Here is a 230686-nt window from a genome sequence, read left to right on the forward strand (position 1 = left end):
CAGAAAGTCGCCTTCGCCACTGGTGTTCCTCCATATCTCTACGCATTTCACCGCTACACATGGAATTCCACTTTCCTCTTCTGCACTCAAGTCTCCCAGTTTCCAATGACCCTCCACGGTTGAGCCGTGGGCTTTCACATCAGACTTAAGAAACCACCTGCGCGCGCTTTACGCCCAATAATTCCGGATAACGCTTGCCACCTACGTATTACCGCGGCTGCTGGCACGTAGTTAGCCGTGGCTTTCTGGTTAGGTACCGTCAAGGTGCCAGCTTATTCAACTAGCACTTGTTCTTCCCTAACAACAGAGTTTTACGACCCGAAAGCCTTCATCACTCACGCGGCGTTGCTCCGTCAGACTTTCGTCCATTGCGGAAGATTCCCTACTGCTGCCTCCCGTAGGAGTCTGGGCCGTGTCTCAGTCCCAGTGTGGCCGATCACCCTCTCAGGTCGGCTACGCATCGTTGCCTTGGTGAGCCGTTACCTCACCAACTAGCTAATGCGACGCGGGTCCATCCATAAGTGACAGCCGAAGCCGCCTTTCAATTTCGAACCATGCGGTTCAAAATGTTATCCGGTATTAGCCCCGGTTTCCCGGAGTTATCCCAGTCTTATGGGCAGGTTACCCACGTGTTACTCACCCGTCCGCCGCTAACTTCATAAGAGCAAGCTCTTAATCCATTCGCTCGACTTGCATGTATTAGGCACGCCGCCAGCGTTCATCCTGAGCCAGGATCAAACTCTCCAATAAAGTTAGTTTGTCTAGCATCTAAAATAAAAATTGACGTTTCACGTTGTTTGTTTCGTTCAGTTTTCAAAGAACTACTTGGTCGCTCATTTGCGACTTCCTTATGTTAACATCTTCGTTTTTCGATGTCAACTAAGTTTTTCAATTTCTTTTTTGTCGTTTTCTGCGTTTCCGCATCAGCGACGGTTATTAATATATCATGGTGAAAAATGAAATGCAACACCTTTTATAAACTTTTTTTAAAACTGCCCACATTTCTTTTTTTATATCATATACTTAAACGAAATATCTCTTTCATGTATGAGCAATTCCTACATATATTTTATATAAAGTTACTCTATCAAAAGACGTTTCTTTCTATAATAAGCGTTTTATTCATATAGCATATCATACAGGGAGGAATATATATGGACTATACCGATTTATTGATCAAACTAGGTCTCTCGGCTATTTTAGGATTTGCCATTGGTTTAGAACGTGAATTAAAACGGAAACCACTTGGTTTAAAAACGTGTTTAGTTATTTCTATTATTAGTTGCCTCCTAACGATTGTTTCTATTAAAGCAGCTTATAACTTACCACATACCGATCATATGAATATGGATCCACTTCGACTTGCCGCTCAAATTGTATCAGGAATTGGTTTTTTAGGTGCTGGCGTAATTTTAAGAAGAGGCAACGATAGCATTGCAGGGCTCACGACTGCCGCTATGATCTGGGGTGCTTCTGGTATTGGTATTGCTGTTGGGGCCGGATTCTATATTGAAGCGATATTCGGAATGTGTTTCCTTATGATTAGTGTCGAACTTATACCACTCGCAATGAAATATGTAGGCCCTAGATCATTTCGTCAACGTGATATCGCTGTGAAACTTGTTGTACGAAATATGGACAATATCCCAATCGTAATTGAAGAAATAAAAGAAATGGATATAAAAGTTAAGAATATGAAGCTTAAAACATTAGAAAACGGTTCTCACTATTTACATCTTAAACTGTCCATTGATCAAAAAAGACATACTGCTGATGTTTACTATGCTCTCCAGCATCTTGAAAGTGTCCAACAAACTGAAGTGGAAAGTATGTAACGTAAAACAAACTCTCTTTAATTAGAGAGTTTTTCTTTTTTCTATAATGGCAACAATGAATGTAGTCCTACAAAGTAAGGAGGAATAGGCAATTGAAATCCCGTCCGAATTTAGTAGATACATTTCGTGATTCCATTATTTTTCGTTTAATTTGTTTTATTATTGTACTGACTGCTTTTTCCGGTTTTCTTATACATAGATTAGAACCTTTTCATTTCACTACATGGTTTGACGGAATTTGGTGGTCAATCGTTACCATTTTTACAGTTGGATATGGCGACTTTGCTCCCCATACAACGATAGGAAAACTAATAGGTATAAGTATTATTTTATTAGGAACTGGCTTTTGTTCTTATTATATGGTGCTGTTTGCTACTGAAATGATTAATAAACAATATATGAAAATTAAAGGTGAAGAAGCCGCTACTTCTAACGGTCATATGATTATCGTTGGCTGGAATGAGCGCGCAAAACATGTTGTAAAGCAAATGCACGTATTACAACCAAACCTTGATATCGTTTTAATTGATGAAACACTTTCTTTACTCCCAAAACCATTTCATCATTTAGAATTTATAAAAGGTTGCTCGCATCACGATCAAACTTTATTAAAGGCCAATATTGCAACGGCACACACCATATTAATAACAGCTGATAAAGAAAAAAACGAAAGCTCAGCGGATACACAGTCCATTTTAAATATTTTAACTGCAAAAGGGCTCAACCCAAACATTCACTGCATCGCTGAACTTCTTACTTCTGAACAAATACAAAATGCAACGAGAGCTGGCGTGTCAGAAATTATAGAAGGAAATAAATTAACGAGCTATGTATTTACCGCTTCTCTTTTATTCCCTTCCATTTCAGGTGTACTATTTTCACTTTACGACGAAATCTCTGATAATAAATTACAACTGATGGAGCTTCCCCCATCCTGCACCGGACAAACTTTTGCTAATTGTAGCTATACTCTTTTAAAGCAAAACATTCTCTTACTAGGTATAAAGCGCGACGAACAATATATGATTAATCCAGTTCATTCCTTTGTTCTCATTGAAAGCGACATACTCATTGTTATTCACCATTAGTAAAATGACGCTCTAATTCTTGCATGAGCACTTTCCCAATATTGATATATTTTCTTTTCACATCTCCATCTGGATCTTTCGGCTCAGCAAATTGATCCATTCCACTTGTTCCAGCTGTTAAAGTATTCACATTATCATCTAGTTCGTCTTGATATACGTGCGAAAGAATATACGGCGTTCCAAGACGAACTATTACGCCTGGTACATCTAGTTCTCCATCAATGGCTGTAAATGGAACTCGTAAAAATTGATACCCATCTTCTTCATCAATTTTGTAATCGAAGCATCCTTTATCATAATCCCAATTACCACCAATGCTATATCCAAGTGGTTTCATAATCTCTTCTAACTTATATAACGCATATGTACGTCCTTCTAAATTTGATTGAATCGGAATCAAGCCCATCCCTCCTAGACTTTTCCTTTAGCATACCCACTTTAGTTTGAATATACTGATGAACTTTTCGATAAAATAATAAAAAGCGACCGGAATCCGGTCGCTTTTTATTATTTTAAACGCTCTTCTAATTCTGCTTTTAATTCTTCAAATCCTGGTTTACCAAGTAAAGCAAACATGTTTTTCTTGTATGCTTCTACTCCAGGTTGGTCAAATGGATTCACGCCTAATAAGTAGCCGCTCATCGCACATGCTTTTTCGAAGAAGTATACAAGGTAACCGAATGTGTACTCATTTAATTCAGGAATATTTACGATTAAGTTTGGTACTCCCCCGTCGCTATGTGCAAGTAATGTACCTTCGTATGCTTTTGTGTTTACGAAGTCTACAGTTTCACCAGCAAGGTAGTTTAATCCGTCTAAATCGTTTTCTTCTGATTCGATTGTTAGTTCATGTGTAGATTTACCTACTTTAAGAACTGTTTCAAATAAGTCACGACGCCCTTCTTGAACGTATTGACCTAATGAGTGTAAATCAGTTGAGAAGTTTGCTGAAGATGGGAAAATACCTTTTTGATCTTTTCCTTCACTTTCACCAAATAACTGTTTCCACCACTCAGCGAAGTATTGAAGTGCTGGCTCATAGTTAACAAGCATTTCAATTGTTTTTCCTTTATTGTATAAAGCGTTACGAACTACTGCGTATTGGTAAGCTGGATTTTCTTCTAGTTCTGATGTTCCGAAGTCATCATGCCCAGCAGCTGCACCTTTCATCATCTCTTCAATATTTAAGCCACTTACTGCGATTGGTAATAAACCAACTGGCGTTAATACAGAGAAACGACCTCCAACATCATCTGGAATAACAAATGTTTCGTAACCTTCGTTATCAGCTAATGTTTTTAATGCACCACGCGCTTTATCTGTAGTTGCATAAATACGTTTGCGAGCTTCTTCTTTTCCATACTTTTCTTCTAATAACTTACGGAAGATACGGAATGCTAGTGCTGGTTCTGTTGTTGTACCTGATTTGGAAATAACGTTAATAGAGAAGTCTTTACCTTCTAATACGTCCATTAAATCTTTCATGTAAGTGGAGCTAATGTTTTGTCCAACAAATAGCACTTGTGGAGTTTTACGTTGTTCTTTAGAAAGCGTATTGTAGAAAGAATGGTTTAACATTTCGATTGCTGCGCGTGCTCCTAGGTAAGAACCACCAATACCTACAACAAGTAAAATGTCAGAGTCATTTTTAATTTTTTCTGCGCATTTTTGAATGCGAGCGAATTCTTCTTTGTCATATTGAAGCGGAAGGTCTACCCACCCAAGGAAATCGTTCCCAGCTCCAGTTTTTTCGTGGATTGCGTGATGTGTTACTTTCACTGCATCACGTAAATAAGTGATTTCATGTTCACCGATGAAGGATAACGCTTTAGAATAGTCGAACGTTACATGTGTACTCATCTTTTTCCCTCCAATTATGGATATGTATTTCTGTATTCACTTTAGCGAAACTGAAGTTGTAAATCAAGCGATTCAAACATTGTAAACGTAACCAATATATATTTTTTAGAAAAAGTTCATTTTTTGCATAAAAATTCGCATTTTTCGGTATAGATGTATATACATCTTCTTTCAAACATTTTTTATGTATAAAAACAACATAACTACCCCATTCTATAAAAGAGTTAATTAACTCATCGCTTGCTCATGCTTCACAATTAAGGGGGGCTTTTTCATGAGTACTTTACAACGTATCGCATTAGTCTTTACTGTAATTGGCGCTGTGAACTGGGGACTAATCGGGTTTTTCCAGTTTGACTTAGTAGCAGCCATTTTCGGTGGACAAAATTCAGCTCTTGCACGTATTATTTACGGCATCGTTGGTATATCTGGGCTTATCAACCTTGGTTTACTGTTTAAACCATCTGAAAATCTTGGTACGCACCCAGAAACAAACGAAATTCGATAATCAGTATGTCCTTTCACCTCCGACATACGAATATGATTGCATGCAATCATATTTGCAAATATATATCATAAGATAAAGTAAAAGAGGAACGCTCATATGCGTTCCTCTTTTACTTTGTTAACTCGGACTCTTCAATCCATTCTGCCAACTTTTCTCGCAGCGTATTAAATCCGTTTTCAGATGGGTTCGGTATAAGAATCCTTCCTTGTTTTCTTTTCGCCGCTTTTAACGATAAACTCATTTTTCTGTGCTCTTCATCAATTGAAAGTACCTTTACTTCTACTGTATCGCCGACCTTTAAAAAGTCATGAATATCCTTTACATATCCATTTGTAATTTCAGATATATGCACAAGTCCTTGTGTTTCTGCATCTAACGCTACAAACGCACCGTAATCTTGAATTCCAGTCACTTTCCCTGTTACAACCACTCCTGTTGTATATTGTTCTGACATATGAAACACTCCCATACGTTTACCATTCTCTCTACAATTATAGAGAGCAAAGCAGATATATTTATTTTAAATATCCGATTGGTTAGTACACATTCTAGATAACAATATCTAGAATGCGCATACCTTATATTAGTAAATTATACCACTATGACAGAACTCATTCAAAATTCATGAAAAATTTCCCTTAAAGAAGTATAATTCTCCAATATTGGGATAGACTACTAACACATGGCTTTCTAGTATTCCCCCCCTTTTATGGACAAAACGTATTACGTTTTGTCCTTTTTTTATTTTCAACAAACCGTTCCATTCTCTTCATTGCTTCCATAAGTTGTTCAAGCGACGTCGCATAAGAACAACGAATAAACCCTTCACCACTTTCGCCAAATACGCTACCAGGGACAACAGCTACTTTTTCTTCCAGCAATAACTGTTCTGCAAATTCCGCTGAAGATAATCCTGTTGAAGATATAGAAGGGAAAACATAAAATGCTCCGCCCGGCACATGACACGTTAAGCCCATTTCATTGAAAGATGTCGTCATAAAATTACGACGCTTCTTATAACTATCTCTCATCCGAATTACTTCATCATTCCCCGCACGTAACGCTTCAAGTGCTGCGAACTGAGACATCGTCGGTGCACACATCATGGAATATTGGTGAATTTTGAGCATCAATTCTGAAAACTGAACAGGAGCTGCAATCATACCGAGACGCCATCCTGTCATCGCAAATCCTTTTGAAAATCCTGAAATTAAAATCGTATGCTCACGCATATTTTTAATACTCGCGAAACTTGTATATGCTTCGTCGTATACAAGCTCTGCATAAATTTCATCAGATAATACAATTAGATTGTACTTCTCAACAATCACTGCTATTTCTTCAAGCTCGAATTTATTTAGCATTGCACCTGTCGGGTTATTTGGTGAACAAAGTAAAATCGCCTTTGTTTTCGCTGTAATAGCTGCTTCAATTTGTTCTGGTTGTACTTTAAACTCGTTTTCTAGCTTAGTCGCCACAGGAACCGGAACTCCTCCAGCTAATGTCACAAGTGGTGCATAAGAAACGAAGCTTGGTTCAACAATGAGCACTTCATCATCAGGATTTATAATGGCACGCATCGCTACATCTAACGCCTGGCTCGCTCCAACTGTAACAATGATTTCATCACTTGGATCATAAGATACTGCAAATTGTTTTTTTAGATACTTTGCTATTTCTTGACGGAGCTCCAATAATCCTGCATTTGCTGTATATGACGTATACCCTTGTTCCAAAGAACGAATACATGCTTGCCTTACATTCCAAGGGGTAACAAAATCCGGCTCTCCTACCCCGAGGGAAATAACACCTTTCATATTTGCTGCTAAATCAAAAAATTTTCGAATACCAGATGGTTTTAAAGATTCTGCTGATCTAGATAGTTCAAATTGCTTCATGGTGTCACCACAATTCGCTTATCATCATCGTCTTTTTCATAAATAACGCCCTCATGTTTATACTTCTTCAAAATGAAATGAGTAGTTGTAGAAACGACAGATTCAATTGTTGCTAATTTCTCAGAAACAAACATCGCTACTTCCCCCATCGTTTTCCCTTCTAATGTAATAGAAAGATCATATGTCCCTGACATTAAATAAACGGATTTCACTTCTGAATAACGATAAATTTGCTCAGCAACCGCATCAAACCCAACGCCGTGCTTTGGCGTAACTTTCACATCGATCATTGCCGTTAAACCTGTATGTTCTTTCACTTTCGTCCAATCGATATGTGTTACATAATCCACAATAATCTTTTCATTTTCTAATCTCGCAACCATCTTCTTTACTTCTTCTACTTCTATATTTAACAGCTTCGCTAATGTATCTACAGATAATCGACTACTCTTTTCAAGACAAGCTAATAATTCTAATTCTTTTTCTGTCACCATATAAATCATCCTTCCTTTTCGTTTGTGTCTAAATTATACAAATACCCTTTCCAGTTTGGAAAGAAGATTTTTCTATTGAATTATGTCAAAATAAAGTGAAACTTTAATCAGCGGAATGCTTCACCCCGCTGATTATCAGCCCACACCAATCGGGCTTTTACGAGCAGTTGATCTCCCACCTCACTTCTTTGTCTCAACCGTCTTTTTAGGTTGGAGTCTTACTGCTCGTTAAAGCGGGGTAAAGTGAAACTTTAATCAGTGGAAAAATGCGTGATAAAGCGAAAGGGGATGGAACCGTGAAACCAAAAATTTATATTGCTGAACCAGTTCCGACATTTGTAGAAAACTATTTATCAGAACACTGTGATTACGAAAAATGGGATCAAAATGAGAAAGTACCTCGTGATGTTCTATTAGAGAAAATACAAGATAAAGATGGGTTATTAAATTTCGGATCTGCTATTAATGAAGAATTACTGACAGTGGCTCCTAACTTAAAAGTAGTGAGCAATATTTCTGTTGGTTACGATAATTTTGATTTACAAGCGATGAAAAACCGAAATGTTATCGGAACGAATACACCATACGTATTAGATGATACAGTAGCTGATCTCGTTTTCGCCCTTATGCTATCAGCTGGGCGCCGCGTTTGCGAACTCGATTCTTACGTAAAAAATGGTGAATGGAACGCTGAAATCGGAAAAGAACACTTCGGACTAGATGTACACCATAGCACAATTGGTATTATCGGTATGGGCCGAATTGGAGAAGCCGTTGCAAAACGAGCAAAATTCGGATTTGATATGAATGTTCTTTACTATAACCGCCGTCGTAAAGAAGAAGCTGAACAAAAATTCGATGCTACATATTGTGATTTACAGACGCTACTGAAGCAGTCTGACTTTATTGTTCTTCTTACTCCATTAACAGATGAAACATATCACCTTATCGGAGAAAAGGAATTTTCATTAATGAAAGAAACAGCAATCTTCATTAATGCTTCTCGGGGGAAAACAGTAGATGAAGAAGCGTTAATCCATGCTTTAACAGAAAAGAAAATCTTTGCAGCAGGCATCGATACTTTTACACAAGAGCCAATTCAAAAAGATAATCCACTCTTATCATTACAAAATGTTGTGACTTTACCACATATCGGATCTGCAACATTAAAAACTCGTCAGCAAATGGCCATGACCGCCGCTGAAAATTTAGTTGCAGGATTACAAGGAAAAACACCGCCTAATATTGTGCGCGGATAATACTGAATAAACGAAAGGCAAGATGACATCGTCATCTTGCCTTTTTTTGTTAACATATTTTCTTCTTCCTTGGAGATGATATGAACAAAAATCAATGGAGTGACAAAAAATGAATCATAAATATACTTGTCCTTATTTCACTTTTTCCACTCGCGGCACTACTGTTCATTACGAATTGTATGAACATGATAATAAAACAGAACGCCCTACTTTCGTACTCGTTCACGGCTTTTTATCTTCCTCATTCAGTTACCGCCGTCTCATTCCTTTACTAGCGAAGGAAGGAACAGTCATTGCTCTTGATTTACCACCGTTCGGAAAAAGTGATAAGTCTCATCTGTTTAAGTATTCTTATCACAATTTAGCAACGATTATTATTGATTTAATTGAACATTTATCTCTCTCAAACATTGTATTAGTTGGGCATTCTATGGGTGGGCAAATTTCTCTCTATGTAAACCGTATACGTCCTGAACTCATTTCAAAGACGATTTTACTATGTAGCTCGAGCTATTTAGCGCGCGCAACCTTACCTTTACTATACTCTTCTTATTTACCGTTCTTTCATTTATACGTAAAGAACTGGATTATACGGCGCGGCATTGTTCATAACTTAATGAATGTCGTTCATGATCACTCATTAATTGACGATGAAATGAAAAAAGGTTACTCCGCTCCTTTTTATGACAACCGTATATTTCCCGCTTTAACTCGCATGATACGAGACCGTGAAGGTGACTTATCTTCAACTGAATTACAAAAAATCGAAACACCTATCCTACTCATTTGGGGTGAAAAAGACCGCGTCGTCCCTGTACATGTAGGTCATCGTCTACACAAAGATTTACCGAATTCAAAATTTATTTCTTATGAAAATACAGGACATTTACTACCTGAAGAAAAGCCTGAACATGTTTATGAAGAAATTATCGCTTTTTCCGCGCAATAAAATGAAACTTTAATCAGTCCCTACCTAACTTCTTTGCTTCCGCTGAATTTTGAGGTCGGGGTCTTACTGCCCGGAAAATAGCGGGATAATATAAAAAAGGCTGTCGGAAATTCCGACAGCCTATAATGAACAGCTTCCACCTTCTTTTATTACAAGTAATTCCATAGCTAATTTCTCACATTTTTCAAGCGCAGGTACTTCCTCAAAAGACATAAAGTATATATGTTGAATCTTCTTTGCGATGTATTTTGGATCGTCAAACACACTTATGACGTTCACAACATCGCTCGCTTCTGTTTCATAAAACTCCGGTCCCATTTGAAACGGATCCCAATTCTTCACAACCTCTATCATCTTTTCATATGTACCCATTCGCTTCCCGCCTTTTCACTTTTTAATACTTTTCTTTATCCTATCACATCAGCTATTCTATAAGAAGAGAGAGAACTTTCATAACTTATTGGTTTTACAGAAGAAGGGAGCAAACTTATGCAACTATTTCATAAAGCAATCAATCGACGTGGAACGCATAGTATAAAATGGGATACATATAAAAACGAAGAACTTATCCATGCTTGGATTGCTGATATGGATTTTGAAGTACCAAAACCAATTCAAACTGCCTTAAAACAACGAATCGAACATCCGATTTTTGGCTATACACTTCCTCCCGAAAATATTGGGAATATTATTTGTAACTGGACAAAACAACAATACGACTGGGATATTCAAAAAGAATGGATTGTCTTTAGCGCCGGAATCGTTCCAGCTCTTAGTACGAGCATACAGGCTTTCACAAAAGAAAACGAATCCGTTCTCGTACAACCACCTATTTATCCTCCATTTTTCGAAATGGTCACAACAAACAACAGACAGTTATACGTGAGTCCATTACAGAAACAAAATGATACATATGTGATAGACTTCAAGCATTTAGAAAAGCAGTTTCAGCAAGGCATCAAACTCATGCTTCTTTGTAGCCCTCATAACCCAATCGGGCGCGTTTGGACGAAAGAGGAACTTTTGCAGCTCGGATCGTTATGTACTAAATATAACGTAATCGTTGTGGCGGATGAAATTCATTCCGATATTATTTACGCAGATCATACACATACACCATTCGCTTCTTTATCTGAAGAATTAGCAGCTCGCACGATTACTTGTATGGCTCCAAGTAAAACATTTAATATCGCTGGATTACAAGCATCGATTATTATCATTCCTAACGAAAAACTGCGTCAAGCCTTTACATCTATCCAATATAGACAAGGCTTCCACGGATTAAATATCTTCGCTTATACAGCGATGCAAAGTGCCTATACAGAATGTAACGATTGGCTAAACGAAATTCGATTATATATAGAAGATAATGCTCAATTTGCTTGTGAATATATTAAAACTCACATACCTGCTCTTTCCGTAACGAAGCCAGAAGGTAGCTTTTTATTATGGATTGATTGTTCTCGTCTAAAGCTTTCTCAAAACGAGCGTACTGCATTACTTGAGGAAAAAGGAAAAATCATTGTTGAACCTGGTGAGAAATACGGGTTAGGTGGCGAAGAACATATTCGAATTAATATCGGCTGTCCACGATCTGTTTTAGAAGAAATTTTAAACAGACTGCGTCATACGTTTTCATAATAAGAAAGGAGTCTGTCCCCCTAATCATTCTTGGACAGACTCCTTTGTCATATTTTGTCGGTAAGTCGATATATTCCAATAATCGCTGATATATTTTCAATTACATTTCACAAAGAAAGCTACCATTCACGGTAGCTTTTACTTTTTCTTCATATCCGATGCTTTTTTTACAATTACGCCACAAGCAATTCGATCCCCTGATTTACCTGTCGGTTGAGTCATACCATCATCAGGGTTTTCTGTAATAATAATAGACGCTCCATCTTTTCTATGAATCGTCGTTTTTCCTTCTTCAAGTGTGATGTGTGGGGCATTAATTTCCGCCTTAATCTTTCCAGAACCATCTGCAACTACGTTCGGTAAATCACCGTTTTCTGCACCCTTCGGATTAAGAAGACCATGTTTTTTATCATCTGGATTAAAATGATTTCCAGCTGATTCAAAACGAGGTGCTTTACACTCTCCAATTTCGTGTACATGTAGTCCGTGCGGGCCTGGCGTGAAACCTTCCCCTTTAATCGTAATTTTCACTCCACTTGTTTGCTGAACTACTTTCGCAGTCCCTACTTCATCTCCTGAAGCATTATGTAATTTCACTTCAATTTCTTTCGGCTTTCCTTGGTCACAACCTGCCATCAGAAATAATAAACAACAACTGAAAAAAAGCCGTTTCTTCATTTTATTCCCTCCAAAATATATTCTGCCCTTAGATTGTCCGAGCATAGAGGGAAACATACAAAAATGCATTACTGTTTCTTTTCAGCTAATAGTTTTTCTTCAACTTTCTGCAATCGCTCTGCTTCTCTTTTTGATACACGAATAAACATGCGCCACGTGGCAATAGCACCGATAATAAATAGAACGCAAACAAGCCCTGGAATAATATATTCTGTTTTATCTTCCGGAAAATATAAAGGCATCATATAGAACACTCCTTATTATAGGATTTATAAAACATCAGAATTTTCTGTTATATCATTTTAAATTATAGTGGAACCTATCCATATTCTCAAGGGGCGTTCTGAAAGCAAATGATTTCTTTGACTCCTTCTCCTACTTTCCTTACTATAAACTTGAGGTGAAAAATATGAGAGAAACATTTGAAATTGGCGAAATCGTTACTGGTATTTATAAAACAGGAAAATACATTGGCGAAGTTACAAATAGCCGCCCTGGCAGTTACGTCGTAAAAGTATTAGCTGTTTTAAAACATCCGGTGCAAGGTGACTTACATAACGTAAAACAAGCTGACGTACCATTTTTCCATGAAAGACGCGCTTTAGCTTTCCGTGAACAGACGAACATTCCAGAGCAAATGGTGAAAAAATATGAAGGAGAAATTCCGGATTATACCGAGTCACTAAAATTAGCATTAGAAACTCAAATGAATTCATTTTTTGAAGATGATTCACCTTTTGCAGAGCGTAGTCTAGAAACATTACAACAGTTAAAGAAAGACTACAAACTCTAAAAAACAAAACGACCAAATTACATAATGTGCAATTTGGTCGTTACTGTGTGCTCACTTTCTTTAACACTTTTGAAAAATCAACGAGTTCTCCTAATGTTGGAGGTGCTGGCTTTACTAAATACTCTTTATCTTTTTCTACTAGTTTAAAAATATTGTACGTCGTCATCGCATCATCAAGCGCACAATGATGCTTCCCTGTCCCTACTTTTCCATACGCCTCAATTGCTTTCCATAATCCTGTTTGATTTCTTTCTCCAAAAAACTTCTTATACTCAAGCGATAAATCACGACACTGTCCGAAGAATGGAAAAGCTATCCCTGCCATCTCACAATTATGCTTCAGCACTTTCATATCCATATTTCCCCACGTTACAATTGTCGGTTTACATTTCGTTTCGTATTCTGCAAGCTTCTTAACGAGTTCAGGAAATGAAATCCCTTTATCTACGACTTCTTGTTTTATTCCCAAAAACTTCTTACATCGATCCGTTAAAGAGGGAAATGTTTTCGGCCTGACATGTGATGAATACGTATCTTCTACCTTACAGCCAGCAACTGAAACGAGTCCTACCTCAATAATCTCTGGAAAAAATCCTTTCGGTTTCTTTCTATGCTGGGGCATCGTAAACTCAAAGTCTAAAAATAAAAATCGTTGTTCATCCATACGATCCCTTCCTTATCATTTTTGTCATTCCTTTCTATTTGACACTCCTACACGAACAAGCTCGAATGCTAATTCCATTTTAAATATTCAGATTGGATGTATCTTATATATATGTCAAATGCCCACAAATATTTTAAAAAATAAGAAAAAATGACCTATGCAGAAAATATGACAAAATCTCTCCTTTCATTTACATCCGCAGTTTTTCTACTTTATAATGACGTTATGTGTGTTTCATCTAGTTAATATTTGACACACTAAGAAAAATGAATGAAAGGAGATGAGATTTTTGCACGAAACAACGCAAGAACTCGCTAACTGGCAGTATTATTTTGCTATCGCAGTCTTTTTAATTACATATGCCATTATTATTTCTGAAAAAATTAATCGCGCTGTCATCGCACTTCTCGGTGCAGCATTCATGGTAATTGTGGGGGTCGTCGATTTACATAACGCCTTTACGAAACATATTGAATGGGGAACGATTACGCTACTCATCGGTATGATGATTTTGGTGAACATTACGAGTAAATCAGGTGTTTTCCAATACGTTGCCATTAAAGCAGCAAAAGGGGCACAAGGAAATCCAATTAAAATTTTAATTTCCCTTTCCCTACTTACCGCGCTTGGCTCCGCATTTTTAGATAACGTTACAACTGTACTTCTTGTTGTTCCAGTTACTTTATCTATTACGCGCATACTGCAAGTAAATCCTGTTCCTTATTTACTTTCTGAAATTATTTTTTCAAATATTGGAGGAACAGCAACATTAATTGGTGATCCACCTAACATTATGATTGGTTCTGCAAATAAGCATTTAGACTTCAATGCTTTCCTATTGAATCTAGCACCAATCGTAATTATTATTATTGCAGTTACAGCAACAATACTTTACTTCATGTACCGCAAACAATTAATTGCCGATCCTGTACAAGTAAAAAAATTAATGAGCTTAGATGAAAAACAATACATTAAAGATCCAGTATTAATGAAAAAATCTTTAACGGTACTTGGACTTACAATTATAGGTTTCATGACTCATTCTATTTTCCATATTGATGCCGCTATTATCGCCTTAACTGGTGCTACTGTACTTATGTTAATTGGTGTGAAAGAACATGAAATTGAAGAGGTATTCGCAAGTGTAGAATGGGTAACAATCTTCTTCTTCGCAGGGCTATTCGTACTTGTTGGAGGACTTATCGATATCGGTCTTATCAAAATGTTAGCTCAAAAAGTAATTGGTATAACAGGCGGAGATATTTCTTACGCATCCATTCTTATTTTATGGGTATCTGGTATCGCCTCTGCAACAATTGATAACATCCCATTCGTTGCAACAATGATTCCACTTATTAACGATATGGCAGTTGGGCTAGGCTTATCACCATCTGACGCACAAATCGATGTATTATGGTGGGCATTAGCACTAGGTGCTTGTCTGGGCGGAAACGGAACATTAATCGGAGCTTCTGCTAACGTAATCGTTGCAGGTATCGCGAGCCGCGAAGGACATAAATTTAGTTACATGGACTTCCTAAAAGTCGGTTTCCCAATTATGATCGTTTCATTAATCATTTCTCACATTTATATTTATTTACGCTACCTTATGTAGTAAAAAAAGCGCTCTGAAAATCAGGGCGCTTTTTTACTTATATCTAAAATATATCGACTTATCAACAAAACGAAAAATCTACTCTTTATATCTCACCGGTTCATTCCGAATAATAAATAAATGAATCGGTAAGAACACCGAAAATGTGATTACATGAATAATCGTAAATAATATAGAGTTTGTTCCGTATCTGTCTAAAATAGCGTAGATAAGATAAATGGACAATACAATCGATACAGCTGTTGCTAGTAAACTTATAATTGGTACGAAATTAAAAATAAAACATGCAACATATATGCCGAATACTTTCCACCCTGCTTCTTCTTTCAAAAAATCTGGTAATTTATCTTTCGCTAAGTCACCCCATGTCTTACTATTCAAAAACGGAATAAACGCAAGCACCCCGTCCGTTGCACCATCATTTTTCGCCATCGAATAAAGTGCAAAAGCCGTTAACAAATATGAAATAATTGCCCAAATCAATATAACAAGAATAAACGCAAAACTAAGAGCAAAGAAACCTGCTAATACGCCTTGATCCTCCATCTTATCCTCTCCTCTCTACTTTCAACATATTTCATTACATTGCAAGTTATGTTTTAAAATTTATCCAAACTCTTTGTATAATAAGAGAAGAAAGAGAATAAGAGAGGAGCAACACTTATGCATCCATTTGTAAAAGCATTACAAGAGCATTTCACAGCTCATCAAAATCCTGAAAAAGCAGAACCTATGGCTCGTTATATGAAAAATCACTTCCCATTTCTAGGTATTCAAACACCGGAAAGACGCCAATTATTAAAAGACATCATTCAAATACATACTCTCCCAGATCAAAAAGACTTCCAAATTATCATACGTGAGCTTTGGGACTTGCCAGAACGTGAATTCCAAGCGGCCGCACTTGATATTATGCAAAAATATAAAAAGCATATAAACGAAACTCATATCCCCTTCTTAGAAGAACTGATTGTCACAAAATCTTGGTGGGACTCTGTCGATAGCATCGTCCCTACATTTTTAGGCGATATCTTTTTAAAACATCCAGAATTAATTTCTGCCTATATTCCAAAATGGATTGCATCAGATAACATATGGTTACAACGTGCCGCTATTTTATTCCAACTAAAATATAAACAAAAGATGGATGAAGAACTTCTTTTCTGGATTATTGGACAACTACATTCTTCAAAAGAATTTTTCATTCAAAAAGCGATTGGCTGGGTCCTTCGTGAATATGCAAAAACAAATCCGAATGTAGTTTGGGAATACGTTCAAAACAATGAGCTCGCTCCATTAAGTAAGTGTGAAGCAATTAAGCATATTAAAGAAAATTACGGAATAAATAATGAAAAAATAGGCGAGACTCTATCATAGATAGACGCGTTCCTCTATTGAGATTTAAAAAAGAACGTGTTAGAATATGTTCATTATTATTAATATAAGTAGCGATGACGGACTTATAAGTACTTGCATAAAAAGCGATTCAGGGATAGTGAAAGCCTGAAGCCGCAAGGAAACGGCAGTCCCGAGCAATACATGATAAAGTGGATGCACCTTTTGTGTATCAACTAGGGTGGAACCGCGGGCAAACGCTCGTCCCTAGGCAAATAAGCCTTGGGATGAGCGTTTTTTTATGTTCTTTTTAGCATATACTGCTCGTTTCCAAAGTATCAGAGTATGTCATCGCCAATACGTTAACTTTCAAAAGGAGGATTTTCTTATGTATTCAATGGAACAAGTTGTAAACTTAGCGAAACATCGCGGTTTTGTTTTCCCTGGTTCTGAAATTTACGGTGGTCTTGCAAACACTTGGGATTACGGTCCACTTGGAATCGAATTAAAAAATAACGTTAAAAAAGCTTGGTGGAAAAAATTCATTCAAGAATCTCCACACAACGTTGGTTTAGACGCAGCTATTTTAATGAACCCTAAAACTTGGATCGCTTCTGGTCACGTTGGTAACTTCAACGATCCAATGATTGACTGTAAAAAATGTAAAGCTCGTCACCGTGCTGACAAATTAATTGAGGATGCTTTAGATGCAAAAGGCATCGAAATGGTTGTTGACGGTCTTACTTTCGACCAAATGGCTGACTTAATGAAAGAACATGAAGTAAAATGTCCTGATTGCGGTAGTGAAGAATTCACTGAAATCCGTCAGTTCAACTTAATGTTCAAAACATTCCAAGGTGTTACAGAGTCTAGCACAAACGAAATCTTCCTTCGTCCTGAAACAGCACAAGGTATTTTCGTAAACTTCAAAAACGTTCAACGCTCTATGCGTAAAAAGCTTCCATTTGGTATCGGCCAAATCGGTAAGAGTTTCCGTAACGAAATCACGCCTGGTAACTTCACATTCCGTACACGTGAATTCGAACAAATGGAACTTGAATTCTTCTGTAAGCCTGGTGAAGATTTAGAGTGGTTTGCATTCTGGCGTGAAACTTGTAAAAACTGGTTACTTTCACTTGGTATGTCTGAAGAGAGCATGCGTCTTCGTGACCACGGTGAAGAAGAGTTATCTCACTACAGTAATGCAACAACTGACATTGAATTCAAATTCCCATTCGGTTGGGGCGAACTTTGGGGCGTTGCATCTCGTACAGACTTCGACTTAAAACGTCACATGGAACATTCAAACGAAGACTTTAACTATATTGATCCACAAACGAATGAGCGTTACGTGCCATACTGCATCGAGCCATCTTTAGGCGCAGACCGCGTAACATTAGCATTCTTATGTGATGCATATGAAGAAGAGCAATTAGAAAACGATTCTCGTACAGTTCTTCGTTTCCACCCTGCTTTAGCACCATACAAAGCAGCTATCTTACCATTATCTAAGAAGCTATCTGAAGGTGCTACTGAAGTATTCGCAGAATTAGCTAAAGACTTCATGGTAGACTTTGATGAAACTGGTTCTATCGGTAAACGTTACCGTCGTCAAGACGAAATCGGTACACCATTCTGTATCACATACGACTTCGACTCAGTTGAAGACAAAGCTGTTACAGTACGTGACCGTGACACAATGGAACAAGTTCGTATGCCAATTAGCGAACTAAAAGGTTTCTTAGAGAAGAAAATCCAGTTCTAATTATAAGAAAAAGAGGCTGCTCATAAGAGCGCCTCTTTTTTACTTTTCACGTTTTTCTTTAATTGCTACTGTACATCTTGATATACATAGTAAATCATCATTTTCATCAATAATACGAACATCCCAAACCATTGTCGATTGTCCTCTATGTATCGGTGTTCCGATCGCTGTTACAATTCCATCTTTCTTTGAGCGAATGTGGTTTGCATTAATTTCTAATCCGAAACAAATACATTTTTCTTGATCAATTAAATTATATGAACCAACACTTGCCACTGTTTCCGCTAATGCAACCGATGCACCTCCATGTAAAAATCCAAACGGTTGATGCGTACGCTCATCAACAGGCATCGTAGCAACTACCTTATCTTCTGTCATCTCTAACAACTCAATTCCAAGTGAATCCATTAAAGTTTTTGCCATATCGCTTCCCCCTTCTCTTACTTTAATTAAATGTATAATTTTACCTATTTATTTTCAAACTACTTATAACACTTATATAAGGAGGCTTCACCTAAATGAAACAGAAATTTTGTATATTACTGCTTATGTTCTCCTTGCTGACTATTGTACCAAATTGTGCAATAACAGCCAAAGCATCTAACCTGACAATCGATGTTAAGACTGTAACGCAAAAAGGTAAGAAACCTTATATAGAATATCAAATAAATAGGCCTTCTTTTCACAACTTTTCTGATTCTAAATTTCAAAATAAACTCAATTTATACTACAAAAAATCCACTGACAAATTTAAAAACAAATTAGAAAAAGAAGCAAAAAAATATTATAAAGAGACAGAAGGATCTAGTACACCCTTTCATCCGTACGTAGCAAATGTTGATTATAAAGTCTCTTTAAACAAACCACCTTTTCTTAGCCTATATGTGAATTACTATCAATATACTGGCGGAGCACACGGTCTTTATACGTGGAAGGCAAATACATTCGATTTAAACGAAAAAAAGGTACTGCACTTAGACGATTTATTTCAACAAAAGGATAAATATAAAGATGTAATCCGTGCGGAGATTGTACGACAAATTAAACAAAATGAAAGCATTTATTTTCCTGATGCAACTGAAAAAGTAATGAGTATGAAAAAATTCCACTTCTTTTTAGAGCCAGACAATCTCGTCATTTATTTCCCTTTATATGAGATTGCTCCCTATTCAAGTGGAATTCCGCAATTTCGTATTCCATATACGTTGCTAAGAGACTATTTAAAGCCTTCTTATCAAAATATTTTGATTGACAACAAGTAAATATTTTCGCTACGATAATGTTAACCTAAAAACAACAGGAGGTTAACATTATGAGAAGATTTCATGTTTTAGATTTAGCATTAGCTGCCATGTTCGTTGCTCTTATGGCCATCGGTGCAAATATTGTATCTTGGGCACCTTTCTTACAAGTAGCAGGCATCCCATTATCTATGCAACCATTTTTCGCAATTTTAGCAGGTCTTCTTCTTGGAAGTAGACTTGGTGCCTTATCCATGACTGTATATATGCTCGTTGGCTTAGCCGGCGCACCAATCTTCGCTAACTTCAAAGCTGGATTTGGAGCACTTTTAGATCCTACTGGTGGTTTTATTATCGCCTTTATTATCGTTGCTTACGTATCAGGAAAACTAGTAGAACAAAAAGAAAGACCAACTTTCATTACATTTGCAATTGCCTCTTTCACTGGAATTATTTTAACTTATATAATCGGTACTACTTACATGTACGGAGCAGTCAATCTCTTTATGGGCGGTAATATGAGCTATAAAGCTGCTTGGATGATTATGATGTGGTTTGCAGTAAAAGATATTGCATTTACAATTATCGGTGCTATTATCGCACCTCGCATATACTATGCTGTGCGTCGTTCTGCTTATCAGCATTCTCATTCGACGATTTCATAATAAAAAAGAGTTATTGCAGATTGCTGCAATAACTCTTTTTTTATATTAAGACTCTTGATTCGCTTGTTCTTCTAAAATTTTCTTCATCATTGCAACCATGTCATCACGTAATTCTGGGTGTTGCAGGGCCATTTCAATTGTCGTTTGAACGAATCCTAGCTTTTCACCTACGTCGTAGCGCTTTCCTTCGAAATCGTAAGCAAATACACGTTGGATTTCATTTAAGCTTTGGATTGCATCTGTTAATTGAATTTCACCACCAGCACCGACATGTTGCTGTTCTAAGAACATAAAGATTTCAGGCGTTAAAATGTAACGGCCCATAATTGCTAAGTTTGAAGGAGCTGTACCTTGTGCTGGTTTCTCAACGAAATTGCGAACTTGGTAACGACGACCTTCTTGTTCTAATGGATCGATAATTCCATAGCGATGTGTTTCCGACTCTGGAACAGTTTGTACACCAATAACAGAAGAAAGTGTTTTTTCATACTCATCCATTAATTGACGTAAACACGGTTTCTCAGCTTGGACAATATCATCACCTAGTAACACTGCAAACGGCTCATCACCAATGAATTTACGCGCACACCAAACAGCATGTCCTAGTCCCTTCGGCTCTTTTTGACGGATATAATGAATATCTACCATTTTTGAAGAAGCTTGTACTTTTTCAAGCAACTCATATTTTTTCTTCTCTAATAAGTTTTGTTCTAGTTCAAATGCATTATCAAAATGATCTTCAATAGAACGCTTTGTTTTACCAGTAACGATAATAATATCTTCGATACCCGATTTCACTGCTTCTTCTACAATGTATTGGATCGTTGGTTTATCTACTATCGGTAACATTTCTTTCGGCATTGCTTTCGTTGCTGGTAAAAAACGTGTTCCTAATCCAGCTGCTGGGATTATCGCTTTTCTTACTTTTTTCATCACAAAATACCCTCTCTCCTGTCGGAATCAATAGCAATTATTTCCTACATAAAACAAAAGGGAGATTTCGCTCCCTTTTGTTCCTTACTACTTAAAATTACTTTGTATTATAAACGATTCATAATGTCTTCTTTAATAGTAAGTAACTTTTGTTCACTATTTTGTAAAGAACTATCTTTTACACCAAAGTAAAACTTAATCTTCGGCTCAGTTCCAGATGGACGTAGGCAGAACCATGAACCATCCTCTAATTGATATTTTAACACATTTGATTTCGGTAAGTGAATCTCTTCTTTATGTCCATCTTGTAAAGATGTAACGATGCTTGCTTTATAGTCTTCCACTGCTACGACTGTTAAGCCTGCTACTTCTTTCGGCGGATTCTCACGGAACGTTGCCATCATCTCTTGGATTTTTTCCGCTCCATCTTTTCCTTTTAACGTTAACGATACAAGGTCTTCACGGAAGAAACCGTACTTCTCAAATACTTCTAATAGACCGTCATATAACGTTTTCCCTTGTGATTTGTAGTATGCAGCTACTTCACATGCAAATAGGACAGATTGTACTGCATCTTTATCACGGCAGAATGGGCGGATTAAATAACCATAGCTTTCCTCATAACCGAATTGGAATTCATATTGTCCGCTTTCTTCATACTGCCTAATTTTCTCACCGATAAATTTAAATCCAGTTAACGTATCAACTGTATCTAAACCGTATGCTTTCGCAATTGTACGGCCAATCTCAGACGTTACGATTGTTTTTAATACGACACCGTTCTCCGGAAGCGTTCCGTTTTCTTTCTTTTGAGATAGTAAGTAATCAAGCATTAATGCACCTGTTTGGTTTCCTGTTAATACTTGGAACTCACCATTATGATTACGCACTGCTACACCTAGACGATCTGCGTCAGGATCAGTTGCGATTAATACATCTGCGCCTACCTTTTCACCGTCACGAATTGCATACTCAAACGCTGCGTGCTCTTCTGGGTTCGGTGATTTTACTGTAGAGAAGTTTGGATCTGGTAACTCTTGCTCTTTTACAACTGTCACATCTGTAAACCCAACTTCTTTTAAACCACGGCGTACAGAAATATTTGATGTTCCGTGTAATGGTGTAAAGACGATTTTTAAGTCTTTGCCGACCTTTTGCACCATTTCTTTATTAATGATGACATTGTTCAATTCTGCAGCATATGCATCATCTACTTCTTGTCCAATAATATGTAATAAACCGTCAGCTTTTAATTGCTCTACATCAGCGACTTCAACTGTTAATTCATCTTCTACTGCATTTACGTAGCTAATTAACTCATCTGCTTCTTTTGGAGGTAACTGTCCACCATCTTCACCGTATACTTTGTATCCGTTATATTCAGGTGGATTATGGCTTGCCGTAAGAACGATTCCACTTACTGTATGTAAATGACGAACTGCGAAAGAAAGTACTGGCGTTGGACGTAAGCTTTCAAACACATATGTTGTGATACCGCGTGCCCCAAGTGTAGCAGCAACTTCCATTGCGAACTCAGGTGATTTATGACGAGAATCATAGGCTACAACAACACCGCGTTTTTTCGCTTCCTCACCTAATTTTTCAATAAAGCTTGCTAATCCTTTTGTTGCTTTACGAACTGTATATACGTTTAAACGGTTCGTACCAGCACCAAGTTCACCACGCATACCACCTGTACCAAACTCTAGATTTTTATAAAAGCTATCCTCGATTTTCTTCTCATCTTGCTTCATATTTTCTAGCTGTTCTTTTAATTCTGCATCTAATTGTGCGTAAGAAAGCCAGCGACTAAATTCTTGTTTCCAATTCATTCTTCTCTCTCCTCTCGCTCGTCATACCTTTATTATATGAAAAAAACATGCTGTATCTCAATATTTTATAAAATCTAGTAGGATTTTACTAGGAATATTTGTATACACTATTGTTAAATACTCCACTAAAGGGAATGAGGATTATGCACGAATGGGGCTTGTCAGAAGAGCTCAAAATACAAACAAAGCAAATGATTGAAATTGCTGAAAAAGAACTATCGATTATGAGGAACGCAATCGATAAAGAAGACGAATGTATTTTATGCAAAATGGAAGATATTCATCATATGTTAGCAAATGTACAAACATTGGCAGCTACATACTACATTCAGGCATATTTATCACCTTATACGGAAAGTTCATCTTTTATTACGACAGCTATCCAACATTTAAGCGCCAGAAAACATGGTGCTCTTATCGTTGTGGAACGAAACGAGACGCTTGAAGCTCTCATTCAAACTGGAACGACATTAAACGCTCATTTAACTGCACCATTACTCGAATCAATATTTTATCCAGGTAACCCTCTTCATGACGGTGCCGTTCTCGTAAAAAATAATCATATTGTCTCAGCTGCTAATATTCTTCCTTTAACGAAAAGTACAGAAGTTGATCCTGAGCTAGGAACACGTCACAGAGCTGCAATTGGCTTATCAGAAAAGAGTGATGCACTTATATTAGTTGTCTCTGAAGAAACGGGCCGTACTTCTTTTGCTTTAAACGGGATTTTGTATACGATTTCTTTATAAACACTTTTTTGAACAGCGCAGTAGTAAATGAAGTTATATCGAATTACCACCAAATACACCTACCATATCAATAGAAGAAGCTGTCTCCAAAATTTGAGACAGCTTTTTCTTCAAAAAAATTATTCTTCTACAAAATGCTCGAAAAGTATACGAATTACCTATACCATTGCTCGAGCTGACCATAAATTATTTGCTCACAGGGATGTCTAAGTACACTTACTACTCTTTTTGTACTCAAAACATGTTTAGACCTCTTTCATAACAACTATATGTTTTCTAAAATGCTTCACTTCTAGCTATTATTTTTTATCTATTTTTAAGAAATAGTAAAAAAGGGTACTTTAGAAATCCTATCTAAAGTACCCTTTTATTAAAAATCTATTTTATTATAAAGAATAATTGGAGACTGCAAAATGATAAAAATATAGCATACTTTCAAAATTATTTATAATTATTAATATTAATATTAAACATAAAGCAACTACTTTTACACGTCTCATCACTTTAAAACCATATGCCAATAATAACGGTATTGTAAACAGCATATGTGCGCCATAAATAAATGCTTCAGATGCCCCAAAACCAATAATTCCATGTAAAACAATATTAAATAGTAAACAGAAACTTAAAAACCTTACGAAAGGCTCTTTTCTAAAGTTTTTCCATACAGCTACTATTATAAAAGCATACACAGATACAATCACAATCCACCCGATCATAGTATGCGATGGAAGTATATTTAATTGTGCGAATTGCTCACCTTGTCTTAAAGTAACTTCCGAGAATGGTCCAAAGATGAATGAAGATCCTAATAATAGATGAAATACTAATATACCTGATGGCTTAACGTATTCTGGTGAAAAACTCTGTCCTTGCGCAGCAAAGTCCATACTACCCTTTAATCCTTCGATAAGAACGACATTATTTGCGTTCATTGCTAATACAAACAGGACCACGACAATAACAATCGAAATACCAGTCCAAATAATTTTTTTCCGTAGTTTCTTATAACTCATCAGACTACCTAAAAACCACATAAACGAATTGGTTAATGTAACCCCTGTTATTACTATTGCCAACAATACATTCGCAATACTAAATCCTATTTTCGCTTCTTTTTCCCCTGTAATAAATGGATAGCATACAAAGCACATAAGTACCAATGTGAAATTTGCATAGCTAAAAGATTCTGGTGTCCACGTAATAACTAACATTGTAGCTGAAAATCCATACATGACCGCTAGTAAAAAAGAAACAATCGTATTCTTACAAATTTTACAGCATAATGTATAAATCATCACTACACTGAGCGCGCTTAAAAACGTTTGAATGAATATAATACCATGTACAATATTCCCTACTTTTACTGTCTCCAGCATCCACATGAATTGTTGAATAAAATAATAAAGGAATGGATGTCGGAACCAGGTCGCCGCTGCTACATCTACTTTTTCAAGGAAAAAGGAGATGATATAATATCCTTGATCAAAAGAAAAATAGGTATCAACCACCCAAGCTTCAATAAAAAGCTTAGAGTGAGTATCCATTTTCCAACCGATAAAAAAATAAAATGACCAATAAAAAATGAAAAGGACAAGGGCTAATATCCCCTTTCCTTTATAATCATTCCAAATATTCAATACTTCTTCTCCTCTCTACGGTAGAAATAACATAATTAGATGTGCCACGTACCCAATAACTGTTCCTAACACAAGCCCACCAAAAATCTCATGCCAATGATGTCCTTGACGCTCTCTTAATTTTTCTTCTTCCGAACTTATATGTTTATTCAACATTCTTGCATGTTTACCAACTGTACGGCGAAGTCCTGTGGCATCAATGATAACAATTGTTAAGATTGCTATCCCGATTCCAAACATCGGTGTATTAAACCCTTCATGAAACCCTATTGTCATGACCATACTTGATAAAATCGTTGTATGCGTACTAGGAAATCCACCATTTCCAACTAAACGAAAAGCATCTTTTCCAGAACGAAGATAATTCACTAAAAATTTCAATACTCCCGAAGCTACCCAAGCTATAAATGGAAGTATACAATATAAATATGTTCCCATTGCTTTACCTCCTATGATTTTGCAATAAATAAAATGCCAGCTACTATACATACCATTCCAGCAATTTTCATGAAATTGATTGTTTCACCAAATAATAATGCTGACGCAATAATAACAAATACATATCCGAAACTCACCATTGGGTATGCATAACTTAAATCAACCTTTCTCAGCACAATCATCCATAATAATGCACTTAAACCGTAAAAAGCTAGTCCGAAAAAGTTCGGTACGTTAATGAAATTCATAATACCTACAGCCGCTGAACTTTGTGATTTCATTGCACCAAATTTTAATAAAATTTGCCCTACAACTCCCATACCAACTGATAAAATAATCATTAAAAATTGTTGCATCTCTATACTCCTTAACTGTTTATATTCAAAAAATGTTTTATTCCAAATAAAAAACGTTTAAGACACTCCTCTTAAACGTTTTAACAAACCCGAATAGAGTAATTAAAAGTTCAATAGTATAATAATAACTGTTATCGCATATAACAACACTGTTATTAAAATATGCTGATCCTCTAATAAAACTTTATCTGGTTCTCCACCTTTATCTTCCATGTGAACTAAATATAAATAACGAAAAATCCCGTAAATTACAAATGGGATTGTCCACATTAAATAGATACTTTTCCCTGCATTAAAAGTAAAGATGGCATAAGTTACAATAGTTGCCGATGTAACAATTGTACTTAATTGGTCTAACAAAGCAGGAGAATAACTTTCTAATACTTTTCTATGAGAACCTTTATTATTCTGTAACAATACTAATTCATGTCTTCTTTTATTAATAGCCAAGAATAGTGACAGTAATAATGTACATAATAAAAACCACGGTGTAAATGGCACTTGAATAACTAATCCACCGGCCAATGCTCGTAAAACAAATCCAGCTGCAATAATTAAAATATCAATGATTACAACGTGTTTTAAACGAATTGAATACGCTACATTTAAAATAAAATAGACTGCTAATACTAAGCACAACAACGGATTTAATATATATGAAACTACTAAAGACGCTACTAAAATAACACAACCTGCCGTAATAGCAAAGTACGGATTTAATGCCCCCGATGCCATCGGTCGATATCGCTTAACAGGGTGTTGTCGATCTGCCTCAATATCCATAAAATCATTTAAAATATAGACACAGCCAGATATTGCACAAAATAGCGCAAAACAAATTGCAGCTTGTGCCACCATAGTTAAAGATACTTGTTTTATTGAAAAGACTAACGCTGCAAATACAAGCAAGTTTTTAGTCCACTGTTTCGGGCGTAACTGTTTAAAAAACAATACAACTATATTTTGTTGAGATAAAGTTCCTTCCCTCATAATAATAAGAGTGCTTCTATTTTTGTCACTCTCTTCTTTCCCTCCCTATTCAATTGTTATTTACTTCTAATACAGGAAAGATTATATCACATAAGTATAACATTGAAAATCAACTATTAAATACCAATAAAAAAGGCTGCCTCAAAAATTTGAGACAGCCTTTTCTTCAAAAAATTATTCTTCTCCAAAACGCTCCACAAGTGTTGCAAGTGTACGTACCATTGCACCAGTTGCTCCAGCTGGACCTAAGTCGTGCGCGCCTTTTGTTTCTGATGTTCCAGCGATATCTAAGTGTACCCACGGTGTATCTTCAGCGAATTCGCCTAAGAATGTACCTGCCATAACCGCATGTCCTTCACGGCCTGGTGAGTTATTTAAATCAGCAAACTTACTGTTTCGAACGCGTTCTTTATCACGATCAAAAATCGGTAGTTGCCAAATTGGCTCATCTGTTTCCATAGAAGCCTCTAGCACTTGCTCAAATAACTCTTCATTATTTGTCATTGCGCCTGTCGTATAGTTTCCAAGTGCAACAATTACACCGCCTGTTAATGTTGCAACATCAACAAGGTAGTTTGCACCAAGTTTTTTCGCATACGTAATACCGTCAGCTAAAGCTAGACGACCTTCTGCATCCGTATTTAATACTTCAATTGTTTTTCCGCTCATAGATGTAATTACATCGTCTGGCTTAAATGCCGTACCACTTACAACGTTATCAGTTGAAGGAATAACAGCGATCACATTTTGTTCTGGGCGAAGTTCACCGATAATTTCCATCGCACCTAATACAGCAGCTGCACCACCCATATCACCTTTCATACCGACCATGCCTTCACGTGGTTTTAAAGAATAACCACCTGTATCGTATGTAATACCTTTTCCAACGAATCCAATGACATCTGTCCACTCTTCTTTTCCTTTATAAATAAGAGCAATCATTTTTGGTGGCTCTACACTACCTTGGTTTACTGCAAGTAACGCACCCATACCAAGATCTTCCATCTCTTCTTTCTCAAGAACTTTATAGTCCATATCATACTTCTCCGCTAATTCAACAGCATACTCAGCAAGCTTTGTCGCTGTTAATACGTTTGGCGGCATATTTACAAGTGTACGAGCTGAATTTGTTGCACGTCCATGTACGTAGCCAACTGTTAATGCGGCTTCAATTTCTTGTGCATCTTCCGCTGTAATAGCCGTGAACTTCTCTAACTCTACACGATCCTTTTTATCTGATTTATACGTTTGTAATTCATATGTACCAAGGCCTTGTACCTCTGCTGCAATATGAGCGACATCAATCGCCTCTAATTTCTCTGTTACGAAAGAATCAAGTAAGATTGCTGCATCTTGTACTTTTGCTACTTGCAGTGTTTTAAATGCCTTACCAAGAGCCGCACGTAACGTTTCTGTCGTGTAAGACTCTTTCTTGCCTAAACCAACAAAGTAATAACGTTTCACATTTGTTTTTCCTAAGCTATGTACTTTCGAAATGGCCTTTTTCTTCGTAGATAATTCTTTCTCTTCTAGTAAAACTTGTAATTGTCCTTCAAACGCTTTGTCCAGTTCTTGTACAAAACTACTCATTTTCTCTTCTTCAAATAAAGCGACAATTACTGCTTCGTGACCTGCTAATTCTTTTTGTACTTGAAACATGTTCAGACCCCCTAAATTTCTCTAACACCATTATAACTTTATTTTCGATAAAATGCGACAATTCTAACTACAGTTATATGTCGTGTAAAATCCCCTCCATTATGAAATAAGCCAAGAAAAAAAGTCTAGCGTAATTACGACTAGACTATCTTTGTTTTAAATATTGACCACGAAACACTTGCATCGTTTCGTCTTGATTTAACATCGTTAACTCTTCTTCTGTAAACTTACCATTTCCTACTTTTACTACGTACACATTTACTTTTTTCTTACCCCATTGGCTATAAACATCTTTCACCGTATCATAATATAGATCAAGACGGTTTCCTTTTATTGCACCGCCCTTATCAGCTACTACACCATACCCATAACCTGGTACGAATAAAATTGTTCCAATTGGGAATACGTGTAAGTCCGCTGCGATTGTGGAATATAAATCCCTTTTCGCCTTAACACCTGAATATGTAATACCATACTCCGGATGTCCCGGCCTCTTACCAGTTGACTCAATTCCCGACGTATAACCTGTTGCAGTCATTTCAATTGAACGATATTTAGACCAGTCGTTTGCCTGCTCTAAAGCATTTATCACTTCTTTACTCGGAGCAACATTTCTCTTAACTTCTGCTGCATGTACTTCTTTTGCACTCGTTCCCTCATACTTCTTTACAATCTCTAATAAAGAAACTCCTGTGAAAGCATTCCATGTTACGCATAATGCAATTGCAAGTAAACAAGTCATCATAATGCGAATACAATATCGTTTTAACATTTTTATATTCCACACTCCTTCATCGTTAATCATTCCCTATACCATGAAGGAATATGCAAAAAAATAATCTCCAACTTAATTGGAGATTAAAACATTTGATATCCGCTTTTCCGAAGTTTCTTGATTACGACTCCTGCTAAAGCAGCCCCTACTAATCCAGTAGATAGAATAAATACGTCTGCTTGTCCTAAGTGCGATACACTTCTCCCAAATGAAGAAAATGTTTCTTTCGGTTTTGAAAAATAATCCCACATACTCGCTTTATTAATAATAAGCATACAAACAATCGGATACACAATAACCATTACCCAAGTAGCTCGCAAAATCATGTTGAGTAAAAATCCAATTCCAAAGAACAAAATAAAGAATAACATCATTGAAATAAGTAGTACCGGTATACTCACTCTTTTCCCCTCTCCTTCGCACGTGCCGTAAATACGTGATAAGCTGTATAACCAAATGGTTCGCCTGGATTTAATGTTTTGTCCACTTCAAGATGTAGTTCTGATCTTCCTTCTAACAAATATTTAATAAGCACAGACGTATTCGGATCGTCTACAATCTTATCCGGATGTAAGAACGCCACTTCAGACAATTCTTTCTCCTGTATAATAATATTTTCTCCTTCAGGCTCCAAAAGAAAAATAATCATATTATCACTAATCTCATTACGAATAACACCCGATCGAACACCAATGATCCCCTTCACATGAGCGACAATGCCTGTCTCTTCTAACACTTCGCGTTTCACAGCTTCATCAACCGTCTCACCTTCATTTACAAAACCAGCCGGTAAAGACCATTTCCCTTTTAATCCACTGTATTTCTTCTTAACAAATAGCCACCTACCATCTTTTGTAGCTACTAAACCACTAACAGCTAGCCATACCTTCCCTCGTTTCTCCATGATGTAATAACCTCCTCTTTCAGAACGGACAGAATATTCTTTCTTTTTATATTATACTATATTTTTAATATGAAAAAAGCAGAAACAGCTCTTAGCCGTTTCTGCTTTTTCTAATATATATTAAAAGAACTTTAATTTACCTTTTTTAAGAACTAATAAAGGTCCACCTAATAAGAATAGGTAACGGTTATCGATTACTTTCTTCATGAAGGAAGCTTTCCAACCTGTTAACTTTTTACCCATAACAACGCCCATTGCATCGTCATGACCTAAAGAACATACAGATCCTTTATTATCAAATGCGAATTTCTTCATTTCGCCTTTACCACGAACTAATACAGTTAAGTTGTGTGCAATATTGTAACCTTGTTGAATTGCGATTTGTGCTGTTGGTGGGTATGGACGGTTAATTTCTTCATTAATGATTAACGCTGCGTCACCAACCATGAATACATCTTCGTATCCTGGAGCATGCATGTACTCATCAACTTTTACACGTCCGCGCATTGCTTCAAATCCAGACTCTTCCACAATACCGTTACCACGAACACCTGCAGCCCAAACTACTGTTTCAGACTTAATTAATTCAGTGTCATCGCCATTCGCAACGATAATACCTTCTTCAGTTGCTTCTTTAATTGCTGTACCGATGCGGAATTCTACACCTTTTTTCTCAAGTTGTTTTACAGCGTATTCTACTAACGCTGGATCGAAACCTGGAAGTGCTGTTGGAGCAGCTTCTACACAGATGATACGTGCTTTTTCACGTGGTACATTGTACTCTTTGCAAAGTTCAGGAACACGGTTTGCAAGCTCACCTACGTACTCGATACCAGTAAATCCAGCACCACCAACAACGATTGTTACTAACTCATCGCGTTGTTCAGTTGCATATTTAGAGAAACTAGCTTCCATATGCTCACGAATTTCACGAGTTGCATTAATGTTAGCGATTGAGAATGCATGCTCTTTTAATCCTGTAATTCCGAATGTTTCTGATTCGAAACCAAGACCAATTACTAAGTAGTCATACTCTAACTCGCCGTCTTTTAAGATAATGCGTTTTTCAGCAGCTTTAATTTCTACTACTGTGTCTTGTACAAAGTTCACTTTATTTGTATCAATAACGTCTTGAATATCTAGACAGATTTTTTCATCTTGTAATGTACCAGCTGCGCTCTCGTGTAACCAAGTCGCTTGGTAGTGATAGCTGTTGTTGTTTACTAGCGTAATTTCAGCTTCATTTACAGATAATGCTTTTTGCAGACGAACAGTCGTAATCATCCCGCCATAACCTGCACCTAAAACTACGATTTTTGGAGTCTTCACCAAATCACAACCCTTTTCTTTATATAATAGTAATGAAAAATAATACCAAGTACTAAAAACTCTATTTGTCAAGAATGTGGAATTTATCACATTCTATATCATAACAAAACGCAGTCAAAAAATCGTACGAATTTTGTCATAGAAATTTAACATAATACTTCCCTATATTAGTCGGTTTTATTCCAGAATTCAAGCGTCTGGAGAATTATCAATATTTTAAAATAACATAGCGTTTTCAAGGGTTTTTTAGCCTTTTTTTCATGTATTTTCCTTTCTGTATATTTTATACAATAAAAAAGAACCTATGCGAAAACTTACACACAATTCAGTCGTTTTCAGAAGTATTATGAACTCAAATATGCTATCATTTATTTGAAAGTATCATCATTTGCAGGATTTTCGTGTACATATGAACAATATATGAAATCAATATCAAAATTCCATCTATAGGGGGAATGAAAGTGGCAGAAAATCAAAAAGTTTACGACATAACAATTATTGGTGGTGGTCCAACGGGACTGTTCACAGCATTTTATGGCGGTATGAGACAAGCAAGTGTAAAAATCATTGAAAGCTTACCTCAACTTGGAGGACAATTATCCGCACTCTACCCTGAAAAATACATTTATGATGTAGCTGGATTCCCAAAAGTGCGCGCACAAGAATTAGTTGATAACTTAAAAGAGCAAATGAAGAAATTTGACCCAACCGTTTGTTTAGAAGAAGCTGTCGATACGCTTGAGAAACAAGCTGACGGTATATTTAAACTTGTTACGAATAAGCAAACTCACTATTCTAAATCAGTTATTATTACTGCTGGCAATGGTGCTTTCCAACCACGCCGCTTAGAATTAGAAGGTACAGCAAAGTATGAAAAGAAAAACTTACATTATTTCGTTGATGATATGAATAAATTTGCCGGTAAGCGCGTCGTAGTATTTGGCGGCGGCGATTCAGCTGTTGATTGGACAATGATGTTAGAACCAATTGCTGAAAAAGTTACAATCGTTCATCGCCGTGATAAATTCCGTGCGCATGAACATAGCGTAGAAAGCTTAATGAATTCTCGTGCAGAAGTAAGTACACCATACGTTCCAGTAGAACTCATTGGTGATGACAAAATTGAACAAGTCGTTCTTCAACATGTAAAAACGGAAGAAAAAGTTATCATCGATGTTGATGACGTAATTGTAAACTATGGCTTCGTTTCTTCTCTTGGCCCAATTAAAAACTGGGGCTTAGATATACAAAAAAACAGCATCCTTGTAAATTCAAAAATGGAAACAAATATTCCTGGCATTTACGCTGCTGGTGACATTTGTACATATGAAGGAAAAGTAAAACTCATTGCTTGCGGCTTCGGTGAAGCACCAACAGCAGTAAACAATGCAAAAGCTTACTTCGATCCAAATGCAAAACTTCAACCAATGCATAGCTCAAGCATGTTTTAATATGTAAAAATAAAAGCTCCTTCCATACGTGGAAGGAGCTTTTATTTTATATACCACGAAAGCACACTGAATTCGATAAACTATCGAACTCAGTGTGCTTTTCGTCTAAAAAAATTATTGTTTTCTTCTTCTACCTAATACGAATAATACTCCGCCAACTAAGAATGAAATTCCAGCACCAACTGACATCATCCATGGAGACGCTGCCCCTGTTTTCGGTAATTCTCTTTCTGTTTTTACTTGCGGCTCTTTAATTAATTTTTCCAATCTTACTTCTGGTTTCACTTCTGGCTCCTTCGGCTCTTTCGGATCCTCCGGTTTCACTTCTGGTTCCTTCGGCTCTTTCGGATCCTCCGGTTTCACTTCTGGCTCCTTCGGCTCTTTCGGATCTTCCGGTTTCACTTCTGGCTCCTTCGGTTCTTTCGGATCCTCCGGTTTCACTTCTGGTTCTTTCGGATCTTTCGGATCCTCCGGTATCTTAAAATCTTCTTTTGTTTTCGGTAAAATTGTAACTGTAGGCTCAAGTGGCGGATTTATTTTATCGTCCACTACTGCTTTATTTGTTATCCCTTTACTCGGCGCTTCTTTTACCTTCGCTTTAAAAATAATACTACGTTCTTTCGTATCTGTAATTTCTAGATACTTGGCGATTACTTTTCCAAACTCCATTTTTAACTCTATTGGATTGGGCTCAGCCCCTTCAAATCTAATACTACCTTGCACGTATTCTAAACCGGCTGGAATTTCATCTTCTATTGTAACTACATCTAGTTTTCCGTTTTCCACCGTATTTTTGAAGCTAATTCGGTATTCTACTTCTTCTCCTAGCTTTGGCTCTTTATTACTTACTGTCTTCGCTGCTGTTAACTTACCATCTTTATATTCTGGCTTTATTGTCGCTGTCGGTTCTATAACTGGATGTTTCGGATCATCCACTTCAATAATCGCTTTATTTGTTATTTCTCCTCCAACTTTTTCTGTTTCTTTTACCTTTACTTTAAAGATGACACTTCTTTCTTTCGTATCCGTAATTTCTGGATACTTCACTGTTACTTTTCCATTCTCTACTTTAAGTTCTGTAGGCACAGGCTTATCACCTACGGCCTCCAGACTATCTTTCACATACTCTAAACCAGACGGAATTTCATCTTCAATCTTTACATCAACTAACTTCCCGCCATCTACTGTGCCGTTAAAAGTAATTTGATATTCAATTTCTTCCCCTAGCTTTGGTTCATGATTACTTACTTCTTTCCTTGCCTCTAGTTTCCCATCTTTATATTGCGGTGTGATTGGTATAAGTGACTCAACTGGCGGAGTCGTCGGATTATTATCATCAACAATCGCCTTGTTTACAATCTCTTTTCCTACTTGTACCGTCTCTTGTACTCTCACTTTAAAGATGATACTTCTTTTTTTCGTATCCGTAATTTCTGGATACTTTGCTGTTACTTTTCCATTCTCTACTTTAAGTTCCACCGGATGTGGTTCCGGCCCATCAGACTTTATACTATCTTGTACGTATTCTAAACCGGCTGGAATTTCATCTTCTACCTTTACCTCAGTTAGTTTTCCGTTCTCTACCGTATTTTCAAAGCTAATTCGATATTCTACTTCTTCTCCTAACTTTGGTTCATGATTACTTACTGTTTTTTCTGCTTGTAATGCACCATCTTTATATTGAGGCTGAATAGAGATATTCGGTTGCTCTGGTGGATTTATTGTATCTTCCACAATCGCCTTGTTCACAATCTCTTCGCCTACTTTAGCTTTTTCTTTCACTTTCACTTTAAAGACGATACTTCTTTCTTTCATATCCGTAATTTCTGGATATTCCGCAAGGACGATTCCGTTTTTCACTTTCACATACAACGGTTTCGGATTCTCTCCCTCGGCTCTTTCACTACCTTCTACAAACTCTAAGCCAGTTGGTAATTCATCCTTAATCTTCACCTTCGCTACTTTTCCATGCTCTACTACGTTACGGAAAGTAATTCGATACTCTACTTCTTCTCCTAATTTTGGAGCTGGATTATTTACTGTTTTCTCAGCTTTTAGTTTTCCGTCCTTATACTCCGGCGTAATAATCGCTTCTGGTTTTTGCGGCGGATTCTTCGGATTGTCATCATCCATAATTGCCGTATTCACGATTTTCTTACCGACTTTTGCTACTTCCGTTACTTTCACTTTAAAGCTAATACTACGCTCAGCTGTATCAGTAATATTTTCATACTTCGCTGTAATTTTCCCAGCTTCTTCTTTTAACTCTACTGGCGCTGGCTCATTACCTTCTGATTTTAAACTATCCTTCACATACTCTAAACCAGTTGGTAATTGATCCTCAATTTTCACTTCGGCTAGTTTTCCGTTTTCTACCGTATTTTTAAAACTAATTCGGTACTCTACTTCTTCTCCTAGCTTTGGATCTTTTTTATTTACCTTTTTATTAGCTTTAAATTTACCAGCTTTATGCTGCGGGGTAATTTCTACTTCTGGTTGCTCTGGTGGATTTTTTGTATCATCAACAATTGCTTTATTTACAATTGCTTTGTCCACTTCAACAGAATCTTTCACCTTCACTTTAAAGATAATGCTTCTTTCTTTCATATCAGTGATATTTTCATACTTCGCACTAACCTTACCAGCTTCTTCTTTCAACTCTACTGGTGCTGGCTTATCACCTTCTGCTTTTAGACTATCTTTCACATACTCTAAACCAGACGGAATTTCATCCTCAATTTTCACCTCTGCCAGTTTTCCATCTTTCACCGTATTATTAAATGAAATTCGGTATTCGATTTCTTCCCCTAGCTTCGGTTTATGATTATTCACCTTTTTATGAGCAGCAATTTTACCGTCTTTATATTGCGGTGTAATTTTTGCTGTCGGATCAATTACTGGATGGTTCGGATCATCAACATGGATAATCGCTTTATTTGTAATGCCTTTACCTATTGCAACTGAATCTTTCACCTTCACTTTAAAGACGATACTTCTTTCTTTCGTATCCATAATCTCTGAATACTTTGCCATTACCTTACCATTTTCTACTTTCAACTCCACTGGTTTTGGCTCTTCACCTTCAGCCTTTTCGCTTCCTTCTACAAACTCTAATCCTGCTGGAATTTCATCTTCTATTTTTACCTCTGCTAGTTTTCCATCTTTCACCGTATTATTAAAAATAATTCGATATTCGATTTCCTCACCTAACTTCGGTTCATGATTACTTACTTCTTTTCTTGCCTCAATTTTCCCATCTTTATATTGTGGTGTAATCGGTACATAAGGCTCTTCTGGCAGATTCTTTGTATCATCTACAATTGCCTCATTTACGATTTCTTCTCCCACTTTTACGCTTTCTTTTACCTTCGCTTTAAAGACAATACTTCTTTCCTCTGTATCTGTAATTTCTGGATACTTTGCCATTACCTTATTATTTTTCACCTGTAGCTCTACTGGTTTCGGTTTAGAACCTTCTACTGTGATGCTGCCTTCTACATACTCTAAACCATTTGGTAATGTATCCTTTATATTTACCTCTACTAGTTTTCCGTTTTCTACCGTGTTTTTAAAACTAATTCGGTATTCTACTTCTTCTCCTAGTTTCGGTTTATGATTATTTGCTACTTTCTGCGCAGCAATTTTACCATCTTTATATTGCGGAGTAATTTCCACACGAGGCTCTTCTGGCTCATTTTTTGTATCTACTACGATTGCTTTATTAACAATCTCCTTGCCTATTTCTGCCTCTTCTTTTACTTTCACTTTAAAAGTAATACTTCTTTCTTTTGTATCCGCAATTTCTAGATACTTTGCCATTACCTTGCCGTTTTCAAATTTCAATTCTACCGGACTTGGTTTAGAACCTTCTACTTGTAAACTGTTCTCCACGTACTCTAATCCAGCTGGAATTTCATCTTCTACTGTAACCTCTACTAGTTTTCCGTTTTCTACCGTGTTTTTAAAGCTAATTCGGTATTCTACTTCTTCTCCTAATTTCGGTTTTTTATTGTTTACAAATTTCTCTGCTTTAAGCTTACCGTCTTTATATTCTGGCGTAATTGTTACTTCTGAAGTTGTTGGATCTTTTGTATCATCAACAACTACTTTATTGACAATGCCTTCACCAACCTTAAATTCTTCTTTTACTTTCGCTTTAAAGACGATACTTCTTTCTTCTGTATCCGTAATTTCTGGATATTTTGCGATTACTTTTCCATCTTTCACTTTCAGTTCTACCGGATCTGGCTTAGTACCTTCTGCTCGTAAACTATCTTTCACATACTCTAATCCATTTGGTAAATCATCTTTTATTGTTACCTCTGCTAGCTTTCCGTTTTCTACCGTATTTTTAAAGCTAATTCGGTATTCTACTTCTTCTCCTAACTTCGGCGTTTCATTATTTACCGTCTTCTTCGCTTCCACTTTTCCGTCTTTATGCTGCGGAGTAATTTCTGCCGTCGGTGTTTCTGGTTCATTTTTCGTATCATCAACAATTGCTTTGTTAACGATTTTTTTACCGACTTTCACTTCTTCCTTTACTTTCACTTTAAAAGTGATACTTCTTTCTTCTGTGTCCGTAATCTCTGGATACTTCGCCATTACCTTACCATTTTCCATTTTCAATTCTACTGGATCCGGCTTAGTACCTTCTGCTTTCACACTGTTTTCTACATACTCTAAACCTTCTGGTAAAGTATCTTCTATTTTTACCTCTGCTAGTTTTCCGTCTTCTACCGTGTTTTTAAAACTAATTCGGTATTCTACTTCTTCTCCTAACTTCGGCGTTTCATTATTTACCGTCTTCTTCGCTTTCACTTTTCCGTCTTTATGTTGCGGAATAATTTCTGCTGTCGGTGTTTCTGGCGGATGTTTCGTATCGCTCACAATCGCTTCATTAACAATTGAATCGCTCACTTTACCTTTTACTTTCACTTTAAAGGTAATACTTCTCTCTTTTGTATCTGTAATCTCAGGATACTTTGCCATTACCTTACCGTTTTCAAATTTTAATTCCACTGGATCTGGCTTAGAACCTTCTACTTTTACACTATCTTTCACATACTCTAATCCATTTGGTAAATCATCTTCTATCTTTACCTCTGTTAGCTTTCCATGTTCTACCGTATTTTTAAAGCTGATTCGGTATTCCACTTCTTCTCCTAACTTCGGCGTTTCATTATTTACCATCTTTTTCGCTTCAAGTTTTCCATCTTTATACTGAGGAATAATTTCCGCAGTCGGATTAACTGGCTTATTTTGCGAATCATCAATAGTTGCTTTATTAATGATTTTTTTACCGACTGTTACTCCTTCTTTTACTTTCACTTTAAAAACGATACTTCTTTCTTCTGTATCCATAATTTCTGGATATTTTGCCATTACCTTACCGTTTTCAAATTTCAGCTCTACTAAATCTGTTCCGACACCTTCTGCTTTCAAACTATTTTCTACATACTCTAAACCTTCTGGTAAAGTATCCTCTATTATCACGTCTGTTAGCTTTCCGTACTTAACCGTGTTTTTCATACTAATTCGGTATTCTACTTCTTCTCCTAACTTCGGTGTTTCATTATTTACGCTTTTCTTCGCTTTAATTTTTCCATCTTTGTGTAATGGTGTAATTTTCGCTTCTGGTTCTTTCGGATCTTTCATATCATCCACAATTGCCTTATTGATGATTTCCTTACCTACTTCCGCTTCTTCCTTCACCTTTACCTTAAAGACAATACTTCTTTCTTTCATATCCGTAATATTTTCGTATTCAGCAGTGACTTTTCCATCTTTCACACTTAACTTTAATGGAGCTGGTTTATCACCTTCAGCCTTTTCACTGCCTTTTACATACTCTAAACCGTTAGGAATTGTATCCTCTATTATTAGCTTTTCTAGTTTTCCATTTTCTACCGTGTTCTTAAAGCTAATTCGATATTCTACTTCTTCTCCTAGTTTTGGTGATGGATTATCTACTGTCTTCTTCGAATCAATTATTCCATCCTTATGTTGCGGAGTAATTCTTTCCTCCGGCTCAATCGGTGGATTTTTCGTATCATCAACAATTGCTTTATTGACAATCTCTTTATCTACTTTTGCTTCTTCCTTCACCTTTACTTTAAAGACGATACTTCTTTCTTTCATATCCATAATATCGATATACTTAGCTTTGACTATCCCATCTTCAACAGCTAATTCTACTGGTCCAGGTGCTTCTCCTTCGGCCTTGATGCTATTTTCTACATATTCAAGACCTTTTGGAATTGTATCTTCTACTCGCACCTCTTCAAGTTTTCCGTTCTCAACCATATTATGAAAACTAATGCGGTACTCGATTTCTTCGCCTAACTTTGGCTTCTTATTATTAACTACCTTTGTAGCAGCAATTTCACCTTTTTTACTTTGCGGTGTAATAACAACCTTTGATTCAACAGGCTCATTTTTCGGATCTTTTGCAATTGCTTTATTTACGATTGCCTCCCCTACTTTTGCCGAATCTTTTACTTTCACTTTAAAAACAATACTTCTTTTTTCTGTATCCGTAATTTCTGGATACTTTGCCATTACTTTGCCGTCTTCCACTTTTAGTTCTACTGGCTCTGGTTTTATACCTTCAGCTTTCAAACTATCTTTCACGTATTCAACACCTTTAGGTAGTGTATCTTCTACTAGCACCTTTTCTAGTTTTCCGTTTTCTACCGTATTATAAAATGTAATTCGGTATTCCACTTCTTCTCCTAGTTTTGGTGTTTGATTCGTTACGCTTTTTTCAACATCCACTTTACCGTATTTATAATCCGGCGTAATCTTTTCTTCTGGATGCTCAGACTGTCCATTTGGCTCACTCACAACCGCTTTATTAACAATCGTTTCTCCGGCTTTTGCCTCTTCTTTTACTTTCACTTTAAAGGCAATGCTTCGCTCTTTTGTATCCGTAATCTCTGGATATTTTGCGATTACCTTACCATTTTCTACTTTTAACTCTACTGGATTTGGTTCAGCACCTTCAGCTCTCTCACTGCCTTGAACAAATTCTAAGTTAGCTGGAATTTCATCTTCTATTGTAACTGCATCTAGTTTTCCGTTTTCCACCGTATTTTTGAAGCTAATTTGATATTCAACTTCTTCTCCTAGCTTCGGCTTTTTATTTGTTGCTTTTTTCTTTGTAGCAATTTTACCGGCCTTATGCTGTGGTGTAATCTTCTCTTCTAAATCCTTTGGTGGATTTGTTTTATCACTAACGGTTGCTTTATTAACAATTTCTTCACCAATTTTTGCAGTTTCTTTTACTTTTGTTTTAAAGACGACACTTCTTTCTTCCATATCCATAATTTCTGGATACTTTGCCATTACTTTGCCATTTTCAAACTTCAGCTCTACTGGCTCTGGTTTTACACCTTCGGCTTTCAAACTATCTTTCACGTATTCAAGACTACTTGGTAATTCGTCTTCAATTGTCAATACATCTAGACGTCCATTTTTTATCTTATTTTTAAATGTAATACGATACTCTACCTCATCACCTAACTTCGGTGTTTTATTAGAAGCTATTTTTCTCGCCTCTATTTCTCCGGGAACTTCTTTTGGAAGCGTAACCGTAACATTTGCATCATCTGCAGTTTCATAATTTACCTCGGTACTATCTTTTCCCTTTACAGCGACGATATTTTTTATCGTTGTATGTAATTGTACAGAATCTTTCACTTTTACTTTGAATGTAATAATGGCACTTTCACCAGGCTTTAAAACACCACCGTCTTTAGCATCTGCGCCTTCACCAATACGGAAATTAATTTGATTATTTACAAACTCTGCTTCATCATCGCTTGCATCATCTGTTTTATTTCCTTTATTACTTCCAGAAACATATTGAATAGATCCCGGAACATACTCTAAACGATCATCTAATTTATCAAAACCTTTTACATTAGATACAGGTGCTTGGTTATTTTTCGTATCATTTTTCACTTCAATTTGATACGTAAACTCTTCACCAGCTTTAATTTCCTTAACTTCTTTACCAGCACTATCTAACGCCTTTTTATCAACTTGTAAGTTTGGAGCATTATGTTCTGTAACAAATGTAGCGTTATTTAATACGTAAATATCACCATAGCCACCATTTGCTCTAAAACGCATTTTTGCTTCTTTTAAATCATTTTTTACTTGAGTCGGTCCTTCAAGATGATACGTATGAATATCTGTACTAAATGAATTTGTCCAATCCGGGTTATATCCTGGATATTTTTTTGTAACAAATTCATTCGTACCGTCTACTTGTACTTCTGTCATAGACGAATCATTCGCATCATTATCTTTACCGTTAATATTTTTTATCTTTATATATCCAGCACCAAAATCATATTCTCCATAATCATATGCATATCCATCTTTCTCAGCTGGATCACCTTGCGATGAAAAATAACTAAACTTCGCCTTAAAAGTACCTTCTTTTGGTGTATTTATTTTATTAACACTAATATCTGTCCAAGCTGTACTTTTTTGAGAGACTAGCCCTTCCCAAATTTTCATGTCTTTTACTGTTTCTTTATAGTTTTCATAAACTAATATAAGATTCCAGTTACCCCAATAATAGCCGCCACCTGTTACATCTTTAATTTGTGGCACATTTGCAACTGTCAAAGTTTGAGAAATCCCTTGCTGTGCAATTACATTTGTTACATCCGCATATGCAACATAACCAGCACCAGCACCTGAGTAATTAGAAATAAAAGGTAAGCTATCCGCTTTTCGTATGCTATCAGCAGTTACCTCTGCATATTCTTTATTTCCCATTTTCATTTTGACTGGTTGTCGTACATCATTATCACTAACTCTTTGATTAACATTTGTACTAGTTACAGTTCCCATTGCAGCTGTCCAAAACAAATACGCCTTTTTCACTTTACTTCCAGCAGGAATGTTAGGAAATGCACCTGTTGACGAATTAAAAGTACTATCATCTTTATCAACGTCCACAGTCATTTTATTCGTTTTATAACCCATACTTTGTCTGCCATAATGATCAGTTGTCAAACCAAGTGTTACATTACCAGTCTGTACTAAATTACCAGCAGCAATTGTAGAATACAGTGGATTTCCAAACCCTTGTTTATCTCCTGTTTGGATTTGAACCTTTGAAGCATTTTCTGATGCAGCTTGTACTTCTGCATCACTCTGCTTTACTGCTAAAGGTGATTGCTTGTTTTCTTTTTCTAGTTGATCCTCAGCTTCAGGTTGTTGTATCTTCTCTATTTCTGTTTTTTGTGTAGGTTTATTTTTATCTTCTACGGATACTTTTAATTTTCCATCTACTTCTTTAGTTTTTGAATCAGTTGTTAATCCGATAGCTTTCTTACTACTGTCAGCCTCATCATCGGTATTAGCTTCCAACTTATCTTCAGAAGGAAGCCCTTCAACATCTACAGACATGTTCCCTATTTGTAGTTGATTCTTTTGCACACTAATTTTTTGCTTATACTCTTTATTAAAATGTTGTGCACGACGAGCTTTTATTAACACAGTCATTTTTTCATGTGATTTTAAATCTTGAATTTTAAGATTAGAAGAAAGAATCTTTCCTCCCTTATCTCTTTCCTCTACATAGAAATCCGCTATCCTATTTTCAGGTAACTTCTCTCCGTTTACTTTCACAGATTGCGAAGGGAACGTAATTTCATTCTCATTATTTTGTTTAATTACCAATTCTTGAATTGGTATATCTCCCGTATTTTCAATCGTATATTGAAATACGTGCTCCCTCTCCGCTACTTCTCCCTTATATATTTCAGCATTCACTTGCTCTGCCTTAATTTTCACATCATTTCCTTGTAACTCATCCCAGCTTTTTTTATTTATCTCTGTAGCAAAAGCACTAGGTGAAGGCAATATGATGGATAGGAGAAGTGTAATCATCGTTACAACATTAAAACCCTTCAATACTTGCTTCATATTTTCTATCTTTCTCCTTTCTATATACTTGCTATCCGTCTACTTAATTTCGTAGCCGTATACATAGCAATATATATCCACTCGCAACAATCCGACCTACGAAAATGTATCGTTGAAATCCCAATGTCAACAATATAAATCTCATAGAATATTACTATTTTAATTTATCAAAAATAGCATATATACCGGACACTTATACAAACCTTTACCATACTTTTAATATAGTAAAAATACCGTGCTATATAGGTTTATATAACAGTTAAAGGATACTTAAAAATTTTAACATACTCCTCATCCTATTTATACATACAATAGAAAATTTACCATTTTTTAGTTGTTTTCAGTTTGTTTTTTATGATTAAAATTTTCTAAAAATAACAACCGTTACATGTAAAAACATGTTATATTAAATAAGAACAAACGTTCTTTTTAAAAGGAGGAATTTTTTATGCTACACGAACCCATTATCGTAAAAAAAGAAGCTTTCCACGCAATCGGCGTTTCGGTTACGACGACTAATGAAAAAGAGGCATCTACTGAAGGACAAATCCCACAACTCTGGAACCAATACTTTCAAGAACAAATGATGCATCACATCCCAAATCAACAAACGAAAGAAACATTTGCTTTCTACTCAAACTACGAGTCAGATGAAACTGGTACATATACATTTACAATCGGTACGCCCGTTTCTTCATTAGAAGACGTTCCTGAAAATATGACAACTTTAACAATACCTGCTACTACATATGCGGTATTTACAACAAGAAAGGGACCAGTTGCTGAAGTCGTTTGTGAAGCTTGGGAATATATTTGGAAATGGTCGAAAGAAAATAAACGTGCCTTCACAACAGACTTTGAGCTTTACGATGAAAGAGCATTAGACCCAAATCATGCACAATTGGATATTTATATTGCGTTAGCCTAAAAAAAGATGCCCATTCGGCATCTTTTTTTGTCGTTAAATAGCTACTGGGCAAATTCATTATTATTGTCTACAATGAGAAAGTGCAGTATAGAAATATTAGAAACTGTATAAAGTGAAACTATAATCAGTGGGGGCATCTCCCATTAAGTATTAGCCCTCACCAATCGGGCGTTTACTGGTTTTTTAGTTTAAATTTGTCACATAGAAAGGAAGCAATATGGAGGAACTACAACAAAATAAAACTGCTTTAGAAGGAAGCGGAAAACCGTTATTAAAAAATACGAATTTCCTTTTTCTTTGGGCAGCTACTCTTTTTTCAAGCTTTGCTTTAGCCTTTTTTACTTTTTCACAAACGTGGTACATAGCAAAAACGTTAAACCTTGAAGCTTCACTCGGTGTTGTTTTCGTAGCCCTTAGTGTTCCAAGGCTTATTTTTATGATTGTCGGCGGCGCTGTAGCTGATAAATTCCCGAAAAAAAATATTATGTTTTACTCCAATATCATTCGAGCGATTCTTGTCGCAACCATTCTCACATGGTTTATCGTTGGTGATGTAACGCTATATACATTTGCTTTATTCGCTTTATTCTTTGGACTTGCTGATGCTTTCTTCTGGTCAGCAGATGGATCTATCTTACCGGAATTGGTAGAAAAAAGCCGGTTAACACAAGCGAATTCACTTACACAAATGACGAACCAAGCATCGGTCATCTTAGGCCCTGTACTTGGCGGAATTCTCATTAAATTTACGAACTATGAGACAATCTTTTCCATTACGATTTTATTACTGATTGTCGCTGCCATACTCGTTCAAAAAATACAATTTACGATGCCAGAACAAAAAGATACAGATAAAGGTATGTTCACTTCCATTAAAGAAGGAATCTTATATGTAAAGGAATCGCCATTCCTTTCAACTTTCCTTATTTGTAGCGCTTTTTTAAACTTATTTTTAATCGGTCCGATGCAAGTTGGTTTCCCGCTTTTTGTTAAAAACGTTCTGCATGGTGATTCGCTCCAGTTTAGTTACTTAGAGGCATCTGTAGGCGGTGGAATGGCAATCGGTGCTATCATTGTCGGTTTAAAAAATATTAATCGTAGACGCGGTCTATTTTGTATTATCATGATGCTATTGTCTGGTATATTCTTCTTAGCCATCAACTTTAGTACCGTACTTTGGCAAGCACTATTAGCTGGCATGTTTTACGGTATTACAATCGCAATGGCGATTGTACCGCTTATGGCAATGATTCAATCGACAGTCAAAGAAGAAATGATGGGACGCGTAATGAGTTTACTTATGCTATCATCAATGGGCTTTATCCCGCTCTCTTATGCATTCACATCCATTGCACTTGCAATAGGAATTCCAATCGTAACCGTTATGAAAAGTGGTGCAATAGCTGTTATCGTCTTCGTACTATTTGTAGCGATTCGTGTTCCAGTTGTAAGGAAGTTCGATTAACTAATTAGAGTCATGTATTATACACATGGCTCTTTTTTGAATGGATCAAATAGTGATATTCCCTTACTTCTCCTTAATGCTGCTCCCCATTCTAATCCAATCTCTAAAAATAAATCTCGCACTGTACTGTATAAAAGTGCCCCAATGTCTTTACGAATTTCCCCATATTTATATGCTCTTACAACACTTTTCACACGCCAAATTAAATTTCCATACACTTCTTCGTCAGCTAATATTTGCTCTAGTAAAACACCTTGTTCTAGTAACCCGCTCTTTTTATATGCAAGCTCGACCTTACTCCAAAATATATTAATTTTCTTCGGATTACTCGTCATCGGCACCAGTGCGTATATAAAAGGCTTCGGTATATCATGACGGCAATACGTCTCATCAAGCTCGTACGTTCCTTTTCTTTTCTCTTTTATTTGTGGAATGTTTTTAGAAAGAATTGTTTCCCCAGCGCTTTTTTGCTCATTTTTACTACAGCCAGTTGCATTATCCTCAATTTTACAAGCGGACATTTGCATACGGTCATCCATGCGGTCAATCGCAGATGTAAGAAATACATATAAGTTCGCACTATACCCGCCGCGCTTATGTCTCTCTTTTGTTGCAACACGCTTTATAATTCCTAGTTCCTCTAACTTTGCAATTGAGCGGCGTACTGTACGAATACTCTTTCCAACATTCGTCGCAATCGTCTCCATTAACGGACAAGCAACTCCCACTGTTTTCTGTTTCTCATTCACCGCATATTTCCCTAAAAAATGAATGATGATAGCATCCGTTTTATTCAATTGAAATCGGTAGCAATTCAAAACTTGTTTTTGATATGTATTAAACTCTTCTTTACTTCGAAATTCACTATATGGTTTCATTAAATTATATAAGCTTCCCATTTATATCACCTCATTTATAAGTAAGAGGCAGGAAGAGAATTTGGCGTGATAGTTAATATTTTTTTAATGGAGATGAAAATATGATCGTAATTAGCGCTTGTTTAGGTGGTATAGCTTGTCGATATGACGGGAATGACAATCTCGTTTCAAAAATAGAGGAGCTACTACAAAAAGAAGATACAGTCCTCATTTGTCCTGAAGTATTAGGAGGACTGCCAACACCTCGTCCTTCCGCTGAAATTATTGGCGGGAATGGCGACGACGTTTTGGACGGAAAAGCGAAAGTGATGACAAAAGATGGTGAAGATGTCACAGAAGCTTTCGTAAATGGTGCTTATAAAGCATTAGAACAAATTAAAGATTTACACCCAGAATATATTATTTTAAAAGAACGTAGTCCATCTTGTGGCAGTTCTACGATTTACACTGGTGAATTTAACGGTAATAAGCAAACTGGTTACGGGGTAACTACTGCTTTATTTAAAAGACATAGCTTTAAAGTCATTTCAGAAGAGGATTTTGAAAATCAAAAAAGGAATTGACCCTGTGCGTCAATTCCTTTTTATCTGTCTTATTTCACACTTAATTTTTCTTTCACTTTCGCAGGAAGCTCGTCTTTTTTCACTTCTTCCCAAGCTGTTACACCTTTTTTATCTGAATTGTATACGCGTAAGAATGCATCTTTACGAAGATTTTTTGGAGCTGTGAATTCTAATTCTTTTACTTCTCCACCTTTATCGAATCCTTTTAATTTATACTCGAAATATTTATGTGGCTCTCCGTTATCAAACTTCTCATTTTTTTCAATTCCATCAGTTGTAATTTGAACGTAGTACTCATCTTTACCCATACGGTTTAAATCACAACCAACTAACAAGCTTGCGAATACAACTAAAATACTAAATAGTGCAATGTATTTTTTCATTTCCTTCACCTCATATGTTTTTTCTTATATTCTTATCTTAAAGCCCAGAGCTTAAAGAAGAAATTCAAAAACATGACATGAACATTACACTTTTGTAAGATAATAATTATTTCTTCACTTTAGAAATCGTCATCCCGTCACCAATTGGAACGAGTACAGATTCTAAATGCGAGTGGTTTGCTATCATTTCATTAAACTTCTTCATAACTTCTGTATAACGTTTTTATTTCACACTCTCATCAGCTATACTACCGCCAATAACGTCTTTCACGCCAATTTCGCCACTTATCACGTAATTTTCTTATACCGTTTATTACGCCTTCTATTATGCATTCCATTATAATATTTATCACAAGGTATCTTATACATCTAAAAATAGAACCTATAACATACTTCAATACAAATTCAAAAACATCTTCCAGCATATATCCCCCTCTTTCTATCCTTCCATTATAACTAGAAAAAGAGAACTTAAAGCTCAAATAAATGATAAAGAAATTAGAAGTCAATAGATGAAAAAGGATTTCTAAATGATGAATTGAATATATATTTATTGTTCTCTAACTTTTGAACGAAAGTTTTTTACATATGTTTCATTCTGTCCTAATTTAAAGTTTTCGAGAGGAGAAATGATATGAACTCTATTTTATTAGATGTTCCGTTACAAATAGAAACAGACAGACTCATTCTTCGAGCACCACTTCAAGCTGGTGAAGGGGATATAGTACAACAAGCTATTAAAGATTCCATTAATGAATTAAAGCAATGGTTGTCTTTATTTCAGTCCATTCCTACTGTTGAAGAAACGGAAATTCTTCTGAGAAATGCACATATAGATTTTTTGAAAAGAGAAAGCTTTCGCTATCTTATCTATCATAAAGAGATTAATGATTTTGTTGGAACAGCTAGCCTTCATCGAATTGATTGGAAGGTTTCTAAATGTGAAATTGGATACTGGATTAACACGCAATTTAGTGGCAGTGGATATATGACAGAAACAGTAAGTGCGTTAACAAACCTTGGATTTCAGTTATTCAAATTTAGAAGGATTGAAATACGATGTGAATGTAATAACACGAAAAGTCGTGCACTCCCTGAAAAACTAGGCTTTGAACTTGAAGGGATATTACGTAATGAAGATTTTTCAGCTGACGGCAAACAACTAACTGATACTTGCATCTATGCAAAAATAAAGTGAAATATTGATTAGCCTTGGTAATCGGGCTTTTACGGCAAAAGAAAAGACCTTTCTAACGATTTTATTCCATCGCTAAAAAGGCCTTTTCTATTTCGGCTAAAAACTTAGCACTCTTCTGGTTTACCAGCATTCGTCGCTGTACGGAAAGATGATCCACATCCGCATGATGCAATTGCGTTTGGATTGTCGATTGTGAATCCACCGCCAAGCATAGATTGTTTATAGTCAATTTTTACTCCTTTAACAATTGGAGCACTTTCTTTATCGATAACAAATTCAACACCGAAAAACTCAAGAACTGTGTCGTCTTCTTTTGGTTCTACTTCAAACCCTAAGCCGTAAGAAAGACCGCTACATCCGCCGCCGTGTACAGCAAGGCGCACATACTTCTCTCCATCTTCAGCATCTTTTAACATATCTTTAATTTGAAAAGCTGCTTGTTCTGTTACTTCAATCATGAAATACACCTTCCTTTCTGTTCTTAGTCCATTATACATCTTTACGCTTCTATCTTGTACTCATACACTCCGCGGCAAATTACTTCCGCAGGTCCTTTCATCAACACGTTTCCTTCTTCAGTCCACGCAATCATTAAATCGCCACCAGCTAAATGGACTGTAATTTCCTTACCACGTTCCATCTTTCCATTTAAAATAGCAGCTACAACTGCAGCGCACGCCCCTGTTCCGCAAGCTTGCGTTACACCAGACCCACGTTCCCAAACGCGGAAGTTCATCTCGTCATCATTCAAAATTTCGATAAACTCAACATTTACTCGCTCTGGAAACATTTCATGTGTCTCGAGGACTGGTCCAAGTGTTGTAAGAGGTGCTTTTTCTACATCATCAACAAAAATAACCGCATGTGGATTTCCCATTGAAACAGCTGTAAATGCATAACGATGATTATTGTATAAGAAGTTTTCACGAATAAATGGTGTTTCACCTTCACCAAGCATCGGTATTTCTGCACGTGTTAGACGCGGTGCTCCCATATCGATTTTCGCTAATGTCACGACACCATCTTCTACTGTTACTTCAGCCGTTACAATACCAGCCAACGTTTCAATTGTAAAAACTGTTTCTTCTACTAGTTTATGCTCATACGCATATTTCGCTACGCAGCGTAAACCGTTACCACAGCTCTTTCCTTCAGAACCATCATTATTAAACATGCGCATTTTCACCGGAGCTACGTCTGAAGGGCAAATTAAAATCATCCCGTCTGCTCCAATACCAGTATTAATATTTGAAACCTTTTCTGCCACAAGGGCTAAATCTTCTTCAGGAATTTGCTCTTCAAACATATTTACATATATATAACTATTGCCAAGACCATGCATTTTTGTAAAAGAAAATTGGCTCATTTATATTCACTCCAAAAATAATTTGTTATGTTAAGTATAAAATGCATGCTTTTAGAACACAATATGAATGTCCCCCGTTTCTCATATTTGACAACGTTTGGCGATGAGCCACTCTTACACAATTTGTGTAAGAAAAAAGCCCTTCTAAAAAGGGCCTTTTTTTATTTATTCCACTATTTTCGATTGGGGAGAGCTAATAATTAGTATTAGCCCTTCCCAATCGAAATCACATTTTATCTAATAAAAAAGGTGCTGCTAATTCGCAACACCTTAAAACATTGGATTTTCATCCAAATACTCATATACATTATTAACAAGCTCTTCTACTGTTGCACCTTGTACAACTTCACCATTTACAAGTGCAAACGGTCCTTCAAAACAAATACCACAATATCCTAGACAACCATACTCCATTACATCTAAATTCGGATCTTTTTCTAATTTTTCTAGAGCTGCTTGTGAACCACTTGCAAGGTTACCTACACAAAATTCAATTAATGGTTTAATCAAAATTCTCCCCCCTGTACTACAAAACAAATTACCTTTTCACTTTATCTATAAGAAGAAAACTAAGCTGTTTCTTGTTGTTTTCGTTACACAGTCTAAACTATTTAGTTACTTCATTATTTCACTTCAAAGTAGATGACTTCTTCTATATAACATGCTACTTCCAATGAAATAGTAACTACAAAGGAAAAACAGTTTATTTTACTTTTCTTCTTATTGTACAACAGAGTATTCATTCATGCATTGTTATTTGTTCACAAATTCGATATAATTTGATTGAGTAAAGTCAAAATATTTTATTAATATAAAATTTTATGATTAGGGGATATTTCAACAGAAAAGGGGTAATCCATCATGAAACACCTCGTAATACTAGGTGGCGGCTACGGTGGAATGAGAATTCTGCAAAGGCTACTTCCAAGCAACCAACTTCCAGATGATGTACAAGTGACATTAATCGACAAAGTACCATATCATTGCTTCAAAACTGAATATTATGCATTAGTTGCGGGTACTATTTCAGAAACGCATATTCGTATACCGTTTCCTGAACACCCACGCCTCAATATTCAATACGGCACAGTAACAAATATTGACCTCGAAGAAAAAGCTGTTCATCTCGATGGCGGCGAAGCAATCCAATATGATGACTTAATTATCGGACTTGGCTGTGAAGATAAATATCATAACGTTCCTGGGGCTAGGGAATATACACATAGTCTACAATCAATTGAACAAACACGTAAAACATATGAACAATTAAATAGTCTAGAACCAAATGCAACAGTAGCTGTTGTTGGTGCTGGCTTAAGTGGCGTTGAAGTAGCAAGTGAACTTCGTGAAAGCCGTTCTGATTTAAAAATCTATTTATTTGATCGAAAAGATAGAATTTTATTCCCATATCCAGAGAAATTAAGTAGATATGTAGAAGAATGGTTTGTAAAGCATAAAGTTAACATTATACGAAACTCTAACATTACAAAAGTAGAACCAAATATTGTGTACAACCACGATGAACCACTTGAATGTGATGCAATCGTCTGGACAGCTGGTATTCAAGCAAATGAAGTTGTTCGAAACCTTCCAGTTGAACAAGATGGTAGCGGACGGGTTGTCTTAACGAAATATCACAATATTCCAAACAATGGGCACGTGTATGTTGTAGGAGATTGCGCAGCACTTCCACATGCACCATCTGCCCAACTTGCTGAAGGTCAAGGAGAACAAATTGTCCAAATATTATTAAAACGTTGGAATAATGAACCACTCCCGGATGAACTACCTGTTATTAAATTAAAAGGTGTTCTAGGATCTCTTGGTAAGAAGCATGGATTCGGTTTACTCGCAAACCAACCATTAATGGGACGTGTACCGAGATTATTAAAATCTGGTCTTCTTTGGATGTACAAATATCATAAAGGTTAATACTTTACAGGCTGTCTACTATGTAGGCAGCCTCTTTGCATCAGTTTTTAAAAATTATCAGACACATCTTTCTCAATATTTATAATGATTTATTTTTCATTTTTATATTAAAAAATATTGATAAACATTGTATGCTATTTGTAAGTTGTTTTATTATTTCCTTGAAGACCGAATTCATTCGGTCTTATTTTTTATGTGATAAATACTTTTGTAGGAGGCATTACATTCCACTTATGAACTTATCGAAACTAAACAATCGAATAGAAGCGAAAAAGAAAGAGTTAATCTATCTCGTTGAACGATACGGATTGACTCATGATAAAGTGATTTCTTTCAGCCAAGAATTAGATCGTTTACTTAACTTATTAATAAAACTCAAGACGAAGAAAAAACGTTGCTCTTTATAACCGTTATCTTCTCTTTTTTGATACGATATAACTAGAATCAGAAAGGAGCGATTTATGTTTATATTAAAAAACGTTATATATAAAGATATACTACACATTCCTTATTTACAGATTCAAAAAGAAAAGATTACTTGCATTATCGGTGAAAGCGGAAGCGGAAAAAGCACGTTGCTTCGCATGTTAAACGATTTACAATCTCCAACATCCGGCACAATTGAATATAACGGAAAATTAATTTCTGATTATCCCCCTATTCAATTACGTCGTGACGTAGTTATGCTTGGGCAAACTCCACCTATTTTTGATGGAACCGTTAAAGACAACCTATTAATGGGACTTCGTCTTTCTGAAAAACCATTTCCAAATGATGATGCCCTGCGGAGTGCATTACAAACCGTTAGCTTAGATAAGCAATTAGAAGATAGCGCCTCCTCACTATCTGGCGGTGAAAAACAAAGACTTGCCTTTGCACGTATCGTACTTATGGATCCGCCTGTCTATTTATTAGATGAACCTACTTCAGCATTAGACAGTGATACAGAACGCCGCGTTATGAAACAATTTACTGAACTAGCACGAAAAAAGAAAAAAACAATTATCTTCATCACACACTCACAACAACTTCCAGAAGAAATTGCAGACGACATTATTGAGATTAGTAAAGCAAACGGTGCAACTAGAAAGGAAGTGCTCTCTGTTGAAGGGCGTTATTGAACTCCAAATTTGGCAACTTGCAGCTGCCTATATTTTCATTCTTATTTTAATTGGACTTGTAAAATTAAAAGGAATACCTCGCGAAAAACAAATCGCGCTCGCAACATTCCGTATGACGATTCAGCTCGTACTTGTTGCATATGTCCTTACATACGTATTTGAAAACAGTAATCCATTTTATACAATTGCTCTCATTACTTCTATTACTACCTTTGCAATTTTTAATATTTATAAACGAGTTAACATCCCAATGTCTAAAGAATTAAAACGAGTAGCCGCCCTTTCTATGGTCGCCGGATCAATTGGGCCACTTCTACTATTTATCTTTGTTATTATCGGACATGATCCGTGGTATGCTCCGCAATATATCGTCCCTATTACAGGAATGTTAGTTGGGAATGCCATGACTGGCGTTTCTCTCGGCGCAAATACGTTCTTAAACAATATGAAATCGCAAAGAGGTCAAATTGAAGGTGCACTTATGCTCGGCGCAACACCGAAAGAAGCAGCTGCTCCGCTCATTCGAGACGCTTTTGACTCTGCTATTTTACCAACAATTAATTCTATGGTCGGAATGGGAATTATAAGCTTACCAGGCATGATGACTGGTCAAATATTATCCGGTGTATCACCATTCACAGCCATTCAATATCAAATCGCCATCATACTCGGTATTTCTGGAAGTACTGCCTTTGCTGTCATTATCTTTTTACAGCTTGGATATAAAACGTTCTTTAATAAGCGATGTCAATTGAAAGAAATTGACTATGGTGCACGGTGAATCGTGCGTAGTTCACGATGAATGAAATTATATTAACGATTTTTTCAATATATCTATCATAACTTGCAATATATCAACGATTTTTCAAATATATCTATCATAACTCAGAATATATCAACGATTTTGTACGAAATATCGATTTACCGACAAAAAGTGACATAATAAAAAGAGGAGGCTATTCGCCTCCTCTTCTATTTACTTACGCCTTCTTAACGAACTGTGATTTTAACTTCATAGCTCCGAAGCCGTCGATTTTGCAATCGATATCGTGATCGCCATCAACTAGACGGATACTCTTTACTTTCGTACCGATCTTCACAACTGAAGAAGTTCCTTTTACTTTTAAATCTTTAATAACAGTAACTGCATCGCCGTCTTGAAGAACGTTTCCGTTCGCATCTTTTACAACTTTCGCACCATCATTATTTTCAGCTTCTGCTTCTTGGCCCCACTCATGAGCACATTCTGGACATACGAAAAGAACGCCATCCTCATACGTATATTCTGAATTACATTTTGGACAATTTGGTAAAGTAGCCATAAATTCATTTCCTCCGTTCATTATTTATACGTAAAAATCAAAATTGATGTTTACATCTCGATAAATAAAATTTGTATAGCATTTCTTTATAGTGCCATAGTCTCACGTTATTGACAAGCCTACCTCAAATTCTCATTTTTTATTGTATTTTACAAAATTTCAATTTGTATGCCGTTTTTCTATTTGCTCTTCTACTAATTTTAAAAATCTTCGTTGTGCATTTTTATTTTTTACAAGCAATCGAACTCTTAGCTTACTTTGTAAATATGAGCGAACTTTGTAGTTCGTAATAAATAACTTTCGATACTTTTCGTCTTCATATATCATTCGAAACCATTCATACTGCTGCAAGTAACGTATGTTAGCATCAATCTTTTTCGTGTGTAAACCCGTACTTAAACTAATCGATCCTATTAGAGCTTCTATTACTGCTGAAATTATTTCTCTCCCCCTAATAAACAAAAGAAGAACCTTCACAAGATTCTTCTTTTCAAAATGAACGAGTTCCCTCTAGAAACCCCAATTATTTTCTTCAATGTAAATTTGATATTCTTCTACTTCTTCTTCGCTTAACTTCTTATTATTTTCATATACCTCTTGCCACTCGAAATAATCTTCATCGAAATAAACAGCAAATTTAATTTTCACGTTTTTCTTCTCTGTATAATCATAACCAGTAAACTCTACTACGTCATAATCTTTTTCTTTCTTCACAAACTTCCAAGTTGGATTATCAGTCATAATCTCTAAAGTAACCCCTTCTCCACTTGAACGAACAACGTTTTTAATATTCGGCTCAGTTGGTAAAAAGGACAGCCCGAACGCAGCTAATCCATACACAATCCCGACTATAATCTGTAAACCAATCATACCAGCAATACTCACGCCGCCCTTTGATTGTAAGAAATACGCCTTCTCATGATCAGACGCATCTTCTCCCTTACGAAAAACACGAACAGCCTGCTTATAATATAAACGGTTTCCTTGCCATCCAGTAAATATCATCATTCCTAATTGAAGAGCTAAACTAAATGTTACATAAATCCCATCTGGAATATCTATAAAAGGGGGTATAACTATACTAGGTATAGCCAATAACGCAAATATAATAAATAACTTATACATTTTACGATAAGCTAACCAAAAAGTTGGGAAGAAAAAGGCTACCCAATTCCATGTATTCCCTTGCGCTGGATTTTCTACTTTACCCCACTTAAAGTCATAATAAGCTGTATTCTTTTGAACAACTTTATGTAATTCTTGTGGAGAAATCGTTTCTTGTAAAACCGTGTCCTTCACGTACATCATCCTTTTCTTATTTCTATATACATTTATTGTATATGGACAAAATGAAGGAATCTAACAAAAAGTACACATATTTCATAAAAGTGAACGGAAATCGAATATATTCCGACAATTATCCGTTTCTTATTTCATTTTACTTTTAAATATATTAAAATAATCGTGTATCATACCTTTAATACACTAAGTTAATTATTTTATATATTCACTAAAAAGGATGCATCAAAATCATTTTTATACATCCTTTTTAGTGAATATATACTACATTTCCTCCCTCTTAATCACATTGAAATACTATTTTATTTCTCGCACATTCCCCTTCACTTTCTCAATAATATCTTCTATACGTTCCGCTATACATTCCAGCTCCCATTCTCCCTCACCGTGCATAGCTGTATAAACTGGACAATTCTTATCATTACTATCTACAAAAATCGGGTCTCCAAGATATGAATCTATCCCTATTACAATCCATCCTTCTTTCCAATCTCCTTCTTCATTCCCGACTAAGCTTTGTCCTTCTTCATCAAAACTATAACCAAGTTGCCCTTCTTCTATTTCTTCACTATTAAACAATTCTATCGTCATAGGTTCAGATTCATACTCCAGCTCAATTTCATTATCCTCAGCACGATCTACATGTGCTAAAAGTTGTTTAATTTTATTATGGTTAATCATGATATCTTCTCCATTCTATCTTTTAAAAATCTAATTTTATTCATAATGAGCTGCCGCAAGTAACATTTGAGCAATAAACTTCCATGAAATATTTTCTGGAAGCTTCTCCCCTTGATTTATATAAACCGATTCACAAGAACCTAACCAACTATTTAATGCCTCTAAATAAGTCTCTACCTCTACATTCTCCCATTCATCTTTATTCACTTTAAAATCCTTTTGGAGGTATACAAGAAATTTTAATAAATCTTCTTTAGAATTTACGTGATCGAGGTATTCATACACATCCATACTCCCTTCCTCCCTCTATTGCGTGTTATCTAAACTAACTATAATATATGACATAAGATTCTTAAAACTATTATTTGAGGTGACCGAATATGAAGAGTACAATTTGGGCAGACGATGACTATTTAAAACTAGCACCCATTAACGATGAACTAATCAAAAAAGCAGAAGAAGTCCTGAACGTAAAACTTCCAGAATCATATATAAACCTTCTAAAAGAACAAAATGGGGGAACTCTTCGTCTCGATGTTCACCCTACTTCAAAGCCAAATTCTTGGGCAGGCGATCACGTTAATGTATCTGGTTTATATGGTATTTCTTTTGATGAAAATGAATCTAGTATTTTAGAGAGCCGCTATTTAATTCGAGAATGGGAAATGCCTGAGAATATCATACTTTTATCTGGTGATGGACATACATGGATTGCATTAGACTATCGAAATGTAGCTGAAAATCCTCCAGTTATATTTATCGATAATGAGTTTGAGGAAATTATTGAATTAGCACCTAACTTTGAAAGTTTCTTACAAAACTTAACTACTTATGAATATGACGAAGAATAAGCCTGGCTCTAAAAAGGAGCAAGATTTTATTACAAATTTACACGCCACTTTAAAACCACTCGGCTTTAAGAAAAAAAGACATACATTTTTCAAAGCTGAAAACGGTTTTTATAAGCTCATTAACATACAAAAAAGCCAGTTTGGAGATGATTTTTATATAAATATAGGAGTTCACCCTATCGGTCTCCCGCAGCTTATTACGAACCAATTACAAATAAAAGAAAACATTTCAATATTCGCTTGCATTCTACAAACAAGAATAGAGCCTATACATATCAAACAGAACCAGCTATTGCACAATGTTTCACATGAAACTATCAACATTCCGAATTACCTTTCTACTATTTTCGACTGGTTTCAAACGTGGGCATCTTATGAAAATTCAGTGGAAATAAATATACATTCCATTACTCCGGTACTAGCTGTCGTTCCAATATTAGAAGAAAAAGCGTTTCTACTTCTTACCTGTTTTTCTTTCTACAAATTAAAACAGTACGAACAAGCTAATCGCTACTTACAGCAATATTTACATTGCACCGTGCATCTGAATACCGAGGAAAAAGAGCCCATATTCTTTCACGAAGTTGATATGTATATGAAAAAACTAGTAGAAAGTACAATGTAATTTCACATTGTACTTTCTACTAGTGCTTTATATTCCTCTTGTAACTTTTTAAATCGTTCTTCATACTTTTGCATCTTCACAGTATCCGTTTTTGAATTAAGGACTGGCCTTCTTCTCCCAGTCACCATTATATTTTTCCCATCTATTGCATCGTTCATATATACGTAAGGTTTAAAAGACTCGCATACCGTATATGGCAATGCTACAGAGAGTTTTGCATACTCTTCCACTTTAAATTGATTAGATAAGCTTAACTCCTTTAAATTTTTCAATTGCATTAACGGTTCTAATGAATCATCTTTAACCTTTAAATTCATCAAAGTAAGCTTTTGCAACTGCTGTAATTCAGCGAGTGGTTTTAAAGTTTGTACTTTCATCGCTGTATTTATTCCACCACCCATATAGAAGGTATTGAGTTGTGTGCACTTACTTAAAGCACTTAAATCTTCTAACTTAGAAAAATCATCAATTAGTAAGGATTTGAGTTTTTTATTATAATCAATATCCCATAACGTCTTCGCTTTTGTATTCCAGCACATATACAACTGTTGTAAATTGGACAATTTCTGAAGGCTACTTAAATCCTCGACCCTCATTTTGTAAACGTATAATATATCGGGACAAACATACGTAAGAATATGATCAAACTGCTTTTGATTTACTGTGAACACCCATAATTTTTTAACTTTCAAAGATGCTAGTCGTTCTATATTTTTTGTTTTCCCCTCAATCGCTACTTCTTCTAAATCACCAGCTATACTTGCTAAGTCTTTCATAATCTTCGGCTGATCACCAATCGGAAACATGTTATCCCCCCTACAACTCCCAAGTAATATTCATTTCTTCAAATGAGTCCTTACTAACTTCCAATCCTTCGCTATCTTCCGTTCCAATCATTGCTACTTCTTCTTTAGACAACTTAATTTCCTCATTTGGCCTTTGGATTTTTTTCTCATACACGAGTTGTAAAAGCTCTATTTGTTCCTCTGTCAGTTCATACTCTTCTTCTAGTCTTTCCATTGCTGATTCTGTATCAAGTAATGGAATTTCTAATAAGAATCCGCCGTGCTCTTCCATCTCTTCAAATGAATCAATTGAATACGCACCGCTATCCTCAATCCAAAATGCAGTTGTAATCAAAGGAACTGTTTCGCCTTCTACTTCTTCTAATACGTATTGAAGTGCTTCTTCTTTCGCAATATCTATTACTTCCGAAGGTGCCCCTTCAAAAAATTTTTTCGCATCAATCCACTCATCAATTCTCTCGCTATTCACATCTTGAAGACATACAATCGTGTAATTCGGATGAAACGTAATTGTCCCTTGTCCCCCTTGGCTATCTTGCATACTATAGTTAAATCCATCCCATGAACTTTCATGTGAGAAATCTGGACAATGCGCTACATTAATTGCATGGGCAATCGAATTTAAAACGCATCCTTTCCATAATTGTTCTCTATCTATATGTAATTTATATTTACTCATCATCTTCCCCCATGCGCATATTTTTTTCTATTATCTTTCCTCTACACAATACTTGTAAATACTTTTCTATCTACTACAAAATAAAAAAGACAATACCTCAACTGTATTGTCCATTTTCTTCCCTACCATTTCTCTCTACACGTCTCAATTAAATGCAGCAAGTACCTCTTCGTCATATCTGCTCTTCTCCACCTTGAGAGCATTCGCTTTTCTTTTGGGTTCTGCCGTATTCTCGCTACTTCTTTTAATAAAAGCTCCCATTCTTCCGCTGAACGTTCTGACAAGTATTGCAATCCTCTATCTTTTGAAACGATTGTTTTATGATCTAGTGTATATAAAATACGTCCCATCGTAACGACAGCTGATTCTACCCACTCTTCTATAAAAAATAAATATGGCTTCTTCGCCTTTTCACTCCAGTACTGTTCTACGTTATATTTCATTGTATTTACTACATCATTCCATTTTATTTGCAGCGGAAGATCTTCTGCTTCTTTTCCGGTAACTGTAATGCCTTGATTTTTCAACGTCCACCATGTGACCGCATTAATGTCCCAATGACCAACGTTAGCTTTACCATCTGCACAATACACGTACTCGTTCATTTCATCATTGTATTTCCCTAAGTCAGCAAGCGGAATATACATACCGTCCATTCTTTTACCTAGCGTATTATCACTAAGTTTATTATGTAGTTCCACAAGCTGCTGTTTTTCAGCTTCATTCACGGAATCATTTATCACTGTAACAAAATCAACATCGCTCGTTTCCTTATGAAATGCACCTAGTGCGATGGATCCGTAAATATATACCCCGACTATTTTTTCATCCAAAAAAATTTCTTTTAATTCTACTGTGTACCGCTCCATTAACTGTTGTACTTCCGTTGGTAACGCATGCTTCACTCCATTTTTCATATCTATCCCTCCAATAAAAAAGCCTTTGCAAATTCGCAAAGACTTCTTGTTTTATAAATATTTCTCGATTTCTTCGTAAACATCCTTCAAACGAGGATTTCCTTCTCCAACAATTTCTCCATTTACAAGAACGACCGGATAAAATAAATCTTCTTCCACTACGCGCTCTGCGAATGCTTTTTTATCTTCATCTTCTTGTTCTTCTTGGAAATCAATATACTCGAAATTAAATTTATTTTCTTGTCCTTCATATTTACGACCAATTGCCGCTTGTAACCATTCAAACGTTTCTGTTGAAGATGGCATTCCGACGCAGCTCGCACAAATTACTTTCGTCCCATACACTTGCACATTAACCATTTCTTCTCCCCCACTTCTTGTTCCAACAGTATATTCAGATGTCTTATTACATAAGCACATCATTTTACAAACTTATTCCATACCCCTATACTGAAAAAACACGATACAATATTTCGACAATAAAACAAGAAGAGAAAAAATAGATTTTCCCCTCTATCTTGATTATAATAAAACTGATGAAAGGAGTCGATAAAAATGGAAAACCCACATATGCAAGAACAAGTATTAGAAGTATTAGATAAATTACGTCCATTCTTACTTCGCGATGGCGGAGACGTTGAATTAGTAGACATTGAAGAAGGTATCGTAAAATTACGCCTTATGGGTGCATGCGGAAGCTGCCCAAGTTCTACAATCACACTAAAAGCTGGTATCGAGCGCGCGTTACTTGAAGAAGTACCAGGCGTTATCGAAGTAGAACAAGTATTTTAATTAAAAGCGGAAGCGGCTCGTTCAAAATGTGAGGGGGATGGAGCTTCTGACATAGAGGCGCTTTTTGCCTCGGCGGAAGAAGCGAAGCCACCGAACATTTTAGCCGCTGGAGCTGGATATTAATCTAAAAGCGGAAGCGGCTCGTTCAAAGTCACTTGCTAAAAGGAGACCAAATTTGGTCTCCTTTTTTTATTCAAATCACATTTATCCGTTAACATCATAAAACAAAATTGGAAATCCTTCTCAAAAAATGCGATAATTAATACTATATAGTGAATCGTTCACACATATACAGTAAAAAAACATAGGGGGACGACAGATGCCAAAAATGGGGAACACTTTTGTAACAATCCAAGAACTAGAAAAGAAAAAAGAGTATTTATTAGGCCTTTCATCCGTTATACCAACATGGAATACAAGCTATCAATTTTTATTTAAAGAAATCCAGCAAGAATTATTGGGTAAAGTAAATGAAAAGCTCGAAAGGCATCAATTCGTTTTAAATATATGTACAGATCAACAGGTAGGGGCATAATGTATTACATAAAATTGTGGTATATAAAAAAGAGACCTCACTCGGTCTCTTTTTTATATTTTTAAGATAACCAATCTAATTTTCTAATCCCGAGCTTATCTACTGGTAAACGAAGCGAGCCATAAAAGTGCTTCATAAATTGCTCTGAGCGGTTTACATCGTGTAAAATGGCTTCTAAGCGATCTCTATATATGCTTTTTTGTTCTTCGTTTCCAGTTTGGTAATATCGTTCGACCGTTTCAAAATAGTGAAGCGGGAACAGGAGCCTTGCAAATAATAAACGCCAACCAAATGAGGACAGCGAGTAATTCCGTTCATAATCTGTAACAAATTGAACGATTGTTTGATCCCAATCTTTCTTTTTTTCAATCATCATATAGCGAATCCATTCTGCTATATCTCGAGTTGGGTGATCATACACCCAATCAAAAGGGAGTTTGAGACGCTTCGTTTGATGCCATAATAAAGGTGTGAATCGTTCTTGGCAAATCGTCGCTGCATCAGTTAGTTGCGGCGTATCATCCATTTCTGTATCAACAACATATTGAATGGCATTTTCTGCAACTCCTAAGTAATACGGGAAGGATTCAATAAACAATTGATCGAATACGTCTGTAGGGTGGTTCATCACTTGTGATTGCCAAAACTTTTCTAACTGATCGAGTCTCTTTTCCCATAACGCTTTCCATTCACCAATGCGGCTTAATTGCTCGATTTCTTCTGGAAAGAATGCACCTCGTTTATGGAATATAGAAAGTTCACTTCCTAATGACGTAGCATGTCGTTCTAACGCTCGCATACCTTTTAATAAGCAGTAATTTTTTTCTTCTATCTCACTTACATAGTAGCCGTGTATAGTTGGAACGAAAGTCGCTACAGTTATATCCCCTTGCTGGTTCATATAGTCACTGAGCTTTTTCATCTCTACAAGTACTTCTTCCTCCATTTCTCCAATTGGAACAAGTACATAAATTTTGTTGCGAATCCAAAAGCTTTTATAGGGGCCAAGGGGGATTAATTCTTTAACATGCATGTGATAATGCTCATAAATATGCTGAATCATCGCAGTCGCCACCTATGGTTTTTCTTTATATATATGAGCTTGTGCTCGCCTTTCATTCCTATGCACAGGATAAAGCAACGAAACGTATACAAATACTAAAAAGAAAAAAAGGTGATAAACATGAAAGAATCAAATCAACTACAAGAAAGAGCATTACAACTATTACAAGAACGTGGTGTAACAATTGACGATATTGCTGAACTTGTTCATTTTCTTCAAAAAAAATATCATCCAAATTTAGAGATGTCAGAATGCCGTTACAATGTAGAACGTGTACTATCAAAACGGGAAGTACAAAACGCACTGATTACTGGTATCGAACTCGATGTCCTTGCTGAAAAGGGAATGCTAAGTGAACCGTTACAAGATATTGTAAAACGTGATGAAGGCTTATACGGAATTGATGAAGTTATCGCACTTTCTATCGTAAACGTGTACGGCTCTATCGGTTTCACGAACTTTGGATATATTGATAAATTAAAACCTGGTATTTTAGAATACTTAAATGATAAATCAACTGGAAAAGTGCACACATTCCTTGACGATATCGTTGGCGGAATTGCTGCCGCAGCTTCAAGCCGTTTAGCGCACCGAGCTGAGCACTCAGAATAATAATGTTTTCTAGGCCGTCAGTTTCATGCTGATGGCCTTTCGTATTCCATAAGCATAAATTCTCTTCCGCGACTCAAAAAAATAGTCCCTTGTTTAAATCCGATATTTTTATATACCGTAATCGCTCTTGTATTAAATGTTGCTACGCTTAATCGAAACATTTTTGCATTAAACTCTTTCGTGGCAAACGCTATTCCAGCTTGGAAGAATTCTTTCCCTATTCCCTTCCCAGTTAACGCCGGCTTCATGCCAAGTCCGATATCAATCACATCTTCTCCACCATATAAATTAGCATCTCTTCCACCTGGCACTTGTGCATTTGCTCCAAAACAAAAATAACCGATGAGGTCTCCTTGATCGTCACAACAGCCATAATACGTTCCATCTAATAGCTCTTCTATTACTTCTTTCTCGCCTGAAAAACTATATAAACTATAAGGTTCCTCGTACGTCCAAGTATTTATCTCATTTGCTTCTTCCTCTGTTAACTTATGTATATCCACTTTCTCTTTCCCCCTATTATATTTCTATTAACAATATTCGATATTCATCTTATAATTCATCTTTCTCAATATATTTTTTAATTTCTCGCTTTATTTTTATGGAAGATTTTTCTTATTATGTTACGATTAAACAGAATCATTACAAATAAGGTGGTGACAATTTGAATTACTTTTCTTATCTCTCCTCGGAAGAACGGCAAAATTTTTTCTATAAAGAACCCCTTAGTTTTTCAAAAAATATAGGGAAAGAACAACTAGCTTACGCACTAGGTGCCACACTATATACTCCCGGCACGAAAGAAACGATTGCGGAAGATATAATTAGAAAGAAACATGTGGATGCTACCTCAATTATTCTTTGTCTAGAGGACGCTATCAGCGATGAGGAAGTAAAACTTGCAGAGCAAAACATCGTCGTTCAAATACAGCAAATCGCTAACTTAGTCAGTGCCAACATACTAAACCAAGCAGACATCCCACTTCTTTTTATTAGAGTTCGACAGCCAAGTCAAATGAAGACAATTGTTACTGAATTAGGTAGTGCTGTTCATTGTTTATGTGGTTTTGTCTTTCCAAAATTCACACCGATTAACGGAAAGACTTATATCGATCAGCTTGCATATATAAACGAGTTATACTCATTATCGCTATATGGCATGCCGATTTTAGAATCACCCGAAATTATGTATAAGGAAACACGGGCAGAATCATTATTACAAATAAAAAATTTACTAGATTCTTATCACGATTACATCTTAAATGTACGTATTGGTGCTACTGATTTTTCAAGTATATTTAGTATTCGGCGCAATAAATACACACCTATCTATCATATTACTGTTGTCCGTGATTGTATTTCAGACATTATTAACGTTTTCTCAAGGGCAACAAATGAATATATTATTTCAGGATGTGTATGGGAATATTTTTCTAATGATCATGAAGAAGGGCTTATTCAAGAGGTATCACTTGACCATGCAAATGGCTTAATCGGAAAGACAGTTATTCACCCATCTCATATTAAAGTTGTACAGGCAATGCACATTGTCACAATGGAAGATTATTTAGATGCGAGATCAATTTTACAAAATGCAGATACGTATAATGGAGTGCTAAAAAGCAGTTTTTCTAACAAAATGAATGAAGTAAAACCTCATTATAGCTGGGCTCGCAAAACCATTTTAAAATCTAATATTTACGGGGTGCTACATGAAAACAAACAATTCACCGATCTCCTTATTACAAACGCAAAGCAACACGTATAACGTTTTAAATAATATACAAGTCCATGTAGAAGTACGTGATAATCCATATAATTTAGCGCTAGACAATCTTTTTCAAATGGCTGCGAGAATAAATAAGAAACGTAGTTTTTTATTTGTGAGTACAATCCTTGGAAAGCATCTTCCTATTAAACCTGCAGTCTCTCTATCAAGTGGAGTTGCTCTCGCTGCAAGATATATGGAAATACTACATAATATTTCTCATCCATTTCGAAAAGAAATTTTAAATCTCATTTCATTAGAAATTGATGAAATCCCAGAGGAAGTATTTCGTTATCAATATCCTCTGCAAGAAGAAGTTTTGTTCATCGGATTCGCTGAAACAGCGACAGCACTTGGTCATTCTATGTTTCAATGCTTTCAAAATGCAAAGTATGTGCATACAACTAGGGAATCGATACCCCACCTAGAATCTGTCATTACATTTGAGGAAGAACATTCTCATGCAACATCGCACCGTTGTTATGTAGATGAAAGCTTTTTTCAAAACAACAACCCGATTGTTCTCGTAGATGATGAGATGACAACAGGAAAAACAGCATTAAATATTATTAGATCTATTCAAAATAAATTCCCACGAGAAGAATATATAATTGCTTCTTTATTAGACTGGCGTTCTCATACTAATAGAAAACAATTTAAACAATTAGAAGAAGAACTTCAAATTAAGGTTCATGTTATTTCTTTATTAGAAGGCAGTATTCATACAACTGGCCAACCATTAAATATTGCAAAAACAGATATTCAAATTGAAGAAACAAAACCTGATTTCAAAAAACATACCCTTACCTGCCTAAAATCACCCTATACATCAAATTATATAAAATATACTGGGCGATTTGGCATTTCAGCATATGAACAAAAGCACATTCATTCTTTCGCCCAAGAAGCAGGAAAAACTTTAAAAAGAGAAAGAATGGGAAAACGAACACTCTGTCTCGGAACGGGTGAATTTATGTATATCCCAATGAAAATTGCTGATGAAATGGGTGAAAATATTTTATATCAATCTACAACAAGAAGCCCTATCCATTCTGTTTCAAATGATGTGAACTACGCCATTCATAATCATTTCTCATATCCAAGTCCTGAAGATTCTACTATTACAAATTACTTTTATAATATTTCACCTCATGATTACGATGAAGTATTTGTTTTCATTGAGCGTGATTTAGGGGAAGAAGCCCTATCTCCTCTTCTACAGCAGTTACAAACAGTTATTCCTTTTATTCATATCGTCTCATTTTCAAATAGCATAGAAAAGGAAGGTTGATAATTATGGTAAAATTAAATTCTCATATTAGTAGTTACAATCCAAATGATGCTATTTTTCTATTAAAAGATATTAGTGATTTAATGAAAGAAAGTTCCACGGAAACTAGAGAACAAGCAATTCAAGCTGGCACACATTATTCCGAAATGTTACCAATGGAATATAAACCCTCTAAAGCGTATATGGATTTATTCTTTTCTTCCCTGCAACAATACAAACACAAACTAGCCATCGCTGTTGGAGTTGTCGCCGAACAGATTATACAAACTAAAGGAACTAACCTTGTCCTCGTTTCATTAGCTCGTGCTGGTACACCTATTGGCATTCTTATCAAACGCTACATACGCTATCAATACAACCTTGATGTACCTCACTATTGTATTTCTATTGTTCGCGGACGCGGTATTGATGAAAATGCACTCCATTATATTTTGGAACATCACCCTAAAGAAACAATTCAATTCATTGATGGGTGGACTGGAAAAGGTGCAATAAAAAAAGAATTAGAATATGCCGTACACACATTTAACGAACGAAATAATACACACATTTCTCATTGTATGGCTGTGCTTGCTGATCCCGGTTACTGTACTTCAATTTACGGTACACGTGAAGATTTTCTTATTCCTAGCGCTTGCTTAAATGCAACAGTCTCTGGACTCATTAGCCGCACTGTACTAAATGACACCTATATCGGTCCAAATGATTTTCATGGTGTTAAATATTATAAAGAGCTAGAACAAGAAGACTTATCAAATTTATTCATTGATGAGGTAACAGATTTATTCCCTTCTGTTCATTCTCATATAGATAATCAATTACGTTATATTACTTCAACTTACACTGATCCCTCTTGGCAAGGATTAAAAGATATACAGTCTATCCAAAATCACTTTGAAATTGACGATATTAACTTAATCAAACCAGGAGTCGGTGAAACAACTCGTGTATTACTCCGGAGAATACCGTGGAAAATTTTAATACGTAAGCAAAACAATCCCGATTTAAAGCATATTTTACTTCTCGCTAAAGAAAAGAATGTCCCAATTGAAATCTATGAGAATATGGCTTATTCATGTTGCGGGCTCATTAAGCCTCTTAGGAAGGAAACAATATGATTTTCGCCAGTGATCTTGATCAGACGCTTATTTATTCCCGGAAATCGTTTCGTGCCCCTATAGAAGATGAATCAATTCAACTCATTGAAACTATAGATGGGAAAGAAATTTCTTTCATATCACATAAAACCATTTCACTACTAAAAAAATTACAACTGCACTCACATTTCATCCCAGTTACAACAAGAACTATTAAGCAGTTTCAGCGTATTGCTTTATTCCAAAACGAAATCATTCCCGAATACGCCATTACAAGTAACGGCGGCAATATCCTTCATAACGGGAAACAAGATGGTACTTGGAACAGGAAAGTAAAAGAAAGACTATCGGTTGAATGTATAGAGAGAAACGACATACTAAAGGAATTTGGACAAATAGCTCATAAGGATTGGGTTATATCGCAAAAAACAGCTGATGATTTATTCCATTATTGCATTATTAAACGGGAGAACATTCCTTATGATGAATTATCATCCTTCACTTCCTGGTTAGACAAACAAGGCTGGAATCATTCACTTCAAGGTAGAAAGCTATACTTTGTACCAAAACCAATTAATAAATGGGACGCCGTGCAATATATAAAAGAAATTTTGCAAATAGATACGATTATTACAGCTGGGGATTCTTTACTTGATTTATGCATGCTTGAAAAGGCGAACCATGCCTTCGCACCACTTCATGGTGAGTTAGGGGCAATGCATGATAACTTACAACCCCATATTTTAAAAACAGACGCAATCGGCATATATGCCGCAGAAGAAATCGTAAATAAATCACTTCAAATTATTCACAGTTCATTACCTACCTCATGATCATCATATGCACAATTGCATACGCACCGCGGTTAAACAGATGGTACAATTTATTTGAATCGCTGTTGCTACACTTCTTGATTAGAGAAAAGGCGTTAACACGGAAATTAGCGTCTTATCAACCTCAAGCAATTGGCACATTTTGTCATCTTAAAAGACACTCCAACGAGTGTCTTTTTTTCTATATCCAACAAGGACTTACTCATTTCAAAGTATAAATACATAAAATAATGTAAATCATGACACGCATGAATCACTTTCTAAAAGTTATAAAGTAGATTCAAAATAAAAAAGCACTCTTAACTAGAGTGCTTTTTACTTTCAAACAAGGAGGCTACATATATGGATAGTACTCTCGTATTTAACTTTGGCATTGGTATTGTTATCATTTTATTCGTCTTCTTTGTACTTTGTATGAGCGGGGTATAAAAAGGCGATTTTCGAGCGTCTTTTTATACATACATATGTATTACTTGACTTCTACAAAGGCAGTAACCATAATAGTTACAGAAATACAAATAGCTATTCACATATCCACAAATAGGAGGAAGAAAAATGAAACATGTAATCGTTTATGCACACCCGAATACAAAAAGCTTCAACCATGCGATTTTAGAAACGGTAAAAAGTGAATTAGAAGGAAAAGGTCACGAAGTACGCGTTCGCGATCTATACGAATTAAACTTTAATCCAGTATTAGGCGCTTCCGATTTCATCTCATTTTCTCAAGGAAATACACCAGAAGATATTAAAGAAGAACAAGAGCATATCTCTTGGGCTGATAGCATTACATTCATTTATCCAGTGTGGTGGGCGGGACTTCCTGCTATTTTAAAAGGATACGTTGACCGTGTATTTAGCCACGGATTCGCTTATGCTTACGGTGAAAACGGTATTGAAAAGTTATTAAGCGGTAAAAAAGGATTGTTATTATCTACAATGGGAAATACGAAAGAAGCATACACAGCAGGCGGCATGTTTGATGCAATGAAGAAAACAGCGGATGTTGGTATTTTTGAATTTACAGGCATTGAAACAATTGAGCATACATTCTATACAAGTGTTCCTTCTGTGGATGACATTGTGCGTAAACAATATCTTGAAGAGGTTAAAGACGTTGTGAATCGTGCGTTCTAATAAAATTATATCAGCGATTTTCTAAATATATCAGCGCAACTCAAATTATATCGGCGATTTTTCAAATATATCGACTTACCGATAAAAATCAACACTAGTCACAGCTGAATGTTAGCCCACACCAATCGGGCTGCCAGCAAATATCAGAAAAAAAGCTGTTCCAAAGTTTGGAACAGCTTTCTTCATTACATCTTCTCAATCCACTCCGTCAAGTTATGCACAACTTGCGTTGGTTGTACTTCATATTCTGTTAACTTCTCCACAGTTGTGACTCCAGTGTGGACAAGAAGGGTATGCATACCAGCATTTATTCCTGCTAAAATGTCTGTATCGTAGTTATCCCCAACCATTAATGCTTCATTTTTTTCTATGCCAAGCACTTTTAAAGCTTGTTCCATAATGATTGATTCTGGTTTTCCGATAAAGATTGGATCCACACCTGTTGATACCGCTACAACTGATGTTAATGAGCCGTTACCTGGTAATAATCCTCGCTCAGTTGGGATGGCAATATCCCCATTTGTAGAAATAAACGTCGCGCCATTACGCACAGCAAGACACGCTTTTGCTAATTTTTCATATGTGATGTCACGATCTAAACCCACAACAACGAAATCAGGATTTTCATCCACAAGTTCAAATCCTTTTTCCACAAGTGCATCGTGTAAGCCTTCTTCACCAATCATATATACAGTTGCGTCTTGTTTACGTTCATAAATGAAGTTCGCAGTCGCCATACTCGTTGTGAATACTTGCTCCGCTTTCGCTGGAATATCGAAACGAACAAGCTTTTCTGCCACTTGTTCTGGTTTGCGAGTTGAGTTATTCGTAACGAATAAATATGGAATGCCGCGCTCTCCTAATGCTTTTACGAAGTCGCTTGCTTCTTCAATTTGCTCTTCTCCGCGATACATCGTACCGTCTAAGTCAATTAAGTAACCTTTATACATCGATTATGTCTCTCCTTCTATGCTAACGTTCTCACCTTATCATACCACTCTTATATTACCCGCTTTTCCAAAAGAAAAAAACGCTTTACCTTAAAGCGCCCCATAACGTTCATTTTTTCTCTTTTATTTGGTAAGAACAACTACAATCTCCCTCGCACATATTTGCTAGTGTTTTCACTTCTGCGTTCGTAAATAAACGCTTATACATCTCTTTTTCATCTTCACATACTTGCGGGAATCTCTCGGCAATTTCCTTTAACGGACAGTTTTGTTTTTCAATTACGAAAGAATTCTCTCCATCTCTCTTTATTTGAACCATATAACCATTTCTCTCTTGCATAGCTGCTATCTCTTGCACTTTATATGCTAAATTCTTTTGATTACTCACTCTCTTTTGTAACTGTTCTTCCATTCGCTTCGTTCTCTCTTTTAAAACGTAACGAAGTATTTTTTCATCGCCCATTCGAGCTAAATCTTCTAGCATATCAATCGCAAATTGCTTATACTCTTTCGGGAATGTATCTTCTCCCTTTTCGCTTAATCCATACAAATAAGTTGGTCTTCCGACATGTTGCCTTACCATCTTAGAATAAATGAGTCCGTCTTTCTCAAGATTACTTAAATGTCTTCGAATCGCCATTTCTGTAATCTCTAAAACGTCAGCTAGTTCCGCTACCGTGTGCTCTCCCTTTACTTTCAACAATTGTACAATCTCGTCTTTCGTAGTACGTGCTTCCCCCATACTTCACCCTTCTCCCTTTTCTTTCTCACATACAATATAAGATCCCCAAAAGGCATTCTCTGGGGATCTTATAAGCATAATTATTCTGGTACAAATGCAGATACAGGTCCTAATTCCTTTTCTAAATAACTGCGAATATTTGCTGGGTATTTCTCTACCACTGCAATATGTTTTTGAATCGTCTTATATAATTCATCATGATTCATTTGAATATAGTCTTGCGTAAGCATTTTTCGAAGAAGGATAATTTCTTTCATCCCTTGTCCATCTTCTTCACTTATCACTCGCTCGTCCATTAAAATATCAATAATATCTTCATAGCTTCCTGGATCGCGCATAATAAATCCATCAATCATCGCATTTCCTACATCTAATACAGTATCAATAATAAGATGGGCTATGCGCTCTAATGCGTAAAATTCAAACTCGGTTTCATATATCTTTTTCTCTTGAAATGTACTTGTTGCTCGTTCTAAACATACTAGCATTTGTTCTATTTTCTTTCTGTCTACAAAATACATGAATGTCACCTACCTGGAAATTAAAGCATTTACATTTTAATTGTAACGCTTTCTTCTGAAAAAATCGACAATTTTTCGAATTCACCTTTTCTCCGTTATTTGTTATAGTTATATTTGTATGATTTTTGAAATTGGAGGAATGGAATCTTGGAACGTGAACTCGCACTAGAAATTGTCCGTGTAACAGAAGCAGCAGCCTTAGCATCCGCACAGTGGATGGGCCGCGGAAAGAAAAATGAAGCAGATGATGCAGCAACTACAGCAATGCGTGATATGTTCGATTCAGTAAACATGGCAGGTACAGTTGTAATTGGTGAAGGAGAACTTGATGAAGCACCGATGTTGTATATTGGTGAAGAACTAGGAACAGGTAACGGTCCAGAAGTAGACATCGCCGTTGATCCATTAGAAGGTACAAACATCGTTGCAAAAGGTCTTGCAAATGCAATGGCAGTTATTGCAATCGCAGACAAAGGGAACCTTCTTCATGCTCCTGATATGTACATGGAAAAAATCGCGGTTGGTCCAAAAGCAGCTGGTAAAATTAGCTTAGATGATCCAATTGAAAAAACAATTGAAATTGTAGCAGAAGCTAACAATAAAAAGATTCGCGATCTAACAGTTATCGTTCAAGAACGTGAACGTCATCAAGATATTATTGACCGTGTTCGTGCAAAAGGTGCACGCGTAAAATTATTTGGTGACGGTGATGTTGGTGCGTCAATCGCAACAGCACTACCTGGAACCGGTATCGACTTATTCGTAGGTATTGGCGGAGCTCCAGAAGGTGTTATTTCTGCAGCAGCATTAAAGTGCCTTGAAGGTGAAATGCAAGCTCGCTTAGTTCCAATGAACGAAGAAGAAGAAGCTCGTTGTCGTGAAATGGGATTAGAAGATCCTCGTCAACTTCTTATGTTAGATGACCTAGTATCTGGGGATGATGCAATCTTCTCAGCAACTGGTGTATCTGCTGGTGAGTTATTAGACGGTGTTAAATTCCTTGGCGGAGACTTAGCTGAAACATACTCTATCGTAATGCGTTACAAAACAAGAACAGTACGATTCATTAAAACACATCACCATTTAGATCATAAACCACACTTAAACTTAGATATTTAATAAAGGAGCCATGTGTATGGAAGAACGTTTCTTTCTGTACGACGATACTGTCGCTACAAAAACTCGTTTCGTTAGCTTTATGGGAGAAAATGAGCGTCACGATTTAGCGCTATTATACTCCGATCGTCATTACGGTAAAACAATTGTCCTTGATATGCAGCGCAATAAATTTGCAATCATCGGTGCTGACGATTTAAACGAACCAGGCTACTTAGAGCATGCATTTTCTATGACTGAAGAAATTGCAGAAGAATTACGCTCATTTTTATTTGAACTTATATAATTTATCGTATGCACCAGCTATTTTAGCTGGTGTTTTTTCATTATAAGAGTTTTGAATTTTCAATCTTCTATGTTATAATTAAGAATAAATCTATTTGGATAGAAAGGACGTTATCTACGTATGCCAACATTTACTTTGTAATGGACCAGCAATTGGATAGCATTACTCTCAAAAAAGCACCGTGCTTTTTCAAGGGAGTAGTCTGCCCATTCCCATTACAAAGGAACGTATTGCATCTGTAGTATGATGTTTACGGAGGTTCCTCTTTGGGGACCTCCTTTTATTTTTGTCTTTTTCTCATGTCTTCATACTACAAGACATCCAAATAGCTGTATTACGTTCCTTTACCACTACTATAAGAGGTGAAGGAAAATGCAGAAAGTACAACTTTCTTGGAGTTTATATGAAAATGAGCAAAACACAATCGAAAAGTATTGTAAAAATTGCAGACGTACTACCCTATTTACCGATACAAATATTCGCAGGCATAACGCTAATGGAAAAAATATATATCGCTTTGCTATTTATAAATGTCCGAGAGATCATACGTGGAATCAAAAATTACGTATTTACAAAGCATTTACTGATCATGTAGAAACAATCGATATGACGCAGGAAGACCAAACAGAAACAAGTACTACTATTTCCATTACACAGCATAAAGAAAGTGGCATAGCCGAAATCACGGTTGTATTAGACATCGTTTTCGGTTCCCACCGAATGGATAAAGCATTATCCACATATATCTCTGATTGGAGCCGTACACTCATTGTGGATAAAATTAAAAATGGGGATATTCAATTGAACGGACGACAAATGAAACCAAATACAATACTTTCTGAAGGCGATTCTATTTCAATTTGTTTATAAGGGGGAGTTTCATGCTAAATGTGAGAAAAGGTACGATGAATTTATTAGACGAATTAGATGCAATGTATACAGAATGTAAAAAAGCACTCTTACAAAAGAAAATTTATCAATGGAATGATTCATATCCGACTCGAGAACATATTTCCTATCACTTAGAACAAGGTGAACTCTATTGCCTATTTGAGCATGATTCGCTTGTTGGTGCTGTTGTATTGAACGAATGGCAATCTCCCGAATACGCGCTTATTGATTGGTCAGAAACAGATGGATGTTTTCTTATCGTCCACTCTTTCGTCATCCATCCTTTCGCCCAAGGAAAAGGATATAGCAAAGTACTTTTATCCTTTTGGGAAAGTGAAGCGAAACGAAAAAACTATACCGGCATACGATTAGATGCTTTCACTGGCAATCCTGTCTCATTACGTTTGTATGAAAAGAATCATTATATTTGCCGAGGTGCTGTTTACTTTTCAAGTAAACAGCCTCCTCACAATTGGTATAACTGCTATGAAAAAATCCTCTTACAATTGTAAGAGGATTTTTTTATTTCTTCACTTTTCGTAATACAAAATGTGCGCAACCGAAGTTACAGTACTCGTATAAATACTCCGTTAACGTACTAATTTTCGTATCATATGTCGCACGTTGGTTACTATCATCAAAGAATCCGCGCAATCTAAGTTGCTCATATCCCCAGTCCCCAACGATGTAATCATATTTATTTAAAATTTCTGCATAGCGCTCTTTAAATGCTTCTTCACTAAAACCGTCACGAAAGTTTTTAATTACTTCGTACTGAACATTATTAATGCTCACCGTAGCATGAATCTCTTGCTTTTGCTCCATCATTAACTTCCTCTCTAAGCATTCTTCTTTTTATCGTATCACAAAGCATAACAACCAACAATTTCAAATACAAAAAATTGCAAATTAGTACATGCTATGGAGAAGGAGGTGATACATCGTGAAAAAACAAATTTTACTTTCCCTTCTCACTCTTTCCTTATTTGCAGGCTGCCAATCAGCGAACAAAGCTGAAATGGAACGTGAGGAAGGAAGCCGTGTTCTTGTTTCCAATAAAAACGACATGTATCATACGGAAAATACAAATACAAGACTCACAAGAGTCGGTTATTCTTCTAAACAAAAGCATGAAGTATCTAACAAACAAGTAGGGGCCATTAATCGCGAGAAGGTCGCTGAAATGATTACAAGCATGACAGTCAAACTTCCTGACGTTACAAACGCTGCTACACTCGTTACTGATGATGAAGTGTTCGTTGTATACCGTGCAAACACAACGGATCCAAAACTCGTAGCGGATCAAGTATATAGAGCTGCTTTGTCCATCGTTCCTCGCTATTATAAAGCATATGTATCAACAGACCAAAAGTTGATTTCTCAAATTCAAGGGCTTCAATCTGGCGCATTAAATGATACAGAATATACACAAAGCCTCGATATGTTAAAACGAGAAATGAGTAAAAATCCTCATTTGAACAATACGGGAGATCAGACTTTGAATGATATGATTAAAAAGTAAAACAGGTGGAGAAAATCTCCACCTGTTTTACTTTTTATTTTTTATTACGATCCGCATAAACCTCCATCGCATCACACATAAACTGCGCTAACCCCTCACCAAACTTATCGATATTTTTCGTAAAGCGCTCATCAGCGACGTACATTTGACCGAGTCCTTTAAAAGCATCTAATGAATATTCACCGAAGTTTTGCAAGTAATCGTACCATACTTTAATAGCTGCCTGCGCCTCTTTAGAATCTGGTGCATCGTGTCTAAACGTTGCTAAATTTCTATAAATAGTATTAAACTCTTCTTGGTTCTCTTTTGACATACCTTTTGCATATTCGTTCGCTTTATCTACAGCTGCATCTCCCCATTTTTCACGTGCTTCTTCTTCATATGGGTTATGGCTGAAATCGAATCCTTCAAATTTCTCTTTATTCGTCATTTCAATCTCTCCTTTTGTATGTTGAATTGTTTTATCAATCGTCGCAATCACCTTATCTAATCTGGCACGCTTTTCAAGAAGCATTTTCTTATGAAGCTGTAGTGCCTCTTCACGATCAAATGATGGACTCATGATAATCTCTTTAATTTTCTTCAAAGGGAAGCCAAGCTCTTTAAAAAACAAAATTTGCTGCAATGTCTCTAAATTTTCATTGGAATACAGACGATATCCAGACTCTGTCGTCTCGTCTGGGGTTAACAACCCAATTTCATCGTAATGATGCAGTGTGCGCACACTAATTCCAACTAAATCAGCTACTTCTTTTACTCTCATTGTCATTTGTATCTCCCCCTTAGTACATACGATAAAGTATGACGCAACGTTAGAGTCAATAAGTAAATTCATTTTCTTTCTAAAAGTTTCATCTCTCCCATATTTCATGCATAATAGATATGTACATATATTAGAAAGCGGTGAAAGTATGGTTTCAAATACTGTAATTGCCAGCATCATTTTTCAACTTATTGTCTCGATTCTGGTCCCAATTATCGTACTCGTTTATTTCCGTAAAAAATATAATATGAATTGGAAAGTGGTCGGCGTTGGTGTTCTTATCTTTATTGGATTCACCCAAATTCTTGAAACACCATTCCACCTATTTATGCGCGGTAATCCAACAATCGCTCCATTTTTAGAAAATCCGTTTGTCTTCGCAATTTATGGCGGATTGACTGCTGGTATTTTTGAAGAATTAGGACGCTTCGTTGCCTTCTTCTTCTTACTAAAAAAATATCTAGAATATAAAGATGGCTTCGCTTATGGAATTGGTCACGGCGGAATTGAATCTATTTTAATTGGCGGTTTTTCTGCATTACAAGCATTAATCTTTGCTAATTCTATTAACGATGGTAGCTTCGCTCGACTGATTGAACAAAAACCCGAGCTTAGCATTTTACAGGACATGTTAATTCAGCAACCTGCCTACTTATACTTCCTTGGTAGCTTAGAAAGAATTATGGCACTCGTGCTTCAAATCGCCTTTACAATGCTTGTTTTATACGCAGTCAAACAGAAGAAATATATCTTCCTAGTATACGCTATACTATTCCACGCATTTGTAGACTTTTTCGCGGCACTTTACCAAACAAAAACAATCAATATCTTTGTTGCCGAAGGAATTACCCTTCTCTTCACAATTGGGGCTGTCGTTCTTATTCGCAAGATGAAAGCGAAATTAATGAGTGTGCCGGAGTAAAAAATAACCCACCGATTGGTGGGTTATTTTTTATGGATTGTCGCAATGGTGATAGCTTTTTCCTTCTTGCAGCTCCCTCTTTGTTTCTGCATCTATAACGATGTACTTATGGAACTCTTCTACTTCATTTTGAGTAAAAGAAGCGAAAAAATAAACTTGGCGATCAGGGTGAACAAAAAAATCTTGAAGCACCACTCTACTTCGACAACCGACAGCTGTTTTTTGCAGGAAAGAAAATTCCTCATCAGCCACTTCTTTAAATGAAATTTTTTTACGAACACTATATGCTGCATTTTTGTACTCTTTATAGATTTTCTTATCTAACTGTTTATAAAAAACATCCTCACTCACAAATGACTTATTTTTATTGCTTGGATAATTTAGTTTTCGGTTGGATTCTGCATATGTTGTGGACAATTGCGCAAGAAAACAAATAATGAATACGATACATATCATTTTTTTCATCATTGCACCTCAAATGTTCATTATCCACATTACTTTTCCACATATTTAAATCAATATGCTGTTTCCAATAAAAAGGAATTATTTCTACATTTGTCGAAGTATATAGCGTCAACTTGAAAGATGGGGATGAATTATGAAGAAAATTATTGTAATACGACATTGTTCAGCAATTGGGCAAAAACGTGATGATGAATTAACGACCGATGGAAAAGACCAAGCTAACACCCTTGCTACATTCCTCTTAGAAAATCATCTACAAATCGATCATATTATTTCAAGCCCATTTGTCCGAGCTATCGATTCCATTCGGCCCTATGCGCTCCAAGCTAACTTATCTATCCAAGAAGATGAACGATTAACTGAACGCATATTGAGCAACATTCCAATGGATGATTGGATGCAAAAACTAGAATCTACTTTTACAAATATAGATATTGCCTTTTCAGGCGGAGAGTCAACAAAACAAGCAACAGACCGGGCCCTATCGCTTATTCAAGACGTTTTACAATTAAACCATACGACAACACTACTTGTTACACATGGCAATTTACTTACACTCATTTTAAAGCATTTTGATCATACGATTGGCTTTAATGAATGGAGAACTTTAACGAATCCTGATATTTACGAAATTACAATCGACGAACAATGTATCATAAAACGCTTATGGGAAGCATCGTCCAAGTAATATCCCTTTCCAAAACATTCAGTTGACGCCACGAGAAGAGACTGTTCTAACAATAGAAAGGGGTATCATTTCATATGTACGAAGACGTACTTGCTTTACTACATAAAACAAATGTTTCTTATGAAAAATTCGAACACGAACCAGTACTCGATTATGAGACCGATCGGATCGTACGTGAGAGACTTGGCTTACAAGGCACTCCAAGTAAAAGCTTATTTTTAAAATCAAAGTCTGGAGATTATTACGTATTTTTTACGTTAGAGGGCACAAGGCTCAACCGGGGCGAGATGAAAGAACTATCAGGAGAACGCTTATCTCTCTGTTCTCCTGATGAACTGCGAGACAAAACTGGTTGTACGCCGGGATGTGTGGCTCCTTTCGGATATTCACACGATGTAACAATTATTGTGGATAACGCTATTTATACGTACGATAAAATTTTAATTACACCTGGTGTTCCTGAATTTACAATTGAATTATCCACAGAAGAATTAAAAAAGATTTTATTAACATGTCCAAATACCGTTTTAGAGTACAAACAAAAAGAGAGCTAATCATTAGCTCTCTTTTTTTCATTATTTAGCTTCTGCTGTTTTTTCTTTTGCAGAACGTACTTGCTCGTCCGCATGGTAAGAAGAACGCACAAGTGGGCCAGCTTCACAGTGGCTAAATCCTTTGCTAAGTGCAATTTCTTTAAGCTCTGCAAATTCTGCTGGTGGGTAATATTTAAGAACTGGTAAATGCTTCTTAGATGGTTGTAGGTATTGCCCAAGAGTTAAAATATCCACATTGTTTGCACGTAAGTCATCCATTGCTTCAATTAAATCTTCTCTCGTTTCACCTAAGCCCACCATAATGCTCGATTTAGTTGGAATATCAGGCTGCATTTCTTTCGCTCGACGTAAAAACTCTAATGAACGTTCATATTTTGCTCTAGCGCGAACTCGGTCAGATAATCGACGTACTGTTTCAATGTTATGGTTCAAAATATCTGGTTTTGCATCCATTAACATTTTTAAGTTTTCTTCTACTCCACCCATATCAGATGGTAATACTTCGATAGACGTGAATGGGTTTTTACGACGTACTGCGCGTACTGTTTCAGCAAAAACAGCTGCTCCCCCGTCCTTTAAATCATCACGTGCAACCGCTGTTATAACAACGTGCTTTAAGCCCATTTGTACTACTGAATCTGCTACGCGTTCTGGTTCTTGTAAATCAAGCTCAGTTGGTAAGCCTGTTTTAACCGCACAAAAACGACAAGCACGTGTACAAACCGCACCTAAAATCATAAATGTTGCTGTTTTTCTTACAGCCCAGCATTCATGAATATTCGGACATTTTGCCTCTTCACAAACGGTATGAAGATTCTTAGAACGCATCATTTTCTTTAAGCCTGTATAGTTTTCATTCGTGTTTAACTTAATTTTCAACCATTCGGGCTTGCGCTTATATTCTGTTTGTTTTGTCATGGTTATCAACTCCGCACAATATGAAATAGTTTACCGTGTTCGCTTCTTTCAATGTAACATATCTATTCTAACGTATGAAAGCGATTTGCTCAAATGAAGATTCTAAGATTTTTTCCAATCGTTCCCTATAATGAAATACTCCGTATATCCCACACTAAAAAGAGTGATGTTGTGAAAGGAGTCTATTTCATGCTTCGAAAAATTTCTCTTTTGCTTTCTATTTGTTTTCTTCTCCACCAAAACATCGCTTACGGTGAAGATAATCAGCAAAGCATATACGAAAAGCGCATGGCACTATATAAAGAAACCGAGCAGTCTTCAGGCATTCCATGGTATTACTTAGCTGCAATGGATCAATATGAAAGAAATATACGGAGCGTAAGAAAAGATATTCCGAAAAAACCAGATGCCATCATTTCCCTTTATTTCAAACCAGAAATATGGGCTGGACCTATTAATAGTAACGATACTCTCCCCCATACAATTTCTCTATTTGGCGGAATAGGTTTAGATGGTGACAAAGATGGATTTGCAAATGCAAATAGCGACCGTGATCTTCTGCATACCGCAGCGACTATTTTAAGGAAACAAGGAACGTCAGAAGACCGTATTAAAATTATGCTTTGGGAATATTATAGACGTGCAAAAACAGTTGATTTAATTAGCGAGTACGCCCAAATTTATAAACATTATGGACGTATTAATTTAGAAGGAAATGCTTTTCCTCTCCCGATTCGTAGTGACCATAGCTACCGTAGTACTTTCGGCGCTGGAAGAAGTTTTGGCGGAAGACGAATTCATGAAGGAACCGATATTTTCGCCGGATATGGAGTGCCAGTAAGATCGACTTGCTATGGCATTATTGAAACGAAAGGTTGGAACCGCCTTGGTGGATGGCGCATTGGTATTCGCGACCTTCATAACAATTACCATTATTACGCTCATTTAGGCGGGTTCTCAAAAGAAATACAGCTTGGACAAATTGTTGAGCCAGGGAAAGTAATCGGATTTGTTGGTAGCACTGGTTATGGACCTCCTGGTACAGCCGGAAAATTCCCACCCCACTTACATTTTGGCATATATAAAGACAATGGCTATACAGAATGGGCCTTCGATCCATACATGCATTTAAGCCTTTGGGAACGCAAAGAACGAGCAAATACAAAAAGATAACCGTAGCTGCATTGCTACGGTTATTTTTTATCCATTAAAAGCCTGGCTGAGCCGGGTTTCACTGTATTTACAACTAACTATCTGTTTTCTTTTTATCAGGTACAGCAACACTTCCACTTCCATAATACGTAGGCACTTCCCCTTGAACGATACGCGTCGCAATCGGAACATTTTGTTTCACCGTTATCTCTTTCGTATGAAATGGAATAATTACTTGCAATGTTACTTCCATTTCCATAACAATTTGAATTGCTGTAGTATTAATCCCATGCGGCTCAATTTTTTGTTTAATATCTGTATTCACATGCCCAATTGGCGTGAAATGAATCGGAATATCTGGTCCTATATTACCAAGAAGTGCATTATCAGTTACACGTCCAAAAGGAACTGCCATAGTCGCCCCGTTTTTTTCAGAAATACCTAGCTCCTTCAACTTCCCTTGTTCTACTTGTTGCAAATATTTTTCTATGTACGTGGTCGTTGACGTTACGATTTCATTTACTTGCTTCGTATTTAAATTAATTGTGGATACTTTTCCGTTTTTATCATTCTGTACTTTCATTAATGAATCGACATCGAATCCTTCATTAATTCTATCCTTTACCGCCTTCGTCATAATTGCTGTCGCCATTTTATGTGTCTCTACTTCCCCATATTTAATTAAGGTCGGCTGAATACTATTATTCACAATCCACAACCCTTGTGTAAGTAATATAACAAAAAGAATAAACGACATAAGCAGTATATACCGAAAGGCAATAGGTCCCCTTCGAAACCGCGAGTTTTTCGAGCGAAATATACTCATAAAAAAACCTCCTTCTTATATCATTTCTATGCAAGAAGGAGGGACGATATATGCTTATCTCATTTTTAATAATGCTTCTTTTCCAATCGTTCCTGCTGGAATGCCTAATGCTTCAGCTCCAGTCGTTACCGATTCTAGCGGCGCTTCAAGAAGTTGTTCAATCGTTCTTACACCAACCGCACGGCCAGCAATAATTCCTCGATCACCTAACTTCTCATTTAAAAGACCTACATCTAATGCACCACACATAATATATCCTTTATCGCTCATTACAGCTAGCAAATTTGTCTTTGGAAGTTTCACGCTAACCGCAATAAACGTATAATTATCAATTATAATTGGCTCCACATTAACCATAGTTCACACTCCTCTCTTTCTTATCTGTATGACAAGAGAAAAATGAGTGTTACAAGTTAACTAGCCTATAGTTTAACGGAAGATGTATAAGTTATTAACATATCTGTTAACACATCTCTAAGTAGTTCTGGCATATAATATTGTTTGTCAGAAAGTGTGGATAGCTCTGGGTATAAGTAGCCAAATGTAAACATATCAATTGTTCCTACTGTATATATACGATCTAATTCCAGCGATTCCCCGTTAATTAATACATCTTCGAGTAAAATTTTATTCCCAGGAATCGTATCTGGAATTACTTCTACACCCGCGTAAATCATTTTCCCCATCACTTTCCCACGAAATCCGAATCCTTTCACCTCAAGATTCTCCATATTCGGCTTACGTGCTTTCAAAATAACTTCTCTTAATATCTTTCCTGGAACTTTCAAAGCACACGGATTAATTGGATGTGGACAAATTCTGTGAATATCTCCGCGCGTTACGACACCCTCTTCTAACCCTTCAAGAAGTACACCAGCATTCACCATGCCAATTTCTGCACCGCACCATGTTTTCAGCGCACTTGCTAACATATGAGAAAACGGCGTCTCATGAAACCAATCAACCTGTAATGACTCTTTTAAATGAACGACAGGCTCTGCCATTATATGCTTACTTTCTTCCTGCAGTATTTCAATTGTGGATAACGGCTCGCTATAAGCACCTAACCGTTCCGTCTTAATCGCTCTACCGTCCTTTTTCAACAGCTTCTTCGTCTCTTTATCCACAGTAAGCTGCACGTGCCCAACGTAACGTCCCCACTTTTCACAGCAACAAAGTAAAGTATTATTCATTAGAACACCACGCTCAAATAAATGATGCGTATGTGCCCCTAAAATAACATCTATATCATAATGCTCTGCCATATACTCATCCATACTTTTTCCAAGGTGAGAAAGGACAACTGTTATATGAGCCTCATCTCTCACTTCTTCTAAAATAGACTCTAAATGGATAAGCGGATCTTCAATATGCCAATCGAGCATTTGATAAAACTCTGGATACGCAACAGTTAACCCGATAAAAGCAATCGTAATCCCATCTGTCGTTGTATGTAATTTATAAGGCTTTGCCCATGATGGACGTACACCTTCTTTTTCAAATAAATTTGCAACAAGTACTTCAAATCCAGCATCATCATAGAGCCGATTTAAATGCTCTTTCGCTAACGTAATTCCTTCATTATTTCCGATTGTTACATAATCATATAACGCCTCATTTAAAAGCTTCGTATTCCCAAGCCCATTTGTCGCTTCCGAAATACTATGAAAACGATCCACATGATCGCCGATATCAATCGTCAAAACAGTCTCTCCCGCTTCCTGTCTTCGCTTTTTCTCCCCTAGAACAAACCGAGAAATTTGCGGCCAATTTTCAAAATGACTATGTATATCGTTTGTATGATAAAGGTGGATGATTGTTTCTTTATTTGTATTCAGAGAAAAAACCTCCTCTCAGTTCCTTACTGCCATTTACGCTATGCGCACACAATAATCCTGTAAATACTTTTCGTCTTTTCTTGCTATTTTACATTGTACTCGCATTGTGAGAAAAAGCAAAAGATTGTCCTTTTTATATGAGAAACTTTTGCTAATGCAGGAAAGAATTCCAGATAGTGGAGGGAGGGGTGGATTTGTCAAAAAGTTTAATAGAGAATTCAGTGGGTGGTTGTTCAAGTGGATTTGTCAGTATCTTTGTCTTAAAGCTAGTCGTTCTCTGTTCTTATAAAATGTTTGGGGTATGTGAGGATTTTCTTTTGTCTTATCTTGTCGACAAATCGATATTCCTTGTCGAAACGTTGATATATTGAAATAATCGTTGATATATTCCCGTTTATGATCGATATATTTGAAAAATCGTTGATATATTTAGCTGAACACCCACCCGGGTATCCTCTCCCGAGCCAAGCCAAGACAAATCCGCAAAACAAAAAAGCGCCCTGCACAGCAGGACGCTTTCTTCATACATATATTATCCAGTTCCAGCGGCTAGAATAAGCCGCTGCCACTTTTAAATATTGTCCAGCTTCGCCTCCTAGACCTTCATGTCTAAGAACCTTCCGCACGAGAAGATAAAAAGCATCTTCTGTGCGAAAGAACCTTAGCCAACGGGTCTGAACAATCGGCTCCGCATTTCTATTTAACCAATAGAACCTTCCATCTCAAACTTGATTAGGCGGTTCATTTCAACTGCGTATTCCATTGGAAGTTCGCGAGTGAATGGCTCGATGAAGCCCATTACGATCATTTCTGTGGCTTCTTGCTCAGAAATACCGCGGCTCATTAGGTAGAATAATTGTTCTTCTGATACTTTCGATACTTTCGCTTCGTGCTCAAGTGAAACGTAATCGTTTTTGATTTCGTTGTAAGGAATTGTATCAGATGTAGATTGGTTATCCATGATTAACGTGTCACACTCGATGTTAGAGCGAGAGTTTTTCGCTTTTGGTCCGAAGTGTACGATACCACGGTAAGTTACTTTACCACCATGCTTCGCAATCGATTTAGAAACGATTGTTGAAGACGTGTTTGGTGCTAAGTGAATCATTTTCGCACCAGCATCTTGGTGTTGGCCTTTACCAGCAATCGCGATAGATAATGTTAAACCACGAGCGCCTTCGCCTTTTAAGATAACTGCTGGGTATTTCATCGTTAATTTAGATCCGATGTTACCGTCAATCCATTCCATCGTTGCGTTTTCTTCACAAACCGCACGTTTTGTAACTAGGTTGTATACGTTGTTCGCCCAGTTTTGGATTGTTGTATAACGGCAATATGCATCTTTCTTAATGATGATTTCTACTACCGCACTGTGAAGTGAGTTAGTCGTGTAAACAGGTGCTGTACAACCTTCTACGTAGTGTACGTGTGCGCCTTCGTCTACGATGATAAGCGTACGCTCGAATTGTCCCATATTTTCAGAGTTAATACGGAAATACGCTTGAAGTGGTGTATCAACTTTAACACCTTTTGGAACGTAGATGAATGATCCACCAGACCAAACTGCAGAGTTTAATGCAGAGAATTTGTTGTCTGTTGGTGGGATTACTTTTCCGAAATGCTCACGGAAAATATCTTCGTTCTCTTTTAATGCGCTATCTGTATCTTTGAAGACGATTCCTAGAGCTTCTAGGTCTTCTTTCATGTTGTGGTATACAACTTCAGATTCGTACTGTGCAGATACACCAGCTAAATATTTTTGCTCAGCTTCTGGAATACCTAATTTATCAAATGTTGCTTTAATTTCATCAGGTACTTCATCCCAAGACTTCTCAGATTTCTCAGATGGTTTTACGTAGTACGTAATTTCATCGAAATCTAAGTCGTTTAAGTCGCCGCCCCATTGTGGCATTGGCATTTCGTAGAACTTATCCAGTGATTTTAAACGGAAGTCTAACATCCACTGTGGTTCTTCTTTCATACGTGAAATTTCTTCAACGATTTCTTTTGTTAAACCGCGTCCAGCACGGAAAATCGAAACGTCTTTGTCTTTGAAACCATATTTATAATCGCCGATATCTGGCAGTTGCTTCGCCATGTTGGTGTGTCCCTCCTTAGATAACCTCGTTTTTAGGAACCTTTAACATTACTTATCTTCGTTTAAGCCCTTTTCTAACGCTTTCCACGCTAATGTTGCACATTTAATACGTGCAGGGAACTTGCATACGCCTTGTAATGCTTCAATATCTCCTAAATCGATGCTGTCATCGTACTCTTTTCCTAGCATCATGTCAGAGAAAATTTTCGAAAGCTGAAGTGCTTCTTCAATTTTCTTACCTTTTACTGCTTGTGTCATCATTGAAGCTGAAGACATTGAGATTGAACATCCTTCACCTTCAAACTTCGCCTCTTGCACAATACCTTCTTCTACTTTCATCGTAAGTTGAATACGATCGCCGCAAGTTGGATTGTTCAAGTTAACGGTAACACTATCTTCTAACACGCCATGGTTACGAGGATTTTTGTAATGATCCATAATAACTTGACGATATAACGTATCTAAATTATTAAATGACATTTGTGAAATACTCCTTTGTCTTGATTAGCGATTCAACAAATGTATCAATTTCTTCTTTTGTATTATATAAATAGAAGCTCGCACGTGCTGTTGAAGAAGCTTTTAGCCACTTCATAAGCGGTTGTGCACAGTGATGTCCTGCGCGAACTGCAATGCCTTCTACATCTAATACAGTCGCAACATCGTGAGGATGTACGTCTTCAATATTAAATGTAACAAGACCAGCGCGATGCTTTGGACCATAAATTGTAACGCCATCTACTTCTGATAGTCTTTCTAAAGCGTATTGCGCTAATTCATGCTCATGCTTTTCAATATTATCAAGACCGATTTCTTCTAGGAAATCAATTGCCGCACCAAGTCCGATTGCATTACCGATAATCGGTGTACCTGCTTCAAACTTCCACGGAAGCTCTTTCCACGTAGATTCTTGTAAATCTACGAAATCAATCATTTCACCGCCAAATTCAATTGGCTCCATATTGTTCAGCAATTCTTTTTTACCATATAATACGCCGATACCTGTAGGTCCGCACATCTTATGAGCAGATAATGCGTAGAAATCACAGTTTAAATCTTGTACATCCACTTTCATGTGAGGTGTACTTTGTGCACCATCAACGACCATAATTGCGCCATTTTCGTGTGCAATTGCTCCGATTTCTTTTACAGGGTTAATCGTTCCAAGTACGTTTGATACTTGCATAATAGAAACGATTTTTGTATTCGGTGTAACTGTTTGACGAACATCTTCTAAAGAAATTGTACCGTCTGGTTGAAGCGGAAGATATTTTAAAGTTGCACCAGTTTTCTTCGCAACTTGTTGCCACGGAATGATATTACTATGGTGCTCCATGTAAGAAATAACGATTTCATCGCCCTCTTTTACATTTTCAAGACCATAGCTAGCTGCTACTGTATTTAATGCAGTTGTCGTTCCGCGTGTGAAAATAATCTCTTCCATTGATTTCGCGTTAATAAACTTGCGAACTTTCTCACGTGCACCTTCATACGCGTCGGTAGCTTTCGTACCGAGCGTATGAACACCGCGATGCACGTTAGAATTATATTCTTTATAGTAACGTTCTAACGTTTCAATGACTTGAATTGGTTTTTGAGAAGTTGCTGCACTATCGAAATAAACAAGTTGTTTGCCGTTCACTTTTTGATCAAGAATTGGAAACTGTTTGCGTATTTCATGAATATTCATTAGCGAACTTTCCTTTCAATTACCTCAACAAGCTGTGCCTTTACTCCTTCAATTGGAAGCTCATTAACTACAGGTGCTAAGAATCCATGGATGACTAAACGTTCTGCTTCGCGTTTTGGAATACCACGGCTCATCAAGTAGTATAGTTGGACTGGATCTACGCGACCTACTGAAGCTGCGTGACCTGCCATTACATCATCTTCGTCGATTAAAAGAATTGGGTTTGCATCACCGCGTGCTTTTTCATCTAACATAAGAACGCGAGAAGATTGTTGTGCATTTGATTTAGATGCACCGTGTTCAATCTTACCAATTCCGTTAAAGATAGATGTTGCACTATCTTTTTGTACACCGTGTTTTAAAATCCAACCTTCAGAGTGTTTACCGAAGTGAACAACTTTAGTTGTAAAGTTTTGTGTTTGGTTACCACGGCCAATTGTTACTGTTTTCGTATCAGCATATGAACCGTCGCCCATTAAGTTCGTAACGTTCTCTGAAATTGTGTTTCCGTCATTCATAAGGCCTAGAGCCCAATCAATACGGCCGTCGCGTCCTACAACGCCGCGGCGGTTAACGTAAGTTGTTACGTCTTTTGCTAATAGATCAACCGCACCGAATTTCACTTGTGCGCCTTGTTCCACGATTACTTCTGCCACGATATTTGCAATACCTTTAGCATTTTCATTTGCAACATAGTTTTCTACATAAGTTGCAGTACTGTTCGCATCAGCTACGAATAGTACGTGATTATATACGTTAGCTTCTTCGCCGTCTACTAAGAATACAGCTTGAAGCGGAGTTTCAAGAACAACGTTTTTCGGAACATATACGAATGCACCGCCGTTGATTAATGCAGCATGAAGTGCAGTTAGACGATGCTCGTCTACCTTCACGCCGTCTTTCATTAAGTACTTTTGTACTAGTTCAGCGTGCTCAGTTGCTGCTGTTACGATGTCTGTAAAAATAACACCTTTTTCTTTTGCTTCGTCTGCTAAAGAAACGAATGCAGTTGTACCAGTACGTTGCACTAATACGCTGTTATTTTCATCGATTAAGTTTTTCACTGCTTCTGGAAGTTCAGTTAAAGAACTTACAGGCTCTTGCTTAGCAGCGTCGCCTTTTCCGATAAAGTCCCATTTGTCAATTTTCGTTTTATCAGGCGTTGGCATTGGAAGTTCAGTTGCTTGTGCAAGAGCTTGTAAGCGGAACTCAGTCAACCAAGCTGCTTCGTTTAATTCGCTTGCGCGTTGACGGATTGTTTCTTGATCGAAAGGTAATGTACCGATTGTCATGTTTATGCTCCTCTCTTACGCTTCTTGCTCTGTTGTTTCGTCTTCAATACCTAATTCTTTTTTAATCCAGTCGTAACCTTCAGCTTCTAGACGTTGTGCAAGCTCAGGGCCACCAGATTTAACGATACGACCGTTCATCATAACGTGAACGAAGTCTGGAGTGATGTAGTTTAATAAACGTTGGTAATGCGTAATCATTAGGCAACCGAACTCTTCGCCGCGCATTTCGTTAATACCTTTAGATACAACTTTTAATGCATCGATATCAAGACCTGAGTCAATTTCATCTAAGATTGCGATTTTTGGCTCAATCATCATTAATTGAAGAATTTCGTTACGTTTTTTCTCTCCACCAGAGAAACCTTCGTTTAAGTAACGTTGTGCCATTTCTGGATCCATTTCTAGGAATTCCATGTTTTTATCTAATGTACGGATAAATTTCATAAGAGAAATTTCATCGCCTTCTTCACGACGTGCATTAATTGCAGAACGTAAGAAGTCAGCGTTTGTTACTCCGCTAATTTCACTTGGATATTGCATTGCTAGGAATAGACCCGCTTGTGCGCGCTCGTCTACTTCCATTTCTAATACATCTTCACCGTCGATGATGATGCTACCTTCTGTTACTTCATACTTTGGGTGACCCATAATTGCAGAAGATAAAGTTGATTTACCTGTTCCGTTAGGTCCCATAATTGCGTGGATTTCTCCACCTTTTACTTCAAGGTTTACACCCTTTAAAATTTCTTTGCCATCAATTGATACGTGTAAGTCTTTAACCGTTAATGTAGAACCAGCCATCTCAATACCTCCATTAATCCTATATATACATTTTAAAAATTCCTAAAACGTTCATATTCTCATTTTATTCTCATTCTAATTTTATATCAAATAAAATGATATCGCAAACGACGAAAAAAAGTAACCGTTTTTTCACAAATGTATATAAGTATTTCCTTCACATCTTTCTATGATACACCTTTCTTCTTATTTATATAAAGAAAAAAGGACTGGTAATTTTCCAGCCCTTTCCTTATATTTATTCACTTACCGGAAGTACAGCACCTTTATATTCTTTATTAATAAAATCTTGAATTTCTTTTGAATGTAGCACTTCTACTAGCTCTTTAATTTCTTTTTTCTTCTCATCACCTTTACGAACTGCAATGATGTTTGCATACGGAGAGTCTGATCCTTCAATCGCAATTGCATCCTTTGTTGGATTTAATTTTGCATCAATTGCATAGTTTGAATTAATAAATAAAGCATCTCCCTCATTATTTTCATACAATTTCGGTGAAAGTCCAGGTTCAACATCTGTTTTAAATTTTAAGTTTTTCGGGTTTTCTACAACATCTTTTACTGTTGCTTTAACAACATCTACTCCGTCTTTTAATTTAATAACGCCGCCTTTTTGTAACAGCGCTAGCATGCGGCCACGCTCCGCTACGTTATTACTCATAATCACTGTCCCGCCATCTGGTAAGTCTTTTAAGCTTTTATATTTCTTAGAATAAATACCCATTGGCTCTAAATGGATTTTTCCTGCGTTTACAATTTTATATCCCTTTTCTTGAATTTCTTTATCTAAGTAAGGAATATGCTGGAAGTAGTTCGCATCAATTTCTTTATCCGCTAACGCTTTATTTGGCAGTACATAATCCTGGAACTTTTTAATCTCTAACTTAATGCCTTTTTTCTCTAATATCGGCTGTGCCTTTTCTAAAATAACAGCGTGTGGCACGTTAGAAGCTCCCACAACAAGCTTATTCTCCTCTTTGCTCCCGCAAGCAACTAATGTAAATACAGACAACGCTGTAACAACTGACAGTAGAACCTTTTTCATATGATTTCCCCTTCTCCCCAATGGTTATGTAGTTATAAAAAGAGCCGGCATACACCAGCCCTTTTCAGCAATTATTCTTTTACAGGAACAACTGCCCCTTTATATTCTTTATTAATGAAGTCTTCAATTTCTTTAGAATGCAATACTTCTACAAGAGCTTTAATCTCTTTCTTATCTTTATCGCCTTTACGAACAGCTACTATGTTTGCGTATGGTGAATCATTTCCTTCAATTGCAATTGCATCTTTTTCCGGATTTAACTTTGCATCAATTGCATAGTTAGAGTTAATTAAAACAGCGTCGCCTTCTTTATTGTTATACACTTGTGGCAATAAACCAGGCTCGATATCCGTTTTGAATTTTAGATTTTTCGGATTATCTGCAATATCTTTTGTAGTTGCTTTAACTGGATCTATTCCGTCTTTAATTTTTAAAATACCTTCTTTTTGTAAAATTGCTAAACCACGTCCGTGGTCAGCAACTGAATTACTCATAATAATTGTCGCACCATCTGGAAGCTCTTTTAAACTCTTATACTTTTGAGAGTACACACCAATTGGTTCTAAATGAATCTTTCCTGCTACTTCAAAGTCATACTTTTTATCTTTAATTTCTTTTTCTAAATACGGAATATGCTGGAAGTAGTTTGCATCTAATTCCTTATCCGCTAACGATTTATTTGGTAATACGTAGTCTTGGAATTTTTTAATTTCTAATTCAATTCCTTTTTTCTCAAGTAACGGTTTTGCCTTTTCTAAAATAACAGCGTGCGGTACGTTAGAAGCACCAACAACAAGTTTCTTTTCATCTTTATCTTTCCCGCCACAAGCAGCTAATCCAAAAATTGAAGTTGAAATAAGTGCCGTAAGTAATAATTTTTTCATTTGAAACATCCTCCCGTTTTTCATTATCGTTTATCTATTCGAGTCGTTAAACTATCACCAATCCACTGAATGAAAAATACAACTAGTAATACACAAATTGTCGCAACGATTGTTACATCGTTATTCCCTCTTTGGAATCCTTCTAAGTAAGCAAGTGTTCCAAGGCCACCAGCACCAACAACTCCTGCCATTGCTGTATAGCCTACTAAAGCAATTGTCGTAACCGTAATACCAGATACTAATGCTGGTAACGATTCTGGAATTAACACTTTCAAAATAATTGTGCTTGTTTTTGCTCCCATTGCTTTTGAAGCTTCAATTACACCTTTATCAATTTCGCGAAGTGCGATTTCAACCATTCTCGCGTAGAATGGTGCCGCTCCAATAATTAAAGCCGGCAAAGCTGCACTTGCTCCAAGAATTGTTCCAAGAAGAATCTTTGTGAATGGGATTAATAAAATAATTAAAATGATGAATGGTATAGAACGGAATATATTTACGAATGCTCCAATCACCGTATTAATTGATTTGTTTTCCCATAAATTATCTTTTGCTGTCATGAAGAGTAACAATCCTAAAATGAGTCCTAAAACAAATGTCGCAAGAGCTGCGATTGCCGTCATATATAACGTTTCACCAGTTGCTTCTAACATTTGATTCCAATCAACATTTGTGAGTAACTTATCCATGTGCAATCACCTCCAGCTCTACTTGATCTTGATGAATTCCTTCTATTGCTTGCAGGATCGCTGTTTCCTCACCATTTAAATGAACAACTAAACTACCGTAAGAACCGTTATTCGTTTGTGCGATATTTCCTTGCAAAATGCTAACTTCTATGTCACTGCGTTGCATCAATCGTTGAAGCACTGGTCTTTCTACAGCCTCACCGATAAACTGCAAACGAATTACTTTTCCATCTGGATATTTTTCAATTAAACATTCAATCGTTTCATTTGTATCTTCAGAATCCGTTAACTGCTGTACAAATCGTTTCGTAATATCTTGCTTCGGATTACGGAATACATCAAGTACTGGACCTGTTTCTACAATCTTTCCTTTCTCCATTACCGCAACACGATTACAAATCTTTCGAATTACGTGCATCTCATGTGTAATGAGTACAATTGTTAAACCAAGGCGCTTATTAATGTCTAATAGTAAATCCAAAATTTGATCTGTCGTTTCCGGATCAAGAGCTGACGTTGCTTCGTCACATAAAAGCACTTGTGGATTGTTAGCTAATGCTCTTGCAATCCCAACGCGTTGCTTTTGTCCCCCGCTCAGCTGAGATGGGTACGCGTCTCCTCTTCCTTCTAATCCAACAAGATGAATTAATTCATCAACACGTTTTCTTCTCTTCGCTTTATCAACACCTGCAATTTCAAGTGGAAACTCTATATTTTCACGTACAGTTCGTGACCAAAGTAAGTTGAAGTGCTGAAAAATCATTCCGATTTCTTGCCTTGCCTTACGAAGTTCGCTTCCTGTAATTGCTGAAATGACACGATTTGCAATTGTAATTTGGCCAGAAGTTGGTTTCTCCAACTGATTGAACAATCTAATTAAAGAACTTTTTCCAGCGCCACTATATCCGATAACACCAAATATTTCACCTTTATCTATTTTTAAATTGGCATTATCTACAGCAGTGACATCACCGCTTTTCGCCTTATATATTTTCTTTACGTTCTCTAATAGAATCATGATGTTCACCCCTTTTTTGTTTAGGTCGACTCCGCAATTTTTTTATTTTTAATGCGTGTAGTCCACTGTTATCATTACTTTTATTATTTGAATGTCCTCCACATTCAAACAATAAAAAAACCTTTCTGCTTTAGAGAAGCAGAAAGGTTTTTATGCGTATATAACAACATTATCCCTCTCTCTCATCTCTCAAAGCATTTGCTTTGCAGGAATTGGCACCATTTCAACATAAGTTGACGGTTGCCGGGCTTCACAGGGCACAGTCCCTCCACCTCTCTTGATAAGAGAAATCAGATTCAATTTTCGTCTGATTTGAAATTTATGAAATTGTCTATATTTTATGACTTGAATTGTATCAATATACACTCACCATGTCAACAGAAATTTTCGCAAAAAATGAAACTTCAGAATTTTAAGCACCTACTGACATCGGTTTACATATATGAAACATCGATTCCACTAATAACATCGTTCGGTACGTTCCCGAATATTGTACACGTCCATCATTCATTAGCATTTGCAATCGTACATTTCCATTCACCAATTGTTCTATATCCTTTTCATCTAAGCAAATGATTTGTTCCGTTCCTCTTTCTTCATGTACCAGCTCTATATAATCTCTTGAAATTTGTAACGAACAACTTTCATCTCCAAAGCGAAAATTAACAGTTTTTTCTTCTTGTCTTAAAAGCGGTTCTAAATGATATTGAGCATTAGCGTAATTTACAAATGATTGAAGCAAAGAATATAATCTCACCCTAAATCACATCCTTCATATCACTTTCTATTACATACCATTCCCTCTCACTAAAGAGCAATCCTGTTATTTTCGCTCGACAAATACTGTATCCACCCTGCATCTCGACATATTTCCCAAGAAATATGTCGAGGCGGCAAAAATTTTGCCGCCTACTTTAATTCCGTATATAAATATTCAACCGAATGAAATGCGTATATCTTCTTCATCAGTGTCCCATTTTCAAAAACAAGTAAACAAGGTACACTTTCAATCCCGTACTCTTTCGCTAAATGCGGAGCATAATTTAAATCTAACATCCCAATTTTGAGGCCTTCAATTGTCATCTCAACGACTGTTAACATCTTTTTTGCTAATTGGCATGTTCCACACATTGGAGTATATACATATAATACTGTTTTTTCTTCGTTCTCTATTAGGGCTGTAGCTTCGGCTCCTGTCCAATCAATCACTTCTATCATTCCTTACCGTAAATATTCTGTATAAACGTCAATGTCGGCTCCCCATAATACATTTGCTAAGTGTGTAGATGGCGCAGTTGCCACTTCTCGGTACGAGCGATCAATATAGATATGCTCGGCTTGCGGGAATTCTTTTCGAAATTGTTTCCTTAACTTTTCTCCAGCATCATCAGCATCCACTAGCACATACACTTCCTTATCAAAAAACTGATCAACGAGCTCATCCATTTTCGACAAACCAATTGTACCATTTGTACAAACAATTTCCACCGGTTCACGAATAATAGATTCAATCTTTCTTCTATCTGATGTACCTTCTACAATAATGACTTTTTCTACATAAATCATATGTCATCACCCGATCACCATATACTATATAACCTTGAACTTAGTATATAGTATATTCGTTATTTTCATGTTGTTTCCTGTTTATTTTTGCAAAAGAAAAGCGCAAGCGGCTCGTTTAGATTGTGAGGGGGATGGAGCTTCTGACGTAAAGGCGCTTTTGGCCTTGCAGGAAGAAGCGAAGCCACCGAACAATCTAGCCGCTGGAGCTAGACAATGAAAAGCGCAAGCGGCTCATTCAGATTGTGAAGACTTATGAAACCTTACCACAAAACAGTTTTTCTCATAATAGCTTATTTATTTACATATAACTTGAATTTCATTATTTCACAAAAAATAAAAAAGGACAGCACAAAGGCTGTCCTTTAGTCGACTATAATTAGTCTTGGTTTGTCATTTCTGCATATTTTTCTGCAGTTAATAACTTCTCAACTTGGCTTGCATCAGAAAGTTCAACTTTAACCATCCATGCACCCTCGTATGGAGATTCGTTAACAAGTTCTGGTTGGTCACTTAATTCTTCGTTTACTGCTACAACTTTACCGCTTACAGGTGCGTATAACTCAGAAACTGTTTTAACAGATTCTACGCTTCCGAATGGCTCGTTAGCTTCGATTGTTGCACCTACTTCAGGAAGTTCAACGAATACGATATCGCCTAGCTCACCTTGTGCAAAGTGAGTGATACCGATAACAACTTCATTACCTTCAGTTTTTACCCATTCGTGTTCTTCAGAGTAACGTAAATTATTTGGAATGCTCATGACTGTACCTCCAGTGAATGTATTAATTATGTAAAAATACCTTATTGGTACTTTTTCCACACACTTTCAAACTGCTCTTCGTTAAAACCAAGTGTTACATTCGTTCCATCTGTTACAATTGGACGTTTAATCAACATGCCATCAGATGCTAAAAGCTCATACATTTCGTCTTCGCTTGCATCTTTCAACTTATCTTTTAGACCAAGTTCACGGTAACGCATTCCACTTGTATTAAAGAATTTTTTTAATGGTAATTCACTTTTTTCATGTAAATTACGTAAATCTTCTTTTGATGGTGGATTTTCAACAATATGAATCATCTCATATGCTACATCGTTTGCCTCAAACCATTTCTTTGCCTTTTGACATGTGCCACACTTTGGATATGAATAAAATGTTACTGTCATAAATTCACCTACTTTTTTACTAACCTTTACCTTTATCATATAGAAAACGTTTTATTATTTCAAACCATTATTCGCTAAACTTTTACTTATTTCGTGATAATTTTTAATAATCCTGCGAATTTTTCTTATTTTTCCGCCATTTGTTAAGAAAAAAATAAATATATAAATTTTTTAGATTCTGCACCAAACATATATCTTAAACAAGCGTTTGATTAATTCTCCATTTTCTTTCTTAACCTTTGAACTACAGGAGTTTCTTTCTACCGAACATACAGCTTAAACAAACGTTTGATTAATTCTCTATTTTTCTTTGTTAACCCTTGAGTTACATCGGTTTCTTCCTACCGAACATACAGCTTAAACAAACGTTTGATTAAAAAAATAAGAAGCCTCTTTTGTAGGCTCCTTCATTATCTATTTAAATAATCTGCAATTGTTTGAAATACGACGATATACATATTATGAATACTTTCTTCTGTATTTCCACCATTCGATAAACCAATTGCCCATTGTTGTCCTTCACCACTTCCGATATTCGCAAACCCTTGCGTATACATAGCATTTACATCTTTTCGGGCACTGTTATACTCTATCCCTTTTGTAATAAAAATCGAATATGATTTATCTTGTAAACCGATAAAAAACACTGGTTTCTTTAGTGATGAAAATACATTTTTATATTGCTCTGTTGAGGCTTCTTGAAAGTGATCTTTCATTATTAGAAAACCATCTACTTCCTTAGATTTCTTTTCCAGTTCCTCTAACTTCATTTCCTCAAACTTTATATTCCTAAACGTATCTTTCGGTTTTTCTCCAACAACTCCAATTACGAGTGCTCTTCCGTTATATTCTAATTTCTCTCCTTCTTTATCCTTTGCACACCCAGCACCGACTAGGCATATCAATATAAAAAATAAGAAATACGATAAACGCTTCATTTAGCACCCTCCCCTTCTTTTTAGTCAAGTGACAAAAACGTAAGGTTAATTCAAGAAAATGTAAGTAAAATCGATAGCCCAATTCACGTTTCTATATTATAATCAATTGAATTTACTTACATTACTAAACATAGGAGATCAACATGAAGAAATTTAAACTTTCATCTTTTCTTCCGTTAAGTTATATACTTCTACTCGTGCTCGTAAGTCCCCTTTACGACGTATTAAATAAATCGACTGTTCACGCAGTAGACGTTACAACTGTAGTGGATGATTGGATTCCATTTGTAAAAGCATTTATTATTCCTTATTTACTTTGGTTTCCATACTTATACGGCGCACTTATTTATTACTGCTTCGCTGACCGAAAGCAATATTATGTTACTTTAAGTAGTGTTATTTTTGGAAAGCTTGCTTGTTTTTCTATTTATTATTTTTGGCAAACAACTGTACCACGTCCGACTGTCGTTGGAACAGATGTATTTTCTGAACTAGTTCGCTATATTTATAGTATCGACCAGCCAGTAAACTGTTTCCCTAGCATTCACGTTCTTACTACATTTGTAATTATGTTAGCTGCCTTTAAGCGTAGAGAACAGCATGTTTTTGAATATTACATCCTTACTTTCTTCGGTACACTTATTATTTTATCAACGCTATTTACGAAGCAGCATGCCTTTGTAGATGCCGTTTCTGGAATGACGCTTGCAAGTATACTTTACTTCGGCGTTCAGCTCTTATTGGCCAAAGAACCAATAAGAGTTCCAGTAAAACAAAATCATAGAATGTAGCATGACAAAAAAGCAGACTGTGGCTTCAGTCTGCTTTTATCTATTATTAAGGAGATTTTCAATTTAAGATTGCGGTACAGTCATATCACCAGAATGAATACGACCTGCTTTTTTAAGAGCAATGTAAAGTATATAAGAAACAGCTACTGGAATGACGATATAAGTAATTACCATCGCCGGGAGAACTTCCCATCCTTGGCTGGAAATTAAATTAATTGGTGCGATAAGAGAACTTAATCCAAGACCTGCAATTTCCTTTCCTGCTTCCAGTTGGAAAATTAATGCTGATACTGGACCGACTATAGCACTGGCGACGACAGTTGGGACGAGAATCATTGGATTTTTAGTGATATTTGGCAATTGTACTTTCGGAGTACAAAGTGCTTGAGCTAATATGCCACCTAAATTGTTTTCTTTCGCTGAGATGACAGAGAATCCGATAAACTGAGCAACGCAGCCGGCAAGAGCAGCACCACCTGCAACACCGTCTAAGCTAAGTGCAATTGCTAACGCAGCTGATGAAGCTGGAGAGATAAGTAATAGTCCCCAAACTACTGCAATGACGATAGAAGCGATGAATGGGCTACCAGCTGAGCTATCTTTAATAAACGCTCCAACTGCATTTAAAACAGGAGTAATATTATGAGATAACCAAATGCCTACTAAACCAGAACCTAATATGGCCGCAAATGGAACGAGCATCATATCTAACGCAGTTTTTCCACTTAAACGTTTACCAATATATACAGCTAAAGTTGCTGTTAATAATGCACCGATTGGCTCACCTGTTTTAATAATTAGACCAGCTTCAGTAATTGAAATGGATCCGGCACCAATCGCTCCGGCTACCATCGCCGAGAAGATTACAAGACCGTTTGCACCGAGCATAAAAGCAATGCCGGCACCAATTGCCGGTGCCATTAGTGATTTTGCAACAACTCCGATTGTAATAAGTAATGGTATATCAACAATTCTTCCTATATTTTCGATCAGTAAACCAATTCCGAGGGATACGAAAATACCTTGTGCGATTCCAGCAGATGCTTTAAATACACGAGACATTATATATTCCTTCATTTGTTTCACCTTCTCCTATAAGTTAGTAACCAATTGTTTTCATATAATCACGTAAAATATCGTTTGATTTTGCGAATCGAGATTCTTCATCCTCTGTTAAATTGAGTTCTACAACTTCTCTTATACCGTCTCTAGTAATAATAGCTGGTACTCCTGTACAAATATCATATTCACCGTACTCACCATCTAAAATGGCTGATACAGCAATGACACGGTGATCATCATTAAAGATTGAACTCGCAATATATGCTAGAGAATTTCCAATCCCGTAATAAGTAGTTCCTTTACGTTTATAAATTTCCCAGCCAGCTTTTGCAGTCTTCTCAACAATTTCATCTAAATCTATTTCACCAAATCGTTCTTTTTGTTCTTCTAAAATTTGCAGAATTGGCTTTCCACCAACAGTTACATGAGACCAAGCAACCATTTGAGAATCACCATGTTCTCCTAATGAATACCCATGAATACTACGAGGATCTACATGTAGCATTTCAGATAAAATTGTTCTTAAGCGAGAAGAATCTAGTGATGTACCAGTACCGATTACGCGATTTCTAGGTAATCCAGATAATTTCCACACTTGATATGTAATAATATCAACTGGGTTCGATGCAAGTAAGAAAATACCATCAAATCCACTTGCCATTACACCACCAACAACACTTTCCATAATCTTCGCACTCGCTCCTAAAGTATCTAAGCGACTTTGTCCAGGTTTTGGTGCTGGCCCTGCTGTAATAATAACAATGTCCATATCTTTGCAGTCTTCATAGCTTCCTGCATATACTTTTGTTCTTGTATTTGTAAAGTTAATGCAATGTGATAAATCCATTGCTTCCCCAACTGCACGTTCATGATTTATATCAATTAATAATAGCTCTTCGCAAATACCTTGATTCACAATAGAATACGCACAACTTGATCCAACTAATCCAGTACCGATAATTGCAATTTTTCTTGTATGTCTTTTCATAGCAATCTCTCCTAATTGATCATATAATCTATTTCTTTTGTTCTTTACAATCCTAATTATAGAGGTTCTCACGATAGAAACCATGGATACTTTGTGAAATATTGAACAAAGTTTTTGTCCTTTTTGTGAATTGTTATATTCCATTTTCGTCATATTTGTTACAACTGGAAAAATATTTATTATGTATTTATTGACATATACAAAAAGAAAACGAGCGAATAAATTCGCTCGTCTTCTTTTTCCTGTTATTCCGCACTTAATTGACTTTTTAATTGCTGTACAATCATTGGATTAGCAGGTGCTGCCGGTTTGTAATAACTCTTTTGCTTTGCATACTCATACATATTACGTTGGCGCGCCTCGTCTTGATTACGAATTTGAATTAACGTTTGATGTAACTGTTCATTATCAGACTGAGCAATATAATTTGCATAGCTTGTTAAACTTGCATTTAATCCTGCTAAATAATCATTTACCATATCTTTTTCATTCATTTTCCGCTTCCTCCTATCCTAGGAAAGTCATTAATTGCTGTTTCGTATTTCGTGCATCTTGCGCATCTTTTTGTAGCATTTGTTTCAGTTGTGGATCTGTACACGTCTGTGCATACTGCTCCAACTTGTTAATAATTGTTGCGTGTCCACCAATTAAATGACGTAAATTTTCTACTTCAAGCTCTGTTAAGTTTTGCATATAACATACCCGCCTTTCTTTGTTCATTCATCATTAGTATTTGGTTCTTTTTGGATTGTATTCATCAACTTTTCCCACATATAAACAAAATAAAAGATGAATAGCTAGGCCATTCATCTTTTATGCTAAATATTCATTCAATTTTATAAAGAAACAATCATACTTATACTCACAAGTAGGTTCCATACAATATGTAAAATGATGCTAGGTAAAATAGATTGTGTTTTCTTATATAACATAGCAAATACAATCCCCATAATCATTGCCGTAACTGGAAAACCACCATGAAGAATCCCAAAGATAAAGGAAGAAATAATGATACCAATTAGAAAACTATATTTCTTTTCAAAAAATCGATACAAAATACCTCTATATAAAATTTCTTCTTTAATTGGTGTAATTATAGCAACACTTAACACATATATAATACTTTGTAGACTATTTTGAAGTCCTAAGCTCCCTAATTGATCTCGTTGCTGCTCTGCACTTTCAAAGCTAAACAACTCTAACATTACATACTGAGTTAATGCAATGATGATAAAACCTATTAATAAATACAAGTAGGTTTTCCCATTTTTTAAAATAGATACATCCCATATGTTCTTAATAAAATGAAGCACTGGTTTATACGCAAATAAAACAATAGTAACAACAGCTGCATCAAATAGAAGTAAATAATAGCCCTCTAAATTAGCACGTAATACCTCTTCTCCAAAAATTCCAAGGGCTAAAGCAAGGAATAATCCCCCTAAGAGTGAGAACCCTAGAATGCTTGCAATCGTTACAACTAGATTTTTATATGTTATGTTATCTACTTCTCTTTCTGCATTATACGCGTCTAATACTGTTTTTCTCATACTATTCCTCCATTTGTTTTCATTACCTTAACAAAAACCTTTTAATACAAATATATAGATAATATAACAAATTTTTCAAAAAGAATAATATGCAATTTTACATATCATGAAAGCTTTGTATTATATAGTTTTTGGAATTAGATTACTATAGAATAATTATTAGATGAAATTCCAAAAATTTCTTATCTATCCACCATAACCCTCGCATCATATAAATTTTATTAGTTAAAGGAGCAATGAACATGAAAACACATGACTTCCTTACAGAAATCCAGAAGGGCTCTGAGCCTAGTCCATATCAAGATCCTACCGTATTCAGTTTCGTTTGCTTTTTCTTAGCCATATACACATTTTTCAAACCTGCTAAATAATATCATGTAATGAGAAAAAGCCTACCGCTCTTTTCGAATTATATGCACTAAAAAACCTTAGAATCACTTCTAAGGTTTTTGTTTGCCTCGCTTCTTATTCACGTAACCCTTTAATAAACGTTTCCAACAATACATGTAAACTTATATCTAAATCTAACGGCAAACCAAATCCGCCCTGTTGTTCAATCGAAGCAAATCCATGACAAATACTTCTAAATCCGCGTGTCGCATGAAGTGCATTCTCTCCTTCTAAGCCATACTGTTGTAAAACTCGAAGACAAAGCTTTACAATTCCGTCACCTGCTTTTCTTACTTCTTCATCTCGTAAAAAAGTTGCTTCATATAGTCCAGGATGTTTTCGGACAAATGCTACATATGCTTCTCCTAATGCATGAATTGCTTCATCCATACGTTTATCCTCGGCTGCTTCTTCCAGTTTGTTATGCAGCTGTTTTATTCCGTAAATACCAAGATGTTTCCGTACATCTTGTAACCCTTTTACATGATTATATAGTGAGGGCGAACGTATCCCTAATCTTTGCGCTAATGAAGCTAACGTTACTTCTTGTATTCCATTTGTATCTGCAATTTCTGCAGCTGTTTCTACAATTTTCTGTAATGTAAGTCCGATTCTCGGTGACATAAATTAACCCTCTTTCTTACTTTCTATATTCCGCTTCGCTTCTTTAATAGCAAGCTCTATGACAGCCCCTGGATCCTTTATCATTTTTCCGTGCCCTGCTGCAAGCAAGGAAGGCTCATATTCGCTTAGCTTCTGTGCACTTTGTAATGATATTTCTTTGCTCCACGTTGCCATCGCCGGAAACGGAAACCAAAGTTTTATTTGTCCCGAAACGGCCATACCTCCTCTTGTTTGGAATGCATCCCCAACAATAAGAGCTTTATTTCTTACATCAAGAAACGACATGGAGCCCGGCGTATGTCCCGGTGTCATAATCGCAAGAAGCGATCCAACTCGGTCGCCATCTTCCAATAAAACATCAGGTACCGTTTTTAATTTTTTAGGTACACCGCCTTTTATCGGTATATTCGGTTCATCCTTTTGTAACGTCGTATCTCCTTCTAACAGCTTTGCGTCCCGCTTAGAAATATAGACTGGAACATGAGGAAGTACTTCCTTTAATGCGTCTAATGCACCAATGTGATCATCATGCGCATGTGTTAATACAATTTTAGTAATTGGTTTTCCTATTTTCTCAGCCGCCTGTAAAATACCTTTTGCGCTATATGGCAAAGCCGCATCAATTAAAGTTAAACCATCTTCTTCCTCTACAAAGTAACAATTTACAGGAAACGCTCTTGGCAAAAATGACAATTGATATAACGTTTTTTCATGTATCATCCTCATAGTCCCATCTCCCTTTTCATGAAAACTAATACCATTAGTTTTATTATACTAATGGTATTAGTTTTATGTCACTAAAAAGTTCTTTTTTTCAAAAAAAAGAACAGTAGCCGTATAAAAGACTACTGTTCTTTAAAGATATTAAACTGTGTAACGCTCATCTTCTAAAATTTTCGCAGCGATTTCACGTTTCTTCGGAATTACGTTAAGTGGTGTGTGGCGAGTTAATTTACGTAATGATGATAACATCATGCGCAGCATGTCGCCGTTTTCAACTGCGATAAGTGTTTCTTTCGCATCTGCTTCGATTTCGTTAAATGCTTCTTGGCAGAATACTTCAGTGTATAACACTTTTTGTTTATTCTTTTCAAGACCAGTTGTTTTGATTGCTTTTTCTGTACGAAGAACAGCTGATTCCATTGCGTATAGATTGCTTACGATGTCAGCGATATTTACCAGAATTTCTTGCTCTTTATCTAATGCTTTACCGTATTTTTGAGCCGCTAATCCAGCTACCATTAAGCCGATTTTCTTCGCATTAGTTACTAAATACTTTTGAAGTGCTAATGGCTCATCGCCTACTTCTTCTGGCATCATCATCATTAACTCTTCTTGTAATTTTTGTGCTTTTTGAAGAAGTGGTAATTCACCTTTCATCGCTTTACGTAAGAACGTACCTGGTACGATTAGGCGGTTAATTTCGTTCGTTCCTTCGAAAATACGGTTAATACGAGAATCACGGTACATTCTTTCAATCTCGTACTCTGCCATAAATCCGTAACCACCGTGAATTTGAACACCTTCATCTACTGTATAGTCTAATACTTCAGAACCGAATACTTTGTTTAAAGAGCACTCGATTGCATATTCAGCGATAGAAGCTGCTACTGCTTTACCATCTTTTACTTCTTCTTCAGATAATGTGCTCATGCGGCTTTCGAATAAACCTACTGTACGATATACAGAGCTTTCAGCTGCATATGTTTTTGCTGCCATATTCGCAAGTTTCTCTTGAATTAATGGGAAGCGAGCGATTGGTTGTTTGAACTGTTGACGTTGGTTTGCATATTGTGCTGAAATTTCTACTGCACGTTTCGCAGATCCAACTGTACCAACACCTAATTTATAACGACCGATATTTAAAATGTTGAATGCGATAATATGACCTTTACCGATTTCACCAAGTAAGTTTTCTTTCGGTACTAACGCATCTTCTAAAATTAACGTACGAGTTGAAGAACATTTAATACCCATTTTCTTTTCTTCTGGGCTTGTAGATACGCCAGCGTAGTCTTTCTCTACGATAAATGCTGAGAAGTGCTCTCCATCGATTTTTGCATATACAATAAATACGTCAGCGAATGCAGAGTTTGTAATCCACTGTTTTTCACCGTTTAATACGTAATGTGTACCTTCTGCATTTAAACGTGCAGTTGTTTTTGCACCTAATGCGTCAGATCCTGAACCTGGCTCTGTTAATGCGTATGCAGCTAATTTTTCACCAGTTGCAAGTAATGGTAAATACTTTTTCTTTTGCTCTTCGTTACCGAATAATACGATTGGTAAAGATCCGATACCTACGTGAGCACCGTGAGTAATTGCAAAGCCACCAGCGCGAGAGAATTTCTCTGCGATTAACGCTGAGCTTACTTTATCAAGACCAATTCCGCCGTACTCTTCTGGAACGTCAGCGCCTAATAAACCAAGTTCCCCAGCTTCTTTTAAAAGACGAACTGAACGATCAAACTCATGTTGCTCTAAATATTCAAGCTCTGGAAGAACTTCATTTACAATAAAGTCCTCTGTCGTTTTTGCAATCATTTTATGCTCAGATGAAAAATCTTCTGGCGTAAACACTTGATCAATCGTAATCTCATCTACTAAAAAGCTACCGCCTTTAACCGCATTTCCTACTGTTTTTTCCATGAAAATTTCCTCCTTCATATTTTCATGAGCCGCTTCTCTCTTTTTGAAAGAAGCTGGCTCTCCCTTTTTTTATAAACCTTTGTTGCTTCCATTCTTTGCTTTAGCGTCGTCTCGTTCTGAGCGAACCGCTTCCACTTTTTTTATAATCCAGTTCCAGTGGCTAAAACAGTCGGTCGTTTCACCCCTTCCTGTGAGGCAAAAAGCGCCTCTTCGTCAGGGCTTCCAACGCCCTCCTGTTCTAAACGAGCCACCTGCACTTTTTATCTAATCCAGTTCCAGCGGCTAGAATGTTCGGTGGCTTCGCTTCTTCCTGCGAGGCAAAGAACGCCTCTACGTCTGAAGCTCCATCCCCCTCTCATTCTGAGCGAGCCGCTTCCACTTTTTTTAAAGTAATTCAAATACTCCCGCTGCTCCCATTCCGCCGCCGATACACATTGTTACGATACCGAATTGTTCGTTGCGGCGTTTCATTTCGTGAATAAGAGATAGTGTTAGTTTTGCTCCTGTACAGCCAAGTGGATGTCCAAGTGCGATTGCACCACCGTTTACGTTTACTTTTTCTTCATCTAAACCAAGTTCACGAATAACTTGAATTGATTGAGAAGCGAATGCTTCATTTAGTTCAAATAAGCCAATATCAGATAGCTCTAAGCCAGCTAGTTTTAGCGCTTTTGGAATTGCAGCGATTGGGCCGATTCCCATTACTTCTGGTGGTACGCCAGCTACTGCAAATGAACGGAATTTCGCAAGTGGCTTCATGCCATCGCTCACTGCTTTTTCGCGATCCATTAATAGTACAGATGCTGCACCGTCACTCATTTGTGAAGAGTTACCAGCTGTTACAGAACCGCGAACGTTAAATGCTGGACGTAATTTCCCTAAAATGTCTAGCGTCGTCTCTGCTCTTACACCTTCGTCTTGTGCGAAAGTGATTGTTTCTTCTTGCAGTTTATTGTTTGATCCAACCGAGCGTAACGTCACATCTACAGGTACTGTTTCATCAGCAAAGTTTCCTGCAGCTAATGCTTTCGCAGCACGTTGATGACTTCTTACTGCAAATGCATCTTGCTCTTCACGAGAAATTCCATATTTCACAGCAACTTGCTCTGCTGTATGTCCCATACCCATATAATATTCTGGAGCCGCTTCTACAAGGCGACTATTCGGACGAACAACGTGTCCCATCATTGGAACTAAACTCATTGATTCTGCTCCGCCTGATAATACAGCTTCAGAGTGACCAAGCATAATACGCTCTGCTCCGTAAGCGATACTTTGTAAACCTGAAGAACAGTAACGGTTAATCGTAATAGCTGGAACATCGTAAGAAAGTCCTGCTAATCCGCCGATATTACGAGCCATATTTAAACCTTGCTCTGCTTCTGGCATCGCACAACCGAAAATTAAATCATCGATTGGTCCTTCATAATTCGCACGCTTTAACGTTTCCTTTACTACTAACGCCCCTAGATCGTCAGGACGAACTGTTTTTAATGAACCCCTCTTTGCCTTTCCAATTGGTGTTCTTGCTCCCGCAACAATGACAGCTTCTCTCATGAACGATATCTCCCCTCGTTATTAGTTACGTAATGGCTTTCCTTTTACAAGCATGTGCTGCATTCTTGCTTGTGATTTCATCTCACTTACTAAGCTAATAAATGCTTCACGTTCTACATCTAATAAATATTGCTCATCAACTTCTGTTCCGTACGGTACTTTTCCGCCCGCAATGACATATGCAAGTTTCTTCGCAATGTGAAGGTCATACTCTGAAATGTAACCAGATAAATGCATTGCTTCTGCACCAAGTGCAAGAGTTGCATATCCTGTTTCCCCAACAACTGGTATCTTTTTGCGGATTGGCGCTTTGTAACCAGCTTCATATAAAGCAAGTGCTTTCTGTTTCGCATCGTATAGTAAGTGATCACCATTCACACTAATACCATCTTTATCACCTAAGAAGTTATGAGAAACTGCTTCTTGTCCTGAAGTTGAAACTTTCGCCATTGCGACTGTTTCGAACACTTTATTTGCAACTTTTTGCAGATCAAACTCTACACCGTTTGCCATTTTGTTTAAGTGTTTAATGTATAGCTCTTTATTACCGCCTCCGCCAGGGATTAAGCCAACACCAACTTCTACTAAGCCCATATACGTTTCACTAGAAGCTTGAATGCTCGCTGCTGGTAAGCAAACTTCTGTACCTCCGCCAAGCGTCATACCATATGGTGCTGCTACAACTGGCTTAGAAGAGTACTTAATTTTCGTCATTGCATCTTGGAAGTTTTTCACAACTAACTCAATTTCAAAGTAGTTGTCGTCTTGTGCTTCCATTAAGATCATTGCTAGGTTCGCACCAACGCAGAAGTTCTTCGATTGGTTACCGATAACAAGACCTTTATAATTCTTTTCTACTTCATCAACAGCGTAGTTAATCATTTGCGTAATATCCATACCGATTGCATTGCTCTTCGAATGGAACTCTAAGCAAAGGATGCCGTCGCCTAAATCAATTAAGCTCGCTCCGCTATTTTTCTTTAATACACCATTTTTCGCTTTTAATTGCTTAAGAGAAATTGCTTTTTTATTACGCTCGATTAGCTTATATTCGCCATTATCGTAATAGTAGCTATCGCCGTTATCATGTTTATAGAAAGTAGTGAAACCTTTCTCTAACATTTCTTTCACCCAAGTAGGAACAACTACGCCGTTTTCTTCCATCTTTTGAACAGATTTTTCAACGCCGATTGCATCCCACACTTCAAATGGCCCTTGCTCCCATCCAAAGCCCCACTTCATCGCTTGGTCAATTGCAACGATATCGTCAGCAATTTCTTTATGAAGTTTTGCAGAGTATAAAAGAGTTGGTGTAATGATGTTCCATAATAACTCTCCTGCACGGTCTTTCGCGTATACAAGCGCTTTCAATTTATTCGCTAATCCTTTTTCTTGTTTACTTAACTCTACGGATGCAGCTTTTAATTTTTTACGCGCTTCGTATTCCATCGTTTCAGGATTTAATTCTAAAATTTCTTTTCCTTGTTTTAAGAAGAAGCCTTGACCCGTTTTACTTCCAAGCCATTTTTTCTCAAGCATGTCATGCATGAAAGCTGGTACTTTAAATACATCACGCTCTTCTTCTTGCACATTTTCATATACGTTATTTGCAACGTGTACGAATGTATCTAAACCGACAACATCTAATGTGCGGAACGTTGCGCTCTTCGGACGACCAATAAGTGGGCCTGTTACAGAATCAACTTCCCCAATGCTATAGCCGCGTTTTACCATCTCTTGAAGAGTAACAAGTAAACCGTACGTACCGATGCGGTTTCCAATAAAGTTTGGTGTATCTTTTGCGATAACAACGCCTTTTCCAAGAACGTCTTCGCCAAATAGTTTCATGAAGCTTAATACTTGTGGATCTGTTTCTTTCGTCGGTATTACCTCTAGAAGTTTTAAATATCGTGGTGGGTTAAAAAAGTGTGTGCCTAAGAAGTGTTTCTGGAAGTCGTCTGAACGACCTTCTGCCATTTTTTCAACTGAAATACCTGACGTATTCGAGCTTACGATAGAACCCGGTTTACGAACCGCATCTACTTTTTCAAATAGTTTCTTTTTAATATCTAAGTTTTCAACTACTACTTCAATAATCCAATCTACATCAGCTAGACGCTCAAGGTCATCTTCTAAGTTACCTGCTTCAATCAGTGCTAAATTTCCTTTCACTGTCAGAGGAGCTGGTTTTTGCTTTAATAGTTTTTGCACAGCCGTATTACTAAAACGATTTCTCACACTTTTATGTTCTAATGTAAGTCCCTTCGCTTCTTCTTCTTTCGTAAGCGCAGGTGGTACAATATCAAGCAATAATGTCGGAATACCAATATTAGCTAAGTGTGCCGCAATTCCCGAACCCATTACGCCTGAACCTAGAACAGCAGCCTTTTTAATTTGGAACATCCAATTCTCCCCCTATTCTTGAATGAATGCTCATTCAATTTTTCGACATAAGTCGCAATCAATGAGTGAGCCTCTACTAATAAATATATGATACTGTTTAAATTTTCGCAATATATTTATTGATAAAATTTTCTGAAATAAATATTTTTCTTTTATTTGCCCATGCTATATATGTATTTTCTTCACTAAAATACACTTTCCCTTTTTATAATCTGACGAAACTGGAGGAATATATATGGCAAAACTTAAGAAGAACCCTTCAAAGGCTGGAATTAGTGCAGCTAGTGTAACTGGAAACGCAGGTCCGCATAACCACGGCGTGGAAAAAGGACGTCAAGGTAATAACCAACAATATAAAAAGCATAATATGGGCGAAAAATAACGCTATATTTTTGGGCAGAGAACGTGGCATAATGATTAATGGCTGCTTTTTCTGCCCAATTTATTTGTAACAAATGAGGGAATTATAATGAAACGAACAATAGTTATGATTGTAATGATTGCCACACTATTTACAGGGATGATTTTCTTCTCTTATGCACAAAGGCAACAAGCTGTAAGAGCTGATCAACCTAATATTACTGGGCAATATGGAGTTACAATCGATGCAGACACAGGTGAAGTTTTGTATGGAAAACGCGAAGACGAACGCTCTTATCCGGCTAGTATAGCCAAAATGATGACAACCCTTCTTTTACTAGAGAATGTAAAAGAGGATGAAGAAATTACAGTTACAGAAAACGCAATTAAAACAGAAAGTCAAAGTAAGAAAATTAAACTTCGTGCTGGAGAAAAATTAAAGCGTGATGAGGCATTAAAACTTATGCTTATCATTAGTGCAGATCCAATAGCTGAATCAATTGCAGAACATATTGCAGGATCAAAAAATGAATTTGTAAAAATGATGAATGCTAGAGCGAAGGAACTCGGTACAAAGCATGCGACTTTCAAGAACGCAAGTGGTGCTGATGCACTTGGAAATAAAGTATCGCCATATGACATTGCTATTATTACGAAAGAAGCATTAAAGTATCCAGTTGTTTTAGAATATATGAATTCAACACGTACAACTCTACATACTTCAGAACGCTCTCCAAACATCGCAAACTACGGACGAGAAGAACTATATGACGATCCATATGCGATTGGAAGTAAAAGCGGTCTATCAGCACTCGGAAAATATACAGTCGTAACAGTGGATGAAAAAGACGGTAAACGCGTCATTAACGTCGTATTATCTTCTACTCGCGCGCAACTATATCCTGATACGAAAAAAATGGCACATTACGCATTTCAGCAATTAAAATAACCAAGGAGTATTTTCTCCTTGGTTATTTTTTAACCATACCTTTTAATACGAACGCAACGTTTGCTGGACGCTCTGCTAGACGACGCATGAAATATCCATACCAGTCGTTTCCATAAGGTACGTAAACACGCATTTTGTAGCCTTCTTTTACTAGCTCAAGTTGACGCTCATTACGAATACCATATAACATTTGGAATTCAAATTGATCCCTTGGAATATTATGTTCTTCAGCAAGTTTTTTTGTATATTCAATAATCGCTTCGTCATGTGAAGCAATTGCAGTATAATTTCCATTTAATAAGTGCATTTTAATAATCTTTTTATAATTGTCATCTACATCTTTCTTGTCCGGGAACGCCACTTCTTCAGGTTCTTTATAAGCTCCTTTTACAAGACGTAAATTAGGTTTATAAGCATTTAAATCCTCAATATCTTTTTCTGTACGATATAGGTAAGCTTGAATAACAGTACCAATATTATCGTACTCAGATTTTAACTGTTTAAAGATATCAATTGTCTTTCCGCAGCGTGTATAATCTTCCATATCAATTGTAACGAACACACCATTTTCTTTTGCAGCTTCTAAAATACGGCGCATATTGTTCATTACGATTTCATCAGAGATATCTAATCCCATAGAAGTCATCTTTAAAGAAAGCTGCGAATCAAGACCTTCTCTTCCAATTGCACGGATCGCTTCAATCGATTGGTTAGCCATTTCATTTGCTTCCGCTTCATTATCAACGAATTCACCTAAATAATCGATTGTTACACAAAGACCTTGCTTATTTAATTGTTGAATGGCAGCTGTCGCTAATTCAATCGTCTCCCCTGCGACGAAGCGACCTGCACCAAAGCGTAAACCGTACTTTTTAGCCAGTTTTGTTAGCGCTTTATTTTTAGATAAGAAAAGAAACGAATTTCGCATTAATTGTTCCATGTAATTCACCCCTATGACTGTAATTTATCTGTTTTTTACCCCTCTTCAAAATTATATCATTGTTTAAAATTATTGGATACAAATAATTATTTAGATAATTTATAAAATACTATAAAAACATTTAAAAACCTATATTTCTGCTTATAAATATACCTGAAATATTTTTCGACATTTAGAAAAATGGAGTTTAATAGGCATAAAATAGGCATGTCGAAAATATTCGACATGCCTATAAAATCCTTTATATTCCATGTAAATTATATAAGGATATTAATACAGAAAACTTGCGATTATATTTACCTCAAGTTTTTTTATTGCTCATTTCGCTTCTCTTCATTCAGCCTTTTAATACCTGTAATTAACTGTACCATCTCTTCTTTCGCATCTGGATAAGTTTCATTCCAATGCTTTACTAAAGCTGGCATCGTCTTAGCTATGTAAGAATACAGTGCCCACTTCTGTACCTGTTCTTTTCTCTCTTCATTGCTCTCTCCAAGTAATAATTCCGTGTATTTCTCTAACAACCCGTCAAATTGTTCATTAAACTTTTCACTCATCTTATTTACCTCCTATATGAAAAAAGCAGCGAAGATCGCTGCTTTTTCTTATAATTTTGATCGAACAGAGTTTAATTTTTTCTCCATTGTGCTTACTTTATCACGACGATCATCAATACGAATAGTTGTTGCAACACGCTGTGCACCTTTCGTATATGGAACTTCATGCATTTGTTGAATTACTTCTAGAATGACAGGAAGATCTCCTTCAATAATTGTATTCATCGGTGTTAATTGATACTTCACGCGATCTGCATTTTTCTCTAGCACCTTTTGTACTTCTGCTACATATTCACTAACACTTGGATTACCTGTTCCTACTGGAATAATCGATACATCAACAATTGCCATAGTAGTCTTCCTCCTATAATCGTTTCTTATATATCCATTGTCTATTTTACCGAAATCCTCATCATTTTACTAATATGTTACTCTTCCACTTTAAACTGCTCGACTAATCTTTCTAAATCTCTCATATGTTCTGTCAAACTTTCCATCGTGTGAGCTACCTTTTCTAAATGATTCACCTGTGATTCCGTTGCAGCATGTACCTCTTCAGAAACAGCTGCACTTTCTTGACTCGTACCAGCAATTGTATGCATTACCGCTGTAATTTCCCCTTGCTCATAACCTATGTTATGTACCTCTTCTACAATTTTTTCAACTGAAGTACTAATCGTATTTACAACTGACATAATTGTACGGAACTCCATTTCCGCCTCTGTCGTCACTTTATTTTGCATATCTGCAATGTCTTTCAATTTACTTACAACTTCTACAACCCTTTTTACTTCTAATTGTACATCACCAATCATCATTGTGATTTCTCCGGTTGCCTCTTTTGATTGTTCCGCTAATTTCCGAACCTCTTCAGCAACAACCGCAAATCCCTTACCTTGCTCACCTGCACGGGCAGCTTCAATCGATGCATTTAAAGCAAGTAAATTTGTTTGATCCGAAATACCTTTTATAAGCTCAACAACATTTTGAATCGATCCAACTCTTTGTTCTAACTTATCCGATGCTTCTTCTGTATGAACAACAATCGAAGATGATTGTCCCCTCGTACGGATTAAATTCCTCATTGTATTTAATCCTTGCTTAGATGCCTCTTCCGCTTTGCCAGCCACTCCTTTTATTTCACCAACGGAGCTATTCATTTGTTCTACTGACTCCGCCATATTCTCGAGCTGAGCTGAAACTTCATCCACACTATTCGCAAGAGTAGAAGCTCCTCCGCTCACATCATCCATCGCTCCTGAAACTTCTCTACTAGCCGCTACTGTTTCGTTCGTTAAATAATGTAAACTATTCGTTGATTGTTGCACCGTTGATACGCTGTTTTTAATTTTACTTACCATTTCATTCATTTGTTCAACCATATCATTAAAGTGCTTAGTCAACTCTCCAACTTCATCTTTACTTGTCACTTTCATTCGCAGCGTTAAATCGCCTTCTGCTACTTTTTGCACGTGATTCTTTAATAGTTGCAGTGGTCTTGCTAATCTTCTTGAGAACAAGTAGGAAGCTACGATTCCAACTAATAAACTAATACATGCCATTATAATAACTGTATTTCTCGTACTATTTAATAGCCCATCGATCGTTTCTTTCGGATAAAAGATTCCTATCGTCCATTTCATCGTGTCAAATGATTGACTATAAACAACTACATCTTCACCTTTTATTGTAGTGACCGCATATTTTGTTACCTCTTTATTTAAGCTCTGTATAAGTGGCTCTTTAGAAACATCTTTCCCTATCTTTTCTGGATAAACAAGAGCCATATTTTTATCATTTATAATAAACATTTCTCCGTCATTATTGTATTGAATATTGTGAAGCAACTTCTGAATCGTACCAAGCGATACATCCATCGCAACAACGCCTAATACAGATCCATCTTGAGCTGTAATTGCTTTAGAAACACCTACACTTAACTTTCCTGTTGCAATTTCATAAGAAGGTTGTCCCCAATGGACCTTTTTTACATCAGCCTCTGAATCTTTATACCATGATCTTGTCGTTGGGTCATATCCTTCTGGCACTTGCCCACCTTCAGCAAGATTGGCACTTAATGTTTTTTTATCTTTCGTACCAATATATAAATCTAAAATACCAGGATGATTCTTTTTATACTCCGCAAACTCTTTCGTTAAAAACGCTTCCTCTTCTGGAGTAACCCCACCTTGAAGTATATTACGAATCATCTCACTGTTCGCGTAATACCCCATATCTTCATCCGTTCTTTGAACAAATGTCGTAAGTTGCTCTGTCACAAGATCCATCGCATTTTGAGAATACTCGTCTAAGGAACGCACTTCCTTTTCTTTCTGTAATTGATACACAGCTGTACCCAATATTACGAACATCATAGAAATAAGTACTGAAAACACTACCGCAATTTTTAAACGTAAACTTTTTAACATCTTCCCCCCAGCATCCCCTTCGCATTAAATTAAAATCTTATTAATCACTATATTAAGTATAATAGATAAAATTAAAAAATTGAAATTAATTCTCACCTTAATACAATTAGAAAACGGACTACCACTTGTGCAAAAACAAATAGTTCATTATCCTTAAAATATAATCTCATTCGTTCGGAGGGAACTATGTTACAAAAATTCGGTTTCTCACAATATGAAAGCCAGGCTTATGAAGTTGTCGTATCAAGCAATGAACCATTAGATGCTACAACAATTGTGAAGCATTCAGGTGTTCCAAAAGCAAAAATATATGAAGTGCTAGCACGCCTAATCGATAAAGGAATGGTAATGGATTCTGTTTCAGAAAAGAAAAAATTGTATACAGCATTACCACTAAAGCTAGCAATTGAAAAATTAACGACAGAATTCCAATCAAATATTAAAGAACTGGAAACAAATATATCAAAAAAATCATTTACAGATGACCGTGTGTGGAGCTTAAAGATGCAATCTTCTATTCGAGTTCAAAGTAAAGAACTCATTGAAAGTGCAAAAGAATCAATCCGTATTTCCGCTTGGAATGATACTCTTTTAGAATATCTTCCTTTACTAGAACAAAAAGCAAAACAAGGTGTTCAAATTGAGTCCCTTATTGTTGGAGAAGTAGAAACAGACTTAGAAAACATGCATTTTCTAATCCCAGCTGAAGAACCTAATGCATTAGAGCGCTACTTGCTACTCATCGTTGACGATCGTGAAATTTTATTTGCTGGCGTAGAACAAGAGTCATGGCAAGCGATGAAAACAATGTCACAACCTTTCGTAAAGTTCTTTACAGAATTTTTCTATCACGACGTTGCACTTGCAAAGATTACCCAGAAGCACCACGATCTCTTTATGGAAGATGAGGAAATTAAGAGTTTGTTGATGAAATTGAGGTACTAATTAAATAATAAAAAGGAGTCTAGTTTTTCACTTAGACTCCTTTTTATTTTGTTCCTTTATCTCCATCAACAGCTCAATGATTTTCTCATTTTGCTCTACCTGTTTCTCTGAATTTTGATAGATGAAACGAATCCATCTAAAAACAATGATAACTACAAATAACGGCAATACTGTGAATATAAAACCAATAATTGAATAATCCATATACTATCACCTCGCTATATACCCTTTTCTCCATTTACCTACTAAAACCTGCAATTTTTTACAAATAAAAAAAGAACCTATCAAACGATAGATTCTTCTTTCACGAACTGAGTAGAGCGTCCTCTCGTAATTGAGAAAATCGCGCAAAGCAGTGCTAATATAATAAAGCCACCGCCTACCCAAGCATTATATATAACAGATGATTTTTCAATAACAACTCCGCCTACTGTTGAACCGAGTGCAATTCCTAAATGAAGCGCAGAGTTATTTAAACCTTGCTGAATACCAGCTGATTCCGGTGCAATTTCAATTAAATAATTTTGCTGTGCTGGTGAAATCGCCCAGCTCAGCATACTCCAAAGTCCCATCATAATGATGAAGAGCGGGAATGAGAATGTCATTATTGGCAGTATGAAGATTGCACATGCAAATACGATAATAATCGAGATAATACTTTTCTTCGATCCCCATTTATCAGCAAGCCATCCACCGAATCCGCCGCCAATTACTGCTGCGATTCCGAAAATAAAGTAAAACACACTAATCCAGTTTGCTTCAACATGCATGACATCTTTTAAAAACGGTGTTAAATATGCATACAATGTTAAATGCCCCGTTAAAAACAAAAATGATGTTAACTGTGCACTTACAATTTTTTTATCTTTTAAAGTAGCAAGTTGTTCTTTTATTGATAATACCGATGTCGGTGGTACTTTCGTTAAGAACAATGAAATACAAGCTATTGCCATAACTGTTAATACAGAAATTAATACAAATGGTGCACGCCATCCGTATGCATTTCCGAGCACAAGACCGAGCGGTACTCCAAGTACGAGTGATCCGCTAATTCCCATGAAAATGATTCCAATTGCACGCGCACGAAAATGCGGTTCTACAACACTAGAAGCAAGTGTTACCGATAGTGCAATAATTAATGAACCACTCGCCGCACAAATAACCCTTGAGAACATTAGCATTCCGTAATTCACACTAAATGCCGAAATAATATTTCCGATTAAGAAAATCGATAATGCTCCAACATACAATGTTTTTCTTTCAAACTTCCCTGTCACAGCTAATAAAACTGGACCTGACAAAGCAAATACTACCGAAAATATTGTTATAAGCTGACCAGCTGCGCTAATAGATACTCCTAAATCATTGGCAACTAAATCGAGCGTTCCTCCTATAATTAACTCAACCGTTCCGACTACGAAAGCCGCGATAGCTAAAATATAAACACGAAAATTCAAGTCTTTCCCCACGCTTTCCATTTTGGTTACTACGACTATAGTAACCAAAATAGAAAGTGGACGCAAGTATAATTTTTTTACAGTAAAAAAGGTAGGCGTATTATACGCCTACCCTTCCATCATTCTGTTTCTTTCTTCTTATTTAAATACCAATACACCGGAAGTCCCGTAAAGACAATTCCAATTGATAAGAAACAACTTACCGGATCATTGATAATTGCACTACCAATTACAAAGAGCGAACCTAAAATCGCTACGATTGGTACGATTGGGAATAACGGCACACTATATGCACGCTCTTTATTCTTATTACGTTTTCTTAAAATGAAGACACCAATAAACGTCATTACATAGAAAATATAAATAATGAATACGGAAATCTCAGATAGCTTATTTGGATCACTAATAATCATTAAAATAATTCCTAAAATGATTTCAACAGTAATCGCATTTGCTGGTGTTTTAAATCTCGGACTTTCCTTTGCAATAAACTTAGAAAATGGAAGTTGTCCACGCTCTGCCATAGACATTGGGATACGTGGGAACGTTAAAATCTTTCCATTTAAACAGCCGAAAATGGAAACGATAATACCGATACTAATAATTTTTCCGCCATATTCTCCAAGTAACATGCCCGCAGCTGTCGCTGTTGCATTTTCTCCAAGGTCTACAATTTTCGCTGCTGGTAATACATTTAATAACGCCAAGTTAATTAATACGTAAGCAGCCGTTACGATTAAAATCCCTACTGTCATTGCTTTCGGTAATAACTTTGTTGGATTCTTCATTTCTCCACCAATCGAAGCAAGTAAAATCCAGCCGTCATAAGCAAATAACGTTGCTAAAATTGCCATACCGATACTTTGATTTTCCGATATCGGCACAACTACGTTAAAGATATCGCTATTCCCTTTCCAGAAACCTAGCACAACAATTAACACAATCGGAATCATCTTCCCAATTGTCGTGATTGTTTGAACGATACCTCCGTATTTTGTTCCCATACTATTTACAACGCCAAGGAACACAACCGTTCCAATTGCGATTGGTAAATTCCACACTTTATCTAAATAGAAAAAATTAATCATTAAAGAACTAAAGTATAAACCTAATGTTCCGATAATAGCAGGTCCATAAACAATTGTTTGCATCCAACCTGATAAATATCCCCAAAAACTTCCGTAAATCTCCTCTAAATACGTATACAACCCACCATTTTTCGGGATTTGCGCTCCAATTTCAGCTACTGTTAAACCACTTGCTAGCGTCAACAGACCACCAATTACCCAAGCAAGAATGGCCATATTAGAACTCCCCGAGTAATCTAATACGCTCCCTGGTTTCATAAACACACCAGATCCAATAATCGTTCCTACTACGATAGAAAGTGCTACTGTTAAACCAATTTTGTTCTTCTCATCATGATGCATGCTGCGTATCCTCCTTCCAATCCTAGTGTGATGCAAAAATGAAATAAAAAAACACTCCTCCCTAAAAAAGGGACGAGTGTTGTATTCGTGGTTCCACCCTTGTTTCAATTCGTAAAGTAACACACTTCACCAATTTCTCAAGTCTAAATAACGGTTTTTGCCGGCAAGCAATTACTAGATGCTCGTTCACTGCTGCAGTTCAGAGGTGGTAATCCATTTTTCCGTATTAGGAAGCTCACAGCCAAAGGCTTCCCTCTCTGAAAATCGTAAAAAATTGATCGTGTCCTCATCATCACTTCTTGATGTCGAATTTTGTAGTTATTGTTCATTATATTGAATTGTTAGAAAAAATCAATATATTTTTTATATAACATAGGAAATATTTCTCTTCTTATATTATAACAGAAGGTACGACACTTCTCCATTTCCCTAAAAATGGTATAATCCGTTTAGGAGGTGCACCAATAATGATTGCTGTCTTTTGTATCATTGCTACGTTTCTCTCTATTCTATTCGCTATCATGCATCGGCACAAGTATCCTGGTTATAGCATTTTAGCGGTAGCTATTATACCAGCTGTTTCCTTCTACGTATTGGGTAAATATCAATATACGGAAGTGTTTATCAGTTTTGCAATCTTCTACTGCATCTTCGGATACATACTAACAATGAAAAGAATTTTATTGAATCATTAAAAGGGACCGATTTCTGCTGACAGAAATCGGTCCTCGCACGTACCTTCCGGTTGCCCACACGAAAGATACATAAATCAATTATTTATCTTCTTTTTTCATAAAAAACTTATGGTGCGGTAAATCAACATTCAATGCCTCTAATTGTTTCTTTTCGTTGTCTAAAATCGCTTTTGCTTTTGTTTTTGTTGCTTCATCTAATCCAGCAAAGATGTCTTCATGCTTCTCTTTCTCTGGAAGTTTCACACCTAATTTTGTTAATTCTTCTTTTGCTTGCTCATGCGTTAATTTTAAGGATTTCTTTTGCTCTAAAATTGACTTTGCTTTCTCTTTTGTCTGTTCATCTAAGTTAGCAAACATATCTCCACGCTTACCTTTCTCCGGCATTTTCACGCCTAGCTTTGTTAATTCCTCTTTTGCTTGTTCTCGTGTTAATTCCCCGGACTTTTCTTGCTCTAAAATGGATTTCGCTTTTTCTTTCGCCTGTTCATCTAATCCCGCAAACATTTCTTTGTACTTACCCTTTTCCGGGAACTTCACGCCTAATTTTGTTAATTCTTCTTTTGCTTGTTCTCGTGTTAATTTACCAGACTTCTCTTGCTCTAAAATTGACTTCGCTTTTTCTTTCGCCTGTTCATCTAATCCCGCAAACATTTCTTTACGTTTTTCTTTTTCTGGAAGCTTTACACCTAGCTCCTGTAACTGTTTCTTTGTATCGTCCATAATCGTTTTTACTTTTTGTTTTGTAGCGGCATCTAAATCTTTTTTCGCTGTTTTTGTCGCTTGCTCAGCTGTTGGAGTATTCGTTGCCGCGAATGCCGGAATGCCGACTCCTCCAATGATTCCGAATGATAACGCACCTGCAATCGCTAAATACCCAACTGTTTTCTTCTTCATAGGAAATTTCCTCCTTCATATTTCTAATGCATGTACACTTTCGTATACAATGCCTATAGTAATGTCGGTTTCTTAACATTTCCTTAACGACTTAACAAAAAAAACACCGCTCGTAATGAGCGGTGTTTCACTAAGCCTTTTGTAATTGTAATTCTTCACGTTCCATTATTTTTCTTAATACAATTGTTTGTGTCATTGTAAATAAGTTACCTGTTATCCAATACAACACAAGTCCTGATGGCGCCGCAAACCCCATAAATAGAATCATTGCTGGCATCATAATTTGCTGCATTTTCAGCATCTGTACTTGTTCTCCAGGTGTAATATTCGATTGGAAAACTTTCATCTGAATAAATGTCGTTAACGCTGCAATAATCGGTAATATATGATATGGATCTGCATGTCCTAGGTTCACCCATAAAAACGAAGATGTGCGAATCTCTTCCGTTCTGCTAATCGCATAATACAAAGCAGAGAAAATCGGCATTTGTATAAAAATTGGCCAGCAACCAGCAAGTGGATTCCAACCGCCTGATTTCATTAGTTCTGACATTTCTTTTTGATACTGCTTTTGTTTTTCAAGGTCTTTGCTTACATCACCGTACTTTTTCTTTAGCTTCTGCAATTCAGGTTGCATTTTCTTCATTTTCGCTTGGCTGCGATATTGCGAAACAGCTAATGGAATCATCGCTGAACGAATAACGAGCGTCATAATAATGATAGCAATCCCAAAGCTAGCTCCAGGTATATGATGAGCAACAAATTGAATCATAAACGAGATTGGATATACAAAATAATGATCCCAAATCCCAGTACTATGTGCATCAATTGGGGCCGCATTACTGCAACCAGATAAAACAAAAACAAATAATAATGATAAACTAACGAGCACAGCTCGGTATGATTTTAACATGTTCATTCCTCCAATGTTTCGTAATTATTTAGCGAAACATTGGCGTATACGGACCGACCTCGTCATTCTCTTCACTTGATTCTTGTCTGCGTACAGAACGAATCATTCCATATTTATAAAAAATAGAAAATAGCGGTACATTTCCCGCACTATCTTCACATGTATCAACTAACGCAAAAGCTCTTTGTCTACCGCTTGATGCTTGTTGACGCACAAAGCGAGAAACATTAGCAAGGAAGAAAACTTCTAATAAACAAAGTGCCGTCGTTACAAACGATATATATAGAATTGCATCCTGCAATAAAAATTCCATCGCTTCACATCCTTAATAAGGTCATTTTAGCACATCGGGCAAATATTCTCTATTTCCTTTTATTTTCAAAAAAAGTATTTTGCATATTTTCTCAAGAAAACAATAATTTAGAAACGTTGTATTCGCTTTCTTTAGCATATTCACACACATCAATGAATAGGCTTGATTTATTAGAAATTTATAAAATTTTTGCATTATAATAAAACTATTGCCAGTTTTTGAAAAAACCTTTATTCTCTTCTTGTAATCAAAAATGAATATGGAGATGAAACATACTATGGGTCAACTAGGAGACGCCGATTACGTTCCCGACACCGCCTTTTTATCCTTCCCAGCAGCTAAAACATTTCACTTAGAATTTATGATACAGTTGGTTGTTATTTTTATAGCTTCTATTTTGTATGCAATTTCTATGAATATGTTTTTTATCCCGCATAATATGATTAGCGGTGGATTCGCTGGTGTAGGGATGATTATCGGTTATTTAATGCACTACAATATCGGTGCACTTATCTTTTTACTAAACATTCCTCTTCTTATTTTAAGTCACTTTTACTTAGGCAAGAAGACAACCTTTTTAACAGCTTACTTTGTAGCTGTGTCATCGTTAGCGATGAACATTATCCCGGTACACCAAGTTTCAGACGATATTTTACTTTCTTCTGTATTCGGTGGTGTTATCTGCGGAGCAGCTTCAGGAATTATATTCCGATTTGCTTCTTCAACAGGTGGTTTTGATGTTGTTGGATTGATTGTAGCGAAATATCGAGATGTTTCAATTGGAGCAATCATATTTGTATTCAACTTAATCTTACTTGTAGCAGCAGGTTTTATTTTCGGATGGGATATTACACTTTATACGTTAATTAGTCGATTTGTAGTCAGCAAAGTTATCGACGCTGTGCATACGAAACATATTAAATTAACGATAATGACTATTACAGAAAAAGGCGAGGAAATAAAAAGCGCACTACTACATCACGGCATACGCGGGGTGACAATGGTAGACGCTGTCGGCGGCTATACAAACCATAAGAAAAAAATGATTTACACTGTCGTGACTCGCTATGAGTTAGGCGAAATGAAACGTATTATCCGTCAAGTGGATAACAAAGCATTTATGAACATTACTGAAACAGTTGAAATTGTCGGCCGTTTCAAACGCATATAAAAAGGTTAATAAATTAAAGGGCATAACATATTAGTCATATATAATATGTTATGCCCTTTGTTATTCAACTAACGTACCTTTTAGCATAATAAAATCACTAAGTTTATTACTACAAATCGGAGGATAGCATTCCATATACAATACTGTCTGTCCATTCATCTTTATTCCAAAAATCTTGTATGAAATGGGCTTCCTTTCTCATGCCTATTCGTTCACACAATTTTTGTGAAGCTGTATTACGTGCATCAAGATTAGCCTGTATACGATGTACATTGAATTCATTAAATAATTTCAATACCAAACTACTTACTGCTTCTGTCGCCAAACCTCTCCCAGCTACTTCATTTGAAAAACTATAACCAATCTCAACAGTGTCTTTCATATTTGTGTACCATACGGATAAATCACCAACTACTTTATTTTTGTATATAACTGCCAAACTTAATATTGTTTCTTTAGTAAGTACATGATTTGCTAGCTTCTTATTAAATCTTTTTTGCATGTCTTCATGAGTCCACTTATTATGTAATAGGAACTTACATGTATCATCACTATTATAAATAGCAAATACATCCTGTAAATCAGTACTCTTAAAAGGTCTAATTATTAATCTTTCTGTTGTGAACTCCAAGTTAGCTCTCCTCCCTTACATTCATGCTATAAAACATTTTTTATAGTATTTAGGCCTCATTCTTAGATCTCACCTTGATTACATATTTCATCATAATAAATTAAAATCCTTCTTCCACTAAACTGCACCGTTAATGGTATTTCCTTGCGCTTTTTATTTTTTACACTTATTACAAAATCAGATAATTCTATTATTATGTCCCTAAATGTGTTATAATGAAAGCAGACTCACAAAAAAAGAGTATATAGACTTGGAAGTTTCTCTTATTTTACAAGCAAAAAGAAACGAGCAGTCGGGTATATTTCAGACACCATACACGTAACGGTTTAAACAACCGATCATCTTAGTTACTCTTCAATGATCTTTTTATAAAAAGATACGTACAATTAAAACTCACTTCAATATACTATACCTACCTTTTTGACTTCCAAATCATCTTATTACATAAGGAGATGAACATATGAATCAATATATACGCTATACAATAGCTGTCCTGTTTGCTATTATCGGCGGAACAATCTGCTTCTGGACAAACACTCAGCTTGGAGAGAATATCATCTTTAATGGAATCGAAACACTTGTAAGCGCTTCAATTTTAGGCGGATACATTTACTTCCTCTTCAATCCAGAAGAAAACGCTCAAAAAACAATGTTATTAACAATGATCGGAATCGTTGGTGGATGTATTTCCTACTCAATGACAAACTATACATTACCACTTCAATTAAGCTCAGCTTTCTTCCACGGTCTATGGACTTGGTTCATTGCATTCTGCTTAGCAGACGTATTCAACCTATTACAAGACAATGAAGAAGATAGCGGTCGCCAAATTGAAAGTAACTCTTAAGCTGGAAGATACTCTTCCAGCTTTTTTATGTTGGTTTGCATACCCCGCATCACGATAAAAAGAAGTTGCCCTCACGGCAACTTCTTTTCCATATACCCCACTTCGTATTCACTAAAATATATCAACGATTTTTCAAATATATCGATCGTTTCTCCACTTATATCAACGATTTTTTCATTATATCGACGGTTCGACACAAGATATCGATTTACCGACAACCTTCGACACTCAAAACGCACAACATACCCTATCCACCAAGCAACTTACTGCCGAACTCTACGATTAAAAAGATAATTAATAAGATCGCGAGTATCTTTAATGCTACATATGCCACTTTAAAAACAACATAAATGAGCAAGACGATTAAAATAATCGTTAAAATTTCCATCTAGAATTCCTCCAAGCTTTGCTCTTCTTATCTCATTTTACTGGCCCCGGGCTATTTATGGAACGGCATAAGATGACATAGAAAAAAGAGGATACCTCACCCATCGTAAGATACCCTCTCTTTCAGCTGCTCAAACCATTCTCTTTCTAATTGTAAATATCCCATCTCACTCTTCTCGGCGCTCTCCAATTCTTTATCAGCTTTCTTCATATAAGTATGGGAAGCTTCTAGATCATTCTCTAAATATTTGATAATTCCTTGTGTACGATAATATCCGTTTAAGTCCATTTTTGTAATAGCCTTTGCATGTTCCTTTGCTTCTTGCAAAGAAAGACTATCCATCTCATAAAGGGCTTTATATAAAAGATACCAACTATGAAAACTACTAACGAAAAACTTATTTTCTTTCGTTACAGGTAGTTGAACAATTCTTTCTATATACGGTATCGCTCTTTCCATTCCCTCTTGATCTGCACGAGCAAGGAAGACAAGCATAAGTCTACTCATTATCTCTCTTATCCCTTTATTCTCTTTTATTTTCTCCTCACTCAATTCTACTAATCTTTCATCCCAATCTTTCGGTCTTTTATAACTAAATAACTCACTCGATATTTGAATCTCATATAAATGATTTCTAGCTCTTTCATCATCTTTAATTAAAATAAGAAATTGCATCCCATCACTCATAAGCATTCCTTTTATCGGCACAATTGTAACCGCAAAGATTGCAAAATGGAAAAAGGAAAAATATAAAAGATATTGATAATAACTCACCATGTATATGTAACCGGAAGTAATACCAAACAGTAAACTCGTAATCGGTCCACCTAAAGTGAGCCATGCCCACTTTTTCGAAAGATTCGGTGTCTCTATAGAAGGTGGTACTAGTGTTGCAACGCCTCCAAAGTACGCCCATAATTTATTTTCTCGAATGCGTACTTTCCCCTTCTCTTTTTGAAAAGTAATCGGCCCTACTGTCATAAATTTAAAATGTAAACCACCTATTAAACCAAACACTACATGTCCTAGCTCATGAATGGCTAACACTAACAATAAAATTCCAACTATTGCCCATAGGTTCAAAATTACTTCTAATTTCCCAGTTCGGATTACTCCGTATAAAATGGACAGAATTAGCGCCACTGTCATTGAGCCAGCTGGCCTTCTTAAAATATCCACCTTTTTCTCCCCTTAATAAATCATTTTTCTTTGCATTTCGTACATGAACTTCCCGAGATGCAATATCCAAATAAATGAGATTAAGCCAATTAATACAAAATCGATATCACTAGCAGCTGTATATATAACGGCAGCCCACCATACATATGCCAATATTGTATTCGTAAATTCATACGCTTTATATCCAGCCTCATGCACAATGTGCTTTAATCCTTCATCTGCGTTTTTCGTCCACATTTTCATAGATTCCATATACGTTACACCTTGTTCAGGATATAGCTTATTATAACGATTTTTTGTTATAAGTCCGATAATTACTACAGTAGTTAAACAAACAATAGAAGCTACTAAATTCCACACCGCAAATGAAACATTTGTATCCTGCAACAGTGCACGTCTACATGTAATAACTGCATATACAAACCATGCCTGCGTAACTATATCGCCTACACGTAAATATATACTTATAATGCCTAATTTTCTGCCTTGTACGCTCTCTTCTTCATCGCGTGCCTCTGCTAACATACGTGTATTCTTCCAAGTATAGTACATCATTAAGATTCCAAAAATAGTACATATACCTATAAATGCATTGGATGATAATTTTCTCGGTTCATCCGAGAGTAAATTTAAAGCTATATAAGACGTTAAAAAGCCCCCCATCATACTTAATGCTATTTTCCCCACAGAATCAAATTGTTTTTTTCGTTTACTCTTCATCGTCCTCTTCCCCCTCTACTAACGTAAATATTTCCTCCACCGGTACATTGAAAATTTGTGCGATTTTTAACGACAATACGATAGATGGTGCATAATCCCCGCGCTCAATTAAACTAATCGTTTGCCGTGATGATCCAATCGCTTTCCCTAAATCCCCTTGTGATAAACGATGCTTTGCTCGCAATTCCCTCACTCGATTTTGAAGCTTCATGTCTTCCCTCTTTTTCATTTATTTAATTAAAATTGTAAATAATATCCTTATCTTTGTCAATTATAATTGTCATTACGACTATAATAATTGACAAGATACTTATTTTTTATCCTGTATCAAATTCCTATAAAGAATGTAAAATGTGCATTAAACATAGTCTTAAAAATAAAAAAGTCAGTGCTTTTGCACTGACTTCCTAAATTCTGACATAGAATGGATTTCATATTAACTTGCGTTTTGTAGTAATACCCGTTTTAACTGCTTACGGAAACGAATACCTAACGTAATCGCTACAATCACAATAACTCCAAAAATGATTTTACCGATATGACCTTCTAGCACTCCAAAGATATCATGTAAGTTTCCACCTAACCAGTAACCACCGATTAAGAAGAATGATACCCAAAATAGAGCGCCTGAATAAATTGTAATGGCAAAACGACGGAATGGTAAATTAATAATTCCTGCAAAGTATCCTGTGAAATGACGTACACCAGGAATAAAGAAACCAATAAAAATCAGGAAGTACCCATACTTATCAAACCACATTCTCGTTAAGTCGATTTTTCTTTGCGTTAAAAATACGTATTTCCCATACTTTTGAATGAAAGGCATACCTAATTTATTTCCTAAAAAGTATTGAATCGTCATTCCTACACTTGTCCCAATAAAGGATAGAATAATTAAAATCGGTAAACTTAAATCACCCTTATGTGCTAAAAATCCCGCATATGCTAACGTTGGCTCTCCCGGAAACGGAAGTGCAATATATTCTAACAGCAAGCCGACAAGTACAACATAGTACCCGTATTGCTGAAATAATTCATGAATCCATTCCATGTCATCTCTCCTTTCAATCACGTACAACTTCTTACTATTATTGTATAAAAAAATTGTCGAAATAACTATCACAATAGCTTACATTTTTATTACATTTTTGTAAGGGTCACACTAATGATTTTCGTTCTTTGTTAAATAGTAAAAATCATTTTTCAGGTCGAAATAGCGAAAAGGCGCATTAATAACATGCAGATTTTATCCATTTTTTAGCACTAAAAAACCTCTCTTATTTTGTTCTCAATAAAAAACCATCACAAACTCATGCTAACTTCATATTAGCTTCATATACGTATTGTAAGATTATATCGGAATTTGTTGAAAAATTTAACCAATATATGACTAAGCATTAATTTGAATAAATATAAGTCGTTTTTCGAAATTGAAAAAAGGGTGAATACGAAATGGAAGCATATAAAATGCACGATTTTATTAATACAAATGTTGAATCTCATCAAAATGAAACCGTTTTTAATTTACAAATATGTGAAACAAGTGAATTTGACGTAAGTTTAACAAAATCTACAACACTATCTTTTATCGTTTCAAAAAAGAATATTAAAATTGTCACGAAAAAATGGATTAATTCAAATCAAGAAAGCATGATTGGCAAAAGCTACATCATTCCAACAAAAGCTTTTCATTATTTCTTACCAATCATCTCTGAAAATGAAGATGAGCTAAATATTCAAGTTCAAAGTTTTGGACTACGTGGTGAGCTTTTATTAAATGAAAGATTACTTATTGATAACAACAACAAACACAATAGCAAAATCACTACATTCTTTGAAACATTAGATGAAAATGTAAATAAAGCATTACGAGGATTACAACTTCATTGTATGTAAGACTCTTACGATAGTAAAAGGAGAATAACAATGAAAAAATTATTATTAAGCGCACTATTATCATTAGGATTTTTAACTCTTCCATTCGCTAGCGCAGAGGCAGCTACAACGAAAGATCAATTAATCGTAGACACTCAGTTAAATAAAATGGATTATTATCAGGATGGAAAATTTATAAAAAGTTTTACTGTCGCTACTGGAAAAGCTACAACACCTACACCTAAAGGCACTTTTCAAATCGTAAATAAAATTAAAAATCGCCCTTATTATACAGGCAAAATTAAAAGCGGCGATCCACGTAATCCACTTGGTGACCGTTGGCTCGGATTAAATATGGCAGGAACTTACGGAACAACTTATGCGATTCACGGAACTAACAATAATCAAGCAATCGGCAAATGGACAACACTTGGTTGTATTCGTATGTATAACAATGATATACACTGGTTATTTGAGCGCGTTCAGCAGCAAGCTACTGTCACTGTAAAATAGCCTAAAAACAAGATTTATGTGTAGCCAAGAATTTTATGTCTTGGCTTATTTTATTTATTCATTTACAGTAGCAAAACAACTGTATTTACATATATAATAGGAATAGATTTGATTAGCTAATATTTAAACATTGATAAACGTAGATATTAAAATTATACAGTTATAATGTTTTATAAATTTTATAATACATACTATAATAGAACTACTGTAATTCTGAACCATTCAGTAACACTAAACTATTCCCCTTGCTACCTTCATGATTATTTTATAGCGGGGGCTTATTATATGTATAAACAATCTGAGTCACTCGAAAAATGATGAATTCGAATATTGCAGTAAAAAGCGTTATTTAGGAGGTGTTACTATGACGCATATACTGGTGATTGAAGACAACCCAGATATACAAGAACTTATTCGTGAATTTCTAATGGCACAAAACTTTACAGTTGATGTAGTTGGTGCTGGAACAGAAGGTATTCTTCTTTTCCAAAAAAATTCATACGATCTTGTCCTCCTCGATGTAATGTTACCAGATATAGATGGCTATAGTATTTGTAAAATTATGCGAGGACAATCTGATGTACCAATCATTATGTTAACAGGCTTACATAATGAAGAAAGTGAAATTAAAGGATTTGAGTTAGGTATTGATGACTATATTACGAAACCGTTCCATTACACTGTATTTATTAAGCGTGTAGAGGCTGTATTAAGAAGGGCAGCAACGAAGGAAGCAGAAGCTGCAACTATACTACAATTCCATGAGTTGATGTTAAACTCTACAGCATATGCAGCTTATGTTCATGGTAATCAAATTGAATTGACAACAAAAGAATTTGAAATTATTTATACTTTACTGCAAAATCGAGGAAAAGTATTATCAAGAAGTGATTTGTTGAATAAGGTATGGGGCTATGAACATTATGGTGATGTAAGAGTTATAGATACACATATTAAAAACTTAAGAAAAAAATTAGGAATTCCTTATATCAAAACGGTGAAAGGCATTGGCTACAAAATCGAATCGTAGCAAAGACAACATCACCAAAAATATTTTCATCAAAACCTTATTATTTTGTATTCTTTTATCACTTTGCCTTTATCAAATTATTTACTTTCTAGCTTCAAACTACGATAAAGAACGTTTTGCGAAAGAAAATGGAACGCCGACTACAGAACAGGCCGATTCAGATAAGCAAAACGACGGAAGTAAAACGAAGCAAAATAAAGCTGTGTCAGAGGGGAGCATTTCTAATTTCCAATCTTCTATTATAGATTATAAATCTCTTTCTACAGCTATCAATCACCTTTTGCAGCCTAGCCAAACTGTAAAGGCAAAAGAACATACACAAAATCTTTCGGGGAAAAATAGCACTTCTAATCCGCCTACAGAAGCAGAAAAGAAAGCCGCTAATAATGATGCCTTACATACACAAAATGCAGCAAGTAAAACAAATGATACAAATGATAATCCAAAGTTAGCAGATGCGTTGCAACAATTAGCTCCACATATTGGCGCGACAATGCTTGCATTATCACTACTCGGATCATTAATTTATACAAAACTAATTGCCAAACCTTTTCAATATATGAGTGATGCTTTAAAAGATATTATGAATCTTGATTTCTCAGATAAAAAGCTACTTAACAAAAATGCAGATCAAACAGATTTTAATTTGCAAGTAGCTGCTTCACAAGTACCAAATATTGTGAAGAATTTACATGCAAGCAATCAAGATTTAAGAAACGAGCTCAAGAAGGAACAACAATTAGAACAATCTCGTAAAGAATTTATGTCTATGGTATCCCATGAATTAAAAACACCAATCGCAGCCGTTATGGGACAACTAGATGGCATGATTCACGGAATTGGAGCTTATAAAGATAGAGATAAGTATTTGAAACGTTCCTACGAGATGATGCAAGACATTAACATATTAACGGAAAAAATGTCGGAATTATCCAAAATACAAAACCCTCAATTTAAACCGAATTTAGAAGTCATTTCTTTATCTAATATTATTGAGGATGTTATGAAGAAAGTAGATTACTTTGTATCTGTAAAACAATTAAATGTACAATCTAATATTAAACACGACGTACAAATTTTAGCTGATCCTAAATTTATTCAAACTGCTATTTTTAACATTATTTCAAATGCAATTCATTATACAATTGACCATCAGCACGTATATATAAAGCTTTATGAAAAACCAAATGGTTACGCATTAGAAGTATTAAATACAGGTTCACAAATTGATGAAGATAAACTTGCTCATTTATTTGAACCGTTCTATCGCGCAAACCCTGATAAACACGGTTTAGTACAAGGTAGTGGTCTTGGATTATATATCGTGAAACAAATATTAGATAAACATCAGTTTCCTTACGGGATACAAAACACAGCTCAAGGTGTAAAATGCTCCATTGTATTCCCAAAAGCAATGTAACATTCACTATAATTACATACCCCAAACTCATACTTCATGTGTGAGTGGCGGAATTTTGTAGAGTGTCTTACTCTGTTTCGTTCGCCCGTTATCCTTATTTGGATAGCGGGCGTTTTTTATTACTTAAAAGGAGGATTTTTTATGGAAAAGTTTAAATATTCATTGCTCGTTTTATTCGGTGCTTGCAGCTATGGCATACTTTCAACTATTTTCAAACTCGGATTCATAAATGGATTTTCAGCACATCAACTCTTAGGGGGACAATATGTCTTCGGATGGATTGGACTATTTCTACTTGTTCTTTTCTTTTCACGTCATAAAGTAACAAAAAAACAATTCTTTTCCTTACTAACCGTCGGAACAACAATGAGTATGACCGGGATTTTTTACGCTATTTCTGTAGAAGAACTACCCGCATCTATCGCTGTCGTCCTACTCTTTCAGTTCACTTGGATTGGTGTCATTATCGAAGCAATTGCAAATCGAACATTTCCAAGCCGCGATAAGATCATATCTATCCTTATTTTATTTGCTGGTACATTGTTTGCAGGTGGTGTATTTGAAGGCCTCGGACAAAGTTTTTCTACGAAAGGGATTATCTTTGGACTATTAGCTGCAGTCTCTTTTTCATTCTATGTTTTTGCAAGCGGGCGCGTCGCTACGGATGTTCCGCCTTATACGAAAAGCTTCCTTATGACAACAAGCGCTACTCTTATCGTATGCCTATTCTTTCCGCCAACCTTTTTAACAGACGGTGCTTTGCAAGCCGGTCTATGGAAATATGCTTTCTTCCTCGGATTATTCGGCGTTGTTGTACCTGTCATTTGTTTTTCAATCGGTGTACCAAAGGTTGGAACAGGGCTTGGTACGATATTAGGTGCAGCTGAATTACCAACTGCTATTATTGCTTCTATTACACTTGTACATGAAGTCGTAACGTTCATGCAGTGGATTGGAATTATTTTCATATTGGTTGGGATCTTCACTCCTCAGCTGCTTACGGCTAGGAAAGAAAGGAAACAAAATCGCGTGCATAGCGCTTGAAAAAATACAGAATTTATATAAAAGATATAACTGCAATTAAAATAAGTAAATTTATCTGGAGGTATAAATGACTATTTTAAGCATCGTATTTTTTGCTATTATGTGTATCTTCTTCCTAATAAGATATATGAAAGAAAAGAAATTTTACGATTTACTTCTCATTCCCGTTTGTATATATGCAGGAGCAGTGAAAACTCCTTTCGTAGAGTACTTAAACTTTAATACTACATTTAAAATAACGTATGATATTGCAGCTATTATTCTTGTAATCCTTGCTGTACTTTTCTTTTTGAAAGATAAGAAAGAGAATCATACTGCATAACAAAAGACCTTTCATTTACTTGAAAGGTCTTTTTCTCTATCTCATTTTACCGCTCCATACAGCTTCTCTATCTCATGCTCAATTTGTTTTACATCGATTCGCTCAAATAGTGGCTGCACACCATCAATTCTACTTGGCAACGTATTTTGAGGTGCCCAATTTCGTTCCACAATCGACAATGTGTTTCGAACTCTTTCACTTGAAAATGGTAAAAATGGTTCAAGGAGATGGGCAAAATTAGCGATAAGATACACACAGTTATAAATCGTTTCTTCACATGAAACTGGATCATCTTCTCTTTGTTTCCAAGGCTGCTTTTCATCAAAATATTTATTTGCAAAACGTACTGCATCAAATATTGTTTCTAACGCCACCTTAAATTTAGTTTGCTCAATCGCCTCTCCTACATGTTTATATAATCCTTCTACTTTATCTTTCAGCTCTACCTCAATACTTCCCTTCGGCACGATACCACCATAATATTTTTCAATAAACTTTAATGTCCGGTTCACAAAGTTCCCGTATGCACCTAACAATTCACTATTATGACTGTAAATAAATTCCCGCCATGAAAAATCAGTATCGCGATTTTCTGGTGCGTTGACGGTTAAAAAGTAACGAATAGAATCTGGATCATAGCGTTCTAATATGTCAGGCACCCATACTGCCCAATTTTTACTTGTAGATAATTTTCTTTTTTCAACTGTTAAATATTCATTCGAAACGATATGACGCGGGATTGCTTCCTCCCCTATTCCAAGTAATACCGCTGGCCAAATGACGGAATGAAACGGAATATTATCCTTTCCGTGCACATAATATGTTTTCGCTTCTCTATCCCAAAACTCTTGATCATCTTTCCCTGTTTCTTCAGCCCAATGTTTACTCGCTGAATAATAGCCTGTCACTGCTTCAATCCATACGTAAATTTTCTTATCTTCATACCCTTCTACTGGAATTGGTACTCCAATTGGTAAATCACGTGATACGGCCCTATCTAGCAATCCTTCCTTTACATATCTCTCTGTTAGTTGAATCGCATTGTCGCGCCATGTCCCTGTTTGTTTGGCAATTTCTACAGCCCTTTTAATTTGCTGCTGAAATGTATGCAATGCAAAATAGAAATGCTCTGTTTCCTCTACAGATGGCGTACTACCACATAACTTACATTTCTTTTCTAACAAATCGAGAGGATCTAAAATAGCAGAACAAGCATCGCATTGATCTCCTCTTGCTGCTTCATGGCAATGTGGACATATTCCTTCTACATAACGATCCGGTAAAAACTGCGTACACGTTTCACAATACGCTTGTTCCACTGTTTTTTTATAAATATGTCCTTCTCCTAATAAACGTAAAAAAACATTTTGAACTGTTTCATGATGGTGCTCACTATCTGTACGTGTATAGCAATCATAAGTAAAACCAAGGCTACGAAAACATCGCTGGAACTCTTCATGATACTTATCAGCAATTTCTTTCGCTGTCACACCTTCTTGTTTTGCTCTAATTGCAATCGGTGTTCCATTACAATCACTCCCTGAAACATACAGCACATTCTCACCTTTTGCCCTGTAATAACGCGCTAAAATATCTCCAGGTAACAAACTCGCAATATGGCCAAGGTGTAACGAACCATTTGCATACGGCCAAGCGCCTCCAATAAAAATACTCATCTTACATTCCTCCTTTTAAATATAAAAAGCCCCGCCCTTATCTTAAAAAAGATAAGGGCGGGGCTGTATAAACAGTCGCGGTACCACCTTATTTCGCCAATTACTCACATAATTAGCCTTAACAAGTACGGAGCTATGTGCTCTTATACTGTGGTTTTGATAACGAGTACCAACTCTCGTCGCCGCCTACTATTATCATTTGATAAGTTCAGGACGAAGCTCAAAGGCCATTGTTCAAATGAATATTCTTGCTTCTTCTCAGCTACCGAAGCTCTCTGGAAAGAATGTGTTCATCCTACTTTTCCTTTTCAACGCTTTTACGTATAACAAGTATTTTACGACTTAATCACAGAAAAATCAAACTTTTATCCAGAACGAAAAGGAAATCCCATCCTCCCGCCGAATACCTATACGTTCACAAAAGGAGTGATAACATTGAACCAAAAACAACTAAGCACTATAAATGAAAAAAGCTGGAATACAGCTGCTTATGAAGCTTGGACGAATCGCCATGGGGCACCGGAGGATTATGCGAAAAAAATCATGGAAGATCCCACACGCGAAGTAGCACATTATTTACCTTACATACAATCTCCAAAAGGAAAATGTATTATTAATTTACTCGGCTCAAAAGGAAATAAAGCTGTTGCTCTCGCTCTTTTAGGCTCTGACGTAACAGTTGTTGATATTTCAGCAAGTAATGCAAAATATGCAAATGAACTTGCGGACGCAGCAGGTGTCTCTATCCAGTATGTCGTTTCTGATGTATTAAATGTGCAGCTCTCCGAATCATTTGATATCGTATTGCTGGAACTTGGTGTACTCCATTACTTTCTAGATTTAAAACCACTCTTTCAAAAAATTGCTCCTTTACTTAAGCGAGATGGAATGCTTATCCTTCGTGACTATCATCCTGTTTACACGAAATTATTAGGAGTCGACCACCCATCATTTCAGGCCAATGGAAATTATTTTGATGAAGAATTGATTGAAGATGATGTTGCTTATAGCATCCTTCTTACAGAAGCACAGAAAGAATCGCTACCTAAAACAACCATCCGTCGCTGGACGCTAGGAGAAATTATTACAACACTTGCGGAAGAACATTTTAAAATCGAAAAACTAGTTGAAGAACATGGATCTCATCAAAGATGGGTCTTTCCTTCTACTGCACCAGAAGGAATCGAAGAACGTATCCCTGGTCTATATACAATAATTGCGACAGCATGCAAAAAAGGATCCCTTCACGGATAGGATCCTTTTTGCATGCTCACGCATATAAGTTGAGGTTGGAGATTACCATAATTCTGTAGAATAGGACACAAGATATTTCAACATTTCGTCTCTGACTTACGTCGTCAAAAAGGGGTATGACCAACATAACGAAGAGTAATGTTTCCAGTTGATACTGATAATCGTTATCAACTAATTAGAAGTATACATGATGTCATTTCAAATTTCAATAGCATTTCTAATATTTATTTATGAATTTTATGATATGCAAATGTATACATTTTAAGAACTTTTTCTAATATCAATCTGACTCCTTCCATTATCTGCTATAATTTTCATTGAACAGATTAATAACTTCATAATAATGTTTTTATTAATTTTGTTTTAAATATCTATAAATCATAATAAATAGTTTAAATGAGGGTAGGGGTAACGATGAAATATGTTAGTATTCGAAAAAAACTACTGTTCACACTCTTAAGCATTTCTTCTTTATTTAGCATTGCTCTTATTGTTATTCTTTCATTCGCCATGAATCAAGCAAGTGAAATCAAAACGTTAAAAAATGATGTATCAAAAAGAGCGACGATTTTAAAAGAACGTGGCGATTGGTTCCAAGCACAAGTTGCTGGTTTACAAGAATATTTGCTATCACATGATCAAAAAGGATTAGATAAGTTCAATCGAGAAGGGAAAAAATTAGCTGATACTAGAGAGAAAGTAACAAGTGACAAGAAGCTCCCAGAAGGAATGAAAGAAGCTATTTTAATGGGGGGAAAATGGCGTAGCGTCATAGATAATGAGGTACTACCTCTTGCGCGTGAAGGAAAATGGGACGAAGCATCCAAAATTGCTTTAGCACAAACAGATTATGTAAATGATCTTTTAGGTCGTTTTAATAAATATACAAATGAAGAGAATGAGAAACGTGACGCATTAATTGCTGATGTCGAGTCTTCTTCATCACTTATTCAATATATTATTTTCTTCTCACTCATTACATGTACATTAACGTCTATCTTATTAGCATGGTGGTTCTCTGGTAAACTCGTTAAACCAATTCGACAAATTGATGAGAAGTTAAAAGAATTAGCTTCTCAAGATGGAGATTTAACGGCTAGATTACACGTAACAAGTAAAGATGAAATTGGTGACATTGCAAATTCCTTTAATCAAATGCTCACTAACTTACAGCATATAATAAAACAAGTTCAACAAACATCAACAAGTGTAAAAGAAGCTTCCGAAAATGTATTTATCGAAACAACCGCTTCTATGGAAAATACCGCAAGAACCCAAGAAACTATGAATGCTCTTGAACACAATATTCGTTCACAAGTTTCTAGCATTGAAGAAAGTTCAACCGCAATGGATGACATGGCAACGAGTGTTCAGCGTATCGCTGAGTCCGCCTCTTCTGTTACTAGTTTAGCTGTCACAACTTCAGAAAAAGCAGATGATGGGAATAAAGTCATTGAGAAATCTATTACACAAATGCATACAATTAACGAAGCTGTTAACGCTACATCACAAGTAGTTGAGCGACTCATTACACATACAAATCATATAGATACTGCACTTCAATCTATTTCGAATATCGCCGACCAAACAAATTTACTCGCTTTAAATGCTTCTATTGAAGCAGCTCGTGCTGGTGAACATGGAAAGGGATTCGCTGTTGTTGCCGATGAAGTTCGAAAACTTGCTGAACAATCTCAACTAGCCGCAACTGACATTAACCATTTACTTCATCAAATTCAAGCTGATACAAAAATAGCAAATGACATGATGACACAAGGTCAAACAGAAGCTTCTGAAGGAATTACGGTTATTCGTACCGCCGGATCTTCATTCTCAGAAATTGTTAACCACATTAACAAAGTCTCTACACAAATGCAAGAAATGTCTGCAACTGCTGAAGAGATGGCTGCAAGCTCTGAAGAAATGAACGCAGCTTTAAATAATATCGCTTCTATTTCAAACGAAGTTGCTGCAGAAACATCACAAACAGCGCATTCGGCTGGTGATCAAGTAAACAAAATGAGTATCGTGGCTAAAAAATCATCTGAAATGAAAACAATCGTACAAGAACTTGAAGTTCTCGTCTCTCATTTCAAAACAAACGCTTAAAGTGAAAATGACACGAGCTCAAAGGTATAGGAATGAAAGTTTTACAGGCTCTCTTTTTTCACTTTAAAATATCTCTTTCTATCTCTCATTCCGTCTGCTATAATTCCTAAAGGAAATAAGAAAGCTTTATTCCAACTGGAGTAAAGCTTTCTTTCAATTTTTTACATTTATTAATTCTAATACTAAGATTTCACAAAGGAGGCTTTTAATCATATGAATTTTGTAAGTATCAGAAAAAAACTTATGTTCATGATGGGAACGATTTGCGCTTTATTTGGTATCGCCTTAGCATTTATTTTATTTTTTGCTATTGACCAATCTCGTAAAGCTGAAACATTACAAAAAGAAATTTCTCCACTGGCAACAGAATTGAAAGAGCGTGGAGATGCTTATCAAGTACAGCTATCTGCTTTAAGAGGTTATTTACTACAACATGATCAAGTCGAATTAGACAAGTTTAATGAGATGAGTAAACGTCTTGAGGATTCAAAAGATAAACTTCTTTCTAATCCAAATCTTTCTTCGTCCGTAAAAAGCACAATGGAATTAGGGTCTACTTGGAGAAAGTTCGTTGAAGAAAAAGTATTCACTCTTGCAAAAGAACAAAAATGGGAAGAAGCTTTACAAGTAGCTTCTTCAGAAAACGGAACGGTCTATAAAGTAATTGGTGACTTCACAAATTACAGTAATGAACAAGCTAAATTACGTGAACAATCTATTGAACAAATTGATCAATCTTCACTAGGAATTGAATATGCAGTCTTTCTATCACTTGTTATTTGTATTGTCGTTGCAATTATTCTTGCATGGTGGTTCTCTGGTAAACTTGTGAAACCAATTCAACAAATTGATACAAAACTAAAAGAATTAGCCTCTCAAGAAGGTGACTTAACGGCACGTCTACAAGTAAATAGCAACGATGAAATAGGTGCTATCGCAACATCATTTAATAAAATGTTAGAAAACCTACAACATATTATTAATCGTGTTCAAAAAACATCAGTGGAAGTACAAACCGCTTCTGAAAATATGCTAGAAAAAACGAATACATCACGTGAGGCGACATTAAGAGTCCAAAGCTCGATGTCCAACTTAAATGCAAGTATTCAATCACAAACTTCTAGTATGGAAGAAAGTTCAACTGCAATGGATGATATGGCAGTAAGTGTTCAGCGCATTGCTGAATCTGCTTCATCTGTAGCGGAACTTGCTGTTGCCACATCTGAACATGCTAGCGATGGAAGTACCGTTATCCAAAAATCTGTTTCACAAATGACAACAATACACGAAGCTGTAAATGCTACGTCAGAAGTGGTTGAACGTCTAATCACTCATACGAAATATATTGATACTGCTGTACAATCTATTTCTAATATTGCTGAGCAAACAAACTTACTTGCTTTAAATGCTTCTATTGAGGCAGCTCGTGCTGGGGAGCAAGGAAAAGGATTTGCTGTCGTAGCTGACGAAGTTCGAAAGCTTGCTGAACAATCTAAAACAGCTGCAACAGACATTAATCAATTACTACATCAAATTCAAAATGATACAGAAACTGCTAGCTCTATGATGTCTCAAGGCCGTTCTGAAGCATTTGAAGGTATCAATGTTATTCGTGAAGCTGGTACTTCTTTCACAACAATTGTGGAACAAGTAAATAAAGTATCTACTCAAATGCAAGATATATCAGCAACTGCTGAAGAAATGGCTGCAAGTGCTGAAGAAATGAATGCTTCACTTAATAACATCGCTTCTATCTCTACTGAAGTATCGAGCGAAACTGCCGCAACGGCACAATCTGCTGAACAGAAAGTTATTGTTATGAATGAAATGGCAGTAACTGCTGGAAAAATGAAACAAACAGTTGAAGAGTTAGATCAACTCGTATCTCATTTTAAAACAGAATAGATGTTCAAAAAATATCCCTTCTTTGAAAGAGGGATATTTTTTTGAGCTCATTTCCTGCACATTATGCTCATTTCCGTTATAATGAGAATCGATATCATTAAAGTGTAGGAGGGGCTGCTTATGTCACAAGAAGCATTTGAAAATAAATTACTTGCCAATTTAGAGGCTGTTATTGACCCTGAACTAGGTGTTGATATCGTTAATCTTGGATTAGTTTATGATGTTACAGCAGATGAAAATAATAATGCTGTCATTACGATGACTATGACTTCTATCGGTTGTCCAATGGCTGGGCAAATCGTATCAGACGTTAAAAAAGTATTATCAACAAACGTACCTGAAGTTAATGAAATAGAAGTAAATGTCGTTTGGAATCCACCGTGGTCGAAAGAACGTATGTCACGTATGGCGAAAATCGCATTAGGTATTCGCGACTAAATAAAGTGGAAATTTCATCATTTGCGGATAGCGGGATAAAGAAAAGACCTGACTAGGATGTCAGGTCTTTTCTCTTATTATTTTACACCTACTGCATCATAAGCTTTCGTTACAGCTTGTACAGCTTTAGAGTTTTTACCATATAAATCTTCAGCTGACTGAAGAGCAGCTTGACGCATCATTTTGAAGTCAGAGTTTGCAGTTAAATATTTCGTAAGAGCACGGTAGTAAATTTTTTCTGTCGCTTCACGGCCCACTCCAGTTACTTTCACGCCGTAATGATCTCCGCCTTCAGATACTAAATATGCAGCTTTATTGTTAATACTGCTGTTAATATGAACACCACCATTATCAGCTGTTCCAGTATAACGTTTACTATAGTGATCTGGGTAACCTTCACTTGGTTTTAATGGATTTGGAATAGACGCTGGATCTTTAAGAGAGCGAAGTGCATCACCAGGTTTATCAGGTGTATAAATATCAGCACCTAAATCCCAGCTCTTCTTCTCAACCATAACACCCATAATATCAGATAACGATTCATTTAACGCCCCTGACTCATTTTTGTAAACAAGGTTTGCTGTATGTTCAGTTACAGCATGCGTTAATTCATGACCGATAACATCAAGTCCAGCAGATAATGGAATGAACGTTTTTCCATCGCCATCACCGTACATCATTTGCACACCATTCCAAGCTGCGTTATTCCAGCTCTCCCCTACGTGAACAGTTGAAATAAGCTTCGCACCTTTATCATCGAAAGAGTTACGATTAAATGTCTTTTTGTAGTAATCATATACTTTTCCTGCATTTACATGCGCATCAACTGCAGCTTTATCTTCGAAGAACTTAGATTTACTTTCAACTTCTTCTCCTGTATATCCAAGCCATTGTGAGAATAAATTAAACCAGTTCTCGTCCATATTTTCTGCATCAAATGTATGAACACCTTGTCCTCGTTTACCATCAAACAAGTTGAATTGTCCTGTTTTCGTATCTTGAGCAATTTCAAATGATTGTCTAGCACCTAATACTCCGTAACCAAATCCAGTAATGTTATCTACAGCGTTATATTTCTCAATAACATTTCCATTCGTTGCATCAACAAAATAATGCCAATATCCTGGAGCTGGTTTTGAAATCGATGCCTTAACTAAGTATGCAAGGTAGTAATTACCGTCCTTTTCATATACAAATAAATCTTTTTTCACACCGTCATAACTCTTTACTTTACCAATTTCTTTCTCAATATCTGCCTTTGCAATTGTTTCTGCTTGTTCCGCAGTAATGCTTGCAGCTGCAGGAATATTTTTATCATCTAAATTCGGAATAACTTGTCCGAAGAATGCTTTTACATTATTCTCTTTATCAAGTGTAACAGTTTGATCAGAACCGTACACAGGAATGTTATTATGTTTCTCAACTAGCTTCACGTGTGTCGTATCAGATTCAGCGTCTTTTTCTTCCCCAACGATATTAAAATGCTTTTCAATATTTCCTGCTAATTTAAACATATCTTTCTTACTCTCTAAGTATTGAAAGACTGTCTCTTTTTTATCTAGTCCTTCCGGTGCTTTCCATTCTTCACCTATGTATGCAGGTGTTTTAAATTCTTGATGATATTGAATTTTTTGTTCTTCCGCTTTCGTTGTCGTTGCCCCAAACGCTCCAAATCCCCCGGCGATAACAGTTAACGCTAATGCTGATGAAATGACTTGCTTTTTCACTATAACATTCCCCATTCCCATAAAGATTTTTGACACTTTTATACAATTCTTATTTTCCCAGCCGATACCTCTACCAAAAATTTGAGAAACATTTTTCAGACAATTCCAATCAAAAAAAGAGGACATCTATCGGATGTCCTCTTTTCTATAAACCTTTTATTGTTTTTTCAATTCAATTGCTAAATAGTGTGATTGCTCTTTCGCTTGAATGTGAATATCTTCTTCTACAGATTCTGCTGCATCCCGCATAACAAACGTTTCACCATTTATTACACTGCTTCCTTCAATTTGTACAAGGTATAATTGACGGCCTTCTTTCACTGGAAAATGAATTTCTTTTCCAGCCTCTAATGATAAAGAATATAAATTCGCATCTTGGTGAATTTGAATTGGTGCATTTCCTTCTACTGAAGATACCATATGGAACCATTCATTTTCACGCTTGCTCCAATCAAATTTAAACTCACCATAGTTTGGTTTATGATCTGCGCGGTCTGGTAAAATCCAAATTTGTAATAAACGCAGCGTTTCATCGCCTAAATTATGCTCGCTATGAAATACACCCGTGCCAGCACTCATATATTGAACATGTCCACGCTCAATTGTTCCGCGATTTCCCATGCTGTCTTCATGTGTTAAAGCACCATCTACAACGTAAGAAATAATCTCCATATCACGGTGCGGATGCATATCAAAACCAGTTTGCGCCGCTACTAGATCATCATTAATAACACGTAACGCTCCGAAGTTCATGTTATTTGGATTATAGTAATTGGCAAAAGAAAAATGAAAATGTGTATTTAACCAACCATGATTTGCTCTGCCCATATTTTTATGATCAACTTTTCTAAACATATCCTTCACCTCATACTATCTCGAATTCGAGATTTATTTTAAAATTTTTTCTTACTGTAACTTTTTTAATAGTGTTAATAACTGCTTTTGTTCCTCTATATTTAAATTATGAAACTTCTCTGCTTGGAACGTTTCTTGAGGTGGGACGATTTCCTCATATAAAGCTCTTCCCTTTTCTGTTAAAGAAATATATTTCGTAGTACCCTCTTGTTCACGCAAAATCCACTCAAGCTGCTCCATTTTATTTAAAAGCTGCGTTACATTTCCTTTCGTAACAAATAGCTTATTTCCAAGTTCTTGTTGCGTTAAACGATTATGTCCTCCAACTTGAGCTAACACATCAAACTGGGCGGCAGATATATTCCATTTTTTCAAATGCTGATTCGTCTCACGAATACTCTTATTATAAAAGCGTGACAAACGAAACCATAATAGTAGCCCTAGTCTATCTTCTGTTTTCATTTCATCACCTCGCTTGTTTCATATCATTAGTTTAGAACTAAACTTAATAAAAGTCAAATACTTATTTTTAATAAGCACAAAAAGCACAGCGCTATTTCTCCACTATGCTTTACATTAACTTTCTACTCTTATATTCATCTAATTTCCTCTCCGCGAACTTCCTCGCATCTTTTTCAATCCACCGCTCTTCGTACCGTTCACTTCCCACATACAATATATCTCTCTTATGCTGCATCGCATGGCGGAATTCATGCAGTAGCGTTTTGAGAACTTGATCATACTCTTCCCACATACAAACGAAAATTAACTGCTTTTCTTTATGATAAAAACCACCTACTGGGAATAGGAACTCTTCTTCCTCTTCCCCTAATGATAGAAGCACATCATTTGCATCACACGTATCACAAAAAATAACGGGCGTTTTACATACTCCAATAAGAGAAAACAAATCCTCTCTCAACTTTTTGACATCCCAAGGAAGCTCCGAATCCAACACATACCAATTCTCTACCTGTTGATATACATTTTGAAACTGGAGTTCCATTTCTCTTTATTCCCCTTTCCAAGCACCCTTTTTCTATATGTATGCCACAATATGGTAAATATTAAACGTATTCTTTCATCCTTGAAAAAATGCCAATAAAAAAGGAATCTACGTCGACATAGATTCCTTTTCTGTAATCACTTTTTTTTCATCATTTTTTTTAATACAAAATAACCAATTGCACAAACAATAGCAGCAAGTGCAAAATATTTCACATATGGCCCCGCAACTTTATTAATACTTTCCCACTCTGTTCCTAATTTAAAACCTAAATATACAAACACAATTGACCACGGAATAACAGCTAATGTAGTTAGCGTAATAAACTTAGCATGTGACATTTTCGCAATACCCGCTGGTATCGAAATAGCATGACGCACAACCGGAATAAAACGTGCGGTAAAGATAACGCCAGTTCCATAACGATTAAACCAATCTTCAGCATAATCAATATGTTTCTTCTGGATTAAAATATATTTTCCATATCGCTCAAGAACAGGTCTTCCTCCATATCGACCAATCCAATAAATGAATAGTTGTGCAATTACACCACCAATTGTACCGAACGCGACAGCGCCCCAAAATGTAATGCTTCCTGTTGATACTAAATAACCTGCATAAGACAATACGATTTCACTTGGAATAACCTCTAGCATTAATCCAAGCATAATTCCCCAATAACCAAGTCCTTCTAAAAAAACTAAAACCGAATGAATCAACTCTCCTAACATCATTTACCTCTCTTTACTGTTTTCATTACAAAAATAAAAGTACAAGCAGGAAATATCTTGTACTTTTATTTTTTTCAATTTAGTTAGTCTTCGTATCCCACTTAAAGATTTTATTTAAGAATTTATATACATTCTTCGACTCTTTTGTCAGAAGTGGGCCTAAAATGGATAGTATAAGCACGTATAGTGCTGAGAATGGTTTCAGTACTGACATTAAGCCACCGGCGATACCGATATTAGCCATAATGATGGAGAACTCTCCTCTTGAAACGATTGTTAATCCGATATTTGTTGATGCTTTATGAGATAATCCAGCTTGTCTTCCTGCGATCATTCCTGCTACAAAGTTACCGATTATCGTAAGAAGGACAGCACCTAACGTTAACCATATCGCTCCGCCTAATGAGAACGGATCAATACTTAACCCGAAGCTGAAGAAGAAAATAGCTCCGAAAAAGTCTCTAAATGGAACAACAAGATGTTCAATTCGGTCACTATGCTCTGTCTCAGAGAAAACTAATCCTAGAAGAAGTGCTCCAATTGCTTCTGCAACGTGAATTGTTTCTGAAAAACCAGCAATGAAGAATAAAGAAGCAAATACTACAATAATAAAGATTTCATCTGAGCTAATATTGAGCAATTTATTTAATAACGGCGTAGCCTTTCTAGCTACTATAAAGAATAGAAGCATATATCCTAAAGCAATTCCAATTGAAGTAAGGGCACCTAAGAAGGAAGCGTGATCTCCAAGTACTAAACCAGAAACAACTGATAAATATACAGCAAGGAATATATCTTCAAACATAATAATTCCTAAAATTAATTCGGTTTCATTATTACCAGTTCTTCTTAAGTCCACTAACACTTTAGCAACGATAGCGCTAGAAGAAATCGTAATAATACCCGCAATAATTAAGATTTCTAGTAATGGGAATCCCATTATAAATCCGTATAACAAACCAAGTGAAAAGTTAATTAAAATATAAATCGTTCCGCCAATCGCAATAGAGCGTCCAGATTTAATTAGTTTTTTCATTGAAAATTCTAATCCTAGATAGAATAGAAGGAATAGAACCCCAATCCGTCCAAGGAAGGAAATTACACTTGCACTTTCAATAAATTTGAGATCGATAACACCTATTGTCGGTGCATGCGGTCCTACTAACATTCCAAGAACGATTAGAAAAGGAATTACTGAGAATTTAAATTTTCCAGCAATTACTGCTGCAATTGCCACTAAAACTAAAGCTGTACCAACTTCAAAAATTAACGTATCCATCTAATCAGTCCCCCCTATTTGAAAGTAATTCATTAATGATTTTTTTTATTTCTTCTCTCTCACCTGAAACTACAAGCATATCTCCTTCTTCAATTACTGTTTCTGGTCCTGGATTAAATAGCTTCTTCATGTTCTTCTTCATAACTGCGATTATGGTTACGCTATATGTTTTTCTTATTTCAAGATCGCCAATTGTTTTTCCGATTGCTGGAGCTGTATTCTCCACTTTGAACCACTCAATCGCTAAACCTTCAAAAACCATCTCAACATTTTCTAACGCCCTAGGCTTATATACCATTCCACCTAATATTGCCGCGATTTGTCTTGCCTCTGAGTCACGTAGTGAAATACTTGAGATGCTTTCTTCATGGTCTGAATCAAAATGATACATTTCTCTACGACCATCATCATGAATGACAATTACCATCTTTTCATTACCTTTTGTAACGATTTGAAACTTATAACCAATACCCGGAAGTTCACTTTCTCTAATATTCATTTTTAGCTCCTCCATAACTTATTTATTTTAATTTTCTGTTTTTCTGTCTTTTATTCATCCAATCAGCTTTAGAAATTCTAACCACTCAGGATATTTGTGATTTGGAAATCTTTTATTGTAATAATAAGTGGACCCTAAAAAGATACTTAAAGATGTAATGATAAAAAATATATTACTTCTCATTTTCAAACTCTCAAGGCTTACTTTCCATAAAGAATCTTCTTTCAAATTATCCCCACCTTCTCGCTTTACATTTAGTTTTTTAAAATGTAAATAATTCTAAAAATATTACGATGTAACATAATCATAACACAAAAATGACTTAAGTAACATAATTTTTTAGAAAAATTGATTCTCGTATATTTTTTGCATATAATTTTCTTATTACGAAAAAAAGGAAGTGTATTATATGGTTGATATCTTTAGCAGATTCCTTGAGGTAACGAATAATATTTTATGGTCATATATTCTTATTGCAATGCTAATCGGCTTCGGTCTTTACTTCTCTTTTAAATTAAAATTTGTCCAAATTACTCATTTCAGTGAGATGGTCAGCTTAATTAGTAAAGGGTTTAATCGAAAAGAAAAAAAGAAAGATAGCATCTCCCCATTCCAAGCATTTTGCTTAAGTGCAGCAGCACGTATCGGTATCGGGAACTTAGCCGGTGTAGCATTAGCAATTTCAATGGGTGGACCTGGCGCAATATTTTGGATGTGGTTTATCGCCATTATCGGAGCAGCTACTAGTTTTGTAGAATGTACACTTGCGCAAATTTATAAAGTAAAAGATGGAAGTAGGTTCCGTGGTGGACCAGCATATTACATGGAAAAAGGGTTAAACAAACGCTGGATGGGCGTCTGGTTTTCACTTCTTATTACAGTTGCGTACGGATTAATTTTCAATTCAGTGCAAGCAAATACAGTAACAATAGCGTTTGAAAATGCTTTTGGACTAGAGCGAACAATCGTAGGAGCTCTATTAGCTTTATTAGTTGCAGTTATTATTTTTGGTGGCATTAAGAGCATTTCACGTATTACAGAAATGATTGTTCCGCCAATGGCAATCGTTTATATCGGCGTGGCTATTTTTGTCGTTATTAACAACTTCAGTATGTTACCAAGCATTTTCATGGAAATCTTTAACGGTGCATTCGGTTTAGACCAAGCTATCGCTGGTGGTATTGGAGCAGCAATCAAGTTCGGAATTCAGCGCGGTTTATTCGCTACGGAAGCAGGAATGGGTAGCTCTCCTAATGCAGCCGCAACATCTGATGTATCTCACCCTGTAAAACAAGGGCTTGTTCAAGCGTTAGGCGTTTTCGTAGATACATTCTTAGTATGTACATCAACAGCATTTATTGTATTATGTTCTGGGCTTTACAAAGGATCAAATTTAGAAGGTATCGAATTAACACAAAACGCATTAAGTTCACAAATTGGACCGTGGGCAAGCACTTTCTTAGCGATTATTATTTTCCTATTCGCTTTCAGTTCACTTCTAGGAAACTACTATTATGGTGAAACAAATATCGCATTCATTAAAGAAAGCAAAACATGGCTAATGATTTATCGCGTTGCAGTTGTCGGAATGGTATTCTTCGGATCAATCGCTGCTCTTAAAACAGTTTGGAGTTTAGCTGATTTATTCATGGGACTAATGGTATTCACAAACTTAATTGCCATCTCATTCCTTAGCAAATTTGCTTACGCTGCATTAGTAGACTATTTGAAGCAAAAGAAACAAGGAAAAGATCCTGTCTTCGTTGCAAACTCTATCCCTGGCTTAAAGAATACAGAGTGCTGGGATGGGCAGGATGTAGAAGAAAAACAAAAAGCCGTTTAATAAATAAAAGCGGAAGTGGCTCGTTCAGAACAGGAGGGTGTTGGAACTCCTTCATTTGAGGCGCTTTTTGCCTCAAATGAAGGAGTGAAACAACCGACTGGTCTAGTCACCGGAGCTGGATATTAATTAAAAGCGGAGGTGACTTGCTCAGAACAGGAGGGCATTGGAGCTCCTGACGAAGAGGCGTTCTTTGCCTCACAGGAAGGCGCGAAATGACCGACTGGTCTAGTCACCGGAGCTGGATATCACTAAAAGCACAAGCGGCTCGTTTAGAACAAGAGCCATATCTCAAACAAAGGCCCTATTACTTCACCGTAATAGGGCCTTTTATTTACAAGAGTTCATAATTTGTTCAAATTAATTCCAGCAAAAGGGTTGATTTATAGAGATTACTATATTATAATTATTATAAATTAGTAATTGATATCACATAACAACTCAAAAGGAGATTGATCATAATGAACAAACAAGTAATCGAAGTATTAAACAAACAAGTAGCAGACTGGAGCGTTTTATTCACAAAACTTCACAACTTCCATTGGTACGTAAAAGGACCTCAATTCTTCACATTACACGAGAAATTCGAAGAACTTTACACAGAATCAGCTACTCACATCGATGAAATTGCAGAACGTATTTTAGCAATTGGCGGCAAACCAGTAGCAACAATGAAAGAATACTTAGAACTATCTTCTATTCAAGAAGCAGCATACGGAGAAACTGCAGAAGGGATGGTCGAAGCAATCATGAAAGACTACGAAATGATGCTAGTCGAACTGAAAAAAGGCATGGAAATCGCTCAAGACTCTGACGATGAAATGACATCTGACCTACTACTAGGCATCTACACAGAACTAGAAAAACACGCTTGGATGCTACGTGCGTTCTTGAATCAATAATAATTAAAAGCGGAAGCGGCTCGCTCAGAATCGCAGGGCATTGGAGCTCTCGACCTTGAAGCGCTTTTTGCTTCGAGCGAGAGAGCGAAATGACCGGAGATTCTAGCCGCTGGAGCTGGATATTACTTTAAAGCGGAAGCGGCTCGTTCAGAACAGGAGGGTGTTGGAACTCCTGATTACGAGGCGCTTTTTGCCTCGAATGAAGGAGTGAAACAACCGACTGTTCTAGCCGCTGGAGCTGGATATTACTTTAAAGCGGAGGTAGCTTGCTCAGAATGTGAGGGGGATGGAGCTTTTGACGTAGAGGCGTTCTTTGCCTCGCAGGAAAAAGCGAAGCCACCGAACATTCTAGCTACCGGAGCTGGATATTATTTAAAGCGGAAGCGGCTCGTTTAGAGTCGCTTTTTTATGTAATGGTCGCACTTAACGGTACACGAAATTATATCAACGATTTTTCAAATATATCGATCATAACTCGCAATATATCAACGATTTTTTCATTATATCGATCATTACCCGCAATATATCAACGATTTGACAAAGGATATCGATTTGCCGACAAATCACGACAATATCAGCGCCCCTCTCCCTTACTTTTATCAATATATTACAATCTCATCTATGTTAAAATATAGGAAACACCCTTTAGCTTTTCCAAATTCATCATTTACTACTTAAATGACGGGAGTGGTTCAGTTGAAAGACTACTTAATTAGAGCATTTTTTGCGTTAATAACAGTTGGGATTCTCTTACTTATAGCTAATATTTTCAATATACGTGTCGAGGTTAAGGACTATGCTTTCCTCGTTGTCGCAGCAATTGGTGGCGGCTGGGGTGGCTGGTACCTGTATAAAAAACAAAGCAATCAAAATGATAAAGGCATTCCAAAGTAATATGGAATGCCTCTTTTATTGCCTTCTGTAATAAATAATGAAATTCAGACCGCTAATACAACCAATCGCAATAAACATACAAAACGATTGTGGATCTCCACCTAGATTATAATCATCAACGATAAATCCGGACATAAACAACGTTATCGCGGAAACACCGATACACAATACCGAGATAAACCAAAGCGAAAATTCATTAATCAACTCTTTCTTCTGTCTCAAAACAATTAGCATAACAAGAATAGATGCTGCTAAAATACTTTTAAAAACCGGACGTAAATATACGAATTCCTCCATCTATTTCTCCTTTCCCAAAAACATTACATCTAAACATTAACATATTTAACCAAATTAAAAACACATGCCGTCTTACATTAAAACGACATGTGTTTCCGTATTTGCTATGATAGTTGCTTCCACTTCGTTCCCAAAACAGGACGCTCATAATTTTGGATTGCATGAATTAGTTTATCTGCTGTCTCAGCTGAAACGATCAATTCTTTATTCGATGGATTCATAAATCCTTCTTCCGCTGCACGTTCAACCATTTGCAAAATTGGTCCGTAAAAACCTTTTATGTTTAATAAACCAACCGGCTTATTATGTATACCAATTTGTGACCAACATACAACTTCAAATAGTTCTTCAAACGTTCCGTATCCGCCTGGAAGCGCGATAAAAGCATCCGCAAGCTCTGCCATTTTCGCTTTACGTTCGTGCATTGTTTCTACTTCAATTAATTCTGTTAATCCTGTATGTACAATTTCTCCTCGAAATAGACCGCGCGGCATAACACCTGTTACACGTCCACCTAAACGAAGAACCTCGTTTGCTACTTCTCCCATTAATCCGACACATGAACCACCGTATACGAGCTCATAGTCGTTCTCAACAAACATTTTACCTAACTGAATTGCCTGCTCTTTGAATTCTGGTCTCTCCCCTAAATTAGAACCTGCAAACACACAAATCTTTCTCATTCCTACACCCCGAAACTATATATTGTTATGATACAATGAACATTGTACAACATATTGAGGAGATGAGGAAGAAATGGATATCGTTGCATTTCAAAGATGGGTTGAGGAATTTTACGAAAAACGAAGCTGGTCACAGTATAATGCCTTTATTCGCTTAAATTTCTTAACCGAGGAAGTTGGGGAAGTTTCACGAGTCGTTCGTGCTATTGAAATTGGCCGCGATCGCCCTGATGAAGAGGCGAAAACAGAAGAAGAGCTAAAACAAGAACTAAAAGAAGAACTTGGCGATGTACTATCTAACCTTATTATTCTTTCGCAAAAATATGATTTAGACTTACAAGACATTATGGACGCACACGTCACAAAGCTTTCGAAAAGGTTCGAAGTATCTAAATGAGAATATTATCAATTATGGTATAATATTCTTGTCACAATACTAAGGGGGATTTTATGTTATCAAAAAAATTGCACGACGCATTAAATGAACAAATGAACTTTGAATTTTATTCTGCCCATGCTTATATGGCAATGGCTGCTTACTGTACAGCTGAGAGCTATGATGGATTCGCTAACTTTTTCCTTGTACAAGCTGAAGAAGAACGTTTCCACGCAATGAAGCTTTACAACTATATTAATGACCGCGGAGAGCGCGCTATTATTACTGGATTTGATAATCCGAATAACGAATACGAATCTGTATTAAACGCTTTTGAAGTCGCACTTGAGCACGAGCGTGAAGTAACGAAACGTATTTATAACTTATCTGATATCGCTTGGGACGAGCGTGAACATGCAACAATTACATTCTTAAAATGGTTCGTTGACGAACAAGTTGAAGAAGAAGCTTCATTCGATAGCATCATTCAAAAATTAAAACGTATTACAAGCGATTCAAACGCACTGTTTATGCTAGATGCTGAATTAGAGAAACGTACATTTACGCCTCCAGCTGAATAATACTTTTAATCACCTTAATGAATGGATTAAGGTGATTTTTTAATTTGTTCTTTTCTAAGCTCAATAACCTTAGCCATATCCTTCTTATAAAGCCCTGCAACCTTTTCAACAAAATCACTATGAGTAAAAGTACCCTCTCCCTCTTCTACTATGTTTAAGTACCCATGTGTAAATTTCAAAAATGCTCTAGCATCTTCTCCAGTTAAATGATTAATGTTATCTATAACCTCATCAAGTTCCTTTAAAATACCCTGTTCTTTCAACCTAATTCCTCCTCTCTATATTATTTATCATACAAAAACAAAAAAGTCGTTCATCCCTCTAAGCGAGAGATAAACGACTTCTTTATTATTTATTAAAGCATAACCCCAACGATAATCGCTGATAATATACTTACTAACGTTGCACCGTATACAAGTTTTAAACCGAATGATGATACAACGTTTGCTTGTTTGCCATCGATACTCTTCGTTGCACCTGCGATAATTCCGATAGATGAGAAGTTCGCAAATGATACAAGGAAGATAGATAAAATACCTACTGTACGAGCTGATAAATCACCAGCTACTTTACCAAGATCAAGCATTGCAACGAATTCGTTCGTTACTAATTTTGTTGCCATAATTTGTCCTGCTTGTAGCATCTCTGATGTTGGAATACCCATTACAAATGCTAATGGTGAGAAGATGTATCCTAAAATGCTTTGGAATGTGATTCCGAAAATTGAATCAAATACACCGTTAATTGCTGTAATTAATGCTACGAAACCGATTAACATCGCCGCTACTGTTACAGCGATTGAAAAACCAAGCATAATATATTCGCCTAACATTTCAAAGAATGTTTGTTTCTTGTCTTCTTGTAATTCTAAAATATCGTCTTCTTCTTTTACTTCATATGGATTAATGATATGAACGATAATGAATCCACTGAATAAGTTTAATACAAGTGCTGTTACTACATATTTTGGATCAATCATTTTCATATAAGAACCGACGATTGACATCGATACTGTAGACATTGAAGATGCACAAAGTGTGTATAAACGATTTTTCGGTAATTTGCTTAGTTGATCTTTTACTGTAATGAATACTTCCCCTTGACCAACGATTGCAGCTGCTACCGCATTATATGATTCTAGTTTTCCTAAACCGTTAACTTTACTTAATAGGAAACCGACTGCACGAATGATAATCGGTAAAACTTTAATATGTTGCAGGATCCCGATTAATACTGCTAAGAAAATAATCGGTAATAATACTGTTAAGAAGAATGGTGCTTGTCCATCGTTTGCTAGACCACCAAATACGAAATTAACCCCAGCTTCCGCAAATTTTAAAATAGCGCCAAATCCATCTGCGATCCCTTTTACTAATACGAATCCGACCTTTGTATTTAGTAAGAAATACGCAAGTACCAATTGAATGACAAGCATAAGTGCAATTGGTTTATATTTAATTTTCTTACGATCTGAACTAATAAGGAAACCTAGTACAAACACTACAAGTAAACCGACTAGAAACATTACGAACTTCATATGTGAATCCTCCACTTCTCCCACGAGTTATTGGTCGTATAACGTATAACGTATAACGAATGACGTCTGACCATTGTTGTTAAAAAAATTTAAAACCCCTAAAACTATTCAACTGTCATCTAAAATCAGTAAGCGTTTACATAAATTGCAATTTATAAAAGGTAGCTTCTTCTCTCCTACCATACTTGAAAGTCTGAAATTGATACCACCTACAAATCAAATTGTAAGCGTTATCTAGATGAAATGCAATATAAATTTTAAAAGATTTTCATATGTTAATATATTCCTAATTAATTGGTTTTTTCATGTAAATTTACCATAAAAATAGCCCTAGCTATGAGCTAGGACTATCCTTTTTTACCCCGATTGGTGAGGGCTAATAATGAGCGGGGATAAAGCCACCCCATTCATTAAAGTTTCACTTTATAACATAACACCAACGATAATCGCTGATAGAATACTTACTAATGTCGCACCGTACACAAGGCGTAGACCGAATGATGATACAACATTTGATTGATTTTCATCGATACCTTTTGTTGCACCTGCAATAATTCCGATAGATGAGAAGTTCGCAAATGATACAAGGAATACAGAAAGAATACCAACTGTACGAGCCGATAAATCACCAGCTACTTTTCCAAGATCAAGCATCGCAACAAACTCGTTTGATACTAATTTTGTTGCCATAATTTGTCCCGCTGTGACCATTTCTGCTTGCGGGATACCCATTACGAATGCTAATGGTGAGAAAATATATCCTAAAATAGCTTGGAATGTAATACCGAACATGGAATCAAACAAGCTATTAATTGCTGTAATTAATGCTACGAAACCAAGTAACATCGCTGCTACTGTTATCGCGATTGTGAAACCAAGCATAATATATTCACTTAACATTTCAAAGAATGATTGTTTTTTCTTATTTTCTAATTTCAGTGTATCTTCTTCTTCTGTAATATCGTACGGGTTAATAATATGAATAATAATGAAACCACTAAATAAATTTAATACAAGTGCTGTTACTACATATTTCGGTTCGATCATTTTCATATAAGAACCAACGATTGACATCGACACTGTCGACATAGAAGATGCACATAATGTATATAAACGATGTTTTGGGATTTTACTTAATTGATCTTTTACTGTAATAAATACTTCTGCTTGTCCAACAATGGCAGCTGCTACTGCGTTATATGATTCTAGTTTTCCTAGACCATTCACTTTACTTAACAACGTACCAATAGCACGAATAAATATCGGTAAAATTTTAAAGTGTTGCAGAATTCCGATTAAAACCGCAAAGAATACGATTGGTAATAACGCTGTTAAGAAGAATGAAACCTCTCCTTTATTAACAAGACCACCAAATACGAAAACGATTCCAGCTTCCGCATATCCAAGAAGTGCACCAAATCCATCTGAAATTCCTTTTACTAAAATATAACCAACTTGTGTATTTAATAAGAAATAAGATAATGCTAGCTGAATAATAAGCATAATTGCGATTGGTTTATACTTAATCTTCTTTCGATCGGCACTTATAAGAAAACCGAGTACAAATACAACGAGTAATCCTACAAGAAACATAACAAACTTCATTAATAAAATCCTCCATTTAACTCTTCATTAACGTTGAACGTCTGACTACTCAAAACAAGAAATAATCCGAACTTTCCATTCCCCCTCCAAAATCTTCAATCGGATAGGAAAAATCATAAAACCTCTTGTTTCAAAGGCATTTTCCATTCTAACACAAATCACAAATCATATCCGCACTTTTCTTAAAAAAATTACATTTTATTATAAAACGTCTATGAATGTTCGTCTTTTACTATCTGCAAATAGTTGAATAAAACAAAAAAAGAGCATCAAGTTTCACTTGATGCCTTTTTCATTATACCGCTTTTTCTTTATCAGCTACTGCTGGCTCATCCCAACACTCTGTATTGTTCAAACCTGGAATAGACTCCGCATAAAAGACTGGATCTTTCCCTTGTTTCTTTTGCTTAATATAATCTGATAACGCTGCGAAAGCATACTTAGAAAGGAATACAATTGCTACTAAGTTAATAACAGCCATAATTCCCATAAATAAATCTGCTAAATCCCAAACGATTTGAATTGTCGCTACAGATCCTAGCATAACCATACCAAGTACAGCAATGCGGTATGCATTTAATAACACTTTACTTCCATTTAAGAACTCAATATTTGTTTCACCATAGTAGTAGTTACCTACTAATGAACTAAATGCAAACAAGAAGATCGCAACCGCTACAAATATAGAAGCCCATGGACCGATATGTTGACTTAACGCCTGCTGCGTTAATTGAATTCCATTTAAATCAGCTGCATTATGCACATCTGATAAAAGAATAATAAATGCTGTACAACTACAAATTAATAATGTATCAGTAAATACCCCTAAAGTTTGAATGAAACCTTGTTTAACTGGGTGCGTTACGTTTGCAGTCGCTGCTGCGTTCGGCGCACTACCCATACCTGCTTCATTTGAGAATAACCCACGTTTTACCCCTAATAAAATCGCAGCTCCTAATCCTCCGCCTACTACTTCTTTAATTCCGAAAGCATGTAAGAAAATTTCTTTAAATACATATGGAATTGCCGTAATGTTTGTTACAACAACGAATAACGCCACTGCTACATAAATAATTGCCATTACTGGAACAATCATTTCAACCGCGCGAGCAATTCGTTTTACTCCGCCGAAAATAATAACTGCAAGTAAACCAGCCATAACAAGACCTACTAATCTACTATCTGTTTTAAACGCTCCATCAAAGGCAGCCGCTACAGTATTAGACTGTACAGCGTTAAAAATCAATCCGAAACTTACTGTTATTAGAACAGAGAACACAACACCTAACCAGCGTTTCTTTAAACCCTTTTCCATATAATACGCTGGGCCCCCACGGAATGCATTCCCATCTTTTACTTTATAAATTTGCGCTAATGTGCTCTCTACAAATGCAGAAGCACCCCCAATTACCGCGATTAACCACATCCAAAATACTGCTCCTGGACCACCTGCTGAAATCGCAATAGCTACACCAGCTAAGTTACCAGTACCTACACGAGAAGCTGTACTCATACAAAATGCTTGAAATGATGATACACCGCTCTTCTCTTTTTGCGCTTTCCTCGTTTTCGAGCTTGCTCCATCCCCAAGCAAACGAATCATTTCACCGAAGTAACGAACTTGGACAAATTTCACACGAAATGAAAAATAGAGCCCTAACCCAATTAACATCGCAATAATGACATATGACCAAAGGATATTATTTACATCCCCAATTACCCTAGCTAAAAAATCCATATTTGCATTGCCCCCTCTTCCTAACAATAAGAAAATTATATTCTAAAAACTTTAAGTAATCAAGAACTTTATGTGAGGTTTCATGACATGAGTATGTTAATTCTTTTAACATACGTGTTTTTTTACATAAAAATATAGCTATTACATGCATTTATCCAATACTCAATCACTTATCCTCTTCGACCAGCCATACTTTTAAAACAGTACGTTCCCCACAAATAACGAGAGAAACAAACAAAAAAAGTTATATTAATAATTACCTCTCACCCTTTTCATCATTTACTACAACAAAAAAGGCGAGCATCGAATTTACCTCGATGCTCGCCTTTTCAATTACACTGCTTTTTCTTTATCTGTTACCACTGGCTTATCCCAGCACTCTGTATTCGTTAAACCAGGAATAGAATCTGCACTGAAGACTGGATCTTTCCCTTGTTTCTTTTGCCTTACATAGTCTGTTAATGCCGCGTACGCAAATCGGCCAAGAAGTGTAATCGCAATTAAGTTCGTGATTACCATTAGACCCATAAATAAGTCTGCCATATTCCATACAACTTGAAGCGTCGCAACAGAACCGAATAATACCATTCCAACTACCGCAATACGGTAAATTGTTAACCACGTTTTGCTTTGCTTAATAAATTCAATATTTGTTTCACCATAATAGTAGTTTCCTAAAAGAGAACTAAATGCAAATAAGAAAATAATAATCGCTAAGAAGCTACTTGCCCACGGGCCGATTTGTGAGCTTAATGCATTTTGCGTTAATTCAATACCTTCTAAATTCGTTGCTTTATATGCACCAGAACATAGTACGATAAATGCTGTTGATGTACATACTAAGAATGTATCTACTAAAACGCCGATCGTTTGAATAAAACCTTGTTTTGCTGGATGCGTTACATCAGCTGTTGCTGCCGCGTTCGGCGCACTACCCATACCTGCTTCGTTCGCAAATAATCCGCGCTGAATACCATATTTCATCGCAGCACCGATACCGCCACCTACAGCTGAATCTAAACCGAATGCACCTTTAAAGATTTCCGTAAACACATCTGGTATTAAATAGAAGTTTTTAATGACAACAAAAATAGCTACCGCAATATAAACAAGCGCCATTGGCGGAACAATCATTTCCGACATACGTGCAATACTTTTTACACCACCAAAAATAATAACCGCAACTAATGCAGCTAATACAATACCAACAATATAACGCTCTAAACCAAATGCATTTTCAAACGCTAATGTTACTGTATTCGCTTGTACTGAGTTAAAAATTAAACCGTAACTAACTGTAATAAGGATAGAAAACCAAATTCCCATCCAACGTTTATTTAAACCTTTTTCCATATAATAAGCAGGACCACCACGGAAGCCACTGCCATCTTTTACTTTATAAATTTGGGCAAGCGTACTTTCTACGAAACTTGAAGAAGCCCCGATAATCGCAATAACCCACATCCAAAATACAGCTCCAGGTCCTCCCATAGATATAGCTAATGCTACACCAGCTAAGTTACCGATACCAATACGAGCTGCTGAACTCATACAAAACGCTTGGAAAGAAGATACACTACCTTTTTTACGCGTCTTTCCAGTTAATCCATCACTCATTAGTCGAACCATTTCCCCTAAATGAGTAATTTGTACGAATTTCAATTTAATAGAAAAATAAAGACCTAAACCAATTAACATTGCAATAAGAATATATGACCAAAGAATTGTATTTGTTGATGAAATAAATTGCTCTAAAATATTCATACAATTAACCCCTCCTTTTCTCCATAAAACGAATTATATTTAAAAAACATTCAAAAATCAACATTTTTCGACAATTTGCAATTTCCAAATATTAGCCAGGTTCACAGTAACAATATCTTTATGACTGACTACCCTCCCTCTAACTGTGCATACTAAAACAAAAAATAAATTCACAAACAACCCTATTGACAAAAACACCGACCTGTAACTATAATGATTACAACAGGTTGTAACAAACCTAATTACAACAAATTCATTTACTTTCAGATATACACTTTAACAAAACACTTTGGAGGGATTTATTATGAAAATCGGAATTATCGGAGCAACTGGTAAAGCAGGAAGTCGTATTTTAAAAGAAGCATTGGATCGCGGACATGAAGTAACTGCAATCGTAAGAAACGCTGCAAAAATTACAGAAGAAAACGTAAAAGTTTTAGAGAAAGATGTATTCTCTCTTACATCTAACGACCTGCAGGCATTTGACGTAGTTGTAAATGCATTCGGTGCTCCAGCAGGCGAAGAACACCTTCACGTAGATGCAGGAAACGTACTTATTGAAGCTATGAAAGGTGCACCAAATACAAAATTACTTGTAGTTGGAGGCGCTGGAAGCTTATTTGTAGACGAAGAGAAAACAACACGTGTATTTGAGACACCAGGTTTCCCGAAAGAATATCTTGCAACTGCTCAAAACCAAGGTAAAAACTTAGAAATTCTGCAACAAACAAATGACATCACTTGGACATTCATCAGCCCTTCTGCACTATTTGCATTAGGAAAACGTACTGGTTCTTACAAAGCTGGCAAAGACAATCTTCTTGTGAACGCAAAAGGTGATAGCTACGTAAGTTACGAAGACTTCGCAGTTGCAGCACTTGATGAAATCGAAAATCCAAAACACGTAAACGAACGCTTCACAGTAGTTTCTGAAGCTGAATAATAAAAAAAGCTCGTAAAACATTATGTTTTACGAGCTTTTCTTACTTTTAAGCTTTTATTTCTTTCATACCTTCTGTTCTTTCAAAACCTTTTTCTGTAATTTTAAAGAATACATCATTCACACCATACTGTGCATTCACTTCTACATTCTTTTTGTACACTTTAAATCGATCGAATTCCGCTTGATATACTTTTACTACATCACCATATTCAAACGTCATACCATTAAATTGTTCCGCAAATGCTTTTGTATTTTCCATTCCTTCTAAGATCATTTGCTTCTTCTCTTTTCCATCTTTACCAAACACAGAGAGACCCATATATTGTTCACCCTTAAATTGAGTATGAACCGGCCCATCTGAACCTACTGTACTTAATTTTTTATCTTCATGATTTAATGTGATAATTGATTTAATATTCGTTCCACCATGCCATGTACCAAAGAACATAATACTATCTCCATAAATCACTTCTACTGGCACTTCTGTTACTTTCTTATTTCCGAAACGATCTTTCGTTTCTACTTTTACTGTTCGCTTTCCAAGTGTAGTTGTATTTGGTTTTTCTACAAAACCGATTACTTCTCCACCTTTTACTTCAACAAAGTTTTTTGCATCTAGCTTTTCTACTTCCGTTCCGACTACTACTTGTTGCGGTTTTGCTGTTACTTCTTGTTGAGCTTCCATTCTCTCGAAACCTTGTTTAGTTACCTTGAACAGTAATTCTTTTTCTATCTTCGCTTTACCTTGACCGACAAAGTTATTATTTTGATACCAATTAAAGCGGTCTGATTCTGCATGATATACTTTCACAACATCACCGTAATCGAATCCTAAGCCATTAATTGATTTTGCGAATTCTTCCGCATTTTCAACACCTTTTACAGTTACTTTCTTTTTCTCATTTCCATTTTGATCTAGCAATGTAAATTCAAAATACGTCTCTTCTTTAAAGTAATGATGCACTTGCTTTGAATCAGCTGTGGCACTAAACTTTTGCTGATCGTGTTGCATTGTTACAATCGATTTAATATCAGTACTATAATTGAGACCTTTAAATACTAAACTATCTCCATATGTCACTTCCACAGGAACTTCTGTCACTTTTTTATTACCAAAACGATCTTTCGTTTCCACTTTTACTTTTTGTTCACCGATTTTTGTTGTATTTGGCTTTTCTACAAAACCTACTACTTCTCCGTCTTTCACTTGAACAAAGTTTTTTGCTTCTAATTTTTCAGCGTCTGTTCCAATTACTACTTTTTGCGGTACCAGTGTTACTTCTTGCTGAGCTTCCATTTTCTCAAAGCCTTTTTCTGTCACTTTAAACATCACTTCATGAACACCGTATTCCGTATCCACTAGTTCATTCTTTTTATATACTTTAAATCTATCAAACTCTTTTTGGTATATCTTTACCATATCCCCATATTCAAAGGCCATGCCATTAAATTGTTCTGCGAACCCTTTTGTATTTTCAGATCCTTTTACTGATGCTTCTTTCTTTTCTTTTCCATCTTTATCGTATACAGTCATTCCCATATACTTTTCGTCTTTAAATGACGTATGCGCTGCACCTTCTGCACCCGTTGTACTGAATTTCTTTTCTTCATGATTTAACGTTACAACTGATTTAATATTTGTTCCTCCATAACTTGTACCAAAGAACATAATACTATCTCCGTAAATCACTTCCACCGGAACTTCCGTCACCGTTTTATTTCCAAAGCGATCTTTCGTTTCTACTTTTACTTTTTGTTCACCAATTTTTGTTGTATTTGGCTTTTCTACAAAACCTACTACTTCTCCGTCTTTTATTTCAACAAAGTTTTTCGCATCTAACTTTTCTACATCCGTTCCAACTATTACTTGTTGAGGCTTCACTGTTACTTCTTGCAACATATCCATTCTCTCAAAGCCTTTTTCTGTCACTTTGAAGAATAGTTCTTTTGCCCCTTTTTTCTCACCTTGACCAGTAAGTGTATTATTTTGATACCATTTCAAACGAACCGGTTCTGCGTGGAATACTTTCACTACATCTCCATACTCGAACTGCATACCATTCACTTGCTTCGCAAAGTTCTCTGATGTTTCTTGTCCCTCTGCTGTTACATGTTTCTTCTCTTTTCCTGCTCCATCATATAACGTGATTCCCATGTATAGCTCTTTATTAAAATACTCATGAATTTCGCTATCCATATCAGTTGCATGGAATCTCTTCTCTTCGTGCTTTAAAGTTACGATTGAAGCAATATCATCGCCATATCCTGCATATGCAATACTATCTCCATAAACCACTTCTACTGGCACTTCTGTTACTTGCTTATTTCCAAAACGATCTTTCGTTTCTACTTTTACTTTTTGTTCACCGATTTTTGTTGTATTTGGTTTTTCTACAAATCCGATTACTTCTCCATCTTTTACTTGAACAAAGTCTTTTGCATTTAATTTTTCAGTGTCTATTCCAATTACTACCTTTTGCGGTACTGCTGTTACTTGTTGTTGAGCTTCGACTCTCTCGAAACCTTGCTCCGTTATTTTAAAGTAAAACTTTTGTTCCGCTTTCCCTTTCCCCTTGCCTACAAATTCGTTATTTTGATACCAGTTTAATCGATCTGATTCCGCATGATATACTTCGACAACATCACCATATGCGAAATCTAAGCCATTTAATTGATTTGCAAAGTTTTTCGAACTCTCTTGCCCTTCTACTGAAATGCTTTTCTTTACATTTCCACTTCGATCATATATCGTTATTCCCATATATTTTTCGTTTTCAAAACGATAATGAACTTTAGAGTCCGTAAATGTTGCCTGTAGCTTTTTCGTATTATAATTAGCCGTTACGATAGAACGTATCTTATTCCCATCACCTTGGAAGACTATACCATTTTCATAACCGACATTCACCACAACAGGAATTAAATTCTTATTACCTTTTTCATCTATAATTTCTACTTTTACAGTTTTTTCTCCAACTTCAGGCTTATCTTGCATAATCACACCTGTTGTCTTTACACCTTCTCCTAAATTCTGTACAAGTTCCTTTGCTTTTTCCTCATCATATGTAGTACCGATTACCACATTTTGTATTTTTTCATTATTTGGCTCGCCATATGGAACTTCATATAACTCAGTTTGTTTTTCACGAATTGGATTGCTATCTGTAGATAACCATATTTCTTTTTCTAATTTTGGTAAATTTAATTTTTCAATCTTTTCTCTTGTAGCATCATTTGCAATTAATCCCCATTTATCAAAGAAAGGAATTAAATTTTGTCCTGCCACTTTTGACGTCATATAAATAAACATCTGCTTTTTCTCTTCATCAGATTTAGGCAGTTCTGTATCATGTAACAAACGATACATTTGATGTAAATTTGGATAGAATTGATCCCCATAGGCTAAATGCAACTGCCAAAACATAACTAATTTCTCAAATTCATTCATCTTTTCTTGTGCATCCGGTTTACCTAAATAAGCAAATGCAGCTTCATAGCGCCCCTCTTGCTCTAACCTTGTTTTATGCCCGAATGTAGTTTGAACTGCCAAAGAATAAATATTAACGGTTACTTCTCCAAGTCCATCCCATAACCAAGTGTCTTGTTGATGTTGATGTCCAACTTCATGCCAAGGCCCCCATCCATCATTGGTTAACTCTTCTAGATTTAGTACTGACTCTAAATTGCCTTTACTATAAGCTGTTCGATAATAAGTCGCATACATATAATCGTCTGTATACCAGTCTTCAACAAAATGAATGGAATGTTTACCTTGATTCGCAACACCCGCACCATCTTTTGATAAACCTGATATCTTATGTTCTATATTAATTATTTCATCGTGCTTCTTTAATAGCGCAGCTGGATCTTCTTGCTTCAAATGTTCCGCCACAGTTTCAGGATGCATAGTTAATAAACTATTTTCTCCCTTCATTTCTATTGCATATGGATCAGGGTTTTCTGCCAACATACGCTTCCAATCTTTTGTCGTATGCTTTCCTAAAATAAATAAAGGGTTTGGTGTACCACCTTTTTTCACTTTAGCGACTACTTCTGCTGTGTTGTGATAATTGTAAAAGTATAATAGTCCCCCATTTGAAGAAGAAATTTTATTCTCACCAGGATTTAAATTGAATTGTTTAGGTTCTTCTTTTTCATAAGAATATGTACCAATATAAGCTTTAATCTGTTGAGTCCCTTCTACTTGAATAACTACTTCTTCACCTGACTTTACATAAATGCCCGTTGGCTCATAAGGAGAAAAACTCATTCGACGCTGATGCAACTCACGCATCCCTTCTACATCACCTTTTGGCAGTAATTGATACACTCGCTCTTCTTGCTGTTTCTCTTTATCTTCAATCGTCATCTCTGCATACACCTTAGGTAATTCAAGTCCATATGGCGTTAATAACGTAGCTAAACAAACACCAGCTACTAATACCCTACTCGTCTTTTTCTTCGACATAATCTGTGTCCCCTGTTCCTTTATTTAGAGAAACTATCCTATATATCCATTTAATAAAAAATCCTATTATTTTTATAAAAACATTTAATGAATAGACTAACACCTCGCGCACCTGTATCTATTACTACCGCATTTCCCTCCATGTATTCGCTTTCTTACATTGTAAAATTTTTATGTAATATGCCCTCCTCACTTCTCTCTATTTGTGATGAGTTCTCTTGCTACATAAAAAAGAGAATAGTAAAAGATATTTTTCAGTATTGTCATCTATACATCTAAAAATAAAAACAGTAATAGCATTTTACATTTTATTCATATATGACCATCTATAGGTAGTTTTTCCAACTGAATTGTACACGCTTTACACTTTGTTTGATAGCCTCTCTAATTAGAATAATGTTACAATTTCGTGAATAAAATCCATTTATTGTAACGTTTAGATTTCTCCATATTTTATTATTTTTAAATACTTTTTCAAACATTAGAATAGTGTTTCACTCGATTAATTATTATCTTAATATACCTTTAAAGAATTCATATGAAAAAGCATTGGCATATACCAATGCTTTTTCATTATCTCTTTTGATTCGGTTTATGCGGTTCATTTGGAGTATATGGCTTATTTGGTTTATTTGGAGCCTCAGCCTTTTTCCAACTTACCGCTAACTCTGGACTTGTTTTTTCTTCACTACGCTCAAGTAATACTACTGCATTTTGAATAGTCGGTGTACCTTTATGCGCAATCCCTTGTAATTTCGTTAAATTTCCTGATACTTTAAAGCTAAATCCACCAGCTGGTGTTTGTTTCGGAATTAAAATGCGGAACTTTTCTCCTACATTAAATTCTGTTTTTGTTTCGCCTTTTTCATTTGCAAATTTCACGCCCGCTGGTGCACCTGTTGCTTGCACTTTATACGTTCCGCTTTTTGCATTTGTTTCTACTGTATATAAGCCTGTTTCAAAGAAATCATTTTTCAAGACTGCTTCTTGTTCTTCTGTAGGAGTTACACTCATCGTAATTTCTTGTAGTTCTTCACTAGCACTTGCTTTTGCAACGATATCTTTCGTTACCTTTTCTACATTTTTATTACGGAAGTCTAAATCATTAATATCGATTTGTTTTAACGCATTCCACACTGCAAGCTGCGTTGCGTAATGCGCCTCTCTCCAATCAGATACCCCTAATTCTTGTGGACTCTTTTGTGGATATCCATTCAATAGTACACGGTACACATTAATATCCACTTTCCCCATTTCCGGTAAATCTTGACCGCTTGGAGATTTCAAATCTACATTTAAGCAAAAAGCAATTTTGCCATCTGCCGTTTTAATAAGCTCTGTTCGAATTGGCTTCTTCTTGGACTTACTATAACTCCAATCCATTTGATACTTTGTATGGTCCATCACTTCTGCGAATGCTTTTTGAAGTGGGAATAACACAAATAAAACACTTAAAAACATAGCTAAAAGTTTGAACGATTGCTTTATATTCATGTTTACAGCCCCTTAATAACAAACTTAATACTAAGTAGTATTTATTTAGAAACTATTTTTATGCACAAAAAAAGAGTGCTTTTAAGCACTCTTTTTTCTTACCTTAATCTTAGAAATCGAAGTTATCAGGATCTGGACCAACGCGATGATTTTGATTTAACGCATCGATTTTTTCCATATCTTCTTTCGTTAATTCAAAGTTAAATACATCAGCGTTTGCAATAATACGGTGTTCTTTCGTTGATTTTGGAATTGTGATTACTCCATTTTGAAGATCCCAACGTAAAATAACTTGAGCTGTTGTTTTACCGTGTTTCTCAGCAATCTCTTGTAATGTTTCGTTATCTAATAATTGACCTTGCATTAGTGGTGACCATGCTTCCATTTGAATACCTTGTTCTTTACAGAAAGCTTGTAGTTCTTTTTGTGTTAAACGAGGGTGGTATTCTACTTGGTTAATCATTGGTTTAATTTCTGCATCTTTCATTACATCTTGTAAGTGATGGATTTGGAAGTTACTTACACCAATTGCACGTACGCGCTTTTCTTTATAAAGTGTTTCTAGCGCTCTCCATGTATCTTTATATTTTCCTTCTGAAGGCCAGTGAACAAGATATAAATCTAAATAATCTAGTCCTAATTTTTTTAGACTCTCTTCGTATGCAGCGATTGTTGTTTCATACCCTTGATCTGCGTTCCATACTTTTGAAGTAATAAATAATTCTTCTCTTGCAATACCAGTCGCTTCAATACCTGCACGAATTCCTTCACCTACAGCTTTTTCATTTCCGTAAATTGCAGCTGTATCGATGCTGCGGTATCCTGCTTTAATTGCTGATTTAATTGCTTCTACAAGTTCTGGTCCTTCTTCTACTTTAAATACACCTAAACCGAACCAAGGCATTTCTACACCATTACTTAATACTGTTTTACTTTGTAAGTTTTTCATTTTATTTTCTCTCCTTTTATTTTACTTGATCTCTTTTTTCTAATGTCATGCTCCACGCTGTTAAAATAACAGCGGCTACTACCATAAGACCGCCTACCCAAGCAGTATGGATTAATCCTAACGAATTCGTTACAAGGCCACCTATATAAGAACCTAAAGCGATTCCTCCGTTAAATGCGGCAATATTAATTGCTGAAGCAACATCAACCGCACTTGGAACAAAGCGCTCTGCCAATATAACTACATATACTTGTAGCCCCGGAACATTCATAAATGCGAATAGTCCCATGAAAATAATTGTGATTAATCCAGCTACTTTAAATGGCGCTGTAAATGTTAAAACAAATAATATAATTGCTTGAATAAGGAACATATAAAATAGCGCTCGAATCGGATTATGATTCGATAATTTTCCGCCGACCATATTCCCTATCGCAATGGCGATTCCATACACTAATAAAATAATAGTGACAGTACTCGCTTCAAACCCTGTTACTTCTTGTAATAGCGGTGATAAATACGTAAATGTTACGAATGTACCGCCGTATCCAAGTGCAGTAATAATGAAAACAAGTAATAGTCTTCCATTTTTAATTAGTTTGAATTGATCACGAAACGATACAGGTACACCATTTTTTAAATTAGATGGGACTAGTATGCTGTTTGCGATAAAAGCAATAATTCCAATTACGACAATCGCCATAAATGACGCTCTCCAGCCAAATTGTTGACCGATAAACGTTCCAATTGGCACACCTGTAATAGTTGCAACTGTTAATCCAGTAAACATAATCGCAATTGCGCTAGCACGTTTATTCTCTGGTACGATTGCAGCCGCAATTGTAGATCCTATCGACATAAACACACCATGTGCAAACGCAGATACAATCCTTGCGATAATTAATACAGTGAAGCTTGTTGCTAATGCCGCAATACCATTACCAATAATGAAAATAACCATAATCCACATTAATAATGTCTTTCTCGACATACTAGCCGTTAACGCTGTTAAAACAGGAGCTCCTACTGCCGCCCCTAACGCATATAGGGAAACAGTTAAACCAGCTGTTGTAACAGAAACATTTAAATCTTTTGAAATCGATGGTAATAAACCGACACTAATAAACTCGGTTGTACCAATCCCAAACGCACTAATTGCTAGTGCTAATAAAGCAAACATACTTCTTCGGTTCGTCTGAACTTCCGAAGATGGTACTGTATATGAACTCAATTGAATTCCTCCTTATTACAAGAAATCCAATCATAATAGTGTGATAAAAAGGCCCTTTTATCTTCTAAAAAATATATTTAATCTCTACAAATGCTATTATGAATGGTTTCATTCTTTTTTTGAAGAACGCACTTTAAAGTACTATAGGCACTAAAAAGTAACATAGTCACTTTTTGGTACCGTACTACTCATTTGCCTCTTACATGTGCTATTATGAAACATATTTAACATGATAAAAAGTACGTACTTTAAAGTGCTATAGGTACTAAAAAGTAACATTTGTATGATTTAACTTATTTTACTCACAAAGGGAGGATTTCATATGAAGAAATACAATATTCCTGTAGAGGCGACTTTAGAAGTTATCGGCGGCAAATGGAAAGTTGTTATCCTTTGTCACTTAACGAAAGGTACAAAGAGAACGAGTGAACTAAAACGTTCCATGCCTGGTATTACACAAAAAATGTTAACACAGCAATTACGTGAATTAGAAGACGACGGCGTTATTCAAAGAAAAGTATACAATCAAGTCCCGCCAAAAGTAGAATATTCTCTTACTGATTACGGTTGGTCTTTAGAATCCATTCTTGATTCTCTTTGTTCTTGGGGCGAATGCCATCTTCAAAAAGAAGGTAACACATCGATGCTAATTGCGGAAGGTGAATAATAGGAAAAAGGAAAAAACGAACATGAATTTGTTCGTTTCTTCCTTTTTTTCTATATATATATGTACATTTCTAACTGAAACAAAATATTTTATACGCTTTCATACCTTGTCAGCACTACGTTATACACTCAATATCAAATAATTAGGAATCATTTTTATGTTAACATAGGTGTATATAGTATATAATATAGGATATATATTATATACACTTTCCGGTAACGGAGCTTTTCCATTATGCGGACAAGCCATGTATCGGACAGTTCATAAATAATAAGTAAGACGTTATGGTTTTAGATTTATGTTTGCAGCTTACTTGCTGTCATAAATTTAAAGGCATTTTATTGTGTTTTGTGAAACTTTGTATAAAGTTTCGTAACCGTTTACTATCTTACTTATCAAAAATAAGAGTATTGCTATCGTAAAGGAGAATTGGAGATGCCAGAAACTATGACTCAAACAAAGCCAGAACAAGAAACTGTACAAATTTCTGCTAGCCAAGGACAACTTGATGTACTTGATCAGTTGTTAAAACCTGAGGTACAAGAATCATTAACAACACTAGTAGAACAGCTTCCAAAATTAACTGAGCTTGTTAACATTTTAACTAAGTCTTATGACTTCGCTCAAACTGTTGCTACTGATGAAGTATTAAAAAGCGACACTGTTGGTGCAATTACAGAGCTTGTAGAACCTGTAAAAGATACAGTGAAAAGCATGGCTGCAACTGCAATCGAAGCGAAAGATCGTGCTGACGAAAGCAACGAAGTTATCGGCCTATTCGGTCTTTTAAAATTATTAAAAGATCCACAAGCACAAAAAATGTTCCGCTTTGTGAACGCATATCTTCAAATTAGTGCAGAACGTAACAATAAATAATTTAACTTATAACAACAATTAGTAAAGACGGGGGATATCATACTATGTCAAAACAAATTGTCATCTTAGGCGCTGGTTATGGCGGTCTTCTTGCCGCTTTAAACGTACGTAAATATTACAGCAAATCAGAAGCACAAGTTACAGTGATTAACCAATACCCAACACACCAAATCATCACTGAACTACACCGCCTTGCAGCTGGTAACGTGTCTGAGCAAGCAGTTGCAATGCCACTTACAAAGCTTTTCAAAGGACAAGACATCGACCTTAAAATTGCAACAGTTGAGTCATTCTCAGTTGATAGCAAAGAAATCAAATTAGCTGGCGGCACTACTTTATCTTACGATGCACTTGTAGTTGCTTTAGGAAGTAAAACTGCTTACTTCGGTATTCCAGGACTAGAAGAAAACAGCATGGTATTAAAATCTGCTGCTGATGCAAATAAAATCTACAAACACGTTGAAGACCGTATTCGTGAATACGCGAAAACGAAAAACGAAGCTGATGCTACAATCGTAATCGGTGGTGGCGGATTAACTGGCGTTGAGCTAGTTGGTGAGCTTGCTGACATTATGCCTAAACTTGCAAAAAGCCACGGCGTAAATCCAAAAGAAGTGAAACTTCTTCTTGTTGAAGCAGGTCCAAAAATCCTTCCAGTATTACCAGACCACTTAATCGAACGTGCAACTACTAGCCTAGAAGCGCGCGGCGTTACATTCTTAACTGGTCTTCCTGTAACAAACGTTGCTGGCAACGAAATCGACTTAAAAGACGGTCAAAAACTTGTTGCTAACACATTCGTTTGGACGGGCGGCGTACAAGGTAACCCATTAATCGGTGAATCAGGTCTTGAAGTTAACCGTGGACGTGCAACAGTTGATGCATACCTACAATCTACTTCTCACAAAGACGTATTCGTTGCTGGAGACAGCGCTGTTGTCTTCGCTCCAGACGGACGTCCATACCCACCAACTGCACAAATTGCTTGGCAAATGGGTGAGTTAATTGGATACAACTTATACGCAGCACTAGAAGGCAAAGCATTAGAAGAGTTCGCACCTGTAAACTCTGGAACACTTGCTAGTCTAGGACGTAAAGATGCGGTTGCTACAATCGGAGCAAGCAATACTCCACTTAAAGGCTTACCAGCATCATTAATGAAAGAAGCAAGTAACGTTCGTTACTTATCACACATTAAAGGTCTATTCAGCTTAGCTTACTAATCTGAATATAAGCCCGAATCATGCCCTGCATGGTTCGGGCTATTTTTATCCGTAATTTTCTCTAACTTATTTATTCGTCAGAAGAATAATATAACCCTTTTAATTATCTAAATTTACTGATTATTTTATGTCCAAATTGTGTATACGAAAAGATGGAAGTATTCTTCCTACTCCCATCCTTTCACACAAACTATTCGCCTAACTTCACAAGGCTGTAGTTCTTCTTCCCTTTACGAATAATAATAAATCTTCCATCAAATGAATTTTCTACAGTAACATCCGTACCCACATCTGTTACTTTCTCACCATTCATAGAAATCGCACCATTATTAATGTCTTCACGTGCTTGTCGTCTAGATGGTTCAATTCCTAAATCGACTAGCCACTCTACGATGTTTTTCGTCTCTTTTGAAGACTGGAATGTTGGCATTTCTTTAAAGCCTTGTTCAATTTCATCAGCTGTTAACGATTTAATATCTCCGCTAAATAACGCTGCTGTAATTTTCTCAGCTTGCAGGAACGCCTCTTCTCCATGAACAAATTTCGTCATTTCTTCTGCTAACACTTTTTGCGCTTCACGTTTATGAGGTTCCGCTTCTACCTTCGTTGCTAATTCATCAATACGCTCTTTCGTTAAGAACGTAAAGTATTTCAAGTATTTAATTACGTCACGGTCATCTGTATTTACCCAGAACTGGTAAAATTCAAACGGTGTCGTTTTTTCAGGATCAAGCCAAACCGCACCACCTGCTGATTTACCAAACTTCGTACCGTCCGATTTTAATAATAACGGAATCGTTAATCCGAATACTTTCGCCTCATGACCTTCTAACTTACGAATTAAATCTAAACCACTCGTAATATTTCCCCATTGGTCACTACCACCAATTTGAAGTTGAACATCCTCTTTCGTGTATAAATGATGGAAGTCCATCGCTTGCAAAATTTGGTACGTGAATTCCGTGAAAGAAATACCTGTATCTAAACGGCTTGCTACAATATCCTTCGCTAACATGCTATTGATGCTAAAGTTTTTCCCGTAATCACGTAAAAACTCAATAATATTTATTTCATGTGTCCAATCATAGTTATTTACCATCTTCACTTCGCTATTTCCACCAAAATCAAATAGCTTTTTCATTTGTGCTGTTAACGCATCTACATTATGCTGAACCACTTCTAACGTTTGAAGTTGACGCTCTGATTGTCGTCCACTCGGATCACCAATTGTTCCTGTTGCCCCGCCAATTAAAATAACAGGATGATGACCAGCTAATTGGAATCTCTTCATCATCATAAACGGAATCAAATGTCCAATATGCATACTATCACCAGTCGGATCAACTCCGCAGTATAGCGAAATCTTTTTCTCTTCTACTAGCTTACGTAAACCTTCTTCGTCAGTCTGCTGATTAACGGCGCCGCGCCATTCTAATTCATCAATAATATTCATCTTTTGTCATCCCCTTTATTTTTTAAAAACAAAAAGCCCCTATGTCTACGATAGACATAGGGACGATTATTCACCGTGTTACCACCCAGTTTGCATAAATAGCATAGCTACTCATACCACTCTTAGCAATAATATCGATTGCTAGTCCGCTTAGCATTACCTAAGATACTCCAGAGTGTAATTCGCAAGTTTGTTTGTGCTAGGTTCCAGCAACCCCTAGCTCTCTCGTTAACAGTGACAAACTGCTACTGGGCTCTTTCAACGTATGTTATTTGTTAAATTATTAGCCATTATATTGAATTGAAAACAAATTGTCAACAATACCCAAATATTATTTTGAAATAATTCATATCTTCATACGTATTTTGTTATTCCTTATCTTCTCCAATAATCCTTACTTCTCGCTCCAACTTCACGCCAAATTTCTCTTCAACTGTCTTTTGTACGAAGTGAATTAAATCGATGTAATCTTGTGCTGTTCCGTTATCAACATTCACCATAAACCCAGCGTGTTTTAAAGAAACTTCTACTCCACCAATTCGCTTACCTTGTAGTCCTGAGTCTTGAATTAACTTACCAGCAAAGTTATTTGGTGGGCGCTTAAATACGCTACCACATGAAGGATATTCTAGAGGCTGTTTTGACTCACGTTTAAACGTTAAATCATCCATTTTTGCTTTAATTTCTTCATGTACACCTTCTTCAAGTTCAAATCTCGCTTCAAGAATAATGTAATGGTTGTTCGCAAATACACTCTTACGATATCCAAATTCAAATGCTTCTTTCGTCAAAGTACGTAGCTCTCCATCACCTGTCATTACGACAGCTTCTGTTAATACAAACGAAATTTCACCGCCGTATGCACCAGCATTCATATATAATGCTCCGCCAACTGAACCTGGAATACCACAAGCAAACTCAAGACCCGTTAAGTTATGGTCTAAGGCAATACGTGATACGTCAATAATTGCTGCACCACACTGTGCTACAATCGTCGTTCCTGTTACAGTAACACCTGTAATATGAATTAAACTTACTGTAATCCCGCGAATTCCACCATCTTTAATAATGACATTCGATCCATTTCCTAAAAACGTAACTGGAATATTATATTCGTTCGCATATTTGATAACTTCTTGAATTTCATCATAATTTGTAGGCGCAACAAAAACATCTGCTTTTCCGCCAACTTTAATATGCGTATGATTCTTTAACATTTCATCTTGTTTAACATGTCCTTCAGGCAATACCGTACTTAAATATTTATAAACCTCTTGCATATTCATTTTACGATTCCTCTATTTCTATATTCATTTTATCCCGTTATACGGGCCCATAATATCCCCACGTACATGAAAGAACCTAAAGTGGTGGATACAGTGTACCCAAAATCAATTCGAGACACCTATAAACCTCTTAATTTATAAGAGGTGCCACTCATATTAAAATATATATTGCATAATAAAGCAACCCAAATGGACTACTAAACTTGACATGTCATCAGAAAGACAACAATTTGTAAAATATGTGACTTTTTCAAAACACTATCCCTCAGTATCTTACTATACCACACAAAAAGAAAGTGGTATTTTTTTGTACTTTTTACTTTATTTACATCAATAAAAAAAGAGCACATCCCACAGAATGCGCTCTTTCTATACTCTTTATATTACTTTTCGTTCTCTTCTTTTTCTTTATCAAACCATAACAGCTCATCGTTATCAACTTCACCATTATAATTGATTAAAATTTCTTCTCCTGCTTTTATATCTTTATAAGCATAGAAGTTAAACGTATGGTTCTCGAAGACAATATCATACGTTGCATTCGGTGTATATGAATGATTGAATAACATACCATATCCTAAAAGGATTGCCGTATGATTGATTCCATACTCAAATGCGTAGTCAGCAAGTAATGTTTTCTCAATGTGTTCATGCTGTTCATTCGGATAAGAGATAACTGGTGCTGCGTGTATCAACTCACCTTTTTTAATATCACGAGTTGCAAATACACCTCTATTAAATTCTCCATCACTAAGTTCAGAAGTCTTAACTTCGATCATATGCGTCACCTATTTAATTCTTTCTTTGAAGTATTTTATTCCGCTATTTGCGGATAGCTTGATTGGTGAGAGCTAATAATCAGTATGTACTAGTCTCACTTTATCTCCTTAAGCTTGGCAGAAAACGCGCAGAAAAGCAATTAAATTCCTATCAAGTATTCGTTTCAATGAAAAAAGAGCACATCATTCGTGCTCTTTCCAAGCAATATTACTTTTCTAAAATATCTTCTAACAACTTCACTTGCTCGCTAACAGTTTGTAACGTCTTCACTGACGTATCATTTCGATGTTTTTCTTCTTCCACACTCGCTAGCACTTCTTCTGTAGCTGTAGAAGTTTGCTGAATTACGTTAGAAGCATGCGTAACATCCTTTACGATATTCGTTGTTTTAACTTGGAAACTTTCTTGATGAACAACAACCTCTCGCATTACTCCATTAATCGCATCAATAAACTTCCCTAAATCAGTTACATTTGTTAAAACGCTTGCTAACATCTCGTTACATTCTTCTTGTACTCTTTCTGACTTCTCTACCTGCACTTCTACCTTACTTGCTTGATTACTAAACTCCTTCAAAATCCCTTGAATTCTTCCCGCAGAACGATTTGATTCTTCAGCAAGCTTTAACACTTCACTCGCTACAATAGCAAAACCTTTTCCATGCTCGCCTGCCCTCGCAGCTTCAATATTTGCATTTAAAGCTAGCAGACTCGTCTGACTTGAAATATTCGTTATTACATCTACAATTTCATTAATTTGTTTCGATTGCATCATTAAATCTCTAAATATAATTCCAGACTGTGAAACAACATCATTTAAACTTCTCATGTTAGTTTCAAAATTTCTTAGAGTATGTACACTACCTTTTGAAATTTCTAAGCTTTCATCCACACGAGCCGATGCAGTTCTTACTTGAGAGATGATTTGTTCAATATTTCCCTCCATATCATTCAATACTTCTACCGAACGATACATCATCTCTGATTGTGATTGCGTACCAACTGCCACCTCTTCAAAGGCAAAATTAATTTCACTCATCGATTCCATCGACGTGTTTATATTTTGTCTTAAATGATTGAAATTACTATCTAGTTTCACAACTGTTTCTTCAATAAGTCTTTGCGTCTCTTCTAACTCCTGAGCTTTTCTCATTACTTCTTGCTTCTCATCACTTAAACGAAGGAGCAGATTAGAACCGATTTTCGTGACGCCCCACATAGCGATTGTTACAATCGCTAACAAACTTGCGAAATTAGCAGCTTCAGACGAGGCTGTATAAGCAAAAAATTGCTCCGGCCAATAGCTACAAAGGATAAATGTGATCACAACAGCTACCCCGCCAAGAATTAAAATGAGACGCTCACTTAAGTAAATAAGTGAAACAGCTAATGTAAAATAGACCATTTGAAATACAGCCGGGCTTTCATTAAAAGCTTGTACCATAATGTAAGACATTGTAAGCAACATAAATGTCATGATATATTTATACGCTGATTCCATACTTTTTATAAAAGTAAACAGCGTTCCAAATGCAACGACAGAAATACCACAAATCCAAAACGCTATGGCTCTCTCTGTAAAAATATATCCATAATACCCAATTGCGATTATCCCAAGAAAGAAACTACAAATCGTTATAAACAGTAATAAATGATTTTTCTGTGATTCTTTCTCAAGGTTAGAAAAACAAGTCCTCTTTAACCAATCCATATGAAGCCCCACCTTCTACTTATACATATCAATTACTTCAGTTTAAATACCGCACTTACTGGGTTATGATCGCTATTTTCAAACTTTAAATCTTTCCCTTGTACATTTACAATCTCTACATTCGGTGAAACGATAAAGCCATCAATAATAGTGACGAAATTTTCACCTTCTACATATTTCTTTACATCATCTCTCACAGTCATAACAGACGGATCTACAGCCCACTTAAAGCCACCGTCTGTAAAGTCCTTCGGTAACTCTACTAACCACTCAGGACGCTCTTTCACGAACTTCGGATCACTTAATTGAGCGTTTGAAACTAATTGATTCCAATCTCCGCCCATTATTACGTAATCACCATTTTCATAATGCTTGTTCATATATTCTTTTAAGTACTCTACTTGCTGTTTTCTAATTTTCCCGCCTTCATCATAAGCAGACAAATGTAAATTTACGAGTCTAACATGTTTCCCATTATTAACAGGAATTTTATATTCCACAATTGCTCGATCTAAATCAAACAAACGCTTTGGCCAAGGCTCCATTCCAGGCAGCTGGAACCTCTTCGCTTCTTGAACAGTGTATTTAGAAAACGTACTTAATCCAGCCTCCGCATATCCCATTGGATTTGTTATTGGCACTGGAACCCATTTCGTATCGTAGTTCTTGCCAAATGACGAAACATAATCAGGTAATCCTTTTTTCAAAAATTCATGTTCATTTACATCAAATGAACGAAGTGACTTTATATCAACTTCTTGTAATAGTGCAAAATCACTATTCTCATTTTGTAAAAACGAAAGCATATTCTTTAAATTAGTTTCCGTTTGCTCTTTACTACTTGAACCAGATCCCTTTCCACCATCCATAAAGAAATCTTGATCCTTATCTAACCCAGCATATCCAATATTAAATGTTGTAACTTTAAACTCATTTCCAGTCGCTAATACGCGCTCCTTATTATTCTCTACCTTCAAGCTTATAACATCAGCAGGCTGTTCTTTAGTAAGTGTCATATACGCTAGAAATCCTCCTACAATGCCCGCTACTACTAAAACACATGTAAATACGATTTTTAAAAATTTCTTCAAATAAATGACTCCTTTTCACGCGAATTTATTTTTCTTTATTTTCAGTCAAATAAAACAAAACGACACACATAAGAAACATTTTATCATAATTAAAACCGTATATCACTATATTTAGTTGATAAGTAATCGATCCCATTTTAATTACTTGAAAAACCTTCAGACATCAAAAAAAGAAACGTTACACCCACCTCCTCACTGGAAATTAAACGGTATATTTAGTACACTATATGTAATAATCCTAGGCGATGGAGTTCGCCATAAACGCTGCTTAGCTAATGACTCCTACCAGTATACATACTGGTAGGAGTCTATTTTTTTGAGCAAGCTATTTAAAGAGGTGAGAAAATTGATTTATATTATCGTCGGCATTGCCGGTATATTAGGAGCTCTTTCTCGTTATTATTTAGGTCTTAATATCACCACATTTTGGCATCATTCATTTCCATTAGCAACATTACTCATTAACTTAATCGGTTGCTTCTTCTTAGCTTGGCTAACTACTTATATCGCCCGGCTAAACATCTTACCTTCAGAGGTCATCACAGGCATCGGAACTGGATTCATCGGTTCCTTTACGACTTTTTCAACATTTAGTGTAGAAACTGTGCAATTGATTAATCATTCTGAGTGGAGCATAGCCTTCTTATATGTATCATGTAGCATACTTGGTGGCCTCATTATGTCTGGCCTTGGCTATACACTTGGAGATTTCTTAATTAAGAAATCTCTTACGGAAGGTGATTACTCATGATAGAAGCCTTATTAGTCGCAACAGGAGGATTTTTCGGTGCGATTACACGATTTGCAATTAGCAATTGGTTTAAGAAAAGAAATAAAACACAATTTCCACTTGCTACATTCCTTATTAATATAACAGGGGCTTTTTTACTTGGATATATAATTGGCAATGGGGTCACTACAGGTTGGCAACTATTATTAGGTACTGGATTTATGGGTGCATTCACTACATTTTCTACGTTTAAACTAGAAGCTGTTCAACTTCTCAATCGAAAAAATATTAGCACTTTCCTTTTATACTTAAGCGCTACTTACATAATTGGTATCCTCTTCGCATTCCTTGGAATGAAGCTAGGCGGAATATAAAAAAGAAAGCGACTCTATTGAGTCGCTTTCTTTCATAAGAAGTATGTTCCGCCATATGGAATGGAAAATACACCAGCTGGATGTACATTGTAATGTACAATTTGCATCGGAAGCTGTGAATACGGCATATACTGATTTTGCATCATTTGTGCAAAATATGCTTGTTGTTGCATTTGAATAGCTTGATTCATAGCATGAATTGTTCCCTGTGCCCCAGCCAGCGTAATAGCTGCTCCTACTTGTCTTCCATTATAAAAATGATGGTTCATCATGATTCATCTCACTTATTCTTTTTCTTCCATATGGTATGTTTCTATTTCATAGTGAGTGTTTCGTCCCTATTGGTAACCCCTATTTATTGCCCTTTTTCAGCTTTGAAGTAATAAATCCAAATAATAATACACCAATACCACTAAGGAACAATATATAACTTATCGGTACTAGGAAAAAGAAAGGTTCTTCAAGGAATCCATCCGCTCCTACTTTACTGTTTGAAGCATGTATAGTTAAAGAAATAATCGCTAAAATCATGAAAGAAATAGCTACTACGTATTTATTTTTCATCATATACTCTCCTTTAATTCTCACTGATTTTATTACCATCATAATACGCCTGAAATTATTAAAAATCAACAATTATTTATCGTTTTGCAATAAAAATGTTTTTCGCATCACAAAAAAGCTACAGATAATATTTTATCTATAGCTCTTCCAGTCAGTTATTTTGTGCCAAAGTATGCCTTTTGGAACATACACATTCTTATCGCATTATGATAATTACCATCAACGAAAAACTCATCGATAAGCTCACCTTCTATCATAAACCCAACTTTTTTATAAACATGTACTGCTTTTTCATTTTCCTTATCTACAACTAAATAAATCTTATGCATATTTAGTACGGAAAAAGCGTAATCCATTGCTAAACGCGTCGCATCCACTGCATAACCATATCCTTGATAATTCGGATCAATAATAATTTGGAATTCTGTTCTACGATGAATATAATCGATTTCTACTAACTCAACTAATCCAACCATTTCATTGTCTTTCTCAACGATAAATCGGCGTTCGCTTTGATCATGTATATGTTTATCGTATAAGTCTTGCAGCTCCACAAATGCCTCATATGGCTCTTCAAACCAATACGACATAATATGCGCATTATTATTCAGTTCGTGTACAAACTTTAAATCTTCTCGTTCTAATGGACGTAACTTCAATTCCTGATTCATTCCTATAACCTCCAAGTAAAAGAAACCTCTTCACTTAATTTCTCAATTTTTTTCGATTTCAAACGCCCTAATTTCATTGTAAACTTTCAAGCAACTTGAAGGTCAAGATGTAAAAAAGTAGTGCAAACTTACGTCTGCACTACTACTCTTTTCTCAAATCTCTCATATTCGATATGTATAAAGCAATAACTAAAACAAGAATTGCTCCTGCGTATAATAACGTCTCCATCGGTTCCTCATGAGACACAATAATCAATCGAATTAAGGCCGTAATTCCGATATAAATAAAATAACGTAACGGGAAATGATAGTTCGATTTAAAATACTTAATAATTAATGCAATGAACTCGAAGTATAAGAAATAGACGATGATACTTTCAACCAATTTATAAGACGTATACTCTTTTGCCGAAAAAATATACTGCACAAACGTAATTGTCTCATTCACTAAGAAAATCGATAACACAATGGATAATATAATTAAAGCTATATTTAATATCCATTGCAAAACACTAGCTATAACATGATCGATATTAAATGACTTCATTTTCTCTTTAGACTCCCCTTCGTATAAGTACTTATTTATTATAGCAAAATTACGATTGGAAAAAAGTTAAATCATATATTCGTCCTTTGTTGTTTCCAGTGTAGGGGAGATTTAGTGTGTGGAGAATTCTGTTTACAACCATACCCGACGAAACATGGAGAAACTCTTTCAAATTACCGTTCGTACATGTCGTACTAATGAGCAATGCATAATCTCGTATAGCATCCTCATGTGCCACTTTTGAAAAATCTTTACAACTTGTACAACGCCAGCCCTTCTTCACTTTAACCATTGGAATAACTAAGCATTTCTCACATTGTACTCCATTTAACAACTCCTCTTTTTCTATTTTATATTGCTCAAGTATATTTTGTTGAAGTGGAGAATGCTCCGTTATTATTTGATGAATGAGCCTATCTACATTATCTATAACTTTTCTCTTATATTTACTTTCAAACCACTTTATTTTATGAGGTAAATTTGCACTATGAATAATTGTATGAAGAAGATTGTCATCTGAAGATTTTATAATGGTACGAGGCGAGCTAATAACAACGAGGGACTCGATTGGAAGACTAGAGGAAAATCCATGTAAGCTTAACCATTTCTTTAATTGTATTTCTTGCCTTTTTATTTGTAAAACCGGATCTGGAAATCCCTCTGAATTTCCTTCTGTTATTCGGATAAGTTGATTAAACTTTGCATCAAACATTAATGTACCTGCTATATTTTTTATCTCAAGAAAAAGAAGAAACTTTGTGGAAATGATAATAGTATCAATTTGAAAGTATTGATCATGATTAGATAAGCGAACATCATGTAAAACACTATACTCTTTCTCAGAAATAAAACTAAGTGGATAATCAATTGCTTGCTCCCCTTTATACCCCGCCATGTGTTTTGCCAAGTTTTCTCCAATTAAATTTCGTTTTGGATGATGTACAGGTAACCTTCTAAGCAGTGCTTCTAACTGTCTTATATAAATCGGCATTTTTCTTTCTTTCACAATCACCTCAAACACCCCTTTACAAATATATCAACGATTTTTTCAATATATCTATCACAACTCACAATATATCAACGATTTTCTCAATATATCTATCACAACTCACAATATATCAACGATTTTTCCAATATATCGATTGGTCGACAATATCTGACACTACCTCACTCCAATCACTCACAGCATATCCTAGAAAAACACCTTCAGCAAAAACTTAAAATCGTATTTCCTCATAAAAAAACCATAACCCGCTCCTCCAGCAAAGTTATGGGTTTTAACCCTGCAATGCCACTCTATCTATAACTTTGCCGTGAAGTCCACAAAATCCATTTGTACTTATAGCAACTTTCACTTTTTTCACACTGAAACTATATACCCCAAAATCGTTTCACAACGTTATTACTTCCGCATAGCTACAATTAGCAATTACATTATTATTAGCGGCTTTCCTTCTTCTTTACAATGTATTTTTTGGATTACTCGTAGGCACTACAGTAATCTAGCGATTTTTTATAAATATGAACAAATTTTAGGAATTAGTTTATCTTTTTTTAATGTTTTATTTAGAGGCAGTTTATAGTCGGGTATTAACATAAGAAACGTAGCAACTAAGTTCATATATGACGCACTGCTACTATAATCGCTAACCGTACTACTTGAAATCATAAAATAAGGAGACGATAAAACATGAACAAAAAAGCAAAAGCACTATCATCCGTACTGCTCGGATTCACATTAGTATTAACAGGGTGTGCTGGTACTAAAGCTGAAGAAAATCACGGGAAACAAAAACAAGAACAAGTTGCTAAAGAAACAAAAAAGGAAAATAAATTAACTAAAGGGCAAAAAATGGCTAATATTCTTAGCGAGACAAATTGGCAAGGTACACGAGTGTATGACAAAGATAAGAATGACTTAACAAAAGAGAATGCAAACTTCATTGGTCTTGCAAAATATGATGCGAAGTCAGGCAGATATGAATTTTTTGATGCTAAAACAGGTGCAAGTCGTGGCGATAAAGGAACTTTCTTTGTCACAAATGATGGGAAGAAGAGAATATTAATTTCAGAATCAATGAAGTATCAAGCTGTCGTTGACATGACAAAACTAAACAAAAATGTATTTACTTATAAACGAATGGGGAAAGACGCTAACGGTAAAGATGTAGAAGTTTTCGTTGAACATGTCCCATATAAAGAAAAAGAACTTTCTTTCACTGATCCGGACAAGCAGCTGAACACGACTACAGGAGATATTGTTCAAAACGTTGATGGAGATAAAATTTTGGGCGGTACCCTTTGGCACGGAACAAAGGTATTAGACGAAGCTGGTAACGATGTAACACAGTTTAATTCGAATTTTATAAGTTTAGCAAAATTTGATGACAAATCTAATAAATATGAGTTCTTCAATAGCGAAACAGGTCAAAGCCGCGGTGATTACGGCTACTTCGATGTTGTACACGAAAATAAAATAAGAGCCCATGTTTCAATTGGAAATAATAAATACGGTGCTGCTCTTGAGCTTACTGAACTAAATAAGAATAAATTTACGTATAAAAGAACTGGTAAAGACCAAACTGGTAAGGATATAACTATATTCGTTGAACATGAACCTTATAAAGGTGATATGAAACCACAATTTAGTTTTTAATTGATTTGATTAAAAATCTACTTTTTATATTCGAAACATGAATTAGTATACGCTGACCGTTTTGTTCAGCGTATACTATTTTTTACATTGAATAACCACTACAGCTCATCAATTACTTTCGTTAGCTTTTGAAGCGCTGATAAAAGGTTTGTTAACTCTTCAGGTGATAAACTTGCATAATATTTTTCAGAAACCTGTTGCATATATGCGTCCATTTCTTTTTTATATAACAATCCTTTCTCACCTAATTCAACTGAAAATGCACGTTTATCTTCTGCATGTTGCCTTCTGAAAATATATCCTTCCGTTTCAAGTTTCACTAACTGCTGGCTAATGGCACTTTTCGTCACATTCATTTTTTCAGCTAACTCTTTAGGAGTGGATGATGGGTACCTAATAATTAATGTTAACAACGTATGTTGCTGATTATTTAAATTAAAATTCGTATAAGATCTTTCTTTCGTTTCAAGTAATATCCATAGTTCTTCAAGTGTTTGATTGATTTCCTCAGCTATATTTTTATTTATCATACTTCTCTCTCTCACCTTTTCTTCTCCAATTTTTCGGGTTTAAATACTTTTTATATTTTGCCACCACTTCTTTTCCAACAAAGACAGCACCTATCAAAAATAGAATTTCTCCTATTACTATACACCCCGGAATGACAATGGTCTTTACCTGCGTCGAAAGTGAAGTAAATGGTATGATTAAAGCACTTCCCCAAAGTAGAACATATATGATTAGAAGTCCTATTCCAATTTTAAAAAGCAATGGCTTTTTTTGTTTATTTTCGTTTGAAATTATTTCTTTTTCCATTTCAAAACCCCCGAATACAATTTAATTTAGTTTACTTAACTAAACTATATATCAAGATTGATTTGATTGCAAGACTTTAAAATGTATTCACTAAAATTGCGTTTACTTGAATTCCAACCACATATTTTGAAAATAATTTTATTTGTATTCCCTATAAAAAAACACTTCTTCCGTGGAAAAAGTGTTTTTTTATACTTAATGACTAATACTAGCTGTTGGGTATAATGTTGTTCCTCCAATTGAAACTTTTATTTCATTTGTTAATGGAACGTTTTGTTCATTAATAATTGTTCTCCACCATTCCCATGCAAGACCTGTACATTCTCTTGCTACAATTTTTATATTTTTTGAATTCGGTGGAAGAGGGATAACTGTAGAGTAATGAGCCGTTTTGTCTTTTCCACTACCATCCCACGTTTTATGTGTTAGTACTTCGTTACCCTTTTGATCAAATGTGAATTCATCCCAAGATACATCAAATTGAGCAACGTAAGCACCGTAATGATCAAGTGTCATTTTAGCACTTGAATATTCTGTAGTTGTCGTCTCAATATAATCTGTATTGTTATGAACAGCAGCAGTTGCATTATCTTTTAAGAAAGTACTTGTATATGAAATTGGGTATGCTGGATTTTTAAGACTTAATTCAGCATTATCTTTAATAATATTTCGGATTTCATTGAAATCTTTAGTAACAACCTTGTTATGTTCTTTCGCATCTCCGCCTAATACTACAGCAGTAAAGGTACTTTCTTCAAAAATATCTTTATACTGTCCACTTGTTTCAACGCTGTTATTCTTAAGTAAGGCTTTAAAAGCAGCTTGTACATCTTTGCTCTTAGATGTTGTTTCTAATTTTACATAAATCGTTCTACCATAAGCTACATTTGAAACCATAACAGGTGGAGCCGAATTATTTACGCCTTTTCGAGTTAACTCGTCAAAAGTAACGCTATTATCAAAAAGGTCGGATGGATTGTTAGGTAGTTCAGCACTTACCGTATAAAATATTTGCTTATACGCCGCTACCATCACTTTTTTCTCTCCATTTGCAACCGCATTAAAATCAATATTTAGACTGTTATCAAGATATTTAGCGTTAACATTAAGAGCACTTGCAATTTGTGATTTACTATAAACCATAGATTCCGTATACTGCATTCTTGCAGGTAACGTATGTGTTGTAGAATACTTTTCATTCCAAGTAGATACTAAATCGTCTACTGCTCCAGCTACATTACCATATGTCGGATTTTGGACAGTGATTGTATTTTCTTTTCTCATGCCCGGTAAGTCTATACTAATATTCAAAGGCTTTCTCTTAGCCACTAATAAACTCGGTTGATTGTCTGCAAAAGCTTTATTAGCAAGTTGTACAGCTCCTGGATACGTGCGATTCACTACAGAATCAATAATTGAAATATCGACTGGTGACGTTGTAAGTGATTTTTTCTCGCGTTCCACTACTACAAATTTACCATTTGAATTGATACTTTCTTTCGGAACAAAACTTTCTACTTTATCACCATTTACAGCTAAAACCTCTTGATTATTATATTTAAGATTTGCTATACCAGTATCAATGCCACTAGCATTTTTGGTTACATCAGTTGCATTACTTGCTTGTGTTTCTGCGAAGGAAATAGATGAATAATTAATAGTGCATAGACTAACTAATAAACATGCAAGGAACTTTCTTCTTTTAGTGTTTTTCTTAATATTCAGAAAAATCACCCCGTTCTTTTTTTAGTAAAATATGATAATGATTGCTAACTAATAAATTTACATAAATGCTTTTAAAAGTTCTTGAATTAACGGGATTACGCCACCTACAAATTTTAAAACTGCCATTGCGATTTCCATATTATTTCCTCCTTTTTATTGCTACGAAAATATGATTTATCTTTATGCCCTCATTATAGTGACCCCTTACACTTTTATCAATACACTCTGATATGCAATATTACATATAAAAAAACAAGCTGAATTCTTTTGAAAAATTATACAGAGATATTTTTTCGTTTGGTACATACTTGAAAAGGTGAAGCATTCTTTTGCATTTTATGAGTAATCACATAAAAAAAGCTGCTGCCTATAAAATACAGACAGCAACTTCAACTAGAGTGTCTTGCATAATCTACGCAAGACATTTTATAACTAATAAACTGCTATTGGCCCATAAGGACCATTAATAATTTCTATTTTTGTTTCAAAAATATCTGTCAAAAGTGTTGAGTCCATAACCTCTTCTACTGTTCCAAAAGCAGCAATTTGTCCATCTTTCATAGCACAAATTTTATCCGAGTATTTAGCTGCAAAATTTATGTCATGCATAACAGTCAAAATTGTTCTTCCAAATTCATTAGCTGCACGTCTTAAATGCTCCATCATTTGAACAGAACGAGCAACATCAAGGTTGTTCAAAGGTTCGTCCAAAAGTACATATTCCGTCTCTTGGCACAGTACCATCGCTACATATGCCCTTTGTCTTTGACCACCAGAAAGCTCATCTAAATATCTATTCTCTAAACTAGTTAAATCTAAGAAATCGATATATTTAGAAATGATAACCTCATCTTCTTTAGTCAACCTTCCCTTTGAATAAGGAAAGCGCCCAAATCCAACTAATTGTCTAACTGTAAGCCTAGTTACAAAATGATTTTCTTGTCGCAATATAGTCAAAACTTTTGCTAAGTCTTTTGATTTGGATTCAGAAACATCCATATTTGCTACCTGAATTTGGCCTTCATCCATATCTAAAAGTCTGCCAATCATCAAAAGTGTCGTTGACTTTCCAGCACCATTTGGTCCAATTAAAGAAGTAAAGCCTGCTTTTGGTATTTCAATATCCAAAGGTCCTATTTTTACCTTATCAGTATAGAACTTTTTAACATTATCAATTTTTATCATAAAGCCCTCTTCCTTAAAACTATAGTTAAGAATATGATTCCACCAAATAATTCAATAATAACTGAAACTACACCTTGAGCATGGAATACATGATACATTAAAAAGTATGCACTCGTCATTATTAAAAATCCTATAGCAAAAGCCATCGGAAAAATATATCTATGATCATAAGTTGACGCTGCCTGATAACTCAAAGTTGCCACTAAAAAGCCGTAGAAAGTAAGTGGCCCAATTAGAGCTGTTGAAATGGACATTAAAATAGCTACTAATACAAGCGTATAAATTACACTAGGTTGGTATTTAACTCCAAAAGAAGTAGCGACATCTTTTCCTAGTGATAAAACATTCAAATTCTTAGAATGAGCAAAAATTAATACCGCTACAATTATGATCATAGGAATTACAATAGGAAAATATGCAGGATCTGCATGATTAACAGAACCAAATAGTCTTGCTTGTAAAATATCAAATTCTGAAGGCGCAAGTAGTTTTCTCATGAAAGTTGACACAGAATTTAGCCCGGTACCAATAATAATTCCAACTAAAAGCATAAGTTGTAAATTCCCGTATTTACCGGAAAGTAACCATCCATAAAGTATCAAACTCATGAAGACCATAACAACAACTTGGAATAAAAATGAGCCAATTCCATTAAAATTTATTAACGCACTAGCACCAAAGAAGAATACTGTACTCGTTTGAATTGCTGAATAAAGTGATTCGAAACCTAAAAGTGAAGGAGTAATAATTTTATTATTCGTAATAGATTGGAAAGCAACTGTCGACAAGCTATGGCAAACCGCAGCAATAATCATTGCAACAATAGCTACTATCCTTCTCTTAACAACTGGGATAAAAGAAGGTGAATCTATCGGAACTGGATTGTTATACACTAAAAGTCCATATGAAGAAAGAAGACCTAAAGCAATCAATGTTATCAGTAAAATCCAATAACGTCTTGCTTCCTTCTTAGACCGAAAAGCGCTAGCTGATCTACTTTCATTATGAAGGCTAGAATCGATTTCGACATTTTCTTTTTTTCTATATTCTAATGTGATCATCGTAGCCTCCTTGGTTTTCTTTGTCTCAATAAAATAGTAATAAACACGACTGCTCCCACTGTTGCAAGTATTAAAGAAACAGGTAATTCAAAAGGCTGTATAATTGTTCGAGAAATGATGTCACAGGCAGTTATTGATCCCATTCCGATCACACAAACCCAAGGTAAATTACTCCTAAGATCATCACCTTTAAACATTGAAACGATATTTGGCACAATTAATCCTAAGAAAGGTAAGTGTCCAATAACTGCTGCAACAATTCCAACTGCAACAGAGATAAGAGCAGTCCCAAAAAGAACAATTCTATTGTAATTAACTCCAAGACTTGTTGCGACATCTTCTCCTAGTCCAGCTAAAGTCAATCTATTAGCATACATAAAAATAAGAAAAGTAATGATAACAATCAGCCATAAATATTCATATCTTCCCACCTGAATGTTAGCAAATGAACCTACAAACCAAGTTTCAATACTTTGCGTCTTTTGAAAAAGGAGTCCTAAAAAAGTAGACACTGCAGAAATTACTGCTCCAAGCATCAATCCAATAATCGGAACAATTAAAGACGAACGAAGCTTAACTCTTCTTAAAAATAGAAAGAAAATCATAGTTCCTATAAAAGAAAAAATGATTGCACCAGTCATTCTTTGAACTAAAGTCGGGGCAGGAAATAATAAATACACAAAAAGCAGGCCTAAGCCTGACCATTCAATAGTCCCCGTTGTAGTAGGTTCAACAAAGCGATTCTGTGTAATGAGTTGCATTACGAGCCCTGCCATCGCCATCGCAGCTCCAGTAAGCATTAATGCAGCTGTTCTCGGAACACGAGTTATGAAAAACATCTCTGTCCCGTCCTCTTGTCCACGTATATCATAAACTCCAGTAAACAGTGATATAATCCCTAAAATTATAACAACTATAACTGCTATTATAAAAGGTTTTGTCCATATTTTATTTTGATTATAAAACTGGGGTTGAGAAATATTCTCAACCCTAGAAATCATATTTTTTGACACTGTTTCGTACCCCTTTACACTACTTAGCTAAAGTTTTTGCCATATTTCCAAATAACTCTATATAAGTTTGAATTGATTCATTTGTGTAAGTATCTTCTGGTGCATAAATAACTTGTTTTTTAGAAACAGCAGTTGTGTTTTGAAGAGCAGGTGATTTAGAAATAACATCCTTAGCAGGTGTTGACTTAGCTGCATCAGATGTTGCAGCATCACGATCTAATACGAAAATCCAATCAGGATTTGTTTGTGCAATAGCTTCAACAGAAACGTCATCACCTTTATGACCTGCAGTAGAATTTGAAACTTCTAACGCTGGAGTCCAACCGAAAATTTCATACATTGGTCCCCAAACGCGACCAGAGTGCGGCGCAGCAAAACCAATATTACCACCAGTAACGATAACACTCATAACTTTATCTTTTCCGTTATAAGCAGATTTTGCTTTTTCAATAGATTTATCAAAATCAGCTACTAATTGTTTAGCTTCTTTATCTTTATTAAAGATTTTTCCTAAAGTAATTGTAGAATCTTTAAGTCCTTTTACTAAGTTTTCGCCAGGCTTAGTAGCTTTCTCAGAAACATCAAAATTAAGATCAATAACTGCTGCATTTGGTACTAATTTTTTGATTTCTTCGTAATGGTCAGCAAATCTTTGACCAACGATTACAAGGTCAGGGTTTGCCGCTGCAATAATTTCTAGATTTGGTTCACGGTGATTCCCAATATTTTGAACTTTTTCATCCTTTTTATATGCTGAATCAGCAGGCATGATATCCTTTGGAGCAGCCGCTAATTTAATTCCCCAATCAGATAAAGTTTCAAAAGTTCTGTTATCCAAAGCAACTACATTCTTTGGGTTTACAGGGACTTTAACAGTTCCATGAGCATCAGTGATTTCAACCGTTTTTGGCTTATCACTACCATTATCTTTATTATTAGCCTTCGAAGTTTCTTTACTTGAATCTGAGCAAGCTACTAACATTAAAGTGAAAACTGCTAGAATACTCACTAATTTTAAAAGCATAGATTTTTTCATATGTATACTCCTTATAGTGTGATTTATTTCGAAAATGATGACATCCATAGATTGAATTAGAAGGTAACTTTTATTCAATTGAATCGCTATTGATAATCATTTTCATTTGAACATCCTGTTAATTAGTATAGTCATTAATTCTGTGAAAATCTTGTGAATGGTGCGAATTCATAAAATCAGGCATAGAAAGTAATATGTGAAGTCGGGCGTATTGATTAACCTTTATTCTTCAGAGCGTGTCGATTTTTTTCGAGTAGACACTTTCAGTAGATCCGGTCTCAACTAATGCGAGCTAGAATCGTCCCCTCCACACTACCCAAAAGATGCTCATTAATAGCTAATGTTTTCATAATCCATTGCCTGATAGAAATATTCTTTTTACAGTTTTCATCTATTAATATTTCTCAGAAACTATTTGATTATCACATTTAACAAAAAAACGAGTAAAACTGAATGTAATAGTTTTACTCGTTTTCTATTACCTTATTTTATCATTCAATCATTGAATAGCCTCTGCCGTGTATCGTTTGAATATATCTGTCTTTCTTCTCGCACTTTAACTTTTTTCTTACATACCCAATATATAAGTCTACTACATTTGGATTTACTACTACGTTATATCCCCATACTTGATTCAAAAGCATTTCACGGCTCAATATTGTGTTTTTATTCTTGATTAAAAATACAAGTAAATCGTACTCTCGCTTAGTAAGCGACAGGTTTTCGCCACCTTTTTTCACAATATTGCTTGATGCATCAACAAAGAGATCTTTAAACTGAAAAAAGTTTATCTCCTTTTGCTGGTTACAATCACTTCTCCTTAAAATTGCTTGAACCCTTGCTACTAATTCTTCTTTCGCAAATGGTTTTCTGATATAATCATCTGCTCCTGCTTGTAACCCTGCTACGCAATCCTTGCTAGAAACATTGTCGGTCACAATAATGATCGGTGTCGTTTTAACTAATCGTATTTGTCTACAAATTTCTGGTCCGGATATACTTAATGAATCCCAATCCAATATGATAATATCCCAATCTTGTTCATATATTATATTTAAACCTTCGTTTTCATTGTGAAGTTTTAAAATGAAATAGCCTTCTTGCGTTAGACCGCTTACGATTTTCTTCGCTAAAGACCGTTCATTCTTAATTACTAAAACCTGCTTCACCGATGGTTCACCTCTACTTCAATATAACTTAGTTAGATAAAAAATTATCCCCAAAAAACAATTTAAGATTTATAAATTTAAAACTCCTAAATAATCCATTAAAACAGTTTATTAGGAGAACTCTATATAATCTTACAATAGGTATGGATAAAAACACAAAACATATAGAGATTTGAATAAAGTGAAATTTTAATGAGATCTCACCAATTGGGCGTTTACGGTCAGCTATAGTATCTATCTGCTTATCATCAATAACTAGTTCTTCATTTTCTGTTTCAGAGGTACCGCCCGATTCCCATCAACTTAAGCATTTTATAAAACCACAAAATGAAAAAACGGTATTCTTTCTATTACTTTAAATCTAGAAAACAAATCACTTCAATGTTTTCTGAATATTATGGGAGGATGTAAATACTGTGAACACTGTATATTTAGTGTTTAGTTGACCTTATAATAAAAAAAAGCGCGCTAAATTGAATTGAAAGGTGCAAAAACATGATTACAAATCAACAATTAGTAATAAACAATTTGGAAGAAAAATTAAAAGTATTTACTCATACAGTTAGTGGAAAACTTACAAAGGAAGAAGATTTCATCATAGCAAATACAGAAATTCCTACTGATACATTCAATGTTGTATTGCCGAAATCTCCAAATATCAAAAATGCAGTTAAGATTAGACATGGAATCGATAATTTTTCATATAAAAAATATCCCTTTAGTATTTGGATTGATGCTCAGTATTTAACTGAGGATTGGACAAAACTTATGCAAGAATATGACCTAAAAGAAGCGGAACGTAATGTAATGATGAAACTTGACAATACTCTTAATGTTGATCAAAGAATTTCCCATCAACTTATGATTACTAATGTGAAAAATAATGAAGAACTTTTAAAATATATAGACGTATTCATGAGCTTATTTGAGGGTACACCAGAAAAAGATGCATTAGAAAGTTATTTTAATAAGTTTTCACAAGTAAAATTAGGTTCAGAAGTTCAAATGTTTATTGGATGCATAGATGACATGCCTGTAACTACTGGTTTATTAATAGAAAGCAAAGATAGTTATGGTATTTATGATGTGATGACAAAAGAAACATTTAGAGGTAAAGGAATTGGCAGTGAAATGTTTCAATTTCTTCTAAATCAAACAACAGATAAACAAAAACCAGTTGTATTACAGGCTTCAGATGATGGGAAAAATATCTATAAGCGATTTGGATTTATAGATGTCGGAGAAATGGTTGTATTTGAATAAAAGGTTTTCTTATTAAGTTATAGGGTGGAATTGTTGAGCAATATAGATAGGAAATGATCCAACTTTTTATAAAAGAATAAACCAATTGAAAATATTAAGGGCGTGTTTTGAACAAACTTTTTTCAAAACACGCTTTTTTCTTTTTGTTTGTTTATCAAGGTTATTTGCTTAACTTGAACAAACTTTATTCTAAAACAACATGAATTATTAATTAATATCACTTTGAAGAAGCATATCTTTACATAACAAAAAAGAAGCATAAACCTGCACATCATGCAAAGTTATGCTTCCTGTTATACAAAATGTAATTTGAACCATAATTCAGCCACACTTTGAACCATAATTTTGCCGCAAAGTATCGTTTTCTTGAGACATTCTTGTAATGCTTGAAGCATAACATTGCCATAAGTCTTTTATTAACTCATAATATTGCCTCTAAACAAAAACAATAAAATCTGTATATAACGATTTTTAAAACTTTTTTCCCAAAGAATGCATTATAATAAAAAATACCATCATCTTTTGTCGATAAAAAGGGGAGAAAATACATTGATAACTAAAACAGAAATCGAAAACCTTATTAAAAACGGAGCCAAGGAGCAAGATATACAAAAACTATTAAAAAAAGATTTATCTATATTTGCTGAAGTATATGCTAATCCTAAGGATGAATATATTTGTTTTTCAGAATTCCCAATTGGAAATACTGGAAATGTTGACTTTGTAGTTTTTACACACAGATCAACATTAAGTATATATTTAATAGAAGTAAAAGGTGCTAATTTTAATTTGGTTAACCAATCAAAGCTAAAGGGCTCAACATTTCATGCGGATTTTTTAAAAGGAATTGACCAAATTGTGAGAAGAAAGAGCTATACTCAAAGGTGTGATTCTGAATTTCGTAAAGATGTCCATGATATTCGAAGAATGGTAGAATCAGGTCGCCCACAATACAATTCTTTACTTTGCCCAAAAAGTTTTTTAAATGTTGATCCAGAAAAACCTGTAAATGTATATGGAGTTGTTATCGGTGGAAGAAGAATCCATGATTTAGAGGAAAGCTCAAAGAGAAGTGAATGGGCCAAATCTGTAAACTTTACACTACATCTAGAGTCATGGGACAGCTGGTTAGATAAAGTGACAAGGCCTTAATTCAAGAATAAATAAACCACACTCTGCTTCTTAATGCGATATTTATTCTATCCATACTTAAGATTATAGTTAAACCATAAGATATATGAAATTCCGTATATCTTATGGTTTATTCCTTAGAATTTTCTAATACCTTTACATATTAAACAAGAATTAAAAGGAATATCCCTCTTTCCATTAAATCAAAATTTCATTGAAAAAACGCATCTATTTTGTTTAATCTAATAAAATCTGGTTTTTTCAACTTTTTTAAATTATATGTTAAGGTTACAGTAGGTACACAAATTAACATAATATGCAAAAGACAAACATTCTCCCATTTAAAAATTAAGATATAAATCAATCTTTTACTTGCAAGCCACTATTAATGTCCCTTAGCTTCACATCCTAATTCTTTTAATATTTTTCTACGAAATACTTTAAATTCATCATTAAAAAAAAGACCACTATTATTCATTCTCTCAGCAATTTTACTAGTAGATGGATATTGATTTTCTTTATGAAGTTCAATTGCTACTTCCCTTATTTCAATTAATATTTTTTCCTTCTTTTTTCTTTGTTGATTTCCTTTGAAAATTTTATAACGTTCGGATATTTCCTTACATTTTTCTGGAGCATATTTATATAAGTAATTTCTAGAATAGCCATACTCATTTGCTAATGCCTTTAAACTTAATTCTCTATGTAAGCCTTCATTTAAAACTTTAATTAATAACTCTTGAGCATTGTCCCTTTTTCGTTTAGCTTTTTGTTTCGTTGCATCTACTTTTTTTCTAGCTTCATTTGGAAAATTATTCACAAAAAAACTTGGGGTCCTTGAGGTTTTTTTACATATTTGATTAAAAGTTAATTTTTCATCCTTTAATAAACTCAGATATGCTTGGTTAAAATTTATTTTTTCTTTTAAAATAGTTTCTCTCTTATTAAATGTATGCGGTAATTTTGTTAGAACATTTAGTGAGGAAAAATCTTCTTTAATAAATATTCCATAAATTGAAGTATTGGTATTATAAGAAAAATCAAGCAAAGAATTAATGCTAATAAATTTGCTACCTTTAATCCAATTACTAACTGTCTCTGGGTAAACATTGAATAACTTAGCAAATTCTTTGTTATTATATTGTAATGAATCTTTAATAGCCTTTAAGATACAACACATTTTTTCTTTGGTTGGAATATTTGTATGTCTATAACTTGCTGCTAACAATTCACAATAATTCTCTATTAAAACTTTAGACTTTTCATCCCAATTAACTTTTTCCCTATTACTAGCCCCCAACCAAACCGAACAATATTGACAAATACCATTTTGAAACCAATTATTTAGCGCCTTTAGCTTTCTCTTACAATTAGGACATTTATTTTGTAATGCACATTGATGAATAGGACAATACATCACCAACTCTATTTGCCAAAGTAATGGTTCATAAATTATTTGTTCCTTCGCTCTCCAATCATCAAGGCAACAAGGACACCATTTTCTATAATTATCAATGACATTCCTGTTATTAAATAAAGATTTTAAAGGATTCAATGTCATAAAAATAATATCATTTCTGTTAGTTAATTTTTCTAAAGCCTGCACAAGATCTAAACTTATGCTATTAATCCCACAAAGCTTTTCCACATAATTGGATGTTCCACCTTTCTTATATTTCATCCTTAGATAGTCGACACTTAATACATTAGGAAGTAACTTTCTAATTATTGTCCCTGGTAATACAGAATGTTCATATGCTAATCTAGCTATGTAACTAGTTAAGCTTTCTACATATGGCGTCCCTATACCCATAGGTTCTATTGAATAGAGGGAGCTAATATTTACTTGATATTCATTCCGCATTTCTTGATCTATACCTTGAGTCCCCATTATTTCACCTCCCTACTACATCACGTTTCGCTTTTCTAACTCCTACATTTTTCTTTGATTTACTTTGCAGATTTCCAATTTGATTTACTGAATCTACATTAAATTTATCTAATCCCATTTTCACTCGTAATTCACTAACTTTATCTTTATCTTCATTAAATTTATCTTCACCAATTTTAATCTCTTCCATCATTACTTCTATTTTACTAATGGGTAAAGCATATTTTTTCAAAGACTGTAAACTGATTGTTACCTCACCATTATTTAGAGTGCCAACTAAACATCGACTAAGCCAATCTTTCAAAATCCCTACGCATCCCAGGGTACGCTCATATATAAAATCATAATGATTTATTAAATCTGGTTCCTTTTCTAAAGGCAACTGTTGTTGTAAATTTGCTATAACATTTACAAAGTTTTTTAGCTCATCAATATTATTGGCATTATATCTTGCAAAATGAATATCTGTGACCCTTCTACTTAATTGTCCACTTAAATTAATAAAGTCGGCTAAATCATAATGACCAACAAGGATATGTAATACACCTGATATATTTGCTAAGGATTTAATAACATCTAATTGCAAGTGCAACGTTTTTCCACTTGCAATATTTGAAAAATGTTGAGCTTCATCAACTAAAAAAGCCAAAGGCTTTCTATAATAAAATGCTTTTTCTAAAGAACGCCTTAATTCAGGAGATGTTCTTTTGTCATAAGGACTTATTTTTGTTCTATTTCCATCCTTTTTTAAAGTATCGTAATCTACCTTAAAATCAATTAATGGTTCATTTAAAGCTTCTAATGCCCTTTTATAATAAGCTTTCCAATTAAATCTTCCTAATTCTGGAGAGGGTAACTCTAAGCCTGTAATGGGTATCCTGTTATCTATGTCTTCTTTTTCGGCACACCACTGATAAATTTTACGTACTACCAATTCTTGCACAGTAGTCTTCCCCACCCCAGTTGGACCAACTACCATAACTAAATTACTTCCAGCCGGGTTTTTAATACGCTCAACTAAATCCTCTACAATATTCTCCATAATAGGATGTTCAACTTTTACATATTGTTCAAACCATGTCCCTCTTTTTTCACTAGACTCTAATAAAAGTTCTTGGGGAAAATTTCTTTGCGAAGACATCATTACCCTCCTTCACCAAATCGCTTTAATGGCCTAAACTCAAAATTCAATACATTGATCTTTTCCTGGCTAGTAAATGCTTCCTCAGCTTCTTGTTGATTTTCAATAATTAATCTATCACCTTTCTCCTTACTAACAATTGATTGCATTTCTCGATCTTTAATTGCCTGTTCAAATGCTCTTTCACTTTTTTCGCTCTTGTTAATAAAGTCGGCTATCATTTTTGCAGAAATATTAAACGACTTATTATGATTCTTAAACCTTTTTTTGAGCTCAGCCGTAATATGTTTTAACTCTCTCTCTGTTCGATTTCTAAAAATTGAATAGTACTCCGATATACATCTAACCCATTTATTATTTACATATGCATAAGCGATACTGATATCATAAGGGTCGTATCTAACAGCTACATTTGTACTTTCCACTTTTGGATTACTAAATTCACTACACCAATAATATTTATAATCAATTTTCACACCACGCCCTACATGTACCTTTGCTGTACCTTTAGGGGTTGAAGGGAAGGTTAGAATTTTAAACTCATCATCATAACGAATTAATTTAGATTCCCTAAATCCACTCATTGTAAGACTCTGTTCGAAACATTCTAAAGGTGTTTGCCCCAATGCCGGATGAGGAAGCTCATGATATACAGCATCAAACCAACTACTTAAATATCCATGTAGATCTTTAATTGTCCATACCGCATGAGTCTTTGGATTTACACTTTTCGTAACTTGACGAACATCTTTCATAATCAATGTGTTGCCTTTTAAATTATGGATAAACATTGTATTAGTCGTCCCAAACATTCTTTCAATTACAGAACCAAATCTAGATTTAGCAGGTGGTCTAGATTTCTTAGTAATTTCAAAATAAGCTAAAAAAGTTTCAAAATACACACTACCAAATTCCCTACCATTATCTACAACAACTGTTTGAGGTAGTCTAGAATGCCTTCTAACACACTCTCTCATCACCATCATGACAGAACGATAACTAGGGGGATCAAATGTTAAAAAAAAGGATAAAACTTTTCTAGAGTAAGCATCCGTCATAAGAGTCAACCATGGTCTTCCCAATGATTTATTTGTTTTCGAATCAATGAGCTCAATGTCTAGTTCTGTATGATCAATATGGCTAATGTGGAAAGCTCTCTCTCCATGTCTAGGTGTCTTTAGATCTAGCTCCCAATAAAATTGAGTATAATTATATGATGCTCTTTTCCCTTTTCTCTTTTCTATTCCCAAGGCTTTTGGACGTAATTTAATATAATTCGTAAATGTTTTATAACTTGGTGCAATAATTCCTTTTTCATCACAAGCATTAAGTAATGAACCATAAACCACTCTCATTGACTTTTGTTTATTGGTCTCATACTCTTGTTCAATGTATTTATTCATAAGTTCAATGGATTCCGATGGCAATTTATCACTTCTATTCCCCTTATCTTTACTTTTAGGAAGTAAGCCTAAATAACCATTTCCGTATAAAAGTTGTGCTTCTTTAAATTTTTTAGTCCACTCCCTCATCGTTCTTAAAGGTACATCATTATTCTCATTTAATTCTCCATTTAGTTTTCTCTTTACTAACTCATATCTTCGATTTGCAATTTCATAATCAGCTTGTTTCGCTTGTATAAGTATTTCTCTTCTTATTTTTTCTTTTTCACGACTAATTGTATTAATTCCTCTAATATTTCCTTCTACAAATAAATCTATAAATACATTTTGCGGGACTTTAACAATCTTTTCTTCTGAAGATAATAGAGTTATCTGTCCATTACCGTTATTAATAATTAGATATTGATTACCATCCCACATTATATTAGTACCTATATCAGTTCTCACTATTTCAGTTTTACAACTTTCTTGTTTTTGCTCATTAACAAGACTATTTATAAAGGAATGATATTGCTCAACACTTATATATACCGGATTCCTATCTGGCTCACTGAGTAAATAAGTATTTAAATCAACATAAATTTCATTACATATTATTAACTTGTATACATGATCCGCTGAATATAAATGAGAAGATTGAATTAGATCTTGAAGGGATATTCCTGGAGAAGTTTTAATTATGTTGAAGATAACATTTCTAATATCATTTGATACATGTTGTTGACCAGTTCTTAAATAATCATCTAAAAACTGAAAATTACGAGACAATATCCAATTAATTTCACTATCCGATCTAACCTTAAATTTCAAAGCATGTTCCATTGCCCATTGTTCAGCTGGTGGAGAACACCATTGATCCAGTTCATTTTTCTTATATCTGACTGGCTCTTTTTCAAATAATTTTATGAGCTCCTTTTCGGTTTTCCATTCTTCAAAGTAAATAGCATCTTTTGTAATTACTAAAAAATCCGGAGTATAAATTGGTGCGACTTTTTTACCATTGGACTTTTGATATTGAAGTTTAATTTTAGTCGGTTGATCATAATACTCTAAAACATTCGGATCGTTCTCCATCATAAAAATAGCTGGTAACTCAACCTTTGAAGATTCATATTGAATTGTGCATCCCATCTTTTTGCTAGGGTATGTCCCACAAACATTATGACCACCTCCACCCACACGACGTACAGGTTCAGATTTACGTATATAGTTTATGAATTCCTTTGTCTTTTGAGGCATATTTAATCTCAAGCAAAGCTGTTCAAATTCAAAATCACTTAACATAAATAGACTCCTCTCACCTTTTCATTCCGATATTTTCTCTAACCACTTTTCTCGTATTTGCCTTTCATGTAGAAGACCTGGTTTCCTTAAAAACTTTTCAACTTCCCTTCGACTAGGATAGACTTCATTTTCTTGAAGATAGTTAATTGCCTTATCAACACTTTCCATTAACTTAAGATTTTTATTCTGTTTTTGTTGAATACAATATTCTTTATGTTGGTTTACAATCAGACGACATACCTCTGGAAAATTAGACATTAATACCTTCCTGTCATATCCTATTAGTTTCGAAATCTTAGATAGGGACAAGGAAGGATGTATCAAAAGAAAATCTTCTAATTTTTTCTGTAGTTTCTCTCGATTAATTTTTCTTCTTATTATTTTCTTTCGCCCTTGCTTCCGTTCAGTCGGTACATTTATTGTGAGATCTAAAGGAAAATCTCTGCTCAAGAACCGCATTAAAGGAGTATTGATTCTAAAACAAATATCTAAGATTTTTCCTAATGAAGGGCGTCTTTCACCATAAACCCAATCCCATAATGTAGCTTTTGGGATATTAATAATTTTTGCAAATCCCGCTAAATTTCCATCCGTATAACCATTAATTAATTGAAAAAGAGCATCTGAAATAGATTTTCCGCTGTATTTATAGGCTAAAAAAGGACGATTGGCTATTAATATACTTACTTCTTGAGCTTTAAATAACTCTAGATCGTCTCTTAATTCCTTAGTTTTATCCAGCCCCAGCCACTTATTACAATACGGACAATAACCAATCATACTTTTTCTGTGTAAAATGGGAAGGCTTTTCCTACAACCAGAGCACTCTTCAACCAATTCACAATTGTGTTGTAAACAAGCTTTCACATCATAAAAAAACCAAATCAACGGGTAGTAAGCCTTCTCTTCCCCCCATTGTTTTAAACATAGGGGACACCAAGCTAATCTACTTTTTAGTAAATTTCTTGATGAGACCAACTCTTTAACTTCTAAACTTGTTATATCCTTTATATCATTCCTACCTGTTAACAGCTCTAAAACACGAGTGAATTCTGATGCACTTTTGTCAAAACCATTTAGACTCTTTGTTCCGTCATAAAAACGATTCCCTCCATGAATACTGCTATTTAATACATAATTATTATCTAGCATAGGGGCTATTATTTTATTAATTAATGTTCCCAACATAACATTATGTTCTTGCGACAAACGTACAATATAACTTGTTAAGCTTTCACACATACCGTTTTCAATTTCTCTTGGAGTCAATGCATAAAGTGTCCTAAAATTCGCATTAGGAAATTTCATATTTTCTCCCAACCTCTATTAATCGAATTTTCTCTCTATTTAAGTTTAGACTTCTTTTTCTAGGATTAAACTTAAAATTTATATGATATTAAAAGCACTATACAGTATTTTTTTCTATATAAAAAAGCACATCTTCCACAGAAGATATGCTTTTTATACTTTAGCGATCGTATGATATTGATCCCCTTTAGGAAAGTGTATTGTCACTTTTGTATATTCATTCTCTTTCGATTCAATAGAAATATCATGCCCTAATTTATGAGACAATCGTTTCGCTAAATATAATCCTAATCCAGTTGATTTCGTATGAATTCGTCCATTCACCCCTGTAAATCCACGTTCAAATACTCGTCCAACGTCTTCAAGCTTAATACCAATTCCATTATCTTGAATAATGAGACGCTTTTCCGCTTTGTCTTCTTCCCCACTAAACTTAATTTCTCCATGTGAATCAGTATACTTCAATGCATTTGCTACAATCTGATCAACAATAAAAGATAGCCATTTTGTATCACTCTCTACTAGAAGTTGTAAGTTTGTACGTTCAAATTGAATGCGCTTTGAAATAAATGACTTAGCATATTTTTTCATACTAGCACCCGTAATCGCCTCTAGAGAAACTTCTTGAATGAAATAATCTTTTGAAAAAGAATCAAGCCGTGAATAGTATAAAGCTTGTTCAACAAAGTGATCTATTTTTCCTAACTCATCCTCTAATTTATCAATTAAAATATCCGCTGGTTTGCCACTGCGCATCAATAGTTGACTAGCAGCAATCGGTATTTTAACTTCATGAATCCACGACATAATAAAATCATGATATTCTTTCTTTTCCTCGTGCAATACGTACATTTGCTCTTGTTGCTCTAAGTACAGTTTTTTTAATATATCTGTATATAGTTCCTGTTCATATGTATGTGGATTTGGGATTGCAATAACTGTATCCTGCTCTAAATGAAGAGCAATATAAAGTTCTTTATAAAATCTTTTATGATAAAAATACCCGATTATAAGATAGATAAGAATAAAAATTGCACTTACAACATTGATATACAAAAGATTTTCTTTCGTATTACTTAATCCCTCACTTAAATAAATCATGGTAGAAATAAATAACATAATCAAAAAGTACAGAAGCATAAAATAACGACGTTCTTTTATGTAACGAAAAATACTCATGTAATAATGTAACCCTGCCCTTTCTTCGTATGTATAAATTCCTCTTTTCCAAGTTCAGCAAGCTTCTTCCTTACACGAGCAACGTTTACTGTTAATGTATTATCATCAACAAAACTTTCATTTTCCCAGAGTTTACGCATGATATTATCGCGACTTACAATCGATCCTATATTTTGCATTAATATCTGTAAAATTTTAAATTCGTTTTTTGTTAATTCCAATATTTGATGATGATATGTTACTTCCCCGCTCTGTAAATTTAATACGACACCTTCATATTCAACAACATTTGTTTCAGTTTGTGTATAAGAATATGTACGTCTCATAAGAGCCTGAATTTTAGCCACTAAAACATCTGTATAAAATGGTTTCTGTACAAAATCATCTCCCCCCATATTCATGGCCATTACCATATCCATAGGATTATCACGAGATGACAAGAAAATAATTGGTACTTTCGATACTTCACGAATTTTTCTACACCAATAAAATCCATCAAAATAAGGAAGGTTAATATCAAGTAAAACAAGTTGCGGAGATTGAGCCAAAAAATCGTTTAAAATCTGTTCAAAGTTTGTACTCGCCCATACTTCAAATCCCCATTTCCCTAACTCATCGGCCACGGTTTCACGAATGGTTGGTTCATCTTCAACTAATAAAATTTTCATAAAAGGTTTGCCTCCTAGCACTATTTTAACCTTACAAGTTTGTAAGGTTTGAATTATAATTTGTAAGGTTGTCCTATGGTTTAGGGTATAAAATTACCATACAATAAGCTTATCATACAATAGAGGAGGATCTATATTGAACCCCGTATTACAGGCAAAACACGTAAGGAAGGTCTTTAGTAATAGAGGTAGCATATTTACTGCCCTCCATGATATTGATCTCACAATTTTTGAAGGTGAATTCGTTGGCATAATGGGTCCATCTGGATCTGGAAAATCTACTTTATTAAATATATTATCGACAATTGATATACCAACCACAGGAGAAATTATTGTTGATGGAAGAAATGTTATAAAAATGAAAGAAGAACAACTTACTGCATTCCGTAGTGACACATTAGGCTTTATTTTTCAAGACTACAATTTACTTGATACGTTAACGATAAAGGATAATATACTTCTACCACTTGCTTTAAGAAATATGAATGCACAAGAAATTGATGCACGTGTAGATGAAGTTGCAACAATGTTCGGCATTCAAGGACTGCTAAATAAATATCCGTATCAAATTTCCGGTGGACAACAGCAGCGTACTGCAGCAGCGAGGGCTATTATAGGAAAACCTAAATTAATTTTAGCTGATGAACCTACAGGTGCACTGGACTCTAAATCAGCAGCTCATTTACTACACAGCCTACAAGCATTAAATAAAAAACAACTAGCCACTATTTTGATGGTTACGCATGATCCTTTTGTAGCAAGTTATTGCGAACGCATCCTCTTTATTAAAGATGGAAAACTTTTCACAGAACTTGTAAAGGGTGAGATGCCACAGGAAGAATTTTTCCAAAAACTATTACATATTCTTTCTGCTCTTGGAGGTAGCGGTCATGACACCATTTAGTATCATCAAAAGAAACTTACAAAGAAACCTAAAAAATTATGTACTATACTTTGCATCTATGATACTTAGTATTGTCATTTATTTCATTTTTGTATCGCTACAATATAACGGTTATATCGTAGAGCAAACGAGTACAACCAAAGGGATTGCAGATGTTTTTAAAGCTTCTTCTGTTATTCTAATCATTTTTGTAGCAATATTCATTTCGTATTCAAATTCATTTTTCACAAAGAGAAGAAAAAAAGAAATTGCATTATACTCCTTACTAGGTGTTCGAAAACGTCAAATTGGTGCCATGTTATTTTATGAAAATCTCATCATAGGAATTATTGCACTCATTATAGGAATGAGCATCGGAGCTTTACTCTCAAAGGTGTTTTCCATGTTACTTTTAAAAATAATGCAATTATCAACTGCTATTTCTTTTTCTATTTCTCTAGAAGCAATCATGCATACCATACTCGTATTTACCGTTATTATTTTAATAACATCTTTTCAAGGTTATAGCATAATTTATAAGTTCAAATTAATTGAATTACTTCAGGCTGAAAGACAAGGTGAGCTCATTCCAAAAGGATCTATATGGACCGCTTTATTAGGAATTATTTTAGTTATCTCTTCTTACTGGTTCGCACTTCAACCTTTTCTCTCTTCTATATGGATAGACCATAAGATACGGAATATGTGTATTATTTTAGGTGGTTCTATTATCGGTACATATTTCATATTTCGTTCTTTTACTGTTTTCTTATTACTTGGCTTACAGAAGAATAAAACACGCTATTACCGTGGGATTAATGTAGTTAGTGTATCTCAACTATTAGCACGCATTCAAGCAAACGCAAAAACACTAACTGCCATTGCACTATTAAGTGCAGTCACACTGTGTGGAATCGGTGCTTCTTATAGTATGTATTATAAAAATAAAGTAATGATTGATAAAACAGAACCGTTTAGTTTTATGTATGTAAAAACAGATTCACATATAGATCAGCAAATTGAAAATACAATAAGAAACTCTAATCATACAATAAAAGAGAAAATTGCTATCCCTTTAATAAAAATAAAAGCAGACTTACAGGTGAATGGCATCTTGCCAGTCGATTTTGAAAGAAATCCTAAAGAATTAAATTTATTATCGGAGAGTACAGTCAATACCCTAGCCGATAAAACGAATAAGGATATAAAAGTATCCCTTCAAAATTTAGAAGCGGTTGCCCTTGATGCAAATAAGAGTAATACGTTTCAAACTGAATATAAAAATGGCAAAGCAAAACTGCATCTTTCAGGTAATGATTATTCATTGCAATTTGTAGGGAAAATTCAAGATAATATACTAAATGACTCATTACATGAATTCACTATCGTAGTGACCGACAAAGTTTTTTCTGATATTACAAAAAAACAAGAACCCTATATGCTACAAGCATATAAAGTATCCGATGACAAAAATACTAAGGAGTTAACAAAAGCACTGCAAATACTCCTTCCTAAAGACATCAATTTAATATCTAAATACAGCGCTTATACAGGTGTTGTGGAAGCCACAGGATTAGTCATCTTCGCTGGTGTATTTTTAGGGCTTGTCTTTTTAGCTGCAACTGGAAGCATCATTTACTTTAAACAATTAACAGAAGCAACTATAGATCAAGATAAATATATTATTTTACGTAAACTGGGTGTAAGTAAGCAAATCATCTTTAAATCGATTGCAAAACAAATAGCCTTCATATTTATTCTGCCACTTACTATCGGTAGCTTGCATAGTATTGTCGCTTTAAATGCACTTTCTAATACACTTGGCATAGATATTTTCATTCCAGTTTTAACTACCATAGTTGCATATACATTGATTTATTTTGCTTACTATATACTGACAGTAAAATCCTACAATAACATTGTGAATAAATAAAAAAAAGCATCTCAACAGATGCTTTTTTTATTTATTCTTTTTAAAAGTTATCACATTATACGTTTTACTCATTTTCTCATAGAATAAACGCTTATCTCGTTTGAAAATATGCAATACAAAATGCAATAAGATTAAACCATTGAAAATAAAGAATAGTAAAATGAAAATTATCTCTAATTGCTCATTCAATACTCTAGAAGCAATTAAAATATAATTGATACCACCAATCCCGTAATATAATAGGCCATAGCGTTTACATAATTCAATGAATGTAATTCTCTTTCCTTGCCCTTTTACTCTAAAATGAAGAATCCATTTCCCAATTGTTTTCCCATTTGTGAAATAAGGAAAAACAATAAAATAAACGAATATCCAAACGAAGACAAGTAAAAGCTCGTCCAATTTTTCAGCAGGGTTAAATATAAATGCCACGGAAACTTTAACATTGAATATTAAAGAAGTCACAATCCCAATAACAAACCAATCCATCCAAAGAGCAAGGAAACGTCGTGTCATACGAACTGGTTTATTTTCAAGATCAACTTTTTCATCCATCGCATGTACATCTGGTAGGAAATAAGTAAATATTGGTGCAATCATATATCCTGCAAATCCACCAAGCGTATTTAAGAATAAATCATCAACATCAAATAAACGATATGGACAATTATATAATCCATAGAATCCTGTTAATTGTGTAACTTCGAAGAATAAGGAAACAAAAAATGTAATAATAACAGTTTGTAACAGATTACGACGGAAATAATATCGTAAATAAATGCCTAATGGTAACAATAAAAGAAAGTTAAATGCCACCTGTAAAAATGCACGCTCTTTCAAAATTCCAATGTATGACATCGGATTCGCAAAATTCACCTTTGTTTCTCTCAAGATGTCCATGATTGAAGTAAAAGGTGTTAGTTGATAATGCTGTGTTCCTGGACGTTGCATACTACACGTATCAAACGTTGCCGGAAACGGTAAAATAATTAAATAATAGGCCGCCATTGAAAATAATAATAAAGAGTACAAAACAAACATACGTAAATAATTAATATACCCATGCTTACGATACTGCCAAATTAAAAAAGGAATTAATAAAATAAAACCAGCGATTGGAAATGTAATTATCGCCGTCTTAATTGGGAATAAATAAGCACCCAAGTTCTTCACCTCCAAAATATACAACATTCGCTATTATAACAAATTTTTCTTTTTATGCCATTTTCAGTTTTATTTGTTTTTTCATTCAATTCATTTGATTATCAAGTTAACTTATTACTCATCAAAAAGACTCTAAAGAATTACTACTTATCAGTAATTCCTTAGAGTCTTTTTATGTACATAAAAAATATCTACATGAAGGTTCCTTACAAAAATGTAAGATTCCAGTTAGGTACATCGATGTTTGCAACTTTTAATCACTTGTAAACTAACAATAGTTAATCAAGCAATACTGGAGCGTTAATCTGATATCGTCGCAGATTTAATACATGCACTAAAAATCATAATAGAAAGGATGTATGAATTATGAATGCAATAAAACAAAGTTTACCTCAAAAGAATCGAATTGTTGATTTAGATGTCATACGAGGTTTTGCCTTAATTGGCATTTTCTTAGTGAATATATCAATGTTTTTTAACGAAGCTGATGTATCCAATACTACTTTACCAGATGATAAATGGATTAACATTTTTGTAACCGGAAAGTTTTATGCCATTTTCTCACTACTATTTGGAGCTGGATCAGCCCTATTCTTAGCTCGAGCAAAAGCAAAAGGTCAACCATATTTTATCTATATACGCCGTATGATCATACTAGCAGTAATTGGTTTATTACATGCTAGTGTTTGGGGAGGAGATGTCTTAATTTCTTACGCCATTGTCGGGTTACTATTATTAAGTCTTCATAAAGTTCCTGGCCGATTATTGTTAGTAATTTCTTTAAGCTTACATGTAATGGGCATAATCGTAAGTATAATATCTTACGATTATATATTTCAGTTAAAGTCGAACATACCTCCATTTCTTGATGCTCTTCAAATATTAACTATGATAACTTCATTTTTAATCTATTTTATAGAAGGGTATTCACTAATGAAGTTGGATGTTCTTACTAAATTAAAACAACGCCCAAAACTTCATAAATTGCTCATTATTATGTTTAGTATTGTTTCTATTACTGGGGTTACTGTACAGATGCTAACACCAAGTGCAAAGCTATCTTTTATATTACTAAACATTTTACAACCATTTCTCACAATAACTTATATTTTAATCCTTGTAGCTCTGTTGAAAAGTACAGTAGGAAGCACTGTATTAAAACCATTACAAGCTTACGGGAGAATGGGAATGAGTAATTATTTAGGACAGACCTTTATTGGAATGTTCATTTTACCAATAACTCTAAGCGTATTTTCACCAGCAATCGCTATGGTGAGTATGTGTTTCCTAACATGGATTTTTCAAATCGTGATTAGTAATGTTTGGTTAAAATATTTTAATTTTGGACCTGTAGAATGGATCTGGCGTTGCTTAACTTATTGGAACTTAATGCCTATCCGAAAAAAATAATAATAAGAAATAACATATAGGAGGATATAAAAATGCAAAGACCTGTTGTAGACGTAAAAAATGTTCAGAAAGTATATGGTAAAAAAGGTGAAAATCAGTCATATGCCTTAAAAGGTGTATCATTTTCAATTCGAGAAGGTGAATTTGTAGGAATTATGGGGCCATCTGGTTCAGGAAAAACAACATTATTAAATGTAATTTCTACATTAGATCATGCAACAGACGGAAAAGTTGAAATTGCAGGTACGGATATTACAAAAATGAAGCAAGGCGCACTCTCTGATTTCCGTTCCAAAAAATTAGGATTTATTTTTCAAGACTTTAACCTTTTAGAAAATTTATCAATCTATGAAAATATTGCATTGCCACTTTCCCTGCAAGGTGTTCCTTCTCGAAAAATTGGACCAAAAGTAACAAAAGTAGCAGAGATGTTAGGAATTTCAGCAATTCTTCAAAAGTATCCTTCAGAAGTATCCGGTGGCCAAAAACAACGTTCTGCCGCTGCACGTGCACTCGTTCATGAGCCCGCGATTATTTTAGGAGATGAACCAACTGGAGCACTTGATTCTAAAAATGCAACTAGCCTTTTAGATGCAATGAAAAGTCTCAATGAAGAACAAAATGTTTCAATTATGATGGTTACTCACGATCCATTTAGCGCAAGTTACTGCCAGCGCATTTTGTTCATTCAAGATGGAGAGCTGTATAGAGAACTACATCGTACAACAAACCGCGAAATGTTTTATAAAGAAATTTTAAATGTACTTGCTGATTTAGGTACACAAAAAGCATAAGAAAGGAATTTTACAACATGTTACTCAAACTTTCGATGTCAGGACTAAAAAGTAAAATAAGAGATTACATTGTCTTATTAATTGGACTTGTTATGTCCATTTCTATCTTTTATATGTTCCAAACACTAGCGATGAATGATTCATTTATTAAAGCAAATGCAATGGTTAGCACTATTGGAATCATCTTTCAAATAGGTTCATTTTTATTAGCGACTATCACCTTCTTCTACATCTTATATGCGAATTCATTTTTACTGTCATTAAGGCAAAAAGAGTTCGGTATGTATATGATGTTAGGTGCGAAAAAATATAAAATTACAATGCTCATGTTTATAGAAACTTTAGCTATCGGTATCACTTCACTTATTATTGGGATTGGAATCGGTATTGGACTTTCTAAAGGAATCGGACAACTTCTCATGAAAGAGTTAGAGTTTGCTTCCGATGGATACCATGCTCTTTATATTCCATCTATTCGTGTAACAGTAATATTTTTCTTCATTCTGTTTTTCTTAGCTGCCATTATGAATACAGCGAAACTATCTCGCATTACAATATTACAACTGGTTCATTCTGAGATGAAAACAGACAAACCTTCAGTAAAAGGAATCAAAACTTTCTTTGTATCAGTAATTGGTGCTGGTTCATTAGCAATTGGATATGCAGCGTTAATAAACATAGAAACTTTATCATTTGCTGGATTTCCTATCGCTACAGTAGCAACGACATTAGGAACATATCTTATTTTCATCTCTTTATTACCGCTAACTATGAAATTACTCAAAAAAATTAAGCCATTAAATGAAAAAGGATTAAACTCTTTTACTTTTGCTCAATTAACCTTCCGAGTAAATGATTTAACAAAAGTATTAGCAACTGTAGCAATGTTAATTGCACTTGCAGTTGGGGCAATTGCTGGCGGAATGGCTTTTAAAAACAATATTAGCCTAGCTACTGATATTTCTTACCTATATGATGTAGCAATTCACAACCCAACAGCAGATGAGAAAAAAGTATTAAAAAAGATCAAATTTGAAGAACAAGCGGATTATCGCTACAAAGTTGACCAGCAATTTGTTTACTACTTGAAAGAAGACTTAGAAAAGGATCGACCTCTCGTTCAAATTGGATTTGAGCAAAAGAAAATCGGTAAAGTAGAAAGAACTGCAAGTGAGCTTCCAGTGGGAGCAATTGTAAAGAAAGGTCAAAATGATACAATTGACGGTCCTACTCTTTCTGAAGAATGGAAGAATGTATTCAAAGAAATACAGCCTGAATACTTATACAAACAACAACATATAAAAATTGTAGACCAAAAGATGTACAATCAAATAAAAACAGCGGAACAATATGTTGTAATCGGAAAAACTAATGATTATGTAGCTTATAAGAAAGAATGGAAAGAACTTAATCAATTACAATTAACAAAATATAAAGATATAACTACGGATCAGTTGAATAGTAAATTTAGCTTTTACGAATTCATGTACAATTTCACAAGTGGTACAGTCTTTATGGGCTTCTTCTTAGGAATTGCTTTCTTAGCTATGATGGCAAGTTGCTTAATGTTCAAAATTCTATCTGGTGCAACAAAAGATACAAAGCGCTATCAAATGTTACGTAAAATAGGAGTACGTCGCGAACTATTAGCGAGGTCCATCTATAAAGAGTTATTGTTAGTATTCTTATTCCCAGCTACCATTGGCATCTCCCATGTAATTGTTGGTATGAATCTGTTCTCCGTCATTGTGGTTGACCCATACTTCCGTATTTGGATTCCACTGGCAATTTTCGCAGTGATCTATACTGTTTATTATTTAATTACAGTTCGATTGTATAAAGGGATTGTACTTCCGAAAGAAAGATAATAAAAAGCTGGTGACATGCTGTCACCAGCTTTTTTATATCCCATATTAATCATTTATCCACTATACTAATATATGCACTTGATTCTATTTTAAATTTCAACAACTGATTGAATAAACGAAAGGAGCTATTTTATTGCAGCATGTGAAACAACTACTAAGAAATTCTCTATACTTTTTCTTCAGCAAACAAATCAGAAAATTTTCTGCCTATAACTTAAGAAAAAAAACAAATGCATTTATTCTTATTGCTATTTATATGTATATGGGAACAAAAATAATTTCTATTCTCTTTAACACTAGGGAGTCTTACGGATTGTGGCTCGTTACTATTAGTTGGCTTATGGTCTTGTTACTTTATTTATATTTCGCTAAAAATATTTACTTCGAAATGAAGCAAGAACATCAAAAGGTAAAAGAATTAACCTTCTTTTCTCTCTTTGACTCCCATAAAGAATTACCTTATCGTAGATACATTTACAAATGTTATACAAAAATATTGTACAGCCTGCTTATCGCTGTATTGAGCTTCAACAGCTTATTACAAATTAATGCATCCATCTCATCGTCTTTTTCAGACCTATTCTCTAATGTGATGCAAATGATTTTACTTCTAAGTGCAGTAACAGTAACCAGCCTTTATCTTGCACTACAATGGACAAATATATTAATGACCATAGTATTAATACTCTCTTCAGTTATCGCTGGAGCGATAATAAGTACTAGTTTATTATCAACAATAGGTAGTTTAACTCATTTTGACCTTTTAAATAACTTTTCTATCATCTTAACGATTTTCATCGGCATTATTGTCCAAATGGGAATTGTATGGATACGACCTCCTTATCAACTAAGTCGTACAGAAAATGCTTTTTTCATATCCAATTCAATGATTGCAACAACGCTATTATTACTCGTTATTTTTATTCAAGATGTTTCTGTACTAATTGACGAGGAAACGAATTTTAATATGAATGATTTTAAAACAAATTTAGAAAAGAAAGCTCAATTAGCTTTATTACCTTATACAATTGGGGCAACCATTAATTTCATGTATATAAAATTCAAATCTAATCGTATCGCCCAAAAAGCAGAAAAGAATATGTTAGAGGTTATTTATTTGTTAGAAGAAAATGATATCGATTGTCTTTCTCCTACACAAAAACAAACAATAGTTACTAAAATCAAGAAATGCGTTTATTACGGTGGAACATCCTTCCGCTTACTTCTCCTTACGAATCCAGAAACGAAACAATTCATAAAAAACATGAAGTTAGATGAGAGAACTCCATAACAACATCTACTTCAGCTTCGGCTATTCTTTCAATAGAATAGCCTTTTTTCATACTTCTGTAAGATTCCTTACAATACTGTAAGCCAATCGTTAGTTACTTCGATGTTTCCAATCTTACATTTTATATAAACTAAAAGTAGATAATCAATCAAAAATAAAAACACTATTAAAGGAGCGAATTCTCATGAAAGAAAACCAAGACTTATTATTCAACCAAATCGTTACTGTTTCTTGCTTAGGCGGTTCCCTTTTACTAACTGGTGTTGCTGCTATTATTAAAATCACTCAACAACTTTTCATGTAATATATAAATTCATTGCAATCATACATTATCAAATCACTTAAAGGAGCGAATTCTCATGAAAGAAAACCAAGACTTATTATTCAACCAAATCGTTACTGTTTCTTGCTTAGGCGGTTCCCTTTTACTAACTGGTGTTGCTGCTGTTATTAAAATTGCTCAACAACTTTTCATGTAATATACCCTTTTACTTTCATTGCAATCATACATTACCAAATTACTTAAAGGAGCGAATTCTCATGAAAGAAAACCAAGACTTATTATTCAACCAAATTGTTACTGTTTCTTGCTTAGGCGGTTTCGTTTTACTATCTGGTATTGCTGCTGTTATTAAAATCGCTCAACAACTTTTCATGTAATATATCTTTATTACTACTTTAAATTTAAAATCATTCAAGATGACTAAAAATCACTTTTTATATAGATAAATTTCAAAATAAGGGTTCCTTACAAAAATGTAAGTTTCCAGTTAGATACATCAATGTTTGCAAACATTAATTCCTTGTAAACTAATAACTAGTTAGTCCAATTTAAATACACAAATAACTTATAGAGGAGTTTTCATATGAAAAAATTACTTGCTTCATGCGCTACTTTCGCACTATTCGCTAGCTTTGCGGTTGGATGTGATGTATCTTCACCAAGTAAAATTGGCACAGAAGAATACTACGTTCAAATCCAAGGTGAAGGTGAGATCAAAGATAATAGACGTGTCTATACTTTACCTACTTATAATGAAGATGGGGAAGAAAAAAAGGTTACTTTCACTAGCGAAAAACCAGATAATGAAAAAATGAAAGAAAATGCATTTTTACGCCTTTACATTAAACAAGAGGACGAAAAGAAAACAGATATACCAAACACAGAGGTTAAATCTTATGAAGAAGTACAAAAAGCAGATTTACCAACAAAAACAAAAGAAAAATTAGGTGTAAAATAATAAATAATTATTAAAAACAAATAAAAGGAGTATCTCTTGTTAAGCAAGAGATACTCCTTTTACTTTTGGAACCATAAGTTTGCCGTAAACAAAAAGAACCATAAGCTTGCCGTTCCGGCAAACTTATGGTTCATATCACACAAAATAAAAAAACCACCAAATATGTATTGGTGGAGACGGTGGGAGTCGAACCCACGTCCAAAAATATCGGCACTTAAGCTTCTACGAGTGTAGTCGATATATTAGCATTTCGCGAACTCTTCGGCCTATCGACAGGCTTCCAAGTTGCTAGTCTGGTTGTTCTCTTCCTTTGTCCTCAGACGGCGAACTCCGGCGTAGTCCACTTAGTTTGAGTCCCTTACCCTACCACATGGACGATGGAGGGAGGAACCTTTAGTGCAATTAAGCAGCTAAAGAAAGATTGTTTTGTTTGCCAATTATAGGCTTTGACGTTTTAACGAGGCCGATCCCCTCGACTCGCAACCTAAGCTCGAACTATCCCTGTCGAATCCGTAACGTCCCCATGATAAAAATGGAGCATACGAAGAAAATATCGTGATAGCTACTAAGAGCTGTTTTTCAATGTGCAACAACCTTACATAAGTTATTATAACATACGCGCTCCATTTTACAAATGTAAATATCTGTATTACATCTTTTGGCGATCACGGAACGCGCGTGCAATTTCACGTTTAGCTTCTTTCTCTTTTAAATCGTGACGTTTATCGTATTGCTTCTTACCTTTTGCTAAACCAAGTGCCATCTTTGCAAATCCATTTTTCAAATAAATTCTAAGTGGAACTAATGCGTAACCTGTTTCTTTTGCAGCGCCCGCTAGTTTATCAATTTCTTTTTTATGCAGAAGTAATTTTCTCGTACGAAGTGGATCATGGTTGAAACGATTCCCTTGTTCGTACGTATTAATGTGCATATTATGAACCCATACTTCACCATTATGTACACGTGCAAACGCATCTTTCAAGTTTACGCGTCCAGCGCGAATCGACTTAATTTCCGTTCCTTGAAGGACAAGCCCTGCTTCGTATGTTTCTTCGATGAAATAATCATGAAATGCTTTTTTGTTCTGTGCAATAACCTTACCTGTACCCTTTGGCATATAACGTCCCTCCTCTATTTTTACTATTGTAACAAATGTTAATAAAAAGCGAAAGTGGCTCGCTCAGAATCTTTGGACATTGGAACTCCCGACAGAGAAGCGCTTTTTGCTTCGTCCGAGGGAGTGAAATGGCCAACAGATTCTAGCCACTGTAGCTGGATTATACAAAAAGCGAAAGTGGCTCGCTCTCGAGCCACCAATAAAAAAGAAAACGGCCCCGCTTTTCATCAAAGCGAAGCCACTCTTTTCTTACTTACGCTTTTTCTTTTTCTTCTTGAATCCTGGTACGTTTTCGAAGAATGCTTTTTTCTTCTTACCGTTACCATCTTTTTTTCCTGGCTGGCTAGCAGAAGCGGATGCAGATGCAGATCCTCTTCCTTTTCCTTTACCACCACGGTCAAATTTTCTACCTGTGCCACGGTCACCGCCGCGCTCATTACTGCGCTCGCTACGTCCACCGCGTTTCTTTCTGCCTGTTCTTGGCTGCTCGATAACGACTGGACGATCTTTGAACTTACGGCGAGGTGTGCCTTTCATGCCAACGATTTCAAAGTCGATTGCACGCTCGTCTTTGTTTACGTTAATAACGCGAATTGTAATTTCGTCACCGATGCGGAATACGTTTCCTGTACGTTCTCCGATCATAGCGAAATGTTGCTCGTCATAACGGTAGTAATCATCCGTTAAATAACTAACGTGTACAAGACCTTCAATTGTATTTGGAAGCTCTACGAATAAACCGAAGTTTGTTACAGAGCTAATCATACCGTCATACTCTTCACCGATCTTATCAACCATATACTCTGCTTTTTTCATCTCATCTGTTTCACGCTCTGCTTCAACAGCACGACGTTCCATATTAGAAGAATGCTCTGCAATCTCAGGTAATTTTTCACGCCATTTTGCTTGCGTTTCGTTGTCGACTTTACCGTTAATAATGTATTCACGAATTAATCTATGAACGATTGTATCCGGGTAACGACGAATTGGTGATGTGAAATGCGTGTAGAACTCAGTTGATAAACCGAAATGTCCTAAGCTATCCGCATCGTAACGCGCTTGCTTCATAGAACGAAGCATTACTGTTGAAATAACTACTTCTTCTGGCTGCCCTTGAACCATTTCAAGAATTTGTTGCAGCGCACGAGGATGTACTTCATTCGCACGTCCTTTTACCGCATATCCGAAGTTCGTTACAAACTCGAAGAAACGCTCTAACTTATCTTCTTTCGGATCTTCATGGACACGGTACATGAATGGTACGTTCATCCAGTGGAAGTGCTCTGCTACTGTTTCATTCGCAACAAGCATAAATTCTTCAATTAACTTCTCTGATACAGAACGATCGCGCATGACAACGTCTGTCGGTTTTCCTTCTTCATCCACTAATACTTTCGCTTCTTTAAAGTCAAAGTCAATTGCACCACGGCGCATACGTTTTTCACGTAAAATTTGTGCCAATTGACCCATCTCTTTAAACATCGGTACGAGCGGCTCATAACGCTTAATTAACTCTTCGTCCTCATCTTCTAAAATGCTTCTTACGTCAGCATAAGTCATACGCTCTGTCGTTTTAATCACACTTTGGAAAATCTCGTGTTTAACAACATCACCTAAGTTGTTGATTTCCATTTCACAAGATAATGTCAGACGGTCTACTTTCGGATTTAATGAACAAATACCGTTAGATAGACGGTGTGGAATCATCGGAATTACACGGTCAACAAGATACACACTCGTCGCTCTTTCCGCTGCTTCTACATCAATTGGAGAACCTTCTTGAACGTAATGACTTACATCCGCAATGTGAACGCCTAGCTTGTAGTTACCGTTCTCAAGTTTCGTTACTGTAACAGCATCATCTAAATCTTTTGCGTCTGCACCGTCAATCGTTACGATCATTTGGTCACGTAGATCACGGCGATCTTTTAAATCTTCTTCTGAAATCGTTTCTGGTACACTGTTGGCATGTTCCATCACTTCTTCAGGGAACGCTAAAGGCAAGTGATGTTTATGAATGACAGATAAAATATCTACTCCTGGATCATTTTTATGACCTAGAATTTGAATAACTTCACCTTCTGCACTTAAACGATTCTCTGGATAGCTCGTAATTTTCACAACTACTTTATGACCTTCTACAGCGCCCATAGATGCACTTTTCAATACGAAAATGTCACTTGTCCAGCGCTTATTGTCAGGTATAACGAACCCAAAGTTTTTCGATTCTGTATATGTACCAACTAACTCTTTCGTTCCGCGTTCTAAAATGCGTACAATTGAACCTTCTTGACGCGAACCACTCGATTGGGAACTAAGGCGTGCTAATACTGTATCGCCATGAAGCGCACCGTTTAATTCTGTAGGCGGTATGAAAAGGTCATCGTCTCCCGTTTTCTTCTCATCTGGTACAACGAATGCAAAACCACGTGCATGTCCAATTAACTTACCGCGTATTAAATTCATCTTTTCAGGAAGACCGTAACGGTTGCTACGAGTACGAATAACAAGTCCCTTTTCTTCCATCGTTACAAGTGCCTTTACGAAATCTTTAAAGCCCTCAGAACCTTCAATCCCAAATGCCTCTTCTAACTCTTGTATCGTTAGCGGTTTATACGCTTCTTCTCTCATAAATAATAACAACTTATCAATATGTTCTTGTATGATTTCTTCCAAGCAAAAATACCTCCTTTAAAACCTTATATTATTTAGTGTATCCGAAAGATAGGGGATGTATAAAGTGAAACTTCAATACTCCCCTTATGATTTTTACAGTTTTCACAAAAAATTCCTTATGAAAAAAAGAGGCAACTAGATCTTACCAATCTAGTTGCTCCAAGAAGTTATATACATCCTCATGTAGCTCGTCGCGTTGTTTATCAAGTGTAATGACATGCGTAGAGTCTTCGTACCATTTAATGTCTTTTAACGTAGATTCTACACCGTTATAAATAATGTTAGCACTATCTGTATTAATCATTTCGTCATGACGTGCTTGTACAACAAATGTTGGCGCATAAATCATATCCACATTGTTACGTACGTCAGCAATTAATTGTTGTAATGCTTTTAATGTATTCATCGGTGTCTTTTGGAATTCCAACATTTCTTGTTCAATTTGTTCTGGTGATTTTTGCTCACGTTTTTTATATTCGCGGGCATATGCCAATATACCTTGGTACATCGTTTCTTCGCTCTTAATATACATAGGTGCACACATTGGTACTACACCTAAAACCGGTACTGTATAACCCAATTTTAAAGAAAATACGCCGCCAAGTGACAATCCAACAACAGCAATTTTCTCAAAACCTTTATCTTTTAAAAGCTGATATGCCTCCGTTACATCTTGCCACCAATCTGTAGGACCTGTATGAACAAGCTCTTCTGGTGGTACACCGTGCCCTTTATAAATTGGCGCATGACAAGTGTAGCCTTTCTTTTCTAAGAAACGCCCTAACATACGTACATCAGCTGAGTTCCCTGTGAATCCATGTAGTAATAAAACAGCGCGGTCTCCACCCTCAAATGTAAATGGTTTCGGAGATGCTAATTTCATCATGTACTTCTCCTCTTTCTCTTCTGTAATCTAGTCGTATTCTTTCTATATCTTAGTGTACCATATTTATATTTCTATAATCTAATTAGAAACATCTTTCAAATGGCAAAACAAAAAAAGAAGAACCATTAGTACATTTTACTAACGCTTCTTCTTTCAATTCTATAAGTTCAAGTACGTAACACCAATTGTTAATGCGAAGAACAATACAGCTAAAACAATTGTAATGCGGTTTAATACCGCTTCAATCCCACGTGCTTTTTGCTTACCAAATAATTGCTCTGCACCGCCTGAAATTGCACCTGAAAGGCCTGAGCTATTACTAGACTGCATAAGTACCATAACAATCATTAAAATCGATACAATAATAAGTAAAACTGATAATAACGTATGCACTTGGCGTACCTCCTACAAAGATTCAGTTATTGTAACTGTAGCATAAATTCTATAGAAAAGCGAGAGCTATAGAGGCGCTCTCGCTTTTCTTCTATTACATAAACATCATCGCAAATAACGGTCCAAGTAAACATGTCAAAATTGCTGTTAATGTCATTGTTACCGATCCAATAACACCTTCATGCTCATTATTTTTCATTGCTCTCATAACACCCATAATATGAGAAGCACATCCAAATCCTATACCTTTACCAACTGAGTTTGTAACACGGCTCCATTTTAATAAAAGGGGTCCTGTAATCGTTCCAGTAATACCTGCGATAACAACGAAAGCTGCTGTTAAGGAAGGTACACCACCAACTTGTTCAGAAACACTCATCGCAACTGGCATTGTCACCGATTTTGGTAAAGACGATAAGATTAAGCTTTTATCCGTTCCCATAAGTGAAGCAATCGCAAAATCACTAGCGATCGCAACCGTTGTACCTACTAATACGCCACCAGCAATCGGTACAACATATTTTTGCAGAACATGACGTTGTTTATAAAGAGGAATTGCAAATGCTACAACACCGGGTCCAAGTAGCTTTGCAATCCAGCCACCACCACTTTCCATATAATGTTGATATGGTATATCAAGCACGATAAATAGGAAAGCCATTAATCCAGTTGCTACAAGCATTGGAATGGTGAATGGTGTTGGAAATAATTTATAGATTTTTTTAGATAATTGATATAATAGCACCGTAAAAAGAACCCAACCGACTCCGATTAATATTTGGCTCATCGCGACTCTCTTTCCTTCCTATTCGCAAGATATTGTCCTGTATGTCCTGCGACAATAATAATTAAAAATGTACTCGCTACAACTGTAATGAAAAGAGAAATTCCTTTACTCATAAAAAAAGCACCGTAATTCATTAGGCCAAGTGTTGGCGGAATTAATAAAAACGGCATAATAGCAACGAGTGTTTCTGCTCCTAAATCGAACCATTTCACTGGCAGAACTTTTAGGCTAAGTAAAACAAGTAAGAGGAACATTCCAATCAAACTTCCTGGAATCGGAATATTTAACATTTCTTGCACCCAAGTTCCAACCATATAAAACACGTAAAGAGCAGCAATTTGGACAAGAATCTTTGTAAATTTCATGTTCATCATCCCTCATGTTTATACGATCTTCTGTTAATATCTTTATCATAGTATAAATTGTAAAAAGCTGCAATTTTTCAACTTGACAGCAAAAACAGCCTATGTTATACGCTTACAACCTTGATATGACTGCATTTCTAAACGGAAATTACGTCAAAAACCTTGACCTAATATAAAAAGTTTTTATTTTCTGAATTTAAAAGACTATTATTTCAATAAAATAATCTTTTTATTCTTAAACTTACATATATATAAAGTGAAACTTTAATCAATGAGATTCCCCTCATCCTTATTGATTATTAGCCCTCACCAAGCTGGTTTGTACGGGATAAACAAGATAGGTGGTGAACATATGCCCAAAAAAGTTCTCATTTTTTGTGATCCTGGGATTGATGATACGATGGCTCTCCTCTTAGCATTCTTTATCGATGAAGTAGAAATCGTCGGTATCGTTGCTGATTACGGCAATGTTCCAAAAAAAATGGCCGTAGAAAATGCTCATTTTTTTAATAACGAAACAAAGAATAGAAATATCAAGATATTCGGTGGTTCAGAACGTCCCCTTACTGGTGCCCCACCTGCGTTTTTTACGGATGTACATGGAAAACAGGGGCTTGGGCCAATTATTCCAAAGGTGAATATAACTAACGGAGAAATGGAGAATTTTTTTGAAGTTATTCCTCTTATTGAACAGTATAAAGATGAATTAATTATTGTGAGTTTAGGAAGACTTACCTCCCTAGCAATTTTGTTTATCATGTGCAAACAGTTAATGAAACAAATTAAATCTTACTATGTAATGGGCGGTGCCTTTTTACATCCTGGTAATGTTACCCCTATTTCCGAAGCAAACTTTTATGGCGATCCTACTGCCGCTAATATAGTCCTTCAATCCACAGCTAACATGTACATATACCCATTAAACGTCACTCAATACTCCATCATTACACCAGAAATGGCAGAATACATTGAGGTAAAAGGAAAAGCTCCACTTGTCAAACCGTTATTTGATCATTATTACTACGGATATTATAAAGACACCCTACCACATTTAAAGGGGAGCCCCTTCCATGACACAATACCAATACTCGCTTTACTTGATAACTCTATGTTTACCTATCACAAATCACCTATCGTTGTCATGACAGAATCTTATGCACAGGGGGCAAGCATTGGAGAATTTCGCTCTTTAGGAGAATCTAAACCATTTATTGATTGGCCGAGTCATCAAATAGCAATTGATTTTGATTATAACCGCTTCTTCAAACATTTCATGTCACTTATGACGGGTGAACAATTTTAGCATAAAAAAACAGACCGTGATTTCTCACGGTCTGTCGTTTGTTTTCTACAATTATCGTTTGATGTTATAGAAAGATTTGATACCATCGTAAACAGCGATTTCGCCTAGTTCGTCTTCGATGCGTAATAATTGGTTGTACTTAGCAATACGGTCAGTACGGCTCATAGAACCAGTTTTGATTTGGCCAGCGTTAGTTGCAACTGCGATGTCAGCGATTGTAGCATCTTCAGTTTCACCAGAACGGTGAGATACAACTGCTGTGTAACCAGCACGTTTAGCCATTTCGATAGCTTCGAAAGTCTCAGTTAAAGTACCGATTTGGTTAACTTTAATTAAGATTGAGTTAGAGATACCTTTTTCGATACCTTCAGCAAGTTTTTGAGTGTTAGTTACGAATAAATCGTCACCAACTAATTGTACTTTATCACCGATACGCTCAGTTAATAATTTGTGACCATCCCAGTCGTTTTCGTCTAAACCATCTTCGATAGAGATGATTGGGAAGTCTTTGCAAAGCTCTTCATAGAAATCAACCATTTCTGCAGAAGTTAAGCCAGTACGGCCTTCGCCTGCAAGGTCATATTTACCAGTTTCTTTGTTGTAGAACTCAGAAGAAGCAACGTCCATTCCTAAGAATACGTTCTCGCCAGCTTTGTAACCAGCTTTTTCGATAGCTTCGATGATTACTTCTAGAGCTTCACGGTTAGAACCAAGGTTTGGAGCGAATCCACCTTCGTCACCTACTGCAGTGTTAAGACCTTTGTCATGTAATACAGCTTTAAGTGCATGGAATACTTCAGCACCCATACGGATTGATTCTTTGAATGTTGGAGCACCAACTGGTAAGATCATGAACTCTTGGAAGTCAACGTTGTTATCAGCGTGAGAACCACCGTTGATGATGTTCATCATTGGAGTTGGTAATTGTTTTGCATTGAATCCACCAAGGTAACGGTATAATGGAAGACCTACGAAGTCAGCTGCTGCGTGAGCTACTGCCATAGATACACCAAGGATAGCGTTAGCGCCTAGTTTACCTTTGTTTGGAGTGCCATCTAATTCGATCATAGCACGGTCGATACCAGCTTGGTCAGTTACATCGAAACCTTCGATTTCTGGAGCGATAATTTCGTTAACGTTGTTTACTGCGTTAATAACACCTTTACCAAGGTAACGAGATTTGTCACCGTCACGTAATTCTACTGCTTCGTGTTCACCAGTAGATGCACCACTTGGTACGATAGCGCGTCCGAAAGCGCCGCTTTCTGTATAAACTTCTACTTCTACAGTTGGATTACCACGAGAGTCAAGGACTTCGCGAGCATAAACATCAATAATTGTTGGCATAATAAATTCTCTCCTTTTTATATAAGCAAATTATTTAATAATTGTTTTACCTGTCATTTCTTTCGGTTGTTCCACATTTAAAAGTGTAAGCATTGTTGGAGCGATATCTCCTAAAATACCACCTTCACGAAGCTCTACATCATTTTTTGTAACGATGAAAGGAACCGGGTTAGTTGTATGAGCTGTCATAGGACCGCCATCAGCAGTTAACTCCTGATCAGCATTACCATGGTCAGCAGTAATAAGTGCTACACCATCTTTTGCAAGAATCGCTTCTACAACTTTTCCTAAACATTCGTCAGTTGCTTCTACTGCTTTAATTGTTGGTTCCATCATCCCAGAATGGCCAACCATATCACAGTTCGCAAAGTTAAGAATGATAACATCATGTTTATCATTTTCGATTTCATTTACTAAAGCGTCCGTTACTTCGTAAATGCTCATTTCAGGTTTCAAGTCATACGTTGCAACCTTTGGTGAGTTAATTAAGATACGCTCTTCTCCTGGGAATTCAGCCTCACGACCACCGCTAAAGAAGAATGTAACGTGCGGATACTTTTCAGTTTCCGCGATGCGAAGTTGCTTTAATCCCGCTTGCGCAACAACTTCACCTAAAGTGTTATCAAGGTTCATTGGCTTGAATGCCACGTAACCATCTACAGTTTCACTGAAGTGTGTCATACATACGAATTCTGGAATGTGAGGTACTTTTTCACCACGATCGAACTCACGGAAGTCTTCGTTTGTAAATACACGAGCAATTTGAATTGCACGGTCTGGACGGAAGTTATAGAAGATAACTGCATCATCATCATTGATTGTTGCAACTGGCGTGTTATCTTCGTTAACAATTACAGACGGCAATACGAATTCATCATAGATACCGTTCGCATAAGAGTCTTCTACACACTCTTCTGCTGATTTATAAGTAGGGCCTTCACCATTCACCATAGCACGGTAACATTTTTCTACGCGATCCCAACGCTTGTCACGGTCCATGGAGTAATAACGACCAGAGATAGTCGCGAATTGTCCTACTCCTGTTTCTTTAATTACTTCATTTGTTGCATCGATATAGCTTTGTGCTGTTTTTGGTCCAACATCGCGGCCATCTAAGAATGCATGAATGTATACTTTCTCAACGCCTTCTTTAGCTGCTAAGCGAAGAAGAGCAAACATGTGATTCATGTGACTGTGCACACCACCGTCAGAAAGTAAACCGAATAAATGAAGTGCAGTACCTTTTTCTTTTACGCTTTTAATTGCACTTTGGAACGTTTCGTTCTTATCGAACTCACCTTCACGAATTGCAACGTTAACGCGTGTTAAGCTTTGATATACAATGCGGCCAGCACCGATATTTAAGTGACCAACCTCAGAGTTACCCATTTGACCTTCTGGAAGACCTACTGCCTCGCCACAAGCTGTAAGCGTTGTGTGAGGGAATTTGTTCCAGTAACCATCAAAATTAGGTTTCTTAGCTTGTGCTACAGCATTCCCGTAAGTTTCTTCACGAAGTCCGAAACCGTCAAGAATGATTAAAGCTGTTGGCTTTCTCATTTTACCGCCCCCAGAAGACCTAAGAACGAAGCTGGCTCTAAGCTAGCACCGCCAACTAAAGCGCCGTCGATGTCAGATTGTGCCATATACTCTTTAATGTTTTCTGGTTTTACGCTACCGCCGTATTGGATACGAACAGCTTCTGCAGCTTCTGGAGAAACAGCTTCTGCAACAACTTTACGGATGTGCGCACATACTTCGTTTGCATCTGCAGAAGAAGAAGATTTACCTGTACCGATAGCCCAGATTGGCTCATAAGCGATAACAGTTGCTTTAACTTGCTCTTCTGTTAAACCTGCAAGTGCTTTTGTCACTTGACCTGCTACTAAATCAAATGTTTTTCCGCTTTCGCGCTCTTCTAAAGTCTCACCACAACATACGATTGGTGTTAAACCATGTTCAAATGCTGCGATAGTCTTTTTGTTTACTGACTCATCTGTTTCAGCAAACATTTCACGACGCTCAGAGTGGCCAAGTACTACATAGCCAACTTTTAAGTCGCTAAGTGCTACTGGGCTAATTTCGCCAGTGAATGCACCATTTTTTTCGAAGTGCATGTTTTGTGCACCTACTTGTAAGTCAGTTCCTTCAGTTGCTGCTACAAGGCGCTCTAAGAATAGAGCTGGAGAGCAAACTACTGCATCAACAGCTGAAGCTGCTGGGATTTGACCTTTAACTTCCTCTACGAAGCTAACTGCTTCTGATAGAGTTTTATTCATTTTCCAGTTACCTGCGATAATTGGTTTACGCATGCTTTGCACCGTCCTTTTTCTTTGGCTGCTACTTATTTGTCGTTAAGACAAACTACACCTGGAAGCTCTTTACCTTCCATGAATTCTAATGACGCACCGCCGCCAGTAGAAATGTGGCTCATTTTATCAGCCATACCGAATTTTTCAACAGCTGCTGCAGAGTCACCACCGCCGATAACAGAGTATGTATCTTCTGCATCTGCTAATGCTTGTCCTACTGCTTTTGTACCTTCTGCGAATGGAGTCATTTCGAATACACCCATTGGTCCATTCCATACAACAAGCTTAGAATTTTTAATTACATCTGCATAAATTTCACGTGTTTTAGGACCGATGTCCACGCCTTCCCAGTTAGAAGGGATAGAGTCGATACCAACGATTTTAGTTGTTGCAGTTTCAGAGAATTCCTCAGTGATTACAACATCAACTGGCATGTAGAAGTTTACGCCTTTTTCTTTTGCAAGTTGCATAAATTCTTTAGCTAGTTCGATCTTGTCGTCTTCACATAGAGATAGACCAATTTCATGACCTAAAGCTTTAACGAATGTGTAAGCAAGTCCACCACCGATGATTAAGTTATCTACTTTGTCTAATAGATGACGAATTACACCGATTTTATCTTTTACTTTCGCACCACCGATAATAGCTGTAAATGGACGTTCTGGGTTAGAAAGTGCTTTACCAAGTACATCTAACTCTTTTTCCATTAATAGACCAGATACTGCTGGTAGGTAGTCTGCGATACCTGCTGTAGAAGCGTGAGCACGGTGAGCTGCACCGAATGCATCGTTTACGAAGATGTCAGCAAGTGCTGCAAATTCTTTCGCAAGTTCTGCATCGTTCTTTTCTTCGCCCGCATAGAAACGTACGTTTTCAAGAACTAATACGTCGCCTTCGTTCATTGCTGCAACCATTTCTTGTGCAACTGGTCCGAATGCTTCGTCCGCTTTTTTAACGTCTTTACCAAGAAGCTCACCTAAACGTGCTGCTACTGGAGTTAAACGCATTTCTTCTACTACTTGACCTTTTGGACGGCCTAAGTGACTTGCTAAAATAACTTTCGCACCTTGCTCTACTAAATATTGAATTGTAGGAAGAGCTGCACGGATACGAGTTTCATCTGTAATTTTGCCTTCTTTCATAGGTACGTTGAAATCAACGCGGCAAAATACACGCTTACCTTTTAAATCTACGTCACGAATTGATTTTTTGTTCATTGGATTTCCCTCCGACTACTAGTTAGGATTGACAAAACCCACTCAAAAGCTTAACACATTTGCTTTTAAAACGAAAGAAGAGAGAGAGGGAACAAACCCTCTCCCTCGTTTTGTCATTGATAACTTATATAATTAAGAATTAAAGACCTTTTGAAGTCATGTAAGCTGCTAGGTCTACTACGCGGTTAGAGTAACCAGTTTCGTTATCGTACCAAGAAAGTACTTTAACCATGTTACCTTCCATTACCATTGTAGATAATGCATCGATTGTAGAAGAAGCTGTACATCCGTTATAGTCGATAGATACTAATGGCTCTTCGCTGTATCCAAGGATACCTTTTAATTCGCCTTCAGCTGCTGCTTTGAATGCTGCATTTACTTCTTCAACTGTTACTTCTTTGTCAAGTTCAACAACTAGGTCAACTAGAGAAACGTTAGCAGTTGGAACACGTACAGCGCCACCGTTTAATTTACCTTTAAGTTCTGGTAATACTAATGCTACAGCTTTAGCTGCACCAGTAGATGTTGGGATCATGTTTTCAGCTGCTGCACGAGCACGACGTAAATCTTTGTGTGGTAAGTCTAAGATTTGTTGGTCGTTAGTGTAAGAGTGAATTGTTGTCATCATTCCGCGTTTTACGCCGAATTTTTCGTTTAATACTTTAGCGAATGGAGCTAGACAGTTTGTAGTACAAGAAGCGTTAGATACTACGTTGTGGTTAGCTGCATCGTATTGTTCGTGGTTAACACCCATAACTACAGTGATATCTTCGTCAGAAGCTGGAGCTGAGATGATAACTTTCTTAACTGATCCACCTAAGTGTTTCTCAGCGTCTGATTTTTTAGTGAAACGGCCAGTAGATTCTACTACTACTTCTACTCCGTAGTCGCTCCATGGTAATTGAGCTGGGTCACGCTCAGCGATAACTTTAATTTCTTTACCGTTAACAACGATGCTGTTTTCGTTAGCAGATACTTCTGCATTTAAAGTTCCGTGAACTGTGTCATATTTTAAAAGGTGAGCTAATGTTTTAGCATCTGTTAAGTCGTTGATTGCTACTACTTCTACCTCAGAGTTGTTAAGAGCTGCGCGGAATACGTTACGTCCGATACGTCCAAATCCATTAATACCAATTTTAGTCATTTGAATTTCCTCCTTGGGGGATTATATTAAAGGGTAAAACCCTTTGTTAACTGTTTTGCTGCACCTTCATCTGTAATTAGAATTGAAGTGTGCCCTTGTTTAATTACAGCCTGTATTGCTTTTGCCTTTGAAGAACCTCCAGCGACTGCAACAACGTGAGATACATTTTGTAAATCCTCTAGTTGCATACCAACTGTTCTTACTTTATGAACAACATTTCCTTCTTCATTAAAGTAGTAACCGAAAGCTTCGCCAACTGCTTCGCTTGCCTGAATCTTTAACCAATCTGCTTCTGAAGTACTTCTGCGACGTGCCATTGTTAACGCATCACCTATTCCATGAATGACGATATTGGAAGATCGAATCAACTCAAGAACTTCTTTCACGGAAGGCTCTGTCACAATAGACGCATATGCTTCGCTACTAACATGGTCTGGAACATACAATAAGCGATAATTACTCATCGTATTTTGTGCCATCTTGGCACAAATGGTATTGGCTTCTAATTCGACGCCTTCTCCAATTCCACCACGTGCTGGGACAAATAGCATATGTAAATCTTTGCAATCAAGTTGCATCATGTCCGCAGCAGCAGCTAGCGTAGTTCCTCCAGCCACAGCAACGATATTATTCGCTGTCAGACGGTCTTTTATACAAGTCACACAAGCACGGCCCATCTCCAGTTTGACCCAAGGTGATTCATCACTATCACCAGGGACAACGAAAACTTCATCCAAGTCTAATGTTTCCTTAAGTTGCTTTTCTAAAACCTTTAACCCGGAAATTTCTTTCATAAAGTCTTCCAAAGCAAGAACTAAAGCTGTTCCTTCTTCTGTCAAAGTCATTCCAGAAGAAGCGACGTGAACTAAGTTTTGTTCTTTCAAAACTTGAACTTCACTTCGCAATACTCGTTCTGTCATACCGAGACTTGCTGATAAGTTTCTTCTTCCAATCGGCTGCATGAGCCTAATGTATTGAAGAATTTGCATTCTCGTTTGCATAACAGGTAGCAGATCAGGTAATAATTTTTTTGTGTTCTGAATCCATGAGCGCATATCTTTTCTCCTCACTACATCGGTTCATTTTTCCTTCATGGTCACTTTACGTCCCGTAGTGACATTTTGTGTCCCACATAGGTTAAAAAAATAATCCCTGCTACGTGTATTATTGTAACAGGAGATAGAAACTTATTCAACTCTTAACTGCATTCTTTATATAGTTTATTATGACACCTTTGTGAATGTTACCATATTCTACTTGTTTTCCGTCCATTTCTACAACCGGAATCATTAAGTGATATTTTTCTAAAAGGTCATTATCTTCATATATATCTATTTCCTCGATTTGAAAAGAATATTCACATTGTACTTCCTTTAAAACTTGTTTCGCCTTCACGCAAAGGCCACAATCTTTTTTAGTATACAGTACAACTTTCATCTTCTTCACCTATCCGATCGTTTTTCGTAATGACGAAGCTGGGATATGCATTTGTTCTCTATACTTCGCCACTGTTCTTCGAGAAATAACAATTTCATGCTCTTCTTCTAATAATTTTGAAATCTTTTGATCTGAAAGTGGCTTTTTCTTATCCTCTGCCCTAATTAGCGTTTGAATAAATTGTTTTACACGTTTTGTAGAAACTGCTTCATCTTCAGTCGTCGAAACGGCATTGCTAAAGAACGATTTCATCTCAAATAAACCGTGTGGTGTTTGCACATATTTATTTCGCGTCGCACGACTAATTGTCGATTCATGCACACTTAACTCTTCCGCTACCTCTTTTAAAGCGAGAGGTCTTAAATACTCTGGACCTTTCCAGAAGAAATCACGTTGTTTTTCCATAATAATAGTCATTACTTGCAGCAGCGTCTGTTTTCTCTGCTTCAAACTGCGCATAATCCACTGCACATGCTGATACTTTTCTGATACGTAAGATGCTACTTCACTTTCACTATTATTAAGAAGCGCACTATATTCAGAATGAATTTCAATTCTCGGCATATTTCTCTCGTTCATTTGTAAGACGAGGCGATCGCCATCTTTTTTCACCGCCATATCAGGTACAATGTAAAGTGGTTTATCTGAAGAAAACGCAAGACCTGGTTTTGGTTGTAATGACGTTATACAATTTACCGCACTCTGCAATTCCTCATTACTACACTTCAACACTTGAACGAGCTTTCGCCAATCTTTCTTCACGAAATAAGCGAAATGATCTTCTACAACCTCTTCTGCTAATCCATTACGTCTTTGTAAGCGCTTCAATTGCAAAGTTAAACATTCCTGAATATTACGCGCCCCTACCCCTGCTGGCTCCAGTGATTGGACAAGCTCTACAGAACGGTCGACTACATGAATATGTGCAGAAAGGAGCTCTGCTAACTCTTCATTCGTTTCTTGTAAATATCCATTTCCATCCATGTTCATAATAATGAAAGAAGCTACTTTTCGCTCTTCTTCATCTATTTTATAATACTGTATTTGATTTAATAAATGTTGCTGAATCGTTGTAGAATCCACACTGTAGATCTCCATCTGATTCTCGACTTGTTTGCTGGTACTTTTACTGTTGTTAGAGCTCTTTTTCTTCTCCCTCTCAAAACCACCTAACTCAATAAGGGGATTCTCTAACGATTGCTCATACAAAAACTCCGATAATTCTTGTACATTATACTGGAGCATTGTAATCGCTTGCCTTAACTCTTGTGTCATTGCCAAACGTAAGCTTTGTTCTTGTAAAAGACTTGCCTTCAAACTAATCTCCCCCTTGTTTCTATTGTACAATAAGTTTGGTAAAAGGAGAATGCTATCACAGACACCCATTCCAAAATATTATTAATTTATATGTATTAATGAGATTTACAACTTACAACCGAAATTTGAATAATATTGAAAGAAAATAATAACGTTAAAAAATTATTATCAAGTACTAATAGTAAATCTTATTACTAGATATAACAAGAGGGAAATAAAAAAAGTCCTAACCTACAAAACGTAAGTTAGGACTTTTTGACGCGCCCAGAGGGATTCGAACCCCCGGCAGACGTGGTACCGGAAACCACCGCTCTATCCGACTGAGCTATGGGCGCATGATTATAGAAAACACTTCATTTTCTTCTCATAATAATAGCAATAAAATCCTTCTAAATCAATAAAAATATCCCCATAATACCTTATGCACCTTAGCTAAAAGCATATAAAATCTATTCCACTCCTAAATTTTCCAATCATAAATTCACCCCAACTCACAAATTATAATCTTTGAATTGATATTCCAAAGGGGGCTTCATTCAATGACTGTAATTACAAAATTAAAGCAAACTGTTTCTGGATTAAAAAGTGCACAAGCTAGCTTAGAGGGATTCGCTCTTGATACGGATAACCAACAAGCTAAGCAACTTTTCCAAACAGCTGCGCAGCAAACACAAACGATTATCGATTCTTTAAACCCACGCGTTGAAGAAGTCCAACAAGAAGAACCACAATACTCACAGCAATAACGAATCAGTCTTGCTGTGAAATAGAAAAAGGATGATATGCAGTCATCCTTTTTCTATCACATTACATATTGCAATAGAAATGGAATGATAATTATGCGAAAACTCGGCCTCATAACCGCATTATTTGCACTTCTATTTAGCTCTTTTACCGGATGTGATAATAGTCCTTTAGATAAAAAAGTGAAAGAAGAAGCAAAACGAACGGAGAAAGAAAAAGGTCCAAAGTTAACAAAGACGAGTACGGAATCCTTTAATCAATCTATATCACAAGGAGCGAAAAAAAGAGCTCTCGCTATGGATGAAATTATAAAAAGCACAGCAGTGAATTCAAATTTAGATCTCTACATAGCAGTTACACCTGAGCATCACGAAAGGTTTGGATTAAAGCCGCTGCGTAAAAAGCTTCAAAAGCAACTAAGTGATGAGCACCCTACTTTCGATGTTCGTGTCAGTACAGATAAAAAAATCTTTATGTTACTCGAAAAACTCGAAAGAAAAATTCAGGAAAAAGAAGTATCTAAAGATGAAATTAATAAACAATTAAAATTCATTGGTAAAAAAATGGAGTCTAACACTTAACGCTTTTTAAAAGAAAAGGAAGGATTGCAATGGCTAGTAAAGATAAAAACTTAACCCCTGTACAACAGGAGTATAAAAAATTCGAACAAGAACGCGAACCGAAACGACCTGTCTTAAAAAATTGTATAAAAGCCTTTTTCGTCGGTGGTTTTATTTGCTTCATCGGACAACTCATTTCTACTTTTTACATCACATATTTTGATTTCACTGAACGCTCAGCAGGCAATCCAACAGTCGCAACTCTCATTTTCATCTCCATGTTACTAACTGGATTTGGTATATACGATCGTTTTGGACAGTTTGCCGGAGCAGGTACAGCTGTACCTGTTACTGGATTTGGTAACTCTGTTATTGCCGCATGTATTGAGCATCGAACGGAAGGATTTGTCCTTGGCGTTGGCGGCAATATGTTTAAACTAGCTGGTTCTGTTATTTTATTTGGTGTATTTTCCGCTTTCGTCATCGCACTTATTAAAACTATTCTCGTTCAATGGGGAGGGCTATAAATGTTACAAGGACACCGAACGTGGGTATTTGAAAACAAACCAGTCATTATCTCAACAGGGGTTGTCGGTGGACCATTTGAAGCAAAGGGGAACATCCCAGAAGACTTCGATATCCTTCATGAAGATTTATGGCTCGGACAAGATTCCTATGAAAAAGCACATAAAATTTTATTCGAAGAAGCTTGTAGTCGCGCTACTGAAAAAGCAGAGCTTCGTAAAGATGATATTCAATTCGTACTCGCAGGAGATTTAATTAATCAAATTACTCCAACAAGCTTTGCTTGCCGCACACTGGGCACTCCTTATCTCGGATTATTCGGGGCTTGCTCTACTTCTATGGAAGGTTTAGCACTTGGGGCAAGTATCGTAAATGCAAAAGGTGCAAAATATTTATTAACTGGAGCTTCAAGCCATAATACTGCTGTAGAAAAACAATTCCGCTACCCTACCGAATACGGTGGACAAAAGCCGCCTACTGCACAGTGGACAGTAACTGGAGCAGGAGCCGCTATTTTAAGCGATACTGGCCATGGTCCAAGAGTAACATCTGCAACGATTGGGCGAGTTGTTGATATGGGATTAACGGATCCGTTTAATATGGGAGGCGCAATGGCTCCAGCTGCAGTTGATACAATTGAAGCCCATTTACGTGAACGCCAAATTGATGCCTCTTACTACGATTTAATCGTAACAGGCGATCTCGGACATGTAGGACGCGAAATTGCTTATGACTTACTACATAAACACGGAACGAAAGTAACGAGCGAACAATTTCAAGATTGCGGAATTATCATTTATAGAGAAGGACAACCTGTCATAGCTGGTGCTAGTGGGCCTGGATGTTCCGCAACAGTCGTGTACGGTCATTTATTAAACCGAATGAAAAGAGGAGAGTTCAAAAAAATACTTGTCGTTGCGACAGGCGCTTTACTATCTCCACTTACATTCCAACAAGAAGAAACGATTCCGTGTATCGCTCATGCCGTTTCGATTGAATTTGGAGGTGCAACGCAATGATTTTTTTCTGGGCTTTCGTCATTGGCGGACTCATATGTGTAATCGGCCAACTTATGTTTGATGTCGGCAAACTAACACCCGCTCATACAATGGCAACACTCGTTGTTGCTGGAGCTATATTAGATGGATTTAATTTGTATGAGCCATTAATTGATTTCGCTGGAGCTGGGGCAACTGTACCTATTACAAGCTTTGGTAATGCCCTCGTTCATGGCGCAATGGAAGAAGCTGCAAAACATGGCATCGTTGGCGTTATTACCGGCATGTTTAAAGTAACGAGCGCCGGTGTATCAGCAGCTATTATTTTCGGCTTCATTGGAGCATTATTATTCAAACCGAAAGGATAAGAGGTGTTTATATGACTGTTATCGCTAGCGTAAAAACTTGCCTTGCTAGTGTAAGGGGCGCCCAAGCAAGTTTAAGCTCCCTTTCATTAAATTCACAAGACGAAGAATCAAAACG

At 35.8% G+C, this 230686-nt stretch carries 236 protein-coding genes, 1 tRNA gene, 1 rRNA gene, 1 other RNA gene, 1 pseudogene, 2 riboswitches and 3 other annotated features (2 of these 245 cut by a window edge); of the genes and pseudogenes, 88 read left to right on the plus strand and 152 right to left on the minus strand.

The genetic code is table 11. From position 1 onward, the window contains the following. Positions 1-750, minus strand: a 16S ribosomal RNA gene (locus DN399_RS24110); it reaches 802 nt to the left of the window's first position. Between the two features lie 404 nt (positions 751-1154). Here DN399_RS24110 and DN399_RS24115 point away from each other — a divergent pair. Next, entirely contained in the window at positions 1155-1835 is a 681-nt protein-coding gene (locus DN399_RS24115; protein ID WP_000386676.1) for an MgtC/SapB family protein, read from the plus strand. A gap of 92 nt (positions 1836-1927) precedes the next feature. After that, entirely contained in the window at positions 1928-2923 is a 996-nt protein-coding gene (locus DN399_RS24120) for a potassium channel family protein (protein ID WP_149149992.1), read from the plus strand. On the opposite strand, the gene DN399_RS24125 is transcribed toward DN399_RS24120, so the two are convergent. Then, positions 2910-3323 carry a YugN-like family protein gene (locus tag DN399_RS24125; protein ID WP_000612334.1) on the minus strand — a complete coding sequence of 138 codons (414 nt, stop codon included), beginning with the start codon at positions 3321-3323 and terminating at the stop codon, positions 2910-2912. The genes DN399_RS24120 and DN399_RS24125 overlap by 14 nt on opposite strands. A gap of 107 nt (positions 3324-3430) precedes the next feature. Continuing rightward, entirely contained in the window at positions 3431-4783 is a 1353-nt protein-coding gene (locus DN399_RS24130) for a glucose-6-phosphate isomerase (protein ID WP_000103654.1), read from the minus strand. A gap of 274 nt (positions 4784-5057) precedes the next feature. On the opposite strand from DN399_RS24130, the gene DN399_RS24140 reads away from it, so the two are divergent. Further along, positions 5058-5291 (plus strand): DUF378 domain-containing protein, encoded by a 234-nt coding sequence (locus DN399_RS24140; RefSeq protein ID WP_000105788.1) that lies wholly within the window; start codon positions 5058-5060, stop codon positions 5289-5291. A 109-nt stretch (positions 5292-5400) separates the two neighbouring features. Here the strand turns inward: DN399_RS24140 and yugI are convergent, their stop codons facing one another. The 3 genes from yugI to DN399_RS24155 form a co-directional block, all read right to left on the minus strand. Further along, positions 5401-5745: a S1 domain-containing post-transcriptional regulator GSP13 gene (gene yugI, locus DN399_RS24145; RefSeq protein WP_000003764.1), complete on the minus strand. Its 345-nt coding sequence runs from the start codon at positions 5743-5745 to the stop codon at positions 5401-5403. A 253-nt stretch (positions 5746-5998) separates the two neighbouring features. After that, positions 5999-7189, minus strand: coding sequence for an aminotransferase (locus DN399_RS24150; protein ID WP_000808534.1), 1191 nt, complete (start codon positions 7187-7189; stop codon positions 5999-6001). Then, positions 7186-7683: an Lrp/AsnC family transcriptional regulator gene (locus DN399_RS24155; RefSeq protein WP_000255696.1), complete on the minus strand. Its 498-nt coding sequence runs from the start codon at positions 7681-7683 to the stop codon at positions 7186-7188. The genes DN399_RS24150 and DN399_RS24155 overlap by 4 nt, the downstream gene beginning before the upstream one ends. A 266-nt stretch (positions 7684-7949) precedes the next feature. Here DN399_RS24155 and DN399_RS24160 point away from each other — a divergent pair, with 266 nt between their 5' ends. Next, positions 7950-8942 carry a 2-hydroxyacid dehydrogenase gene (locus tag DN399_RS24160; protein WP_002024995.1) on the plus strand — a complete coding sequence of 331 codons (993 nt, stop codon included), beginning with the start codon at positions 7950-7952 and terminating at the stop codon, positions 8940-8942. A gap of 109 nt (positions 8943-9051) precedes the next feature. Next, the gene (locus tag DN399_RS24165) at positions 9052-9891 is read left to right on the plus strand and encodes an alpha/beta fold hydrolase (protein WP_001015860.1); all 840 of its coding nucleotides are present in this window, start codon (positions 9052-9054) and stop codon (positions 9889-9891) included. 120 nt (positions 9892-10011) lie between these two features. Here the strand turns inward: DN399_RS24165 and DN399_RS24170 are convergent, their stop codons facing one another. Further along, positions 10012-10263: a YugE family protein gene (locus DN399_RS24170; protein WP_000537638.1), complete on the minus strand. Its 252-nt coding sequence runs from the start codon at positions 10261-10263 to the stop codon at positions 10012-10014. A 117-nt stretch (positions 10264-10380) separates the two neighbouring features. On the opposite strand from DN399_RS24170, the gene DN399_RS24175 reads away from it, so the two are divergent. Further along, positions 10381-11532, plus strand: coding sequence for a MalY/PatB family protein (locus DN399_RS24175; RefSeq protein ID WP_063220137.1), 1152 nt, complete (start codon positions 10381-10383; stop codon positions 11530-11532). Positions 11533-11670: 138 nt separating this feature from the next. Here DN399_RS24175 and sodC read toward each other — a convergent pair whose 3' ends face one another. Both sodC and DN399_RS28190 read right to left on the minus strand, forming a co-directional pair. Beyond that, complete coding sequence (gene sodC / locus DN399_RS24180) at positions 11671-12210, minus strand: superoxide dismutase [Cu-Zn] (protein ID WP_006922350.1); 540 nt, start codon at positions 12208-12210, stop codon at positions 11671-11673. A 68-nt stretch (positions 12211-12278) separates the two neighbouring features. After that, positions 12279-12455: a hypothetical protein gene (locus DN399_RS28190; RefSeq protein ID WP_179953518.1), complete on the minus strand. Its 177-nt coding sequence runs from the start codon at positions 12453-12455 to the stop codon at positions 12279-12281. Between the two features lie 164 nt (positions 12456-12619). Between DN399_RS28190 and kapB the strand changes: the two genes are divergently transcribed. Beyond that, positions 12620-13003 carry a kinase-associated lipoprotein KapB gene (gene kapB, locus DN399_RS24185; RefSeq protein ID WP_001209342.1) on the plus strand — a complete coding sequence of 128 codons (384 nt, stop codon included), beginning with the start codon at positions 12620-12622 and terminating at the stop codon, positions 13001-13003. Between the two features lie 40 nt (positions 13004-13043). Here kapB and kapD read toward each other — a convergent pair whose 3' ends face one another. After that, positions 13044-13667: a 3'-5' exonuclease KapD gene (gene kapD / locus DN399_RS24190; protein WP_000344356.1), complete on the minus strand. Its 624-nt coding sequence runs from the start codon at positions 13665-13667 to the stop codon at positions 13044-13046. Between the two features lie 289 nt (positions 13668-13956). Between kapD and DN399_RS24195 the strand changes: the two genes are divergently transcribed. Next, a complete protein-coding gene (locus tag DN399_RS24195; RefSeq protein ID WP_000545208.1) occupies positions 13957-15282 on the plus strand; it encodes an ArsB/NhaD family transporter in 1326 nt (441 codons plus the stop codon). Between the two features lie 78 nt (positions 15283-15360). On the opposite strand, the gene DN399_RS24200 is transcribed toward DN399_RS24195, so the two are convergent. Then, positions 15361-15828 carry a hypothetical protein gene (locus DN399_RS24200; RefSeq protein WP_000390061.1) on the minus strand — a complete coding sequence of 156 codons (468 nt, stop codon included), beginning with the start codon at positions 15826-15828 and terminating at the stop codon, positions 15361-15363. Between the two features lie 117 nt (positions 15829-15945). Between DN399_RS24200 and DN399_RS24205 the strand changes: the two genes are divergently transcribed. Together DN399_RS24205 and DN399_RS24210 are read left to right on the plus strand one after the other, a co-directional pair. After that, positions 15946-16659, plus strand: a complete 714-nt coding sequence (locus tag DN399_RS24205) for a DNA alkylation repair protein (protein WP_149149993.1) — start codon at positions 15946-15948, stop codon at positions 16657-16659. Positions 16660-17005: 346 nt separating this feature from the next. After that, positions 17006-18382: a glycine--tRNA ligase gene (locus DN399_RS24210; RefSeq protein WP_000287147.1), complete on the plus strand. Its 1377-nt coding sequence runs from the start codon at positions 17006-17008 to the stop codon at positions 18380-18382. Between the two features lie 39 nt (positions 18383-18421). Here the strand turns inward: DN399_RS24210 and DN399_RS24215 are convergent, their stop codons facing one another. Further along, positions 18422-18805 carry a hotdog fold thioesterase gene (locus tag DN399_RS24215; RefSeq protein WP_001140612.1) on the minus strand — a complete coding sequence of 128 codons (384 nt, stop codon included), beginning with the start codon at positions 18803-18805 and terminating at the stop codon, positions 18422-18424. Positions 18806-18900: 95 nt separating this feature from the next. Here DN399_RS24215 and DN399_RS24220 point away from each other — a divergent pair, with 95 nt between their 5' ends. Both DN399_RS24220 and DN399_RS24225 read left to right on the plus strand, forming a co-directional pair. Beyond that, entirely contained in the window at positions 18901-19644 is a 744-nt protein-coding gene (locus DN399_RS24220) for a DUF3298 and DUF4163 domain-containing protein (RefSeq protein ID WP_000810329.1), read from the plus strand. Between the two features lie 50 nt (positions 19645-19694). Then, entirely contained in the window at positions 19695-20288 is a 594-nt protein-coding gene (locus DN399_RS24225) for a biotin transporter BioY (protein WP_001252150.1), read from the plus strand. A 45-nt stretch (positions 20289-20333) separates the two neighbouring features. Here the strand turns inward: DN399_RS24225 and galU are convergent, their stop codons facing one another. Beyond that, positions 20334-21221: a UTP--glucose-1-phosphate uridylyltransferase GalU gene (galU, locus tag DN399_RS24230; RefSeq protein WP_002097988.1), complete on the minus strand. Its 888-nt coding sequence runs from the start codon at positions 21219-21221 to the stop codon at positions 20334-20336. A 107-nt stretch (positions 21222-21328) separates the two neighbouring features. Then, on the minus strand, positions 21329-23053 hold the full coding sequence (locus tag DN399_RS24235; protein WP_001104221.1) for a phospho-sugar mutase: 1725 nt from the start codon (positions 23051-23053) through the stop codon (positions 21329-21331). Positions 23054-23196: 143 nt separating this feature from the next. Between DN399_RS24235 and cdaS the strand changes: the two genes are divergently transcribed. Then, positions 23197-23802 carry a sporulation-specific diadenylate cyclase CdaS gene (cdaS, locus tag DN399_RS24240; RefSeq protein ID WP_000545252.1) on the plus strand — a complete coding sequence of 202 codons (606 nt, stop codon included), beginning with the start codon at positions 23197-23199 and terminating at the stop codon, positions 23800-23802. A 386-nt stretch (positions 23803-24188) separates the two neighbouring features. Here cdaS and DN399_RS24245 read toward each other — a convergent pair whose 3' ends face one another. From DN399_RS24245 to DN399_RS24285, 9 genes are all read right to left on the minus strand, one after another. Then, positions 24189-25442: a DUF6080 domain-containing protein gene (locus DN399_RS24245; RefSeq protein ID WP_025710385.1), complete on the minus strand. Its 1254-nt coding sequence runs from the start codon at positions 25440-25442 to the stop codon at positions 24189-24191. Between the two features lie 15 nt (positions 25443-25457). Continuing rightward, the gene (locus DN399_RS24250) at positions 25458-25880 is read right to left on the minus strand and encodes a divergent PAP2 family protein (protein WP_016123673.1); all 423 of its coding nucleotides are present in this window, start codon (positions 25878-25880) and stop codon (positions 25458-25460) included. Between the two features lie 11 nt (positions 25881-25891). Next, the gene (locus DN399_RS24255) at positions 25892-26236 is read right to left on the minus strand and encodes an EamA family transporter (protein WP_001183889.1); all 345 of its coding nucleotides are present in this window, start codon (positions 26234-26236) and stop codon (positions 25892-25894) included. Positions 26237-26338: 102 nt separating this feature from the next. Continuing rightward, the gene (locus tag DN399_RS24260; protein WP_001206693.1) at positions 26339-27226 is read right to left on the minus strand and encodes a decaprenyl-phosphate phosphoribosyltransferase; all 888 of its coding nucleotides are present in this window, start codon (positions 27224-27226) and stop codon (positions 26339-26341) included. Positions 27227-27400: 174 nt separating this feature from the next. Then, positions 27401-28885, minus strand: coding sequence for a cytosol aminopeptidase (gene pepA / locus DN399_RS24265; protein ID WP_000487952.1), 1485 nt, complete (start codon positions 28883-28885; stop codon positions 27401-27403). 145 nt (positions 28886-29030) lie between these two features. After that, a complete protein-coding gene (locus tag DN399_RS24270) occupies positions 29031-29657 on the minus strand; it encodes a 3D domain-containing protein (protein ID WP_149149994.1) in 627 nt (208 codons plus the stop codon). An 86-nt stretch (positions 29658-29743) separates the two neighbouring features. Beyond that, entirely contained in the window at positions 29744-30061 is a 318-nt protein-coding gene (locus DN399_RS24275; RefSeq protein WP_149149995.1) for a YuiB family protein, read from the minus strand. Further along, on the minus strand, positions 30058-30564 hold the full coding sequence (locus DN399_RS24280; RefSeq protein ID WP_000415315.1) for an NUDIX hydrolase: 507 nt from the start codon (positions 30562-30564) through the stop codon (positions 30058-30060). Before DN399_RS24280 ends, DN399_RS24275 begins: the two co-directional genes overlap by 4 nt. A 120-nt stretch (positions 30565-30684) precedes the next feature. After that, on the minus strand, positions 30685-31893 hold the full coding sequence (locus DN399_RS24285; protein ID WP_000856612.1) for an NAD(P)/FAD-dependent oxidoreductase: 1209 nt from the start codon (positions 31891-31893) through the stop codon (positions 30685-30687). Between the two features lie 461 nt (positions 31894-32354). On the opposite strand from DN399_RS24285, the gene DN399_RS24290 reads away from it, so the two are divergent. Further along, on the plus strand, positions 32355-33344 hold the full coding sequence (locus DN399_RS24290; RefSeq protein ID WP_000829789.1) for an NAD(P)/FAD-dependent oxidoreductase: 990 nt from the start codon (positions 32355-32357) through the stop codon (positions 33342-33344). 114 nt (positions 33345-33458) lie between these two features. Here the strand turns inward: DN399_RS24290 and DN399_RS24295 are convergent, their stop codons facing one another. Next, positions 33459-43289 carry an isopeptide-forming domain-containing fimbrial protein gene (locus DN399_RS24295; RefSeq protein WP_149149996.1) on the minus strand — a complete coding sequence of 3277 codons (9831 nt, stop codon included), beginning with the start codon at positions 43287-43289 and terminating at the stop codon, positions 33459-33461. 448 nt (positions 43290-43737) lie between these two features. On the opposite strand from DN399_RS24295, the gene DN399_RS24300 reads away from it, so the two are divergent. Together DN399_RS24300 and DN399_RS24305 are read left to right on the plus strand one after the other, a co-directional pair. Next, on the plus strand, positions 43738-44217 hold the full coding sequence (locus DN399_RS24300) for a GyrI-like domain-containing protein (protein ID WP_149149997.1): 480 nt from the start codon (positions 43738-43740) through the stop codon (positions 44215-44217). 217 nt (positions 44218-44434) lie between these two features. Continuing rightward, complete coding sequence (locus DN399_RS24305) at positions 44435-45682, plus strand: MFS transporter (RefSeq protein ID WP_000391940.1); 1248 nt, start codon at positions 44435-44437, stop codon at positions 45680-45682. A gap of 17 nt (positions 45683-45699) precedes the next feature. On the opposite strand, the gene DN399_RS24310 is transcribed toward DN399_RS24305, so the two are convergent. Beyond that, the gene (locus tag DN399_RS24310; RefSeq protein ID WP_149149998.1) at positions 45700-46581 is read right to left on the minus strand and encodes a helix-turn-helix domain-containing protein; all 882 of its coding nucleotides are present in this window, start codon (positions 46579-46581) and stop codon (positions 45700-45702) included. 80 nt (positions 46582-46661) lie between these two features. On the opposite strand from DN399_RS24310, the gene DN399_RS24315 reads away from it, so the two are divergent. Beyond that, on the plus strand, positions 46662-47123 hold the full coding sequence (locus DN399_RS24315) for a 2-thiouracil desulfurase family protein (protein ID WP_149149999.1): 462 nt from the start codon (positions 46662-46664) through the stop codon (positions 47121-47123). Positions 47124-47152: 29 nt separating this feature from the next. Here DN399_RS24315 and DN399_RS24320 read toward each other — a convergent pair whose 3' ends face one another. Beyond that, entirely contained in the window at positions 47153-47506 is a 354-nt protein-coding gene (locus tag DN399_RS24320; protein WP_000759860.1) for a YxeA family protein, read from the minus strand. A 106-nt stretch (positions 47507-47612) separates the two neighbouring features. Continuing rightward, positions 47613-47762, minus strand: a pseudogene (locus tag DN399_RS24325) (methyltransferase); the annotation flags it as partial. Positions 47763-48140: 378 nt separating this feature from the next. Between DN399_RS24325 and DN399_RS24330 the strand changes: the two are divergent. Next, positions 48141-48704: a GNAT family N-acetyltransferase gene (locus DN399_RS24330; RefSeq protein ID WP_149150000.1), complete on the plus strand. Its 564-nt coding sequence runs from the start codon at positions 48141-48143 to the stop codon at positions 48702-48704. Positions 48705-48808: 104 nt separating this feature from the next. Here DN399_RS24330 and DN399_RS24335 read toward each other — a convergent pair whose 3' ends face one another. The 3 genes from DN399_RS24335 to DN399_RS24345 all read right to left on the minus strand — a co-directional run bounded on the left by DN399_RS24335 (position 48809) and on the right by DN399_RS24345 (position 50580). Next, on the minus strand, positions 48809-49162 hold the full coding sequence (locus DN399_RS24335) for a HesB/IscA family protein (protein ID WP_000573822.1): 354 nt from the start codon (positions 49160-49162) through the stop codon (positions 48809-48811). Positions 49163-49203: 41 nt separating this feature from the next. Then, a complete protein-coding gene (gene dapF / locus DN399_RS24340) occupies positions 49204-50070 on the minus strand; it encodes a diaminopimelate epimerase (RefSeq protein WP_000077396.1) in 867 nt (288 codons plus the stop codon). Between the two features lie 270 nt (positions 50071-50340). Then, positions 50341-50580: a YuzB family protein gene (locus tag DN399_RS24345; protein ID WP_000595026.1), complete on the minus strand. Its 240-nt coding sequence runs from the start codon at positions 50578-50580 to the stop codon at positions 50341-50343. Positions 50581-50931: 351 nt separating this feature from the next. Here DN399_RS24345 and DN399_RS24350 point away from each other — a divergent pair, with 351 nt between their 5' ends. From DN399_RS24350 to DN399_RS24365, 4 genes are all read left to right on the plus strand, one after another. Then, positions 50932-52002 (plus strand): NAD(P)/FAD-dependent oxidoreductase, encoded by a 1071-nt coding sequence (locus DN399_RS24350; RefSeq protein ID WP_149150001.1) that lies wholly within the window; start codon positions 50932-50934, stop codon positions 52000-52002. Between the two features lie 233 nt (positions 52003-52235). Continuing rightward, on the plus strand, positions 52236-52409 hold the full coding sequence (locus DN399_RS24355) for an aspartyl-phosphate phosphatase Spo0E family protein (RefSeq protein ID WP_001054091.1): 174 nt from the start codon (positions 52236-52238) through the stop codon (positions 52407-52409). A gap of 54 nt (positions 52410-52463) precedes the next feature. After that, positions 52464-53123, plus strand: a complete 660-nt coding sequence (locus DN399_RS24360) for an ABC transporter ATP-binding protein (protein ID WP_149150002.1) — start codon at positions 52464-52466, stop codon at positions 53121-53123. Next, entirely contained in the window at positions 53107-53904 is a 798-nt protein-coding gene (locus DN399_RS24365; protein WP_000679254.1) for an ABC transporter permease, read from the plus strand. The genes DN399_RS24360 and DN399_RS24365 overlap by 17 nt, the downstream gene beginning before the upstream one ends. Before the next feature lie 199 nt (positions 53905-54103). Here DN399_RS24365 and phnA read toward each other — a convergent pair whose 3' ends face one another. The 5 genes from phnA to DN399_RS24390 form a co-directional block, all read right to left on the minus strand. Further along, entirely contained in the window at positions 54104-54445 is a 342-nt protein-coding gene (gene phnA, locus DN399_RS24370) for an alkylphosphonate utilization operon protein PhnA (protein WP_000212737.1), read from the minus strand. Positions 54446-54604: 159 nt separating this feature from the next. Then, the gene (locus tag DN399_RS24375; protein WP_048534699.1) at positions 54605-54886 is read right to left on the minus strand and encodes a hypothetical protein; all 282 of its coding nucleotides are present in this window, start codon (positions 54884-54886) and stop codon (positions 54605-54607) included. 69 nt (positions 54887-54955) lie between these two features. Further along, positions 54956-55753 (minus strand): DUF2628 domain-containing protein, encoded by a 798-nt coding sequence (locus DN399_RS24380; protein WP_002026505.1) that lies wholly within the window; start codon positions 55751-55753, stop codon positions 54956-54958. Between the two features lie 288 nt (positions 55754-56041). Then, positions 56042-56425 (minus strand): hypothetical protein, encoded by a 384-nt coding sequence (locus DN399_RS24385; RefSeq protein ID WP_149150003.1) that lies wholly within the window; start codon positions 56423-56425, stop codon positions 56042-56044. Positions 56426-56461: 36 nt separating this feature from the next. Continuing rightward, a complete protein-coding gene (locus tag DN399_RS24390; RefSeq protein ID WP_149150004.1) occupies positions 56462-56716 on the minus strand; it encodes a DUF7660 family protein in 255 nt (84 codons plus the stop codon). A gap of 89 nt (positions 56717-56805) precedes the next feature. Here DN399_RS24390 and DN399_RS24395 point away from each other — a divergent pair, with 89 nt between their 5' ends. Both DN399_RS24395 and DN399_RS24400 read left to right on the plus strand, forming a co-directional pair. Continuing rightward, positions 56806-57276 (plus strand): SMI1/KNR4 family protein, encoded by a 471-nt coding sequence (locus tag DN399_RS24395; protein WP_149150005.1) that lies wholly within the window; start codon positions 56806-56808, stop codon positions 57274-57276. After that, positions 57263-57901, plus strand: a complete 639-nt coding sequence (locus DN399_RS24400) for a DUF4304 domain-containing protein (protein ID WP_069604585.1) — start codon at positions 57263-57265, stop codon at positions 57899-57901. Before DN399_RS24395 ends, DN399_RS24400 begins: the two co-directional genes overlap by 14 nt. A 2-nt stretch (positions 57902-57903) precedes the next feature. Here DN399_RS24400 and DN399_RS24405 read toward each other — a convergent pair whose 3' ends face one another. From DN399_RS24405 to DN399_RS24420, 4 genes are all read right to left on the minus strand, one after another. Continuing rightward, positions 57904-58707 (minus strand): leucine-rich repeat domain-containing protein, encoded by an 804-nt coding sequence (locus DN399_RS24405; RefSeq protein ID WP_000483946.1) that lies wholly within the window; start codon positions 58705-58707, stop codon positions 57904-57906. Positions 58708-58717: 10 nt separating this feature from the next. Beyond that, positions 58718-59386 (minus strand): hypothetical protein, encoded by a 669-nt coding sequence (locus tag DN399_RS24410; RefSeq protein ID WP_076876496.1) that lies wholly within the window; start codon positions 59384-59386, stop codon positions 58718-58720. 122 nt (positions 59387-59508) lie between these two features. Continuing rightward, positions 59509-60303, minus strand: a complete 795-nt coding sequence (locus DN399_RS24415) for a nucleotidyltransferase domain-containing protein (RefSeq protein WP_006918873.1) — start codon at positions 60301-60303, stop codon at positions 59509-59511. A 51-nt stretch (positions 60304-60354) separates the two neighbouring features. Further along, complete coding sequence (locus DN399_RS24420; RefSeq protein WP_000248590.1) at positions 60355-60663, minus strand: YuzD family protein; 309 nt, start codon at positions 60661-60663, stop codon at positions 60355-60357. 195 nt (positions 60664-60858) lie between these two features. On the opposite strand from DN399_RS24420, the gene DN399_RS24425 reads away from it, so the two are divergent. Continuing rightward, positions 60859-61095 carry a NifU family protein gene (locus DN399_RS24425; RefSeq protein WP_000431159.1) on the plus strand — a complete coding sequence of 79 codons (237 nt, stop codon included), beginning with the start codon at positions 60859-60861 and terminating at the stop codon, positions 61093-61095. A 319-nt stretch (positions 61096-61414) separates the two neighbouring features. Then, positions 61415-61630, plus strand: coding sequence for a hypothetical protein (locus DN399_RS24430; protein WP_001125507.1), 216 nt, complete (start codon positions 61415-61417; stop codon positions 61628-61630). A gap of 61 nt (positions 61631-61691) precedes the next feature. Here the strand turns inward: DN399_RS24430 and yutH are convergent, their stop codons facing one another. Next, positions 61692-62693 carry a spore coat putative kinase YutH gene (yutH, locus tag DN399_RS24435; RefSeq protein WP_149150006.1) on the minus strand — a complete coding sequence of 334 codons (1002 nt, stop codon included), beginning with the start codon at positions 62691-62693 and terminating at the stop codon, positions 61692-61694. 120 nt (positions 62694-62813) lie between these two features. On the opposite strand from yutH, the gene DN399_RS24440 reads away from it, so the two are divergent. Continuing rightward, positions 62814-63305 carry a phosphatidylglycerophosphatase A family protein gene (locus DN399_RS24440; protein ID WP_000665103.1) on the plus strand — a complete coding sequence of 164 codons (492 nt, stop codon included), beginning with the start codon at positions 62814-62816 and terminating at the stop codon, positions 63303-63305. A 23-nt stretch (positions 63306-63328) separates the two neighbouring features. Here the strand turns inward: DN399_RS24440 and DN399_RS24445 are convergent, their stop codons facing one another. Continuing rightward, positions 63329-63808 (minus strand): GNAT family N-acetyltransferase, encoded by a 480-nt coding sequence (locus DN399_RS24445; protein WP_006918864.1) that lies wholly within the window; start codon positions 63806-63808, stop codon positions 63329-63331. Between the two features lie 161 nt (positions 63809-63969). Here DN399_RS24445 and DN399_RS24450 point away from each other — a divergent pair, with 161 nt between their 5' ends. The 5 genes from DN399_RS24450 (at position 63970) to DN399_RS24475 (ending at position 69431) form a co-directional block, all read left to right on the plus strand. After that, positions 63970-65073 carry an HpcH/HpaI aldolase/citrate lyase family protein gene (locus DN399_RS24450; protein ID WP_001106087.1) on the plus strand — a complete coding sequence of 368 codons (1104 nt, stop codon included), beginning with the start codon at positions 63970-63972 and terminating at the stop codon, positions 65071-65073. Then, positions 65018-66364: a phosphoribosyltransferase family protein gene (locus DN399_RS24455; RefSeq protein ID WP_086411335.1), complete on the plus strand. Its 1347-nt coding sequence runs from the start codon at positions 65018-65020 to the stop codon at positions 66362-66364. Before DN399_RS24450 ends, DN399_RS24455 begins: the two co-directional genes overlap by 56 nt. Before the next feature lie 5 nt (positions 66365-66369). Continuing rightward, positions 66370-67482 (plus strand): cysteine protease StiP family protein, encoded by a 1113-nt coding sequence (locus DN399_RS24460; protein ID WP_149150007.1) that lies wholly within the window; start codon positions 66370-66372, stop codon positions 67480-67482. Beyond that, positions 67479-68294: an HAD family hydrolase gene (locus DN399_RS24465; protein ID WP_025686787.1), complete on the plus strand. Its 816-nt coding sequence runs from the start codon at positions 67479-67481 to the stop codon at positions 68292-68294. Before DN399_RS24460 ends, DN399_RS24465 begins: the two co-directional genes overlap by 4 nt. A 555-nt stretch (positions 68295-68849) precedes the next feature. Beyond that, positions 68850-69431, plus strand: coding sequence for an NAD(P)H-dependent oxidoreductase (locus tag DN399_RS24475; RefSeq protein WP_149150008.1), 582 nt, complete (start codon positions 68850-68852; stop codon positions 69429-69431). Between the two features lie 185 nt (positions 69432-69616). On the opposite strand, the gene DN399_RS24480 is transcribed toward DN399_RS24475, so the two are convergent. From DN399_RS24480 to DN399_RS24490, 3 genes are all read right to left on the minus strand, one after another. Continuing rightward, positions 69617-70381, minus strand: a complete 765-nt coding sequence (locus DN399_RS24480; RefSeq protein WP_000276467.1) for a TIGR01457 family HAD-type hydrolase — start codon at positions 70379-70381, stop codon at positions 69617-69619. 109 nt (positions 70382-70490) lie between these two features. After that, positions 70491-71123 carry a helix-turn-helix transcriptional regulator gene (locus tag DN399_RS24485; RefSeq protein WP_048534639.1) on the minus strand — a complete coding sequence of 211 codons (633 nt, stop codon included), beginning with the start codon at positions 71121-71123 and terminating at the stop codon, positions 70491-70493. Between the two features lie 80 nt (positions 71124-71203). Further along, entirely contained in the window at positions 71204-71644 is a 441-nt protein-coding gene (locus DN399_RS24490) for a DUF86 domain-containing protein (RefSeq protein ID WP_000274010.1), read from the minus strand. Positions 71645-71791: 147 nt separating this feature from the next. Between DN399_RS24490 and glpX the strand changes: the two genes are divergently transcribed. The 4 genes from glpX to DN399_RS24515 all read left to right on the plus strand — a co-directional run bounded on the left by glpX (position 71792) and on the right by DN399_RS24515 (position 74449). Then, positions 71792-72763 carry a class II fructose-bisphosphatase gene (gene glpX / locus DN399_RS24495; RefSeq protein ID WP_000439090.1) on the plus strand — a complete coding sequence of 324 codons (972 nt, stop codon included), beginning with the start codon at positions 71792-71794 and terminating at the stop codon, positions 72761-72763. A 16-nt stretch (positions 72764-72779) separates the two neighbouring features. Further along, the gene (locus DN399_RS24500; protein ID WP_000392606.1) at positions 72780-73046 is read left to right on the plus strand and encodes a DUF3055 domain-containing protein; all 267 of its coding nucleotides are present in this window, start codon (positions 72780-72782) and stop codon (positions 73044-73046) included. Positions 73047-73418: 372 nt separating this feature from the next. Beyond that, on the plus strand, positions 73419-73916 hold the full coding sequence (locus tag DN399_RS24510) for a DUF1062 domain-containing protein (protein WP_001174580.1): 498 nt from the start codon (positions 73419-73421) through the stop codon (positions 73914-73916). Positions 73917-73927: 11 nt separating this feature from the next. Beyond that, on the plus strand, positions 73928-74449 hold the full coding sequence (locus tag DN399_RS24515; RefSeq protein ID WP_149150010.1) for a GNAT family N-acetyltransferase: 522 nt from the start codon (positions 73928-73930) through the stop codon (positions 74447-74449). 10 nt (positions 74450-74459) lie between these two features. On the opposite strand, the gene DN399_RS24520 is transcribed toward DN399_RS24515, so the two are convergent. Further along, positions 74460-74762 carry a YutD family protein gene (locus DN399_RS24520; protein WP_000435943.1) on the minus strand — a complete coding sequence of 101 codons (303 nt, stop codon included), beginning with the start codon at positions 74760-74762 and terminating at the stop codon, positions 74460-74462. A gap of 118 nt (positions 74763-74880) precedes the next feature. On the opposite strand from DN399_RS24520, the gene DN399_RS24525 reads away from it, so the two are divergent. Further along, entirely contained in the window at positions 74881-75459 is a 579-nt protein-coding gene (locus DN399_RS24525) for a YhcN/YlaJ family sporulation lipoprotein (RefSeq protein ID WP_000744132.1), read from the plus strand. 34 nt (positions 75460-75493) lie between these two features. Here DN399_RS24525 and DN399_RS24530 read toward each other — a convergent pair whose 3' ends face one another. Next, positions 75494-76228, minus strand: coding sequence for a MerR family transcriptional regulator (locus DN399_RS24530; RefSeq protein ID WP_149150011.1), 735 nt, complete (start codon positions 76226-76228; stop codon positions 75494-75496). Positions 76229-76328: 100 nt separating this feature from the next. Here DN399_RS24530 and DN399_RS24535 point away from each other — a divergent pair, with 100 nt between their 5' ends. After that, positions 76329-77144 carry a YhfC family intramembrane metalloprotease gene (locus DN399_RS24535; protein WP_002164635.1) on the plus strand — a complete coding sequence of 272 codons (816 nt, stop codon included), beginning with the start codon at positions 76329-76331 and terminating at the stop codon, positions 77142-77144. A 30-nt stretch (positions 77145-77174) separates the two neighbouring features. Here DN399_RS24535 and DN399_RS24540 read toward each other — a convergent pair whose 3' ends face one another. Continuing rightward, positions 77175-77609: a hypothetical protein gene (locus DN399_RS24540; protein ID WP_149150012.1), complete on the minus strand. Its 435-nt coding sequence runs from the start codon at positions 77607-77609 to the stop codon at positions 77175-77177. A 133-nt stretch (positions 77610-77742) separates the two neighbouring features. Here DN399_RS24540 and DN399_RS24545 point away from each other — a divergent pair, with 133 nt between their 5' ends. Then, positions 77743-78297 (plus strand): histidine phosphatase family protein, encoded by a 555-nt coding sequence (locus DN399_RS24545; RefSeq protein ID WP_000721022.1) that lies wholly within the window; start codon positions 77743-77745, stop codon positions 78295-78297. A gap of 74 nt (positions 78298-78371) precedes the next feature. After that, positions 78372-78851 carry a YbaK/EbsC family protein gene (locus DN399_RS24550; protein WP_000272746.1) on the plus strand — a complete coding sequence of 160 codons (480 nt, stop codon included), beginning with the start codon at positions 78372-78374 and terminating at the stop codon, positions 78849-78851. A 21-nt stretch (positions 78852-78872) separates the two neighbouring features. Here the strand turns inward: DN399_RS24550 and lipA are convergent, their stop codons facing one another. After that, complete coding sequence (gene lipA / locus DN399_RS24555) at positions 78873-79769, minus strand: lipoyl synthase (RefSeq protein WP_000166372.1); 897 nt, start codon at positions 79767-79769, stop codon at positions 78873-78875. A gap of 189 nt (positions 79770-79958) precedes the next feature. Between lipA and DN399_RS24560 the strand changes: the two genes are divergently transcribed. Next, on the plus strand, positions 79959-80942 hold the full coding sequence (locus DN399_RS24560; protein ID WP_000944663.1) for a M23 family metallopeptidase: 984 nt from the start codon (positions 79959-79961) through the stop codon (positions 80940-80942). A 73-nt stretch (positions 80943-81015) separates the two neighbouring features. On the opposite strand, the gene yunB is transcribed toward DN399_RS24560, so the two are convergent. From yunB to DN399_RS24660, 18 genes are all read right to left on the minus strand, one after another. After that, positions 81016-81747: a sporulation protein YunB gene (gene yunB / locus DN399_RS24565; protein ID WP_000021807.1), complete on the minus strand. Its 732-nt coding sequence runs from the start codon at positions 81745-81747 to the stop codon at positions 81016-81018. Between the two features lie 54 nt (positions 81748-81801). Continuing rightward, a complete protein-coding gene (locus DN399_RS24570) occupies positions 81802-82104 on the minus strand; it encodes a YunC family protein (protein ID WP_000248466.1) in 303 nt (100 codons plus the stop codon). Positions 82105-82169: 65 nt separating this feature from the next. Beyond that, complete coding sequence (locus DN399_RS24575; RefSeq protein WP_249211115.1) at positions 82170-83585, minus strand: bifunctional metallophosphatase/5'-nucleotidase; 1416 nt, start codon at positions 83583-83585, stop codon at positions 82170-82172. Between the two features lie 700 nt (positions 83586-84285). Further along, complete coding sequence (sufB, locus tag DN399_RS24585) at positions 84286-85683, minus strand: Fe-S cluster assembly protein SufB (protein ID WP_001118827.1); 1398 nt, start codon at positions 85681-85683, stop codon at positions 84286-84288. A 48-nt stretch (positions 85684-85731) separates the two neighbouring features. Then, entirely contained in the window at positions 85732-86163 is a 432-nt protein-coding gene (gene sufU / locus DN399_RS24590; RefSeq protein ID WP_000009523.1) for a Fe-S cluster assembly sulfur transfer protein SufU, read from the minus strand. Continuing rightward, positions 86153-87373 carry a cysteine desulfurase SufS gene (gene sufS / locus DN399_RS24595; protein WP_001020767.1) on the minus strand — a complete coding sequence of 407 codons (1221 nt, stop codon included), beginning with the start codon at positions 87371-87373 and terminating at the stop codon, positions 86153-86155. The genes sufU and sufS overlap by 11 nt, the downstream gene beginning before the upstream one ends. Further along, complete coding sequence (gene sufD, locus DN399_RS24600; protein WP_016123697.1) at positions 87373-88665, minus strand: Fe-S cluster assembly protein SufD; 1293 nt, start codon at positions 88663-88665, stop codon at positions 87373-87375. Before sufD ends, sufS begins: the two co-directional genes overlap by 1 nt. 15 nt (positions 88666-88680) lie before the next feature. Beyond that, on the minus strand, positions 88681-89466 hold the full coding sequence (gene sufC / locus DN399_RS24605; protein WP_000929160.1) for a Fe-S cluster assembly ATPase SufC: 786 nt from the start codon (positions 89464-89466) through the stop codon (positions 88681-88683). 238 nt (positions 89467-89704) lie between these two features. Then, positions 89705-90511: a methionine ABC transporter substrate-binding lipoprotein MetQ gene (gene metQ, locus DN399_RS24610; RefSeq protein ID WP_086388937.1), complete on the minus strand. Its 807-nt coding sequence runs from the start codon at positions 90509-90511 to the stop codon at positions 89705-89707. Between the two features lie 71 nt (positions 90512-90582). Then, positions 90583-91395 (minus strand): methionine ABC transporter substrate-binding lipoprotein MetQ, encoded by an 813-nt coding sequence (gene metQ, locus DN399_RS24615; RefSeq protein ID WP_000735102.1) that lies wholly within the window; start codon positions 91393-91395, stop codon positions 90583-90585. A 23-nt stretch (positions 91396-91418) separates the two neighbouring features. Continuing rightward, a complete protein-coding gene (locus DN399_RS24620) occupies positions 91419-92084 on the minus strand; it encodes a methionine ABC transporter permease (RefSeq protein ID WP_076876010.1) in 666 nt (221 codons plus the stop codon). After that, positions 92077-93102, minus strand: a complete 1026-nt coding sequence (locus DN399_RS24625) for a methionine ABC transporter ATP-binding protein (protein WP_149150013.1) — start codon at positions 93100-93102, stop codon at positions 92077-92079. Before DN399_RS24625 ends, DN399_RS24620 begins: the two co-directional genes overlap by 8 nt. 179 nt (positions 93103-93281) lie before the next feature. Then, positions 93282-93389, minus strand: a riboswitch (SAM riboswitch). A 125-nt stretch (positions 93390-93514) separates the two neighbouring features. Further along, a complete protein-coding gene (locus DN399_RS24630; protein ID WP_001242136.1) occupies positions 93515-93859 on the minus strand; it encodes a hypothetical protein in 345 nt (114 codons plus the stop codon). A gap of 152 nt (positions 93860-94011) precedes the next feature. Further along, the gene (locus DN399_RS24635; RefSeq protein ID WP_002025020.1) at positions 94012-94320 is read right to left on the minus strand and encodes a thioredoxin family protein; all 309 of its coding nucleotides are present in this window, start codon (positions 94318-94320) and stop codon (positions 94012-94014) included. A 3-nt stretch (positions 94321-94323) separates the two neighbouring features. Further along, entirely contained in the window at positions 94324-94668 is a 345-nt protein-coding gene (locus DN399_RS24640) for a toprim domain-containing protein (protein WP_000640870.1), read from the minus strand. Positions 94669-95044: 376 nt separating this feature from the next. Then, the gene (gene gcvH / locus DN399_RS24650; protein ID WP_000026897.1) at positions 95045-95428 is read right to left on the minus strand and encodes a glycine cleavage system protein GcvH; all 384 of its coding nucleotides are present in this window, start codon (positions 95426-95428) and stop codon (positions 95045-95047) included. A gap of 41 nt (positions 95429-95469) precedes the next feature. After that, positions 95470-95835 carry an arsenate reductase family protein gene (locus DN399_RS24655; protein ID WP_000218968.1) on the minus strand — a complete coding sequence of 122 codons (366 nt, stop codon included), beginning with the start codon at positions 95833-95835 and terminating at the stop codon, positions 95470-95472. Between the two features lie 410 nt (positions 95836-96245). Then, positions 96246-96773 (minus strand): hypothetical protein, encoded by a 528-nt coding sequence (locus DN399_RS24660; protein WP_000826873.1) that lies wholly within the window; start codon positions 96771-96773, stop codon positions 96246-96248. Between the two features lie 143 nt (positions 96774-96916). Between DN399_RS24660 and DN399_RS24665 the strand changes: the two genes are divergently transcribed. Next, positions 96917-97564, plus strand: a complete 648-nt coding sequence (locus tag DN399_RS24665) for a phosphatase PAP2 family protein (protein WP_000713775.1) — start codon at positions 96917-96919, stop codon at positions 97562-97564. 63 nt (positions 97565-97627) lie between these two features. Here the strand turns inward: DN399_RS24665 and DN399_RS24670 are convergent, their stop codons facing one another. The 10 genes from DN399_RS24670 to DN399_RS24715 all read right to left on the minus strand — a co-directional run bounded on the left by DN399_RS24670 (position 97628) and on the right by DN399_RS24715 (position 108787). Next, positions 97628-98641 (minus strand): PTS sugar transporter subunit IIC, encoded by a 1014-nt coding sequence (locus tag DN399_RS24670; RefSeq protein ID WP_000666172.1) that lies wholly within the window; start codon positions 98639-98641, stop codon positions 97628-97630. 22 nt (positions 98642-98663) lie between these two features. Then, entirely contained in the window at positions 98664-99614 is a 951-nt protein-coding gene (locus DN399_RS24675; RefSeq protein ID WP_000820649.1) for an L-lactate dehydrogenase, read from the minus strand. Between the two features lie 245 nt (positions 99615-99859). Next, positions 99860-100108, minus strand: a complete 249-nt coding sequence (locus DN399_RS24680) for a spore coat protein (protein WP_001002981.1) — start codon at positions 100106-100108, stop codon at positions 99860-99862. 13 nt (positions 100109-100121) lie between these two features. Then, the gene (locus tag DN399_RS24685; RefSeq protein WP_001180555.1) at positions 100122-100307 is read right to left on the minus strand and encodes a hypothetical protein; all 186 of its coding nucleotides are present in this window, start codon (positions 100305-100307) and stop codon (positions 100122-100124) included. A 143-nt stretch (positions 100308-100450) separates the two neighbouring features. Beyond that, entirely contained in the window at positions 100451-101164 is a 714-nt protein-coding gene (locus tag DN399_RS24690; protein WP_149150014.1) for a CPBP family intramembrane glutamic endopeptidase, read from the minus strand. A 465-nt stretch (positions 101165-101629) separates the two neighbouring features. Continuing rightward, positions 101630-102178 (minus strand): TetR/AcrR family transcriptional regulator, encoded by a 549-nt coding sequence (locus DN399_RS24695; RefSeq protein WP_000074934.1) that lies wholly within the window; start codon positions 102176-102178, stop codon positions 101630-101632. Between the two features lie 3 nt (positions 102179-102181). Beyond that, a complete protein-coding gene (locus tag DN399_RS24700; RefSeq protein ID WP_139848885.1) occupies positions 102182-102904 on the minus strand; it encodes an MBL fold metallo-hydrolase in 723 nt (240 codons plus the stop codon). Positions 102905-103042: 138 nt separating this feature from the next. Next, the gene (locus tag DN399_RS24705; protein ID WP_000416282.1) at positions 103043-104827 is read right to left on the minus strand and encodes an acyl-CoA dehydrogenase family protein; all 1785 of its coding nucleotides are present in this window, start codon (positions 104825-104827) and stop codon (positions 103043-103045) included. Between the two features lie 384 nt (positions 104828-105211). Then, positions 105212-106384 carry an acetyl-CoA C-acetyltransferase gene (locus DN399_RS24710; protein ID WP_001206324.1) on the minus strand — a complete coding sequence of 391 codons (1173 nt, stop codon included), beginning with the start codon at positions 106382-106384 and terminating at the stop codon, positions 105212-105214. 21 nt (positions 106385-106405) lie between these two features. Beyond that, positions 106406-108787 carry a 3-hydroxyacyl-CoA dehydrogenase/enoyl-CoA hydratase family protein gene (locus tag DN399_RS24715; protein ID WP_000486377.1) on the minus strand — a complete coding sequence of 794 codons (2382 nt, stop codon included), beginning with the start codon at positions 108785-108787 and terminating at the stop codon, positions 106406-106408. A 235-nt stretch (positions 108788-109022) separates the two neighbouring features. Between DN399_RS24715 and DN399_RS24720 the strand changes: the two genes are divergently transcribed. Continuing rightward, a complete protein-coding gene (locus DN399_RS24720; RefSeq protein ID WP_001096344.1) occupies positions 109023-109169 on the plus strand; it encodes a YuzL family protein in 147 nt (48 codons plus the stop codon). An 87-nt stretch (positions 109170-109256) separates the two neighbouring features. Beyond that, positions 109257-110096 carry a D-alanyl-D-alanine carboxypeptidase family protein gene (locus DN399_RS24725; RefSeq protein WP_000831462.1) on the plus strand — a complete coding sequence of 280 codons (840 nt, stop codon included), beginning with the start codon at positions 109257-109259 and terminating at the stop codon, positions 110094-110096. Positions 110097-110118: 22 nt separating this feature from the next. Here the strand turns inward: DN399_RS24725 and DN399_RS24730 are convergent, their stop codons facing one another. From DN399_RS24730 to DN399_RS24745, 4 genes are all read right to left on the minus strand, one after another. Continuing rightward, positions 110119-111036: a proline dehydrogenase family protein gene (locus DN399_RS24730; protein WP_000436783.1), complete on the minus strand. Its 918-nt coding sequence runs from the start codon at positions 111034-111036 to the stop codon at positions 110119-110121. A gap of 311 nt (positions 111037-111347) precedes the next feature. After that, positions 111348-111593 carry a YusU family protein gene (locus DN399_RS24735; protein WP_149150015.1) on the minus strand — a complete coding sequence of 82 codons (246 nt, stop codon included), beginning with the start codon at positions 111591-111593 and terminating at the stop codon, positions 111348-111350. Between the two features lie 48 nt (positions 111594-111641). Next, a complete protein-coding gene (locus DN399_RS24740) occupies positions 111642-111944 on the minus strand; it encodes an MTH1187 family thiamine-binding protein (RefSeq protein ID WP_001018860.1) in 303 nt (100 codons plus the stop codon). A gap of 77 nt (positions 111945-112021) precedes the next feature. Further along, positions 112022-114022 (minus strand): methyl-accepting chemotaxis protein, encoded by a 2001-nt coding sequence (locus DN399_RS24745; RefSeq protein WP_149150016.1) that lies wholly within the window; start codon positions 114020-114022, stop codon positions 112022-112024. A gap of 186 nt (positions 114023-114208) precedes the next feature. Here DN399_RS24745 and DN399_RS24750 point away from each other — a divergent pair, with 186 nt between their 5' ends. Further along, a complete protein-coding gene (locus tag DN399_RS24750; RefSeq protein ID WP_000939479.1) occupies positions 114209-114967 on the plus strand; it encodes a TrmB family transcriptional regulator in 759 nt (252 codons plus the stop codon). Positions 114968-114994: 27 nt separating this feature from the next. Here the strand turns inward: DN399_RS24750 and DN399_RS28195 are convergent, their stop codons facing one another. The 3 genes from DN399_RS28195 to DN399_RS24760 all read right to left on the minus strand — a co-directional run bounded on the left by DN399_RS28195 (position 114995) and on the right by DN399_RS24760 (position 117854). Next, the gene (locus DN399_RS28195; protein ID WP_000386584.1) at positions 114995-115171 is read right to left on the minus strand and encodes a hypothetical protein; all 177 of its coding nucleotides are present in this window, start codon (positions 115169-115171) and stop codon (positions 114995-114997) included. Between the two features lie 80 nt (positions 115172-115251). Continuing rightward, the gene (locus DN399_RS24755) at positions 115252-116436 is read right to left on the minus strand and encodes an MFS transporter (RefSeq protein WP_002025014.1); all 1185 of its coding nucleotides are present in this window, start codon (positions 116434-116436) and stop codon (positions 115252-115254) included. Positions 116437-116543: 107 nt separating this feature from the next. After that, positions 116544-117854: an APC family permease gene (locus DN399_RS24760; RefSeq protein WP_000546312.1), complete on the minus strand. Its 1311-nt coding sequence runs from the start codon at positions 117852-117854 to the stop codon at positions 116544-116546. A gap of 65 nt (positions 117855-117919) precedes the next feature. Then, positions 117920-118156: a binding site (T-box leader), on the minus strand. A gap of 165 nt (positions 118157-118321) precedes the next feature. Between DN399_RS24760 and DN399_RS24765 the strand changes: the two genes are divergently transcribed. Beyond that, positions 118322-118549: a hypothetical protein gene (locus DN399_RS24765; RefSeq protein WP_025709833.1), complete on the plus strand. Its 228-nt coding sequence runs from the start codon at positions 118322-118324 to the stop codon at positions 118547-118549. 78 nt (positions 118550-118627) lie between these two features. On the opposite strand, the gene DN399_RS24770 is transcribed toward DN399_RS24765, so the two are convergent. The 3 genes from DN399_RS24770 to DN399_RS24780 form a co-directional block, all read right to left on the minus strand. Beyond that, on the minus strand, positions 118628-119443 hold the full coding sequence (locus DN399_RS24770; protein WP_149150017.1) for a hypothetical protein: 816 nt from the start codon (positions 119441-119443) through the stop codon (positions 118628-118630). Positions 119444-119573: 130 nt separating this feature from the next. Beyond that, positions 119574-120356 carry a membrane protein insertase YidC gene (gene yidC / locus DN399_RS24775; RefSeq protein WP_000920522.1) on the minus strand — a complete coding sequence of 261 codons (783 nt, stop codon included), beginning with the start codon at positions 120354-120356 and terminating at the stop codon, positions 119574-119576. A gap of 28 nt (positions 120357-120384) precedes the next feature. Further along, the gene (locus tag DN399_RS24780; RefSeq protein WP_000394930.1) at positions 120385-120669 is read right to left on the minus strand and encodes a hypothetical protein; all 285 of its coding nucleotides are present in this window, start codon (positions 120667-120669) and stop codon (positions 120385-120387) included. A 277-nt stretch (positions 120670-120946) separates the two neighbouring features. Between DN399_RS24780 and DN399_RS24785 the strand changes: the two genes are divergently transcribed. Beyond that, complete coding sequence (locus DN399_RS24785) at positions 120947-121840, plus strand: YitT family protein (RefSeq protein ID WP_000530044.1); 894 nt, start codon at positions 120947-120949, stop codon at positions 121838-121840. Between the two features lie 109 nt (positions 121841-121949). Here DN399_RS24785 and DN399_RS24790 read toward each other — a convergent pair whose 3' ends face one another. Continuing rightward, on the minus strand, positions 121950-122471 hold the full coding sequence (locus tag DN399_RS24790; protein WP_000397302.1) for a GNAT family N-acetyltransferase: 522 nt from the start codon (positions 122469-122471) through the stop codon (positions 121950-121952). Between the two features lie 460 nt (positions 122472-122931). Between DN399_RS24790 and DN399_RS24795 the strand changes: the two genes are divergently transcribed. Further along, entirely contained in the window at positions 122932-123318 is a 387-nt protein-coding gene (locus DN399_RS24795) for a DUF3938 domain-containing protein (RefSeq protein WP_001077773.1), read from the plus strand. A gap of 247 nt (positions 123319-123565) precedes the next feature. Here the strand turns inward: DN399_RS24795 and DN399_RS24805 are convergent, their stop codons facing one another. The 5 genes from DN399_RS24805 to DN399_RS24825 all read right to left on the minus strand — a co-directional run bounded on the left by DN399_RS24805 (position 123566) and on the right by DN399_RS24825 (position 126656). Further along, positions 123566-123706 (minus strand): DUF3985 family protein, encoded by a 141-nt coding sequence (locus DN399_RS24805; RefSeq protein WP_000404784.1) that lies wholly within the window; start codon positions 123704-123706, stop codon positions 123566-123568. Between the two features lie 96 nt (positions 123707-123802). After that, positions 123803-124855 carry a site-2 protease family protein gene (locus tag DN399_RS24810; RefSeq protein WP_149150128.1) on the minus strand — a complete coding sequence of 351 codons (1053 nt, stop codon included), beginning with the start codon at positions 124853-124855 and terminating at the stop codon, positions 123803-123805. A 42-nt stretch (positions 124856-124897) separates the two neighbouring features. Continuing rightward, the gene (locus tag DN399_RS24815; RefSeq protein WP_098519157.1) at positions 124898-125605 is read right to left on the minus strand and encodes a DUF3169 family protein; all 708 of its coding nucleotides are present in this window, start codon (positions 125603-125605) and stop codon (positions 124898-124900) included. After that, positions 125595-125816 carry a helix-turn-helix transcriptional regulator gene (locus DN399_RS24820; protein ID WP_000776168.1) on the minus strand — a complete coding sequence of 74 codons (222 nt, stop codon included), beginning with the start codon at positions 125814-125816 and terminating at the stop codon, positions 125595-125597. The genes DN399_RS24815 and DN399_RS24820 overlap by 11 nt, the downstream gene beginning before the upstream one ends. Before the next feature lie 225 nt (positions 125817-126041). After that, complete coding sequence (locus DN399_RS24825; RefSeq protein ID WP_006918798.1) at positions 126042-126656, minus strand: DedA family protein; 615 nt, start codon at positions 126654-126656, stop codon at positions 126042-126044. A 401-nt stretch (positions 126657-127057) separates the two neighbouring features. On the opposite strand from DN399_RS24825, the gene DN399_RS24830 reads away from it, so the two are divergent. The 6 genes from DN399_RS24830 to DN399_RS24855 all read left to right on the plus strand — a co-directional run bounded on the left by DN399_RS24830 (position 127058) and on the right by DN399_RS24855 (position 131809). Then, complete coding sequence (locus tag DN399_RS24830) at positions 127058-127501, plus strand: DUF3978 family protein (protein WP_000388769.1); 444 nt, start codon at positions 127058-127060, stop codon at positions 127499-127501. A 30-nt stretch (positions 127502-127531) separates the two neighbouring features. After that, entirely contained in the window at positions 127532-127993 is a 462-nt protein-coding gene (locus DN399_RS24835; RefSeq protein ID WP_149150018.1) for a L,D-transpeptidase, read from the plus strand. A gap of 364 nt (positions 127994-128357) precedes the next feature. After that, on the plus strand, positions 128358-129023 hold the full coding sequence (locus tag DN399_RS24840; RefSeq protein ID WP_000148833.1) for a response regulator transcription factor: 666 nt from the start codon (positions 128358-128360) through the stop codon (positions 129021-129023). Next, positions 129001-130443, plus strand: coding sequence for a sensor histidine kinase (locus tag DN399_RS24845; RefSeq protein ID WP_086388928.1), 1443 nt, complete (start codon positions 129001-129003; stop codon positions 130441-130443). Before DN399_RS24840 ends, DN399_RS24845 begins: the two co-directional genes overlap by 23 nt. 141 nt (positions 130444-130584) lie before the next feature. Beyond that, entirely contained in the window at positions 130585-131487 is a 903-nt protein-coding gene (locus DN399_RS24850) for an EamA family transporter (protein WP_000410484.1), read from the plus strand. Positions 131488-131554: 67 nt separating this feature from the next. Further along, entirely contained in the window at positions 131555-131809 is a 255-nt protein-coding gene (locus tag DN399_RS24855) for a hypothetical protein (RefSeq protein WP_000154129.1), read from the plus strand. A 41-nt stretch (positions 131810-131850) separates the two neighbouring features. Here the strand turns inward: DN399_RS24855 and metG are convergent, their stop codons facing one another. Next, complete coding sequence (metG, locus tag DN399_RS24860) at positions 131851-133485, minus strand: methionine--tRNA ligase (RefSeq protein ID WP_149150019.1); 1635 nt, start codon at positions 133483-133485, stop codon at positions 131851-131853. Positions 133486-133535: 50 nt separating this feature from the next. Next, positions 133536-133806: a binding site (T-box leader), on the minus strand. A 114-nt stretch (positions 133807-133920) separates the two neighbouring features. On the opposite strand from metG, the gene DN399_RS24865 reads away from it, so the two are divergent. The 4 genes from DN399_RS24865 to DN399_RS24880 all read left to right on the plus strand — a co-directional run bounded on the left by DN399_RS24865 (position 133921) and on the right by DN399_RS24880 (position 139191). Beyond that, on the plus strand, positions 133921-134739 hold the full coding sequence (locus DN399_RS24865; RefSeq protein WP_149150020.1) for a class I SAM-dependent methyltransferase: 819 nt from the start codon (positions 133921-133923) through the stop codon (positions 134737-134739). Between the two features lie 414 nt (positions 134740-135153). Next, positions 135154-136848 (plus strand): methyl-accepting chemotaxis protein, encoded by a 1695-nt coding sequence (locus tag DN399_RS24870; protein WP_149150021.1) that lies wholly within the window; start codon positions 135154-135156, stop codon positions 136846-136848. 213 nt (positions 136849-137061) lie between these two features. After that, a complete protein-coding gene (locus tag DN399_RS24875) occupies positions 137062-138753 on the plus strand; it encodes a methyl-accepting chemotaxis protein (RefSeq protein ID WP_006918787.1) in 1692 nt (563 codons plus the stop codon). A 120-nt stretch (positions 138754-138873) separates the two neighbouring features. After that, a complete protein-coding gene (locus DN399_RS24880) occupies positions 138874-139191 on the plus strand; it encodes a metal-sulfur cluster assembly factor (RefSeq protein ID WP_000076422.1) in 318 nt (105 codons plus the stop codon). Between the two features lie 77 nt (positions 139192-139268). Here the strand turns inward: DN399_RS24880 and nprB are convergent, their stop codons facing one another. The 7 genes from nprB to DN399_RS24915 all read right to left on the minus strand — a co-directional run bounded on the left by nprB (position 139269) and on the right by DN399_RS24915 (position 145288). Then, positions 139269-140918 (minus strand): neutral protease NprB, encoded by a 1650-nt coding sequence (gene nprB, locus DN399_RS24885; RefSeq protein WP_000745123.1) that lies wholly within the window; start codon positions 140916-140918, stop codon positions 139269-139271. Positions 140919-141074: 156 nt separating this feature from the next. Beyond that, complete coding sequence (locus DN399_RS24890; RefSeq protein WP_000488929.1) at positions 141075-141773, minus strand: pirin family protein; 699 nt, start codon at positions 141771-141773, stop codon at positions 141075-141077. A 51-nt stretch (positions 141774-141824) separates the two neighbouring features. Continuing rightward, a complete protein-coding gene (locus DN399_RS24895; RefSeq protein WP_000845467.1) occupies positions 141825-142235 on the minus strand; it encodes a MarR family winged helix-turn-helix transcriptional regulator in 411 nt (136 codons plus the stop codon). Positions 142236-142344: 109 nt separating this feature from the next. Further along, positions 142345-142779, minus strand: a complete 435-nt coding sequence (locus tag DN399_RS24900; protein WP_000422806.1) for a DUF3920 family protein — start codon at positions 142777-142779, stop codon at positions 142345-142347. Positions 142780-142916: 137 nt separating this feature from the next. Beyond that, positions 142917-143510: an undecaprenyl phosphate transporter UptA gene (gene uptA, locus DN399_RS24905; RefSeq protein ID WP_000900214.1), complete on the minus strand. Its 594-nt coding sequence runs from the start codon at positions 143508-143510 to the stop codon at positions 142917-142919. Positions 143511-143589: 79 nt separating this feature from the next. Then, the gene (locus tag DN399_RS24910; protein ID WP_000380223.1) at positions 143590-144789 is read right to left on the minus strand and encodes a cation:proton antiporter; all 1200 of its coding nucleotides are present in this window, start codon (positions 144787-144789) and stop codon (positions 143590-143592) included. Between the two features lie 4 nt (positions 144790-144793). Next, positions 144794-145288, minus strand: a complete 495-nt coding sequence (locus DN399_RS24915) for a cation:proton antiporter regulatory subunit (protein WP_001026075.1) — start codon at positions 145286-145288, stop codon at positions 144794-144796. A gap of 409 nt (positions 145289-145697) precedes the next feature. Here DN399_RS24915 and DN399_RS24925 point away from each other — a divergent pair, with 409 nt between their 5' ends. The 4 genes from DN399_RS24925 to DN399_RS24940 all read left to right on the plus strand — a co-directional run bounded on the left by DN399_RS24925 (position 145698) and on the right by DN399_RS24940 (position 148924). Further along, positions 145698-147131, plus strand: coding sequence for an alanine/glycine:cation symporter family protein (locus DN399_RS24925; protein WP_000227591.1), 1434 nt, complete (start codon positions 145698-145700; stop codon positions 147129-147131). Positions 147132-147589: 458 nt separating this feature from the next. After that, positions 147590-148030, plus strand: coding sequence for a Dps family protein (locus tag DN399_RS24930; protein WP_001041895.1), 441 nt, complete (start codon positions 147590-147592; stop codon positions 148028-148030). Positions 148031-148237: 207 nt separating this feature from the next. Then, positions 148238-148426: a hypothetical protein gene (locus tag DN399_RS28495; RefSeq protein ID WP_255478086.1), complete on the plus strand. Its 189-nt coding sequence runs from the start codon at positions 148238-148240 to the stop codon at positions 148424-148426. A 300-nt stretch (positions 148427-148726) separates the two neighbouring features. Continuing rightward, on the plus strand, positions 148727-148924 hold the full coding sequence (locus tag DN399_RS24940; RefSeq protein WP_086388925.1) for a hypothetical protein: 198 nt from the start codon (positions 148727-148729) through the stop codon (positions 148922-148924). 15 nt (positions 148925-148939) lie between these two features. On the opposite strand, the gene DN399_RS24945 is transcribed toward DN399_RS24940, so the two are convergent. Further along, positions 148940-149221, minus strand: coding sequence for a hypothetical protein (locus DN399_RS24945; RefSeq protein WP_000390909.1), 282 nt, complete (start codon positions 149219-149221; stop codon positions 148940-148942). A gap of 104 nt (positions 149222-149325) precedes the next feature. Next, a complete protein-coding gene (locus tag DN399_RS24955) occupies positions 149326-149904 on the minus strand; it encodes an LOG family protein (protein ID WP_001225751.1) in 579 nt (192 codons plus the stop codon). A gap of 73 nt (positions 149905-149977) precedes the next feature. Here DN399_RS24955 and DN399_RS24960 point away from each other — a divergent pair, with 73 nt between their 5' ends. Next, complete coding sequence (locus DN399_RS24960; protein WP_000355758.1) at positions 149978-150301, plus strand: MazG nucleotide pyrophosphohydrolase domain-containing protein; 324 nt, start codon at positions 149978-149980, stop codon at positions 150299-150301. 53 nt (positions 150302-150354) lie between these two features. After that, entirely contained in the window at positions 150355-150861 is a 507-nt protein-coding gene (locus DN399_RS24965) for a ferritin (protein WP_000949403.1), read from the plus strand. 26 nt (positions 150862-150887) lie between these two features. Here DN399_RS24965 and DN399_RS24970 read toward each other — a convergent pair whose 3' ends face one another. From DN399_RS24970 to DN399_RS24990, 5 genes are all read right to left on the minus strand, one after another. After that, the gene (locus tag DN399_RS24970; RefSeq protein ID WP_000662911.1) at positions 150888-151124 is read right to left on the minus strand and encodes a hypothetical protein; all 237 of its coding nucleotides are present in this window, start codon (positions 151122-151124) and stop codon (positions 150888-150890) included. A 92-nt stretch (positions 151125-151216) separates the two neighbouring features. Next, the gene (locus tag DN399_RS24975) at positions 151217-152398 is read right to left on the minus strand and encodes a NupC/NupG family nucleoside CNT transporter (RefSeq protein ID WP_000673874.1); all 1182 of its coding nucleotides are present in this window, start codon (positions 152396-152398) and stop codon (positions 151217-151219) included. A 423-nt stretch (positions 152399-152821) separates the two neighbouring features. Beyond that, positions 152822-154003 (minus strand): NupC/NupG family nucleoside CNT transporter, encoded by a 1182-nt coding sequence (locus DN399_RS24980; protein WP_000673839.1) that lies wholly within the window; start codon positions 154001-154003, stop codon positions 152822-152824. A 295-nt stretch (positions 154004-154298) separates the two neighbouring features. Next, the gene (locus tag DN399_RS24985) at positions 154299-155741 is read right to left on the minus strand and encodes an alanine/glycine:cation symporter family protein (RefSeq protein ID WP_000346408.1); all 1443 of its coding nucleotides are present in this window, start codon (positions 155739-155741) and stop codon (positions 154299-154301) included. A gap of 333 nt (positions 155742-156074) precedes the next feature. Next, complete coding sequence (locus tag DN399_RS24990) at positions 156075-157505, minus strand: alanine/glycine:cation symporter family protein (protein WP_001022930.1); 1431 nt, start codon at positions 157503-157505, stop codon at positions 156075-156077. A 304-nt stretch (positions 157506-157809) separates the two neighbouring features. Here DN399_RS24990 and DN399_RS24995 point away from each other — a divergent pair, with 304 nt between their 5' ends. Continuing rightward, the gene (locus DN399_RS24995; RefSeq protein WP_000689895.1) at positions 157810-158448 is read left to right on the plus strand and encodes an NAD(P)-dependent oxidoreductase; all 639 of its coding nucleotides are present in this window, start codon (positions 157810-157812) and stop codon (positions 158446-158448) included. Between the two features lie 46 nt (positions 158449-158494). On the opposite strand, the gene DN399_RS25000 is transcribed toward DN399_RS24995, so the two are convergent. From DN399_RS25000 to DN399_RS25015, 4 genes are all read right to left on the minus strand, one after another. Next, complete coding sequence (locus tag DN399_RS25000) at positions 158495-162916, minus strand: putative mucin/carbohydrate-binding domain-containing protein (RefSeq protein WP_086388922.1); 4422 nt, start codon at positions 162914-162916, stop codon at positions 158495-158497. Between the two features lie 573 nt (positions 162917-163489). Then, a complete protein-coding gene (locus DN399_RS25005) occupies positions 163490-164410 on the minus strand; it encodes a thioester domain-containing protein (protein WP_016123728.1) in 921 nt (306 codons plus the stop codon). A 109-nt stretch (positions 164411-164519) separates the two neighbouring features. Continuing rightward, positions 164520-165359 (minus strand): aldo/keto reductase, encoded by an 840-nt coding sequence (locus tag DN399_RS25010; protein ID WP_000793568.1) that lies wholly within the window; start codon positions 165357-165359, stop codon positions 164520-164522. Between the two features lie 16 nt (positions 165360-165375). After that, positions 165376-166539, minus strand: coding sequence for an MFS transporter (locus DN399_RS25015; RefSeq protein WP_174402579.1), 1164 nt, complete (start codon positions 166537-166539; stop codon positions 165376-165378). A 373-nt stretch (positions 166540-166912) separates the two neighbouring features. Between DN399_RS25015 and DN399_RS25020 the strand changes: the two genes are divergently transcribed. From DN399_RS25020 to DN399_RS25030, 3 genes are all read left to right on the plus strand, one after another. Further along, positions 166913-167257 carry a winged helix-turn-helix transcriptional regulator gene (locus DN399_RS25020; protein ID WP_149150023.1) on the plus strand — a complete coding sequence of 115 codons (345 nt, stop codon included), beginning with the start codon at positions 166913-166915 and terminating at the stop codon, positions 167255-167257. Between the two features lie 435 nt (positions 167258-167692). Next, entirely contained in the window at positions 167693-168133 is a 441-nt protein-coding gene (locus tag DN399_RS25025; RefSeq protein WP_001115309.1) for a DUF1641 domain-containing protein, read from the plus strand. Between the two features lie 44 nt (positions 168134-168177). Beyond that, on the plus strand, positions 168178-169356 hold the full coding sequence (locus tag DN399_RS25030; RefSeq protein ID WP_006918768.1) for an NAD(P)/FAD-dependent oxidoreductase: 1179 nt from the start codon (positions 168178-168180) through the stop codon (positions 169354-169356). 190 nt (positions 169357-169546) lie between these two features. Here DN399_RS25030 and tyrS read toward each other — a convergent pair whose 3' ends face one another. From tyrS to DN399_RS25055, 5 genes are all read right to left on the minus strand, one after another. Beyond that, a complete protein-coding gene (tyrS, locus tag DN399_RS25035) occupies positions 169547-170809 on the minus strand; it encodes a tyrosine--tRNA ligase (protein ID WP_001021096.1) in 1263 nt (420 codons plus the stop codon). Positions 170810-170864: 55 nt separating this feature from the next. Next, positions 170865-171080: a binding site (T-box leader), on the minus strand. 97 nt (positions 171081-171177) lie between these two features. Further along, positions 171178-172095: a UDP-N-acetylmuramate dehydrogenase gene (gene murB / locus DN399_RS25040; protein ID WP_001057102.1), complete on the minus strand. Its 918-nt coding sequence runs from the start codon at positions 172093-172095 to the stop codon at positions 171178-171180. A gap of 383 nt (positions 172096-172478) precedes the next feature. Then, positions 172479-172874, minus strand: a complete 396-nt coding sequence (locus DN399_RS25045) for an SET domain-containing protein (protein WP_000573649.1) — start codon at positions 172872-172874, stop codon at positions 172479-172481. Positions 172875-173082: 208 nt separating this feature from the next. Further along, entirely contained in the window at positions 173083-174585 is a 1503-nt protein-coding gene (locus DN399_RS25050) for a DUF4077 domain-containing protein (protein ID WP_149150024.1), read from the minus strand. Positions 174586-174617: 32 nt separating this feature from the next. Then, complete coding sequence (locus DN399_RS25055) at positions 174618-175676, minus strand: endonuclease/exonuclease/phosphatase family protein (protein WP_000714051.1); 1059 nt, start codon at positions 175674-175676, stop codon at positions 174618-174620. Positions 175677-175908: 232 nt separating this feature from the next. Further along, a riboswitch (Fluoride riboswitch) is annotated at positions 175909-175968 on the plus strand. A gap of 54 nt (positions 175969-176022) precedes the next feature. On the opposite strand from DN399_RS25055, the gene crcB (DN399_RS25060) reads away from it, so the two are divergent. Both crcB (DN399_RS25060) and crcB (DN399_RS25065) read left to right on the plus strand, forming a co-directional pair. Then, a complete protein-coding gene (gene crcB / locus DN399_RS25060) occupies positions 176023-176427 on the plus strand; it encodes a fluoride efflux transporter CrcB (RefSeq protein WP_000639315.1) in 405 nt (134 codons plus the stop codon). Continuing rightward, a complete protein-coding gene (gene crcB, locus DN399_RS25065) occupies positions 176424-176780 on the plus strand; it encodes a fluoride efflux transporter CrcB (protein WP_000568587.1) in 357 nt (118 codons plus the stop codon). Before crcB (DN399_RS25060) ends, crcB (DN399_RS25065) begins: the two co-directional genes overlap by 4 nt. 32 nt (positions 176781-176812) lie before the next feature. On the opposite strand, the gene DN399_RS25070 is transcribed toward crcB (DN399_RS25065), so the two are convergent. From DN399_RS25070 to DN399_RS25090, 5 genes are all read right to left on the minus strand, one after another. Continuing rightward, complete coding sequence (locus DN399_RS25070; RefSeq protein WP_074618690.1) at positions 176813-177052, minus strand: DUF3947 family protein; 240 nt, start codon at positions 177050-177052, stop codon at positions 176813-176815. A gap of 79 nt (positions 177053-177131) precedes the next feature. Further along, positions 177132-177383: a DUF3955 domain-containing protein gene (locus DN399_RS25075; RefSeq protein ID WP_113304556.1), complete on the minus strand. Its 252-nt coding sequence runs from the start codon at positions 177381-177383 to the stop codon at positions 177132-177134. Between the two features lie 116 nt (positions 177384-177499). Continuing rightward, entirely contained in the window at positions 177500-178015 is a 516-nt protein-coding gene (gene speG / locus DN399_RS25080; protein WP_001071090.1) for a spermidine N1-acetyltransferase, read from the minus strand. Between the two features lie 142 nt (positions 178016-178157). Next, positions 178158-178562 carry a phosphate-starvation-inducible protein PsiE gene (psiE, locus tag DN399_RS25085; RefSeq protein WP_000834708.1) on the minus strand — a complete coding sequence of 135 codons (405 nt, stop codon included), beginning with the start codon at positions 178560-178562 and terminating at the stop codon, positions 178158-178160. A 49-nt stretch (positions 178563-178611) separates the two neighbouring features. Then, positions 178612-179568, minus strand: coding sequence for a nuclease-related domain-containing protein (locus tag DN399_RS25090; protein ID WP_149150129.1), 957 nt, complete (start codon positions 179566-179568; stop codon positions 178612-178614). Between the two features lie 684 nt (positions 179569-180252). On the opposite strand from DN399_RS25090, the gene DN399_RS25095 reads away from it, so the two are divergent. After that, positions 180253-181218, plus strand: a complete 966-nt coding sequence (locus DN399_RS25095) for a DUF4822 domain-containing protein (RefSeq protein ID WP_049108165.1) — start codon at positions 180253-180255, stop codon at positions 181216-181218. Between the two features lie 98 nt (positions 181219-181316). On the opposite strand, the gene DN399_RS25100 is transcribed toward DN399_RS25095, so the two are convergent. From DN399_RS25100 to DN399_RS25135, 8 genes are all read right to left on the minus strand, one after another. Further along, positions 181317-181748, minus strand: coding sequence for a MarR family winged helix-turn-helix transcriptional regulator (locus DN399_RS25100; RefSeq protein WP_149150025.1), 432 nt, complete (start codon positions 181746-181748; stop codon positions 181317-181319). Beyond that, positions 181738-182034, minus strand: coding sequence for a transporter suffix domain-containing protein (locus tag DN399_RS25105; protein ID WP_000409981.1), 297 nt, complete (start codon positions 182032-182034; stop codon positions 181738-181740). Before DN399_RS25105 ends, DN399_RS25100 begins: the two co-directional genes overlap by 11 nt. Positions 182035-182229: 195 nt before the next feature. Then, complete coding sequence (gene alo / locus DN399_RS25110; RefSeq protein ID WP_000576726.1) at positions 182230-183768, minus strand: anthrolysin O/cereolysin O family cholesterol-dependent cytolysin Alo; 1539 nt, start codon at positions 183766-183768, stop codon at positions 182230-182232. A 423-nt stretch (positions 183769-184191) separates the two neighbouring features. Continuing rightward, positions 184192-184944 carry an iron ABC transporter ATP-binding protein gene (locus DN399_RS25115; RefSeq protein WP_000590071.1) on the minus strand — a complete coding sequence of 251 codons (753 nt, stop codon included), beginning with the start codon at positions 184942-184944 and terminating at the stop codon, positions 184192-184194. Continuing rightward, positions 184941-186005, minus strand: a complete 1065-nt coding sequence (locus DN399_RS25120) for an iron chelate uptake ABC transporter family permease subunit (RefSeq protein WP_000631245.1) — start codon at positions 186003-186005, stop codon at positions 184941-184943. The genes DN399_RS25115 and DN399_RS25120 overlap by 4 nt, the downstream gene beginning before the upstream one ends. Beyond that, positions 186002-187018, minus strand: coding sequence for an ABC transporter permease (locus DN399_RS25125; protein WP_000042075.1), 1017 nt, complete (start codon positions 187016-187018; stop codon positions 186002-186004). The genes DN399_RS25120 and DN399_RS25125 overlap by 4 nt, the downstream gene beginning before the upstream one ends. A gap of 19 nt (positions 187019-187037) precedes the next feature. Next, entirely contained in the window at positions 187038-188054 is a 1017-nt protein-coding gene (locus tag DN399_RS25130; RefSeq protein WP_000749445.1) for a siderophore ABC transporter substrate-binding protein, read from the minus strand. Positions 188055-188545: 491 nt separating this feature from the next. Continuing rightward, the gene (locus DN399_RS25135; protein ID WP_016123738.1) at positions 188546-189223 is read right to left on the minus strand and encodes a response regulator transcription factor; all 678 of its coding nucleotides are present in this window, start codon (positions 189221-189223) and stop codon (positions 188546-188548) included. Positions 189224-189718: 495 nt separating this feature from the next. On the opposite strand from DN399_RS25135, the gene DN399_RS25140 reads away from it, so the two are divergent. Next, positions 189719-190486: a GNAT family N-acetyltransferase gene (locus DN399_RS25140; protein ID WP_016123739.1), complete on the plus strand. Its 768-nt coding sequence runs from the start codon at positions 189719-189721 to the stop codon at positions 190484-190486. Between the two features lie 549 nt (positions 190487-191035). Continuing rightward, entirely contained in the window at positions 191036-191638 is a 603-nt protein-coding gene (locus DN399_RS25145; RefSeq protein WP_179953519.1) for a Shedu immune nuclease family protein, read from the plus strand. Between the two features lie 364 nt (positions 191639-192002). Here the strand turns inward: DN399_RS25145 and DN399_RS25150 are convergent, their stop codons facing one another. The 6 genes from DN399_RS25150 to DN399_RS25175 all read right to left on the minus strand — a co-directional run bounded on the left by DN399_RS25150 (position 192003) and on the right by DN399_RS25175 (position 200491). Continuing rightward, positions 192003-193508: a TniQ family protein gene (locus tag DN399_RS25150; protein WP_149150027.1), complete on the minus strand. Its 1506-nt coding sequence runs from the start codon at positions 193506-193508 to the stop codon at positions 192003-192005. A 4-nt stretch (positions 193509-193512) separates the two neighbouring features. After that, a complete protein-coding gene (locus DN399_RS25155) occupies positions 193513-194649 on the minus strand; it encodes an AAA family ATPase (RefSeq protein WP_158080533.1) in 1137 nt (378 codons plus the stop codon). 2 nt (positions 194650-194651) lie between these two features. Then, a complete protein-coding gene (locus tag DN399_RS25160; RefSeq protein ID WP_149150028.1) occupies positions 194652-197336 on the minus strand; it encodes a TnsA endonuclease N-terminal domain-containing protein in 2685 nt (894 codons plus the stop codon). Between the two features lie 21 nt (positions 197337-197357). After that, on the minus strand, positions 197358-198644 hold the full coding sequence (locus DN399_RS25165; RefSeq protein WP_149150029.1) for a TniQ family protein: 1287 nt from the start codon (positions 198642-198644) through the stop codon (positions 197358-197360). Between the two features lie 153 nt (positions 198645-198797). Further along, positions 198798-199823, minus strand: a complete 1026-nt coding sequence (locus DN399_RS25170) for a sensor histidine kinase (protein ID WP_149150030.1) — start codon at positions 199821-199823, stop codon at positions 198798-198800. After that, complete coding sequence (locus tag DN399_RS25175; protein ID WP_149150031.1) at positions 199820-200491, minus strand: response regulator transcription factor; 672 nt, start codon at positions 200489-200491, stop codon at positions 199820-199822. The genes DN399_RS25170 and DN399_RS25175 overlap by 4 nt, the downstream gene beginning before the upstream one ends. A gap of 136 nt (positions 200492-200627) precedes the next feature. Here DN399_RS25175 and DN399_RS25180 point away from each other — a divergent pair, with 136 nt between their 5' ends. After that, the gene (locus DN399_RS25180) at positions 200628-201395 is read left to right on the plus strand and encodes an ABC transporter ATP-binding protein (protein ID WP_149150032.1); all 768 of its coding nucleotides are present in this window, start codon (positions 200628-200630) and stop codon (positions 201393-201395) included. Further along, positions 201382-203307 (plus strand): FtsX-like permease family protein, encoded by a 1926-nt coding sequence (locus tag DN399_RS25185; protein WP_149150033.1) that lies wholly within the window; start codon positions 201382-201384, stop codon positions 203305-203307. Before DN399_RS25180 ends, DN399_RS25185 begins: the two co-directional genes overlap by 14 nt. A gap of 27 nt (positions 203308-203334) precedes the next feature. Here the strand turns inward: DN399_RS25185 and DN399_RS25190 are convergent, their stop codons facing one another. Continuing rightward, on the minus strand, positions 203335-204471 hold the full coding sequence (locus DN399_RS25190) for a VanZ family protein (RefSeq protein WP_149150034.1): 1137 nt from the start codon (positions 204469-204471) through the stop codon (positions 203335-203337). 366 nt (positions 204472-204837) lie between these two features. On the opposite strand from DN399_RS25190, the gene DN399_RS25195 reads away from it, so the two are divergent. The 6 genes from DN399_RS25195 to DN399_RS25220 all read left to right on the plus strand — a co-directional run bounded on the left by DN399_RS25195 (position 204838) and on the right by DN399_RS25220 (position 211075). Beyond that, positions 204838-205881, plus strand: a complete 1044-nt coding sequence (locus DN399_RS25195; protein WP_147806421.1) for a DUF418 domain-containing protein — start codon at positions 204838-204840, stop codon at positions 205879-205881. Positions 205882-205913: 32 nt separating this feature from the next. Beyond that, positions 205914-206675 carry an ABC transporter ATP-binding protein gene (locus DN399_RS25200; protein ID WP_147806422.1) on the plus strand — a complete coding sequence of 254 codons (762 nt, stop codon included), beginning with the start codon at positions 205914-205916 and terminating at the stop codon, positions 206673-206675. Positions 206676-206692: 17 nt separating this feature from the next. Further along, a complete protein-coding gene (locus tag DN399_RS25205) occupies positions 206693-208543 on the plus strand; it encodes an FtsX-like permease family protein (protein ID WP_149150035.1) in 1851 nt (616 codons plus the stop codon). A gap of 133 nt (positions 208544-208676) precedes the next feature. Beyond that, entirely contained in the window at positions 208677-209834 is a 1158-nt protein-coding gene (locus DN399_RS25210; RefSeq protein ID WP_149150036.1) for an AcrB/AcrD/AcrF family protein, read from the plus strand. A 540-nt stretch (positions 209835-210374) separates the two neighbouring features. After that, a complete protein-coding gene (locus DN399_RS25215; protein ID WP_149150037.1) occupies positions 210375-210494 on the plus strand; it encodes a DUF4027 family protein in 120 nt (39 codons plus the stop codon). Between the two features lie 206 nt (positions 210495-210700). Next, on the plus strand, positions 210701-211075 hold the full coding sequence (locus DN399_RS25220; protein ID WP_149150038.1) for a YxeA family protein: 375 nt from the start codon (positions 210701-210703) through the stop codon (positions 211073-211075). Between the two features lie 168 nt (positions 211076-211243). On the opposite strand, the gene ssrA is transcribed toward DN399_RS25220, so the two are convergent. From ssrA to DN399_RS25255, 7 genes are all read right to left on the minus strand, one after another. Further along, positions 211244-211598, minus strand: a transfer-messenger RNA (tmRNA) gene (gene ssrA / locus DN399_RS25225). A 126-nt stretch (positions 211599-211724) separates the two neighbouring features. After that, a complete protein-coding gene (gene smpB, locus DN399_RS25230; RefSeq protein ID WP_001123919.1) occupies positions 211725-212192 on the minus strand; it encodes an SsrA-binding protein in 468 nt (155 codons plus the stop codon). 249 nt (positions 212193-212441) lie between these two features. After that, complete coding sequence (rnr, locus tag DN399_RS25235) at positions 212442-214868, minus strand: ribonuclease R (RefSeq protein ID WP_071739841.1); 2427 nt, start codon at positions 214866-214868, stop codon at positions 212442-212444. Positions 214869-215010: 142 nt separating this feature from the next. Then, on the minus strand, positions 215011-215751 hold the full coding sequence (gene estA, locus DN399_RS25240) for a carboxylesterase (RefSeq protein ID WP_000761986.1): 741 nt from the start codon (positions 215749-215751) through the stop codon (positions 215011-215013). 162 nt (positions 215752-215913) lie between these two features. Continuing rightward, positions 215914-216147 carry a preprotein translocase subunit SecG gene (secG, locus tag DN399_RS25245; protein ID WP_000557262.1) on the minus strand — a complete coding sequence of 78 codons (234 nt, stop codon included), beginning with the start codon at positions 216145-216147 and terminating at the stop codon, positions 215914-215916. A 94-nt stretch (positions 216148-216241) separates the two neighbouring features. Beyond that, positions 216242-216934, minus strand: a complete 693-nt coding sequence (locus DN399_RS25250; RefSeq protein WP_000078309.1) for an LrgB family protein — start codon at positions 216932-216934, stop codon at positions 216242-216244. Next, entirely contained in the window at positions 216931-217299 is a 369-nt protein-coding gene (locus DN399_RS25255) for a CidA/LrgA family holin-like protein (RefSeq protein ID WP_000673222.1), read from the minus strand. The genes DN399_RS25250 and DN399_RS25255 overlap by 4 nt, the downstream gene beginning before the upstream one ends. Before the next feature lie 352 nt (positions 217300-217651). Between DN399_RS25255 and DN399_RS25260 the strand changes: the two genes are divergently transcribed. Continuing rightward, positions 217652-218602 carry a nucleoside hydrolase gene (locus DN399_RS25260; RefSeq protein WP_149150039.1) on the plus strand — a complete coding sequence of 317 codons (951 nt, stop codon included), beginning with the start codon at positions 217652-217654 and terminating at the stop codon, positions 218600-218602. 51 nt (positions 218603-218653) lie between these two features. On the opposite strand, the gene eno is transcribed toward DN399_RS25260, so the two are convergent. The 9 genes from eno to DN399_RS25305 form a co-directional block, all read right to left on the minus strand. Continuing rightward, positions 218654-219949 (minus strand): phosphopyruvate hydratase, encoded by a 1296-nt coding sequence (gene eno, locus DN399_RS25265; protein ID WP_001142111.1) that lies wholly within the window; start codon positions 219947-219949, stop codon positions 218654-218656. 30 nt (positions 219950-219979) lie between these two features. Continuing rightward, positions 219980-221509 (minus strand): 2,3-bisphosphoglycerate-independent phosphoglycerate mutase, encoded by a 1530-nt coding sequence (gene gpmI, locus DN399_RS25270; protein ID WP_048558131.1) that lies wholly within the window; start codon positions 221507-221509, stop codon positions 219980-219982. Then, positions 221506-222261 carry a triose-phosphate isomerase gene (gene tpiA / locus DN399_RS25275; protein ID WP_001231038.1) on the minus strand — a complete coding sequence of 252 codons (756 nt, stop codon included), beginning with the start codon at positions 222259-222261 and terminating at the stop codon, positions 221506-221508. Before tpiA ends, gpmI begins: the two co-directional genes overlap by 4 nt. Positions 222262-222293: 32 nt before the next feature. Further along, complete coding sequence (locus DN399_RS25280; RefSeq protein WP_001036350.1) at positions 222294-223478, minus strand: phosphoglycerate kinase; 1185 nt, start codon at positions 223476-223478, stop codon at positions 222294-222296. A gap of 139 nt (positions 223479-223617) precedes the next feature. Next, positions 223618-224622: a type I glyceraldehyde-3-phosphate dehydrogenase gene (gene gap, locus DN399_RS25285; RefSeq protein WP_000161236.1), complete on the minus strand. Its 1005-nt coding sequence runs from the start codon at positions 224620-224622 to the stop codon at positions 223618-223620. A 26-nt stretch (positions 224623-224648) separates the two neighbouring features. Beyond that, the gene (gene cggR / locus DN399_RS25290; RefSeq protein ID WP_001258185.1) at positions 224649-225677 is read right to left on the minus strand and encodes a gapA transcriptional regulator CggR; all 1029 of its coding nucleotides are present in this window, start codon (positions 225675-225677) and stop codon (positions 224649-224651) included. Between the two features lie 136 nt (positions 225678-225813). Next, entirely contained in the window at positions 225814-226059 is a 246-nt protein-coding gene (locus DN399_RS25295; RefSeq protein WP_000869726.1) for a glutaredoxin family protein, read from the minus strand. Positions 226060-226068: 9 nt separating this feature from the next. Continuing rightward, a complete protein-coding gene (rpoN, locus tag DN399_RS25300; RefSeq protein ID WP_149150040.1) occupies positions 226069-227376 on the minus strand; it encodes an RNA polymerase factor sigma-54 in 1308 nt (435 codons plus the stop codon). Between the two features lie 259 nt (positions 227377-227635). Continuing rightward, positions 227636-227711: transfer RNA gene (locus tag DN399_RS25305), tRNA-Arg, on the minus strand. A 204-nt stretch (positions 227712-227915) separates the two neighbouring features. Here DN399_RS25305 and DN399_RS25310 point away from each other — a divergent pair. The 6 genes from DN399_RS25310 to DN399_RS25335 form a co-directional block, all read left to right on the plus strand. Then, positions 227916-228122: a DUF1657 domain-containing protein gene (locus DN399_RS25310; RefSeq protein ID WP_000216166.1), complete on the plus strand. Its 207-nt coding sequence runs from the start codon at positions 227916-227918 to the stop codon at positions 228120-228122. Positions 228123-228215: 93 nt separating this feature from the next. Further along, positions 228216-228701: a YhcN/YlaJ family sporulation lipoprotein gene (locus DN399_RS25315; RefSeq protein WP_016123759.1), complete on the plus strand. Its 486-nt coding sequence runs from the start codon at positions 228216-228218 to the stop codon at positions 228699-228701. A gap of 29 nt (positions 228702-228730) precedes the next feature. Further along, entirely contained in the window at positions 228731-229207 is a 477-nt protein-coding gene (gene spoVAC / locus DN399_RS25320; RefSeq protein WP_000146953.1) for a stage V sporulation protein AC, read from the plus strand. After that, positions 229208-230224: a stage V sporulation protein AD gene (gene spoVAD / locus DN399_RS25325; RefSeq protein ID WP_000938972.1), complete on the plus strand. Its 1017-nt coding sequence runs from the start codon at positions 229208-229210 to the stop codon at positions 230222-230224. Further along, positions 230221-230571 carry a stage V sporulation protein AE gene (spoVAE, locus tag DN399_RS25330; protein ID WP_000575919.1) on the plus strand — a complete coding sequence of 117 codons (351 nt, stop codon included), beginning with the start codon at positions 230221-230223 and terminating at the stop codon, positions 230569-230571. Before spoVAD ends, spoVAE begins: the two co-directional genes overlap by 4 nt. Positions 230572-230582: 11 nt before the next feature. Further along, on the plus strand, positions 230583-230686 hold the 5' portion of the coding sequence (locus tag DN399_RS25335) for a DUF1657 domain-containing protein (protein ID WP_000215909.1). It continues 103 nt past the right edge of the window; the window shows 104 of its 207 coding nt (coding positions 1-104); its start codon is at positions 230583-230585; its stop codon lies off the right edge, out of view.

The organism is Bacillus sp. AR4-2, assembly GCF_008274865.1.
Lineage (GTDB): Bacteria > Bacillota > Bacilli > Bacillales > Bacillaceae_G > Bacillus_A > Bacillus_A cereus.

Coding starts and splice junctions, on each gene's coding strand:
- DN399_RS24725 (WP_000831462.1), top strand. CDS start 109,257: ATGAAACGAACAATAGTTATGATTGTAATGATTGCCACACTATTTACA.
- DN399_RS24360 (WP_149150002.1), top strand. CDS start 52,464: ATGTTTATATTAAAAAACGTTATATATAAAGATATACTACACATTCCT.
- DN399_RS28195 (WP_000386584.1), bottom strand. CDS start 115,171: ATGGATTATTCAATTATTGGTTTTATATTCACAGTATTGCCGTTATTT.
- DN399_RS24915 (WP_001026075.1), bottom strand. CDS start 145,288: ATGAATATTAGAGAAAGTGAACTTCCGGGTATTGGTTATAAGTTTCAA.
- DN399_RS24965 (WP_000949403.1), top strand. CDS start 150,355: ATGTTATCAAAAAAATTGCACGACGCATTAAATGAACAAATGAACTTT.
- DN399_RS24835 (WP_149150018.1), top strand. CDS start 127,532: ATGAAAAAATTATTATTAAGCGCACTATTATCATTAGGATTTTTAACT.
- psiE (WP_000834708.1), bottom strand. CDS start 178,562: ATGAAGTCATTTAATATCGATCATGTTATAGCTAGTGTTTTGCAATGG.
- DN399_RS24550 (WP_000272746.1), top strand. CDS start 78,372: ATGTACGAAGACGTACTTGCTTTACTACATAAAACAAATGTTTCTTAT.
- DN399_RS25000 (WP_086388922.1), bottom strand. CDS start 162,916: ATGTCGAAGAAAAAGACGAGTAGGGTATTAGTAGCTGGTGTTTGTTTA.
- DN399_RS25005 (WP_016123728.1), bottom strand. CDS start 164,410: ATGAATATAAAGCAATCGTTCAAACTTTTAGCTATGTTTTTAAGTGTT.
- DN399_RS24330 (WP_149150000.1), top strand. CDS start 48,141: ATGAACTCTATTTTATTAGATGTTCCGTTACAAATAGAAACAGACAGA.
- DN399_RS24415 (WP_006918873.1), bottom strand. CDS start 60,303: ATGAAAAATGGAGTGAAGCATGCGTTACCAACGGAAGTACAACAGTTA.
- DN399_RS24910 (WP_000380223.1), bottom strand. CDS start 144,789: ATGGATACGTTAATTTTTGAAGTTGGTACAGCTTTAGTTTTAGTGGCA.
- phnA (WP_000212737.1), bottom strand. CDS start 54,445: ATGGCTACTTTACCAAATTGTCCAAAATGTAATTCAGAATATACGTAT.
- DN399_RS24140 (WP_000105788.1), top strand. CDS start 5,058: ATGAGTACTTTACAACGTATCGCATTAGTCTTTACTGTAATTGGCGCT.
- DN399_RS24805 (WP_000404784.1), bottom strand. CDS start 123,706: ATGGAAATTTTAACGATTATTTTAATCGTCTTGCTCATTTATGTTGTT.
- DN399_RS24830 (WP_000388769.1), top strand. CDS start 127,058: ATGGAAGCATATAAAATGCACGATTTTATTAATACAAATGTTGAATCT.
- metQ (WP_000735102.1), bottom strand. CDS start 91,395: ATGAAAAAATTATTACTTACGGCACTTATTTCAACTTCAATTTTTGGA.
- DN399_RS24115 (WP_000386676.1), top strand. CDS start 1,155: ATGGACTATACCGATTTATTGATCAAACTAGGTCTCTCGGCTATTTTA.
- cdaS (WP_000545252.1), top strand. CDS start 23,197: ATGCACGAATGGGGCTTGTCAGAAGAGCTCAAAATACAAACAAAGCAA.
- DN399_RS24640 (WP_000640870.1), bottom strand. CDS start 94,668: ATGATTTATGTAGAAAAAGTCATTATTGTAGAAGGTACATCAGATAGA.
- DN399_RS24175 (WP_063220137.1), top strand. CDS start 10,381: ATGCAACTATTTCATAAAGCAATCAATCGACGTGGAACGCATAGTATA.
- spoVAC (WP_000146953.1), top strand. CDS start 228,731: ATGGCTAGTAAAGATAAAAACTTAACCCCTGTACAACAGGAGTATAAA.
- DN399_RS25280 (WP_001036350.1), bottom strand. CDS start 223,478: ATGAACAAAAAATCAATTCGTGACGTAGATTTAAAAGGTAAGCGTGTA.
- kapB (WP_001209342.1), top strand. CDS start 12,620: ATGAGAGAAACATTTGAAATTGGCGAAATCGTTACTGGTATTTATAAA.
- DN399_RS24300 (WP_149149997.1), top strand. CDS start 43,738: ATGCTACACGAACCCATTATCGTAAAAAAAGAAGCTTTCCACGCAATC.
- DN399_RS24810 (WP_149150128.1), bottom strand. CDS start 124,855: ATGACAGTGGCGCTAATTCTGTCCATTTTATACGGAGTAATCCGAACT.
- DN399_RS24685 (WP_001180555.1), bottom strand. CDS start 100,307: ATGCAAAACTTAACAGAGCTTGAAGTAGAAAATTTACGTCATTTAATT.
- DN399_RS24305 (WP_000391940.1), top strand. CDS start 44,435: ATGGAGGAACTACAACAAAATAAAACTGCTTTAGAAGGAAGCGGAAAA.
- DN399_RS25130 (WP_000749445.1), bottom strand. CDS start 188,054: ATGAAAAAATCTATGCTTTTAAAATTAGTGAGTATTCTAGCAGTTTTC.
- DN399_RS24350 (WP_149150001.1), top strand. CDS start 50,932: ATGAAACACCTCGTAATACTAGGTGGCGGCTACGGTGGAATGAGAATT.
- tpiA (WP_001231038.1), bottom strand. CDS start 222,261: ATGCGTAAACCAATTATCGCAGGTAACTGGAAAATGAATAAAACTCTA.
- yugI (WP_000003764.1), bottom strand. CDS start 5,745: ATGTCAGAACAATATACAACAGGAGTGGTTGTAACAGGGAAAGTGACT.
- DN399_RS24440 (WP_000665103.1), top strand. CDS start 62,814: ATGAAAGAATCAAATCAACTACAAGAAAGAGCATTACAACTATTACAA.
- DN399_RS24490 (WP_000274010.1), bottom strand. CDS start 71,644: ATGTATTTTGTAGACAGAAAGAAAATAGAACAAATGCTAGTATGTTTA.
- DN399_RS24280 (WP_000415315.1), bottom strand. CDS start 30,564: ATGGAGAAACGAGGGAAGGTATGGCTAGCTGTTAGTGGTTTAGTAGCT.
- DN399_RS24655 (WP_000218968.1), bottom strand. CDS start 95,835: ATGACAGTAACATTTTATTCATATCCAAAGTGTGGCACATGTCAAAAG.
- DN399_RS24165 (WP_001015860.1), top strand. CDS start 9,052: ATGAATCATAAATATACTTGTCCTTATTTCACTTTTTCCACTCGCGGC.
- DN399_RS24635 (WP_002025020.1), bottom strand. CDS start 94,320: ATGATAGAAGTGATTGATTGGACAGGAGCCGAAGCTACAGCCCTAATA.
- DN399_RS25260 (WP_149150039.1), top strand. CDS start 217,652: ATGCCCAAAAAAGTTCTCATTTTTTGTGATCCTGGGATTGATGATACG.
- tyrS (WP_001021096.1), bottom strand. CDS start 170,809: ATGAATATTATTGATGAATTAGAATGGCGCGGCGCCGTTAATCAGCAG.
- DN399_RS25095 (WP_049108165.1), top strand. CDS start 180,253: ATGAACAAAAAAGCAAAAGCACTATCATCCGTACTGCTCGGATTCACA.
- DN399_RS24570 (WP_000248466.1), bottom strand. CDS start 82,104: ATGGTTAATGTGGAGCCAATTATAATTGATAATTATACGTTTATTGCG.
- DN399_RS24210 (WP_000287147.1), top strand. CDS start 17,006: ATGTATTCAATGGAACAAGTTGTAAACTTAGCGAAACATCGCGGTTTT.
- DN399_RS24520 (WP_000435943.1), bottom strand. CDS start 74,762: ATGGAGCAAAAGCAAGAGATTCATGCTACGGTGAGCATTAATAATGTT.
- DN399_RS24260 (WP_001206693.1), bottom strand. CDS start 27,226: ATGAGGGAAGGAACTTTATCTCAACAAAATATAGTTGTATTGTTTTTT.
- DN399_RS24620 (WP_076876010.1), bottom strand. CDS start 92,084: ATGGATAAGTTACTCACAAATGTTGATTGGAATCAAATGTTAGAAGCA.
- DN399_RS24355 (WP_001054091.1), top strand. CDS start 52,236: ATGAACTTATCGAAACTAAACAATCGAATAGAAGCGAAAAAGAAAGAG.
- DN399_RS24515 (WP_149150010.1), top strand. CDS start 73,928: ATGCTAAATGTGAGAAAAGGTACGATGAATTTATTAGACGAATTAGAT.
- DN399_RS24995 (WP_000689895.1), top strand. CDS start 157,810: ATGAAAATCGGAATTATCGGAGCAACTGGTAAAGCAGGAAGTCGTATT.
- yidC (WP_000920522.1), bottom strand. CDS start 120,356: ATGTTAAAATCATACCGAGCTGTGCTCGTTAGTTTATCATTATTATTT.
- DN399_RS24785 (WP_000530044.1), top strand. CDS start 120,947: ATGGGTCAACTAGGAGACGCCGATTACGTTCCCGACACCGCCTTTTTA.
- metG (WP_149150019.1), bottom strand. CDS start 133,485: ATGAGTATTTTTATTGGAGGCGCTTGGCCGTATGCAAATGGTTCGTTA.
- DN399_RS24475 (WP_149150008.1), top strand. CDS start 68,850: ATGAAACATGTAATCGTTTATGCACACCCGAATACAAAAAGCTTCAAC.
- DN399_RS24200 (WP_000390061.1), bottom strand. CDS start 15,828: ATGGAGGATCAAGGCGTATTAGCAGGTTTCTTTGCTCTTAGTTTTGCG.
- sufS (WP_001020767.1), bottom strand. CDS start 87,373: ATGAATATTCATGAAATACGCAAACAGTTTCCAATTCTTGATCAAAAA.
- DN399_RS25105 (WP_000409981.1), bottom strand. CDS start 182,034: ATGGAAAAAGAAATAATTTCAAACGAAAATAAACAAAAAAAGCCATTG.
- DN399_RS25175 (WP_149150031.1), bottom strand. CDS start 200,491: ATGAAAATTTTATTAGTTGAAGATGAACCAACCATTCGTGAAACCGTG.
- DN399_RS24925 (WP_000227591.1), top strand. CDS start 145,698: ATGGTTGATATCTTTAGCAGATTCCTTGAGGTAACGAATAATATTTTA.
- DN399_RS24750 (WP_000939479.1), top strand. CDS start 114,209: ATGTTACAAAAATTCGGTTTCTCACAATATGAAAGCCAGGCTTATGAA.
- DN399_RS24990 (WP_001022930.1), bottom strand. CDS start 157,505: ATGAATATTTTAGAGCAATTTATTTCATCAACAAATACAATTCTTTGG.
- DN399_RS24980 (WP_000673839.1), bottom strand. CDS start 154,003: ATGAAGTTTGTTATGTTTCTTGTAGGATTACTCGTTGTATTTGTACTC.
- DN399_RS24665 (WP_000713775.1), top strand. CDS start 96,917: ATGAAGAAATTTAAACTTTCATCTTTTCTTCCGTTAAGTTATATACTT.
- kapD (WP_000344356.1), bottom strand. CDS start 13,667: ATGGATGAACAACGATTTTTATTTTTAGACTTTGAGTTTACGATGCCC.
- DN399_RS25185 (WP_149150033.1), top strand. CDS start 201,382: ATGACACCATTTAGTATCATCAAAAGAAACTTACAAAGAAACCTAAAA.
- DN399_RS24985 (WP_000346408.1), bottom strand. CDS start 155,741: ATGGATTTTTTAGCTAGGGTAATTGGGGATGTAAATAATATCCTTTGG.
- sufB (WP_001118827.1), bottom strand. CDS start 85,683: ATGGCGAAGCAACTGCCAGATATCGGCGATTATAAATATGGTTTCAAA.
- speG (WP_001071090.1), bottom strand. CDS start 178,015: ATGAATCAGGAATTGAAGTTACGTCCATTAGAACGAGAAGATTTAAAG.
- sufC (WP_000929160.1), bottom strand. CDS start 89,466: ATGGCTGGTTCTACATTAACGGTTAAAGACTTACACGTATCAATTGAT.
- DN399_RS24540 (WP_149150012.1), bottom strand. CDS start 77,609: ATGAAAAAAATGATATGTATCGTATTCATTATTTGTTTTCTTGCGCAA.
- dapF (WP_000077396.1), bottom strand. CDS start 50,070: ATGAGCCAATTTTCTTTTACAAAAATGCATGGTCTTGGCAATAGTTAT.
- DN399_RS24735 (WP_149150015.1), bottom strand. CDS start 111,593: ATGAGTGAAAAGTTTAATGAACAATTTGACGGGTTGTTAGAGAAATAC.
- DN399_RS25120 (WP_000631245.1), bottom strand. CDS start 186,005: ATGATCACATTAGAATATAGAAAAAAAGAAAATGTCGAAATCGATTCT.
- DN399_RS24975 (WP_000673874.1), bottom strand. CDS start 152,398: ATGAAGTTCGTAATGTTTCTAGTCGGTTTACTTGTAGTGTTTGTACTA.
- DN399_RS24130 (WP_000103654.1), bottom strand. CDS start 4,783: ATGAGTACACATGTAACGTTCGACTATTCTAAAGCGTTATCCTTCATC.
- DN399_RS24670 (WP_000666172.1), bottom strand. CDS start 98,641: ATGAAGGAATATATAATGTCTCGTGTATTTAAAGCATCTGCTGGAATC.
- DN399_RS28190 (WP_179953518.1), bottom strand. CDS start 12,455: ATGATGCCTTTATATTTTCCGGAAGATAAAACAGAATATATTATTCCA.
- spoVAE (WP_000575919.1), top strand. CDS start 230,221: ATGATTTTTTTCTGGGCTTTCGTCATTGGCGGACTCATATGTGTAATC.
- DN399_RS24255 (WP_001183889.1), bottom strand. CDS start 26,236: ATGCAACAATTTTTAATGATTATTTTATCAGTTGGTATGGGAGTTGTA.
- DN399_RS24730 (WP_000436783.1), bottom strand. CDS start 111,036: ATGGAACAATTAATGCGAAATTCGTTTCTTTTCTTATCTAAAAATAAA.
- galU (WP_002097988.1), bottom strand. CDS start 21,221: ATGAAAAAAGTAAGAAAAGCGATAATCCCAGCAGCTGGATTAGGAACA.
- DN399_RS24840 (WP_000148833.1), top strand. CDS start 128,358: ATGACGCATATACTGGTGATTGAAGACAACCCAGATATACAAGAACTT.
- DN399_RS24715 (WP_000486377.1), bottom strand. CDS start 108,787: ATGTTCCAAATTAAAAAGGCTGCTGTTCTAGGTTCAGGCGTAATGGGT.
- DN399_RS24510 (WP_001174580.1), top strand. CDS start 73,419: ATGCAGAAAGTACAACTTTCTTGGAGTTTATATGAAAATGAGCAAAAC.
- DN399_RS25075 (WP_113304556.1), bottom strand. CDS start 177,383: ATGGTAATAAAATCAGTGAGAATTAAAGGAGAGTATATGATGAAAAAT.
- DN399_RS25155 (WP_158080533.1), bottom strand. CDS start 194,649: ATGTCTTCGCAAAGAAATTTTCCCCAAGAACTTTTATTAGAGTCTAGT.
- DN399_RS24930 (WP_001041895.1), top strand. CDS start 147,590: ATGAACAAACAAGTAATCGAAGTATTAAACAAACAAGTAGCAGACTGG.
- DN399_RS24395 (WP_149150005.1), top strand. CDS start 56,806: ATGAAGAGTACAATTTGGGCAGACGATGACTATTTAAAACTAGCACCC.
- DN399_RS24765 (WP_025709833.1), top strand. CDS start 118,322: ATGATTGCTGTCTTTTGTATCATTGCTACGTTTCTCTCTATTCTATTC.
- DN399_RS24960 (WP_000355758.1), top strand. CDS start 149,978: ATGGATATCGTTGCATTTCAAAGATGGGTTGAGGAATTTTACGAAAAA.
- DN399_RS24720 (WP_001096344.1), top strand. CDS start 109,023: ATGGCAAAACTTAAGAAGAACCCTTCAAAGGCTGGAATTAGTGCAGCT.
- DN399_RS24660 (WP_000826873.1), bottom strand. CDS start 96,773: ATGAAGCGTTTATCGTATTTCTTATTTTTTATATTGATATGCCTAGTC.
- DN399_RS24460 (WP_149150007.1), top strand. CDS start 66,370: ATGGTAAAATTAAATTCTCATATTAGTAGTTACAATCCAAATGATGCT.
- DN399_RS25310 (WP_000216166.1), top strand. CDS start 227,916: ATGACTGTAATTACAAAATTAAAGCAAACTGTTTCTGGATTAAAAAGT.
- DN399_RS25315 (WP_016123759.1), top strand. CDS start 228,216: ATGCGAAAACTCGGCCTCATAACCGCATTATTTGCACTTCTATTTAGC.
- DN399_RS24900 (WP_000422806.1), bottom strand. CDS start 142,779: ATGGAACTCCAGTTTCAAAATGTATATCAACAGGTAGAGAATTGGTAT.
- crcB (WP_000568587.1), top strand. CDS start 176,424: ATGATAGAAGCCTTATTAGTCGCAACAGGAGGATTTTTCGGTGCGATT.
- DN399_RS24170 (WP_000537638.1), bottom strand. CDS start 10,263: ATGGGTACATATGAAAAGATGATAGAGGTTGTGAAGAATTGGGATCCG.
- sufU (WP_000009523.1), bottom strand. CDS start 86,163: ATGTCATTTAATAATTTAGATACGTTATATCGTCAAGTTATTATGGAT.
- DN399_RS25170 (WP_149150030.1), bottom strand. CDS start 199,823: ATGAGTATTTTTCGTTACATAAAAGAACGTCGTTATTTTATGCTTCTG.
- DN399_RS25295 (WP_000869726.1), bottom strand. CDS start 226,059: ATGAAAGTTGTACTGTATACTAAAAAAGATTGTGGCCTTTGCGTGAAG.
- DN399_RS24530 (WP_149150011.1), bottom strand. CDS start 76,228: ATGACAATGAGAGTAAAAGAAGTAGCTGATTTAGTTGGAATTAGTGTG.
- DN399_RS25215 (WP_149150037.1), top strand. CDS start 210,375: ATGAAAGAAAACCAAGACTTATTATTCAACCAAATTGTTACTGTTTCT.
- spoVAD (WP_000938972.1), top strand. CDS start 229,208: ATGTTACAAGGACACCGAACGTGGGTATTTGAAAACAAACCAGTCATT.
- gpmI (WP_048558131.1), bottom strand. CDS start 221,509: ATGAGAAAGCCAACAGCTTTAATCATTCTTGACGGTTTCGGACTTCGT.
- DN399_RS24405 (WP_000483946.1), bottom strand. CDS start 58,707: ATGTTTCCGATTGGTGATCAGCCGAAGATTATGAAAGACTTAGCAAGT.
- DN399_RS24710 (WP_001206324.1), bottom strand. CDS start 106,384: ATGAGAGAAGCTGTCATTGTTGCGGGAGCAAGAACACCAATTGGAAAG.
- DN399_RS24700 (WP_139848885.1), bottom strand. CDS start 102,904: ATGAGGATGATACATGAAAAAACGTTATATCAATTGTCATTTTTGCCA.
- DN399_RS25030 (WP_006918768.1), top strand. CDS start 168,178: ATGTCAAAACAAATTGTCATCTTAGGCGCTGGTTATGGCGGTCTTCTT.
- DN399_RS24795 (WP_001077773.1), top strand. CDS start 122,932: ATGAATCAATATATACGCTATACAATAGCTGTCCTGTTTGCTATTATC.
- DN399_RS24745 (WP_149150016.1), bottom strand. CDS start 114,022: ATGTTAAAAAGTTTACGTTTAAAAATTGCGGTAGTGTTTTCAGTACTT.
- DN399_RS24310 (WP_149149998.1), bottom strand. CDS start 46,581: ATGGGAAGCTTATATAATTTAATGAAACCATATAGTGAATTTCGAAGT.
- DN399_RS24850 (WP_000410484.1), top strand. CDS start 130,585: ATGGAAAAGTTTAAATATTCATTGCTCGTTTTATTCGGTGCTTGCAGC.
- DN399_RS24875 (WP_006918787.1), top strand. CDS start 137,062: ATGAATTTTGTAAGTATCAGAAAAAAACTTATGTTCATGATGGGAACG.
- DN399_RS25165 (WP_149150029.1), bottom strand. CDS start 198,644: ATGAAATTTCCTAATGCGAATTTTAGGACACTTTATGCATTGACTCCA.
- DN399_RS25050 (WP_149150024.1), bottom strand. CDS start 174,585: ATGGATTGGTTAAAGAGGACTTGTTTTTCTAACCTTGAGAAAGAATCA.
- DN399_RS24895 (WP_000845467.1), bottom strand. CDS start 142,235: ATGAAAACAGAAGATAGACTAGGGCTACTATTATGGTTTCGTTTGTCA.
- DN399_RS24250 (WP_016123673.1), bottom strand. CDS start 25,880: ATGGGAACATATTTATATTGTATACTTCCATTTATAGCTTGGGTAGCT.
- eno (WP_001142111.1), bottom strand. CDS start 219,949: ATGCCAACAATTATTGATGTTTATGCTCGCGAAGTCCTTGACTCTCGT.
- DN399_RS25025 (WP_001115309.1), top strand. CDS start 167,693: ATGCCAGAAACTATGACTCAAACAAAGCCAGAACAAGAAACTGTACAA.
- DN399_RS24695 (WP_000074934.1), bottom strand. CDS start 102,178: ATGTCACCGAGAATCGGACTTACATTACAGAAAATTGTAGAAACAGCT.
- DN399_RS24235 (WP_001104221.1), bottom strand. CDS start 23,053: ATGAATTGGAAACAAGAATTTAGTCGCTGGCTTTCTTACGCACAATTA.
- DN399_RS24425 (WP_000431159.1), top strand. CDS start 60,859: ATGGAAAACCCACATATGCAAGAACAAGTATTAGAAGTATTAGATAAA.
- DN399_RS24955 (WP_001225751.1), bottom strand. CDS start 149,904: ATGAGAAAGATTTGTGTGTTTGCAGGTTCTAATTTAGGGGAGAGACCA.
- DN399_RS25200 (WP_147806422.1), top strand. CDS start 205,914: ATGCAAAGACCTGTTGTAGACGTAAAAAATGTTCAGAAAGTATATGGT.
- lipA (WP_000166372.1), bottom strand. CDS start 79,769: ATGACAAAACAAACAGAATATAAGCGCAAGCCCGAATGGTTGAAAATT.
- DN399_RS25195 (WP_147806421.1), top strand. CDS start 204,838: ATGAATGCAATAAAACAAAGTTTACCTCAAAAGAATCGAATTGTTGAT.
- DN399_RS24410 (WP_076876496.1), bottom strand. CDS start 59,386: ATGAGTAAATATAAATTACATATAGATAGAGAACAATTATGGAAAGGA.
- DN399_RS24455 (WP_086411335.1), top strand. CDS start 65,018: ATGAAAACAAACAATTCACCGATCTCCTTATTACAAACGCAAAGCAAC.
- DN399_RS24420 (WP_000248590.1), bottom strand. CDS start 60,663: ATGGTTAATGTGCAAGTGTATGGGACGAAAGTAATTTGTGCGAGCTGC.
- DN399_RS24705 (WP_000416282.1), bottom strand. CDS start 104,827: ATGGAAAAAACAGTAGGAAATGCGGTTAAAGGCGGTAGCTTTTTAGTA.
- DN399_RS24465 (WP_025686787.1), top strand. CDS start 67,479: ATGATTTTCGCCAGTGATCTTGATCAGACGCTTATTTATTCCCGGAAA.
- pepA (WP_000487952.1), bottom strand. CDS start 28,885: ATGTTTCAAGTACAAAAAGAATTAGCAGGTCACGAAGCAGTAATTGTC.
- uptA (WP_000900214.1), bottom strand. CDS start 143,510: ATGTTAGGAGAGTTGATTCATTCGGTTTTAGTTTTTTTAGAAGGACTT.
- DN399_RS24270 (WP_149149994.1), bottom strand. CDS start 29,657: ATGTTAAAACGATATTGTATTCGCATTATGATGACTTGTTTACTTGCA.
- DN399_RS24815 (WP_098519157.1), bottom strand. CDS start 125,605: ATGAAGAGTAAACGAAAAAAACAATTTGATTCTGTGGGGAAAATAGCA.
- DN399_RS25220 (WP_149150038.1), top strand. CDS start 210,701: ATGAAAAAATTACTTGCTTCATGCGCTACTTTCGCACTATTCGCTAGC.
- DN399_RS24155 (WP_000255696.1), bottom strand. CDS start 7,683: ATGGTGACAGAAAAAGAATTAGAATTATTAGCTTGTCTTGAAAAGAGT.
- DN399_RS25045 (WP_000573649.1), bottom strand. CDS start 172,874: ATGATCGAAGTTAAGACTTCTGAACTTAGTGATGGAGAATTTAATAGA.
- DN399_RS25205 (WP_149150035.1), top strand. CDS start 206,693: ATGTTACTCAAACTTTCGATGTCAGGACTAAAAAGTAAAATAAGAGAT.
- yunB (WP_000021807.1), bottom strand. CDS start 81,747: ATGAGTATATTTCGCTCGAAAAACTCGCGGTTTCGAAGGGGACCTATT.
- DN399_RS24320 (WP_000759860.1), bottom strand. CDS start 47,506: ATGAAAAAATACATTGCACTATTTAGTATTTTAGTTGTATTCGCAAGC.
- cggR (WP_001258185.1), bottom strand. CDS start 225,677: ATGCGCTCATGGATTCAGAACACAAAAAAATTATTACCTGATCTGCTA.
- DN399_RS24820 (WP_000776168.1), bottom strand. CDS start 125,816: ATGAAGCTTCAAAATCGAGTGAGGGAATTGCGAGCAAAGCATCGTTTA.
- gcvH (WP_000026897.1), bottom strand. CDS start 95,428: ATGAGCATTCCAAATAATTTACGTTACTCTGAAGAACACGAATGGGTA.
- sodC (WP_006922350.1), bottom strand. CDS start 12,210: ATGAAGAAACGGCTTTTTTTCAGTTGTTGTTTATTATTTCTGATGGCA.
- DN399_RS25160 (WP_149150028.1), bottom strand. CDS start 197,336: ATGTTAAGTGATTTTGAATTTGAACAGCTTTGCTTGAGATTAAATATG.
- DN399_RS24225 (WP_001252150.1), top strand. CDS start 19,695: ATGAGAAGATTTCATGTTTTAGATTTAGCATTAGCTGCCATGTTCGTT.
- DN399_RS25115 (WP_000590071.1), bottom strand. CDS start 184,944: ATGATAAAAATTGATAATGTTAAAAAGTTCTATACTGATAAGGTAAAA.
- DN399_RS24675 (WP_000820649.1), bottom strand. CDS start 99,614: ATGAAAAGACATACAAGAAAAATTGCAATTATCGGTACTGGATTAGTT.
- DN399_RS24560 (WP_000944663.1), top strand. CDS start 79,959: ATGCTTCGAAAAATTTCTCTTTTGCTTTCTATTTGTTTTCTTCTCCAC.
- gap (WP_000161236.1), bottom strand. CDS start 224,622: ATGACTAAAATTGGTATTAATGGATTTGGACGTATCGGACGTAACGTA.
- DN399_RS24335 (WP_000573822.1), bottom strand. CDS start 49,162: ATGATTGAAGTAACAGAACAAGCAGCTTTTCAAATTAAAGATATGTTA.
- DN399_RS24315 (WP_149149999.1), top strand. CDS start 46,662: ATGATCGTAATTAGCGCTTGTTTAGGTGGTATAGCTTGTCGATATGAC.
- DN399_RS24780 (WP_000394930.1), bottom strand. CDS start 120,669: ATGGAATTTTTATTGCAGGATGCAATTCTATATATATCGTTTGTAACG.
- DN399_RS25020 (WP_149150023.1), top strand. CDS start 166,913: ATGAAGAAATACAATATTCCTGTAGAGGCGACTTTAGAAGTTATCGGC.
- DN399_RS24220 (WP_000810329.1), top strand. CDS start 18,901: ATGAAACAGAAATTTTGTATATTACTGCTTATGTTCTCCTTGCTGACT.
- DN399_RS24205 (WP_149149993.1), top strand. CDS start 15,946: ATGCATCCATTTGTAAAAGCATTACAAGAGCATTTCACAGCTCATCAA.
- DN399_RS24160 (WP_002024995.1), top strand. CDS start 7,950: ATGCGTGATAAAGCGAAAGGGGATGGAACCGTGAAACCAAAAATTTAT.
- DN399_RS24545 (WP_000721022.1), top strand. CDS start 77,743: ATGAAGAAAATTATTGTAATACGACATTGTTCAGCAATTGGGCAAAAA.
- DN399_RS24400 (WP_069604585.1), top strand. CDS start 57,263: ATGACGAAGAATAAGCCTGGCTCTAAAAAGGAGCAAGATTTTATTACA.
- DN399_RS25150 (WP_149150027.1), bottom strand. CDS start 193,508: ATGGGGACTCAAGGTATAGATCAAGAAATGCGGAATGAATATCAAGTA.
- metQ (WP_086388937.1), bottom strand. CDS start 90,511: ATGAAAAAGGTTCTACTGTCAGTTGTTACAGCGTTGTCTGTATTTACA.
- DN399_RS24825 (WP_006918798.1), bottom strand. CDS start 126,656: ATGGAATGGATTCATGAATTATTTCAGCAATACGGGTACTATGTTGTA.
- DN399_RS24855 (WP_000154129.1), top strand. CDS start 131,555: ATGACTATTTTAAGCATCGTATTTTTTGCTATTATGTGTATCTTCTTC.
- DN399_RS24150 (WP_000808534.1), bottom strand. CDS start 7,189: ATGAAGCAATTTGAACTATCTAGATCAGCAGAATCTTTAAAACCATCT.
- DN399_RS25010 (WP_000793568.1), bottom strand. CDS start 165,359: ATGAAAAACTTACAAAGTAAAACAGTATTAAGTAATGGTGTAGAAATG.
- DN399_RS24890 (WP_000488929.1), bottom strand. CDS start 141,773: ATGTTTAGAAAAGTTGATCATAAAAATATGGGCAGAGCAAATCATGGT.
- DN399_RS24870 (WP_149150021.1), top strand. CDS start 135,154: ATGAAATATGTTAGTATTCGAAAAAAACTACTGTTCACACTCTTAAGC.
- DN399_RS24385 (WP_149150003.1), bottom strand. CDS start 56,425: ATGATTAACCATAATAAAATTAAACAACTTTTAGCACATGTAGATCGT.
- DN399_RS25015 (WP_174402579.1), bottom strand. CDS start 166,539: ATGTTTGCTTTATTAGCACTAGCAATTAGTGCGTTTGGGATTGGTACA.
- sufD (WP_016123697.1), bottom strand. CDS start 88,665: ATGACAATCGGTACATTACCTTTCGATCAAGAAACAATCCGTCAACGC.
- DN399_RS24430 (WP_001125507.1), top strand. CDS start 61,415: ATGCCAAAAATGGGGAACACTTTTGTAACAATCCAAGAACTAGAAAAG.
- DN399_RS25255 (WP_000673222.1), bottom strand. CDS start 217,299: ATGAAATTTACAAAGATTCTTGTCCAAATTGCTGCTCTTTACGTGTTT.
- DN399_RS25250 (WP_000078309.1), bottom strand. CDS start 216,934: ATGAGCCAAATATTAATCGGAGTCGGTTGGGTTCTTTTTACGGTGCTA.
- DN399_RS24880 (WP_000076422.1), top strand. CDS start 138,874: ATGTCACAAGAAGCATTTGAAAATAAATTACTTGCCAATTTAGAGGCT.
- DN399_RS25140 (WP_016123739.1), top strand. CDS start 189,719: ATGATTACAAATCAACAATTAGTAATAAACAATTTGGAAGAAAAATTA.
- smpB (WP_001123919.1), bottom strand. CDS start 212,192: ATGCCAAAGGGTACAGGTAAGGTTATTGCACAGAACAAAAAAGCATTT.
- DN399_RS24680 (WP_001002981.1), bottom strand. CDS start 100,108: ATGAATGAAAAAGATATGGTAAATGATTATTTAGCAGGATTAAATGCA.
- DN399_RS24215 (WP_001140612.1), bottom strand. CDS start 18,805: ATGGCAAAAACTTTAATGGATTCACTTGGAATTGAGTTGTTAGAGATG.
- DN399_RS24535 (WP_002164635.1), top strand. CDS start 76,329: ATGCATAATAGATATGTACATATATTAGAAAGCGGTGAAAGTATGGTT.
- estA (WP_000761986.1), bottom strand. CDS start 215,751: ATGAAATTAGCATCTCCGAAACCATTTACATTTGAGGGTGGAGACCGC.
- DN399_RS24500 (WP_000392606.1), top strand. CDS start 72,780: ATGGAAGAACGTTTCTTTCTGTACGACGATACTGTCGCTACAAAAACT.
- DN399_RS24760 (WP_000546312.1), bottom strand. CDS start 117,854: ATGCATCATGATGAGAAGAACAAAATTGGTTTAACAGTAGCACTTTCT.
- DN399_RS24770 (WP_149150017.1), bottom strand. CDS start 119,443: ATGAAGAAGAAAACAGTTGGGTATTTAGCGATTGCAGGTGCGTTATCA.
- DN399_RS24390 (WP_149150004.1), bottom strand. CDS start 56,716: ATGGATGTGTATGAATACCTCGATCACGTAAATTCTAAAGAAGATTTA.
- DN399_RS24625 (WP_149150013.1), bottom strand. CDS start 93,102: ATGATTCTATTAGAGAACGTAAAGAAAATATATAAGGCGAAAAGCGGT.
- DN399_RS24295 (WP_149149996.1), bottom strand. CDS start 43,289: ATGAAGCAAGTATTGAAGGGTTTTAATGTTGTAACGATGATTACACTT.
- DN399_RS24690 (WP_149150014.1), bottom strand. CDS start 101,164: ATGAGAAAAACAGTATTAGACGCGTATAATGCAGAAAGAGAAGTAGAT.
- DN399_RS24485 (WP_048534639.1), bottom strand. CDS start 71,123: ATGGGGGAAGCACGTACTACGAAAGACGAGATTGTACAATTGTTGAAA.
- DN399_RS24380 (WP_002026505.1), bottom strand. CDS start 55,753: ATGATGTACGTGAAGGACACGGTTTTACAAGAAACGATTTCTCCACAA.
- DN399_RS25100 (WP_149150025.1), bottom strand. CDS start 181,748: ATGATAAATAAAAATATAGCTGAGGAAATCAATCAAACACTTGAAGAA.
- yutH (WP_149150006.1), bottom strand. CDS start 62,693: ATGATTCAGCATATTTATGAGCATTATCACATGCATGTTAAAGAATTA.
- DN399_RS24945 (WP_000390909.1), bottom strand. CDS start 149,221: ATGGAGGAATTCGTATATTTACGTCCGGTTTTTAAAAGTATTTTAGCA.
- DN399_RS25070 (WP_074618690.1), bottom strand. CDS start 177,052: ATGATGAACCATCATTTTTATAATGGAAGACAAGTAGGAGCAGCTATT.
- DN399_RS24480 (WP_000276467.1), bottom strand. CDS start 70,381: ATGTATAAAGGTTACTTAATTGACTTAGACGGTACGATGTATCGCGGA.
- murB (WP_001057102.1), bottom strand. CDS start 172,095: ATGAATATGCAAGAGGTTTATAAATATTTAAGTACGGTATTGCCTGAA.
- DN399_RS24740 (WP_001018860.1), bottom strand. CDS start 111,944: ATGGCAATTGTTGATGTATCGATTATTCCAGTAGGAACAGGTAATCCA.